The organism is Pseudomonas sp. 3JA (assembly GCF_036961705.1).
Taxonomy (GTDB): Bacteria; Pseudomonadota; Gammaproteobacteria; order Pseudomonadales; family Pseudomonadaceae; genus Aquipseudomonas; species Aquipseudomonas fluorescens_Q.
On sequence record NZ_JBAMDJ010000005.1, the window covers coordinates 1 to 229059 of the forward strand.

At 60.7% G+C, this 229059-nt stretch carries 206 protein-coding genes and 8 pseudogenes; 93 read left to right on the forward strand and 121 right to left on the reverse strand.

Annotated features, from left to right (window positions below; genetic code table 11):
* A pseudogene (locus V7773_RS05120) lies at positions 1-249 on the reverse strand (outer membrane protein assembly factor BamA); the annotation flags it as partial.
* Between the two features lie 225 nt (positions 250-474).
* Between V7773_RS05120 and V7773_RS05125 the strand changes: the two are divergent.
* The 3 genes from V7773_RS05125 (at position 475) to V7773_RS05135 (ending at position 2974) form a co-directional block, all read left to right on the forward strand.
* Positions 475-1158: a response regulator transcription factor gene (locus V7773_RS05125; protein WP_063320425.1), complete on the forward strand. Its 684-nt coding sequence runs from the start codon at positions 475-477 to the stop codon at positions 1156-1158.
* Entirely contained in the window at positions 1155-2417 is a 1263-nt protein-coding gene (locus V7773_RS05130; protein ID WP_336072538.1) for a HAMP domain-containing sensor histidine kinase, read from the forward strand. Before V7773_RS05125 ends, V7773_RS05130 begins: the two co-directional genes overlap by 4 nt.
* A 107-nt stretch (positions 2418-2524) precedes the next feature.
* Positions 2525-2974, forward strand: coding sequence for a hypothetical protein (locus tag V7773_RS05135; protein WP_336072539.1), 450 nt, complete (start codon positions 2525-2527; stop codon positions 2972-2974).
* A 21-nt stretch (positions 2975-2995) separates the two neighbouring features.
* Here V7773_RS05135 and V7773_RS05140 read toward each other — a convergent pair whose 3' ends face one another.
* The gene (locus tag V7773_RS05140; protein WP_336072540.1) at positions 2996-3679 is read right to left on the reverse strand and encodes a response regulator; all 684 of its coding nucleotides are present in this window, start codon (positions 3677-3679) and stop codon (positions 2996-2998) included.
* A gap of 2 nt (positions 3680-3681) precedes the next feature.
* The gene (gene baeS, locus V7773_RS05145) at positions 3682-5100 is read right to left on the reverse strand and encodes a sensor histidine kinase efflux regulator BaeS (protein WP_336072541.1); all 1419 of its coding nucleotides are present in this window, start codon (positions 5098-5100) and stop codon (positions 3682-3684) included.
* 112 nt (positions 5101-5212) lie between these two features.
* Between baeS and V7773_RS05150 the strand changes: the two genes are divergently transcribed.
* The 3 genes from V7773_RS05150 to V7773_RS05160 are packed head-to-tail and all read left to right on the forward strand — an operon-like array spanning position 5213 to position 10949.
* Complete coding sequence (locus V7773_RS05150; protein WP_336072542.1) at positions 5213-6406, forward strand: efflux RND transporter periplasmic adaptor subunit; 1194 nt, start codon at positions 5213-5215, stop codon at positions 6404-6406.
* Positions 6407-6408: 2 nt separating this feature from the next.
* Positions 6409-9555 carry an efflux RND transporter permease subunit gene (locus tag V7773_RS05155; protein ID WP_336072543.1) on the forward strand — a complete coding sequence of 1049 codons (3147 nt, stop codon included), beginning with the start codon at positions 6409-6411 and terminating at the stop codon, positions 9553-9555.
* On the forward strand, positions 9552-10949 hold the full coding sequence (locus tag V7773_RS05160; protein ID WP_336072544.1) for an efflux transporter outer membrane subunit: 1398 nt from the start codon (positions 9552-9554) through the stop codon (positions 10947-10949). The genes V7773_RS05155 and V7773_RS05160 overlap by 4 nt, the downstream gene beginning before the upstream one ends.
* Before the next feature lie 242 nt (positions 10950-11191).
* Here the strand turns inward: V7773_RS05160 and V7773_RS05165 are convergent, their stop codons facing one another.
* From V7773_RS05165 to V7773_RS05210, 10 genes are all read right to left on the reverse strand, one after another.
* Positions 11192-12190 carry a helix-turn-helix domain-containing protein gene (locus tag V7773_RS05165; protein WP_063320433.1) on the reverse strand — a complete coding sequence of 333 codons (999 nt, stop codon included), beginning with the start codon at positions 12188-12190 and terminating at the stop codon, positions 11192-11194.
* 88 nt (positions 12191-12278) lie between these two features.
* A complete protein-coding gene (locus tag V7773_RS05170) occupies positions 12279-13757 on the reverse strand; it encodes an aldehyde dehydrogenase family protein (RefSeq protein ID WP_336072545.1) in 1479 nt (492 codons plus the stop codon).
* 73 nt (positions 13758-13830) lie between these two features.
* Positions 13831-14679 carry a VOC family protein gene (locus V7773_RS05175; protein ID WP_092346120.1) on the reverse strand — a complete coding sequence of 283 codons (849 nt, stop codon included), beginning with the start codon at positions 14677-14679 and terminating at the stop codon, positions 13831-13833.
* Positions 14680-14701: 22 nt separating this feature from the next.
* Complete coding sequence (locus tag V7773_RS05180) at positions 14702-16348, reverse strand: bifunctional 3-(3-hydroxy-phenyl)propionate/3-hydroxycinnamic acid hydroxylase (protein WP_336072546.1); 1647 nt, start codon at positions 16346-16348, stop codon at positions 14702-14704.
* 21 nt (positions 16349-16369) lie between these two features.
* A complete protein-coding gene (locus V7773_RS05185; RefSeq protein ID WP_336072547.1) occupies positions 16370-17191 on the reverse strand; it encodes an IclR family transcriptional regulator in 822 nt (273 codons plus the stop codon).
* Between the two features lie 2 nt (positions 17192-17193).
* Complete coding sequence (locus V7773_RS05190; protein ID WP_336072548.1) at positions 17194-18045, reverse strand: fumarylacetoacetate hydrolase family protein; 852 nt, start codon at positions 18043-18045, stop codon at positions 17194-17196.
* Between the two features lie 347 nt (positions 18046-18392).
* Positions 18393-19841, reverse strand: a complete 1449-nt coding sequence (locus tag V7773_RS05195; RefSeq protein WP_336072549.1) for a carotenoid oxygenase family protein — start codon at positions 19839-19841, stop codon at positions 18393-18395.
* Positions 19842-19876: 35 nt separating this feature from the next.
* Entirely contained in the window at positions 19877-21058 is a 1182-nt protein-coding gene (locus V7773_RS05200; protein ID WP_336072550.1) for an MFS transporter, read from the reverse strand.
* Positions 21059-21113: 55 nt separating this feature from the next.
* A complete protein-coding gene (locus V7773_RS05205; protein WP_336072551.1) occupies positions 21114-22106 on the reverse strand; it encodes a SphA family protein in 993 nt (330 codons plus the stop codon).
* A 144-nt stretch (positions 22107-22250) separates the two neighbouring features.
* A complete protein-coding gene (locus V7773_RS05210; RefSeq protein ID WP_336072552.1) occupies positions 22251-22871 on the reverse strand; it encodes a TetR/AcrR family transcriptional regulator in 621 nt (206 codons plus the stop codon).
* Positions 22872-23033: 162 nt separating this feature from the next.
* Between V7773_RS05210 and V7773_RS05215 the strand changes: the two genes are divergently transcribed.
* Entirely contained in the window at positions 23034-23474 is a 441-nt protein-coding gene (locus V7773_RS05215; protein WP_063320442.1) for a hotdog fold domain-containing protein, read from the forward strand.
* A 21-nt stretch (positions 23475-23495) separates the two neighbouring features.
* Here V7773_RS05215 and V7773_RS05220 read toward each other — a convergent pair whose 3' ends face one another.
* Entirely contained in the window at positions 23496-24215 is a 720-nt protein-coding gene (locus V7773_RS05220) for a helix-turn-helix transcriptional regulator (protein ID WP_336072553.1), read from the reverse strand.
* Positions 24216-24229: 14 nt separating this feature from the next.
* Here V7773_RS05220 and V7773_RS05225 point away from each other — a divergent pair.
* Positions 24230-24553, forward strand: a pseudogene (locus V7773_RS05225) (zinc-binding dehydrogenase); the annotation flags it as partial.
* 170 nt (positions 24554-24723) lie between these two features.
* Here V7773_RS05225 and V7773_RS05230 read toward each other — a convergent pair.
* The 6 genes from V7773_RS05230 to choW form a co-directional block, all read right to left on the reverse strand.
* Entirely contained in the window at positions 24724-25638 is a 915-nt protein-coding gene (locus tag V7773_RS05230; RefSeq protein ID WP_336072554.1) for a LysR substrate-binding domain-containing protein, read from the reverse strand.
* A gap of 88 nt (positions 25639-25726) precedes the next feature.
* On the reverse strand, positions 25727-26863 hold the full coding sequence (locus V7773_RS05235) for a hybrid-cluster NAD(P)-dependent oxidoreductase (protein WP_336072555.1): 1137 nt from the start codon (positions 26861-26863) through the stop codon (positions 25727-25729).
* 9 nt (positions 26864-26872) lie between these two features.
* The gene (locus tag V7773_RS05240; RefSeq protein WP_336072556.1) at positions 26873-28129 is read right to left on the reverse strand and encodes an aromatic ring-hydroxylating oxygenase subunit alpha; all 1257 of its coding nucleotides are present in this window, start codon (positions 28127-28129) and stop codon (positions 26873-26875) included.
* A gap of 137 nt (positions 28130-28266) precedes the next feature.
* Entirely contained in the window at positions 28267-29205 is a 939-nt protein-coding gene (locus tag V7773_RS05245) for a LysR substrate-binding domain-containing protein (RefSeq protein ID WP_336072557.1), read from the reverse strand.
* Between the two features lie 31 nt (positions 29206-29236).
* The gene (choV, locus tag V7773_RS05250) at positions 29237-30460 is read right to left on the reverse strand and encodes a choline ABC transporter ATP-binding protein (protein ID WP_336072559.1); all 1224 of its coding nucleotides are present in this window, start codon (positions 30458-30460) and stop codon (positions 29237-29239) included.
* Positions 30457-31305 carry a choline ABC transporter permease subunit gene (gene choW, locus V7773_RS05255; protein WP_336072560.1) on the reverse strand — a complete coding sequence of 283 codons (849 nt, stop codon included), beginning with the start codon at positions 31303-31305 and terminating at the stop codon, positions 30457-30459. The genes choV and choW overlap by 4 nt, the downstream gene beginning before the upstream one ends.
* 456 nt (positions 31306-31761) lie before the next feature.
* Between choW and V7773_RS05260 the strand changes: the two genes are divergently transcribed.
* Positions 31762-32466: a TetR/AcrR family transcriptional regulator gene (locus V7773_RS05260; protein WP_336072561.1), complete on the forward strand. Its 705-nt coding sequence runs from the start codon at positions 31762-31764 to the stop codon at positions 32464-32466.
* Complete coding sequence (locus tag V7773_RS05265; protein WP_336072562.1) at positions 32456-33241, forward strand: pyrroline-5-carboxylate reductase family protein; 786 nt, start codon at positions 32456-32458, stop codon at positions 33239-33241. The genes V7773_RS05260 and V7773_RS05265 overlap by 11 nt, the downstream gene beginning before the upstream one ends.
* A gap of 269 nt (positions 33242-33510) precedes the next feature.
* On the opposite strand, the gene V7773_RS05270 is transcribed toward V7773_RS05265, so the two are convergent.
* The 3 genes from V7773_RS05270 to V7773_RS05280 form a co-directional block, all read right to left on the reverse strand.
* Positions 33511-33894 (reverse strand): VOC family protein, encoded by a 384-nt coding sequence (locus V7773_RS05270; RefSeq protein ID WP_336072563.1) that lies wholly within the window; start codon positions 33892-33894, stop codon positions 33511-33513.
* Positions 33895-33937: 43 nt separating this feature from the next.
* Positions 33938-35062, reverse strand: coding sequence for an S-(hydroxymethyl)glutathione dehydrogenase/class III alcohol dehydrogenase (locus V7773_RS05275; RefSeq protein ID WP_336072564.1), 1125 nt, complete (start codon positions 35060-35062; stop codon positions 33938-33940).
* Between the two features lie 202 nt (positions 35063-35264).
* Complete coding sequence (locus V7773_RS05280) at positions 35265-37301, reverse strand: NADH:flavin oxidoreductase (RefSeq protein ID WP_336072565.1); 2037 nt, start codon at positions 37299-37301, stop codon at positions 35265-35267.
* Positions 37302-37512: 211 nt separating this feature from the next.
* Between V7773_RS05280 and V7773_RS05285 the strand changes: the two genes are divergently transcribed.
* The 7 genes from V7773_RS05285 to V7773_RS05315 all read left to right on the forward strand — a co-directional run bounded on the left by V7773_RS05285 (position 37513) and on the right by V7773_RS05315 (position 43623).
* Positions 37513-38262 carry an electron transfer flavoprotein subunit beta/FixA family protein gene (locus tag V7773_RS05285; RefSeq protein ID WP_336072566.1) on the forward strand — a complete coding sequence of 250 codons (750 nt, stop codon included), beginning with the start codon at positions 37513-37515 and terminating at the stop codon, positions 38260-38262.
* Complete coding sequence (locus V7773_RS05290; RefSeq protein WP_336072567.1) at positions 38262-39197, forward strand: electron transfer flavoprotein subunit alpha/FixB family protein; 936 nt, start codon at positions 38262-38264, stop codon at positions 39195-39197. Before V7773_RS05285 ends, V7773_RS05290 begins: the two co-directional genes overlap by 1 nt.
* Before the next feature lie 202 nt (positions 39198-39399).
* A complete protein-coding gene (locus tag V7773_RS05295) occupies positions 39400-40299 on the forward strand; it encodes a glycine betaine ABC transporter substrate-binding protein (RefSeq protein WP_336072569.1) in 900 nt (299 codons plus the stop codon).
* Between the two features lie 57 nt (positions 40300-40356).
* Positions 40357-41385: an Ldh family oxidoreductase gene (locus V7773_RS05300; protein WP_336072570.1), complete on the forward strand. Its 1029-nt coding sequence runs from the start codon at positions 40357-40359 to the stop codon at positions 41383-41385.
* A 37-nt stretch (positions 41386-41422) separates the two neighbouring features.
* A complete protein-coding gene (locus V7773_RS05305) occupies positions 41423-42046 on the forward strand; it encodes a dimethylsulfonioproprionate lyase family protein (RefSeq protein WP_336072571.1) in 624 nt (207 codons plus the stop codon).
* A 51-nt stretch (positions 42047-42097) separates the two neighbouring features.
* Entirely contained in the window at positions 42098-42346 is a 249-nt protein-coding gene (locus tag V7773_RS05310; RefSeq protein WP_079302289.1) for a ribbon-helix-helix protein, CopG family, read from the forward strand.
* A gap of 287 nt (positions 42347-42633) precedes the next feature.
* Positions 42634-43623, forward strand: coding sequence for an isopenicillin N synthase family dioxygenase (locus V7773_RS05315; RefSeq protein WP_336072572.1), 990 nt, complete (start codon positions 42634-42636; stop codon positions 43621-43623).
* An 80-nt stretch (positions 43624-43703) separates the two neighbouring features.
* On the opposite strand, the pseudogene V7773_RS05320 reads toward V7773_RS05315, so the two are convergent.
* The 9 genes and pseudogenes from V7773_RS05320 to V7773_RS05360 form a co-directional block, all read right to left on the reverse strand.
* Positions 43704-44732 (reverse strand): annotated as a pseudogene (locus V7773_RS05320) (GlxA family transcriptional regulator); the annotation flags it as partial.
* Positions 44713-46041: an NAD(P)/FAD-dependent oxidoreductase gene (locus V7773_RS05325; protein ID WP_336072573.1), complete on the reverse strand. Its 1329-nt coding sequence runs from the start codon at positions 46039-46041 to the stop codon at positions 44713-44715. The pseudogene V7773_RS05320 and the gene V7773_RS05325, both read right to left, overlap by 20 nt.
* A gap of 23 nt (positions 46042-46064) precedes the next feature.
* Positions 46065-46955 (reverse strand): 4-hydroxy-tetrahydrodipicolinate synthase, encoded by an 891-nt coding sequence (dapA, locus tag V7773_RS05330; protein ID WP_079302285.1) that lies wholly within the window; start codon positions 46953-46955, stop codon positions 46065-46067.
* Between the two features lie 224 nt (positions 46956-47179).
* A complete protein-coding gene (locus V7773_RS05335; RefSeq protein WP_336072575.1) occupies positions 47180-48136 on the reverse strand; it encodes a GlxA family transcriptional regulator in 957 nt (318 codons plus the stop codon).
* Complete coding sequence (dddP, locus tag V7773_RS05340; RefSeq protein WP_336072576.1) at positions 48133-49494, reverse strand: dimethylsulfonioproprionate lyase DddP; 1362 nt, start codon at positions 49492-49494, stop codon at positions 48133-48135. Before dddP ends, V7773_RS05335 begins: the two co-directional genes overlap by 4 nt.
* Positions 49495-49729: 235 nt before the next feature.
* Positions 49730-50755 (reverse strand): glycine betaine/L-proline ABC transporter substrate-binding protein ProX, encoded by a 1026-nt coding sequence (gene proX, locus V7773_RS05345; RefSeq protein WP_336072577.1) that lies wholly within the window; start codon positions 50753-50755, stop codon positions 49730-49732.
* A gap of 53 nt (positions 50756-50808) precedes the next feature.
* Positions 50809-51762 (reverse strand): glycine betaine/L-proline ABC transporter permease ProW, encoded by a 954-nt coding sequence (gene proW / locus V7773_RS05350; protein WP_079302281.1) that lies wholly within the window; start codon positions 51760-51762, stop codon positions 50809-50811.
* Between the two features lie 30 nt (positions 51763-51792).
* Complete coding sequence (locus V7773_RS05355; RefSeq protein WP_336072579.1) at positions 51793-52965, reverse strand: quaternary amine ABC transporter ATP-binding protein; 1173 nt, start codon at positions 52963-52965, stop codon at positions 51793-51795.
* Between the two features lie 280 nt (positions 52966-53245).
* Positions 53246-54475 carry an aromatic ring-hydroxylating oxygenase subunit alpha gene (locus tag V7773_RS05360; RefSeq protein WP_336072689.1) on the reverse strand — a complete coding sequence of 410 codons (1230 nt, stop codon included), beginning with the start codon at positions 54473-54475 and terminating at the stop codon, positions 53246-53248.
* Positions 54476-54703: 228 nt separating this feature from the next.
* Between V7773_RS05360 and V7773_RS05365 the strand changes: the two genes are divergently transcribed.
* The 5 genes from V7773_RS05365 (at position 54704) to V7773_RS05385 (ending at position 60703) form a co-directional block, all read left to right on the forward strand.
* Positions 54704-55693, forward strand: coding sequence for a LysR family transcriptional regulator (locus V7773_RS05365; RefSeq protein ID WP_336072581.1), 990 nt, complete (start codon positions 54704-54706; stop codon positions 55691-55693).
* A 339-nt stretch (positions 55694-56032) separates the two neighbouring features.
* A complete protein-coding gene (locus tag V7773_RS05370; RefSeq protein WP_336072582.1) occupies positions 56033-57529 on the forward strand; it encodes an aldehyde dehydrogenase in 1497 nt (498 codons plus the stop codon).
* A 4-nt stretch (positions 57530-57533) separates the two neighbouring features.
* The gene (locus V7773_RS05375; RefSeq protein ID WP_336072583.1) at positions 57534-58427 is read left to right on the forward strand and encodes a dihydrodipicolinate synthase family protein; all 894 of its coding nucleotides are present in this window, start codon (positions 57534-57536) and stop codon (positions 58425-58427) included.
* Positions 58428-58447: 20 nt separating this feature from the next.
* Positions 58448-59773, forward strand: a complete 1326-nt coding sequence (locus V7773_RS05380; RefSeq protein ID WP_336072584.1) for an NAD(P)/FAD-dependent oxidoreductase — start codon at positions 58448-58450, stop codon at positions 59771-59773.
* 42 nt (positions 59774-59815) lie between these two features.
* Entirely contained in the window at positions 59816-60703 is an 888-nt protein-coding gene (locus tag V7773_RS05385) for a DMT family transporter (protein ID WP_336072585.1), read from the forward strand.
* A 119-nt stretch (positions 60704-60822) separates the two neighbouring features.
* Here the strand turns inward: V7773_RS05385 and V7773_RS30385 are convergent, their stop codons facing one another.
* Positions 60823-61677 (reverse strand): methyl-accepting chemotaxis protein, encoded by an 855-nt coding sequence (locus V7773_RS30385; protein ID WP_371103548.1) that lies wholly within the window; start codon positions 61675-61677, stop codon positions 60823-60825.
* A gap of 6 nt (positions 61678-61683) precedes the next feature.
* A pseudogene (locus tag V7773_RS30390) lies at positions 61684-62766 on the reverse strand (HAMP domain-containing protein); the annotation flags it as partial.
* Positions 62767-63059: 293 nt separating this feature from the next.
* On the opposite strand from V7773_RS30390, the gene V7773_RS05395 reads away from it, so the two are divergent.
* The gene (locus V7773_RS05395) at positions 63060-64103 is read left to right on the forward strand and encodes a GlxA family transcriptional regulator (RefSeq protein ID WP_063320453.1); all 1044 of its coding nucleotides are present in this window, start codon (positions 63060-63062) and stop codon (positions 64101-64103) included.
* 117 nt (positions 64104-64220) lie between these two features.
* Here the strand turns inward: V7773_RS05395 and V7773_RS05400 are convergent, their stop codons facing one another.
* Positions 64221-64634 (reverse strand): hypothetical protein, encoded by a 414-nt coding sequence (locus V7773_RS05400; RefSeq protein ID WP_336072587.1) that lies wholly within the window; start codon positions 64632-64634, stop codon positions 64221-64223.
* A 380-nt stretch (positions 64635-65014) separates the two neighbouring features.
* The gene (locus V7773_RS05405) at positions 65015-65737 is read right to left on the reverse strand and encodes a pirin family protein (RefSeq protein ID WP_063320455.1); all 723 of its coding nucleotides are present in this window, start codon (positions 65735-65737) and stop codon (positions 65015-65017) included.
* A gap of 246 nt (positions 65738-65983) precedes the next feature.
* On the opposite strand from V7773_RS05405, the gene V7773_RS05410 reads away from it, so the two are divergent.
* Together V7773_RS05410 and V7773_RS05415 are read left to right on the forward strand one after the other, a co-directional pair.
* Entirely contained in the window at positions 65984-66934 is a 951-nt protein-coding gene (locus V7773_RS05410; protein ID WP_336072588.1) for a GlxA family transcriptional regulator, read from the forward strand.
* 184 nt (positions 66935-67118) lie between these two features.
* Positions 67119-68606 carry an ATP-binding protein gene (locus V7773_RS05415; protein ID WP_336072589.1) on the forward strand — a complete coding sequence of 496 codons (1488 nt, stop codon included), beginning with the start codon at positions 67119-67121 and terminating at the stop codon, positions 68604-68606.
* On the opposite strand, the gene V7773_RS05420 is transcribed toward V7773_RS05415, so the two are convergent.
* Positions 68568-71357, reverse strand: coding sequence for an ATP-binding protein (locus tag V7773_RS05420; protein WP_336072590.1), 2790 nt, complete (start codon positions 71355-71357; stop codon positions 68568-68570). The two genes, V7773_RS05415 and V7773_RS05420, sit on opposite strands and share 39 nt — an antisense overlap.
* 360 nt (positions 71358-71717) lie before the next feature.
* Between V7773_RS05420 and V7773_RS05425 the strand changes: the two genes are divergently transcribed.
* The 7 genes from V7773_RS05425 (at position 71718) to V7773_RS05455 (ending at position 78566) form a co-directional block, all read left to right on the forward strand.
* Positions 71718-72539 (forward strand): alpha/beta fold hydrolase, encoded by an 822-nt coding sequence (locus V7773_RS05425; protein WP_336072591.1) that lies wholly within the window; start codon positions 71718-71720, stop codon positions 72537-72539.
* Positions 72540-72685: 146 nt separating this feature from the next.
* Positions 72686-73633, forward strand: coding sequence for a LysR family transcriptional regulator (locus V7773_RS05430; protein WP_063320460.1), 948 nt, complete (start codon positions 72686-72688; stop codon positions 73631-73633).
* Entirely contained in the window at positions 73630-74043 is a 414-nt protein-coding gene (locus V7773_RS05435) for a DoxX family protein (RefSeq protein ID WP_336072592.1), read from the forward strand. Before V7773_RS05430 ends, V7773_RS05435 begins: the two co-directional genes overlap by 4 nt.
* Positions 74036-74668, forward strand: a complete 633-nt coding sequence (locus tag V7773_RS05440) for an antibiotic biosynthesis monooxygenase (protein WP_336072594.1) — start codon at positions 74036-74038, stop codon at positions 74666-74668. The genes V7773_RS05435 and V7773_RS05440 overlap by 8 nt, the downstream gene beginning before the upstream one ends.
* A gap of 167 nt (positions 74669-74835) precedes the next feature.
* The gene (locus V7773_RS05445; RefSeq protein WP_003203401.1) at positions 74836-76674 is read left to right on the forward strand and encodes an amidohydrolase; all 1839 of its coding nucleotides are present in this window, start codon (positions 74836-74838) and stop codon (positions 76672-76674) included.
* A gap of 145 nt (positions 76675-76819) precedes the next feature.
* The gene (gene ycaC / locus V7773_RS05450) at positions 76820-77449 is read left to right on the forward strand and encodes an isochorismate family cysteine hydrolase YcaC (RefSeq protein WP_003203400.1); all 630 of its coding nucleotides are present in this window, start codon (positions 76820-76822) and stop codon (positions 77447-77449) included.
* A 238-nt stretch (positions 77450-77687) separates the two neighbouring features.
* On the forward strand, positions 77688-78566 hold the full coding sequence (locus V7773_RS05455) for a LysR family transcriptional regulator (RefSeq protein ID WP_336072596.1): 879 nt from the start codon (positions 77688-77690) through the stop codon (positions 78564-78566).
* A 56-nt stretch (positions 78567-78622) separates the two neighbouring features.
* On the opposite strand, the gene V7773_RS05460 is transcribed toward V7773_RS05455, so the two are convergent.
* The 4 genes from V7773_RS05460 to V7773_RS05475 all read right to left on the reverse strand — a co-directional run bounded on the left by V7773_RS05460 (position 78623) and on the right by V7773_RS05475 (position 81726).
* Entirely contained in the window at positions 78623-79099 is a 477-nt protein-coding gene (locus V7773_RS05460; protein WP_063320464.1) for a hemerythrin domain-containing protein, read from the reverse strand.
* A 198-nt stretch (positions 79100-79297) separates the two neighbouring features.
* Complete coding sequence (locus tag V7773_RS05465; RefSeq protein WP_336072598.1) at positions 79298-80407, reverse strand: NAD(P)/FAD-dependent oxidoreductase; 1110 nt, start codon at positions 80405-80407, stop codon at positions 79298-79300.
* Positions 80408-80482: 75 nt separating this feature from the next.
* Positions 80483-81013 (reverse strand): DUF2867 domain-containing protein, encoded by a 531-nt coding sequence (locus tag V7773_RS05470; protein ID WP_336072599.1) that lies wholly within the window; start codon positions 81011-81013, stop codon positions 80483-80485.
* Between the two features lie 23 nt (positions 81014-81036).
* Entirely contained in the window at positions 81037-81726 is a 690-nt protein-coding gene (locus V7773_RS05475) for a DJ-1/PfpI family protein (protein ID WP_371856942.1), read from the reverse strand.
* 78 nt (positions 81727-81804) lie between these two features.
* On the opposite strand from V7773_RS05475, the gene V7773_RS05480 reads away from it, so the two are divergent.
* Entirely contained in the window at positions 81805-82365 is a 561-nt protein-coding gene (locus V7773_RS05480) for a TetR/AcrR family transcriptional regulator (RefSeq protein WP_092144462.1), read from the forward strand.
* A gap of 144 nt (positions 82366-82509) precedes the next feature.
* Here V7773_RS05480 and nuoN read toward each other — a convergent pair whose 3' ends face one another.
* The 13 genes from nuoN to V7773_RS05545 form a co-directional block, all read right to left on the reverse strand.
* Positions 82510-83973 carry an NADH-quinone oxidoreductase subunit NuoN gene (nuoN, locus tag V7773_RS05485; RefSeq protein ID WP_336072600.1) on the reverse strand — a complete coding sequence of 488 codons (1464 nt, stop codon included), beginning with the start codon at positions 83971-83973 and terminating at the stop codon, positions 82510-82512.
* A gap of 7 nt (positions 83974-83980) precedes the next feature.
* Positions 83981-85513: an NADH-quinone oxidoreductase subunit M gene (gene nuoM / locus V7773_RS05490; RefSeq protein ID WP_336072601.1), complete on the reverse strand. Its 1533-nt coding sequence runs from the start codon at positions 85511-85513 to the stop codon at positions 83981-83983.
* 39 nt (positions 85514-85552) lie between these two features.
* Positions 85553-87406, reverse strand: a complete 1854-nt coding sequence (nuoL, locus tag V7773_RS05495) for an NADH-quinone oxidoreductase subunit L (protein WP_063320470.1) — start codon at positions 87404-87406, stop codon at positions 85553-85555.
* Complete coding sequence (gene nuoK / locus V7773_RS05500) at positions 87403-87711, reverse strand: NADH-quinone oxidoreductase subunit NuoK (protein WP_003180046.1); 309 nt, start codon at positions 87709-87711, stop codon at positions 87403-87405. Before nuoK ends, nuoL begins: the two co-directional genes overlap by 4 nt.
* Positions 87712-87715: 4 nt before the next feature.
* Complete coding sequence (gene nuoJ / locus V7773_RS05505) at positions 87716-88216, reverse strand: NADH-quinone oxidoreductase subunit J (RefSeq protein ID WP_063320471.1); 501 nt, start codon at positions 88214-88216, stop codon at positions 87716-87718.
* A gap of 9 nt (positions 88217-88225) precedes the next feature.
* Positions 88226-88774, reverse strand: a complete 549-nt coding sequence (gene nuoI, locus V7773_RS05510) for an NADH-quinone oxidoreductase subunit NuoI (RefSeq protein ID WP_003180051.1) — start codon at positions 88772-88774, stop codon at positions 88226-88228.
* 11 nt (positions 88775-88785) lie between these two features.
* On the reverse strand, positions 88786-89793 hold the full coding sequence (nuoH, locus tag V7773_RS05515; RefSeq protein WP_025212983.1) for an NADH-quinone oxidoreductase subunit NuoH: 1008 nt from the start codon (positions 89791-89793) through the stop codon (positions 88786-88788).
* Positions 89790-92504 (reverse strand): NADH-quinone oxidoreductase subunit NuoG, encoded by a 2715-nt coding sequence (gene nuoG / locus V7773_RS05520; protein WP_336072602.1) that lies wholly within the window; start codon positions 92502-92504, stop codon positions 89790-89792. The genes nuoH and nuoG overlap by 4 nt, the downstream gene beginning before the upstream one ends.
* 137 nt (positions 92505-92641) lie before the next feature.
* Positions 92642-93997 (reverse strand): NADH-quinone oxidoreductase subunit NuoF, encoded by a 1356-nt coding sequence (nuoF, locus tag V7773_RS05525; RefSeq protein ID WP_336072603.1) that lies wholly within the window; start codon positions 93995-93997, stop codon positions 92642-92644.
* Positions 93994-94491: an NADH-quinone oxidoreductase subunit NuoE gene (gene nuoE / locus V7773_RS05530; protein ID WP_072339637.1), complete on the reverse strand. Its 498-nt coding sequence runs from the start codon at positions 94489-94491 to the stop codon at positions 93994-93996. Before nuoE ends, nuoF begins: the two co-directional genes overlap by 4 nt.
* A 2-nt stretch (positions 94492-94493) precedes the next feature.
* Complete coding sequence (nuoC, locus tag V7773_RS05535) at positions 94494-96278, reverse strand: NADH-quinone oxidoreductase subunit C/D (protein ID WP_063320475.1); 1785 nt, start codon at positions 96276-96278, stop codon at positions 94494-94496.
* A 72-nt stretch (positions 96279-96350) separates the two neighbouring features.
* Positions 96351-97025 carry a NuoB/complex I 20 kDa subunit family protein gene (locus V7773_RS05540; protein ID WP_013693708.1) on the reverse strand — a complete coding sequence of 225 codons (675 nt, stop codon included), beginning with the start codon at positions 97023-97025 and terminating at the stop codon, positions 96351-96353.
* A gap of 10 nt (positions 97026-97035) precedes the next feature.
* Complete coding sequence (locus V7773_RS05545) at positions 97036-97449, reverse strand: NADH-quinone oxidoreductase subunit A (protein WP_030141323.1); 414 nt, start codon at positions 97447-97449, stop codon at positions 97036-97038.
* 901 nt (positions 97450-98350) lie between these two features.
* Here V7773_RS05545 and V7773_RS30395 point away from each other — a divergent pair.
* Both V7773_RS30395 and V7773_RS30400 read left to right on the forward strand, forming a co-directional pair.
* A pseudogene (locus V7773_RS30395) lies at positions 98351-99388 on the forward strand (methyl-accepting chemotaxis protein); the annotation flags it as partial.
* Between the two features lie 141 nt (positions 99389-99529).
* The gene (locus V7773_RS30400) at positions 99530-100243 is read left to right on the forward strand and encodes a methyl-accepting chemotaxis protein (RefSeq protein ID WP_371856947.1); all 714 of its coding nucleotides are present in this window, start codon (positions 99530-99532) and stop codon (positions 100241-100243) included.
* 109 nt (positions 100244-100352) lie between these two features.
* Here the strand turns inward: V7773_RS30400 and aceA are convergent, their stop codons facing one another.
* From aceA to V7773_RS05600, 10 genes are all read right to left on the reverse strand, one after another.
* Entirely contained in the window at positions 100353-101678 is a 1326-nt protein-coding gene (aceA, locus tag V7773_RS05555) for an isocitrate lyase (protein ID WP_063320477.1), read from the reverse strand.
* 455 nt (positions 101679-102133) lie between these two features.
* A complete protein-coding gene (locus V7773_RS05560) occupies positions 102134-102895 on the reverse strand; it encodes a secretin N-terminal domain-containing protein (protein ID WP_092346152.1) in 762 nt (253 codons plus the stop codon).
* Positions 102896-103152: 257 nt separating this feature from the next.
* The gene (locus tag V7773_RS05565; RefSeq protein ID WP_336072605.1) at positions 103153-103578 is read right to left on the reverse strand and encodes a GNAT family N-acetyltransferase; all 426 of its coding nucleotides are present in this window, start codon (positions 103576-103578) and stop codon (positions 103153-103155) included.
* A complete protein-coding gene (locus V7773_RS05570) occupies positions 103571-104737 on the reverse strand; it encodes a ribosomal protein uL16 3-hydroxylase (RefSeq protein WP_003203358.1) in 1167 nt (388 codons plus the stop codon). The genes V7773_RS05565 and V7773_RS05570 overlap by 8 nt, the downstream gene beginning before the upstream one ends.
* An 84-nt stretch (positions 104738-104821) precedes the next feature.
* Positions 104822-106192 (reverse strand): adenylosuccinate lyase, encoded by a 1371-nt coding sequence (gene purB / locus V7773_RS05575; RefSeq protein WP_336072606.1) that lies wholly within the window; start codon positions 106190-106192, stop codon positions 104822-104824.
* A gap of 247 nt (positions 106193-106439) precedes the next feature.
* Positions 106440-107063: a high frequency lysogenization protein HflD gene (gene hflD, locus V7773_RS05580; RefSeq protein WP_092462152.1), complete on the reverse strand. Its 624-nt coding sequence runs from the start codon at positions 107061-107063 to the stop codon at positions 106440-106442.
* On the reverse strand, positions 107060-108184 hold the full coding sequence (gene mnmA, locus V7773_RS05585) for a tRNA 2-thiouridine(34) synthase MnmA (RefSeq protein ID WP_057450008.1): 1125 nt from the start codon (positions 108182-108184) through the stop codon (positions 107060-107062). Before mnmA ends, hflD begins: the two co-directional genes overlap by 4 nt.
* A gap of 59 nt (positions 108185-108243) precedes the next feature.
* On the reverse strand, positions 108244-108690 hold the full coding sequence (locus V7773_RS05590; protein WP_336072607.1) for an NUDIX hydrolase: 447 nt from the start codon (positions 108688-108690) through the stop codon (positions 108244-108246).
* 200 nt (positions 108691-108890) lie between these two features.
* The gene (locus V7773_RS05595; RefSeq protein WP_336072608.1) at positions 108891-109769 is read right to left on the reverse strand and encodes a hypothetical protein; all 879 of its coding nucleotides are present in this window, start codon (positions 109767-109769) and stop codon (positions 108891-108893) included.
* A 451-nt stretch (positions 109770-110220) separates the two neighbouring features.
* A complete protein-coding gene (locus V7773_RS05600) occupies positions 110221-112446 on the reverse strand; it encodes an NADP-dependent isocitrate dehydrogenase (protein WP_072339621.1) in 2226 nt (741 codons plus the stop codon).
* A 482-nt stretch (positions 112447-112928) separates the two neighbouring features.
* Between V7773_RS05600 and icd the strand changes: the two genes are divergently transcribed.
* Positions 112929-114185, forward strand: coding sequence for an NADP-dependent isocitrate dehydrogenase (gene icd / locus V7773_RS05605; RefSeq protein ID WP_063320485.1), 1257 nt, complete (start codon positions 112929-112931; stop codon positions 114183-114185).
* Positions 114186-114262: 77 nt separating this feature from the next.
* On the opposite strand, the gene V7773_RS05610 is transcribed toward icd, so the two are convergent.
* The gene (locus V7773_RS05610; protein WP_336072610.1) at positions 114263-114532 is read right to left on the reverse strand and encodes a cold shock domain-containing protein; all 270 of its coding nucleotides are present in this window, start codon (positions 114530-114532) and stop codon (positions 114263-114265) included.
* A 226-nt stretch (positions 114533-114758) separates the two neighbouring features.
* On the opposite strand from V7773_RS05610, the gene clpS reads away from it, so the two are divergent.
* Positions 114759-115121 (forward strand): ATP-dependent Clp protease adapter ClpS, encoded by a 363-nt coding sequence (gene clpS, locus V7773_RS05615; protein WP_003180089.1) that lies wholly within the window; start codon positions 114759-114761, stop codon positions 115119-115121.
* A gap of 29 nt (positions 115122-115150) precedes the next feature.
* Positions 115151-117421: an ATP-dependent Clp protease ATP-binding subunit ClpA gene (clpA, locus tag V7773_RS05620; protein WP_063320487.1), complete on the forward strand. Its 2271-nt coding sequence runs from the start codon at positions 115151-115153 to the stop codon at positions 117419-117421.
* 196 nt (positions 117422-117617) lie between these two features.
* Here the strand turns inward: clpA and infA are convergent, their stop codons facing one another.
* From infA to trxB, 4 genes are all read right to left on the reverse strand, one after another.
* Positions 117618-117836 (reverse strand): translation initiation factor IF-1, encoded by a 219-nt coding sequence (gene infA / locus V7773_RS05625; RefSeq protein ID WP_002553999.1) that lies wholly within the window; start codon positions 117834-117836, stop codon positions 117618-117620.
* Positions 117837-117959: 123 nt separating this feature from the next.
* Positions 117960-118667 carry an arginyltransferase gene (locus V7773_RS05630; protein WP_063320488.1) on the reverse strand — a complete coding sequence of 236 codons (708 nt, stop codon included), beginning with the start codon at positions 118665-118667 and terminating at the stop codon, positions 117960-117962.
* Positions 118668-118724: 57 nt separating this feature from the next.
* Complete coding sequence (gene aat, locus V7773_RS05635) at positions 118725-119405, reverse strand: leucyl/phenylalanyl-tRNA--protein transferase (protein ID WP_336072612.1); 681 nt, start codon at positions 119403-119405, stop codon at positions 118725-118727.
* Positions 119406-119486: 81 nt separating this feature from the next.
* Positions 119487-120446: a thioredoxin-disulfide reductase gene (gene trxB / locus V7773_RS05640; protein WP_336072613.1), complete on the reverse strand. Its 960-nt coding sequence runs from the start codon at positions 120444-120446 to the stop codon at positions 119487-119489.
* A gap of 308 nt (positions 120447-120754) precedes the next feature.
* Between trxB and V7773_RS05645 the strand changes: the two genes are divergently transcribed.
* The 6 genes from V7773_RS05645 (at position 120755) to cysG (ending at position 128337) form a co-directional block, all read left to right on the forward strand.
* Entirely contained in the window at positions 120755-123160 is a 2406-nt protein-coding gene (locus V7773_RS05645) for a DNA translocase FtsK (RefSeq protein ID WP_060741564.1), read from the forward strand.
* 57 nt (positions 123161-123217) lie between these two features.
* Positions 123218-123841, forward strand: coding sequence for an outer membrane lipoprotein chaperone LolA (gene lolA / locus V7773_RS05650; RefSeq protein ID WP_336072614.1), 624 nt, complete (start codon positions 123218-123220; stop codon positions 123839-123841).
* Between the two features lie 108 nt (positions 123842-123949).
* The gene (locus V7773_RS05655; protein ID WP_336072615.1) at positions 123950-125275 is read left to right on the forward strand and encodes a replication-associated recombination protein A; all 1326 of its coding nucleotides are present in this window, start codon (positions 123950-123952) and stop codon (positions 125273-125275) included.
* Positions 125272-125646 (forward strand): fluoride efflux transporter CrcB, encoded by a 375-nt coding sequence (gene crcB, locus V7773_RS05660; RefSeq protein ID WP_018608522.1) that lies wholly within the window; start codon positions 125272-125274, stop codon positions 125644-125646. Before V7773_RS05655 ends, crcB begins: the two co-directional genes overlap by 4 nt.
* Before the next feature lie 15 nt (positions 125647-125661).
* Positions 125662-126942 carry a serine--tRNA ligase gene (gene serS, locus V7773_RS05665; RefSeq protein WP_063320495.1) on the forward strand — a complete coding sequence of 427 codons (1281 nt, stop codon included), beginning with the start codon at positions 125662-125664 and terminating at the stop codon, positions 126940-126942.
* Positions 126943-128337, forward strand: coding sequence for a siroheme synthase CysG (cysG, locus tag V7773_RS05670; protein ID WP_336072616.1), 1395 nt, complete (start codon positions 126943-126945; stop codon positions 128335-128337).
* 127 nt (positions 128338-128464) lie between these two features.
* Here cysG and V7773_RS05675 read toward each other — a convergent pair whose 3' ends face one another.
* The 8 genes from V7773_RS05675 to V7773_RS05710 all read right to left on the reverse strand — a co-directional run bounded on the left by V7773_RS05675 (position 128465) and on the right by V7773_RS05710 (position 133113).
* On the reverse strand, positions 128465-129463 hold the full coding sequence (locus V7773_RS05675; protein ID WP_336072617.1) for a glutathione S-transferase family protein: 999 nt from the start codon (positions 129461-129463) through the stop codon (positions 128465-128467).
* 88 nt (positions 129464-129551) lie between these two features.
* Positions 129552-130553, reverse strand: a complete 1002-nt coding sequence (locus tag V7773_RS05680; RefSeq protein WP_336072618.1) for a glycosyl transferase family protein — start codon at positions 130551-130553, stop codon at positions 129552-129554.
* Positions 130550-130885: a TusE/DsrC/DsvC family sulfur relay protein gene (locus tag V7773_RS05685; protein ID WP_092222701.1), complete on the reverse strand. Its 336-nt coding sequence runs from the start codon at positions 130883-130885 to the stop codon at positions 130550-130552. The genes V7773_RS05680 and V7773_RS05685 overlap by 4 nt, the downstream gene beginning before the upstream one ends.
* Positions 130882-131175: a sulfurtransferase complex subunit TusB gene (gene tusB, locus V7773_RS05690; protein WP_063320500.1), complete on the reverse strand. Its 294-nt coding sequence runs from the start codon at positions 131173-131175 to the stop codon at positions 130882-130884. Before tusB ends, V7773_RS05685 begins: the two co-directional genes overlap by 4 nt.
* Entirely contained in the window at positions 131175-131537 is a 363-nt protein-coding gene (tusC, locus tag V7773_RS05695) for a sulfurtransferase complex subunit TusC (RefSeq protein WP_092346164.1), read from the reverse strand. Before tusC ends, tusB begins: the two co-directional genes overlap by 1 nt.
* The gene (gene tusD / locus V7773_RS05700) at positions 131537-131929 is read right to left on the reverse strand and encodes a sulfurtransferase complex subunit TusD (protein ID WP_092144722.1); all 393 of its coding nucleotides are present in this window, start codon (positions 131927-131929) and stop codon (positions 131537-131539) included. The genes tusC and tusD overlap by 1 nt, the downstream gene beginning before the upstream one ends.
* A 591-nt stretch (positions 131930-132520) precedes the next feature.
* Positions 132521-132850: a DUF6388 family protein gene (locus tag V7773_RS05705; protein WP_092222703.1), complete on the reverse strand. Its 330-nt coding sequence runs from the start codon at positions 132848-132850 to the stop codon at positions 132521-132523.
* Positions 132851-132852: 2 nt separating this feature from the next.
* The gene (locus tag V7773_RS05710; protein WP_092222705.1) at positions 132853-133113 is read right to left on the reverse strand and encodes a hypothetical protein; all 261 of its coding nucleotides are present in this window, start codon (positions 133111-133113) and stop codon (positions 132853-132855) included.
* A 144-nt stretch (positions 133114-133257) separates the two neighbouring features.
* Here V7773_RS05710 and V7773_RS05715 point away from each other — a divergent pair, with 144 nt between their 5' ends.
* Complete coding sequence (locus V7773_RS05715) at positions 133258-133608, forward strand: hypothetical protein (protein WP_013693699.1); 351 nt, start codon at positions 133258-133260, stop codon at positions 133606-133608.
* 76 nt (positions 133609-133684) lie between these two features.
* On the opposite strand, the gene V7773_RS05720 is transcribed toward V7773_RS05715, so the two are convergent.
* Positions 133685-134116 carry a GNAT family N-acetyltransferase gene (locus V7773_RS05720; RefSeq protein ID WP_063320504.1) on the reverse strand — a complete coding sequence of 144 codons (432 nt, stop codon included), beginning with the start codon at positions 134114-134116 and terminating at the stop codon, positions 133685-133687.
* Between the two features lie 164 nt (positions 134117-134280).
* On the opposite strand from V7773_RS05720, the gene ggt reads away from it, so the two are divergent.
* Together ggt and V7773_RS05730 are read left to right on the forward strand one after the other, a co-directional pair.
* Complete coding sequence (gene ggt, locus V7773_RS05725) at positions 134281-136008, forward strand: gamma-glutamyltransferase (RefSeq protein WP_336072619.1); 1728 nt, start codon at positions 134281-134283, stop codon at positions 136006-136008.
* A 40-nt stretch (positions 136009-136048) separates the two neighbouring features.
* Positions 136049-136582 (forward strand): cysteine hydrolase family protein, encoded by a 534-nt coding sequence (locus tag V7773_RS05730; protein ID WP_063320506.1) that lies wholly within the window; start codon positions 136049-136051, stop codon positions 136580-136582.
* A gap of 192 nt (positions 136583-136774) precedes the next feature.
* On the opposite strand, the gene V7773_RS05735 is transcribed toward V7773_RS05730, so the two are convergent.
* Both V7773_RS05735 and V7773_RS05740 read right to left on the reverse strand, forming a co-directional pair.
* Positions 136775-137635: a CAP domain-containing protein gene (locus tag V7773_RS05735; RefSeq protein ID WP_336072620.1), complete on the reverse strand. Its 861-nt coding sequence runs from the start codon at positions 137633-137635 to the stop codon at positions 136775-136777.
* Between the two features lie 176 nt (positions 137636-137811).
* Positions 137812-138777 (reverse strand): EamA family transporter, encoded by a 966-nt coding sequence (locus V7773_RS05740; RefSeq protein WP_336072621.1) that lies wholly within the window; start codon positions 138775-138777, stop codon positions 137812-137814.
* A 241-nt stretch (positions 138778-139018) separates the two neighbouring features.
* Between V7773_RS05740 and V7773_RS05745 the strand changes: the two genes are divergently transcribed.
* Both V7773_RS05745 and V7773_RS05750 read left to right on the forward strand, forming a co-directional pair.
* Positions 139019-140149 carry a sensor histidine kinase gene (locus tag V7773_RS05745; RefSeq protein ID WP_336072623.1) on the forward strand — a complete coding sequence of 377 codons (1131 nt, stop codon included), beginning with the start codon at positions 139019-139021 and terminating at the stop codon, positions 140147-140149.
* Between the two features lie 96 nt (positions 140150-140245).
* On the forward strand, positions 140246-141337 hold the full coding sequence (locus tag V7773_RS05750) for an SMP-30/gluconolactonase/LRE family protein (protein WP_336072624.1): 1092 nt from the start codon (positions 140246-140248) through the stop codon (positions 141335-141337).
* A 206-nt stretch (positions 141338-141543) separates the two neighbouring features.
* Here V7773_RS05750 and V7773_RS05755 read toward each other — a convergent pair whose 3' ends face one another.
* The 4 genes from V7773_RS05755 to V7773_RS05770 form a co-directional block, all read right to left on the reverse strand.
* Entirely contained in the window at positions 141544-141930 is a 387-nt protein-coding gene (locus tag V7773_RS05755; protein WP_063320511.1) for a DUF1850 domain-containing protein, read from the reverse strand.
* Positions 141927-143954 carry a TRAP transporter permease gene (locus V7773_RS05760; protein ID WP_336072625.1) on the reverse strand — a complete coding sequence of 676 codons (2028 nt, stop codon included), beginning with the start codon at positions 143952-143954 and terminating at the stop codon, positions 141927-141929. The genes V7773_RS05755 and V7773_RS05760 overlap by 4 nt, the downstream gene beginning before the upstream one ends.
* An 81-nt stretch (positions 143955-144035) precedes the next feature.
* Positions 144036-144986, reverse strand: a complete 951-nt coding sequence (locus V7773_RS05765) for a TAXI family TRAP transporter solute-binding subunit (RefSeq protein WP_092222719.1) — start codon at positions 144984-144986, stop codon at positions 144036-144038.
* Positions 144987-145220: 234 nt separating this feature from the next.
* A complete protein-coding gene (locus V7773_RS05770; RefSeq protein ID WP_336072626.1) occupies positions 145221-146219 on the reverse strand; it encodes a LacI family DNA-binding transcriptional regulator in 999 nt (332 codons plus the stop codon).
* A 161-nt stretch (positions 146220-146380) separates the two neighbouring features.
* On the opposite strand from V7773_RS05770, the gene V7773_RS05775 reads away from it, so the two are divergent.
* From V7773_RS05775 to V7773_RS05785, 3 genes are all read left to right on the forward strand, one after another.
* Complete coding sequence (locus tag V7773_RS05775; RefSeq protein ID WP_336072627.1) at positions 146381-147556, forward strand: Gfo/Idh/MocA family protein; 1176 nt, start codon at positions 146381-146383, stop codon at positions 147554-147556.
* Positions 147553-148632, forward strand: a complete 1080-nt coding sequence (locus V7773_RS05780; RefSeq protein ID WP_336072628.1) for a sugar phosphate isomerase/epimerase family protein — start codon at positions 147553-147555, stop codon at positions 148630-148632. The genes V7773_RS05775 and V7773_RS05780 overlap by 4 nt, the downstream gene beginning before the upstream one ends.
* Positions 148633-148896: 264 nt before the next feature.
* Positions 148897-150129: a nucleoside permease gene (locus tag V7773_RS05785; protein WP_336072629.1), complete on the forward strand. Its 1233-nt coding sequence runs from the start codon at positions 148897-148899 to the stop codon at positions 150127-150129.
* An 18-nt stretch (positions 150130-150147) separates the two neighbouring features.
* Here V7773_RS05785 and V7773_RS05790 read toward each other — a convergent pair whose 3' ends face one another.
* Positions 150148-150804, reverse strand: a complete 657-nt coding sequence (locus V7773_RS05790; RefSeq protein ID WP_092222729.1) for a polysaccharide lyase family 7 protein — start codon at positions 150802-150804, stop codon at positions 150148-150150.
* Positions 150805-151050: 246 nt separating this feature from the next.
* On the opposite strand from V7773_RS05790, the gene V7773_RS05795 reads away from it, so the two are divergent.
* A complete protein-coding gene (locus tag V7773_RS05795; protein WP_063320519.1) occupies positions 151051-151386 on the forward strand; it encodes a hypothetical protein in 336 nt (111 codons plus the stop codon).
* A 160-nt stretch (positions 151387-151546) separates the two neighbouring features.
* On the opposite strand, the gene V7773_RS05800 is transcribed toward V7773_RS05795, so the two are convergent.
* The 7 genes from V7773_RS05800 to V7773_RS05830 all read right to left on the reverse strand — a co-directional run bounded on the left by V7773_RS05800 (position 151547) and on the right by V7773_RS05830 (position 157523).
* On the reverse strand, positions 151547-153310 hold the full coding sequence (locus V7773_RS05800; protein ID WP_336072630.1) for an L-lactate permease: 1764 nt from the start codon (positions 153308-153310) through the stop codon (positions 151547-151549).
* A gap of 240 nt (positions 153311-153550) precedes the next feature.
* A complete protein-coding gene (locus V7773_RS05805; protein WP_092144521.1) occupies positions 153551-154102 on the reverse strand; it encodes a thioesterase family protein in 552 nt (183 codons plus the stop codon).
* A gap of 265 nt (positions 154103-154367) precedes the next feature.
* Positions 154368-154748, reverse strand: coding sequence for a RidA family protein (locus V7773_RS05810; protein WP_336072631.1), 381 nt, complete (start codon positions 154746-154748; stop codon positions 154368-154370).
* Positions 154749-154822: 74 nt separating this feature from the next.
* Positions 154823-155455, reverse strand: a complete 633-nt coding sequence (locus V7773_RS05815) for an NmrA family NAD(P)-binding protein (protein WP_336072632.1) — start codon at positions 155453-155455, stop codon at positions 154823-154825.
* A 75-nt stretch (positions 155456-155530) separates the two neighbouring features.
* On the reverse strand, positions 155531-155701 hold the full coding sequence (locus V7773_RS05820) for an NAD(P)H-binding protein (RefSeq protein ID WP_336072633.1): 171 nt from the start codon (positions 155699-155701) through the stop codon (positions 155531-155533).
* A gap of 17 nt (positions 155702-155718) precedes the next feature.
* On the reverse strand, positions 155719-156402 hold the full coding sequence (locus V7773_RS05825) for an SOS response-associated peptidase family protein (protein WP_092222735.1): 684 nt from the start codon (positions 156400-156402) through the stop codon (positions 155719-155721).
* A 167-nt stretch (positions 156403-156569) separates the two neighbouring features.
* Positions 156570-157523 carry a LysR family transcriptional regulator gene (locus V7773_RS05830; protein ID WP_063320525.1) on the reverse strand — a complete coding sequence of 318 codons (954 nt, stop codon included), beginning with the start codon at positions 157521-157523 and terminating at the stop codon, positions 156570-156572.
* A gap of 99 nt (positions 157524-157622) precedes the next feature.
* Between V7773_RS05830 and V7773_RS05835 the strand changes: the two genes are divergently transcribed.
* Entirely contained in the window at positions 157623-158486 is an 864-nt protein-coding gene (locus V7773_RS05835) for an aldo/keto reductase family oxidoreductase (protein WP_336072634.1), read from the forward strand.
* A 141-nt stretch (positions 158487-158627) separates the two neighbouring features.
* Here V7773_RS05835 and kefC read toward each other — a convergent pair whose 3' ends face one another.
* The 4 genes from kefC to V7773_RS05855 form a co-directional block, all read right to left on the reverse strand.
* Entirely contained in the window at positions 158628-160454 is a 1827-nt protein-coding gene (gene kefC / locus V7773_RS05840; protein WP_336072635.1) for a glutathione-regulated potassium-efflux system protein KefC, read from the reverse strand.
* A 1-nt stretch (position 160455) separates the two neighbouring features.
* On the reverse strand, positions 160456-160977 hold the full coding sequence (gene kefF / locus V7773_RS05845; RefSeq protein WP_336072636.1) for a glutathione-regulated potassium-efflux system oxidoreductase KefF: 522 nt from the start codon (positions 160975-160977) through the stop codon (positions 160456-160458).
* A 177-nt stretch (positions 160978-161154) separates the two neighbouring features.
* On the reverse strand, positions 161155-162501 hold the full coding sequence (locus tag V7773_RS05850; protein ID WP_336072637.1) for an ATP-binding protein: 1347 nt from the start codon (positions 162499-162501) through the stop codon (positions 161155-161157).
* On the reverse strand, positions 162498-163208 hold the full coding sequence (locus V7773_RS05855) for a response regulator (RefSeq protein ID WP_336072639.1): 711 nt from the start codon (positions 163206-163208) through the stop codon (positions 162498-162500). The genes V7773_RS05850 and V7773_RS05855 overlap by 4 nt, the downstream gene beginning before the upstream one ends.
* Positions 163209-163548: 340 nt before the next feature.
* On the opposite strand from V7773_RS05855, the gene V7773_RS05860 reads away from it, so the two are divergent.
* The 4 genes from V7773_RS05860 to V7773_RS05875 all read left to right on the forward strand — a co-directional run bounded on the left by V7773_RS05860 (position 163549) and on the right by V7773_RS05875 (position 166571).
* The gene (locus V7773_RS05860; protein WP_336072640.1) at positions 163549-164337 is read left to right on the forward strand and encodes an MlaA family lipoprotein; all 789 of its coding nucleotides are present in this window, start codon (positions 163549-163551) and stop codon (positions 164335-164337) included.
* Positions 164330-164566 (forward strand): hypothetical protein, encoded by a 237-nt coding sequence (locus V7773_RS05865; protein WP_336072641.1) that lies wholly within the window; start codon positions 164330-164332, stop codon positions 164564-164566. Before V7773_RS05860 ends, V7773_RS05865 begins: the two co-directional genes overlap by 8 nt.
* Before the next feature lie 154 nt (positions 164567-164720).
* Positions 164721-166022: an Nramp family divalent metal transporter gene (locus V7773_RS05870; RefSeq protein WP_336072642.1), complete on the forward strand. Its 1302-nt coding sequence runs from the start codon at positions 164721-164723 to the stop codon at positions 166020-166022.
* A 69-nt stretch (positions 166023-166091) separates the two neighbouring features.
* On the forward strand, positions 166092-166571 hold the full coding sequence (locus tag V7773_RS05875; protein ID WP_092346194.1) for a VOC family protein: 480 nt from the start codon (positions 166092-166094) through the stop codon (positions 166569-166571).
* 120 nt (positions 166572-166691) lie between these two features.
* On the opposite strand, the gene V7773_RS05880 is transcribed toward V7773_RS05875, so the two are convergent.
* Positions 166692-167093 carry a RidA family protein gene (locus tag V7773_RS05880; protein WP_092144544.1) on the reverse strand — a complete coding sequence of 134 codons (402 nt, stop codon included), beginning with the start codon at positions 167091-167093 and terminating at the stop codon, positions 166692-166694.
* A gap of 132 nt (positions 167094-167225) precedes the next feature.
* Here V7773_RS05880 and V7773_RS05885 point away from each other — a divergent pair, with 132 nt between their 5' ends.
* From V7773_RS05885 to V7773_RS05895, 3 genes are all read left to right on the forward strand, one after another.
* Positions 167226-168155: a LysR family transcriptional regulator gene (locus V7773_RS05885; RefSeq protein ID WP_336072643.1), complete on the forward strand. Its 930-nt coding sequence runs from the start codon at positions 167226-167228 to the stop codon at positions 168153-168155.
* Entirely contained in the window at positions 168152-168886 is a 735-nt protein-coding gene (locus V7773_RS05890) for a CPBP family intramembrane glutamic endopeptidase (RefSeq protein ID WP_336072644.1), read from the forward strand. Before V7773_RS05885 ends, V7773_RS05890 begins: the two co-directional genes overlap by 4 nt.
* 65 nt (positions 168887-168951) lie before the next feature.
* Positions 168952-169344, forward strand: a complete 393-nt coding sequence (locus V7773_RS05895; protein WP_063320539.1) for a GFA family protein — start codon at positions 168952-168954, stop codon at positions 169342-169344.
* 5 nt (positions 169345-169349) lie between these two features.
* Here the strand turns inward: V7773_RS05895 and V7773_RS05900 are convergent, their stop codons facing one another.
* The 4 genes and pseudogenes from V7773_RS05900 to V7773_RS05915 all read right to left on the reverse strand — a co-directional run bounded on the left by V7773_RS05900 (position 169350) and on the right by V7773_RS05915 (position 173683).
* The gene (locus tag V7773_RS05900; RefSeq protein WP_336072645.1) at positions 169350-170798 is read right to left on the reverse strand and encodes an aldehyde dehydrogenase family protein; all 1449 of its coding nucleotides are present in this window, start codon (positions 170796-170798) and stop codon (positions 169350-169352) included.
* A 203-nt stretch (positions 170799-171001) separates the two neighbouring features.
* Positions 171002-172050, reverse strand: a pseudogene (locus V7773_RS05905) (NAD(P)/FAD-dependent oxidoreductase); the annotation flags it as partial.
* A 126-nt stretch (positions 172051-172176) separates the two neighbouring features.
* Positions 172177-172557: pseudogene (locus tag V7773_RS05910) on the reverse strand (RidA family protein); the annotation flags it as partial.
* The gene (locus V7773_RS05915) at positions 172547-173683 is read right to left on the reverse strand and encodes a DSD1 family PLP-dependent enzyme (RefSeq protein WP_063320543.1); all 1137 of its coding nucleotides are present in this window, start codon (positions 173681-173683) and stop codon (positions 172547-172549) included. The gene V7773_RS05915 and the pseudogene V7773_RS05910, both read right to left, overlap by 11 nt.
* Before the next feature lie 95 nt (positions 173684-173778).
* Between V7773_RS05915 and V7773_RS05920 the strand changes: the two genes are divergently transcribed.
* The 13 genes from V7773_RS05920 (at position 173779) to V7773_RS05980 (ending at position 189299) form a co-directional block, all read left to right on the forward strand.
* Entirely contained in the window at positions 173779-174663 is an 885-nt protein-coding gene (locus V7773_RS05920; RefSeq protein ID WP_063320544.1) for a LysR family transcriptional regulator, read from the forward strand.
* Between the two features lie 452 nt (positions 174664-175115).
* A complete protein-coding gene (locus V7773_RS05925; protein WP_092144560.1) occupies positions 175116-175784 on the forward strand; it encodes a haloacid dehalogenase type II in 669 nt (222 codons plus the stop codon).
* A gap of 36 nt (positions 175785-175820) precedes the next feature.
* The gene (locus tag V7773_RS05930) at positions 175821-177095 is read left to right on the forward strand and encodes an NAD(P)/FAD-dependent oxidoreductase (RefSeq protein WP_092222757.1); all 1275 of its coding nucleotides are present in this window, start codon (positions 175821-175823) and stop codon (positions 177093-177095) included.
* 86 nt (positions 177096-177181) lie between these two features.
* Complete coding sequence (locus V7773_RS05935; RefSeq protein WP_336072646.1) at positions 177182-178825, forward strand: ABC transporter substrate-binding protein; 1644 nt, start codon at positions 177182-177184, stop codon at positions 178823-178825.
* Positions 178826-178868: 43 nt separating this feature from the next.
* Positions 178869-179825, forward strand: a complete 957-nt coding sequence (locus V7773_RS05940) for an ABC transporter permease (protein WP_014337747.1) — start codon at positions 178869-178871, stop codon at positions 179823-179825.
* On the forward strand, positions 179822-180697 hold the full coding sequence (locus tag V7773_RS05945) for an ABC transporter permease (protein WP_336072648.1): 876 nt from the start codon (positions 179822-179824) through the stop codon (positions 180695-180697). The genes V7773_RS05940 and V7773_RS05945 overlap by 4 nt, the downstream gene beginning before the upstream one ends.
* 1 nt (position 180698) lies before the next feature.
* On the forward strand, positions 180699-182543 hold the full coding sequence (locus V7773_RS05950; protein ID WP_336072649.1) for an ABC transporter ATP-binding protein: 1845 nt from the start codon (positions 180699-180701) through the stop codon (positions 182541-182543).
* Positions 182540-182848 (forward strand): (2Fe-2S)-binding protein, encoded by a 309-nt coding sequence (locus V7773_RS05955; RefSeq protein WP_063320551.1) that lies wholly within the window; start codon positions 182540-182542, stop codon positions 182846-182848. The genes V7773_RS05950 and V7773_RS05955 overlap by 4 nt, the downstream gene beginning before the upstream one ends.
* Positions 182830-184221, forward strand: a complete 1392-nt coding sequence (locus V7773_RS05960; protein WP_336072651.1) for an FAD/NAD(P)-dependent oxidoreductase — start codon at positions 182830-182832, stop codon at positions 184219-184221. The genes V7773_RS05955 and V7773_RS05960 overlap by 19 nt, the downstream gene beginning before the upstream one ends.
* Entirely contained in the window at positions 184218-185372 is a 1155-nt protein-coding gene (locus V7773_RS05965) for an NAD(P)/FAD-dependent oxidoreductase (protein ID WP_336072652.1), read from the forward strand. The genes V7773_RS05960 and V7773_RS05965 overlap by 4 nt, the downstream gene beginning before the upstream one ends.
* Positions 185369-186526, forward strand: a complete 1158-nt coding sequence (argE, locus tag V7773_RS05970) for an acetylornithine deacetylase (RefSeq protein ID WP_092144570.1) — start codon at positions 185369-185371, stop codon at positions 186524-186526. The genes V7773_RS05965 and argE overlap by 4 nt, the downstream gene beginning before the upstream one ends.
* A 195-nt stretch (positions 186527-186721) precedes the next feature.
* Entirely contained in the window at positions 186722-188179 is a 1458-nt protein-coding gene (locus V7773_RS05975) for an NAD-dependent succinate-semialdehyde dehydrogenase (protein WP_336072653.1), read from the forward strand.
* A 40-nt stretch (positions 188180-188219) separates the two neighbouring features.
* Positions 188220-189299 carry a tartrate dehydrogenase gene (locus V7773_RS05980; RefSeq protein ID WP_336072654.1) on the forward strand — a complete coding sequence of 360 codons (1080 nt, stop codon included), beginning with the start codon at positions 188220-188222 and terminating at the stop codon, positions 189297-189299.
* A 134-nt stretch (positions 189300-189433) separates the two neighbouring features.
* Here V7773_RS05980 and V7773_RS05985 read toward each other — a convergent pair whose 3' ends face one another.
* The 3 genes from V7773_RS05985 to V7773_RS05995 form a co-directional block, all read right to left on the reverse strand.
* Complete coding sequence (locus V7773_RS05985) at positions 189434-190141, reverse strand: cupin domain-containing protein (RefSeq protein WP_336072655.1); 708 nt, start codon at positions 190139-190141, stop codon at positions 189434-189436.
* Between the two features lie 41 nt (positions 190142-190182).
* Complete coding sequence (locus V7773_RS05990) at positions 190183-191040, reverse strand: GNAT family N-acetyltransferase (protein ID WP_336072656.1); 858 nt, start codon at positions 191038-191040, stop codon at positions 190183-190185.
* 225 nt (positions 191041-191265) lie between these two features.
* Positions 191266-192192, reverse strand: a complete 927-nt coding sequence (locus V7773_RS05995; RefSeq protein ID WP_336072657.1) for a 2-hydroxyacid dehydrogenase — start codon at positions 192190-192192, stop codon at positions 191266-191268.
* 288 nt (positions 192193-192480) lie between these two features.
* Here V7773_RS05995 and gabT point away from each other — a divergent pair, with 288 nt between their 5' ends.
* The 3 genes from gabT to V7773_RS06010 all read left to right on the forward strand — a co-directional run bounded on the left by gabT (position 192481) and on the right by V7773_RS06010 (position 195051).
* On the forward strand, positions 192481-193773 hold the full coding sequence (gabT, locus tag V7773_RS06000) for a 4-aminobutyrate--2-oxoglutarate transaminase (protein ID WP_336072658.1): 1293 nt from the start codon (positions 192481-192483) through the stop codon (positions 193771-193773).
* 87 nt (positions 193774-193860) lie between these two features.
* A complete protein-coding gene (locus V7773_RS06005; RefSeq protein ID WP_336072659.1) occupies positions 193861-194517 on the forward strand; it encodes a 2-haloalkanoic acid dehalogenase in 657 nt (218 codons plus the stop codon).
* A gap of 45 nt (positions 194518-194562) precedes the next feature.
* Positions 194563-195051 carry an Lrp/AsnC family transcriptional regulator gene (locus V7773_RS06010; RefSeq protein ID WP_003203167.1) on the forward strand — a complete coding sequence of 163 codons (489 nt, stop codon included), beginning with the start codon at positions 194563-194565 and terminating at the stop codon, positions 195049-195051.
* Between the two features lie 128 nt (positions 195052-195179).
* Here the strand turns inward: V7773_RS06010 and V7773_RS06015 are convergent, their stop codons facing one another.
* The 4 genes from V7773_RS06015 to V7773_RS06030 form a co-directional block, all read right to left on the reverse strand.
* Positions 195180-196133, reverse strand: coding sequence for an alpha/beta fold hydrolase (locus V7773_RS06015; RefSeq protein WP_336072660.1), 954 nt, complete (start codon positions 196131-196133; stop codon positions 195180-195182).
* 212 nt (positions 196134-196345) lie between these two features.
* Positions 196346-196993 carry a VOC family protein gene (locus V7773_RS06020; protein WP_336072661.1) on the reverse strand — a complete coding sequence of 216 codons (648 nt, stop codon included), beginning with the start codon at positions 196991-196993 and terminating at the stop codon, positions 196346-196348.
* Positions 196994-197032: 39 nt separating this feature from the next.
* Positions 197033-197185: a hypothetical protein gene (locus V7773_RS06025; protein WP_336072662.1), complete on the reverse strand. Its 153-nt coding sequence runs from the start codon at positions 197183-197185 to the stop codon at positions 197033-197035.
* A gap of 161 nt (positions 197186-197346) precedes the next feature.
* Entirely contained in the window at positions 197347-198147 is an 801-nt protein-coding gene (locus V7773_RS06030; RefSeq protein ID WP_336072663.1) for a DUF6630 family protein, read from the reverse strand.
* A gap of 215 nt (positions 198148-198362) precedes the next feature.
* Between V7773_RS06030 and V7773_RS06035 the strand changes: the two genes are divergently transcribed.
* A complete protein-coding gene (locus tag V7773_RS06035) occupies positions 198363-199112 on the forward strand; it encodes a substrate-binding periplasmic protein (RefSeq protein ID WP_336072665.1) in 750 nt (249 codons plus the stop codon).
* A 40-nt stretch (positions 199113-199152) separates the two neighbouring features.
* Here V7773_RS06035 and V7773_RS06040 read toward each other — a convergent pair whose 3' ends face one another.
* A complete protein-coding gene (locus V7773_RS06040) occupies positions 199153-200541 on the reverse strand; it encodes a surface-adhesin E family protein (RefSeq protein WP_336072666.1) in 1389 nt (462 codons plus the stop codon).
* 593 nt (positions 200542-201134) lie between these two features.
* On the opposite strand from V7773_RS06040, the gene V7773_RS06045 reads away from it, so the two are divergent.
* Positions 201135-202367 (forward strand): hypothetical protein, encoded by a 1233-nt coding sequence (locus V7773_RS06045; RefSeq protein WP_336072667.1) that lies wholly within the window; start codon positions 201135-201137, stop codon positions 202365-202367.
* Positions 202360-203403: a hypothetical protein gene (locus V7773_RS06050; protein WP_336072668.1), complete on the forward strand. Its 1044-nt coding sequence runs from the start codon at positions 202360-202362 to the stop codon at positions 203401-203403. The genes V7773_RS06045 and V7773_RS06050 overlap by 8 nt, the downstream gene beginning before the upstream one ends.
* A gap of 242 nt (positions 203404-203645) precedes the next feature.
* Here the strand turns inward: V7773_RS06050 and V7773_RS06055 are convergent, their stop codons facing one another.
* From V7773_RS06055 to V7773_RS06070, 4 genes are all read right to left on the reverse strand, one after another.
* Entirely contained in the window at positions 203646-203783 is a 138-nt protein-coding gene (locus V7773_RS06055) for an SDR family oxidoreductase (protein WP_336072669.1), read from the reverse strand.
* A gap of 158 nt (positions 203784-203941) precedes the next feature.
* Positions 203942-204508, reverse strand: coding sequence for an RNA 2'-phosphotransferase (locus V7773_RS06060; protein ID WP_086936753.1), 567 nt, complete (start codon positions 204506-204508; stop codon positions 203942-203944).
* Positions 204509-204743: 235 nt separating this feature from the next.
* A complete protein-coding gene (locus tag V7773_RS06065; RefSeq protein ID WP_336072670.1) occupies positions 204744-204995 on the reverse strand; it encodes a hypothetical protein in 252 nt (83 codons plus the stop codon).
* 132 nt (positions 204996-205127) lie between these two features.
* Positions 205128-207296 carry a TonB-dependent siderophore receptor gene (locus V7773_RS06070; RefSeq protein WP_336072671.1) on the reverse strand — a complete coding sequence of 723 codons (2169 nt, stop codon included), beginning with the start codon at positions 207294-207296 and terminating at the stop codon, positions 205128-205130.
* Between the two features lie 201 nt (positions 207297-207497).
* Between V7773_RS06070 and V7773_RS06075 the strand changes: the two genes are divergently transcribed.
* Entirely contained in the window at positions 207498-207842 is a 345-nt protein-coding gene (locus V7773_RS06075; RefSeq protein WP_013693659.1) for a cupin domain-containing protein, read from the forward strand.
* A 23-nt stretch (positions 207843-207865) separates the two neighbouring features.
* On the opposite strand, the pseudogene V7773_RS06080 reads toward V7773_RS06075, so the two are convergent.
* Positions 207866-207952, reverse strand: a pseudogene (locus tag V7773_RS06080) (FMN-dependent NADH-azoreductase); the annotation flags it as partial.
* Between the two features lie 165 nt (positions 207953-208117).
* Entirely contained in the window at positions 208118-208258 is a 141-nt protein-coding gene (locus tag V7773_RS06085) for a hypothetical protein (RefSeq protein WP_336072673.1), read from the reverse strand.
* A 294-nt stretch (positions 208259-208552) separates the two neighbouring features.
* Here V7773_RS06085 and V7773_RS06090 point away from each other — a divergent pair, with 294 nt between their 5' ends.
* Positions 208553-209320 carry an SDR family NAD(P)-dependent oxidoreductase gene (locus V7773_RS06090; RefSeq protein WP_336072674.1) on the forward strand — a complete coding sequence of 256 codons (768 nt, stop codon included), beginning with the start codon at positions 208553-208555 and terminating at the stop codon, positions 209318-209320.
* Between the two features lie 58 nt (positions 209321-209378).
* On the opposite strand, the gene V7773_RS06095 is transcribed toward V7773_RS06090, so the two are convergent.
* Positions 209379-210257 carry a LysR substrate-binding domain-containing protein gene (locus V7773_RS06095; RefSeq protein WP_336072675.1) on the reverse strand — a complete coding sequence of 293 codons (879 nt, stop codon included), beginning with the start codon at positions 210255-210257 and terminating at the stop codon, positions 209379-209381.
* Positions 210258-210449: 192 nt separating this feature from the next.
* Here V7773_RS06095 and V7773_RS06100 point away from each other — a divergent pair, with 192 nt between their 5' ends.
* The 3 genes from V7773_RS06100 to V7773_RS06110 are packed head-to-tail and all read left to right on the forward strand — an operon-like array spanning position 210450 to position 214522.
* Positions 210450-211727, forward strand: coding sequence for a ribulose-bisphosphate carboxylase large subunit family protein (locus tag V7773_RS06100; protein WP_207282900.1), 1278 nt, complete (start codon positions 210450-210452; stop codon positions 211725-211727).
* Positions 211728-211730: 3 nt separating this feature from the next.
* Entirely contained in the window at positions 211731-213122 is a 1392-nt protein-coding gene (locus tag V7773_RS06105) for a four-carbon acid sugar kinase family protein (RefSeq protein WP_336072676.1), read from the forward strand.
* Positions 213123-213178: 56 nt separating this feature from the next.
* Entirely contained in the window at positions 213179-214522 is a 1344-nt protein-coding gene (locus V7773_RS06110; RefSeq protein ID WP_336072677.1) for an MFS transporter, read from the forward strand.
* A 216-nt stretch (positions 214523-214738) separates the two neighbouring features.
* Here the strand turns inward: V7773_RS06110 and V7773_RS06115 are convergent, their stop codons facing one another.
* Both V7773_RS06115 and V7773_RS06120 read right to left on the reverse strand, forming a co-directional pair.
* Positions 214739-216304, reverse strand: coding sequence for a GMC family oxidoreductase (locus V7773_RS06115; RefSeq protein ID WP_336072678.1), 1566 nt, complete (start codon positions 216302-216304; stop codon positions 214739-214741).
* Positions 216305-216362: 58 nt separating this feature from the next.
* Entirely contained in the window at positions 216363-217136 is a 774-nt protein-coding gene (locus V7773_RS06120) for an alpha/beta hydrolase (protein ID WP_063320576.1), read from the reverse strand.
* An 87-nt stretch (positions 217137-217223) separates the two neighbouring features.
* Here V7773_RS06120 and V7773_RS06125 point away from each other — a divergent pair, with 87 nt between their 5' ends.
* Complete coding sequence (locus V7773_RS06125; protein ID WP_336072680.1) at positions 217224-218663, forward strand: HD domain-containing phosphohydrolase; 1440 nt, start codon at positions 217224-217226, stop codon at positions 218661-218663.
* Positions 218664-218684: 21 nt separating this feature from the next.
* Here the strand turns inward: V7773_RS06125 and V7773_RS06130 are convergent, their stop codons facing one another.
* Entirely contained in the window at positions 218685-219593 is a 909-nt protein-coding gene (locus V7773_RS06130) for a LysR family transcriptional regulator (protein ID WP_063320578.1), read from the reverse strand.
* Positions 219594-219698: 105 nt separating this feature from the next.
* On the opposite strand from V7773_RS06130, the gene V7773_RS06135 reads away from it, so the two are divergent.
* From V7773_RS06135 to V7773_RS06145, 3 genes are all read left to right on the forward strand, one after another.
* Complete coding sequence (locus V7773_RS06135) at positions 219699-220031, forward strand: nuclear transport factor 2 family protein (protein WP_092144609.1); 333 nt, start codon at positions 219699-219701, stop codon at positions 220029-220031.
* Positions 220025-220801, forward strand: a complete 777-nt coding sequence (locus V7773_RS06140) for an SDR family oxidoreductase (RefSeq protein ID WP_207282907.1) — start codon at positions 220025-220027, stop codon at positions 220799-220801. The genes V7773_RS06135 and V7773_RS06140 overlap by 7 nt, the downstream gene beginning before the upstream one ends.
* A gap of 218 nt (positions 220802-221019) precedes the next feature.
* Complete coding sequence (locus tag V7773_RS06145) at positions 221020-221145, forward strand: hypothetical protein (protein WP_256572671.1); 126 nt, start codon at positions 221020-221022, stop codon at positions 221143-221145.
* On the opposite strand, the gene V7773_RS06150 is transcribed toward V7773_RS06145, so the two are convergent.
* Positions 221139-221750, reverse strand: a complete 612-nt coding sequence (locus tag V7773_RS06150; protein WP_336072681.1) for a glutathione S-transferase family protein — start codon at positions 221748-221750, stop codon at positions 221139-221141. The genes V7773_RS06145 and V7773_RS06150 overlap by 7 nt on opposite strands.
* A gap of 120 nt (positions 221751-221870) precedes the next feature.
* On the opposite strand from V7773_RS06150, the gene V7773_RS06155 reads away from it, so the two are divergent.
* Positions 221871-222662 (forward strand): MmyB family transcriptional regulator, encoded by a 792-nt coding sequence (locus tag V7773_RS06155; protein WP_336072682.1) that lies wholly within the window; start codon positions 221871-221873, stop codon positions 222660-222662.
* Positions 222663-222818: 156 nt separating this feature from the next.
* Here the strand turns inward: V7773_RS06155 and V7773_RS06160 are convergent, their stop codons facing one another.
* A complete protein-coding gene (locus V7773_RS06160; protein WP_336072683.1) occupies positions 222819-224804 on the reverse strand; it encodes a M10 family metallopeptidase C-terminal domain-containing protein in 1986 nt (661 codons plus the stop codon).
* A gap of 161 nt (positions 224805-224965) precedes the next feature.
* Here V7773_RS06160 and V7773_RS06165 point away from each other — a divergent pair, with 161 nt between their 5' ends.
* The 3 genes from V7773_RS06165 (at position 224966) to V7773_RS06175 (ending at position 228922) form a co-directional block, all read left to right on the forward strand.
* Positions 224966-225472: an RNA polymerase sigma factor gene (locus V7773_RS06165; RefSeq protein WP_092144619.1), complete on the forward strand. Its 507-nt coding sequence runs from the start codon at positions 224966-224968 to the stop codon at positions 225470-225472.
* Entirely contained in the window at positions 225469-226392 is a 924-nt protein-coding gene (locus V7773_RS06170) for a FecR family protein (RefSeq protein WP_336072684.1), read from the forward strand. Before V7773_RS06165 ends, V7773_RS06170 begins: the two co-directional genes overlap by 4 nt.
* 130 nt (positions 226393-226522) lie before the next feature.
* Positions 226523-228922, forward strand: coding sequence for a TonB-dependent receptor (locus tag V7773_RS06175; protein ID WP_336072685.1), 2400 nt, complete (start codon positions 226523-226525; stop codon positions 228920-228922).
* The last annotated feature ends 137 nt before the right edge of the window (positions 228923-229059 follow it).

The following is a 229059-nucleotide window of genomic DNA, read 5'->3' on the forward strand; positions in this document are numbered from 1 at the left end:
CACATCACCGTCGTGTCCCAGTTGAATGTCCTGGAAAAAACCGGTCTTGAACAGCGCACGCGTGGACTCCACCAGGCGCCGCTCATCCGCGTTATCACCGACGTTCAACGGCAAGGCACCGAAGACACTGCCAGCGGAAACGCGCTGGAGGCCGTTGATACGAATATCGGAAATCTTGAAGCCTTGGGCGTGGGCAAGTGTGACATTGAGCAGCAGTGCAGCCGAGCAGAGCAGGCGCGAAAAATTCATCAAGATCTTATCCAGGACACATCGACAGGTGGTGTAGGTGGACGCGGATATCTCACCGCAAGACGAGACACCGCGGGAGCGAGCGGGCTGGTGGCGAGCAAGCATAAAAGTTCGCTGCGTTTGGTGCGGTTAACCCAATGTCAAGTTAGGTAAAGGTTGGCCTGCGGCGATGACGGTGCGCGGCACACGGGCGATAATGGGCCGACACCTACTCAAGAGCGCCCCATGATCTCTGTATTGCTAGTCGACGATGACCAGGAACTGACGGGAATGCTCAGCCAATACCTGGAGCGCGAAGGCTTTGAGGCGACTGCCGTGCACACGGGGGAGGAAGGCGAGGTGCAAGCGCTGTCCGGTCGCTATAGCATCGTGGTGCTGGACGTGATGCTGCCGCGGTTGTCGGGTATCGAGGTGCTCAGGCGCATTCGGGCCGTGAGCCAGGTGCCGGTGGTGTTGCTGACAGCTCGTGGCGACAACATCGACAAGATCACCGGCCTGGAGCTGGGCGCCGATGACTATGTGCCCAAGCCCAGTTCGCCGGGGGAGCTGGTGGCGCGTTTGCGGGCGATCATGCGCCGGGTGCAGCCAGCGGATCGGCCATCCAGCGAAGTGATCAGGACCGGGCCGCTGGTCCTGTGGCCCGGCAAGCGCCAGGCGCTCTGGCAGGGGCGCGAGCTGGGGGTGACCAGCACCGAGTTCAGTTTGCTCGAGGAACTGGCCCGCTGTGCCGGGCAAGTGGTGAGCAAACAGAACCTGTCGCTCAATGCCCTGGGTTGTCCCTTGACTCGCTATGACCGGCGCATCGATGTGCACATCAGCAGCATTCGCCACAAGCTGGGACCGCGCCCCGATGCCAAGGCCTGGATCCAGAGCGTGCGGGGCCTCGGTTACCTGTTGATCGTCGAATGATGAAGCCCAGCCGGCTGTTCTGGAAACTGTTCCTGGCGTTCTGGCTCGCCACCAGTTTGACGTTTCTGGTCGGGTTGGGCCTCTTGGTCATGGGCAGTTCCAGGCCGGGTGATCCTCATCTGGAAACGGTCCTTGCTACAGAAGAGCAGCTATTGCGACAGTTTGGCATCGAGTCGGGCCGGCAACTGCTGGCGGTGTGGGAACACCCGGATGACCAGGCCGTTGGCGTCTATGACAGCGCAGGTCAGCTGTTGGCCGGCACGCCAGTGCCGCAACCGGCCTACGAGCGATCGATCATCGGCAAGGACGGCATCGTGCTGTCGCTCAAGTCATCCCATCCCCTGGACAAAAAAGGCGACAGAGGGCCGAGTCACTGGACGCCGTTGATCATCGGTACGGTCATGAGTGCGCTGTTCAGCGGTTACATGGCGTTCTACCTGGCATGGCCGCTGGCCTATCTTCGACGCGCCATGAGTGACGTGGCCCAGGGGCGCTTCGAGACCCGGGTCAAGCCGATCATGGGGGCGCGACGTGATGAGATCGTCGATCTGGCCGAAGACTGCGACCGAATGGCCAACCAGTTGAAGCTGTTGGTAGACGCCCAGCAACACTTGCTGCACGACATCTCCCACGAATTGCGCTCACCGCTGACCCGCATGCAAGCGGCCATCGGGCTGCTGCAGCAAGATCCAGCTCGCCTGGAAATGGTGGAACGCATCGACCGTGAGTCGGTGCGCATGGACACGCTGATCGAGGCGTTGTTGACCCTGGCACGCCTGCAGGGGCGACCGGAGAGTATCGAGCGCGAACCAATCGATGTGGTCGAGTTGCTGTCGGTGATCGTCGAGGACGCCCGATTCGAAGCGCAAATGAAAGGCTGCCAGGTCACCTTGCAGGCGTGCCCGGCGTTTGTCAGTCGGGTCAGCGGTGAGCTGTTGTATCGGTGTTTCGAGAACGTCATTCGAAACGCGGTGCGTCATACCCGGCCAAACACCACGGTGATGGTCGTGGCGAAGGTCAATGGCGTCGCAGATGGCTTGACGGTGCAGATCAGCGATCAGGGCGCGGGTGTTGAACATTCGCGACTACAGAGCATCTTCAACCCGTTCGAACGTGGCTTGAACGAAGTCAGTGCCGGCTTCGGCCTGGGCCTGGCCATTGCCTCAAGGTCCGTGGAAATACACGGTGGCACCATCCTGGCGCGCAACGAGTCGTCCGGTGGGCTGACGGTGGAAATCAGCTTGCCTCGTAGGGGGTGATCTTTACACGATATTACATTGGCTTGACGGCCCTGTACGCCCCGCCTCAGTAGACTTTGCGCTCAAACTTACTCAGCGTTTGCTGGTGTTTCAGCGTGGAGGTGCTCATGTTTCTGGTTCATAAGAAGGGTTTCGTTCCCGGCAAGAGAATGGTCGACGGTCTGGTGCCTTATGACTTCTTCTGCGAAGACAATCCGAGCCTTAACCTGTTTGTCTTCACCGGTTCCGCCACCCCGGGCAAGGTGGTCGAGGAACAGACACTCTGGGGATTTACCCGTCTTGAGCGTTTTGAAGCACTGAGCGGCACCCTGGTGTCGAACAAAAAGCAGAAGGGCTGGTTCCAGAAAGTCAATGTACTCACCGGCCCGGCCCAGAACGGCACGCAAGGCGTGAAGTTCCAGCGGGTGCTGAAAATCATCAAGCACACCGATGCATCGAGCCGGATCGCCAGCAAGGCCGACTACGAGATCCAGACAGACGAAGGCGACACCTACTTCACTCGTCGGCCTGCTGGGGGTGACAGTGCGCAAACCGTTATCTATTCGGCAGAACAATAAGCTCGATTTCAACGCGACGCTTCAGGATTCGCCGAGCTGAAACCGATAACCCACGCCATACAACGACTCGATCGGCTGCTCTCCTGGGCAAGCCTGTTCGAGCTTGCGCCGCAGATTACGGATATGGCTATCGACGGTGCGATCAGTGACCACCCGATGATCGGAATAGATCCGATTGAGCAATTGATCCCGGGAAAACACTCGCCCCGGGGACTGGGCCAGTGTACTGAGCAGGCGCAGTTCCAAGGGCGTCAGGTCCAGGGCGATGCCATCGAGTGACGCCTGGTAGCGGTCTTCGTCAATCAGCAGCCGGGCTGGCGCGGTGACGAGAAGTCGCGGGCTGCGCCGCAGGATCGCCTTGACCCTGGCTACCACTTCACGCGGGCTGAAGGGTTTGCAGATGTAATCGTCGGCCCCCAGGTCCAACCCGAGCAGGCGATCGACTTCCTCCACGCGGGCGGTGATCATGATGATCGGCACGGCGCTGAAGCTGCGCAGCTCCTGGCACACTTGCAGGCCGTCGCGCCCTGGCAGCATCAGGTCGAGCAGGATCAACCGCGGCTCGCTGGCCCGTACCGCTGGCACCACTTGAAGGCCATTGTCCAGGCACTGGGTCGCATAGCCGGCGGCGATCAGGTAGTCGCGCATCAATGCGGCCAGCTTGGGTTCGTCTTCGACGATCAGGATCGGGCTGTCATGGGTCATGTTCAGGCATTCCGTGGCAGGCGCAGGGTCAGCCAAAGGCCGCCCAACGGCGAGTGCTCGGCGCTGAGGCTGCCGCCATGGGCCAGGGCGATGCTGTGACAGATGGCCAGTCCCAGGCCGGCGCCGCCACTGGCGCGATTGCGTGAGGTTTCGCCGCGGTAAAAACGCTCGAACAGTCGCGGCAGTTGAACCGCATCGACCCCGGGGCCAGAGTCGAGAAAATCGATGCGTACGACGTCGTCCTCGCTGGCCGCACGAATGCGCAGCACGCCACCCTCGTCGGTATAACGCACCGCATTTTCCAGCAGATTGCCGAACAGTTGCTGCAGGCGCTTGGGGTCGGCTTCGACCTGCAGCGGCGTTGTCGGCAATTCCAGCTCCAAACGCAGATGCCGGGCATTGCAGCGCTCCTGGAACATCGCCACGCAACCGTCCAGCAGTTCGTTGAGATCGCATTCGCCCTTGCGGTAAGTCAGCGCGCCGACATCGGCCAGGGACAGTTCGTACAGATCGTCCACCAGTTTGCTGAGCATGCCGACTTCGCCTTGCAGCGATTTCATCGAGGACGGGTCGAGGGTGCGCACGCCGTCTTCGATGGCTTCCAGCTCGCCGCGCAATACCGACAACGGGGTGCGCAGTTCGTGGGACACATCGGCCATGAATTCCCTGCGCATTTTCTCGTTGCGTTCCAGCGTATGCGCCAGCTGGTTGAAGTCTCGGGCCAACTGACCGACTTCGTCATTGGATGCCACCGATACGCGGTTGCTGTATTCCCCGGCGGCCAACCGGTGCGTGGCGGCGGCCACCCGCTTGACCGGGTCAAGCAGGGTACGGGCGATCCACCAGGCAATCAGCATCGCCAACAGCAACGAGAGCACACCCACGGCCAGGCTGGTGCGCACCAGATACTGACGAAAGCGTTCACCGCCAGCCTCGGTCACGTTCTGGAACGGCGTCACCGCCAGCCAGCCGACGGTTTTGCCAGCGACCTCGATCGGGCGCATCAGGGCGTCGTTGGCAATCGCCGAGTAGCCCATGACCAACTGTTTCTGCTGATCCAGCAGAGCGATGCGAAACACCGCGCCGGTCAGGTCGGACATCGGCATGGGTGGGTGCTCTGGGTGGGTGGTGTTTTCGCCCGGTTCCGGACGCAGGAGCTCGAACCAGCGATCCGGCTGGTTGCGCAGGAATTCCCAGTCGCCTTCGCGCTCGTAGGCGCTGGCCAGGCGCGGCAGTACCGGCGTCATGCGCACCAGGGCCTGTTCGTTGAGGTAGTCCAGAAAGCCTTTGCCGAAGCTCCAGCCGTTGGCCACCCCCATGCTCAGGATGACGAACAGCACGCTGGCCAGTACGGCAATAAACAGCTTGGTGGAGATGCTCAGTTTCATGGGCTCGGGCAGTTCGATGAATGGCCCGACCATTTAGGCCCTGGTGCGATGAAGATTCAAGGGCGGCGGACAATCTTCAATTTTCCTGCACATTTGCCTCGCAGTATGGCGCCTGGCTTGAACCATCCGTCTTGCAGAGGCATTTATGTCGACCAAATTATTCGCCAAATCCCTGGTGACCGCCGCCATCCTGGTGTGCTTGATCGTTTTGTTCCTGTTGGGCGGTTGCTCCGGCGAATCGGCACCCACGCCCGAACCGCCCAAGGTCTCGGTGATCACCGTGCAGCCGCAAAGTCAGGCGCTGACCACTGAGCTGGCCGGACGCACCCAGGCGTTCATGGTCGCCGAGATACGCCCGCAGGTCGGCGGTATCGTCCAGCAGCGCCTGTTTGTCGAAGGGGCCGAGGTCAAGGCCGGACAGGCGCTGTATCAACTGGATGCTTCCTCTTACAAGGCCGCATTGGCTGAGGCCCAGGCGAACCTCGCCAAGGCACGCGCCACCTTGAAGTCGGCCCAGGCCACGGCCAAGCGTGACGCCCAGTTGGTAAAGATCGATGCCATCAGCCAGCAGGACAACGAGGACGCCCAGGCCAACCTGATGACCGCCGAAGCGGAAGTGCAAGTGGCCCAGGCCGATGTCGACACTGCACGCATCAACCTGGCGTATACCCGCATCAGTTCCCCCGTCAGTGGGCGCGTCGAAACCTCGACGGTCACGCCCGGCGCGCTGGTGGTGGCCAACCAGGACAGCGCACTGACCACCGTGCAGCAGTTGGACCCGATGTATGTAGACGTCACCCAGTCGACCACCGAACTGTTGCGGCTCAAGCGCGACTTGGCCAGCGGTGTGCTGCAGAGCAATGGTGAAGGTGAAGCGCGGATCCGCCTCAAGCTCGATGACGGCAGCACCTATGCCCATGAAGGTCGCTTGAAGTTCAGTGGGGTCAGCGTCAATGAGGGCACGGGCACGGTGACCCTGCGGGCGCAAATCGCCAACCCGGACCGCCTGTTGCTGCCGGGCATGTACGTGCGGGCGGTGCTGGAGCAGGCGCGGGATGACAAGGCCATCCTGATTCCACAGAAGGCGGTGACCCGCAGTGCCAGCGGTGCGACTTCGGTGCTGGTGGTGGTCGACGGCAAAGTCGAGCAGCGCATGCTGACCATCGACCGCGCCGTGGATAACCAGTGGTGGGTCACGGCGGGGCTGAACGCGGGAGACCAGGTGATTGTCGAGGGTGGGCAGAAGGTCCGGGTCGGTGAAACCGTCGTGGCACAGAATACCGGTACCCGCAGCCGTACTCAGAAAGCGACGCCTGTTGCCATCGCGCAGGAGGGCTGAACATGGCGCGCTTCTTTATCGACCGACCGATTTTCGCCTGGGTCATCGCCATCGTCATCATGCTCGCTGGCGCCTTGTCCATCAGCCAGTTGCCCCTGGAGCAGTACCCGGACATCGCGCCGCCAACGGTGCGCATTTCCGCGACCTACACCGGTGCCTCGGCCAAGACCGTCGAAGACTCGGTGACCCAGGTCATCGAACAGCAAATGAAGGGCCTGGACAACCTGACCTACATGTCGGCCTCCAGCAGCTCGGATGGCAGCGCCAGCATCAGCCTGACCTTCACCGCCGGTACCAACCCGGACGTGGCCCAGATGCAGGTGCAGAACAAGCTGCAACAGGCCGAGTCGAGGCTGCCGCAGTCGGTGCAGAGCGAGGGCCTGACCGTGACCAAGGGCGGTTCGGACTTCCTGATGATTGCCGCCCTGGCCTCCGACAATCCGAGCGTCAGCGGCACGCAGATCGGCGATTACATTTCCAGCACCTTGCTCGATTCCATCAGCCGCATCGACGGTGTCGGCGATGTGCAGACATTGGGCTCCGGCTATGCCATGCGCATCTGGCTGGACCCGGCCCTGCTGGAAAAATACGCGCTGATGCCTTCGGATGTCAGCACGGCCCTGGAGGCGCAGAACACCGAGGTTTCTGCCGGTCAGCTCGGCGCCATGCCGGCGGTGAAAGGTCAGCAGTTGAACGCCACCATCAGCGCCCGCAGCAAGCTGCAAACCGTCGAGGAGTTTCGCAATGTGGTGGTCAAGTCCACCAGCGACGGGGCGGTGGTGCTGCTTGGGGATGTGGCGCGGGTCGAATTGGGCAGTGAAAGCTACGATGTCAGCTCTGCCCTCAACGGCAAACCCGCTGCCGCCATGGGCGTCCAGCTCGCCGCCGGGGCCAACGCGCTTAGCGTCGGTGAGGCGGTGAAGGCCAAGCTCAAGGAGCTCGAGCCGTTCTATCCGACGGAGCTGCAACTCAAGAACGTGATTGCCTACGACACCACGCCCTTTGTCAGCCTGTCCATCGAAGAAGTGGTCAAGTCACTGGGTGAGGCGATTGTCCTGGTGGTGCTGATCATGTTCCTTTTCCTGCAGAACCTGCGGGCCACGTTGATCCCCGCGATCACGGTGCCGGTGGTGCTGCTGGGGACATTCGGCGTGCTGGCGCTGTTCGGTTATTCGATCAATACCCTGACCATGTTCGCCATGGTCCTGGCCATCGGCCTGTTGGTGGACGACGCGATTGTGGTGGTGGAGAACGTCGAGCGGGTAATGGGCGAGCAGGTGCTCTCGGCCCTGGACGCCACGCGCCAGTCGATGGATGAAATCACCAGCGCCCTGGTCGGCATCGCCCTGGTGCTCAGTGCGGTGTTCATTCCCATGGCGTTTTTTGGCGGCTCCACAGGCGTTATCTACCGGCAGTTTTCGGTCACCATCGTCTCGGCCATGGTGCTCTCGGTACTCGTCGCCATGACGCTGACGCCGGCATTGTGCGCGACCTTGCTCAAGCCGTCCGATGGTCAGGGCCATGGCGCTCAACGTGGATTCTTCGGCTGGTTCAACCGCACGTTCGAGCGTGCTGCCGAGGCCTATAAACGGCAGGTGGGGGGCATTTTGCAGCGCGGGCGCGTTGGCTGGCTGGTGTATGGGCTGGTGCTGCTGCTGATGGCCGTCGGATATTTCAGCCTGCCGACTTCGTTCCTGCCTGACGAAGACCAAGGCATTCTCATGGCCCAGGTGCAGCTACCCGTCGGGGCCACGGACAGCCGCACGCAAGCGGTGGTCAAGCAGTTCGAAAGCTACCTGCTCGAACAGCCGGAAGTCGAAGCACTGATCAGCATTTCCGGCCTGGGCATGAACGGCAACAGCCAGAACAGCGCCCGTGCCTTTATCCGGCTCAAGGACTGGAGCGAGCGCACGGGGGCGGGGCAGGATGCGGCGTCCTTCGCCCAGCGCGCGACTATGGCGCTGTCGAGCATCGGCGATGCCAATGTGTTCGTCATGCAACCGCCGGCCGTGCGCGGCCTGGGACAGACGTCCGGCTTCGACCTGCAACTCAAGGACCTCGCCGGCCTGGGGCATGACACGCTGGTGGCGGCACGGGAAAAACTCATCGAGCTGGCCAACCAGGACCCTCGCTTGCTCGGGGTACGCAGCAATGGCCTGGACGACGCGCCGCAGCTCAAGGTCAGCATCGATGATCGCAAGGCCGGGGCCTTGAGCCTGAGCACCAGCGACATCAACACCACGCTGTCCACGGCGTTGGGCGGCACTTATGTCAATGACTTCCTCAACCAGGGGCGGGTGAAGAAGGTCTACGTCCAGGGTGAGGCTGCGGCGCGGATGCAGGCGGCTGACCTGGAGCACTGGTTCGTGCGCAACAGCAACGATGAAATGGTGCCGTTTTCTTCGTTCGCCAGCAGTTCCTGGAGCTACGGTTCGCCGTTGCTGGAGCGCTACAACGGCAACGCCTCGCTGGAGGTGGTTGGCGATCCGGCGCCCGGCGTCAGTTCCGGGGACGCCATGGATGCGGTGCAAGCGCTGGTCAAACAATTGCCGGAGGGTATCGGCTACGAATGGACGGGGCAGTCCTATCAGTTGCGCCTTTCCGGTTCGCAGGCGCCGTTGCTGTACGGGATTTCGGTGCTGTTCGTGTTCCTCTGCCTCGCTGCGCTCTATGAGAGTTGGTCGGTGCCTTTCTCGGTGATGCTGGTGGTGCCGCTGGGGGTGGTGGGTGCGGTGCTGGCTACGCGTGTCAGTGGCTTGAGCAACGACGTGTATTTTCAGGTCGGGCTGTTGACCACCGTGGGATTGGCCGCCAAGAACGCCATTCTGATCGTCGAGTTCGCCAAGCACCTGCAAGAGCAGGGCAATAGCTTGCGCGAAGCGACATTGATCGCTGTGCGCCAACGCCTGCGGCCGATTCTCATGACGTCCCTGGCCTTCATGTTCGGCGTATTGCCCCTGGCCCTGAGTAGCGGTGCCGGTTCCGCCGGACGTCAGGCCATTGGTACCGGTGTGCTGGGCGGCATGTTGTCCGCCACGGTGTTGGGGATCTTCTTCGTTCCTTTGTTTTTTGTGCAGATTCGCCGACGTTTCGGTCGCGTTTCCACGGTTTCGACCTCTGTTCCATCCGCCCAGTCAGGTGATGCATGATCAAATTTCGCTGGCCATTGCTGGCCATCCTCACGCTGTTCGGTGGCTGCATGAATCTGGCGCCGCAGTATGAACGCCCTGAGGCGCCAGTCTCCGAGCAATGGCTGGCGGCGGCCAGCACGCCCAAGGGCGAGGTGAGTGCCGACATCGAGTGGCAGCACTTTTTCACCGACAGCCGCCTGGCGCGCTTGCAGTCCCTGGCGCTGAGCAACAACCGCGACCTGCGCCTGGCGGTCCTGAACGTTGAAAAGGCCCAGGCGCAGTACCGCATCCAGCGCGCCGAGTCCTTGCCTTCGATCGATGCGAGTGTCAGTGGCACTCACAGTCGCACGCCTGGCTCGTTGTCCAACACAGGCTCGGCGGCCACCACCCATGACTACAGTGCGCAACTGGGGTTGAGCAGTTATGAAGTGGATCTGTTCGGACGGGTGCAGAACCTTCAGGACGAAGCCCTGGAGGACTATCTGTCCCTGACCGAAACCCGACGCAGCACGCAGATCAGCCTGGTGGCCGAAGTGGCGACGGCCTGGCTGACCCTGGCGGCCGACAACGAGCGTCTGCACTTGGCGCAGGAGACCTTGCGCAGCCAGCAGGCGACCTACGAACTGACTCAACGCAGCCACGCCCTGGGCGGTTCCTCCGGTCTGTCCGTGGCCCAGGCGCAAACTACCGTGGAGTCGGCGCGGGTCGACGCAGCGGCGTATGAAAGCCAGATCCAGCAGGATCGCAACGCCCTGCGGCTGCTGGTGGGCAGCGACATCCCCGAAGAGTTGTTGCCGGGTGCTTACCTGGAATCGGCCGCGGCGCTGGTGCAGGTGCCGGCAGAGCTGCCTTCCAGCCTGTTGCAACGACGCCCCGATGTGCTGGCCGCCGAGCACACGCTCAAGTCGGCCAATATCGACATCGGTGCCGCCCGTGCGGCGTTCTTTCCCAGCATCAGCCTGACGGCCAATGCCGGTTCCTCAAGCTCGGCCCTGTCCGGTCTGTTCAAGTCCGGCAGTGGCGCCTGGACGTTTGCCCCGAGCATCAGCCTGCCGATCTTCGATGCCGGCAGTAACCGCGCGACGCTGGACTCGGCCAAGACCGAGCGCGAGATCCAGGTGCAGACCTACCAGCAAACACTGCAGAGCGCCTTCAAGGAAGTGGCCGATGCCCTGGCGGAGCGCAGCACGCTGGATCGCCGTATCGAGGCCCAACAGGCGTTGACTGACGCCAGCCGCAAGAGCTTCGAACTCTCCGACGCTTTGTACCGTGGTGGTTCGCAAAGCTATCTCGAAGCCCTCGACGCCCAGCGCTCTCTGTACAGCGCGCAGCAGGACCTGATCACCTTGCGCCTGACCGAGCAGAGCAACCGTGTGACGTTGTACAAGGTGATGGGCGGCGGCTGGAATTAAGGAGTGCTCTGGGAGGAGTACCTGTGAGAGCCAAGCCCCCTTGTGGGAGCCGAGCTTGCTCGCGATAGCGTCAGCAGATTCACCATCCCTGCCAACTGACTCACCGCCATCGCGAGCAAGCTCAGTTCCCACAGGAGATTTGTGGTGAACAGCGAATCCATGCCTCCCCGAACCGCCCTGTGGCAGTGAGCAGGCTCAGCTCCCACAGGGGATATGGTGAACCCAGATGAATTGGACCAGGCTCAAGCCGCCGTCGATTTTTCCCGGCTGTCACTCGCGGTGTCGCGGAACAGCCGGGGCGACATGCCGAACGTCGATTTGAAATGCCGGCTGAAGTGGGAGCTGCTGCCATAGCCCCAGGCGTAGGCGATCTCGGTGAGCGAGCGGTGGGCATGTTCCCGGTTGCGCAGGTCTTCGGCACAACGTGACAGGCGCCGCTGCCAGATGTATTCGCTGACACTGCACCCCAGTTCATCCTGGAAGGCGCGGTGCAGGCTGCGGACCGAGCACTGTTCGGCGTTGGCGATGCGTTCGATGGTCAGGTCGCGGTCGGCCAGGTGGCGTTCGATGTACGCCTTGAGGCGGTTCTGCTTGAAGAAGCGGAAGTCGTGTTCGAGTTGCTTTTCTTCCTGTTTGTTCTTCAGCGCGTTATCCAGCAGCCCGGTGATGCTGTCACCGATCAGCCCGGCCGAATGGTTGTTCAGCAAGGGGTACTGATTGTAGGCATCGCTGATCAGGTGCATGAGCATCCGCCCCAGTCCATTGCGACCGTTAAGGTGCATGTCGCCGGTTTGCGCCACCTGCCCGGATGCCCCTTGGAACAGCAGGATGAAATGTTCGCAACCTTGCGTGCTGGTCACATTGAAAGGTTTGCCGCAGTCCACCAGGAGCATTTCGTCAGGGGCCAGCACGCTGCTTTGCCGGCCCTGCTCGAAATGACTGACGCCAGCCACCTGCATGATCAACATGCGCGGCGTATCGAGGGCGTCGACCGCCTTGCTCAGGTGGCGCGAATATCGATGGGCGCTGGCGGTCATTCGACAGAAACGCAGCTGGCCCAGGTCCCCGTACTCCAGCCGACCCTGGAAATTGCTGTCATGCAACGGGTCGATGAACGTCGATTCCAGCCGTTTTATATAGTCCGGCGTACGCCCCAGGTGATCGCTCATGAACTCTTTCCATTTCATCAGGCGATCGGAGCGAACAACCTGATCGGTGGACACGCAGGCTAAATGGTTCATTTTTCGCCTCTATTTATTATTGTTTTCTGACGGATCGGGCAAAGGGGTCGATTTGCCCGATCCGGGCCTGATCAAGGGGGTCACAGACTCAGAACGGGTAGTGATGGCCTCCGGGCTGCCAGGTCACCCAATGGGCACGGGTAAACTCATCCAGGGCATAGTGACCGTTGAAGCGACCGAGGCCGGAATTTTTTTCACCACCGAACGGGGCATTGGGTTGGTCATCGACGGTGATGTCGTTGATATGGGTCATGCCCGCCACAATGCCACGGGCGAAGTTCAAGCCACGGGCCATGTCCCGGGTGAACACGGCGCTGGACAGGCCATACTCGCTGGCGTTCGCCAACGCCAATGCATGGGTTTCGTTTTCTGCGACCAGCAGCGGCAGCAGGGGGCCGAACGTTTCATCGCGGGCCAGTTCCTGATCGGCTCCTACTTCGCCGAACACATGGGCAGGCAGCACCAGCCCGGATGCGGGGCCGCCGCAAAGCTGCTTGAGGCCGGCACTCCGGGCGCCGTCGAGCTTGCGCAACAGGCCATCGAGCTGACTCTGATTGACCACTGGCCCGATCACCGTGTCTGCCTTGGTCGGATCACCCGTCTTGAGGTTGCGCACGCGCTCCACCACCAGCGACGCGAAATCGGCATACAGCGAGCGGTCGACGATCACTCGGTTGACGCTCATGCAGATCTGGCCCTGGTGCAGGAAACGCCCGACCACCGCAGCGTGCGCCGCAACGTCAATGTCGGCGTCATCCAGCACCACCAGCGGCGCATTGCCGCCCAGTTCCAGGGCCACGCGCTTGATGTATTTGCCACCGGTGGCAACACGGCCGACATTGCGTCCCACATCCGTCGAACCGGTGAAGGAAATCAGGCTCGGCACCGGGTGTTCGACAAAAGCATCGCCGATTTCCGAGCCCGCGCCGACCACCACGTTGAGCGAGCCCTCGGGGAAGCCGGCCTCTTCGAACAGGTGGGCAATCAGCAGGCCGCCGGTCACTGCTGTGTCGCTGGCGGGCTTGAGCACGATCGTGTTGCCCAGGGCGAGTGCCGGCACCACCGAGCGCATGCTCAGGTACAGCGGGAAATTCCATGGACTGATCACACCCACCACACCCAAGGGTTCACGGAAGACAAAGCTCTGTTCGCCGGGCTTGTAGCTGGTCAGGATCCGACCTTCGACCTTCATCGGCATCGTCGTGCATTCGCGCACCAGGTTAAGCGTGAACTGCCATTCCATGCTCGCCTTGATCCGGGTGCTGCCGGATTCGTGGATCAGCCAGTCGATGATTTCTTCGCGGCGGCTCTGGATGACCTGGGCGAGCTTTTCAAGTTGTGCGCCGCGCTGGGTGGGGTGCAGTTGTGCCCACGGTGCCTGCGCCTTTTGCGCCGCCTGATAGGCGTCGTCGAGATCGGCAATCGAGGCCAGGGGCATCTCCAGCAGTTGTTCGCCGTTGAAGGGGTTACGGTCGTCCAGGCGGCGTGCGGAGCGTCCTGCACGCCAGGTGCCGTTGATGTATTGGTCGCCGTTGATGGCGTAGGGCGCGAGCGGTTGAGTCGTCATGGTCTTTTACCTTTGGAGGCAGGTGATCGCCTCGTTTAGAAATCAAGGGTGCAAACGCCGATGGGGAAATTGCTCAGCTCCTGATCCAGGCGCGGCCCCAGGAATTGAGTGTGTATTCCTCTTGTGCCCAGACGCCGGGCTGGCGGCTGGCATCGGTGACTTCCAGCTCAGCCGAGAACTCCAGGCGGTTGCGATCGGCATCGACCACCATGAAAAACAGGTTGTTGCCCGGCCCATGTCGGCCGGGCCCGAAGAAAATGGTGATGCGTTCCTTGGCGAAGCGATCACCCCAGTCGCGGATGTCATTCCATTCGTTGGTTTCGTAACAGTGGTGGTCCCACTCGTTTTTCGAACCACGGAAAAACGCCAAGGTGTGGTGCTCGTCGTCCGAGCGCAGGAAGCACGTCATGAGTTGGCCGGTCTGCTCATCCACGACGTTGTCCGAAACAGTGAAGCCCACCGTGTTGACGTAGAAATCGATCATGGCTTCCAGCTCCGTGGTCTGGAACACCACGTGTTGCAAGCGGCCGGGCATGCCTTGGCCCGAGGCCTGGAGAGCGGGGTGAGCGACGCCAAATATCGTTTGCCGGCCCTGGGGATCACGGATCAGGAAGGCCCCCGTTTCGAGCAGTGGCGAGTCGAGCTCTTCGATGAAACAGCCGTTGCCGAGCAGGCGAATCCGCAGTGCTTGCAGGCGAGGCTGACTGCCCAGGTCGAACGCCGCCGCGAGCAGGCCACTGTGGTCGGCGGGAGACACGAGCATGGCGCGTTGCGGGCCGCTGAGCATCCAGCTGCCGTCGGCTTGCGCCTGGCTGTCCATGTCCAGCATCCGTCGATAGAAATCGATTTGCCGTTGCGCGTCCTTGCTCGCCAGGTGCAGGTAGCACAGGCGTGCAGGTGTGGAAGTCTGGAGTGTTTGCATAACCACCTCTGTGCTTGAAGATTTAATGAAAGACGGGCGCGATGCTCGGCTCGGTTGCGCTGCGGTGGGCCGCGGCGATGCCGAACAGCGACTGCAACGATTCGGCGGCCGGGGTTTCGGTGGCCTTGTCGAAAATCGCGGCGATATAGCGATCCGGGCGCAGCAGCAGGAATGGGTGTGAATCGCCCAGCAGGGTTTTGAGCTGGCCTTCACGGTCCTGGAGCACCGTGCAGCCGGGGATCGACGGCATGGCCTGGACGGACGCGGGCAGGATCAGGATGCGCCTGGCTTCAAGGTGGCTCCAGAGGCCATGCTTGAGTTCATCGATACGTTGGCGGGTCGGGTCGCCGTATTGAATCAAGGCGAAGCCGGCGCCGATGGCGTCATCGAGCAGGCGTTCCTGGTCGTGGGCGTCGGTGAGCATCGGTTGCGGGAACATGTGTCCGCAGGACAACGTGCCTGCTTGTCCCTCGGTCAGCACCAGGCCCCGGGTGAAACGGGGTTTGGGCTTGAAGCGCATTTGCAGGAAATAATCGCGCAACGGCGGCAACAGGCCGATCAAGGCGAATGCCCCACTGATCAGGCGAGCGCGCAGGACGGTGGCCGGTGCCATGACCACGCCGAGGTTCAAGGCCAACTTGATCAATGCCCACGCATGATCACGACGCTCGCTTTCGTAGGACAGCAGTGCGCTTTCCGCCATTTTTCCCTTCAGCACGCCGACCAGCTTCCAGCCCAGGTTGTGGGCATCGCGAACGCCGCTGTTCATGCCTTGCCCGGCATAGGGCGGGGTCAGGTGAGCGGCGTCGCCGGCGAGAAACACCCGCTGCACCTGCCACCGCTCGGCGACCCGGGCATGGAAGGTGTAGACCGTCTTGCGCACGATGGAAACCGGCGCGTCACCCTTGAAGGGGCGCAGCAATGCTTGCAGACAGGTTTCGTCGAGCATCTGTTCGTCCGTTTCTCCGGGCTTGAGCAGGAACTCGAATCGGCGCGTACGGTGAGGGCCGGGCACTTCCACCACCGGACGCCTGGCGTCGCAATACACACGGGTCTGCCAGAAGGGGTCGTCGTCCTGGTCGGTATCGACCACCAGCCAGCGCGAGGAGAAGCTCGAACCGACCATCTCGATCCCGAGCTGCTTGCGCACCGGGCTACGGCCACCGTCGCAGGCCACCAGGTAAGCTGCGTGGACTTCCATCAGTTGCCCTTCGGCGTCACGCACCAGCGCGCATACGCCGTGTGGGTCCTGGGTGAATTCCACCAGCTCGTGGCTGAACCGAGCCGTCAGGCTGGCAAAACGTTCGAGGCCTCGCCTGAGGGTGTTTTCAAACAGCGGTTGGCGAAACGCGTTGCGCTTGGGGAAGCCATACAGCTTGCCGGTCGGCTCGACCTTGCCGAAGCAGCGACCGCCGGGCCGGGTGAAGTAATGCACGCCGTAGCCGGGCACGACATCACGCAGCACGGCGGCATCGAGCCCGATGGCCTGCATGGTGCGCAAGGACTCGTCATCGATTGAAACCGCCCGCGGCTCGCTCACGGTGCCCGGCTTGCGATCGATGATCAGGGTGTCCACATCGGCTTGGCCGAGCAGGTTGGCCAGGGTCAGCCCGGTAGGGCCAGCACCGATGACCAGGACCTGGGTGTTGATGCGTTTGAGGGTTGTCATTGTTATTCCCTTCCGGATGGCTCAGCCCAGTGGCTTGGCGCGGTTGGCGAGCGCAGCCATGCGTTGCGACAGTTCCTGCGCCAGGGCAAGGATCTGTTGCCCTTGTGTCTCTTCCTGGGCGCTGTCGCGTTCTCGTACCGGGCGCACGCAACTGATGCTGCCGACGACCTTGCCATCGCCGTCGAAGATCGGCGCGGCCAGGCCATAGACGCCCGCGTCGACTTCACCTGCGCTGGCCACATAGCCTTGGCGACGCAGTTGCTGCAACGAGCGACGAAACGCTTCCCAGGTCTGGCCAAGTTGACTGGCGCGCACTTCATTGGGGTGGTCGAGAAACAGTTGGCTGTGTTGGCGCGAGGTCATGTTGGCGAGGATCGCCTTGGACGTCGCTCCCAGGAACAAGGGCCTGGGTGAACCACGGGAGTAGCTGACCTCACTGAACAGGTCCCCGTGCTGGTGAATGCACACAACCTGGTCCTTGAACAGCCGGCAGATCAGCCACACCTGTTGTTCGCTCCACTGCGGGAAGCTGGGCTCAAGCGATTGCGCGGCGCGTACGAGGGGGTCGCTCAGGCGCAGTTGGCGGTCCCAGGTAATGATTCGCGCGCCCAGGGCATAACGCCCGGCTTCGACCTGGAACAACAGGTTGGCTTCGGCCAATTCGCGCACGTAGCGGTAGATCGTCGAACGGGTAAAACCCAGGGCGCCGCCCATGTCGTCCACCGCCCAGATCGGGCTCTGTTCGGTGAACAGGTCGAGTACCCGCAACATGCGCTCCAGGCTCGAGCCTTTGCTGTCGCCATCCGGCTCGGGCAGGGCGTCAGGGGTGTGTAGGTTTTCCATGCTTATTGCTCGTCCACGATGCTGTTGCGCAGGGTGCCGATTCGAGCGATCTCGATCTCGACTTCGTCGCCTGGTTTCATCCACACCGGCGGCTCGCGGAACGCCCCGACGCCGCCAGTGGTGCCAGTGACAATCACGTCACCGGGGGCCAGTTCGGTGAAGGTGGAGCAGTACTCGATCAGTTGGCGTACATCGAAAATCATGTCGCTGGTGCGGGTGTGCTGCATCACTTCGCCATTCAGGCGGGTGGTCAACTCCAGGTCCTGCGGATCGCCGATCTCGTCGCCGGTCACCAGCCAGGGGCCGAACCCACCGGTGTTCGGGAAGTTCTTGCCGGGGACGAACTGAATGGTGTGCTTCTGCCAGTCGCGGACACTGCCGTCGTTGTAGCAGGCATAACCGGCGACGTAGTCCAGCGCGTCGGCCTGTTTGACGTGACGGGCCGCTTTACCGATCACCACCGCCAGCTCGCCCTCGAAATCAAGTTTGTGGGACGCGGTCGGGCGAACGATGGGTTGCAGGTGGGCGGTCTGACTGTCGGCGAAGCGGGTAAAAATCATCGGATAGGTCGGCATTTCCCGACCGGTTTCGCGCACGTGGGTGGCGTAGTTGATGCCGATGCACAGCACTTTGCCCGGGTTCGGGATCACCGGCAGGAATGTCACGTCAGCCAAGGGGATACGCGGCAGGCCTACCAGGCGCGCAGGGCTCAGTTCGTTCAGGCGGTTGTGGCCGATGGCCTGTTTGAGATCGCTGCCAAGGGTTGGCTTGAGCGATTCCAGGTCGATGACTTGATCACCTTCGATCACACCGTAGCTGCGACGGCCTTGGACAATAAAGCTTGCGAGTTTCATGGGGGCTCCTGGAGAGAGGGAGGGTGCAATGAGGGTTAATCTAGTCTTGCTATAAAATCCTGTAAAGTAGGATTTATACAAAAATCCTAAAATATGGAATTTATGTATTTTTTGGCGAGGCTGTACCTTTGGCGGACCTGGGGAGCAGAGGGAGGGGAGGCAGGCAGCCACCGCAGATGGCAGGGGCCGCGAGAGGTGCGCAAAAGGCTCTGAACGTGTGGGAGCGAGCTTGCTCGCGATGAGGCCAGCCAAGTTCAATACTCATGTAACTGAACCGCCGCCATCGCGAGCAAGCTCGCTCCCACAGGGATTGTGCTTAATTGACGGGCATCAGGGCCCGATGCCAATCAATCGCTTGGTGCCCAGCAGCCATGCAGCGACATGCGCATCCGGAAGGGAATCCTGATCCGGGCAATGGGGCCGCTGGCCATGTCACGGGTGTCCAGCACCACCAGTTCATTGCGCCCTTCGGCAATGAGGTTGAGCATGGCAACCACGTAGCCATCGGCTTCCTCTGCATCCGCCGAGCGCGGTATGAAGATGGGTTCCTGGAAGCATCCGCTGTCGCCGGGAAACCAGGCGTCGGTGCGGCCTGTCTGCAGGTCCAGGTGCGCCAGCAGGTTGAAAAACTGGAAGGGCATCGGCCCATTCGCCGGGTTGTAAGGCCGCTCAGGATCAAAGGCGAGCAGGAACCCATGCCGGTATTTTCGACCGATGTAGCGATCATCACACCGTGGAAACTCGCAGGGATATGCCGTCAGTGGCTGCGGTTGAACGTCCTCCTGCGTGCCATTCAGGTCGAAGGTCCAGCGCATCAGGCTGGCGGCCAGGGTTTCAGGCGGTGGTACGTAGCCGTCGGCCTGGGGGAAGAAGTAGAAGATATTCCCGCCGGTGACCGGCATGTCCACATACACCTTGCCGTCCTCATCGAACGCATTGAGCGTATGCCCCTGGAAACCGTCCTTGGGCCCCTTGAACCAACGCACATCCTGCCCACGCCCGTTGCGCGGCACGATGGCGAACAGCTGGGGCAGGTCGGGTTGCCACTGGAAATGTGGCCCGCCGTTTTTCATGCGTTCGACGTCCACCGTCAACGGAATCAACGGGAACACGACGTAGCGTTCGGTCACCGCGAAATCATGCACCATCGCCGCATAAGGCGCCTGGAACCAGATCTCGTGCAGCAGCTTTCCGTCCGGCGAGATTTCGAAATAGGCCAGGTCGGGCGTGCCGTCGCCTTTGGCCTCATAACTGCAGGCCAGCAGGTTGCCTGTCACCGGATCGAGCTTGGGGTGGGCAGTGAACGTCGCGGCTTTGATCTGCCCGTCAAAGCTCCATTCGCCGAGGGTCTCCAGGGTTTCGAGGTCCATCGCCCAAGGCAGGGCATCTTCCTTGAGCGCCAACAGGACGCCGTTGTGAGGGATAACGGTGGTGTTGGCGGTGGTGTTGTTTTTCGCCGCGAGGGGGTCATTGGTGTAGACGTTTCGATAGACGCCGTTGAGCGAACGCCCTTCACGGCGCTGGGCCAGCAGGCGATCGGTTTTCACGTAGCGGCGTCGCATCGAGACTTTGCCATTGGCAAAGTTGAAGCGGCTAACCACGCCGTCGCCGTTGAAAAAAATGTCGTTACCCAGCATGGGGGGATACTGCGGGTCTGGCGCCACCTGATAAAAAGTCCCACAGATCGAAACAGGCAGGATGCCTTCGATCTCAAGATCGAACACCTCTGCTTCCACGCGGCTGGGCGTGTAGAGAGTACCGGAAAATTCAGGGGTTTGAGGGAATGGAATACTCATCAGGCAATCTCGTCAATGTGCGGGTTCGTTCAGGTTCAGGCCGATTGCGGGGACATCGCCGGTCCGGAAGGCTTCACGCCGCGGCGAAAGCGTGCAACGACCAGGCACGAGATCACCAAGGCTAGCAGATAGGCTGAGGCGGCCAGCCATCCGACCGCGCGCAAGTGTCCCTCGCCCACGACCAGTGCGGCGCCAAACGGGCCGAGTCCCTGGCCGATGAAAATCGCAGCGTTACCCAGGCCTGCCAATCGGCCGGAAGGGTCCAGTTCCGCTGCCATGGAAAGCAGGTAGGGCAGGCTGAAAAACCAGACCATATGGATCAGGCAGGCCGTGGTGATAAAGGCAACGGGGCTGGTGCCATAGACCATGATCAAGGTCGCCAGCAATGCCGTGCCGAAGCTCAACAGTTGCGGAAACAGTAGGCCCAGGCGTCGTCCGATCAGCCCGGCCAGCCCAGCGCCAAGGGCACCGGCAAGGATGCTGCCGCCGAGGATGCCGCCAATCTGCTGGGGCTCCAGGCCGATGTTCCTGCCGATGCGTTCCTGGTACACCCACAGGGCGGAGTGGCCGAAGAACAGCAGGGCAAATAGCAGGATCAACAGCATCGCGGTGAGACCGAATGGCTGGGTCGAGCCATTGGCCGCGCGATGTGCTTGCGGGTAGCGCTTGGGCACTCTCCAGCAACCCAGCGCCGCGAGCACGCTGGTGATCGCCAACAGGGAAAACGCGCCATTCACACCAAATGCTTGAAGGACCAGCGGCATGGAGGTCACCAGCAGCATGCCCCACAGCAGGTTGCCGATGTTGATGACCGCGAAGGTCGCATCCTTGGATGTACGCAGCGCTGCGGTGGCATAGACCACCGCCATGACCGCGCCGCCGCTGGCGCCGCAGATCATCCTGGAAATGACCAGTCCGGCCTGGCTGTGCAGTTGTGTGCTGGCCAGGTTACCCAATGCCAGGATCAACAAGGCCACCAGGGCGAAGCGACGCCGGTCGACGCTCGCCATGAACAGGGCGCAGACCCCGCAAGCGATGGCCATCGCCATGAGTTCAGCGGCGAAAAGAGCGCCGATTGCATTGAGCGGCAGGCCGAGTTGGTCAATCAAGGCACCGCCCAGGATCGGTTGGATCTGCAGTGTTCCCAGGGAAATGACCATCATCAGGCAGATGGCGCCCAGTGATTTTTTGCTGTCGATGGAGTCGAGTGCGTTCATGAAGCATCACCTCAGGTAAAGAGCCCGCTCATGCGTGAGCTGGCCTACACGTCAATCAGAACTTGTGGACGTAGCGAACCTGCACCTGGTAATCCGCTCGGGAGCGATTCTCGACGCCGGTTTCTTTATAGGTGTTGAGCCAGAAGGCTTTGTCTTCGGTGATTTTCCAGAACAGGCCCGGGCCAAAGCCCAGCACCTTTTCCCGGGAGTCGGTCAGGGTGTTGCCGTTGACCTTGTCATCCGAGATCTGCCGGAAGTAGTAGCCGTTGATGCCGACCGAGACCTTCGGGAACACTTCGTACGAGGCGGTGAAGTTGGCCCATGCCGACTGTCCTGACTGGGTGTCGCGCACCGCTTGCCCTTCAAAGAACTGCTGCGAACTGCTCGCCGGATCGTCGTTCTTGAAGTTGTACAGATAGTTCAGTCGCCAACTCACCTCCCAGCGGGGTGCCGGCATCCAGGTCGCTGCCCAGTAGGGGTTCAGGGAGAAGTGGTTGGAGCCAGGGTTCAGGTCTTTATCTTTGTCGTACTTGCCTGTTGGCAGGATGGTGTCGAAGGCCATGCGCTGCACGAAAACCGGCCGGCCGCTGGCGTCGACGATCGGATCGAACTGGATCTGTGGCCCGACCGTGACATCGCCCAGGCCGGTAGCGTTGTCCTTGAGCTTGGCGCCGTTGTCGCCGAAGTCGCCGTCCAGGGAAACGACGGGTACCAACAGGCTCCAACCCAGGTGTGCCCCTCCCGCGAAGGTGTCGGGTGAGTAGTAGCTCAACTGATTGATCATCGTGATGACGTTGATCTTCGGGTCATCGAAGGCGCCGTTTTTCTTGCCGCCGTTGGTCCTGATGCTGCTGGCGGTGCTGAACTTCAGGTAGGTCTGGTGAGTCAGCCCGGGTGGCCCCGCAAACCCGTCGTAGAAGCTGGTGCCGCCCAGGTTGATACCGCTGGGTTGGCTTACGGAAGGTGGAGGAGGGCCATCGGCGGCATGGGCGGCAAATGACGCGAAGCTGAGTGCCAGGCACGCTGGCAGGGATTTGGTCGGGCTCATTGAAGTGGCTCTATTCTTGGAATTGTGAGCGGGGGAATGTCCCCTGGCACTTCGACTTTAAGTCCCGGTGGTGGGTGATGCTTGAGCGCAACGGCCAGAGTTGACTGGGAGCGCCATGAACCGGGAGAAACCCGAGCGAGTTGCTCAGCCGCCAGCGCCAACGGCGCGCCAGGCCGCCTCGGCCAGTTGCTGCCGGTAGAGCTCAGGGCTGCGTTTGACGCGGGCCGAGAGCCAGGCGCGGCAATAGCTCTCCGCCGAACCGATGATCAATGACGGAATCAGCTCAAAAGGCAGGTCCTGCAAATCCTGCTGGTGGGCAGGGTCGCTGAACCATTGCTTGAGCGCGGCGTTCCTGGCGGTATTCGCTTCGGCGAGCCGCTCGTTGAAGCTGCTGCGTGCGACCGCAAAGCGAGCCTGGTATTGGAACCGCGCCCAATCGGGTTGGCTGACCACCCAATCCACGTAGCTGAACACCAAGGCCTGGACCCATTCCCTGGTCGACGTGACAGCGCTGAGGTAGCTGTCCCTGAGCCGTGCCTGGTCATCCAGGGCGGTCATGTACAGCGCCGCGACCAAACCTTCCTTGTTATCGAAATGGTGATAGATAGCCCCCACGCTCATCTGGCTTTCGGCCCGGATGATGTCGATGGTGGTCGCTTCTATGCCCTGTTGATTGAACAGCGCCAGGGCACATCGCAGGATATGCCGCTTGGACTCGGCACGGCGCCCTGGGTAGCAGCGCTCGAGAAGATCGACAGGTTCCATTTTTCGGCCCAGGCAAAAGGGGCCATGGTAATTGAAACGACGGCTAGGCACGAGCGATTGACAGGGTGGACATTTACAGAATATTGTTCTGTAACAGAGTAATATTCTGTAATTGAGTGATGTTCTGTCCATGACTTCAATCCACCTGACCAGAGATCCCCCATGAGCCAGACTCTCAGCATGTACCAAAGCGTTGGCCCGTCCGCCTTCAGCAATATGGCCTGCCAGATGGCACCGTACTTCGGCACCATCAACCCGGAAATTTCGGTGTTGGCCCCCGGCCGCAGTGAGGTGAAGGTGCCGTTCCGCAAGGAAATCACCAATCACCTGGCGTCCGTTCACGCGATCGCGTTGTGCAACGCGGCAGAACTGGCGGGCGGCATGATGACCGAGGTGTCTATCCCTGGCGGGGCTCGTTGGATTCCCAAAGGCATGACTGTCGAATACCTGGCCAAGGCCAAGACGTCCATCCACGCGATTGCCGACGGCAGCGACATCGACTGGCAGACTTCGGGTGACAAGATTGTTCCGGTCGAAATCTTCGACGAGGCAGGGGTGAAGGTCTTTACGGCGCGCATTACCATGAATGTGAAAGTCGGCTAGATCGCCTCGTCATCCGCCGCTTCAGGCTGGGGCGGCGGATCGACGGGCGGTCTGGCGCTCGCGCCGCCATTGCCCAGGTGATACGCCTATGGCGGCTTTGAATGCGCGGCTCAGTGCGATGTCGCTGCCGTACCCCGTCTGCTGCGCCGCGACCGCGATCGAGTGGCCAGCAGCGAGGAGGAGCTTGGCACGGTAGATCCGCCATGTCGTGATGTAGGTCAGCGACGGCACTCCGACGACGGACCTGAACAGGGCCGCGAACGTGGAGCGTGACATCCCGGCGTCACGGGCGAGTTGCTCCAGCGTCCACGGGCGGGTCAGATCGGCGTGAATCCTTTGCAGCGTCTGCGCCAGTTGGCGATGAGTCAGTCCGGCGAGCCAGCCCTCGGGCAAATTGCCCGCCGAATTGGCCCAGGTGCGGATCGCCTGGATGAACAGCACGTCGAGTAGCCGGCCGACGACATAGGCACTGCCAAGCGATGCTTGTGCTTCCTCCGCCCCGATCTGCTCAAGGATCGAGAGCATTCGCCCTGCGTCGGACTTCGGCAACGCGATATGGACGACATCAGGCAATAGTGCCGACAAGGGCTCGCCCGCGGTGTGGTCGAACGTGAACAACGCCGAGAAGAACTCGAACGCTTCGCCGTCCTCGCCGAACGACACTGTCTCGCCAGTCACATGATCGGCGATCTCCCAGCAGGGCACCGCAATTCGCTGCGGCGCATCACCCAATATGCCCATGAGGGCGCGGCGTCGACTGCGTGGTCGAGGTCGGTGGCCCCGGTACCTTCGCCCAGTCCCTCAAAGTGGTTGCGCTTAGCGGCCAAGTGTCGATGGTTGGTGTGCTGGCGGAGGGCGAGATGCCTGGCTATCTCGACATGTTCCTGACTTTTGCGCGATTCCAGACGATTGCGACCGGCAACCGCCAGGACCTGGAAAACGTGATCGCCGCCGTTGCACAAAATGGCATCCGTCCGGTGATCGACAGCCGCTTCACCTTCGACGAAGGCAAGGCCGCGTTCGAGCATCTTGCCAAGCGCAATGTGTTTGGCAAGGTCGTCATCCTCAACGAAGCCTGAGGAATCCGGAAGGCGACTGTAACCGCGTCGGGGCGACGCGCCTGCACCCTATCAATGCCAGGCGTACATGACTGGCAAGTGATGACAGCTCGTTCGTGACCGGCATTGATCTTCCTGACGATGGCAGCCTGGGGCAGGTGTAGGGGCCATCCTTGGCCCATGACAATCACTCAAACGTCGCCCGTCTCCGCCAGATGCGCCATCAGCCACTGACGGAAGCGGTTGACGCTTTGTCTGTTCGGCGCACGGCCTTGGGGTTCCAGCAGGCAGAACTGCGCGTTGGTACGCAGGATGGCTTGCGTCGGCCGCACCAGGTTGCCGGTTTGCAAGTGATTGCTGAGCAGGCCCGACCAGGCCAAGGCAATTCCCTGGCCAGCCAGTGCCGACTGGATCAACATGGAGTAGCTGTTGATGTTGATGCGCCGCCGAGGTTCTGGCGCCTGGTAGCCAAGGCGTTGGAACCATTCCTTCCAGCCAATCCAGTCGCGGTGCTGGTCTTCAAGCCATAACCAGGTGCATCCACCCAACTGCTCCAGCGTCTCGATCCCTGGATGCTGCGTCAGATAGGCAGGGCTGCATACCGGGAAAATTTCTTCGTTGAACAACGGCGTGACTTTCATGTTTTTTGGCGGCGTGCTGCAGTAATAGAGCGCCAGGTCACAGTCCAGCCGGGAAAAGTCGCTGACTTGATCCGTCGCGATAATGCGCAGGTCAATCTCTTCATTCTGGCGCTGGAACTCCGATACAAGCGGCAGCAGCCACAATGAGGCCATCGCCGTACTGGTGACGACAGTGACCTGCTGCGCGCCTTGCCAATGGCGCATTCCCGCGGTGGCCTGGGCGATTTGCTGCAACGTATCGCGGATGCTCTCGTAATACTGGCTGCCCGAGACAGTGAGGTTGATTTCCCGCGTCGTGCGGGTGAACAGCGCCGTGCCCAAATAATCTTCGAGCAAGCGTATCTGGCGGCTGATGGCGCCTTGGGTGACGTTCAGTTCGCGTGCCGCCACGGTGAAGCTCAAGTGGCGGGCGGCGGCCTCGAATGCCACCAGGCTGTTGAGGGGCGGCAAGGGTTGCAGTTTCATCAGGCTGGGCCACTGTCTTATTAGGGGTAAGCGCACGGAGATTGTGCAGAAGCCAGTGTGCAGTGACTACCTTATTCGCGATGCAAGGCTAAAGATCAAGGACCAGGTCAGAAGTGGGCTTGCTGCAGCACAGCAAACGCAGGCCTTTGTCGATTTCCCGTTGCCTGATACCGCCGTTGTGGTTCATCTCGACCGTACCCTGTAGCAGGGCGGTCTTGCAGGTGCCGCAAACGCCCTGGCTGCAGGAGGAGGGCACGATGGCGCCGGCTTTCTTGGCGGCAGACAGCACGGTCTGATTGGCCGGCATGCTGAACGTCTTCCCCGAGCGCGACAAGGTTACCGTGAACACCTCCTGCTGATCGAGGGAAGGGGCTTGCTCGAGCAACGGTTCCTCGTTCAGCTCGGTGATGTCGAAGCTTTCCTGATGATAGTGGGCGAAATCGAACGCCGCTTCCCTGAGCAGCGACTTGACCGCTTCCATGTAGCCCTGGGGACCACAGGTAAAGATTTCCCGTTCCTTGTAGTCCGGCACTTGCTGGCTCAGCAACGGCAAATCGAGCCGGCCTGTCGGTTGCTGCCATTGAACGGTGTCGCCAAGCCCTTCGCACACACTGATGACCCGCAGTCCCGGCATGGCGGCCTGCATGCGCGTTAACTCCGCGTGGAAGATGATGTCGGTGGGCGTGCGGGCGCTGTGTACAAAAACGATGTCGAGGTTGCCGGCCATGTCGCAGGCGGCCCGGGTCATCGACATTAAGGGCGTCACACCCGAGCCGGCCGACAGGTACAGCAACTTGCTTGCAGGATGACCGACCGGTGTAAAGCTGCCTGCCGGGCCGGATGCCTTCAGGCTGTCGCCGGGCTTGAGGTGGTCATGCAACCAGTTCGACACTGCGCCGCCCGGCACGCGCTTGACGGTAATGGAAAACGCAAAGGGCCGGGTCGGGGAGGACGACAGGGTGTAGCAACGGAAGAGGGTCTGCCCGCCAATGACCGGCGAGATCGTGATGAATTGACCGGGCTCGAAACTCAGGGCGCTGAAGTCCGCACAACGAAAAATGAAGGTTTTTACGTCATGGGTTTCCTGGCGCACAGCGCAGCACTGCAGGGTTTTTTGTTCTCCGCTGTGCCACTGCGAGCCGAACGTGCTCCAGGTTGTCGAGTCGGTAAACCGTTGGACTGCATGGGGGCTGGCAGGGCGTATCAGGTTTTCGTAAGTCGTCATGTTCATTCCTCACACGCCGTGGGCGGCCAGACGCGCCGCGTACCAGCGAGAGAACTGGTCGACATAGGTTTCGGTGAAGGCCGAGAAGGGCCCGGGCGTGTAGGCAGGATCCTGGGTGCCGCTGTGGGTGATGCCGACGAGGTTGGCGTCCTGCAGGTTGGTCGCTGCCCAGACTTCGGTCAGCTTATCCACCTGGTAGTCGACGCCTTCGACGGCATCGGCATGGACCAGCCATTTGGTGCGCACCAGGGTTTTATCGGGTGCCAGCGGGATGATGTAGGAGATCACGGCGTGATCGCTCATGACATGGGTCCAGGAGTTGTGCGTCCAAAGATGCACGTCGCCCAAGTCGCGACGGGTGAGGTCGCCAAACAGTCGGGTACACGCCACGCGGGTGTCCAGGGTCTGGGATTCGCCATTGCCGGCAATGGCCAGTCGCTGCGAGCGGAATTGGGTCACGGCGTCTTCACCCAGGTGTTCGACGGCATCGCAGATATAGCCTTCGCGCTCCCAGTTGGCCTTGGTCTCGGCATTGCGACGGTGATACTCGGCCAGTGCCTGAAGTGAATCCTCGCCCAGCCCATCGGTGCAGAAACCGAAATCTTCGGGCAGGAAAGACGCGGTCAATTCCGGGTGGGTGGCGGCGCAGTGGTAACACTCGCGGTTATTCTCGATCACCAGTTTCCAATTGCCGTTCTCGATGATTTCCGATTCGTAGGCGATCTTTGAGTGGGCAATGTCGTATTGGGCGAAACGCGGCGTCATGACCTGGTCAAGGTACAGGATGTCTTCTGGTGGTTCGTCGCCCAGGCAGACGAAGACATGGGTGCCGATGACCCGGGTGTGAACAGGGAGCAGGCTTTTGCATTTAGGGTCGAAGTCCTTGCCCATGTGTGCCGCATGTTTCAGGCTGCCATCCAGGTCGTAGCTCCATTGGTGGTAGGGGCAGACCAGCATGCCCACGGTCGACTTGCCAGCCTGTTTCAGGCGAGCCCCGCGGTGACGGCAGACATTGCGAAACGCCTGCACCTGCTCGTCATCATCGCGCACCAGGAGGATGGATGATTTACCGATATCAAGGGTGGAGACATCACCGGGTTCGGGAACATCGCTGGTGACACCCACCAGAATCCAATGTTTGGTGAAGAAGACATCGACGTCGGTTTCAAAAATATCCTGGCGACCAAACAAGCCGCCTGGCATGCCATGGCCGGGCGTGCGGTTGGCCAAGAGTTCACGATGGGGCTTCACGGCATTGACTGTCATTATAGGTCTCGCTCACATTCAAATTGATCAGGCGGCGAGTAGAGTTTGGAAAGGTGGAGTAAGACCGTCAACGCGCTTTATTTTCACGCTCGCATAACTTTGCGTTATGCCTGAATTTTTAATTTAGTCGTTCATTATCAGTTGGTTATATAACTGTCATCGCGCAGCCAATCGACCAGTGCCTGGGTGATCGGCTCAAGTTTCCGACCGCTCGGAATTACCAGGTAATAAGCGTCTTTTGGCTTGACCACGTAGGGCGTGATTCTGATCAGTTCACCACTGCTGAGGCGGTGCGCGATCAGCCGACTCCATCCCAGTGCAATACCATGGCCTTGAATGGCCGCCTGGATCGCGTCGTTGTAGGAACTGCAGCGAAATGAATAGTTGAGCTTGGGGCGCATGTCACCCAGTTCCCGGCACCAACGGTTCCAGGTCATCCAGCCTTCAAGGGTGGAGTCGGAGTCAATCAGCGCGGTGTCCAGAAAATCGCTAATGGATGAAGGTGCCGGATTGGCGGCGAGCCAGGCTGGCGAGCAAACGGGAAACACTTCTTCATCGAACAGGAAAACCGAACTGCCATCCTCCCATTTTCCATTGCCGAAACGGATGGCCAGGTCGACGTCATCCCGGTATGAACTTGGCGAGGTCTGCTGCGTCATCAAGCGCAGTTTCAACTTCGGTTGCAGGGTACGCAGAGCGATCAACCGGGGGAGTATTCTCAAATGAGAAAACGCTTCCGTGCAGGCGATGGTGATCTCCTGTTCACCAATGCCCTCGGCAATTTTGTCGAAGACACTGGCCATGCGATGAATGGACTCAGCGACCACCAGATGCAGGACATAGCCTTCGTGAGTCAACTTGATCGCCCGATGAAGTCGATGGAACAGCTTGGTCCCCAGGGCATCTTCCAACAACCGGATTTGTTTGCTGACGGCTGCCTGGGTCACGCCCAGCTCTTGGGCGGCCAGGGTGAAACTGGCCAGCCGCGCCACGGCTTCGAATTCCAGCAACGCCGTCATCGACGGTATCAACCGCCGATAGCCCTTGACCTTTTTATCGATATCGCTGGGTTGCATAGGTGTGGTTCCGACGCCGTTGCCTGGTGAATCAAGCCACTGAAGATTCTCTTGCAGGTTCAGAAGGTGCGGGCTGTGACAGGTTGTGCCCCAGCAGTGCCCGATACAGTTCACCGTCGCCCAATACGCCCAGGACTGTACCGGCCTCGTCCTGCACGATCAGTGGATGGCCCGTTTCGTAGCGAATCTGCAGGGCGTGGCGCATGGTGGTCGTCGACGGCACGCAAGTGGGCTGTCGGGCCAAGGTCTCGATTTTCTCGATCGGATTCCATGATTGGACATGGGCGGTTGTGGCGCCTTTTCGAGCACTGGCCAAATGACGCTGCGGGTTCACCACCATCCACAGGTTCTGAGCTGTATCCAGGCAGTATTCGTCGCGGGCAAAAACGCACTGGTCCAGCGGGGTCATCAAGCTTTTCGCACACAGCACATTCAACGGGTTGGTGTGGGCGACGAAGTTGCGCACGTAATCGTCGGCCGGGTTCAGCACGATCTCCTCGGGTTTGCTGTACTGGATGATCTTGCCGTCTTTCATGATGGCGATACGCGTGCCCAGCTTCAGGGCTTCGTCCAGGTCATGGCTGACGAAGACGATGGTCTTGTGCAATTTGCGCTGCAAATCGAGCAACTCATCTTGCAGGCCCTGGCGGATCAGCGGGTCGAGTGCCGAAAACGGTTCGTCCATCAGCAGGATGTCGGCGTCCATCGCCAGGGCGCGGGCCAGGCCGACTCGTTGCTGCATGCCGCCGGACAACTCGTCAGGCTTCTTGTTGCGCCATTGGGTCAGGCCCACCAGTTCGAGTTTTTCATCCACCAGCTTGCGCCGTTCCTTCTCGGGACGGCCCTGCATTTCCAGACCGAAGCTGATGTTCTCGCGCACCGTCAGCCAGGGCATCAGGGCGAACTTTTGGAATACCATGGCGATGCGCTGGGTGCGCATCATCTTCAGTTCAGCGGGGGTGCAGGAGGCGATGTCGATCTGCCGGCCTTCGTGTTCGACGAACAGCTTGCCGCGGCTGACGGTGTTCAGGCCGTTGATGCAGCGCAGCAGGCTGGATTTGCCGGAGCCGGACAGGCCCATCAGTACGCAGATCTCGCCTTTGTTGATCTCCAGGTTGGCTTTTTCCACGCCGACGATCAAACCGGTTTTCTGAAGAATCTCTGGACGGGAAAAACCGTGGTCGAGTAGATCCAGGGCGGGTTTCGGACGGGTAGAGAAAATGACGTCAACGTCTTCAAAACGGATGATGCTCATACGTCACCTCTTTTCAGGGTTTCACGTTGCTTGCAGATGCGGTCGAGCGTGATCGCCAGCAGCACGATCGCCAGGCCCGCTTCAAAACCCATCGAGATATCGGCGGTGTTCAGCGCATTGACCACGGGTTTGCCCAGGCCGTCGGCACCCACCAGTGCGGCGATCACCACCATGGAAAGCGACAGCATGATGCACTGGGTGATGCCGGCGGCGATGCTGGGCATGGCGTGGGGCAATTCGATGCGCGCCAACAACTGGCGGCGCGAACAGCCAAAGGCCTTGCCGGCATCCATCAACTCTTCGGGCACGTCACAGATGCCCAGGTAGGTCAGGCGAATAGGGGCGGCGATGGCGAATACCACGGTGGATATCAGGCCTGGAACCACACCCAGGCCGAAGAGCGTCAGGGTAGGAATCAGATAGACGAAGGTGGGCACGGTCTGCATCAGGTCGAGGACTGGCCGCAAGACCGCATAGAACCAGGGGCGATGTGCCGCGACGATGCCCAGCGGTACGCCGATGACCACGCAGACGAGCGTGGCGAAGGTCACTTGGGCGAGGGTCTCCATGGTCTCCTGCCAGTAGCCGAGATTGAATATCAGCAGGAACGAGAGGGCCACGAAGAGGGTGAGGCTCATCTTGCGTTGGATGTAATGGGCAAGCAGGACAAATACAGCGATCAACACCAAGGGGTTGAACCAAAGGAGCGCGCTGGTCAATGCGGTGATGACGCCAGACAAGGACAGCGATATGGCGTCGAAAATACCTGCGCCATGTTGAGTCAACCATTCGACATACCGGGCGATGTATTCGCCCAGTGGAAGTTTCTCTTGTGTAATCCACATATCACTAATCCGGCTGATGGAAAGAAACAGCACGCCAGCAACCGCCCGGGCGCAGCTCCGTGTGCCAGGTTCCAGGCAACACAAAACGACTGCGCGGGGCGTCGCGTGAGCAGTTATCGAAGTTTGGGCAGGGGATGAGTAACGGAAGACGCGTGTATCAAAACCGGTCGCCCCGGCATTCTTTGGCCGGGTGTCGAAGGTCTTTCAGAGGTGTGCACTGCAAGATTCATGTTGGCGGCTCGTTGTTGTTTTGGTTTGGAGTCCGTTGCCTGTGGGAGATAGTTATCCAGGTGCTTTTTGCTGACAAACCATTTTATGTCAGTGTCTCATGAGTTTTTATCATTAATTATTCATCACTTCTCGGGCGAAAAAGTCAATCAAATGTACTTAGGTGTACATTTGACGGTCATCCGAGTACATTCGCGTTACGCATTATTTTAAAGAAGGTAAGAAAAGATGCCCCAGGTAGGGAAGGCACGCGGCAAGGCTCAGGACGCAGGCTGGCGGGGCTCGCCGGAGGGGTGGCTGGAAGCGGCCTACGAGGCCCTGAAGGAATCGGGCATCGATGCGGTTCGGGTCATGCCGCTGGCCAAGCGCCTGGGCTTGTCACGCACCAGTTTCTACTGGTTCTTCGAGGATCGCGAGCAACTGCTGGCGGCGTTGCTGTCGCGTTGGCGAGAGACCAATACGGGGGGCTTGATTCGGCAATGTGAAAGCTATGCCGAAAGCATCTCCGAGGCGATCCTGAATGTGTTCGAGTGCTGGCTCAACCCGCAATTGTTCGACTCGCAATTCGAGTTTGCCGTGCGCAGCTGGGCGTTGCAGTCCGCTGACGTGGCCCAAGAGGTCGCTGCGGTAGACGAGCAGCGCATGAACGCCCTGGCGAACATGTTCAAGCGCTTTGGTTATGACAGCCAGGGAGCTGATACCCGGGCCCGAACGATTTATCTGACGCAGATCGGCTATATCACCATGAATACGAGTGAGCTGATTACCGTGCGCTTCCAGCGCATTCCTCATTACGTGAGCATTTTCACCGGCAAAGTCCCCAAGCAGCGTGAGCTGGATCGTTTCTATGGGAAGTTCGGCTATGCCGAAAAAGAGCCCGGGGTCTTTGTCCCCTTGACGGATACGTTCGAAGGCAACGGCGATGATCAATGAGACCGTGGGAATCATTGGCGGAACCGGCTGGCTGGGCGGTGCGATGGCCAAGGCGGTCTTGGCGAAGGGACTGGTGCCGGCGGGAAACCTGATCATTTCCAATCGTTCGGGAAACCACCCGCTGGTCCAACAAGGTGCCAGCCTGGTCGCGGACAACCAGGGCCTGGTGGATCGCAGCGACGTCGTGATCATCGCGATTCGCCCCGAGCAGTTCGCCAGCTTGAACATCAATGCGACGGGCAAGACCGTGATCTCCTTGATGGCCGGCATCACGGCACAGGCAATTGCTACACAGACCATGTCGTCGGCAGTCGTACGGGCGATGCCCAATGCGGCGGTGGAAATCGAGCAGTCGTTTACGCCCTGGTATTGTTCGGGCGGGGTAGAGGCGACGACGAAAATCCTAGTGCAGCGCTTGTTTGAATGTGTGGGCACCGCTGCTGAAGTCCAGGCAGAGGACTTCATCGATTACCTCTCGGCACTCTCAGGCACCGGCCCGGCCTTTCCGGCCTTGTTGATGACGGCGCTGGCCAATCAGGCGATGCTGGCCGGTATACCGGGTGATATCGCGCAGCTTGCCGCGAAGAATGTCGTGGTCAACAGCAGCCAAATGCTGGCGAGCCGTGATGCCCAGCAGATGATCGACGCCTTGGTGGCCTACCGGGGCGTAACAGCCGCCGCTTTGCAGGCGATGACCCAGGGGCATTTCGAAGAGCAGATTGGAAGGGCGTTGCAGGCAGGTGCCGCGGTGGCCCGCAAGGGGCTTCAAACCTGATAAAACGATCGGGGTCGGGTAACGGCCACCACCGCATCGCGAGCAGGCTTGCTCCCACATTTGATCTTCAGCGGACACAACATCCATGCCCAACACAACCCCTTTGTGGGAGCGGGCTTGCTCGCGAAGAGGCCAGCACATCCACGCTGTAAGAACGGAACCCTAAGCCGCCGTTACCGCAGCAACGGATATTCACCCCACCCCCAGATAAAAAAACGGCACTCTTCCAAAAAAGAAAGGCGCCGTTTTCCTCAAGCCAACCTCAAATCCTATTCAGCCTTGAAGCAATACACCGCCAGCTTGTTCCCATCCAGATCCCGAGCATAAGCCGCATAGGCGTTGTCCGCCCAACCGCGCGGCCCAGGCAGGCCTTCACATACGCCACCGTTCGCCAATGCAGCCGTATGGAACGCCAGAACCGCAGCACGGTTCGGTGCCTCGAAGCTCACCGTAACACCGTTACCAATGGTCGCCGGACTGCCATTGGCCGGGTTGAGTACAAAAAATGAAGGCTTATCGACGCCCCAGATGGAACCGGCATCGTTGAGATCGGCAACACGCTTGAGGCCGATTTCCTTCAAGGTGGCATCATAAAACGCACGTGCTTTTGCCAGGTTGTTGGTGCCGACGGTGACATGGGTAAAAACAGACATCTTGGTTTCCTTTCTATGGGGTAGTTGGACGATCGACCGACACTCAGAAATGAATGACGGTGCGAATGCTTTGCCCGGTGTGCATCAACTCGAAGGCGTCGTTGATCTTGTCCAGGGGCATGTTGTGGGTGATGAAGGTTTCCAGCGGGATTTCCCCACGACCGGCTTTCTCCACGTAACTGGGCAGTTCGGTGCGGCCCTTCACGCCGCCGAAGGCGCTGCCGCGCCATACGCGACCGGTGACGAGTTGGAACGGGCGGGTGCTGATTTCCTGGCCGGCACCGGCCACACCGATGATGATCGACTCGCCCCAACCCTTGTGGCAGCACTCCAGCGCCGCGCGCATCAGTTGCACATTGCCGACGCATTCGAAGGAGTAATCCACGCCACCGTCGGTGAGTTCGACGATCACGTCCTGGATGGGGCGGTCATCGTCCTTGGGGTTGATGAAGTCCGTTGCGCCCAATGACAGGGCAACGTCGCGTTTGGCTGGGTTGATGTCGATGGCCAGGATGCGCCCGGCATTGGCCATTTTTGCACCGATGATCGCGGCCAGGCCGATACCGCCCAACCCGAAGATCGCCACGCTGGCACCCGCTTCGACTTTTGCCGTGTTGAGTACCGCGCCAATCCCCGTAGTCACCCCGCAACCGAGCAGGCAAACCTGTTCCAGTGGTGCTTCTTTTGAAATCTTCGCCAGGGAAATTTCCGGCAGCACCGTGTATTCGGAAAAAGTCGAGCAGCCCATGTAATGGAACAGCGGTTGGCCTTCATAGGAAAAACGCGAGGTGCCATCGGGCATCAAGCCTTTGCCCTGGGTGGCCCTGACGGCTTGGCAGAGGTTGGTCTTGCCCGAGAGGCAGAATTTGCACTGCCGACATTCAGCGGTGTAGAGCGGGATCACGTGGTCGCCGACTTGCAGCGATGTCACGCCTTCGCCGATGGACTCGACGACACCGCCGCCCTCATGCCCCAGCACCGTGGGGAAAATGCCTTCGGGATCGCTGCCCGAAAGGGTGAAAGCGTCGGTATGGCAAACGCCAGTGGCGATGATGCGAACCCGGACTTCACCGGCCTTGGGCGGCGCCACATCGATGGTGACCAACCGCAACGGTTCATTGGGCGCGAATGCGACCGCAGCCCTTGATTTCAAGGTCTGTGCTGACATGGAAGAGCCTCGCTAATTGCAACGCAGTTGACTTGTGAGAACGATAAACCCGTGGCGAGGGAGCTTGCTCCCGTATGAGCGCGAAGCGCTCATAAAAAGGGGGCTGCTGCGCAGCCCAGCGGGAGCAAGCTCCCTCGCTACGGGGTTATCGAACGCCTTAAATGCAACATCAGTCCCTGACCTTAAGATCAGGGGCATGACTTCAGATGTCCTTGACCAGCCGCAGCGCATCGTAGATGGCCGCGTGGGTATTACGCGCCGACACCGCGTCGCCGATCCGGAACAGCTGGAAACGGCCCTGCGGGTTGGTCACGATATTCTGGGTTTTGCCGGCGATCAGATCGTGTTGTTCCACCGCGCCGTTATTGCTCGAATGCGGGCGTAGTTCGAAGTACAAATCGTCCAGGGGTAGGGTGCCGTGGTTGACCACCACCTGATCGACCACGCGCTGCTTGTGCACTCGGCCGTAATCGCTACCGAAGTTGGCTACCAACTGACCGTCGCGCTTCTCCACGGAATCGACCCGATAGGTGACCGTGAAGGTGACATTCAGGTCTTGCAGGCTGCGCATGTAAGGCACCAGGTTCATCGCCATCACCTCCGGCGCAAACGACCGGTCCGGTGTGACGATTTCCAGTTTCGCGCCGCTGTTGGCGATGACTTCGGCCGCTTGTAGGGCTGCATGGTCACCCGCATCATCAAAGATCAGTACGTTCTGGCCGGGCTTGACGTCGCCGGAAATGATGTCCCAGGTCGACACCACCAGTTCATTGCCCTGCTTGAGTACCTCGGTATGGGGTAAACCGCCGGTGGCGACGATCACCACGTCCGGCGCCTCGGCCATGACGGTCTCGGCTTCGGCCCAGGTGTTGAACTGGAACTTCACGCCCAGCCGTTCGCATTGCGCCATGCGCCAGTCGATGATGCTGATCATCTCGCGGCGACGCTCGCTCTGCGCAGTCAAGCGGATCTGCCCACCGGGCTGATCCGCCACTTCGAACACCGTGACGTCGTGGCCGCGCTCGCCGGCCACCCGCGCCGCTTCCAGGCCCGCCGGGCCGGTGCCGATCACCACCACCTTGCGCTTGACCGACGCCTTGGGAATTTCGTGGGGCATGGTGGTTTCGCGGCCAGTGGCGGCGTTGTGGATGCAATACGCCGCGCCGCCCTGATAGATGCGGTCCAGGCAGTAGTTGGCACCGACGCAGGGGCGGATTTCCTCTTCACGCTTTTCGATGATCTTGCGCACGATGTGCGGGTCGGTCATGTGCGCCCGGGTCATGCCGATCATGTCCACCTTGCCGGAGGCGATGGCGTGTCGCGCCGTGGCGACGTCCGGGATCTTGGCCGCATGGAACGTCGGGAAACCCGTGGCCGAGCGGATCTCGCCGGCAAAATCCAAGTGTGGCGAGTTGCGCATGCCCTGGATCGGAATCACATCGGTGAGGCCGGCATCGGTATCGATGTGCCCGCGAACGACGTTGAGGAAGTCCACCAGCCCACTGTCCTTGAGCATGTGGGAAATCTGGATGCCATCGCTGGCACCGAAGCCGCCGGGCAGGTCTTCATCGCCGGTGTAGCGCACCCCGAGCAGGAAATCCTCGCCACAACGCTGGCGAATGCCGCGTAACACATCAAAAGTGAAGCGCATCCGGTTTTCCAGCGAACCACCGTAGGGGCCGTCGAGATCGTTGGTCAACGGCGACCAGAACTGATCCATGAGGTGTCCGTAGGCCTGCAGTTCCAGCCCATCAAGACCGGCGGCCTTCATGCGCTCGGCGGCGTCCACATAATCCTTGATGATCCGGTCAATGTCCCATTCTTCCATCTTTTTCGGGAAGGCCCGGTGGGACGCTTCGCGACGATGGGAAGGCGATACGACCGGGAGCCAGTCGGCCTTGTCCCAGCGTGTGCGCCGTCCCAGGTGGGTCAGCTGGATCATCACCGCCGCGCCGTGTTCGTGGCATTCGTCAGTCAGGTCCTTCATCCATTTGACCACTTCGTCCTTGTACGCCAGCACGTTGTTGAATACTGGCGGACTGTCCCGGGAAACGGCAGCGGAGCCCGCCGTCATGGTCAGCGCCACACCGGCCTTGGCGCGTTCAACGTGGTAGGCGCGGTACAGATCCTTCGGCATGCCGTCGACAGGATAAGCGGGCTCATGGGAGGTGGTCATGATCCGGTTCTTGAGGGTCAGGTGTTTGATCTTATAGGGCTGCAGCAGAGGATCGCTGGACATGGTGTTGCGCTCCGGGAACAGAACATCAGGCTTGGTTTGACATAACGGTATGTTGAATGTTCACGTGTGTCAACGATTGAGACACAGGTGTACATTTTTCTTGCGTGGCGGAAAAACCAGGATTACCATCCAGTCGAAACAGGGGGGATCCGGCGTATCCGGTCGGTCATCCCGCATCGATCCAGAGTGCAAAGGGGCTATGCAAAGAACTATGAAAGTGCTCGTTGCGGTAAAACGCGCCATCGACCCGAATGTGAAAGTCCGGGTGAAGGCTGACGGTTCAGACGTTGAACTCAATGGCGTGAAAATGGCCTTGAACCCTTTCTGCGAAATCGCGGTGGAGGAGGCGATTCGCCTCAAGGAGAAGGGGCTGGTATCCGAAGTGGTGGTGGTCTCGGTGGGCACTTCGGCCGCCCAGGAACAACTGCGCACGGCATTGGCACTCGGTGCGGACCGGGCACTGCTGGTCGAGACGAATGCGCTACTCGAGCCGCTCAACGTCGCCAAGTACCTGAGCAAAGTGATCGATCAGGAAAAGCCGCAACTGATCCTGTTCGGCAAACAGGCGATCGACCAGGAGAACAATCAGGTCGGGCAAATGGTCGCGCAGTTGATCGGCAGCGGTCAGGCCACTTACGCCTCAGCGGTCAATCACGTCGACGGGCAATGGGTCGTCGAACGTGAGGTGGACGGTGGCAGCCAAGTGCTCGCCCTCGCTATACCGGCCGTAGTGACGTGTGACTTGCGCCTGAATCAACCGCGCTACGCCTCGTTGCCGAACATCATGAAAGCCAAGAAAAAACCGCTGGAAATCATTGCCGCTGACACCTTGGGCGCGAGCGTGAAGGAACACGCTCGATTATTAGGGGTGGTCCCGCCGGCGGTGCGCAAAGCGGGCATCAGTGTCGGTTCGGTGGCCGAGCTGGTGGATAAACTGAAAAACGTAGCGGGGGTGATTTGATGCGCACATTGGTGATCGCCGAGCACAGTGCAGGTCAGCTGACGGCGGGTACGTGGAGTGCCGTGACCGCCGCCATGGCGCTGGGGACCGAGACGGATTTGCTGGTGATGGGCGGGACGCACGCGTCGGCAGTGGCGCAACAAGCGGCGCTGGCCCAAGGCCTGGACCGTGTGCTGCTCGCACAAGATGCGATGTTCGAAAATGGCCTGGCTGAAAATGCCCAACCGCTGATCACTTCACTGGTGGCCAAGGGGTATACGCATGTCGTTGTCGACGCCAGCAGCATGGGCCGCAATGTGCTGCCACGGGTCGCGGCGAGCCTGGATGTCGGCATGCTCTCCGATGTCACCCGGATTGTTTCGGCGGATACCTTCCAACGCCCCATTTATGCTGGCAACGCCATCGCCACGGTGCAGTCCCTCGATCCGATCAAGTTGCTTACCGTCCGCGCCTCGGCGTTCACCCAGGCCTTGTCCCATGAACATCGTTGCGAAGTGGTGGCGGTGGAGGGCGGGCAAAGCGCAAGCAATGTGCGTTTCGTGAGCGAGCAACTGACGGCCAGCGAAAGGCCTGATCTGTCGAGCGCCCGCGTCGTCGTGTCCGGTGGCCGCGGGATGCAGAGCAAAGAAAATTTCGCCCTGATCGAGCGAGTGGCGGACAAGCTGGGCGGTGCCGTCGGCGCATCGCGTGCCGCAGTGGATTCGGGGTTTGCTCCCAATGATTTGCAGGTCGGGCAGACGGGGAAAATCGTCGCGCCAGAGCTTTACATCGCGGCGGGTATCAGCGGCGCCATTCAACATCTGGCGGGCATGAGTGGTTCGAAGGTCATCGTTGCGATCAACCAGGACGCCGAAGCGCCGATTGCCCAGGTGGCGGATTACATGTGGGTGGCGGATCTGTTCGAGGCCTTGCCGGCGCTCGAAAAAGCATTGTGAGTGCTTACATCGATAAGTTCCGCCAAGGGGCGGAGGAGGGCCGAACGACCTGAATACATGAAGGGTTTTCGCATAACTAGAACTTATCCATGCATAACATTAAATCCCTTGAGGAGTGTAATGGCACTCTGCTTTGATGAGGGAACGTAAATTCTTCTGCTGCCCTGCCAATAACTATTAATACAGTACGCGGAGATGCACCATGATGACGTTTTCCAGTAAAACTCGTATCGGCTGGCTTGCCGGCCTGGCGATGGCCGCCGGCAGCCTGATGGCCCACGCCGAGGAACCCACGCCCATTCGTATCGGTTGGGTGAACTGGTCGGATACGGAAATCGCTGTAAAGCTGGCGGATACGGCATTGCGCGACCACTTGAAGCAACCGGTCAAGTTGGTGCTCGCCGATATTGGTATCCAGTTCCAGGCCTTGGCCAACGGCAATATCGACCTGATCCCGATGGTCTGGCTGCCGAGCACCCACAAGGCGTTCTATGACAAATACCAGGACAAGCTCGAAGACCTCGGCGTGCTGTATGAAGGTCGGATCGGCATGGCGGTGCCAACGTCCATTCCCACCAGCGAGATCGCCAGTGTCGAGGATCTGAATAAACCAGAAGTGCGGGAGAAACTCGGCGGCAAGATCCTGACTTCGGAAGTGGGCAATGGCCAATACAAGCTCACGGAAAAGGCCATCCAGGAATATAAGCTCGATGGTTACAAGATGGTCGCTTCTTCAGAGTCCGGGATGTTGAGCGAGCTGGATCGAAACCTCAAACGTGACAAATGGTCGTTGATCAATGCTTGGAGCCCACACTGGATGTTTGCCAAGTGGCCGCTGCGCTACCTGGATGATCCGAAGCAGATTTTCGGTGGTGCCGAGCAAATCCATGCGGTTGCTCGCAAAGGTTTCAGCGCCGAGCATCCTGATGTCGCCCGGTTCTTCGCCAACTTCAAGATCCCCAAGGCTGATCTTGAGAAGTTGATGTCGACCGCCCGTGACAGTTCGGCGGACAAGGTCGTTGCCGAGTACTACGCCGCCAATAAGCCTCGCTTCGAGGCCATGTTTGGCAGTCAGACCGCCTCGGCCACACCGTCCCAGTAAGATCGTTGCTATCCGATAGTTGTGTTGCAGTCCGATGTCCTGCGTGAAGGGCATCGGATGCATCGAACGAACATTCAGGCGATACCCTTGAAAACCACAGCCTATCGTCGCTTTACCCTGGATGAGGCGGTCGACTGGGTGAAGCATCTCTGTGAATCGAAGGGCTGCTCACCCGCGGTTGCCCACTCATTGGCCCACGCCACCGTAGCGGCGCAAGCGCGCGGTAACCAGGCCGTGGGGTTTCGGCACCTCGCCGATTACTTGCCGGGCTTTTCTTCCGGACGAATCAATCCACGTGCCGAACCACGCATCTCCCGCAGTGGCGCGATTATCCTCAAGTCCGATGCCCGAGGCGGAATTGCCCAGCTTGGCGTAGATCGATGCTTCGATTCGTTGTGCCATGCCGCGCACGCCAATGGCATGGCCACGCTGAGCCAGTGCAACAGTTTCACCAGCGGCGAGCTGGGTGACTACACGTTGCGGTTTGCCCAAGCCGGGCTGATTGCGTTGGCGGTCGCAAACGGGCCGGCGCTGGTTGCCGTTCCTGGTGCCAAGAGCAAGACCTACTCGACCAATCCGCTTTCATTTGCCGCGCCCTCAGCCGATGGCATCCCGCTGCTGTTCGACCAGGCATGCAGTGCCGCGGCATTCGTGAATATCGCCCACGCCGCTTCGACGGGCAGCGATATTCCTGACGGTTGGGCGGTGGACCAACAGGGCAACGGCACACGTGATGCCTTGGCGGCGTTGAGCGGTGCGCTGCTGCCTTTTGGTGGTCATCGTGGGGCCAATCTGATGCTCATGGTCGAGGTCCTGGCGGCGGGGCTCACAGGTGCCAACTGGTCGTTGGATTCACCGGCGTTCAATCAAGGAACCCAGACGCCTGGCTGTGGCCTGTTGATCCTGCTCCTGGCGCCGGCATTCTTTTCAAGCGGGTTTGAACAGCGACTTTCCAGCCAACTGACCCGCCTGACGCAGATGGGCGTCCACAGGCCGGGATGGGAACGGCAACACTCAACGCTCACCGCACAGAATGATGGGATCAGTGTTCCCGTTGACCTGTTGGAACAGCTGAGCCGTCTGTAAGCCAGTTCGATATGTTGCTCGGGAAATGGGATCGAAAATGATGATAAACAGCACTGAAGATCCATCGTGGGATCAGGACATTCTGCGTAGCGGGGAGTCGCTCAGGCGTTCGCTTCAGGGTGTCCTGTCGGGCTGCGGTTGCGATGAGGCGCCAGCACATGCCGCGTTTCTAAGTACGGCCCAATGGCATATCAGGAAGACTGCGCAGACTTCAAATGCGCTACCAGATTATTTGGAGCGCCATTTATCCGAAGCGCTCGACGCTGCGCCCAGGACCGATGATGACCTGATATCGATACTGGCTGCGCTGAGCACGCTCTTGCCCCATCTTCCCTGGATCAACCGCCAAGCCCGGGCCGACCAGGACAGCGCTTTCGTGGAGCGGCATCGCCACGGGATGATCGCCGGCCCTGGGGCGTTATTTGAATGTTCCACCTTGACCTTGGGGTTGGCGCTGATGATGCCCGAGACCCGCTACCCCTATCACCAACATCCGCCTGCCGAGTTCTATCTCGTTCTTTCGCCGGGTGACTGGTATCGGGAGGACGTGGGGTGGTGGAGTCCCGGGTCAGGAGGTTTGGTTTTCAACCCGCCATCGTGTGTCCATGCAATGAAGTCGACGGACGTTCCACTTCTGGCATTGTGGGGCTTGATGCATTAGTGCCTCGTTATAAGAGTAAATGAACCCGGGTAGCGATTGAGAGGATGAGATATGGCGGTTACCACGCAGGGCATCAAGTTGGACGAAGAAACGCGGGCCAGGCTGAAGTCTGCGTCGGCTAAGTTGGATCGAACCTCCCATTGGTTCATGAGGAAAGCCATTCTTAATTTTATTGAAAAAGTGGAGGCCGGGGCTGGCATCGAAGAGCTTATAGCGGTCGAATTTCTGGAAAAGGATACGCGGCGCCACAGCATCGCACGACGACTTCGCAAAGATTGCAGTACCGATGAAATGACTTGATGACAGAAATACATACCCTGGGTCTGCCAAGTAGAACGATGACTGACGAAACCTGACTTAACCAAACCGTGAACTGCCAGGCATATAGCATCGAAAGATATAGGCGTGGTCTTGTTCTCATGATTGATTTTTTCTCATGAGTGTCGAATGAAAAATGGTTTGTTAGTGCCTGTTCAGTCCTGAACAATAACTTCAGCATACGAGGTCAAGGTGAACACGCTTGATCCCAAAAGCTACAACTCGCTTCAGGATAATTAAAACACGGCGCTTTCGTTGAGGATCGACCGATGGTTCAGATGACCGATACCAGACTTGTAAGCAAGCAGACCGCATTCGAAGAAATTCCCTTTATTGATATCGCACCGTTACTCGATGGGAGCGACCCGCAAAAAGTCTCGCGCCAGATTGGCGAAACTTGCGAGAAAGTTGGTTTTTTCTATATCAAGAATCATGGAGTATCTCGCGCCTTGATCGACGCGATGTATGCCCAGACGAAAGGCTTCTTCGCCATGCCTTTTGATAAAAAGAATAAGCTGAACGTGGTCAATTCAGGTCCCACGCTTCGCGGCTACATTCCCATGTACGCGGAAAACGTCGATCCGGAAAATACCCGCGATTTCAAGGAATGCTTCGACTACGGCGCCCACTACGACGAAGTGTCGCCTTTCTTCGGGGCGAACTTGATGCCGACCGAGCTTCCGAAATTCTTGGATGTCTGCGACGCCTACCACAGTGCAATGCTTGACTTGGCGCGTCAGCTCATCAGCGCCATTGCCCTGAGCCTTGACCTGCCGGCGGACTACTTTGAAAAACTGCAACGCAAACCGATCACCATCCAGCGCTTGTTGCACTACCCCTCGCAGAGTGGCGAAATTTCACAAAAGGAAATCGGGATCGGAGCGCATACGGACTATGGTTTTCTGACGATCCTTTTCCAGGACAAGGTCGGTGGCTTGCAAGTACGCAATCGCGCGGGGGAATGGGTAAGCGCTCCACCGGTGGAAGATACGTTCATTGTCAACATCGGTGACCTGGTGCAAACCCTGACGAATGATCGCTACACGTCGACGATGCACCGCGTCATCAATACCAGCGGTGTCGAACGGTATTCCATTCCATTCTTCATCGACCTGGACTTCGACGCGACTGTCGAGACCGTGGCGACCTGCATTAGCGTCAGCAACCCGGCCAAATACACGCCCTACACCTGCGGACAACACAAATACAGTCGCTTTGCCGCCAGCTATGCCCACCTGCAGGCTGTCGAGGCCGTCTAACGCCAACGATGGGGAACCCGGGACAATCACCGTCTGCGTAGAGACGGTGATTGTCCCGGGAGGCGTTAGGGTTACCCATAGGTATTCGACGAAGTACGTTCATCTCGAGGTGCCACACCAAAATACCCACGATAGCTTCTGGTGAACTGTGCAGTTGAACCAAAGCCGCACAGCGTGCCTATTTTCAGGACGGGCGATGCGGTCTGCCTCAACAACTGTTGTGCCCGGACTAAACGCAGCTTGAGGTAGTAGCGCGCCGGAGAAAGGTCCAAATACTTATGAAACAGTCTCTCCAGCTGGCGACGTGAAACGCCGACCTTGAAGGCCAGCGCATTGAGCTCGAGGGGCGCATCCAGATTGGCCTCCATCAACAGGATGGCCGCTTGTAGCCTGGGTTGATTTTCACCAAGTGTGTGCTTGAGCGGTATCCGTTGGTGATCCTGATCATCTCGCATGCGTTCGTACATGAACATATCGGAGATAGCGGCCGCCAATTCACGACCGTGTTCGCTCCTGATCAAGTGCAACATCATGTCCATCGGCGCCGTGCCGCCGGCAGAGGTCAAGTGATTTCTATCGATGGAGAACAGGTGTGAAGTGGTCTCTGCTCCAGGAAAGGCTTCGCGCATTGCCGCTAGGCATTGCCAATGAACACTGCACCTGTGCCCCTCCAGCAGTCCGGCCTTGGCCAAGGCCCAGCTTCCTGTGCAGATGGCACCCAGTCGGGCGCCCAGGAGGGCCTGGTGTTGCAACCAAAGCACCTGTTCGGGGCTTACGCTGTTCTGAATACCCATCCCACCGCACACGATCACGGTACTTAACGCCGAGGCATCTTCCATTTTTGCGTCGGGCGTTATTTGCAAGCCGGCACTGGCACGCACAGGTTTTGCGTCCTTGCCCAGGGTGAGCCATCGATACAACTCTCTGCCGGAGAGCTGATTGGCCATGCGCAAGGGCTCTATGGCCGATGCCAGCGAGATGAACGTGAAATCATCCAACAAAAGGAATCCGATGGATCGTGGGGCAGGGCCCTGCGAAGTGGACACGGTATTGTGCTCCTCTTGGGGGCATATCCAGGCGTTCAGGCAATCAGAGTTCCGCACCTGCATGCCACTCCTTCCAGGCAATGGAAGAGCGCAGCCCCAGGCCCAGGAAAGGTTCCGGTGGATTCCAGCAGGGGTCGGGTTGATCGAGCATGATGTCCAGCAGCTCACTGTCCATTCCCACGGCGTATTCGGCGATCAGTTTGCCTGCCACGGTGCTGCGGGTCAGGCCTAAGCCGTTGCAGCACACGGCGCTGAACACGTCCGGGGCGATCTCGCCGAAGACCGATCCGGAGTTGCGCGAAATGCACAGTGCGCCGCCCCAGGTGTATTCGAACTGCACGCCCGGCAACATTGGAAAACGTGCCTCGAAGGAATGGCGGTGAGCGCGGCGTACACGCTCAAGCGTACGGGGACTCGCTGCCAGGCGAGGGTTGTAAGTGAAGGAGTTGCGGATGCAAATCCGGCCATTGGCGAGCCTGCGCACGGTGGTGCCCAGCGGGTCGGCGGGAATGAGCCCCCAGCTTTGCTCGCCGCCCAGGCGAGCCTGCTCCTCGGCGGTCAGCTCTCGGGTCAGGCTGGCGTAGGTGTAGACGGGCAGCAATCGACCTTTGAGTCCAAGCTGGCCGAACGGCGCCGCGTAAGCATTGTTGGCCATGACCATGTGTGGCGCCGAAAGCACGCCGTGGGCGGTAGTCAGCGTATGAGGTTTGCCAAGCTCAATGTTCAATACAGGGCTGTCTTCATACAACGTGACGTTCGCCGGCAACGATTGTGCCAGGCCTCTGCATAACGCGGCGGGTTGAACGAGTACGCAACCGGGGGCATGCAGCCCCGATTTGTAGAAGTCAGTACCGGTGATCGCTTTCATCCGCGCGGCATCGAGCATCGTGTAGGGCTCCCCCAATCCGCTCAGCCCTTTGGCAAAGGACTCAAGAGCGGCGATGCCTTGTGGGTTGACGGCGCCATGCAACTTGCCCTGCTCGCGCCAATCACACTCGATGCCTTCGCGCTGGACAATCTGGCGCATGAAATCGATGCCGCCACGGCTCAACCGGATGATTCGCTGGTCGGCGGTCCGGTCGGAGGTGTAGCTGTGGGACGTCAGATCATGGGGCAAGTCCACCATGAAGCCGGAGTTGCGTCCGGCCGCACCGAAACCGACCCGCTTGGCGTCGATCAACGCAATCGACGCCTCGGGTAGAAGTTCGGCCAGTCTCCGGGCTGCAGCCAAACCCGCCAGGCCTGCGCCGAGCACCGCCCAGTCGGCCCTGACGGCGCCTTTGAGCGGGTTGCTGGGCGCGGGGGGTGGCAGCGTTTCGTACCAACCAGGTTGACCATCGTTTTGAGGTAGGAAATTACACTGAAGCTGCATGGCAAGCGCCTCCGCCGTATGTGTCAGGCGCGATGAGCCGTCAGCTGTTCATAAACAATCTTGAATGCGCTTTTCTCTGCATCGCTGAGCGGTTGCAAAGGCAGGCGGGTCACACCCACCGGCTGGCCGGCCAATTCGCAGCCGTGTTTGATGTACTGGCAGAACTTGCCGCCTTGTTCGAGCAGGTTGAGCATCGGCAGCAAACGGGTAGCCAGTTCACGACCTTTGATCATGTCCTTTTCCACGACACACGCCTGGTACAGCGCGACATGTTCTGGCGCAAGGAAGTTGGACGCGCCGGCGACCCAGCTACGGGCGCCCCAAGTGAAAAATTCCAGCACCTGGTCATCCATCCCGCAGCTCACTTGCAACTGATCGGTGTGTTCGTTGAGCAGGCCGTGCATGCGTTCAATCGAGCCGGTGCTTTCCTTGATGGCCTGGAAGTTGGGACGCCCCTTGAGCCCGTTGATGAACGCCCACGACATTTCTGTCCCGGTCCGGGCCGGAAAGTTGTAGAGCATGATGGGCATGTCGAGCGCGTCATCGACGCTCAAGGCATGGACCAGCAGTTCTTGTTGTGTCGGTTGGCAGTAGTAGGGTGCGGCAAGAAGAATGGCATTGAAGCCCACTTTTTTTGCATGAAGGCCCAGCGTGAGGCTTTCCTGGGTGGTGGTGGCGTTGATACCCGCCATCAACGGAATACGCGATTTGGCGTAGTCGGCGATGAAATCGAAAAGCGCCAGCCGTTCATCGTGGGACAAGGCATAGTATTCGCCCGTCGTACCACCGACGATCAGGCCATGCACACCTTGTGCGATAAGTGAGTCAATGATGTTTTCCAGCGACCTGAAGTCCACGGAACCCGACGTATTAAAGGGAGTTACAACGGGAGTCCACACGCCATCGAAGTTCATACAGTGCCCTGTTATTAAAATAGTTTGCGGTTTTGGTTTGTATGCAGATTACGGGGGGCAACGCTGGCGCAAAAGTAACATTTATTCACGTCAATACATGACCCTGCGTTATAAGTTGACGCCGAGCCAATAGGGATCGCTGCTGGGCTCGTGACTCAACACCACTCATTGTCAAAGAGCAGGAAGGCAGCCTGGGCCGCAGCCGTGCAATCTGTCAGCAAACGCTATATTTCGTAGCGATTTTCCTTCGAGGGGGGACAGTCGAAGAAGGTGCTATAGCATTTGCTGAAATGGGGGGTCGAGACGAAACCGCAGGCAATGGCGACATCAGTGACTGACAGTTTGGAATTTTGTATCAGGCGACGCGCTTCTTTAAGTCGTAGCTCCAGGTAGTAGCGTTGCGGGGACGTGTTGATTTGTTCTCGAAACAGACGTTGGATCTGACGCTTGGAAAGTCGAACGCATTCTGCGAGCAGATCCAGGCCTAACGGCTCTTCCAGATTGCACTCCATCAACTTGATTATTTCTTGCAGCGGCGCAGTCACGTTACGACCTTGAACCTTGGCCGAGGTCCGGAGCCGAGACTGGTGATAATCCAATAGATCAAACACAGCGTCTGCGACGTTAGGGTCGAGGGCTGCGTAAAGCCATTTCATCATGATTTGAAAGGCGCCAGCGGGGTTGGACGCCGTGAGTCGATCACGATCAAATACCCCTGTGTCCAAGGTTACGGTCGTGTTAGGTGAAAATTCCGATAAGGCGATTCGTTGCTCTGCATGGATGGCGCATCGGTAGCCATCCAGCAGTCCTGCTTTGCCCAGGTACCAGGCACCATTCCACAACCCACCGAGCACAATGGGCATGCTGGCGAGTTTGTTCAGAAGCTTTATCAGCCCTTCAGGGACGACTCTGGGGGTGCGTAGCCCGCCGCAGACAACCATCAGATCCAGGGCCGCGATCCTGATATCGGTCAGGGGCGTATCGGGTCTGATGGGTATTGCCAGGTCGCTGATGACTTCGCAATCGTTGCGACTGAATGTATGGACTTTTATCGACCCGGGCTGGATGAGGTTTGCAGTCATCAGCACGTCCAGGCATTGCGCGAAGCATGTCAGGGAGAAGTTATCGAGCAGGAGAAACCCTACGCTCGATGCTTGGCGGGCCTCAATCGATTGACTCATGACTTGGGCTTCGTATCCAGCAGGAAACTGTCGTCGAAAGGGTAGTGGGTGAGCAGCTCATAACCGGTTTGCGTGACCAGTAGTTGGTTCTCCAATTTGATTCCATCCTGCCCACCCACTTCACCCACATACGCCTCGACACAAAGGGCCATGCCTGTCTGTAGCTCACCTTCGTATCCGTAGGATTCCAAGTCTTCCGGATAGCGAATGCTTGGGTACTCGTCACACAGGCCGACACCGTGGTAAAGCACGCCGTATCGTTGAGCCCGGCAGGACTCGGGCAGGCGGTGCGCCTTGGCGGTCAGCTCGGTAAAGCGTACGCCTGGCTTTATCAACTCGGTGTTGTGGATGATGTGGTCATGGGCAATTCGATAGAGACGCTTCTGTTCGGCGGTTGGCTCGAGTCCCCCACAGATCCAACTGCGGGACATGTCCACGCACATGCCGTAGGTGCCGATCAGGTCCGTGTCGAACGACAATAAGTCGCCATCGTTCAACACCCGTGGGCCGGACTCCTGGAACCACGGATTGGTGCGTGGGCCGGAGCTGAGTATTCGCGTTTCGATCCACTCTCCGCCCCGGCGGATGTTGCCGGAGTGCAGGGCGGCCCAGATATCGTTTTCCGTCGCTCCTGCCCGTAGGGCCTGATGCATTTCGGCGATGGAGGCTTCGCATGAAGCCACTGCGCAGCGCATCGCCTTGATTTCATCGGGGCCTTTGATCATCCGCGCAAACTCGGTCACTTCCTGGCCGCTGCAAATCTCCATCGCAAGTGCATCCAGTGCCCGCAACCCTGCGACTTCAATCCGGTCTACCGCCAGGCGTCGATTGGTTCCGGCGTGTTGACGCAGCAGCTCGTCGATTTGGCTTGCGAAATGCCGGGCATGGCGCTCGGTGTGCTCACCGGTCTCGAAAAAGAAGAAAGACGCGCCGCTGCGTAACTCGGTAACCAACGGCAAGTGGGCGGAGAGGTGATCACAGCCATGGAAATCCCACAATACGACGTGGCCGCTGGCAGCGACGAAGCATGCTCGCGCGGGATTATGGGTTGTCCACAATTGCATGTTCGTGGTGTCGGTGGCGTAGCGGATATTCAGCGGATCAAACAGCAGGATGCCGCCCAGGTCACGGGCTACCAGTTGGTCGACTATCCGCTGCAGTCGATATTGGCGCAGGGTCGGTAGATGAGGCGCTTCCAGGCCCAATTGGGCCCACTCCGCGAAAGCCAGTGGTGTAGGTCCTATCTCGACACGATTGTTGTCGTCGACGGAGCCGTCGGCTTTCAGCGCAACGGCGCGTTGCCTGGCTGGGTCGATACGGCGAGCGCCGGCCGGAATTGAAAAAGGTGAAGTCGTCATGAATCCCATCCTGATTTCATTACAGAAGGGGCTGCTCGGATGAGTGATAGTCGAGCAGCGGCGCAAAGAAAAAACCAGCATGAATACCGCAATCAACGTGCCGGGATACATCGCCACTTCACCCAGCCTTGAGGACAACTGTGCCGACGGCTGGATAACCATCGGACACAGCACGTCAGTCATTCAAGGCCAGGCTAGGTGGCCAGGCCACAAGTGCGCCTGGCGAAGGGGGGCGTTACTTGCTGGCTTGGGCCGCGGCCCGGGAAGCTTGGAGCCAGGCGTCGAATTGCTGACGGTGAGCAGCAACCCACTCCTTGGCATGCCGGGTGATATCCGCTGGCTTGTTCTCACCCTTTTGCATTCTCAGGTTCTGCGCACTTTCGTCGTCAGTACTGATCTGCATTTGCGAAAGAAACTTCAGGGCTGCGGGATTCTTGTTGGCGAAGTCCCTGTTGAGTACCGCCTCTACCTTGTCTACGGCGAAACCGAGATTCTTGCCTTTGTAGGAAGTATCGACTTTGTTGTTGCCGCCTGGCAGGTCGGTGTACGGCACTTCGAGCCACACTACGTCTTTACCTTCGACCAACACGCCGGCGATCCACTGAGGTACCCAGGTGTAATAGAGGATCGGCTGGCCCTGTTTGTAGCGGGTGATGGTGTCTGCCATCAGCGCGAAGTAGGAGCCGCGATTGTGGTTGACCGTTTTCTCAAGACCATAGGCCTTGAGGTGATGGTCAATGGTGAGCTCACAGCCCCAACCGGGGTTGCAGCCGGTCAGGTCCGCTTTACCATCGCCGTCGACGTCGAACAGCTTCGCGATCTCTGGCTTCTTGAGGTCAGTCAGGTATTTGATGTTGTAGGCGTCAGCCGTCTTTTTATCGATCAGATAGCCCTGCAATACTCCAGGCATGATATCGCCTGCCTTGATCATGTCCTCGTCACCGCCCGCTTTCTGGTAGAAGGTGTCGTGGAGCTTGTCCCACAAATGCACAGTGAAATCCGCATCGCCGCTGCCCAAGGCCACCAGCATGACGGAGTACTCGGTTTCCTTCGGCTCCTTGACCTTGTACCCCAGCTCACGCAGCCCCTCCATGGCGATCTCACCACGAAAGCGCTCTTCAGCGATGGAAGGAAAGATCGGCGTTACCGATATACCATCGCCTGGCTTATCCGCCGAGGCTATGGCATGGAATGACAAGACGGTCAGGGCGACAGCCGAGATGCACCGCCGGATGTTGCGGGAGACTTTCAATTCGCACATTTCACATACCTTTCGCTGTTTTTTATTGAAGTGCGGCAGTTGTAATCGAAGTTTCAAGCAGTCTTGCGCTGCGCTGGAGGCTGGCGTGAGCCAAAGAGGCGCATGACAAGCCCGACCGGACCGGTGTGGTACCAGCGTAAACTTGGGTCGGCTTTGATGCGTTCCCCCATGGCCTGTGTGAGGCGATCGAGGAAGATTGCCAGCAACACCAGCCCGACTCCCCCTACGGTGGCCAAGCCCATGTCCAAGCGACCGATACCACGCAGGACCATCTGGCCCAGTCCACCGACAGAGATCATCGAAGCGATGACCACCATCGACAGGGAGAGCATCAGGGTTTGGTTGAGGCCCGCCATGATGGTCGACATTGCCAATGGCAGTTGCACGCGCATGAGCATCTGCCGGGGCGTGCAGCCGAAAGCGCGGGCCGCCTCGATCTTGTCTTCGGGCACTTGGCGAATACCTAAATTGGTCAGGCGCACCAGTGGCGGAAGGGCAAAGACGATGGTCACCAGAACGCCAGGGACGTTACCGATGCCGAACAACATCACCACCGGTACCAGATAGACGAAGGCCGGCAGCGTCTGCATGGCATCCAGCACGGGTCTTATGGCGCGTTCCAGGTGGTCGTTCCGAGCGCTGATAATTCCCAGGGGCACCCCGAACAACGCACAGAAGAACACTGAGGTCAGGACGAGAGCCAGTGTGGTCATGGATTCGGACCACACCCCGATCGAACCGAGCAAGGTCAAGGTCACCAGGCACAGCAGCGCCATGCGTTTGCCTGCCAGTTGCCAACCCAACAGCGACGACAGCAGAATCCCGATAGTCGGGGGAATACTTTGCAGGACGTACTCAACGCCGTTGAGGACTTGGTCGATCGGCCAGCGGACCGCCCTGAACACGTCCCGGAAATTGTGGACGAGATAGTTGAGCGCGTTTTGCACCCATTCACCCAACGGGATGATCGCCGACTGGAAGGGGTCTAAAAAGCTGAAATCTGACATGGTGGCTACCTCTTTTGTTTTCACCGACGCTTAATGGCGACTCAGGGTTTGAAGTAGCTGACTCTTGGAAAGCGTCCCCTTGAGAGCGCCTGCACGGTCAAGCACCGGTACTGGATAAGGAAGCGTCGCGGCGATATCCAGCACGTCATGCAGTGGTGTATCGAGGTAGACGGGGCGTTGTTCGTGCAGGCTGTAGCGTTGACCCGCCACGTCCTGCGCTACGCCGCCGTTGCCATCGGTATCAACGACACCCAGCAATTGATCTTGCTCGTCGATCAGGTAGCCATAGGGTGTGCCTGCTTTGAAACTGGGTGCCTTACCGTTCACCCGGCAGATCATTTGCGGATCCAGTTGAGCCACATCTCCGGCAGTCAGCACTCTCGAACTGTCGAACCCCTTGAAGAAGTTGCGCACATAGTCCGTCGCCGGCTGGTTGATCAGTTCCTGCGGAGTACCGATCTGTACGACCCGGCCACCCTCCATGATCGCGATGCGATGGCCGATGCGAATGGCTTCTTCGATGTCGTGGGAGATGAAGATGATGGTGCGCTGTTGTTCAGCCTGCAGGCGGATCAGCTCGCCCTGCATCTCGCTACGGATCAGTGGGTCGAGGGCCGAAAATGCCTCGTCCATCAGCAGGATCGTCGGGTCGTTGGCCAATGCCCTGGCCAGACCCACACGTTGCTGCATACCGCCAGACAATTGATGCGGGTAGCTGTGCTCATGGCCCGCCAAGCCAACCTGGCTCAAGGCTTCCCGAGCGCGCAGATGGCGTTCCTTCTCCGGCTCGCCGGCGATTTCCAGGCCAAAAGCGGTGTTCTCCAGCACACTCATGTGGGGCATCAGGGCAAAGGACTGAAACACCATCCCCATTTCCTTGCGCCGCACATCGAGCAAGGCTTTATCCGAAAGCCCGGTAATTTCGCGGCCGTTGAGGTGAATGCTTCCCGAGGTGGGTTCGATCAAGCGATTGAACAGGCGCACCATGGTCGATTTGCCAGAACCTGACAGCCCCATGATCACGAAAATTTCGCCTCGCTTGACCGAGAAACTTGCATCAAATACACCAACCACATGGCCGGTCTTATCAAAAATCTCGTTCTTGTCGGCGCCATTGCGCAGCATTTTCATGGCGATGTCTGGATTAGAACCAAAGACCTTAAAAATGTTTTTTACCGAAAGAATTTCATCGTCATGGCTCATACGACCCTCTTCTTATCTTTATGACCAAATATTTAACTTGTCTCAGTCGCTATTACAGCTGGAGGGCAAGCGCATATTGGCAGTCCGTTCGAATACCGAACGTGAGTCATTACGGTGCGCCATAGTTCTGCCTTGAACTGTTGGGTCATCCCTGGCTCATGCGCACCCGTTATGGCATTAGCCACCTTTATGAGGCGTCCAATGCCATGTTCTTATTTATGTATGGAAACTTTTAAATCAAATGGACGGTTTATGTCCGGTTCGCCTCGGTTTGCGCTGCTTATAGAACGCTTGAAGCCGCTTCCGTCAGGCGCCGGGTCATGACCTCGCAGTACCAGTCGACGAACTGGTTTACGCCATTCTCTACCAGCGGTGAGTACGGGCCCGGTTGATAAGCGGGTGACGTGACGCCGACCTGGGCTCCTTCTACCAGGCGTCGGTCCTGGTCATTGGTCGCCATCCAGACCTTGGTCAGGCGCTCGATATCGTAGTCCACCCCTTCCTGTGCATCCTTGTGCACCAACCAGCGGGTGGTCACGACGGTCTCGCCCGGACCTCGAGGCAACACTCGGAAGCTCAGTGCGTGGTCGCCAAGAAAGTGATTCCAGGTCGATGGATAGTTGAAGTACAGCAGCGCTCCGATATTATCGACGCCACTGCGATCCAGGCGTCCGGTGACGGCAGGCTTGCCGTCCATCGTGTAGCTGCTGGCACCATCACTGAGGGGAATCCGGGTCATTCGATATTGACCCGCAGGGTCCATGTTGATCCGGCTGGCCAACCCTGCTGCCTCGCAGGTATCCCAATGGGCGGCAAGCTCGGGATCTTCGTCACCGCCGATGCCCTGGACAGATACGTTTTCTACAAACGACTTCAGCAGTTCAGGGTGGGTCCCGTCACAGTGATAGCACTCGCGATTATTCTCGAAGACGAGTTTCCAGTTACCTTTTTCGACCAGGTGAGCTTCGAAGGCAACTTTGCAGTCTTCCAGATGGTGAGGGCCAATGAACGGCGAAACAGCGCTGCGGAACTTCTCGAAATCCGGTGCCACTTTGGCGACGCAGACATAAATGTAGCTGTGCACCACTTCACAATGCGCCGGTATAAGTCCATGGTCGGCCGCGTTGAAGTCCGGGCCCATGTTGCCGGCGTAGAGAAGCTTGCCATCGAGTTCGAACGTCCACTTGTGGTAGGGGCAGACCAGTTTCGCCACCTTGCCTTTTTCCTCGGTGCAGACTTTCGAGCCACGATGGCGACAAGCGTTGTGGAACGCGCGGACGTCACCGTCTTTTCCTCGTACTATGACTACCGGGTAATCACCGATCTGCAAGGTCAGGTACTGGCCTGGCTTCTCCAATTCAAACGTGTGCCCCGCAAAAATCCACTCCCGATGCCAAATCTGCTCCAGATCCTGGCGATACAAATCGGCATCAGAATAAGCGGCGCCAGGAAGACCATGCTGCGGTTTACGCTGCTTGATCAGGTCTAATACATCGGTGTACTTAGGCATCTCTTTCATGCACTCCTTATTATCGGGGCTTGGTGCAGCGTTTCTGGTCGCCCAGATAAATCGCTGACTTGGCAACGCTGCGAACTTGTTTCAACGCTGTGTCCAATTGAGCTAGCCTTACGGCATGGATGCGCCGGATTGCGGTCGCTACTGCTTGCAAACAGTCTAGGACGAGGCCATAGGCCTGAAGAATCGACATTTTTTATGGGGTAATGATGATCTACTGTCATGGTTAAGCAGACCGAACCCGATCAGGCGCTGATCAAGATGCCCTCGCTGCGCGCGGTCAAGGCCTTCCTGGCCGCGGCCAGGTATCAGAATTTTACCCGGGCCGCTGAAGCGCTCTGCGTGACGCAGGCCGCCATCAGTCGCCATATCCGGGATTTGGAAGAGCATCTCGGCACCGAGCTTTTCGATCGGGCAGGGCGTGCCGTCAAGCTGACCAACGCCGGCTCCAACTTCTATGATGTGGTGCAGTTGTCATTCAGCAGCATCGCTCAGGCCGCTGAGCGTATGCGCAATAATGCTGTCTCCAAGCATGTGGTCACGCTGTGCTGTTCGCCGGCCTTCACCAACTTTTGGCTCGGGCCGCGACTGCCGGCTTTTTTCGAAGCCTACCCTGAGATTGATCTCAACCTGGTGGTGACCCAGAACTTCCTGTCAATGGATACGGGGGTGCATCCGGACATCATCATCTGCAAGATGATGAAGAGTCACGACGGCTATCACAGCGAGCCTCTGATGTGCGATGTCATCTACCCAGTGTGCACACCGCTCTATCTGGAACAGCATCCGGAACTGCAATCCATCCATGGTCTTCGCGACAGCGCGTTACTGAACCTCAGCCCCTTCGGACGCTCGCAAGTGGCCGAGCATTTGGACTGGTATGGATGGCTCGCTCACTACGATATCGACCTCAAGGCGCGATCCAGCAAGGCGTCTCACTTTTTCAACGCCAACGACTACAGCCTCTTGATCCAGCTCGTGCTGGGCAGTCAGGGGGTCGCGTTGGGCTGGCATCATCTGGTAGCGCCGCTGATTGAGAAGGGGCTGCTGGTGCGCCCGGTCGAGGAAAAGCTGGTGCACAAGGAAACCCTTCACTATTTGAATTTCAATGAAGACAAAGCGCGCGATCCAAGCTGCTGCAAGCTGCGCGACTGGCTCTTGGCACAGTTCGATACGGAGGGGTTAGAGGCGCCGGACGTAGCCCTTACATAACCGCAGATCATCAGTTGCTCCACATAAAAGTCGCTGTGTGCTGTTCCCGCCTGTCTTTATTCTTTCACCTTGAGAGCCAAGAACTAACGCGTGTCTCAAGGTGAAGGAATGACCACTCTTTCCTGAACGAACAAATACGAGTGCTGGTTGATATCGGCGTGGTTCGTGTCGTATTCGCCTGCCCGGAAATTCAGTTTCCGCTGGCGTTGGTTGTTCGGCGTCGAATATCGGCAGCATTCGAATGAGTAACGAGTTGCCATCAGTGCCGATCCGGTAACCGTTTTAGTGATCACGTTATCGGTATCTATCGTTCAAAAAAAGAATGCGGGGAAGACCATAATGACTCAGTTGAAAACAACAGAAGAATACCAGTCGATTGCTCGGCAACTGACCTTGCCAAGTAAGACTGTGATCGATGGTGAAATACGCTCGGCACTTTCCGGCGCAACGTTCAGTACAGTCAATCCCGCCAATGGCGAGCACCTCGCCGATGTGGCCGCTTGTTCGTCTGCCGATGTGGACGTGGCCGTCACCGCCGCGCGGGCCGCGTTCAATGATGGTCGTTGGTCAAAGCTTCATCCCAGTGCGCGTAAGCAGGCGATCCTGCGCCTGGCTGCGTTGATCGAAGAAAACGCGCTGGAGCTCGCGGTGATGGAAAGCCTGGACAGTGGCAAGACCATTTTCGACTGCCAGACCGTCGATGTGCCGGAAACCATTAACTGCCTGCGCTGGCACGCCGAAGCCATCGACAAGATCTATGACCAGGTGTCTCCTGCGTCCGACGGTCATGTGGCGTTGGTTGTTCGTGAGGCCATCGGTGTGGTTGGCCTGGTCTTGCCTTGGAACTTCCCGCTGTTGATGCTGGCGTGGAAAATCGGCCCGTCGCTGGCCGCCGGTTGCTCCTTGGTGGTCAAGCCGGCAGAAGAAACCTCGTTGACGACCCTGCGCGTTGCTCAGTTGGCCTTGGAAGCCGGCATCCCCGCCGGGGTCTTCAACGTCGTGACCGGCGGCGGGGTTGAGGTCGGTGAGCCCATTGGCCGTCACCCTGATATCGACGTCATCTCTTTCACGGGCTCGACAGATACCGGGCGTCGCTTCCTGAAATACTCCGCCGAGACCAACCTCAAGGAAGTGGTGCTGGAGATGGGTGGAAAGAACCCTTGCATCGTCCTGGACGATGTCAGTGATCTGGACAGTGTTGCCTCGCATATTGTGAATGGTGCGTTCTGGAACATGGGGGAGAACTGTTCCGCTATCTCTCGATTGATCGTGCATGAGGATATCAAGCACGCCCTGGTCGAGCGCATCAAGCACTTCGCCAGCGACTGGCATGTGGGTGATCCACTCGATCCGGCCAACCGCGTTGGCCCGTTGGTGTCTACCGAACATTTCAGCAAAGTCAGCTCCTACCTGGGCCAGGGTGAGCCGGTGCTCTTCGGTGGGCAGACCAGCCAGGGGCGGTATGTACACCCGACCATCATCGAGGCCTCCAGCAATGACGCAAGACCTGCGCGCGAAGAAATCTTCGGCCCAATCCTCACGGTAATCACCGTCAGCAGCCTCCAAGAAGCGGTGGCGGTGGCCAACGACACGGACTACGGACTCGCCGCCTCGGTGTTCACGGACAACGGCAAGCGAGCCATGCGTGTCGCCCGCGCCCTCAAGGCCGGGACAGTGACCGTCAACTCGTTTGGAGAAGGTGACATCACCACACCCTTTGGCGGTTACAAGCAATCAGGTTTTGGTGGCCGCGACAACTCGCTGCATGCCCACGATCAGTACACCCAGTTGAAAACCATTTGGCTGGATCTCTCCAGCGATGAAGAAGGGGCTTGATTCAATGTCCGCATTCCCTTTTTCGGGCATCAACCTGGCCGTTACTACACCTTTCGATGCCCAAGGCAAGATCGACTATCCGCGTTTCGAGACATTGCTTGAGCGCTACCTGGCTGCCGGCGTGCAGGGTTTTGTCCTGAGTTCCGGGACCGGCATGCATGTGTACCTGAGCCAGGAAGAATCCAGGCAATTGGTTGCCTTCGGCGCCAAAGTCATCAATGGGCGTGCTCGCGTCATTGTGCAGACCTCTGCGTTATTGGTCGACGAGGTGGTGGAGCGCACCCGCCATGCTGCCGAATGTGGAGCCGATGGCGTCATGGTGCTCCCACCGTTTTTCGAAGGCCCAACTGACGACCAGGGCATCGTTGACTTCTACTCCACGGTGTCCGAAGCCGGGCTGCCGATCATTGGCTACAACGTGCCTCAGGCCGTGGGCGTAGAAGTGACCCCGTCGCTGTTTCGCCAGTTGAGCGAGATTCCGAACTTCGTGTCGGTCAAGGACAGCAGCGGCGACCTTGCCGCTCAAGCCTCGTTGGTTCGCACTGGGCTGCCTACGATGAATGGCGCCGACCCGCTGGTGCCCTACGCGCTCTTTGCCGGTGCGGCGGGCCTGATCTGGGGCGGAGCGAACATGGCGCCGCGATCGTGCGTTGCGGTGGTGGATGCCGCCATGAAACAGGACTGGACACGTGCCCGGGAGATCTGGCGGTCGATCGAGCCGGTGATGTCGCTGATCTGGCAGGGTGACTATGTGCAGTCGGTCTATGCCGGCGCTGAGATCAGCGGTTATGGGGCGGGGAATCCGCGTCGGCCACTGGCGCGTTTGTCCGCCGATAAAATCGACGTGCTCAAGGCAGCCCTTGAGCCGCTGATTGCTCTCGAGTCAGATCTCGCTTGACGACATTGGGAGCAACAGTCATGTACGTGGCCAACAAGTTTCCAAAAAACAGCAGTGTTCCCGCTTGGGTCGCCATGCTTGCAGCGCGTGTGCCAACCGCACCGCTGGAGGGGGCGATGACCGCGGATGTGGCGATCATCGGCGCGGGCTTTGCCGGCCTCTCTGCCGCACGACGGTTATCCCAGCTCGATCCGACACTGCGGGTTGTAATACTGGAAGCCGGTGTTGTCGCAGAGGGGGCCACCGGGCGCAATTCAGGCTTCATCATTGATTTGCCCCATGAAGTCAGCTCGGAAGATTTCGGTGGCTCGTCAACCGACCGGGCTCGACGGGACATCACGCTCTATCGCACGGCGATCGGCTTGGCCACGGACATGGCGCAGGAGTACGGCTGGGGGCGCGATATCATTGACCCATGCGGTCGCTACAGTGTGGCTATCAGCCAGAAAGGCGATGCTCACATCAAGGCTTATGCCCGACAACTGCAAGGGCTCAATGAGTCCCATGAAATCCTGGATGCCAAAGGCATTCATGAGGTGACTGGCAGTCAACTCTATACCTCCGGGCTCTACATGCCCGGTACGGTGATGGTGCAGCCAGCGGCCTACATACGAGCGGTTGCAGACAGTCTGCGCAGTCCGGTAACGCTGTATGAGAACTCTGCGGTCCGGTCTTTCGACAAGCAGCCAGGAGGCTGGTCAGTTAAAACATCCAAGGGCACCGTAACGGCCAAACGCATCATTTTGGCCAACAACGGTCATGCACAGAGCTTTGGCCTGTTTCCTGGGCAGCTGCTGCATGTCTTTACCTATGCGTCGATGTCGGAGCCTTTTGACCCTCGACGCTTGAGCGGGAAACGAGACTGGGCGGCCACGCCGGCGCTGCCCATGGGCACGACCGTACGCCGGGTAAGTGGCGCTGATGGTGATCGCATCCTGATCCGTTCGCGTTATTCCTATCACGCCGGGCTGGAAATCAATGAGGGGCACGTGCGAAGTGCAGGGCGCGTTCACGATGGAAAATTCGCTGATCGATTCCCCAACCTTACCGGCGTGAAGATGCAGTATCGATGGGGTGGTCCGATGGCGCTGACCTGGAACAGCGTACCGATTTTCGGAGAGATCGAACCTGGGCTGTTTGCTGCCTGTGCTTGCAATGGCTTGGGCGCATCGAAATCCACGGCTGCCGGGATTGCAGCTGCTGAGGCAGTAGTGGGGCTGAAATCGCCTCTGGTTGAAGTATTCTCGAATTATGACTCGCCCAGAAATCTTCCCCCGCAACCATTCCTGAGCATCGGCGCGAAAGCTGACTTACGATTACGCGAATGGCGTGCCGGGCGTGAATGATGTTGTCACGAAGCAGCAACTCCCATCGAAATGGAATGAGTCATGAGCGATCAATTGGACACTGCGGTACGTGCTTACAATGTTCCCAGGCCTCAGTTCGGCATTCTCTTGTGCCTTCTCTCAATGCTGGTCTTCGCAAGTCAGGATGGGATCACCAAGGTGCTGGTCAAAGACCTCCCAATCGCGCAGTTGGTGATGGTGCGCTATTGGGCATTCCTGGCTTTTGCTGTCGGCTATAGCGTCTATCAAGGAAGCCTGCGCACGGCCTGTCGAAGCCGCCACCCTTACCAGCAGGTCATCCGTTCCCTGATTGGGGTGGGCGAAATTGTCTTGTTTGGATTGGGGTTGCGCTATCTGGGGTTGGCTGAAATGCATGCCCTGTATGCGGTGTTCCCGTTGATGACTCTGGCGTTGGCTGGGGTATTTCTGGGGGAGTTCATCGGTGTTCGTCGATGGGTTGCCGCGGCCATGGGCTTCACGGGGACGCTGGTTATCCTTCGGCCTGGCACCGGTGTTTTCGAGCTTGTAGCACTAATCCCGCTTTTGTCTGCCTTGGGGTTCGCTGTCTTCAGCGTGCTGACTCGTCGGATCAGCCAGCATGATTCGTTCGCCACGAACATGCTTTACATGGGGTTCTTCGGCGCGATCACCATCACCTTGTTGGGCCTTCCCGGATGGGTGGCTCCGAGCCCGATGCAATGGGGCCTGATTGCGGTGCTTTCCACGACAGGCGTGGTAGCCCAGCTGTTATTTCTCCAGGCGCTGAAGTATGCAACTGCGACCACACTCCAGCCGTTCAACTACACGCTGCTGGTGTTTGCCACGCTGATTGGCCTGTTGGTATTCGGCGAGCTGCCAGACACCTGGACGGTGGTGGGTGCGTGTCTGGTGATTGCGGGTGGGATGTATGCGATCAAAGCGAAAGGGTAGTGCTCCCTGTGGGAGCGCTCGCGAAGAGGCCGGCACATCCAGCATATTCATTGGCTGTGACAACGCATTCGCGAGCAAGCTCGCTCCCACATTTGATCTTCAGTGGACGTAAGCCCGGTTTAGAACTTGAAGCGCCCCACCAAGCCCTTGAGCTGCCCGGAAATATCCGTCAAACGCCCCGAGCCGGTCTGTGCCGAGTGAGCGAATTCCTCGACCAACTGGGCATCAGCATGGATCTGCGCGATGTGCCGGTTGATGTCTTCGGCCACCTGGTGCTGCTCCTCTGCCGCCGTGGCGATCTGCGTATTCTGGTCGCGAATCGAGTCCACCGAGTTGCGGATCTTGTCGAAACTGTCGCGGGCCTGTTGGATGCGTTCCACGCTGGTTTGCGACACCTGCAGGCTGCTTTGCATCTGCTGGGTGACTTCCTGGGTGCGACGAGCAAGGTTACCCAGCAGGCTGTCGATCTCGCCGGTGGAATCGGCGGTACGCCGTGCCAGCGCCCGGACTTCGTCAGCCACTACGGCGAACCCGCGACCTTGATCGCCGGCCCGCGCGGCTTCGATGGCGGCGTTGAGGGCCAACAGGTTGGTCTGCTCGGCGATCGAGCGAATGGTGTCGAGGATGGTGTTGATGTTCTTGCTGTCTTGTTCCAGCGCCTGCATGGTCTGGGTCGACTTTTGCAGGTCATCGCTCAGTTTCATCACGCTGCCGGTGGCTTCGCCGATGTGATGCTGGCCGTCGTGCACGTCACGATAGCCTTCGTCCGCACTGGAGGCGGCCTGGCTGCAAGAGCGGGCCACTTCGTTGGCGGTGGCGACCATTTCGTTGAACGCGGTGCTCACCAGTTCCACGGCCTGGCGCTGGCGCCCGGCAGCGTCGTTCATGTTCTGGGCCACGTGGCTGGTATCGGCTGCGGCGGTTTGCAGGTCGGAAGAGGCGCTGCCGATGCGCTGCATCAGTTGCGCGATCATGCCCAGGAACTGGTTGAACCAGCCCGCCAGGGTGGCCGTTTCGTCCTTGCCTTGTACGGTGAGCTTGCGGGTGAGGTCGCCTTCACCTTCGGCGATTTCCTGCAGGCCATTGGCTACGCCGCGAATCGGCCGCACGATGACGCTGGCGAAACTGGCGCCCACCAAAGCGAACACCACGGCCAGTACGGCGGCAATGGCGGCGATCAGCCAAGTCAGGCTCGAAGCCTCGGCCATCACTTCATCGCGTTTGATCAGGCCGATGAAGCGCCAGCCCAACCCTTTGGAGCTGACCACGTTGGCCATGTAGGGCACGCCGTCGATCTCGATCTGGGTCACGCCATCGCTGCTTTTGGCCAGCTCGGCATAGTTGGGCCCAAGGTCGGCCAGCGGCTTGAAGTTGTGCTTGGCATCGGCAGCGTCCACCAGGACGTTGCCGTTGGCTTCGACCAGCATCAGGTAGCCGCTTTCACCCAGCTTGATGTTCTTGACCAGTTCGGTGAGCTGCTTGAGCGACACGTCCAGGCCGACCACGCCGATGGGTTTGCCACTGGCGTCGGCGACGGTGTGTACGGTGCCAATCAGCGATACGTCGTCCGGCGCCCAATAATAGGCGTCCGTGCGTACGTTGGTGCCCGGTGCGGCCATCGCGGCCTTGTACCATGGACGTACGCGCGGGTCGTAGTTGGCCATTTTGGGATCGTCCGGCCAACTGGCATAGCCGCCGTCCTCCATGCCCACGGAAAGGTAGGCGGTGGTGGGGTGGCTCTTGGCGAATCTCTCGAAGATATCCAGAAGCTGCTGGTTGATCTCGGGGAATGGCTGTTGTGCGGCGTCGGCACCGGCGTAGTTTTTCAGCCCTTTGGCCGCGATGACCCGGGGATCCTTGGCAAAGAACTCGACGTTCTGGCTGATGCCATCGAAAAACTGCTTCATGCCGTTGTCGATCTGGCGAATCTCACGACCACTGCTGTCCAGGAAGTTGGCTTTTGCGGCGTCGCGCAGGTTCAGCACGACAAGCACCGCCACCAGGATAACCGGGAGGCAGGCGATGGTCGCGAACGCCCATGTCAGCTTCTGTTTGATATTCATGACTTCTCCCGCGGAATATTTTAAGTGTTGGAACGGCGGAAACAGCAGTGGTTGGCGTTGCGAGTCTCTGGAAGGGAAAAGCGCCCATGCCTACTGACAGTGTATCGACCAAAGTCGTAGGCACTTGAGGCTTTCCATTATGGCGCGGACCGACCGGTGGACGGCGCAGGCGCGATTGCAGCCGGCTTGACTAGCCTGGAAGATAGCGTGGTTTGCTCTGCGCCTTCGCCCTGCGGCTCAAGGCCCCCACGTGCAGCCAATCATCATCGTCTTTGATGTATTAACGAGGCCCTATGCCAAGCGCATTCGAGAGCGTACTCAAAAACAAGAACATGGCTTATCGACCGCTCGGATCAGCGCCCGCCAGCCAGGTGCCGATCCGCGTCGCGTTTGTATTGATGGATAATTTCTCGATGATGTCCTTCACCGGTGCGGTGGACGCGTTGGTGACCGCCAATCTGATGAGCGACATGCCCCTCTATGAAGTGCTGACGGTGGGGGTTTCAGGTGGGCAAGTCACAAGCGACCTGGGCATTGTCATCTCGACCGACATCGAACTGGCGCAGATGCCGGAAAACCAGGATGTGCTGATTGTCGCCGGGGGCTTTCGCGTGAAGTTGCAAGGCCATCCCTTGCTGCGGCGCAAGCTGCGTGCCAACGCGGCGTCTGGGACGATACTGGGAGGACTGTGGAACGGCGTCTTCTTTGTGGCCGATGCCAATCTGCTGGACGGTTTCGAATGCGCTGTCCACCCGGAAAGCCGCGCCATGATGGCGGAGGTGTTTCCCCATGTGAAGGTGTCCAGCCGGGCCTATGTCGTTGATCGGGAGCGGGTCAGTTGCGCGGGGGCCAACAGTTCGCTGCGCATGATGCTCCAATTGATTCGCCAGACGGGCGGGGCGGCGCTCGTGGGCGCCATCGAGGAAATTCTTCGTTGTGACGAGTCTGGCGATGATGCGACGGACTTGCCTCCAGTCTTCGTCGAAACCGACCCGACGTTGCCGGAAAGCCTCAAGCTGGCTCTGGAACTGATGTGGCAAAACGTAGAAGAGCCGTTGACCATCGATGAGCTGGCGGCATGCGTCAAGATTTCCAAGCGGCAGTTGGAGCGGCGGTTCTGCAGTTTTCTCGGTGCGACGCCCACACGCTATTACCTGGAACTGCGCTTGACGCGTGCCCGCCAGCTCATCCAGCAAACCAATCGATCCGTGACCGAAATCGCCGTGGCGACGGGCTTCGTCAGCTCCCCGCACTTCCAGCGTCGTTTCCGGGATTTTTTTGGTGTGCCGCCTGGTAGCTATCGCTCGAAATCGGAGCGCAAACAAACCGTGCGATGAAGACGCAGGCTGATCAGAGAGGAATTTTCAGGGGGCGAGGGCGTTGCCGCGCCGTAGCGCGGGAGCTATGTGGGGGCAAGCTTTACTCCCACACAGTTCCTGCGCGACGAACGCAAGTCAGGTGTTATCGTCTGTTTGTGTTTCGGTGGGCAGGTCTTCAGTTTGTGGCGCGGCTTTCGAAGCGGTCAAGGAGGTGTCGTTGCACAGCACTTTTCCGACTTCGTCGGCTATCGATCCATCGATGATTCGCCCTTCCATCTGGTCGAACTGAGCTTTTTCCACCCCTGAAAGACTGTTGTACATCCCCATGTGTCGAACATTGCGGTTGGCGCAGTCGAGTTCAAGCTTCGTGTAGTTGGTGAAGTAAGTGCCCGATCTTTGTACGGTGGCCTGGATGGCTGAACCGCTGTCGACAAACGAAACGATGGAGTACACGGCATCCGAATCATCGTAGAGGTACTTGATGTTCTGGACGTCCGCAGCCGCACTGCACGCAATAGAGAGTAACGCGAGGGATATAACGGTTTTCATGCTTTCTTCCGTGAATAAGCAAGTCAGGAGAATTGATGGCAAAGTGAAATTATTTTGCCTTGGTGCGCGCATGGGGTCAATTTGTGTTGGAAGTATGCAGTGACCATTGGTCAGAAACAAAACTATTTCGGGAACTTTATAGATCGGCCTGGCTCGTGGCAACAGACGGAACGCATTCCGGCCCGGTGCATCTTTCCTAATGCGCGACCCCTCCATTATCAAAGCCTGGATTATTCAGGTCGCCTGACTTTTTTTAGATGTTTTTCGCCTGAAATACGTCATTGATCATGGATTCAGGACTTTCGAATCTTTCTTAGCGTTATGCGCAAGATAACCCTTGTGGGAGCTGGCTCGCTCCCACAAGGGTTCATGGGGTTGCTTCAGGGCATCTGTGGCAGTTCCTGAGGCCGCAGATCGAACACCAGCACTTCGGCATCCTTGCCGTTGCTCAAGGTCAGGATTTGCTCCTCGCGCACCCGCACGCCATCACCTTCCTGCAGTGGTAGGCCATTGAGCTCGACAGCGCCTCGTGCCACGTGCACGTAGGCATAGCGTTCCGGCGCCAAGGTCAGGGTGGCGCTTTGCTCACCATCGAACAGCCCGGCGTAGACCCGTGCATCCTGGCGCACCTGGAGCGAGCCGTCGGTGCCGTCCGGGGAGATGATCAATTGCAGGCGACCGCGTTTCTGCTCGCTGCTGAAATGCTCCTGTTGATAGCGTGGCGTGGCGCCACTGACGTTGGGCACGATCCAGATCTGCAGGAAGTGCACCGGCTCGTCCGCACTGTGGTTGAACTCGCTGTGGGCCACGCCGCTGCCGGCGCTCATCAACTGCACGTCACCGGGGCGGATGACCGAGCCCGTGCCCAGGGTGTCCTTGTGTTCCAGGGCCCCTTCAAGCACGTAGGAAAAGATCTCCATGTCCCGGTGGGGATGCTGGCCGAAACCCTTGGCGGCGGCGACCCGGTCATCGTTGATGACCAGCAGGTCGGAGAAGCCTTGTTCGTTGAGGTCGCGGTAGCTGGCGAACGAGAAGGTGTGGAACGAGGTCAGCCAGCCGTGGCGGGCAATGCCGCGGTCCGAAGCTTTGCGAAGGGTCAGCATGGTCAATTCTCCTGATGTCTGTGGGCGACGACTGGGCCGTTCGCCGGGTTCAGAAGAAGGTTAATGGTTATCCAGATGCTCAATAAGCGGGTTGAAAACGAAAGACTGTCCGTTAATGGTAGACAATCGAGAATGCCTACCGGCGGGTGCTTCGCTTCGACATAATGCTGACGAGAACCCTGTGGGAGCGAGCTTGCTCCCGCAGGGGGCATTTATAGTTTCTGGATTTTTTTGGCGTCTTTTTAAATGAGAACCGTTGCAATGGTGCTGTTCCCGGATTTTTTGCTGCTCGACATGGCCGGGCCTCTGGAGGTGTTTTCCATCGCCAATCGTTACCTCGCAGCGGATCAGCGTTATCAATTGCTGACCCTGGGAACCGAGCGCGGGCCGTTGCGGGCGTCCAACGGCGTGTCGGTGCAGGCCGATATCCATATCGACCAGGCATGGGCGGCCTATCACGTGTTGCTGGTACCGGGCGGGCCGGGGGCCTATAACGACCAGCATCCGGGGCTGCACACCTGGTTGCGGGCCGCGGCGCAACGGGCCACGCGCTACGGCTCCATCTGCACCGGCGCCTTTGTGCTCGGTGAGGCGGGCTTGCTCGACGGTTATCGCGTCACCACCCACTGGCATTACACCGAACGCCTGATCCAACGTTTCCCCAAGGCCCTGGTGGAAACCGACAAGATCTTCCTGCAGGACCGCCGCCTGATCACCTCCGGCGGTGTCACCGCCGGAATCGACCTGGCCTTGTCCATCGTCGCTCAGGATCACGGTCGCAAAGTCGCGTTGGACGTGGCCAAGGTGCTGCTGGTGGTGATGAAACGCCAGGGCGGACAGGCGCAGTTCAGCCCCTCGGTGGCGGCGGTGTCGACGCAGGAATCGGCCATTACCCGCGTGCAGAATCATGTGATGGAACATCTGGAAGAACCCTTCACCATCGAGCGCATGGCCGCGTTGGCTGCCATGAGTGCGCGGCATTTCGCCCGGGTCTTCGCCCGTGAGGTGAAGATGACACCCATGGAGTTCCTGCAAGGCGCGCGCATTGACCGGGCGCGTCAGTTGCTGGAAACCACCGACCTGCCACTCAAGACCGTGGCGTTTCGCAGTGGCTTCGGCAGCGTGCGGCACATGCGCTTTTTGTTCGGTGAAAAGCTCGGCCTGACCCCGGTGCAGTATCGCCAGCAGTTCAGTTGAGCCATCGGTGTCCGTCCAGGGCACTGTGATGTCCGTGGCGCTCCCTGTGCCAGCATTGTCCTGAGGCCTGCGCCTGCCAAGATAGCGGCGAACCCTTTGGAAAGGATGCGCAGGAGCCTGGGTAGACGTGTCCGGTGAATCCGCACACGGACGCTCGTACCAGTTATCCGGCGCTGGATCGCCCATGAACAGTTTCGTCAAACCCGATAGCGAGCCGTCGGTGGGCTTCGGTCCGTTTGTCTTCTACCGGCAGCAGCGGCTGGTCACCCGTGACGGCCAGCCCCTCGCACTGGGTGGCCGTGCCCTGGATGTCTTGCAGGTGCTGGTGGAGCACGCCGGCCAGTACGTCAGCAAGCAAACACTCATCGCCCACGTCTGGCCGGACAGCGTCGTGGAGGCCATCAACCTGCGGGTGCACATTGCGGCGCTGCGGCGGGCCTTCGGTGATGGGCGCGGTGGTGCTCGCTATATCCTCAATCATCCTCGACAAGGCTATTGCCTTGCGTTGCCCCTGGTAGCGCAAGCGCGCGTTGAGTCGCCTTTCAGTCCACAAACCGAGCGACACAACCTGCCCAGGCGCTTGAACCCGGTGGTGGGTCGCGACAAAGTCCTGGGGCGGTTACTGGCGCAAGTGCCCCGTCAAGCCGTGACCACCGTGACCGGCCCCGGCGGGGTCGGCAAGACCACCGTGGTGGTGCGGGTGGCGGAACTGCTGCTCGAACACTTTAAGGACGGTGCCTGGTTCGTTGACCTGGCGGCCGTCAGCGACCCCTCGCAAGTGGTGGCGCAAGTGGCCGGTGTGCTGGGCGTGGAGCAGGGGGCGTTGGCCCGCTCTCTCGAACCCTATCGGATGTTGCTGGTGCTCGACGGTTGCGAGCACCTGCTCGATGCTTGTCGGGAGCTGGTCCAGGCAGTGGCTGCGGCGCCCGGGGTGTCGTTGCTGGTCAGCAGTCGCGAACCCTTGGACTTGCCCGACGAAAGAATTGTGTCACTGCCGGGCCTGGCCGTGGCGTCGCCCCTGGAACCGGAGCACCAGATCGAGGCATGCCCGGCGGTGCAGTTGCTGATCGAGCGGGTCGGCGCCCGGCAGCAGGGCTTCAGGCCGGGTGGTCGCGACTGGCGGACGCTTGCGCAGATCTGCCAGCGCCTGGACGGATTGCCGCTGGCGTTGGAATTGGCGGCGGCCCAGGTCGATGCCTTGGGAGTGGCAGGGGTCCTGGAACAACTGGATCACGGTTTATCCCTCTTGAGCGTCGGGCGGCGTACGGCGGTGGCCCGGCACCGCAGCCTGGAGGCGGTGTTGGACTCGAGTTTCGAGCGTTTGAGCACTGACGAAAAAACCGCATTCCAGCGTCTGGCGGTGTTCGAGGGGCCGTTTACGCTCAAGGCGGCGCTGGCCGTGATCAGTTGCGCTGAGCTGAGTGTCGGGCAATTACCCTCGCTGCTGTCGCGGCTGGTGGGCGCGTCACTCCTGATGGTCGAGCCGCTTGCCGAAGGGGGGCGCTTCCATCTGCTCCACACCACTCGCGCCTATGCCATGGACAAATTGCGACGCAGTGGCCAGTGGCCTGTGTTTCATCGGCGTTACGTGTTGCAAGGCGCTTGGGGAGTCCGGCATTCAAGACCCCAACCGTCAAGTCAGCGCCTGGAGCAGCGCGCCGGCTTCCAATAGGTCGGGGGTCTCGAAACCTTCGGTGAAGCGGCGATAGACGGGGTCGAGCAGCGCCTGCGCAGCATGCGCCTGCCCTTGGCGCTGCCACAAACGGGCCAGGGACGTGGCGCTGCGCAGTTCCCAGGCCAGGGCCTGGTGACGACGGGCGATGCCCAGGGCGGCCAGCAGTTGCGCTTCGGCTGCTTCTTCAAGAGACGGTTCGTTCCGGGCCAGCAAGCTCTCGGCGTCGGCCCGCAGGATCTCCGCCGAACACCAACCCGCGGCGCCACTGCGCGCCCGTTCGATTTGCGCCGGGCTGACGAAGTCGCTACGCAGGGTGACGGCGATGTCCTGGATCAAGCCGTTTGTCGGGCGTGTGGCCAGGGGCTGGCTATCGAATGCGCGGTCGTAATGGCAAGCCCAGTCGTGGAACAGCATCACCGAATGTTTCTCGGCCTGTTGCTTCAACAGGTCGAGCCTTTCCCGGGCAATCGAATGATCGCCGGTGTAGTGGGCGATCACGCAACCGGTCAGCGCCAAGGTGTAGCAGATCGAAATGCCGTGGTTGATCTGCAAGGCGATTTGCAGTGCCAGGTTGGCTGTGCGCCGGGCTTTTTCAGCAAAACCTTGCAGCCAGAGGATGCGCGCCAGAACCGTCAGCGCGGCCACGCTCTGATCGTATTGCACGCCGAAGCCGTGGCTGAAGCGGCTGAGGTGACCGCTTTGGGCCAGGCGCTGGATCACCTGTTCGGCTTCGCGCCGCGCCGCGCCCTGGTCGCCGGTGAAATGCAGCGCCAGCACCCGCAGGCGTTGAGTGCTCAAGGACAGGGTCGGGTCGCCCTGCAAGCCCAACCGGTCGAAATCCCGGCTGTGTGCCAGGGCCTGTTGGTAGTCGCCGCAACTGAGGTCGACGGTCATTTGCCCGGACACGGCCCGCAGTTCGCCGGCCAGTTCCTGGCATTGCCGGGCCAGTTGCCGGGCCGTGGCGAAGGCGCGGACAGTGGCCGGCGTACCACCCTCGGTGTGGTAGTTGAAACTGGCGTGGGCCAGTTCCAGGGCCAGGGTCAAGCGCGGGCACGGCGCGGGGCTGGCCCGCAACAATTGCAGCGCTTTGTTGACGTAGAGGCCGTGTTCCTTGAGCAGCGACAGCTCCTGCCAGAGGGGCAGGGTACGGGCAGTCAGGCGGATCGCGACGGCGTGTGAACCTTGCGGGCCCAAGCCTCGGTCGAGCGCCGCGCGGATGTCGTCGCGATAGTCGGCGTAGCGGGTGATCCACAGTCGGGTGGGGGTGTTTTCCCAATCGCTTTCCGCTTGTCCCATGAGCGCCAGGCAGCGCTCGGCATGGCGTTCCTGGCTGGCTGCCAGCTCCCCGGCTTCGGCCAGTTGCTCCAAGGCATAGCGGCGGGTGGTGTCCAGCAGGCGATAGCGCACCTCTTCATCGCCGACCTCTACATTGAGCAACGACTTGGCGACCAACTGGCTGACCGACACCAGCACTTGGTCGGGCGCGACATGCTGGCCGACGATCACTGCGGCGGCCGAGGCCAGGCTGAAACTGCCCATGAACACCGCCAGCCGCCGCAGGCAGGTCTGCTCGCAGGCCGTGAGCAACGCGAAGCTCCAGTCCAGCGTGGCGCGCAGGGTTTGCTGGCGCGGGGCGGCGTCGGCGTCGTTGTGAAGCAGGGCGACGCTGTCTTGCAGTTGCTGGTGAAGCTCCTCCAGGGTGAAACGACCGATTTGCGCGGCAGCCAGCTCGATGGCCAAGGGAATGCCATCCAGCCGTCGGCAGATGTCGATCACCCACGGCACCTCGCGGTCGCTCAGTTCGAAGTCGTCACGGCTGGCCAGCGCGCGCTCGGCAAACAGTTGCAGCGCCGGGTATTCCAGGGCGGGATAGCCCTCGATGGGCATTTCCCGGGGCGGGAACGCCAGGGCGTCCAGGCGCTGCACGTGTTCGCCTTCGGCGCGCAGGTCTTCGCGGCTGGTGGCCAGGATGTGCAGGTGAGGAGCGCCGCGCAGCAGGGTTTCGGCGAGCAGGGCGACGGCGTCGATCAGGTGCTCGCAGTTGTCGATGACCAGCAGCAGATGCCGCTCCTTGAGCTGCCGGGCGATGGCGTCCAGCGGATCACCGTTCTGCAGTGGCAGGTCGAGCAATGCGCACAGGTTGGGGGCGATCATGGCCGCTTCGTTGAGCGATGCCAGGTCCAGCAGATGAGTGCCGTCACGGTACTGGCCGATCAGCCGTTCAGCGACCCGCAGGGCAACGGTGGTCTTGCCGATGCCGCCGGTACCGACCAAGGTAATGAAGCGTTTTCGCGGTAGCTGGGCTACCAGGTTTTCCACCAGGGCCTGGCGCCCGATCATGCGGGTGCGCTGCAGCGGCAGGTTGCGCGTCAACGACGGATGAGGGATGTGCGCCCATTGGTCGAGCGGTTCGAATGACAGCGGCGCGACAAAACTGTAGCCGCGCTGCGCCACGGTGACGATGTAGCGCTGCCCGGCCTGGCCATCCCCGAGGGCCTTGCGCAGTGCCGCGACGTGCACGCGCAGGTTGGTATCTTCCACCACGCTCCTGGGCCAGACCCGGGCGATCAGTTGCTGCTTGCTCACCACCTCGCCAGCGTGCTCGAGCAGCACCAGCAGAATCTCCACGGCCCGCCTGCCCAGGCGCAACGGTTGCCCACCCTCGAGCACCAGGCGCTGGCGAGGATGGACCCGGTAAGGGCCGAAGTGCACCGTCTGTTCGACGGGCAGGCTGAGGTATTGGCTCATGTTGCTCTCAATGTTCTGGTCCGGTGCCTGGGCTTTACCTGAGCATATTCCTCAGGTTTTGTGTCAAGCGCAACGGCGCGGGCTTCCCACAGCCTGTCTGCCAGACACAGAACCCCGTGGCGAGGGAGCTTGCTCCCGCTGGGCCGCGAAGCGGCCCCAAAGGCCTCACCCCCAATCAATCTGACACGCCGAGGTGACAGTTCTAGGACTGCTGCGCAGTCCAGCGGGAGCAAGCTCCCTCGCCACAACAGCGAGGGTTTTTAACACTTCAGTTCCGAAAAAATTAACAACGTTTAACTCACGCAGGTGCCTCCCATGGCCGGACCATAAAGCGATCCACCCACCTCAAGGAGTCACGTCATGAGCACCTTCATTACCCGCGACGGCACCGAGATTTACTACAAGGACTGGGGCAGTGGTCAACCGGTGGTCTTCAGCCACGGCTGGCCGTTGAACTCGGACAGTTGGGAAGCGCAGATGATGTTCCTGGCGTCCAATGGCTATCGGGTGATCGCCCATGACCGCCGTGGGCACGGGCGTTCCAGCCAGCCCTGGGACGGCAACGACATGGACACCTACGCCGATGACCTCGCCGAGCTGATCGAGCGGCTGGACTTGAAGGACGCGGTGTTGCTCGGCTTCTCCACCGGCGGTGGCGAAGTGGCGCGCTACATCGGTCGCCATGGGGCTGCCCGTGTCGCCAAGCTCGGCCTGATTTCGGCGGTGACGCCGCTGATGCTCAAGACCCCGGCCAACCCCGGCGGTCTGCCTGTGGAGGTGTTCGACGGTTTCCGCCAGGCCTCCCTGGCTGACCGTTCTCAGCTATACAAAGATGTGGCCAGCGCGTTTTTCGGTGCCAACCGTCCGGGCGCCAAAGTCTCCCAAGGCATGATCGACTGGTTCTGGATGCAGGGCATGCTCGCCGGCCACAAGAACACCTATGACTGCATCAAGGCGTTCTCGGAGACCGATCTTTCCGAAGACCTGCGCAACATCGACGTGCCGACCCTGGTAGTCCACGGCGATGACGATCAGGTGGTCCCCATCGAAACGGCTGGCATCGCCGCCGCCAAAATGCTGAAGAACTCACAGTTGCTGGTGTACCCGGGCGCGCCCCACGGCCTGACCGATACCCACAAGGACCGGTTGAACGCCGACCTGCTGGCGTTCATCCAGGGCTGATCAAGCCACACACCTGTGGGAACGAGCTTGCTCCGGGCGGCGTTCCGACGATGGCGGCGCAACAGTCAACATCGCCGCCGACTGACACCCGGCTATCGCGAGCAAGCTCGCTCCCACAGGATCGGTATTCGACAGGACCAACACCCATGAACCGCAACGATTTACGCCGCCTCGACATGAACCTGCTGGTGATCTTCGAGGCGCTGATGTTCGAGAAAAACCTGACCCGCGTCGCCGAAAAGCTGTTCATGGGCCAGCCGGCGGTGAGCGCGGCGCTGGGGCGGCTGCGGGATCTGTTCGATGACCCGTTGCTGATCCGCCACGGTCGCGGCATGGAACCGACCCCGCGAGCCCTGGCGATCCTGCAAGAGCTGCAACCGGCCATGGACACCATCTCTGGCGCGGTCAGCCGGGCCAAGGCGTTCGATCCGTCCACCAGTTGCGACGTGTTTCGTATCGGTCTGTCCGACGATGCCGAATTCGGCCTGTTTCCACCGTTGCTGAGCCAACTGCGCGAAGAAGCGCCGGGGATCATCGTGGTGGTGCGCCGGGCCAATTTCCTGCTGATGTCGTCGCTGCTGGCCAGCGGTGAAATCAGCGTCGGTGTCAGCTACACCACCGATCTGCCGGCCAATGCCAAACGCAAGAAACTGCGGGACATCCCTTGCAAGGTCTTGCGTGGCGACAAGCGCCCGGGCCCCTTGACCCTGGACGAGTACTGCTCGCGTCCCCACGCCATGGTCTCGTTCTCGGGCGACCTGAGCGGCAACATCGACCTGGACCTGGCCCGCATCGGCCGGACCCGCAAAGTGGTGCTGGCGGTGCCGCAATTCAGCGGGCTACGGGCCTTGCTGGCCGGCACCGAGCTGATCGCCACCGTGCCCGACTACGCCGCCTGCGCGCTGGTGGAAGGCTGTGCGCTGCGCGCCGAGGACCCTCCGTTCGAGATCAATGCCGCCGAGCTGTCGATGGTCTGGAGCGGGGTGCATGACAACGACCCGGCCGAGCGCTGGCTGCGTTCGCGCATTGCCAGCCACATGTCCCAACCGCTGCCAGCGGCGGCCTCGATCGCCGCGGATGGAGCCCACCGATGAACATGACCGATGAGCGCCCGCTGCAGGATCTGGGCTTGTTGTTCCTGCGCCTGAGTGGCGCGTTGTTTTTGCTGTGGGTCCATGGGTTGCCGAAGCTGTTGCACTACAGCGTCGAACTGACCCGCATCGAAGACCCGTTTCACTTGGGCGCAGCACCGACCCTGATCCTGGCGATTTTCGCCGAGGTGCTGTGTCCGCTGCTGATCATGGCCGGTGTGCTGGTGCGCCTGGCGTGTCTGCCCATCCTGTTTTTGCTGGCGGTGGCGCTGCTGGTGGTGCACCCGCAGTGGAGCCTGGAAGAAGGGCAGTTCGGTTGGTTGCTGCTGATCATATTTACCAGCGTATTCATTGCCGGGCCCGGGCGCCTGGCGATGAACACGCGTTTTGTTGGAGTGCTTCGCCATGTCTGAATCTCAAGCCATTGAATCCCCCGTGAGCCCGGCCAAACCCGGCTTCGATGAAATCGTGACCCTGGTGGTCAAGCACCGGATCAAGGCCGGCCAGGACGTGGCGTACGAGGCCTGGTTACGCCGCATCGTGCGCGTGGCCGGCCAATGGCCGGGCCACCTGGGCGTGGACGTGGTGCGCGGCAAACTGGGTGGGTTGTCGCTGTTCACCTGCGTGCTGCGTTTCTGCTCCACCGAGGCCATGCAACGCTGGCTGGACTCACCCGAGCGCCGCGAGCTGGTGGAAGAGGCCGCGCCGCTGTTGGCCGATGGCGACCAGACTGAAGTCGCCTCGCACAAGGAATTCTGGTTCGCTCCGCTGGCCGATGCCGCCACGCCACCGCCGCGCTGGAAGCAGGCCGTGGTGACGCTGCTGGTGATCCTGCCCCACACGCTGCTGGTGCCTTTGCTCTGGGGCCCGGTGCTGCAACTCAACGCCTTTCTGTCGAACTACGTGGTTGCCACGTTTTTGATCACCCTGACCATCGTGCTCTCGGTCTGCTACGTGTGCATGCCGCTGGCGACCCGTTTGTTCGCCCCTTGGCTGGAACCGCAGACCCATGAGCACCTGGAGCCCGAGCAGCGCTGAGCGGTTATGACAAGCACCGTTGTGGCGAGGGAGCTTGCTCCCGCTGGGCTGCGAAGCGGCCCAAAAAGAGCGGCCGCTACGCGCCCGAGCGGGAGCAAGCTCCCTCGCCACACACGGACCGTATTCACTCTTGATGTGTCCGCACATCCATCGTCAAAGGAAATCCGATGAACGCCGATCTCATTCTATTCAACGGTCAATTCCATACCGTCGACCGCGAGAAGCCCCGCGCCAGCGCAGTCGCCATCAGCCAGGGCCGCTTCGTCGCGGTGGGCACCGATGCCGAGGCCATGGCCTTGCGAGGCAGCGGCACCCAGGTCATCGACCTCAAGGGCCGTACCGTCATCCCCGGGCTCAACGACTCGCACCTGCACTTGATCCGTGGCGGCCTGAACTACAACCTGGAGCTGCGCTGGGAGGGCGTGCCATCCCTGGCCGATGCCTTGCGCATGCTCAAGGACCAGGCCGACCGCACGCCAACGCCACAGTGGGTGCGCGTGGTCGGCGGCTGGAACGAATTCCAGTTCGCCGAAAAACGCATGCCGACCCTGGAGGAACTGAACCAGGCCGCTCCCGACACGCCGGTGTTCGTGCTGCACCTGTATGACCGTGCCTTGCTCAACCGCGCCGCGTTGCGGGTGGCCGGCTACACCCGTGACACGCCGAACCCGCCGGGTGGCGAGATCGTGCGTGACAGCAAGGGCGAACCCACCGGCATGCTGGTGGCGCGGCCCAACGCGATGATCCTTTATTCGACGCTGGCGAAAGGGCCGAAGCTGCCGCTGGAGTACCAGGTCAACTCCACGCGCCAATTCATGCGTGAACTCAATCGCCTGGGCCTGACCAGTGCCATCGATGCTGGCGGCGGCTTCCAGAACTACCCGGACGACTATGCGGTGATCGAGCAGTTGGCCCGCGAGCAGCAGTTGACGGTGCGCATCGCCTACAACCTGTTCACCCAGAAGCCCAAGGAAGAACTCAGCGATTTCAAGAACTGGACCGGCAGCGTCAAGTTGCACCAGGGCGATGATTTCCTGCGGCACAACGGCGCCGGTGAAATGCTGGTGTTCTCGGCGGCGGATTTCGAGGATTTCCTCGAACCGCGTCCGGACCTGCCGCCCGGCATGGAGCAGGACCTGGAACCGGTGGTCCGCCACCTGGTGGAACAGCGTTGGCCGTTCCGCCTGCACGCCACCTATGACGAATCCATCAGCCGCATGCTCGACGTGTTCGAGAAGGTCAACCGTGACATCCCGTTCAATGGCTTGCCGTGGTTCTTCGACCACGCCGAAACCATCACGCCGAAGAACATCGAGCGCGTACGGGCGTTGGGCGGCGGCATTGCGATCCAGGACCGCATGGCTTTCCAGGGTGAGTACTTCGTCGACCGCTACGGCGCCAAGGCCGCCGAAGCCACGCCGCCGATCAAGCGCATGCTCGCCGAAGGCGTGCCGGTGGGCGCCGGCACCGACGCCACTCGCGTTTCCAGTTACAACCCCTGGACCTCGCTGTACTGGATGGTCAGCGGGCGCACGGTCGGCGGCCTCTCATTGCACGAAGAAGGCCTGCCGCGCCTGACTGCGCTGGAATTGTTCACCCATGGCAGCGCCTGGTTCTCTTCGGAGCAGGGCAAGAAAGGCCAGATCAAGGTCGGCCAACTGGCGGACCTGGCGGCCCTGAGCGCGGACTTCTTCAGCGTCGAGGAAGAAGCCATCAAGTGGATCGAGTCCGTGCTGACGGTGGTCGACGGCAAGGTGGTGTACGCCGCTGGTGATTTCGAAAAACTCGGCCCGGCCAGCGTCCCGGTGCTGCCGGACTGGTCGCCGGTGGTCAAGGTTCCGGGCCACTGGCGCCCGACCTCACCGTTGCAGGCGCAGGTCCACCAGTGCAGCGGTCCTTGCACAGTGCATTCCCATAGCCATGAACGGGCGCGGTTGTCGAACGTCCCGGTCAGCGATTTCCAAGGCTTCTGGGGCGCGTTTGGCTGTTCCTGCTTTGCCTTTTGACTAACGCACCGATTCTCCCCTGTGGGAGCGAGCTTGCTCGCGAGGGCGGCGGAACATTCAACGTCGCCGCCGCCTGACACTCCGCTATCGCGAGCAAGCTCACTCCCACAAGGTTTTGTAACATCCATCCCAAAGGAGTCATCCCATGAGCAACGTTCCCGCCTACAACCGTCTGAACAAAGACGACGCGGTCGTCCTGCTGGTCGATCACCAGACCGGCCTGATTTCCCTGGTCCAGGACTTCTCGCCCAACGAGTTCAAGAACAACGTGCTGGCCTTGGCCGACCTGGCGAAGTTCTTCGAACTGCCCACCATCCTCACCACCAGCTTTGAAAAAGGCCCTAACGGCCCGATCGTGCCGGAACTCAAGGAGATGTTCCCGGATGCGCCGTACATCCCCCGTCCAGGCCAGATCAATGCCTGGGACAACGAAGACTTCGTCAAGGCGATCAAGGCCACCGGCCGCAAGCAACTGATCATCGCTGGCGTGGTCACCGATGTCTGCGTGGCGTTCCCGACCCTGTCGGCGCTGGCTGAAGGTTTCGACGTGTTCGTCGTCACCGACGCTTCGGGTACGTTCAACGAAACCGTGCAACAGGCCGCCTGGGTACGCATGACCGCTGCCGGCGCGCAGATGATGAACTGGTTCTCGGTGGCCTGTGAGCTGCACCGCGACTGGCGCAACGACATCGAAGGCCTGGGCAACCTGCTGTCCCAGCGCATTCCGAACTACCGCAACCTGATGAACAGCTACTCGGCGCTGACGGCCAAGTAAGCTGCTTTCTTGCTGAACGGATGCCCGCCAATGTGCGGGCATCTTTTTGTCTGGCCATTAACCTTGTGGCGAGGGGATTTATCCCCGCTGGGCTGCACAGCGGCCCCAAAGTCAGCCAACCAGTTGTGGCAGAATGTGCCCATGATTCATGAGCGGGTCTGCTGCGCAGCCCAGCGGGGATAAATCCCCTCGCCACAGTTCTGTGTTCGGCTGACACCTTCCGTCTACTTGGAAAGAAATGAACCCCTTCGAAGAAATGCGCATCTTTGCCCAGGTCATGGAGTCAGGCAGTTTCACCGCCGCGGCGGAAAAACTGGGGCTGTCCAAGCAGTTCGTCAGCCGCAAGCTGATGGAACTGGAACAGCGCCTGGGCGTGCGCCTGCTCAATCGCTCGACCCGGCGGCTGGATGTCACGCCCCTGGGCCAGCGCTATCACGAAGCGGCGCTGCGTCTGCTCAATGAGCTCGAACAGGTGGAGCAGGGCATCAGCGGCCAGACCCGCGAGCCCCGCGGCACCATTCGGCTCAGCGCACCGCTGTCCTTCGCCATGGCGCACCTGGGCAGCCTGCTGCCGCTGTTTCTGCAGCGCTATCCGGGCGTCAGCGTCGAAGTGGACCTGAGCGACCGCTCGGTGGATCTGCTGGGGGAGGGTTATGACCTGGCGCTGCGCATCGGCGTGCTGGAGGATTCGACGCTGATTGCCCGGCGCATCGCGACTATCGAGCGGGTGTACTGCGCCAGCCCCGCCTACCTGGCGCAAAAAGGCACACCCGCGCGGCCTGAAGACCTGCGCAATCACGACTGCTTGCCCTATGGTCACAGCCGTCAGGTGCAGTGGCGTTTCGTGGGGGCCGGCAAACCGCTGACCCTGGAGGTCACGGGACGCATGCGCGCCAATAACGGGGACTTGCTCAGGGACGCGGCCATCGCCGGCATGGGCATCACCTATCTGCCCGCTTTCATCCTCGGCGATGCCTTGAAGGATGGGCGGCTGATCAAGGTCCTGGAAGGCTTCGAGACCGAACCGTTGGCGCTGTCGGCGGTGTATCCCCAGCATCGGCAAAGTGCACGTCCGGTGCAGGCGTTGGTGGAATTCTTGCGTGAACAAATGCAATAAAGCGCCGCAATGCATTCAGCCGTCACATGACGGCTGAAGCATCTACCGCGCTCTGATCAGGCGGCGAGGTTGGCGCTGCTCAGTTCTTTTTTGTACTGCGCTTTCATGGCTTCCATGTCTGCACCCAAGGCATCGAGTTTTGCCTTGCCCAACAATTTTTTCGCGTGGGGGAACATCTCCTTTTCTTCTTCCTCGATGTGATGCTCGAGCAGTTCCTTGACCACTTTCACCCGACCGGCGAATTCCGGCTGGGTTGGATCGGTGGCTTTGAGGTCCGGCAGCACCAGCGAGTCGACGGTACGGTGTTCTTCCTTGGCCTCGTAATACATTTCAGCCTCGTCCTTGCCACCGGCCTGCTTGAAAGCCGGATAAAGAATTTCTTCTTCCAGACGGGTGTGGATGGAAATTTCCATTTCCAGTTTCGCCAACAGGTCGGTGCGTTTTTTCACGGCGCGTTCAGTCGACTCGCTCAGTTGAGTCAGGATGGCTTTGACGCGTTCGTGGTCGGCTTTCAACAGATCGATGGCATTCATAGGTAGCTCCTCGGCAATACACGGAAGCGGGCAGGCTTCGAGCGCCTACGCCGCGTAAGAGCTGAATTGCATCAGCTGTGCCAGCCGAAGATCGATTTAAAAACTCTTTAAAAACAATAAGTTGAAACGAAAATAATTTCCGGCGTCGTGCAAGCTGCATGAGCGGGCTGCAAAATGCGTTGCACTTTGCGCGGGTGGCTAGACATTTTCGATCCGCTGTCGGACCCGACTGGCGATTGCCAGGCAGGACGTCAGCCCAGGCGACTCGATGCCGAGCAGGTTGATCAACCCAGGCACCCGGTGTTCGGCCTCGCTGCTGATGACAAAGTCGTGGGCCGGCTCGCCGGGGGCGGAAATCTTCGGGCGGATGCCGCTGTACGCCGGTTGCAGGCTCTGGTCCGGCAGGCCCGGCCAATAATTGCGGATCGCCGGGTAAAACGCTTCGGCCCGGGCCGGATCCACTCGGTAGTCCTCGCAGTCGACCCATTCGGTGTCCGGGCCGAAACGCGCCTGGCCGGCCAGGTCCAACGTCATGTGGATGCCCAGGCCGGCGGCTTCCGGGGCGGGATAGACCAAGTGCCGGAACGGTACTCGCCCGGCGAGGCTGAAGTAGTTGCCCTTGCACAAAAAGTCTTCGGGCACCGATTGCATCTCCAGGCCTTCGATGCGGCGGGCGAGAGCAGGTGCCTGGAGGCCCGCGGCGTTGATCAGCAGGTGACAGGACAAGGTCATCTGCGCCGTGCCGCCCAATTCCAGGATGAAGCCCCCAGTGATGATGCGAGCGCCCAGTAAAGGCGTATGGAAAGCAATGTTCGCCCCAGCCGCTTCGGCGTCACCCTGCAAGGCGAGCATCAGAGCGTGGGAATCGACGATACCGGTGGAAGGCGAATACAGCGCGGCGACACAGGCCAGGGCCGGTTCCAGTGCCTGCGCCTGTTCTTGGTCGAGCAGGCGCAGGTCGTCCACGCCGTTCTTCAAGCCCCGCTCAAGCAATGTTTCGAGTCCGCCCACCTGTGCCTGATCCGTGGCAACGATCAGCTTGCCGAGCCGGCGGGTGGCGACGCCATGGCTTTCACAATAGGTGTACAACCGGTGCCGGCCTTCGACGCATAGCTGCGCCTTGAGACTGCCCGGCGGATAATAGATGCCCGCATGGATGACTTCGGAGTTGCGCGAGCTGATGCCCATGCCGATGGCTTCGGTGGCTTCGATCAGCAGCACTTCATGCCCGGCACGCGCCATCTCTCGCGCCACGGCGAGCCCAACGACGCCAGCGCCCACGACGACGCATTCAAAATCGACGTTCAACCTTGTCTCTCCTTCCGGGCCTGCAAGTTAGCCTTTCATAGCGCAGGTTTGATTTGATCGCTCACGCTCTCAACCTTAGGGGCAGGTCGCCTGAGGCCAACCGACACGCGCTGCACGCAGGAGGCTGGCTTTAACGACCATGCGGTGAAAGGGGGCAATAACGAAGATGTAGGCCCGGCCCAGACGGTTGTGGCACTGGACCACGGTTGAAAGAACCAGTTGGCGACGGCCTTCTGGCTCTGCCTCTGCAGAACACAGGATCGATATCCGGAAGTCGAGGTGCTTGTCGTCCTCGCCCAATACGATTTCAGTCTGGTTCGTGCTGTAGACCTTGAAGATGCCAACCCGATTAGCAAGGGTTGCCAAGTGTCTGGCTGTCTTGAGACCAAAACCGGCAACGACAGCGTCTCGGACTTTCAGGAGCCATCCGATCCAGGATGGCTGGTGGGAAAAGATGAATCGAGCCAGCAAATCTGGATTGCTGGATGTGCCCGCAGGGAGCCGAATCGCAAAAGCGTCCGCCAGGTTCATCGACGTGTAAAGGTGGGTGATGCCGGACCTCGAGGGGACTGGCACGGCCGTGATGAGCTCAAATTCTCGGGGCATCGGGGATCTCTCCTGAGTTCTAACTACCAATTCGGCGACAGGCCATGTCGCGGTTCTTGTTGGGCGGCGCCCACTTCTCCTTGTCGGATACTGAGCCCGATCAAGACATCATAGAGCGCTTGCTGCCCAGCGGGCAGAACAGGGAGCAACGTCGCACGGCGTTTGTCGGCATCGAACCAGGATTCAACCAACCATCCCACCAGATAGAGCGCCGAAAGGCATCCGCCAGCGGTTGCAACGTTTCCCTGGCATACAAGCGGTTGATCCATGGACTCAAGTCCCAGCGCTTGCAGGCTCGCTCGTGCATCCGGGTGTGTAGTGGCTGGGCCGCTGAGTAGCCCAAGCCGTTCGAGAATGAACGCTCCGGCGCATATGGAGCCAATTCGCTGGCGTCTGGCGTCAAGTTCAAACGACGGCAGGAAATCCGGGGCGGCAAGTGCAGCGGGTATCCCTTCCTTGCCGCTGACGAACAATACCGCGTCAGCACTGTTGGCCTCGGAAAGTGGACCGTGTACCGGGACAGGCAGGCCGTGCGCCGATCGCACGATAGCGCTGGAACCCAATATTCGGACGTGCCAATCCTCAGTGTTGCGGCCTAAGATGTCCCACATCAGGAATAGGTCGATATCAGTGAATTGGTCGAAAGCGACCAGAACGATTTTCTTCAAGGCGAGCTCCATGAAAAGTGCTGGCGTGCAAAACGCAACGGCCATCTTTGCGGGTGTTCGCAGCGTACTGATCGGTTACGCACCCTACACAGTCTGTATGGTGCTCAATAGGGAGCGAGATCGGTGGGAAAGCTAACGCGTAACCATTGGATCGCGGCTGGTTTTGAGGCCCTCGACCAAATAGGGCATACCGGCGTTTCGGCCGAGAGTCTATCGCGCCGATTGAATGTGACCCGCGGATCGTTCTATCACCATTTCCGCAATCGCGAAGATTTTGTCCGCACCTTGCTGGCCGCTTGGGAAGAAGACTACACAGAGCGCATGCTCGCTTATGCGGGGCAGGGCAGTAGCGCGGGTGAAATCCTGAAACGCTATTTGAGTATTGCCGCTGAGAAACAACCGGGGCGGGAAGTTTCCATCCGCGCCTGGTCGCTGCACGATCCGTTGGTAGGCGAGTTTCAGCAGCGTGTTGACACAAGAAGACTGGACTTCGCGATACGGACGTGCCGCCGCTTGGTCCATATGCCAGGCGAAGCAGAAGTGATAGGTCAGATGGCCCATCTGTGCCTGATTGGTGGTCAACAGGCAGGACTGCGGCGTGATGCCGCTCGCTTCAACCGTTTCCTGCATGGCGCCTTTTCACTTTTCGAAAGGGCGCTTCCACCGTGGCGGGCTGGGTCATGAGCTAAATCGGGCAACTGAATAAATAGCATTCCAGTGCTAGCGCCCATGCCACTGGCCTGCGGCACTAAAGGGTGTTTCCCTTGCGCAAAAAAAACGGCACCCCAAAGGTGCCGTTTCTGTTTTCTACGAGCTACCGCTACGCGATCAGCCCATCAAGCCAGCCTGCTGAACCAGGGTCAACAACGGCTGCGGGTACACGCCGAGGAAGAACGCCAATACGGCGATGGCCAGCAGCATCACGCCGCCTGCCTTCTGTTCCCAGTGCAACTCGGCGTCGTGGCGACGCAGGTTCGGTTCCATCAGGTACAGGGTGACCATGACGCGCAGGTAGTAGAACACGCCGATGGCACTGCCCAGCACCAGGGAGCCGACCAGCCACCATTGGTGAGCCTCGACGCCGGTGGCGATGATGTAGAACTTGCCGATGAAGCCGGCGGTCAGCGGGATGCCGGCCAGGGACAGCATCATCACGGTCAGCACGGCGGTCAGGTACGGACGGCGCCAGAACAGGCCGCGGTATTCGTACAGGGCGTCGGCGTCGCGGCCGTTGTACGGCGAGGACATCAGGGTGATCACGCCGAAGGCGCCGAGGCTGGTGATCACGTAGGTGACCAGGTACACGCCGATGGCTTCCACGGCCAGGCCTTTGCTGGCGATCAGGGCGATCAGCAGGTAGCCGAAGTGGGCGATGGACGAATAACCCAGCAGACGCTTGAGGTTGCTCTGGGTCAGTGCCAGCAGGTTACCGAACAGGATCGACGCGATGGCGATGATGGTCAGCACGTTGCTCAGTACACCGCTGCTGGCCACGGGCGAGATCTGGAACAGCCGCACCATGACCGCGAACACCGCGACTTTCGACGCGGTGGCCAGGAACGCCGCCACTGGCGCCGGGGCGCCTTCGTAGACGTCCGGGGTCCAGAGATGGAACGGTACCAGCGACAGCTTGAACGCCAGGCCGATCAGCATCATGCCCAGGCCCAGTTGCGCAATCGGGCTAGGCAGGCCGGTGGCCGCTAGGGCCTGGCCGATGCCGACGAAGCTCAGGGTGCCGGCTTCGGCATAGAGCAGGGCCATGCCGAACAACAGGAACGCGGAGCCTGCCGCCGACAGCACCATGTACTTGATGCCGGCTTCCAGGGAACGTTTGTTGAAGAAGGCGTAGGCCACCAGGCCGTAGACCGGTACCGACAGCAGTTCCAGGCCGATGAACAGGCTGGCCAGGTGCTGCGCGCTGACCAGGACCAGGCCACCGGCGGCGGCCATCAGGATCAGCAGGTACAGTTCTTCGCGGTTGCCCGGGTAACCCGAACCGCCATCGCCGAGGTAGGCGTGGGCGAGGGTAACGCAGGCCAGGGTGGCGACCAGGATCAGCGCCATGTACAGGCAGGCGAAGCTGTCGATCTGCATCAGCGGGGTGACCGCCAGGGGCGCGACTTTCAGGGCCGGCAAGATCGACAGCAAGGCCAGGTTCAGCCCCGCCACCGACAGCAGGAAGGTCTGTGAGTGATTGCGCCGCCAGGCGATCGCCAGCATCACCACGATGATCGTGGCGCTGGTGATCAACAGCGGCGCAAGCGCGATAAAGTGTTGAATCGTGAATTCCATAGCGCTCTTACCGGGCCGAAGCGAGTTGAGAGAAGGCGGTGCCGAGCCACTGCTGCACGCCATGCATCGTGGCGGCAGAGGTGTCGAGGAACGGTTGCGGGGAAACGCCGAGGTAAACCAGCAGCACCGCAAGGCCGAGCACCATGATCAGTTCGCGACCGTCCATGCCGCGCAGCACTTCGTCCGACTTGGACGGGCCGAAGTAGGCGCGGTGGATCATGATTAGCGAGTAGACCGAACCGAACACCAGGCCGGAGGTGGCGATGGCGGTGATCCACGGCGCACTGGCAAATGTGCCGATCAGGATCAGGAACTCGCCAACGAAGTTACCCGTGCCCGGCAAGCCCAGGGACGCGGCTGCGAAGAACAGGCTGATGGCCGGCAGGTAGGCGATGCGCGACCAGATGCCGCCCATCTCACGCATGTCCCGGGTGTGCAGGCGTTCGTACAACTGGCCGCTGAGGATAAACAGCGCCGCCGCCGACAGGCCGTGAGCCAGCATCTGGATCACCGCGCCTTGCAGGGCGAGCTGGCTGCCGGAGTAGATCCCGATCAGCACGAAGCCCATGTGCGAAACGCTGGAGAACGCGATCAGGCGCTTGATGTCGGTCTGGGCGAACGCCAGGAACGCACCGTAGAAAATCCCGATCAGGCCCAGGGTCATGGCGATCGGCGCGAACTCCGCCGAGGCATTGGGGAACAGCGGCAGGGCAAAGCGCAGCAGGCCGTAGGCCGCGGTCTTGAGCAAGATACCGGCCAGGTCCACGGAACCGGCGGTCGGCGCCTGGGCGTGGGCGTCCGGTAGCCAGGAGTGGAACGGCACCACCGGCAGCTTCACCGCGAAGGCGATGAAGAAGCCGAGCATCAGCACGTACTCGGTGGTCTTGGACATCTGCACTTTCAACAGGTCGGCGTAATTGAAGGTAATCACACCGGTGTTGTTGAAGTTGACCAGTACCAGGCCAAGGATCGCCACCAACATGATCAGGCCGGAAGCCTGGGTGAAGATGAAGAACTTGGTCGCCGCGTAGATCCGGGTTTTCTTGCCGTCCGAAGAACTGTGACCCCAGAGCGCGATGAGGAAGTACATCGGCACCAGCATCATTTCCCAGAAGAAGAAGAACATGAACAGGTCCAGCGCCAGGAACACGCCGATGACGCCGCCCAGGATCCACATCAGGTTCAGGTGGAAGAAACCCACGTGACGCTGGATCTCTTTCCAGGAGCAGAGTACCGAGAGGATACCCAGCAGGCCGGTCAGCAGGATCATCAGCAGCGACAGGCCGTCGAGGGCCAGGTGCACGCTGATGCCGAAGCGCGCGATCCAGGCATGCTTGAATTCAAGCGCCCAGGTTGGATCGGCGCCAGGAGCCGGAGCGAATGAATAGTCGCCGGTCGCCCACAGCCAGAGGCCGAGCGCGAGTTCCAGGGACATGGTCAGCAGCGCAATCCAGCGCGGGAGCGTGGAGCTGGAGCGCTCCGCGATCCAGCACAGCAGGCCGCCGATGAAGGGGATCAGGATTAGCCAGGGCAGAATCATGACGGGCTCGTTTCCTTTCGCAAGTTCGCAAGGTTCATATCAGACCGCTACCAGCACGATGGCGCCGATAACCAGCACGGCGCCAGCCGCCATGGAAGCCGCATACCAACGCAGTTGACCGGTCTCGGTACGGCTCAGGGCGGTGTGGCCGCCCTTGGCCATGCGCGGGATCAGGCCAATGGTCTGGTCGAGCGGGTCTTTGCGCAGAATGTGGCTGATCGCAAGGTATGGCTTGACGAACAGTTTGTCGTAGATCCAGTCGAAGCCCCAGGCGGCGAACCACCAGGCCGAAAGGAATCGCCCGATGCCGCTGTTGGCGATCGCCGTGACGAAACGACGCTTGCCCAGGAACAGCAGGGCGGCCAGCAGGATACCCGCCAGGGCAATGGCGCCCGAGGCGATTTCCAGGCTGTGCTTGGCTTCGCCGCCGGCATGGCCGACGCTTTGCGGCAGCACATCGGCCAGCGGTGGGGTGATCATGGCGCCGACGAAGGTCGACAGCACGATCAGCACCGACAGTGGCAACCAGTGAGCAATGCCATGGCCGGCATGGGCTTCGGTCTTGGCTTCACCATGGAACGCGATGAAGATCAGGCGGAAGGTGTACAGCGAGGTCATGAACGCACCCACCAGGCCGGCATAGAGCAGCGCCTGGTTACCGCTGGCGAACGCTTCCCAGAGGATCTCGTCCTTGGAGTAGAAACCGGCGGTGACCAGTGGCAGGGCCGCCAGGGCCGCGCCGCCGACGATGAAGCTGGTATAGGCCAGTGGCAGTTTTTTCCACAGGCCGCCCATCTTGAAGATGTTCTGCTCGTGGTGGCAGGCAACGATCACCGCACCGGAGGCCAGGAACAGCAGGGCCTTGAAGAACGCGTGGGTCATCAGGTGGAAAATCGCGCCTTCCCAGGCACCCACGCCCAGGGCCAGGAACATGTAGCCGATCTGGCTCATGGTCGAGTAGGCGAGGATGCGCTTGATGTCGGTCTGTACCAGGGCGGCAAAACCGGCCAGTACCAGGGTCACGCCACCGACGATGCCCACCAGGTGCAGGATGTCCGGCGCCAGGGCGAACAGGCCGTGGGTACGGGCGATCAGGTAGACGCCAGCGGTCACCATGGTCGCGGCGTGGATCAGTGCCGAGACCGGGGTAGGGCCCGCCATCGCGTCCGCCAACCAGGTTTGCAGCGGCAGTTGCGCGGATTTACCGACGGCGCCACCGAGCAGCATCAGGGTCGCCAGGACGATCCAGAAGTCACCGACCTTGAAGTGCTCCGGCGCCTTGACCAGCAGTTCCTGGATGTTCAGCGTGCCCAGTTGCTGGAACAGGATGAACAGGCCGATGGCCATGAACACGTCGCCGATCCGGGTGACGATGAACGCCTTGAGCGCCGCGTTACCGTTGTTGCGGTTGCTGTAGTAGAAACCGATCAACAGGTACGAGCACAGGCCCACGCCTTCCCAGCCGAAGTACAGGAACAACAGGTTATCGCCGAGCACCAGGAACAGCATGCTGGCGATGAACAGGTTGGTGTAGGCGAAGAAGCGCGAGTAACCGGCTTCACCGCGCATGTACCAGGAGGCGAACAGGTGGATCAGGAAGCCCACGCCGACCACCACGCCAAGCATGGTGATGGACAGGCCGTCCAGGTAGAGGGCGAAGTTCGGCGTGAAGCCTTCCACCGCCATCCAGCGCCACAGCACCTGCACATACACACCGCCTTCGGGCGGGGCGACGTTGAACTGCCAGATCACGTAGGCCGTGACGATGGCAGACAGGCCGATGGAACCCACGCCAACCAGCGCCGACAGGTTTTCCGACCAGCGTCCACGAGAGAACGACAGCAGCAGGAAACCAATGAGGGGGAATACGAAAGTCAGAAAGATTAGGTTCATCCGCGCATCTCGCTGGCAGCGTCGATATCGAGAGTGTGGAAGCGGCGGTACAGCTGCAACAGGATCGCCAGGCCGATACTGGCCTCGGCGGCTGCCAGGCTGATCACCAGGATGAACATGATCTGTCCATCCGGCTGCGCCCAGCGAGCGCCCGCGACGATGAAGGCCAGGGCGGAGGCATTCATCATGACCTCCAGGCTCATCAGCACGAACAGAATGTTGCGGCGGACCATCAGGCCAACCAGACCGAGGCAGAACAGGATGCCGGCAACCGCCAGACCATGCTCGAGAGGGATAGCAGGCATGTGATTACTCCTTCGCCTCGTTACGGCCCAAATGGAACGCCGTGACGGCTGCGGCAAGCAGCAGCATCGAGGCGAGTTCGACCACCAGCAGGTACGGACCGAACAGGCTGATGCCCACGGCCTTGGCACCTACGGTGGTGTGGCCGATGGCCTGGCCGCTCTGGTGAGCGAACAGCACATACAGCAGTTCACCCAGCAGCAGGGCGGACAGGATCACCGGCCCCGCCCAGATACCGGGCTTGAGCCAGGAGCGTTCCTGCTGGACCGCGGCCGGGCCAAGGTTGAGCATCATCACCACGAACACGAACAGCACCATGATGGCGCCGGCGTAGGCGATCACTTCCAGCGCGCCGGCGAACGGTGCACCGAGGGCGAAGAAGGTCATGGCCACGGCGATCAGCGAAATGATCAGGTAGAGCAGGGCATGGATGGGATTGGTGTTGGTGACCACACGAAGCGTGGACACCACCGCGATACCCGATGCGAAATAGAAAGCGAATTCCATCTTTCTTCCTTAAGGCAGCAAGCTCTTCACGTTGATCGGTTCGGCTTCATTCTGCGCGGCGCCTTTTGGCTTACCGGCAATGGCCATACCTGCAACACGATAGAAGTTGTAATCAGGGTTTTTACCGGGACCGGAAATCAGCAGATCTTCTTTCTCGTACACCAGGTCCTGACGTTTGAACTCGGCCATTTCGAAATCCGGCGTGAGCTGGATCGCGGTGGTCGGGCACGCTTCCTCGCAGAGGCCGCAGAAAATGCAGCGCGAGAAGTTGATGCGGAAGAAGTCCGGGTACCAGCGACCGTCTTCGGTTTCAGCTTTCTGTAGCGAGATGCAACCTACCGGGCACGCCACGGCGCACAGGTTGCAGGCCACGCAGCGTTCCTCGCCGTCGGGGTCGCGGGTCAGGACGATACGGCCGCGATAGCGGGGGGCCAGGTAGACCGGCTCTTCCGGGTATTGCAGGGTGTCGCGCTTGCGGAAGCCATGGCCGAAGATCATGACCAGGCTTCGCAGTTGGGTACCAGTACCCTTAACGATGTCGCCAATATATTTGAACATGGGTCAAATCCTCACTGAACCGCGGCCGCAGGCGCGTTCATCAAAACGATCGCAGCGGTCACCAGCATGTTGATCAGGGTCAGCGGCAGGCAGAATTTCCAGCTGAAGTCCATCACCTGGTCGTAGCGTGGGCGCGGGATCGAGGCGCGCAGCAGGACGAACAGCATGATGAAGAACGCGGTCTTCAGCGCAAACCAGACGAAGGACAGTTGCGGCAGGATGCCGAACGGGCCGTGCCAGCCACCGAAGAACAGCGTCACCAGCAGCGCCGAGATCAGGATGATGCCGATGTATTCACCAACGAAGAACATGCCCCATTTCATGCCGGCATATTCAATGTGGTAACCGTCGGCGAGTTCCTGCTCCGCTTCCGGCTGGTCGAAGGGGTGACGGTGAGTCACGGCCACGCCAGCGATGAAGAAAGTACAGAAACCGAAGAACTGCGGAATGATGAACCACAGGTTCTGGGCCTGGTACTCGACGATGTCGCGCATGTTGAACGAGCCGGCCTGGATCACGATGCCCATGAGCGCCAGGCCCATGAACACTTCGTAGGACACGGTCTGGGCCGAGGCCCGCAGGCTGCCCAGCAGGGCGAACTTGTTGTTGCTCGACCAACCGGCGAACAGCACCGCATACACCGACAGGCCGGCCATGGCGAAGAAGAACAGCAGGCCGATGTTCAGGTCCGCCACGCCCCAGGTCGGGGTGATCGGGATGATCGCGAAGGCGATCAGCAAGGCGCTCATGGCCACGACCGGTGCCAGGGTGAAGATCACCTTGTCGGCGAACGGCGGCGTCCAGTCTTCCTTGAAGAACATCTTGATCATGTCGGCGGCGATCTGGAACATGCCGAACGGGCCGACACGGTTCGGACCGTAGCGGTCCTGCCACCAGCCCAGCAGGCGACGCTCGACGAAGCTCAGCAGGGCGCCGCAGACCACCACGGCCAGCAGGATCACGATGGCCTTGAGGACCGTCAGGATCACGGCGATCACTTCGGGGGTGAACCAGCTCATTGCGCTGCCTCCTGCAGACCGTCGACGGTTTTGCCGAATACGGCTGGCGGAATGCCCGCCAGGCCGGCCGGCAGGGCCACCAGGCCGGCGCCCAGTTCTTCATTGATGCGCAGCGGCAGACGCAGGGTCTGGCCGGCCACGTTCAGGCTCAACAGGGCCCCGTCGTTGACGCCCAGGCGATCGGCTTCGGACTTGGCCAGCGCCACGTAGGCGGCCGGGATGCGTTCCTGCACCGGAGCGGCCTTGGAAGAGTTCTCTTCGCTGCCGAACAGGTGATGGAACGGCACGACCTGCCAGGTGCCCGGCGCCGGGTTGAAGGCGCGCGGCACGCTGGCGAACCAGCTCAGGCCATCGCCCTGACTTTCGATCAGACGGGTGCCCGGGTCGCCGGCACGCAGGTGACCGCCGACTTCGTCCTGGAACTTGTTCCAGGCTTGCGGCGAGTTCCAGCCCGGCGACCAGGCGAACGGCACCTGGGAACGCGGTTCGGTCGAGCCCGAGTAGCCTTCCATGGAGAACGAGAACGCGGTGTCGTTGTCCTGGGAGGTGCGCGGTTCGTGAACGCTGATGTCGGCGCGCATGGCGGTGCGACCGGAGTAGCGCAGCGGTTCGCGCGCCAGCTTCAGGCCCTTGATGCGGAACGCGGCCGATGGCGCGGCGTCGACGATGCGAGCCAGTTGCGGGCTGCTCGAAGCGACGGCGGCGGTGACGTGGTCCAGTTGTGTCCAGTCGATCGGCTGGTCCAGCAGGGTGGCGCGCAGGGCGTGCAGCCAGCGCCAGCCTTCGTGAACCAGGATGCTGGCGTCCAGATAAGTTGGATCGAACACCTGGAAGAAGCGCTGGGCGCGACCTTCCTGGCTGACCAGTGTACCGTCGCCTTCGGCGAAGCTCGCCGCCGGCAGCACCAGGTGGGCGCGGTCGATGGTGGCGGTTTTCTGATGGTCGGCGACGATCAGCACTTTCGCGGCGTTCAGGGCGGCGTCTACGCGGGCCTTGTCGGTGCGGGTGTAGAGGTCGTTTTCCAGCACCACGATGGCGTCGGCGCTGCCGTCGATCACCGCTTGCAGGGCGGCGTCCACCGATTCGCCACCGAGCATGGCCAGGCCGAGGCTGTTGGCTTCTGGCACGATCAGGCTGATCGAGCCGTTCTTCTCGCGCAGCTTCAAGGCTTTGGCGATGTTGGCGGCGGCTTCGATCAGCGCCTTGGAGCCCAACGAGGTGCCGGCGATGATCAGTGGGCGCTTGGCGGCCAGCAGGGCGTCGGCGATGCGCTGCGCCAGGGCGGCCGCTTCGCTGTCCAGGCCTTCGACGGCCGGGGCGCTGGCGTCCAGGGCGTGGGCCACGGCAAAGCCGATACGGGCCAGGTCGTCAGGGGCGGCGTGGACGCATTCTTCGGCGACGTCGTCGAGCTTGGTTTCAGCGAGGCTGGCGATGAACAGCGGGTTCAGCGCGTGCTGGCCGATGTTCTTCACGGCGGCGTCGAGCCATGGCTGGACGCGCATGGCGTCGGCCATGTCTTCGGCCTTGCCCTTGACCGACTGGCGCAGGGCCAGGGCCATGCGGGCGGCGGTCTGGGTCAGGTCTTCGCCAAGCACGAACACCGCGTCGTGGTCTTCGATGTCGCGCATCGTCGGCACGGGCAGCGGGCTGTCCTTGAGCACTTGCAGCACCAGGCGGATGCGTTCCAGCTCACCGGCTTCGATGCCGCTGTAGAAGTGCTCGGCACCGACCAGTTCACGCAGGGCGTAGTTGCTTTCCAGGCTGGCCCGTGGCGAACCGATGCCGACGATGTTGCGACCGCGCAGCAGCTCGGCGGCCTTGTCCAGCGCTTCGTCCAGGCTCAGCTTGGCACCGCCCGCCAGCTGCGGTTGGCGTGGGCGATCCTTGCGGTTGACGTAGCCATAGCCGAAACGGCCACGGTCACACAGGAAGTACTGGTTAACCGAACCGTTGAAGCGGTTTTCGATGCGCCGCAGTTCACCGTAGCGCTCGCCCGGAGAGATGTTGCAACCGCTGGAGCAGCCATGGCAGATGCTCGGCGAGAACTGCATGTCCCACTTGCGGTTGTAACGCTCGGAGTGGGTCTTGTCGGTGAACACACCGGTCGGGCAGACCTCGGTGAGGTTGCCGGAAAATTCGCTTTCCAGGGTGCCGTCTTCAACGCGACCGAAATACACGTTGTCGTGGGCGCCGAATACGCCCAGGTCGGTGCCGCCGGCGTAGTCTTTGTAGAAACGCACGCAACGGTAGCAGGCGATGCAGCGGTTCATCTCGTGGGAGATGAACGGACCGAGGTCCTGGTTCTGGTGGGTGCGCTTGGTGAAGCGATAACGGCGCTCGTTGTGGCCGGTCATCACGGTCATGTCTTGCAGATGGCAGTGGCCGCCTTCCTCACAGACCGGGCAGTCGTGAGGGTGGTTGGTCATCAGCCATTCGACGACGCTGGCGCGAAACACTTTCGCTTCTTCGTCGTCGATGGAGATCCAGCTGCCGTCGGTGGCGGGGGTCATGCAGGACATGACGATCCGACCACGCTTGTCGTTCTCGTCGGTGTACTGCTTGACCGCGCACTGGCGACAGGCGCCAACGCTGCCAAGGGCGGGGTGCCAGCAGAAATAAGGAATGTCGAGGCCCAGGGACAGACATGCCTGTAACAGGTTGTCTGCGCCATCGACTTCGAGCTCTTTGCCGTCTACGTGGATAGTGGCCATGGTTCAAAGTTCTTCGTTGGCCCGGTGTCAGCGGGCGTGGCTAATGGAATCTTGTTATTCGCGTGAATCAACACAGCCGTTTACGGCGTCATCACGCGAGAAGGCGAAGGGTACGGACCCTTCGCCTTTTTAAGCGTTTACGCGCCGACTACGATCGGCTTTGCCAGAGGCGGGACGACGGCGCTGGTGGGCGCGATGCCGGCTTCGAACTCTGGACGGAAGTATTTGATCGCGCTGCCCAACGGCTCCACGGCACCCGGTGCGTGAGCACAGAAGGTCTTGCCTGGGCCGAGGAAACCCACCAGACCCAGCAGGGTCTCGATGTCGCCGGCCTGGCCTTCGCCGTTTTCAAGGGCCCGCAGCAGCTTGACGCTCCAAGGCAGGCCATCGCGGCAAGGGGTGCAGAAACCGCAGGATTCACGGGAGAAGAACTCTTCCATGTTGCGCAGCAGCGACACCATGTTGACGCTGTCGTCCACCGCCATCGCCAGGCCGGTACCCATGCGGGTGCCGACCTTGGCGATGCCGCCGGCGTACATTTGGGCGTCCAGGTGTTCGGGCAACAGGAACCCGGTACCGGCGCCGCCAGGCTGCCAGCACTTGAGCTTGTAGCCGTCGCGCATGCCGCCGGCGTAGTCTTCGAACAGTTCGCGGCCGGTGACGCCGAACGGCAGTTCCCACAGGCCAGGGTTCTTGACCTTGCCGGAGAAGCCCATGAGCTTGGTGCCCATGTCTTCGCTGCCGTCACGGGCCAGGGATTTGTACCAGTCCACGCCGTCGGCGATGATCGCCGGTACGTTGCACAGGGTCTCGACGTTGTTCACGCAGGTCGGCTTGCCCCACACGCCCACGGCGGCAGGGAAGGGCGGCTTGGAGCGCGGGTTGGCGCGGCGGCCTTCGAGGGAGTTGATCAGCGCGGTTTCTTCACCGCAGATGTAACGCCCGGCGCCGGTGTGGACGAACAACTCGAAATCAAAGCCTGAGCCCAGGATGTTCTTGCCCAGCAGGCCGGCGGCCTTGGCTTCTTCCACGGCACGGTTCAAGTGCTTGGCGGCGGTGGTGTATTCGCCACGCAGGAAGATATAGCCGCGGTAGGTCTTCAGCGCGCGGGCGCTGATCAGCATGCCTTCGATCAGCAGATGGGGCAGTTGCTCCATCAGCATGCGGTCTTTCCAGGTGTTGGGCTCCATTTCATCCGCGTTGCACAGCAGGTAGCGGATGTTGATGGATTCGTCCTTGGGCATCAGGCCCCACTTCACGCCGGTGGGGAAGCCCGCACCGCCACGGCCCTTGAGGCCGGAATCCTTCACGGTCTGGACGATGTCGTCGCCGGCCATGTCGGCGAACGCCTTGCGCGCGGCAGCGTAGCCGTTCTTGGCTTGGTATTCGTCCAGCCATACCGCTTCGCCGTCGTCACGCAGACGCCAGGTCAGGGGATGGGTTTCGGCCGAACGCTGGATGCGGTTGGCGGGCCCGAAGGAAGTCAGGGTCATACGTAGCCCTCCAGCAGTTTGGCGACGCCATCTGGCTTGACGTCACCGAAGGTGTCGTCATCGATCATCAGCGCCGGGGCCTTGTCGCAGTTACCCAGGCAGCACACTGGCAGCAGGGTGAAGCGACCGTCGGCGGTGGTCTGGCCGAGGCCAATGCCCAGCTTGCTCTGGAGCTCGCTGACCACCGATTCGTGGCCGCCGATGTAGCAGACCATGCTGTCGCAGACGCGAATGATGTGACGACCGACTGGCTGGCGGAAAATCTGGCTGTAGAAGGTGGCGACGCCTTCGACGTCGCTGGCCGGGATACCGAGGATCTCGCCGATAGCGTAGAGCGCGCCATCGGGCACCCAGCCACGTTCCTTCTGGACGATCTTCAGGGCTTCGATCGACGCCGCGCGCGGGTCTTCGTAGTGATGCAGCTCGTGCTCGATGGCCGAGCGCTCGGTTTCGCTCAGGGCGAAACGGTCTGTCTGGATAAGCGTGCTGTTCATGCTTAGCGGTCCACGTCGGCCATAACGAAATCGATACTACCCAGGTACGCGATCAAGTCCGCGACCATGCTGCCTTTGATCACGGAAGGGATCTGCTGCAGGTGCGGGTAGCTTGGGGTGCGAATCCGGGTGCGGTAGCTCATGGTGCCGCCGTCGCTCGTCAGGTAATAACTGTTGATGCCCTTGGTCGCTTCGATCATCTGGAAGGACTCGTTGGCCGGCATGACCGGGCCCCACGAAACCTGCAGGAAGTGCGTGATCAGGGTCTCGATGTGTTGCAGCGTGCGCTCTTTTGGCGGCGGCGTGGTCAGCGGGTGATCCGCCTTGTACGGGCCTTCCGGCATGTTGCGCAGGCATTGGTCGATGATCTTGATGCTCTGGCGCATTTCCTCGACGCGAACCATGCAGCGGTCGTAGGCATCGCCATTGGCCGCCAGCGGTACTTCGAATTCGAAGTTTTCGTAGCCGGAGTAAGGGCGCGCCTTGCGCAGGTCGAAGTCGCAACCGGTGGAGCGCAGGCCGGCACCAGTGACGCCCCATTCCAGGGCCTCTTTGGTGTTGTAGGCAGCGACCCCGATGGTACGACCCTTGAGGATGCTGTTCTGCAGGGCGGCCTTGGTGTATTCGTCCAGGCGCTTGGGCATCCACTCGACGAAGTCCTTGACCAGCTTTTCCCAGCCCCGTGGCAGGTCGTGGGCAACGCCACCGATGCGGTACCAGGCCGGGTGCAGGCGGAAACCGGTGATGGCTTCGATCACCGTGTAGGCCTTCTGGCGGTCGGTGAAGGTGAAGAACACTGGGGTCATCGCCCCCACGTCCTGGATATAGGTCCCCAGGAACAGCAGGTGGCTGGTGATACGGAAGAACTCGGCCATCATGATGCGGATGACGTCGACCTTTTCCGGTACCTTGATCCCGGCCAGTTTTTCGACCGACAGCACGTACGGCAGGTTGTTCATCACGCCGCCGAGGTAGTCGATGCGGTCGGTGTACGGGATGAAGCTGTGCCAGGACTGGCGCTCGGCCATTTTCTCGGCGCCACGGTGGTGGTAGCCGATGTCAGGGACGCAGTCGACGATCTCTTCGCCGTCCAGCTGCAGGATGATGCGGAACGCACCGTGGGCCGAAGGGTGGTTCGGTCCGAGGTTGAGGAACATGTAGTCCTCGTTGGCACCCGAACGCTTCATGCCCCAGTCTTCAGGCTTGAAGCGCGCGGCTTCTTCCTCGAGCTGTTGCTTGGCCAGGGACAGGCTGAACGGGTCGAACTCGGTGGCACGGGCCGGGAAGTCCTTGCGCAGCGGGTGACCTTCCCAGGTCGGTGGCATCATGATGCGCGACAGGTGCGGGTGGCCGGGGAAGTCGATCCCGAACATGTCCCACACTTCACGCTCGTACCAGTTGGCGTTCGGCCAGATACCGGTCACGGTCGGCACGCTGAGGTCGCTCTCGGACAAGGCAACCTTGATCATTACGTCACTATTACGCTCGATCGACAGCAAGTGATAGAACACAGTGAAGTCGACGCCGTCGGGCAGCCCTTGACGCTTGGTGCGCAGACGCTCGTCCACGCCGTGCAGGTCATAGAGCATGACGTACGGCTTGGGCAGGTTGCGCAGGAAAGTCAGGACTTCGACGAGTTTGGCGCGGGCAACCCAAAGTACCGGCATGCCGGTGCGGGTCGGCTGGGCGGTGAACGCCTCGGGGCCAAAACGGTTGTTCAGTTCGACGACCACATCCTGGTCGTCTGCCTTGTAAGGCGGGATGTACAGAGCACTGCCTGTAGTCATGGTTATTTATCGCTTTCGGTCAACGTAAAGAATGAAGCCAGGTTCTCGTTTCTTGTAGGGAACAGAGCTGGATCAGACTTCGTCGGGGCTGCGCAAGTTGGTGACTGCGATACGCTGTTCGCGGCGCTGTTCCTTTTGCGATGGCATGTCGGCGCGATAGACGCCTTGATCGCCAACGACCCAGGACAGCGGGCGACGCTCCTGGCCAATCGACTCCTGCAACAGCATCAGGCCTTGCAGGAAAGCTTCAGGGCGAGGCGGGCAGCCGGGCACGTAGACGTCCACGGGCAGGAACTTGTCCACCCCTTGAACGACGGAATAGATGTCGTACATGCCACCGGAGTTGGCGCACGAACCCATGGAGATAACCCACTTCGGCTCGAGCATTTGCTCGTAGAGACGCTGGATGATCGGCGCCATCTTGATGAAGCAGGTACCGGCGATAACCATGAAATCCGCCTGGCGTGGCGATGCCCGGATCACTTCGGCGCCAAAACGCGCGATGTCGTGGGGTGCCGTGAAGGCGGTGGTCATTTCCACGTAGCAGCACGAAAGACCGAAGTTGTACGGCCACAGGGAGTTCTTGCGACCCCAGTTGACCGTGCTGTTCAGCACGTCTTCGAGCTTGCCCATGAAGATGTTTTTGTGGACTTGATCTTCTAACGGATCGGCGACGGTTTCCCGTTCGCCAATCGGATACTGCTCGTTAGGAGCATCGGGGTCGATCCTGGTGAGATTGTATTGCATTGCCAAAGCCTCATTGTTTCAGCTTCGCTTGCCGCTTGCGCCGAGCTTCCGGAGCCCAATCAAGCGCCCCCACTCGGTAAAGGTAGACAAGACCTGCCAACAGAATTGCTATGAAAACGAGAGCTTCGACGAATCCGGTCCAGCCGCTTTCGCGGACGGACACAGACCAGGCAAAGAGAAAGAGGGCTTCGATATCGAAGATCACGAAGAGCATCGCGACCAGATAGAATTTGGCTGAGAGCCGCAAGCGGGCGCCACCGGTAGGTAGCATGCCGGACTCGAACGGTTCATTTTTGCTGCGGCCCCAGGCTTTTGACCCGAGCAGGCTCGACACGCCGAGCATGAAGGCGCACAGGCCGACGACACCCAGAAGGAAAATGGCAAAGCCCCAGTTGTGGGCCATGAGTCCTGTCGCTTCGGGCATGCTGGAAATCCTTAACAGAGAGCAAAGGTCTCTGAGCTTGAATAGAAATAACGCAGTGACGATATGTCGCAGCAATCAATCGCGGTGATTTTATGGCTAAACACCGGGCAAGTAAAATTCCTATGGCGAAATTATTTATTGGAATAAGGACATAGCGCACCTCCAGAGCCCTGCGGCCCCGGCCCCGTGGGCGTTGGCCGGCTGTTTAGCAATAATATTTCGTGCGGAATGTAACAATGATAACGACTTCCAAATGATAATTATTATTATCTAGCTAGCCTTTTCTACAGTGCACTTAGTGTCGTGTCCGAGAGGCTGTCTTACATCGTCGCTACTGCAATTGTCAGCGTCGGACGTTTTACTCCTTTTCCGACTGCCCAATACTGCGTTCGATCAATTTTCCTAGCGCTGCGTCGGAGTTTTTTGTGGGGGCGGTGTCCGGCGAAGGTTGGGTCTGCATGAGGGACTGCTCCGTGGAAGCCAAGCTTGCTTGCAATGTCGGCAACGCGGTCCCGAGGCAGACAGCCTTATCGTGCATCGCAGCCAAGCCTGGCTTCCACAGTGCAGGCTTGCTCTTACAGCGTAGGTGGCTTCAAGGAAAACGGGTGAAAAAACCTCCGTCATCAGATCGAGGCCGCCCAGCCGAGCCAACCAAGAACCCTACGCCCAGGCATTGGCGCGTTAAGCGAACCCGCTTTGCCTGCAAAAATCGGCATGAGGCCGGCCCTAGAGCCTTGAAGAGTTGATGGCAAATGGCTATCTTTGCCGCTCACTCATCTAATCATCTATATCAATGTTGATTAGACAATTGCCCCTTCATAGATAGCTGCGTCAGTTTTCATCGTTCGCGGCGGATTACCAAAGGACTGTCATGAACTCTTGGATCGCGAACATGAGCGTTATGCTCAAGCTGGCTCTGGGTTTTGCTGTTGTGCTGTTTCTGACCGCGATCCTCGCCGCGACCGGCTGGACCAGTCTGGGCAAAATGATCCAGCGTGCGGATCGAATGACCAGCATCACCGAGCTCGCCAACCGTCTTGATCACCTGCGCAGGGCTCGCTTGCAATACCAGGTGGACAAGGGCGATGAACAAAAGGGTGAATTGATCCAGGCGTCGCTGGAACAATTTGTCGCCAAGCAAAAAAGCCTTGCAAATGAGTTGAAAAAACCCGAAAACCTGAAAAAACTTGCGCTGATCGAGCAGGCCAGCACCGAGTATCAAGTGGCGCTGAATACAATGCGCGAGGCTTATCGCACTGACGCAGCCATGCGCAAGGAGATGGGCGTCAATGCGGTCAAGGGCGCCGCGCTGATTGCCAAGGTCATCGATGACGTGGAAGCAATGCCTGCCACGGACGAGCGCCGTTTTGAGTTGTACAGGATTATCCTCAAAGCCAAAGAGGACGTCGCGCTGGTGCGTTATGAAGTGCGTGGCTACACGGGCAACCCCAACAGCGCCACCGAACAGGCCGCCACCCGCCAGCTCGAAAATGCGCTCAAGAGCATCGAAACCCTTAACGGTGCTTTCGGCCCGAGCTATGCCGACACCATCAAGCAGCTGGAAACCGCGCTGATTGCTTACCGTCGCTCGGTGCAGAACTTCACGGCCAGCAATCAGGCCATTGGCAAGGCCGTGCAGGACACCATCGATCTGGGTGAAACCATTACCCGTCTGACTGACGAAATGTATGCCAGCCAGTTGGTCTCCCTGGGTGACGAAAGCGCCCAGTCCCGTATCCTGCAGTTGAGCTGCACTGCCTTGGCGATGCTGTTGGGGATTCTTGCGGCCATGATCATCACTCGCCAGATTACCCGGCCGTTGCAGGACACATTGGCGGTGGTCGATCGCATTGCGGCAGGCGACCTCACGCAAGGTACGGTCGTGACCCGGGGTGATGAACTGGGTGTTTTGCAGCAGGGTATCCAGCGCATGGGCACCACGTTGCGCGACTTGATCGGTGGCATCCGCGATGGCGTCACCCAAATCGCCAGCGCCGCCGAAGAGTTATCGGCCGTCACCGAGCAGACCAGTGCCGGGGTCAATAGCCAGAAGACCGAGACCGACCAGGTGGCTACCGCCATGCAGGAAATGTCGGCCACCGTGCACGAAGTCGCGCGTAATGCCGAACAGGCTTGCACGGTCGCGTCAGAGGCCGATGCACAGGCCCGTATCGGCGACCAGGTGGTTGCGCAAGCCATCGTTCAGATCGAGCGCTTGGCCAGCGAAGTCGGGCGTTCCGTCGACGCCATGGATGAGCTGGAACAAGAAAGCGCGCGCATCGGCAAGATCATGGACGTGATCAGGGCGGTGGCGGAGCAGACCAACTTGCTGGCCCTTAACGCCGCCATCGAGGCCGCCCGCGCGGGTGACGCCGGGCGCGGTTTTGCCGTGGTCGCCGACGAAGTGCGTGGGCTGGCCCAGCGTACCCAGCATTCCACCGAAGAGATCGAAAGCCTGGTGGCGGGCTTGCAGAACGGCACGCGCCAGGTGTCGAGTATCATGCGCAATAGCCGCGAACTGACCGACAGCAGCGTGGAATTGGCCGGCAAGGCCGGCATTTCCCTGGGCAACATCACCCAGGCGGTTTCGGGCATCCAGGCCATGAACCAGCAGATTGCCGCTGCTGCGGTGCAACAAAGCTCGGTGGCCGAAGAAATCAGCCGCAGTATCCTGAGTGTGCGCGATGTATCCGAACAGACCGCCTCGGCTAGCGAAGAAACCGCAGCCTCCAGCATCGAGCTGGCGCGCCTGGGTAACCAGTTGCAGCAACTGGTCAGTCACTTCAAAGTGTAAAAACCGGTTAAAAAAAAAGCCCCGAACCAGTCGGGGCTTCAGATCGTCGGCTTTGCGGTTAGTTTTTATCCGGTCCGCAAGGGCCGCTCACTCGAGGCAAGCGTGTGAATCAGTGGAACTGTTCTTCTTCGGTGGAGCCGGTCAGTGCGGTCACCGACGAAGTGCCGCCCTGGATCACGGTGGTCATGTCGTCGAAGTAGCCGGTGCCCACTTCCTGCTGGTGAGCCACGAAGGTGTAGCCCTTGGCGGCGTCAGCGAACTCTTGCTCTTGCAGCTTCACGTAGGCGGTCATGTCGTTGCGGGCGTAGTCGTGCGCCAGGTTGAACATGCTGTGCCACATGTTGTGGATGCCGGCCAGGGTGATGAACTGGTGCTTGTAGCCCATGGCGGACAGTTCGCGCTGGAACTTGGCGATGGTCGCGTCGTCCAGGTTCTTCTTCCAGTTGAAGGAAGGCGAGCAGTTGTACGATAGGATCTGGTCGGGGTATTCCTTCTTGATCGCTTCGGCAAAGCGACGGGCTTCGTCCAGGTCCGGCTTGGCGGTTTCGCACCAGATCAGGTCGGCGTACGGCGCATAGGCCAGGCCACGGGCGATGGCCTGGTCGAGGCCGGCGCGCACCTTGTAGAAGCCTTCCTGGGTGCGGGTACCGGTTACGAACGGCTGGTCGTACGGGTCGCAGTCGGAGGTCAGCAGGTCAGCGGCGTTGGCGTCGGTACGGGCCAGGATGATGGTCGGTACCCCGGCAACGTCGGCAGCCAGGCGGGCAGCGGTCAGCTTCTGCACGGCTTCCTGGGTTGGAACCAGCACCTTGCCGCCCATGTGGCCGCATTTCTTCACCGAGGCCAGTTGGTCTTCGAAGTGAACGCCGGCGGCGCCAGCCTCGATCATGCTCTTCATCAGCTCGTAGGCGTTCAGGACGCCACCGAAACCGGCTTCAGCGTCAGCCACGATCGGCGCGAAGTAGTCGATGTAGCCTTCGTCGCCCGGGTTCTTGCCGGCTTTCCACTGGATCTGGTCGGCGCGACGGAACGAGTTGTTGATGCGCTTGACCACGGTTGGAACCGAATCCACCGGGTACAGCGACTGGTCGGGGTACATCGACTCGGCGGAGTTGTTGTCCGCGGCCACTTGCCAGCCCGACAGGTAGATCGCCTGGATGCCGGCCTTGACTTGCTGCACAGCCTGGCCGCCGGTCAGGGCGCCCATGCAGTTGACGAAATCTTTCTCGGGACGGAAGGCTGGCTTGGCGCCCTGGGTCACCAGGTTCCAGAGCTTCTCGGCGCCCATTTTCGCAAGGGTGTGCTCAGGTTGAACCGAGCCACGCAGACGGACGACGTCAGCAGCGGAATAATTGCGCTTCACGCCTTTCCAGCGCGGGTTTTCAGCCCAGTCTTTTTCAAGGGCTGCAATTTGCTGTTCGCGTGTCAGTGCCATGGAGATAAACCTCGTCGCATAGGTCTTGGTGGAAAATTCCTGCTCCTGCCGACCAGGGGTTGGCTTACAAGTCGGTTCAGGCGGGGAGGCGACGGGATGAACGATGGGCTCGAGGGGAAAGTGAGCAGGTAGGGGCGAACTGCGGGCGCATTCGGGCGTCGTGGGCCTCCATACGAACTCAGAGTGATGCCGGGTTACCTAGTTACGCTTCCGTCCCTCGGGACAACTTCGTTCCAGTCGCAACCTCGTCAAACACACCTTGTGGGCGGTACAGACACGAATCGGCTCGCAGGGTAGTTGCAAGCGTCGACCCGAAGGCCCTTGCCAGGGCCCCTGATTAGCGGGAGCGAGGCCATCATGCCTTCGGTTTTTTTGCCCGTCAAACGTTTTGTAGTGCTTTTTTTATGGCACTACATCTTTGGTCTAATACGACTCATCAGTCAGTTTTTGGTGCTTCAGTTCAGGGTATCGACCTTGACCCGCAAAATCATGTCGTCGCGGCCCTGGGTCGAGTAGCTGCGGGTCAGGCCCTGTTTGTCGGCTTGAGTCTGGCGATTGACGCCGGCCAGGGTGATCCATTCGCCCAGGCGGCCACTGACGGTTGTGTCGGTACTCTGAACGTTCACTACATCGGGACGCTCCTGGCTCATGCGGTCACGATTGGTGCTGATGCTCAGATGAACGGTCTCGCCGGTGACGCTGGCCGTGACATAAAAACCCTGGGTGACGTTGCGGTATTCAGTCTGGCTCTGCATGCGGCCGTAGTTGTCGGTCTGGTTGCTAGTGAATGGCACGCTCTGGCCTACCTGGATCAGCGCCGGCTGGCCTTCACTGGCCTGCACCTGCTGCACGCCGCCTTCGCGGCTGGCGGTGCTGCGGTTGATGATGCGGGTCTGGCTGGGGGCGGCGCCGTTGATCGAGTAACCCTGGTCGCCCTGGAGGTTGTTTTCGTTGGTGTCGACCGTGATCAGCAGGCGCTTGGGGGCGGTGTCCAATTGGGCGAGGAATTGCCGCAGTTCTTCGATCTTGCCGGGCTCGGCGTTGACGATCAGCTGGTTGCCGTAGGCGCTGACCTGGCCGTCCTTGCCGATGAAGTTCTGTGCCACCGGCAGCAGGTCGGCGCTGGTGCGGTAGTTCAGCGGCACGATTTGCGTGTCGGCCATGACCGACAGGCTGCAACCGAGCAGCAGGGTAACCAGGAAGGTGCGTAGAGGCATGTCCATTTCTCCGCGAGACAAAGGCTTGATATTGCCAGTTTGTCGGCCTGGGGTGGGGCAAGTTGAATGGTAGACGGCAAAACGCCCCGGCATCGGGGATGACGGGGCGTTTTGGGTGTTGTGTGATGCCCTTGTGTGGCGAGGGAGCTTGCTCCCGCTGGGTCGCGAAGCGGCCCTAAAAAACAGGACTGCTGCGCAGCCCAGCGGGAGCAAGCTCCCTCGCCACAAAGGCCATCATCTTGCTGGTAGGCGGGGGTTCAAGTCGAATGCCGCACCATGTCCACATGGGGAATCCCGGCTTCCAGGAACTCCTCGCTGACCACCGCAAACCCCAGCCGCTCATAGAACGGCGTGGCGTGCACCTGGGCGCTGAGCATCTGTTGCTGGAGCCCACGCTTCTCGGCTTCGGCGATCACGGCGTGCATCAGCGCATCGCCCACCTTCAGGCCGCGCCAGTCCTTGAGGACCGAGACACGGCCGATATGGCCATCGGTCAACAGGCGGGCGGTGCCGATGGGAAAGTCACCTTCAAACGCCAGAAAATGCACCGCGCTCTGGTCGTCGGCATCCCATTCCAGTTCAGGTGGAACAGACTGCTCGGCAATGAACACGGTCTCACGAATGCGCCGGATCTCGGCGTTATCCTTTTGCCAGTCTGCGACACGAACGTGAATTTTATTCATCGGCGAACCCCAGGCTGCCTTGCTTGACCAGCTCGCAGACCAGGCCGCGACCGTCTTCGTCGGCCAACCACGGACCGAGATTCTCGATGTGCAGGGCGTCGGCGGCGCAGATCATTTTCAGCAACTCGCGCAGCTTGCCTGGCAGGTAACGGCTCTGGCCGCTGGCGAACAGCAGCAGGTCGTCATCGACTTCCGACCAAGCCAGGCGCGCGCTCGGGTTGCGAATGATCACAGCGCCTTGTTCCAGGCTGGCCAGCAGGTCGTCTTCTTCCAGTTCCGGGCCCACCACCAGTTCCGGGTAACGCGGCTCGGTCATGAACTGGCCGAACCAGGTCAGCAGCAGGCGTTCGTCGCTCATGTGCTCGGCCAGCAAGCCCTTGAGGCGGTCGAGGGCGTCCTGCTGGATCTGATGCGGGTCGGCCACCGGGCGCGCATCGGCGTCGGTGTAGCGTTCTTCGTCCGGCAGGAACTGGCTGAGGAAGTCGGTGAAATGGGTCAGCACTTCGGCGGCGCTCGGTGCGCGGAAACCCACCGAGTAGGTCATGCAGTCGTCCACGGCCACGCCACAGTGCGCCAGGCGCGGCGGCAGGTAGAGCATGTCGCCTGGTTCCAGGGTCCACTCATCAGTGGCTTCGAATTCAGCGAGGATGCGCAGGTCGGCGTGCTGCAGCAGCGGGCTTTCGGAGTCGCACATCTGGCCGATCTTCCAGTTGCGCTGGCCATGGCCCTGCAGCAGGAACACGTCATAGTTATCGAAATGCGGACCCACGCTGCCACCCGGTGCGGCGAAGCTGATCATCACATCGTCGATGCGCCAGCTCGGCAGGAAGCGGAAGTTCTCCAGCAGCTCGCTGACTTCCGGTACGAACTGATCGACCGCCTGTACCAGCAGGGTCCACTCGCGCTCTGGCAGCTTGCTGAATTCGTCTTCGGCGAACGGGCCGCGACGCAATTCCCAAGGGCGCTCGCCGTGTTCGATCACCAGGCGCGATTCGACTTCTTCTTCCAGGGCCAGGCCGGCCAGTTCATCGGCATCGATCGGGCTTTGGAAGTCAGGAATTGCCTGACGGATCAGCAGGGGTTTTTTCTGCCAGTAGTCGCGCAGGAACTCCCGTGCCGTGATGCCGCCCAGGAGTTGCAGAGGAATATCAGGATTCATGTGTAACCTATTGAAAAAATATACTTTTCAGACGCGAATAAAAACGCCCGGCGCGGCCGGGCGTCTCAAAGGTAAAGCCGTGGATCAGATGCGCTTGGCTTGTGCCGCTGCGTTGCCGATGTAACTGGCCGGCGTGAGCTTTTTCAGCTCGGCGCGGGCCGCGGCAGGCATGTCCAGGCCATCGATGAAAGTCTGCAGCGCTTCAGGGCTGATGCCCTTGCCACGGGTCAGCTCTTTCAGCTTTTCATACGGGTTTTCGATGTTGTAGCGACGCATCACGGTCTGGATCGGCTCGGCCAGGACTTCCCAGCAGGCGTCCAGGTCGGCGGCGATCTTCTGCTCGTTCAGTTCCAGCTTGCTGATGCCCTTGAGGCTGGCTTCATAGGCAATGACGCTATGGGCAAAACCCACGCCCAGGTTGCGCAGCACGGTGGAGTCGGTCAGGTCGCGCTGCCAGCGGGAGATCGGCAGTTTGCTCGCCAGGTGCTGGAACAGTGCGTTGGCGATGCCCAGGTTGCCTTCGGAGTTTTCGAAGTCGATCGGGTTGACCTTGTGCGGCATGGTCGAGGAACCGATTTCGCCGGCGATGGTGCGCTGTTTGAAGTAACCCAGGGAAATGTAGCCCCAGATGTCGCGGTCGAAGTCGATCAGGATGGTGTTGAAGCGCGCGATCGCATCGAACAGCTCGGCGATGTAGTCATGCGGTTCGATCTGGGTGGTGTAGGGGTTGAAGCTCAGGCCCAGTTCGTCTTCGATGAAGGCGCGGGCGTTGGCTTCCCAGTCGATGTCCGGGTAGGCCGACAGGTGGGCGTTGTAGTTGCCCACGGCGCCGTTGATCTTGCCCAGCAACGGCACGGCGGCCACCTGGGCGATCTGGCGCTCCAGGCGGTAGACCACGTTCGCCAGTTCCTTGCCCAGGGTGGTCGGCGAAGCCGGTTGACCGTGGGTGCGCGACAGCATCGGCACGTCGGCGAAGCGAATCGCCAGCTCACGGATGGCCTGGGCGATCTGGCGCATCAGCGGCAGCAGTACATCATCACGGCCTTCACGCAGCATCAGGGCGTGGGACAGGTTATTGATGTCCTCGCTGGTGCAGGCAAAGTGAATGAACTCGCTGACATTGGCCAGTTCCGGCAGCTTGGCTGCCTGCTCCTTGAGCAGGTATTCGATGGCCTTGACGTCGTGGTTGGTGGTGCGCTCGATCTCTTTGACGCGCTCGGCGTGCTCCAGCGCAAAATTGTCGGCCAGGGTGTTCAGCACGGCATTGGCTTCGGCGGAGAACGCCGGGACTTCGCCGATGGCAGGGTGGGCGGCCAGGCGCTGGAGCCAGCGCACTTCAACCAGGACGCGGGCACGGATCAGGCCGTACTCGCTGAAAATCGGGCGCAGGGCCTGGGTTTTGCCGGCGTAGCGGCCGTCAACAGGGGAAACCGCAGTGAGCGAAGAGAGCTGCATGGGGTGTTCTCGGACAGTCGGGCAACGAAATGGGGCGCGTATCATACATGAAATCTTGCGCCGGTCCGTCGCCAACTGACCGGCGTATTACGCGTAACGAGACACTATTTATTACTTGTGGCGAGGGAGCTTGCTCCCGCTGGGCTGCGTAGCAGCCCCTCTTGAGTCCGGGTTGCCCGGATTCAGGGCCGCTTCGCGCCCCAGCGGGAGCAAGCTCCCTCGCCACAAAAAAACGGGCTGAGGCGACTTATTCGTTGCGCATCAACGGGTAAAGCTCTTTAAGCAATTTGCGCCGGCTGACCACCAGTTGCCAGCGATGGCCGCCCAACTGCCGCCACAACCGTGCCGAGCGGATACCGGCCAGCAACAGGGCGCGGATTTTCGAGGCATTGCTCGGTTGCTGCAGGTTGCGCATGTCGCCATGCACCTGGATGCGTTGGCGCAGGGTACTCAGGGTGTCCTGGTACAGCGCGCCGCAGGCCGCGACGACGTTTTCGTGGGACGGGCCGAAGTGCTCGACCTGGGACTGGATCTGCGGCAAGCGTTTGCCGATGGTCTCCAGCAGGTCGTCGCGCTTGGCCAGCTGGCGCTCAAGGCCCAACATCGACAGCGCATAACGCAGCGGTTCGCGTTGCAGGGCGCTGGGATCGCGCTCCAGGGCGCCGATCAGTGCACGATAGCCTTCGCGCAGGTTCAAGTCGTCGCCGCCGTAGACTTCCAGGGTGTCCTTGGGGTCGCGAACCAGCAGGCTGCCGAGCATGCAGGCTACGCCCGCTTCGGTGGCTTGGCCGGTCTTGGCGATCCTGTCCACCAGCACGGCGGCGAGAAACACACCGCCCAATGCTGTCAGTTGTTCCTGGAGGGGGCTCATGCCTTGCTGCTCCAGGGTTCTGCGACTTCGATCACGCCACCGCCCAGGCAGATTTCGCCGTCATAGAACACCACGGACTGGCCAGGCGTGACCGCCCGCTGCGGGTCATCGAAGGTGGCTCGGTAGCCCGTGGCGGTTTTTTCCAGGGTGCAGGGCTGGTCGCTCTGGCGGTAGCGAACCTTGGCCGTCAGGCGGCGTGGTTCGCTGAGGTCGATCGGGTTGACCCAATAGATGTCGGAGGCGAGCAGGGCGCGGGAGAACAACCAGGGATGGTCGTTGCCTTGGCCGACGATCAGCTCATTGTGCTCCAGGTCCTTGACCAGCACGTACCACGGCTCTTCCCCGGCGTCTTTCAGGCCGCCGATGCCCAGGCCCTGGCGCTGGCCGATGGTGTGGTACATCAGGCCATGGTGGCGGCCGATGACTTCGCCTTCGGTCGTCTTGATCTCGCCCGGTTGGGCCGGCAGGTATTGCTTGAGGAAGTCGCTGAAACGGCGCTCGCCGATAAAGCAGATCCCGGTGGAGTCTTTTTTCTTGGCGGTAGCGAGCTGGTGTTTTTCGGCGATCGCGCGCACTTCGGGCTTTTCCAGTTCGCCTACCGGGAACAGCGTCTTGGCGATCTGCTCGCCGCCGACGGCATGCAGGAAGTAACTCTGGTCCTTGTTCGGGTCCAGGCCCTTGAGCAATTCGGTGCGACCGTCGATGTCGCGGCGGCGCACGTAGTGGCCGGTGGCGATCAGGTCGGCGCCGAGCATCATGGCGTAGTCGAGGAACGCCTTGAACTTGATTTCGCGGTTGCAGAGGATGTCCGGGTTCGGCGTGCGACCGGCCTTGTATTCGGCCAGGAAGTGCTCGAACACGTTGTCCCAGTACTCGGCGGCGAAGTTGGCGGTGTGCAGCTTGATGCCGATCTTGTCGCACACCGCCTGGGCGTCCGCCAGGTCGTCCATGGCGGTGCAGTATTCGGTGCCGTCGTCTTCTTCCCAGTTCTTCATGAACAGGCCTTCCACCTCATAACCCTGCTCGATCAGCAGAAGGGCGGAAACGGAAGAGTCCACGCCGCCGGACATGCCGACAATGACGCGCTTCTTGGATGTGTCAGAAGGAGCTGGATCACGCATAGGAGTTCAATGAGTGTCTTGAAAAAGGACGCGATTCTATCAGGCCCGGGCGCACAAGGCTAAAGAGAAGGACGGATCAGCGTCAGACTGTGGCAGTGGCCGGCCAGATAATCGTCGATGCAGCGGATGATCAGCTCGCTGCGCCAGCGGTCGCGTTGCTCCAGCAGTTCGTCGCGGGTCAGCCATTTGGCGCCGAGGATACCGTCATCCAGTTGATAGTCAGGGCGATGGTTCAAGGCCTTGGCGGCGAAACAGACGCGCTGGTAGGTCACGCCGTTGCTGGGGGCGGTGTACAGGTAAATGCCCACCACGCTCGTGGGTTCGACGTCCCAGCCGGTTTCTTCCAGGGTTTCGCGCACGGCGGCTTCGATCAGTGTTTCGTCCGGGTCCAGATGGCCGGCGGGCTGGTTGAGCACCGCGCGTCCACCCTTGGATTCTTCCACCATGAGGAAGCGACCGTTGTCTTCGACGATGGTGGCGACGGTGATGTGGGGTTGCCAGTTCATGGGAGTCCTTATCTTGAAATTGGAATGCAGGCCGCTGTGGGGCAGAGCTTGCTCGCAATAGCAACGGGTTGCTCGATACTAAACGAATGATGAATCGCCGTCCCGAGCAAACTCCCATGCAGGTGATTGAGTCCTCCTGTCAGTGGCTGGGATGTAAAGTTCAATTGCCCTTCGGGGCTCTAAGCAAAGTATGGCTATCCTCACAGGGCGATACATATTGCATTCGGATAGTATTTGTCGAGGTAAGGAAAGTCCCGTATGTCACAAAGTTTCCCTGCGCCTGTAAATGATTTTATTGTAATGGTCACCTGTTTTTTTGAAGTGTCGTGGTCGAATTCGATGACGGCAGTTGCGTCCGAAAACCCGTCTTCTATCGTCAGGTTCGTTACGCCAGGCGGATAGCTTTTGTCCGGTGTCAGGTAGAGGTCGGTAGACATCGTCCCTACGAGTTTGTCGATTTTGTGCATTTCTCCCGGTGGGTACTCTTGGTATACATCGCAGCCTGAAAGATAGAGCGTGACGTTACCTAAAGATGAAAATCTGTCCGTGGGGTTGATAACGACTTGTAAGACCTTTTCTTTTGGGGCAGTAAGCGCGGGGCTGGTTGAGGAATGTTTGATGACCTGGTCGTTGATTTGCACCTCGGGCCATTCGGCCTTATCTGTCTGCTGGTCGAATTTTTTACCGGGTATGTGCATTTCGAGCTGAATTAACCCTGGAAAGTCCTCGAAGACAATAGAGGGGGCTCTGACGCTTGCGCCAGGTGAGTTGGTTGAGTAGATAACTTGATTTCCGAATTTGTTTAAATTGAATGTGTATGTGGCATCTGGGCTTGTAAAGGTTAGTTGTTGTGTGGTGGGGGTGTAGTTGTATATCTGTCCAAAGCGATTGGGGCGGATGTCTGTAGAGCAGCGTATGGCGTAACGGTCGGGAAATTCCTCTATTTTAGGGTATTCAAAAGGCTCATCAGCGCCCTCTCTCCTAAATAGGGTGGGGGAGCCTCGCAGTTGTTGAAAGTCTAAATTTCCAATTGTGAAGGGTATTTGAGCGTTCATAATTGCTTGCGCAGTCTTTCTCATGGTGTATTTCCTCAGTTTATGAGTCTGGTAGTGAGTTTATAAGTGCGTATTTTTCGCTGAAAACTCAAACTATCCAAAAGGGTTGCTATCGCTACGTAGCCGATTTCAGCAATCCAGTTTTCGCTCACTTGAGGTCGATACACCTGCTGGCAATCAGAATGACGCCTGATCTGACTCTCTCTCGTTCTCTTGCCGAGACATCTCGCATCCACGAAGGTTGAAAAGGTGTAGGGGTCACACCGGTCGTTCAGCGCTCGCGGTTTACTTCATGCACCTTCAGTGAAGAGGGCGTACTTAGAACGATGCTTTTAAGGCTAGGCTGTCTGATTGTACTGTCAAGGTAAGCCTGGGCAGCCAATGGGGTGGGGCAAGATAGGTTGGGGAGCGCTTGGTATGCCTGGAAACACAAACCCCGGCACAAGGCCGGGGTTCGTGGTGTTCCCTTACAACCTTACACCAGCGCGGCAATCGCTGCGTTGAAGGTGTTGCTCGGGCGCATGGCCTTGCTGGTCAGCTCCGGGTTGGCGAAGTAGTAGCCGCCGATGTCCACGGGCTTGCCCTGGACGGCGTTGAGCTCGGCAACGATTTTTTCTTCGTTGTCGGTCAATGTCTTGGCCAGGGAAGCGAACTGAGCCTTGAGGGCTGCGTCGTCATCCTGGGCGGCCAGAGCCTGGGCCCAGAACAGGGTCAGGTAGAAGTGGCTGCCACGGTTGTCGATGCCGCCGACCTTGCGCGAAGGCGACTTGTTGCGGTCCAGGAACTCACCGGTAGCCTGGTCCAGGGTCTTGGCCAGCACCAGTGCTTTCGGGTTGTTGTAGGTCACGCCCAGGTGCTCGAGGGAAGCGGCCAGGGCCAGGAACTCGCCCAGGGAATCCCAGCGCAGGAAGTTTTCTTCCAGCAATTGCTGCACGTGCTTGGGGGCCGAGCCGCCAGCGCCGGTTTCGAACAGGCCACCGCCGTTCATCAGCGGCACGATCGACAGCATCTTGGCGCTGGTGCCCAGTTCCATGATCGGGAACAGGTCGGTCAGGTAGTCGCGCAGTACGTTGCCAGTCACCGAGATGGTGTCCTTGCCTTCGCGGGTGCGGGCCAGGGTGAACTTCATCGCGTCGACCGGCGCCATGATGCGGATGTCCAGTCCGGCAGTGTCGTAGTCCTTCAGGTAGGTCTGGACTTTCTCGATCACGACGCCGTCATGGGCGCGCATCGGGTCCAGCCAGAAGATTGCCGGCGTGTCGCTGGCGCGGGCACGGTTGACGGCCAGCTTGACCCAATCCTGGATCGGCGCGTCCTTGGTCTGGCACATGCGGAAGATGTCGCCAGCTTCGACGCTTTGCTCCAGCAGGGTGCGGCCGTTGCTGTCCGAAACACGGACCACGCCGTCGACCTTGATCTGGAAGGTCTTGTCGTGGGAGCCGTACTCTTCGGCTTTCTTGGCCATCAGGCCAACGTTCGGCACGCTGCCCATGGTGGTTGGGTCGAAGGCGCCGTGTTGCTTGCAGTCTTCGATCACCGCCTGGTAGATGGTGGCATAGCAGCGATCCGGGATCACGGCCTTGGTGTCGTGCAGTTGGCCGTCGGTGCCCCACATCTTGCCGGAGTCACGGATCATGGCCGGCATCGAGGCGTCGACGATGACGTCGCTCGGCACGTGCAGGTTGGTGATGCCTTTGTCGGAGTTGACCATCGCCAGGGATGGGCGCGCCGCGTAGACCGCCTGGATGTCGGCTTCGATCTGCGCCTGTTGCTCGGCCGGCAGGGCCTTGATGCGGGCGTACAGATCGCCGATGCCGTTGTTCAGGTTGAAGCCGATCTGCTCCAGCACTTGTGCGTGCTTGGCCAGGGCATCTTTATAGAACTCGGCAACGATCTGGCCGAACATGATCGGGTCGGAGACCTTCATCATGGTGGCCTTGAGGTGAACCGACAGCAGGACGCCTTTTTGCTTGGCGTCTTCGATTTCAGCGGCGATGAAGTCGCGCAGGGCGTTTTTGCTCATCACGGCGCAGTCGAGGATCTCACCGGCTTGTACGGTGGTTTTTTCTTTCAGGACAGTGGCAGTGCCGTCCTGGGCGATCAGCTCGATTTTCACGCTGCCCGCGGCGTCGATCAGGGCGGCTTTTTCGCTGCCGTAGAAATCGCCGGTGCTCATGTGGGCCACGTGGGATTTGGAGTCGGCTGCCCAGGCGCCCATCTTGTGCGGGTGCTTGCGGGCGTAGTTCTTGACCGACAGCGGTGCGCGGCGGTCGGAGTTGCCTTCGCGCAGGACCGGGTTCACGGCGCTGCCCTTGACCTTGTCGTAGCGGGCGCGAGCGTCTTTCTCGGCATCGGTGGTCACGGTTTCCGGATAGTCCGGCAGTGCGTAGCCCTGGGCCTGCAATTCCTTGATCGCGGCCTGCAGTTGCGGCACCGAGGCGCTGATGTTCGGCAGCTTGATGATGTTGGCTTCAGGCGTGACGGCCAGGTCGCCCAATTCGGCGAGGTGGTCGGCTACGGCTTTGTCACCCAGTTGCTCGGGGAAGCTGGCCAGGATGCGCCCTGCGAGGGAGATATCGCGGGTTTCCACGGCGATATCGGCCGAAGCGGTAAAGGCTTCGACGATCGGCAGCAGCGAATAGGTGGCGAGGGCGGGCGCTTCGTCGGTGAAGGTATAGATGATCTTCGAGCGGGTGGGCATATTCGGATTAACTCTCTTCTTTGCTAAAGCATGCGCAGAAACTCGAGGGCGCCGGGTAAGCGCGTTCGTTCAAAGTCATCCGTGAACCGAATGTCGAGGTTTCTTCGCGGTGATGTTGGGTGCATCAGTCGAGCGTCAAGCGGTTGGGCCGCGGTAACGGTCCGGCTTTTAAACTGGCGGAAAAGTCCTGTGATAGAGCGCTCAGCCAGCGTGACCCTGTGGTCAGCGGCGGCATTATACATAGGTAGCTGGCAATCTGCCGATGGTTCATAGACTTCCGTACACGTCCATTGGTCTAAACGTCGCAGTACCCAAGGAGCGGGCTATGCTCATGTTTGGCGCTTTTCCCTTGGTTTTCAGAGTTGTACACCGCGAACTGCAACGCTTTACCCCGGATGAGCCTAACGTAGGGTTTGCGTGCCGATTCAAGTGGGGTACGCTCGAACGCAGCCAGATGTTCAATCCAAGCAATGGAGTTCAGCATGGGGTATCAAAAGATTCAGGTTCCAGCCGTCGGTGACAAAATCACCGTCAATGCAGACCATTCTCTTAATGTTCCCGACAACCCGATCATCCCCTTCATCGAAGGCGACGGCATTGGCGTCGATATCAGTCCGGTCATGATCAAGGTTGTGGACGCTGCGGTTCAGAAGGCCTATGGCGGCAAGCGCAAGATTTCCTGGATGGAAGTCTATGCCGGTGAGAAAGCGACTCAAGTCTACGACCAGGACACCTGGCTGCCCCAGGAAACCCTGGACGCGGTCAAGGATTACGTGGTTTCCATCAAGGGTCCGCTGACCACGCCGGTGGGTGGTGGTATCCGTTCGCTGAACGTGGCCCTGCGCCAGCAGCTCGACCTGTACGTGTGCCTGCGTCCGGTGCGCTGGTTCGAAGGCGTGCCAAGCCCTGTCAAGAAGCCTGGCGACGTGGACATGACGATCTTCCGCGAGAACTCCGAGGACATCTACGCTGGCATCGAGTGGAAGGCCGGTTCGGCCGAAGCGACCAAGGTCATCAAGTTCCTGAAAGAAGAAATGGGTGTGACCAAGATCCGTTTCGACGAGGACTGCGGCATCGGCGTCAAGCCGGTTTCCAAGCAGGGCACCAAGCGCCTGGCCCGCAAGGCCTTGCAGTATGTTGTCGACAATGACCGCGACTCGCTGACCATCGTGCATAAAGGCAACATCATGAAGTTCACCGAAGGTGCCTTCAAGGAATGGGCCTACGAAGTGGCGGCCGAGGAGTTTGGCGCGACCTTGCTCGACGGCGGACCGTGGATGCAGTTCAAGAATCCGAAGACCGGCAAGAATGTCATCGTCAAGGACGCCATCGCCGATGCGATGTTGCAGCAGATCCTGCTGCGTCCGGCCGAATATGACGTGATCGCCACTCTGAACCTGAACGGTGACTACCTGTCCGACGCCCTGGCGGCGGAAGTGGGCGGTATCGGTATTGCGCCGGGCGCCAACCTGTCCGACACCGTGGCCATGTTCGAAGCCACCCACGGTACCGCGCCCAAGTATGCCGGAAAGGACCAGGTCAACCCGGGGTCGTTGATCCTGTCGGCGGAAATGATGCTGCGCCACATGGGTTGGACCGAAGCGGCCGACCTGATCATCAAGGGCACCAATGGCGCGATTTCGGCCAAGACCGTGACCTATGACTTCGAACGTCTGATGGAGGGCGCCAAGCTGGTGTCGTCCTCGGGCTTCGGCGATGCCCTGATCTCGCACATGTAAGCGGATCGGCGCTCAGCGCGAATGCCCGGCTCGAGTGATCGAGCCGGGCATTTTCATTTGTCCGGTGCAGCGACCGGTCAATGGGTCTCGGTGACCCTGGCCTGGACAGGGGCGGGCGTTTGTTCGGCGGTGACAACCTTGATGTTGACCGCGTGCAGGCCCTTGGGTCCCTGGATGACGTCGAACGTCACAGACTGTCCGGCCTTCAGGGTTTTATAGCCTTCCATGTTGATGGCCGAGTAATGGGCGAAAAGGTCTTCATCATCCCTGCCGGCCGCGATAATGAAACCGTAGCCCTTGGCATTGTTGAACCATTTCACCTTGCCATTCATCTTGACGACCGACATAACCCATTTCCCTCTGCAACGCACTCCATCACTGGAGTATCATCCAGTCCATCCGCAGGCTAATCTTGAAGTAAGGATAGATTCCACGGACCTTTTTAACCCACGATGGGCTCTATTGGTTGTAACACCGTTTTGCCGATAGTCAAGGTGGCCGGGTGGTCGTGGTTGAAATCGCCCACAAGCGCCCCCATCACTGTATTCGCCAACTAAACGAACCTTTCTTTCCATGCATGCAGTCAGCCAGATTCGACTAACATTCAATCAGGATCGCCCGGATCTACACGACGACGATTCCGCAGGCATTGCTGTTCAGGAGGCAAAGCCTGCATTACAGGCGCCACCGATGTACAAGGTGGTTTTGTTCAACGATGACTACACACCGATGGATTTCGTCGTCGAAGTGCTCGAGGTGTTTTTTAACCTGAATCGCGAGCTGGCGACCAAGGTCATGCTGGCCGTCCATACAGAGGGACGGGCAGTATGTGGAGTGTTTACCCGCGACATCGCCGAGACGAAGGCCATGCAGGTCAACCAATACGCCCGGGAAAGCCAGCATCCGCTACTCTGTGAAATCGAGAAGGACGGTTAACGCCGACCACTTGGGTATGAGGTGAAGCTATGTTAAACCGCGAGCTCGAAGTCACCCTCAATCTTGCCTTCAAGGAGGCTCGTTCGAAGCGTCATGAATTCATGACCGTCGAACACCTGCTGCTGGCCCTATTGGATAACGAGGCTGCCGCCACCGTTTTGCGTGCCTGCGGCGCGAACCTCGATAAACTCAAGCATGATCTGCAGGAGTTCATCGACTCCACCACGCCACTGATCCCCGTTCATGACGAGGATCGCGAAACCCAGCCAACCCTGGGCTTCCAGCGTGTCCTGCAGCGTGCTGTCTTCCATGTACAGAGCTCGGGCAAGCGTGAAGTCACCGGCGCCAACGTGCTGGTTGCCATCTTCAGCGAGCAGGAAAGCCAGGCGGTGTTCCTGCTCAAGCAGCAGAGCGTTGCGCGTATCGATGTCGTCAACTACATCGCCCATGGCATCTCCAAGGTGCCGGGGCATGGCGATCATTCCGAGGGTGAGCAGGATATGCAGGACGACGAGGGCGGTGAGTCTTCTTCTTCAGGCAACCCATTGGATGCCTATGCCAGCAACCTGAACGAACTGGCACGCCAGGGGCGCATTGACCCGCTGGTCGGGCGCGAAGCGGAAGTCGAGCGTGTTGCCCAGATCCTGGCTCGGCGTCGCAAGAACAACCCATTGCTGGTGGGCGAGGCGGGCGTGGGCAAGACCGCCATCGCCGAAGGCCTGGCCAAGCGCATCGTTGACGACCAGGTGCCGGACCTGCTGGCCAACAGCGTGGTGTATTCCCTCGATCTGGGTGCCTTGCTGGCCGGTACCAAGTACCGCGGTGACTTCGAGAAACGCTTCAAGGCGTTGCTCGGCGAGTTGAAAAAACGTCCGCAAGCGATCCTGTTCATCGACGAAATCCACACCATTATTGGTGCCGGGGCGGCGTCGGGTGGGGTCATGGATGCGTCGAACCTGCTCAAGCCATTGCTGTCGTCGGGTGATATTCGTTGCATCGGCTCGACCACGTTCCAGGAATTTCGCGGGATCTTCGAGAAAGACCGTGCCCTGGCCCGGCGTTTCCAGAAGGTCGATGTGTCGGAGCCTTCGGTGGAGGACACCATTGGTATCCTGCGCGGCCTGAAAGGGCGTTTCGAGCTGCACCACAACATCGAATACAGCGATGAAGCCCTGCGCGCGGCGGCTGAGCTGGCCTCGCGTTACATCAACGACCGGCACATGCCGGACAAGGCCATCGACGTCATCGACGAGGCGGGTGCCTACCAGCGCCTGCAACCGTTGGAGAAGCGCGTCAAGCGCATCGAAGTGCCTCAGGTCGAGGATATCGTGGCGAAAATCGCGCGTATTCCGCCTAAGCACGTCACCAGTTCCGACAAGGAGTTGCTGCGTAACCTGGAGCGTGACCTGAAGCTGACGGTGTTCGGCCAGGATGCGGCCATCGACTCGCTGTCGACCGCCATCAAGCTGTCCCGCGCCGGTCTCAAATCGCCGGACAAGCCCGTGGGTTCGTTCCTGTTCGCCGGTCCTACCGGCGTCGGCAAGACTGAGGCCGCGCGGCAACTGGCCAAGGCAATGGGTATCGAGCTGGTTCGCTTCGACATGTCCGAGTACATGGAGCGCCACACCGTATCGCGTCTGATCGGTGCGCCTCCAGGCTATGTCGGTTTCGACCAGGGCGGCCTGCTGACCGAAGCCATCACCAAGCAGCCACACTGCGTATTGTTGCTCGACGAAATCGAGAAGGCGCATCCGGAAGTCTTCAACCTGCTCCTGCAGGTCATGGACCACGGCACGCTGACCGATAACAACGGGCGCAAGGCGGACTTCCGCAACGTGATCATCATCATGACCACGAACGCCGGTGCCGAAACTGCGGCTCGCGCTTCGATCGGTTTCACCCATCAGGACCACTCGTCCGATGCGATGGAAGTGATCAAGAAGAGCTTCACGCCTGAATTCCGCAACCGCCTGGATACCATTATCCAGTTTGGTCGCCTCAGCCATGAAGTCATCAAGAGCGTGGTGGACAAGTTCCTTACCGAACTTCAGGCGCAACTCGAAGACAAGCGTGTCTTGTTGGAAGTCACCGATGCGGCCCGCAGTTGGCTGGCAGAAGGTGGTTACGATGTGACGATGGGCGCGCGGCCGATGGCTCGCTTGATCCAGGACAAGATCAAGCGTCCGCTGGCCGAGGAAATCCTCTTTGGCGAACTGGCCGAGCATGGCGGTGTGGTGCACATCGACATCAAGGACGGCGAACTGACCTTCGACTTCGAAACCACGGCCGAAATGGCCTGATCGACCCGCAACAAAGCAAAAGGCGCCGAAAGGCGCCTTTTTGCTGTGTATGGGATGAATGCCTCAACGGACGCTCCGCGTTCGGCTTTTGGGACGCAGAGCGTCCCTGGCTGCATTCCACGCGGAGCGTGGGAATGATCCGCGTTGCGCGCAAACAAAAACGCCCGGCATCAGCCGGGCGTTTTGTATTGACTTGTTAGCGAGCGCGGTAAGTGATGCGCCCTTTGCTCAAGTCATAGGGCGTCAGCTCGACGCGCACTTTGTCACCGGTAAGAATACGAATGTAGTTCTTGCGCATCTTGCCGGAGATATGCGCGGTTACGACGTGCCCATTTTCCAACTCCACACGAAACATGGTGTTGGGCAGGGTGTCGACGACAGTGCCTTCCATTTCGAAGCTGTCTTCTTTCGACATGCAGTAAAGCCCTCGGTATCCAGTGAATGGCCCGGTGCAACTGCGCCAGGCAAAAGCGGCGTGCATTGTGCCCGAAAAAGGGGGGGCAAGCCAAGGGGTTCTAGCTTTATAAGCCGAAGGGGTTTAACTCAGGACAACCCACCGCTGGTTAATCAGCAGTTCAATGGGGCGATATTGGGTCTTGTAGTTCATTTTCTTGCAGTTCTTGATCCAGTAGCCCAGGTACACCGCTTCCAGGCCCAGGCGCCGGGCTTCGTTGATTTGCCAGAGGATGGCAAATCGTCCCAGGCTGCGCCGTTCTTCGTCCGGCTCGTAGAAGGTGTACACCGCCGAAAGTCCATTGGGCAGCAGGTCCGTGACGGCGATGGCGACCAGGCGCCCGTCCAGTCGGAACTCGTAGAAGCGGGAAAACGGCAGGTCGCGCACCAGGAAGGTCGAGAACTGATCCCGACTGGGTGGGTACATGTCGCCATCGGCATGGCGTTGTTCGATGTAGCGCTGGTACAGGTCGAAATATTCTTCGGTGAACTGCGGCTTGGCCGGGCGGACCTGAAGATCGGCGTTGCGCTTGAAAATGCGTTTCTGCTGACGGTTGGGCAAAAATTGCGTCACAGGGATGCGCGCCGGGACGCAGGCGTTGCAATGCTGGCAATGGGGCCGGTAGAGGTGGTCGCCGCTACGACGAAAGCCCATTTCCGACAGGTCTGCGTAGACATGCACATCCATGGGCTGGCTGGGGTCGAGGAACAGCGTCGTGGCCTGCTCCTCCGGCAGATAACTGCAAGAGTGGGGCTGAGTGGCATAGAACTTCAAGCGCGCCAACTCGGTCATGATCAACCCTCGGATAAGCTTTTAGATTTAAGTGTAAGCCACGCGCGCGAATGTCGCTCAGCAAACCCAGGTTGCGTGGTTGGGTTGATCCAGATGGGCCTTGAGATAGCCAGCAAACTCAGTCCGTGGAATCGAGCGGGCGCCCAGGCTGTGCAGATGCTCGGTGGGCATCTGGCAGTCGATCAGCACGAAACCGGCGGCCTTGAGGTGTTGGACCAGCCTCGCGAAGCCGAATTTCGACGCATTGTCGGCCCGGCTGAACATCGACTCGCCAAAAAACAGCTGGCCCATGGCCAAGCCATACAGGCCGCCCACCAGTGCCCCTTGGTCCCACACTTCCACCGAATGGGCGAAACCGCGTCGGTGCAGTTCCAGATAGGCGGTTTGCATGGCGTCGGTGATCCAGGTGCCCTCGGCATAGTCCCGCGGCGCCGCGCAGGCCTGGATGACTGCGGCAAAATCCCGATCGAATGTCACTTCATAGCGCTGCTTGCGCAGCAGTTTGCCCAGGCTGCGGGATATGTGCAGTTCGTCGGGAAACAGCACCGTGCGCGGGTCTGGCGACCACCAGAGGATCGGCTGCCCTTCGGAAAACCATGGGAAGCAACCATGGCGATACGCCTGGATCAACCTGTCGGCGGATAGATCGCCGCCGGCGGCCAATAACCCGTTGGGGTCGCGCATGGCTTTTGCCAGGGGCGGGAACTCGAAGCTGTTGCGTTGTAACCAGGTCAGCATTGGTATCCGGCTTAGTAGAAGGGGAGGGCGGCTGGTGGCGGGCTTCGCCCATCCGTGAGCGCCCGCCTGGAAGGTTAACCGTCAAACGGCAGGGATGTCATCGAGATACTTCTCAGCGTCGAGTGCGGCCATGCAGCCGGCACCGGCTGAGGTAATTGCCTGGCGATAGACGTGGTCGGCCACATCGCCGGCGGCGAACACGCCCTCGATATCGGTTGCGGTGGCGTTGCCTTCGCTGCCGCCGCGTACGAACAGGTAGCCGTCACGCATCTTCAACTGGCCCTGGAATAGCTCGGTATTGGGTTTATGGCCGATAGCAATGAATACGCCGGACAGGGGCAAGGTGCTGGTTTCGCCGGTCTCGCTGTGGCGCAGGCGCGCGCCAGTCACGCCGCTGGCGTCGCCCAGGACTTCATCCAGGTTCTGGTTCCAATGCAGTTTGATATTGCCGCTGGCGGCCTTTTCGAAGAGTTTGTCTTGCAGGATCTTCTCTGAACGCAGCTTGTCGCGACGGTGGATCAGGTGCACTTCTCTGGCGATGTTCGACAGGTACAAGGCTTCCTCGACCGCCGTGTTACCGCCGCCGACCACGGCCACCACCTGGTTTCGATAGAAAAAACCATCGCAGGTTGCACAGGCCGAAACGCCTTTGCCGGCGAAGGTCTCTTCCGAGGGCAGGCCCAGGTATTGCGCGGAAGCGCCGGTGGCAATGATCAGCGCATCGCAGGTGTAGGTGCCGCTGTCGCCGATAAGCTCGAAGGGACGCTGTTGCAACTTGGCGGTGTGAATATGGTCGTAGACGATCTGCGTGTCGAAGCGCTCGGCGTGCCGTTGCATGCGTTCCATCAGTACCGGGCCCGTCAGGCCTTCGACGTCGCCGGGCCAGTTGTCGACTTCCACCGTGGTGGTGAGCTGGCCACCGGCCTGCAGGCCGGTAATGACAACGGGTTTGAGGTTGGCGCGGGCAGCATAGACGGCAGCGCTGTACCCCGCAGGGCCCGAACCGAGAATGATCAGGCGTGAATGCTTCACTTCGCTCATAAAAAACACCTCATAAGCCTTTGTCACAAAAGAGAATGCATGGTCCAATTGGCGCGTGTATACCCTGTATTCGGCTATGCTGTCAGGCAATGCCTTGGCGCGGACAAAACCGTACAATGCTTGAGTTTTGAACGCAGGATAGGCTAAAGATCAAAATCTTCGGCAACGCCTGCGGTTTTCTGGATGCACCCCACAGTGGTAAAAGTAGTACCGGTTGTGCACATTCACTTTTTTACCTGCTCGTCGTGGGCAGTTTTTTATAGTCATTCAACAGATGGACGCGCCGTTGGCGCAGGAAAAGAAGCGTTTTGAAGAAATCCACCGCAGCACCCAAACCAGTCGTTCCGCTCTGGCGCCAGCAACTGCACTACCGGCTCAAGGAAGGTGCGTTGATCGCCATCGGCGCCCTGTGCCTGTTCCTGATGATGGCCCTGCTGACCTACGGCAAGGACGATCCGGGCTGGAGCCATAACAGCAAGATCGACGACGTGCAGAATTTCGGCGGTCCGGCCGGTTCCTACAGCGCCGATATCCTGTTCATGGTGCTGGGCTATTTCGCCTACATCTTCCCGTTGCTGCTGGCGATCAAGGCCTACCAGATCTTCCGCCAGCGCCACGAGCCGTGGCAGTGGAGCGGCTGGCTGTTCTCCTGGCGGCTGATCGGCCTGGTGTTCCTGGTGTTGTCGGGGGCCGCACTGGCCCATATCCATTTCCACGCGCCCACCGGCTTGCCGGCCGGGGCGGGCGGGGCGCTGGGGGAAAGCCTCGGCGACCTGGCCAGGAACGCCCTGAACATCCAGGGCAGTACGCTGCTGTTCATCGCCCTGTTCCTGTTCGGCCTGACGGTATTCACCGACCTGTCATGGTTCAAGGTCATGGACGTCACCGGCAAGATCACCCTCGACCTGATCGAGCTGATCCAGGGCGCCATGAACCGCTGGTGGGCGGCGCGCACCGAGCGCAAGCAACTGGTGGCGCAACTGCGTGAAGTCGACGACCGCGTCCACGACGTGGTAGCCCCGACGACGCCGGACAAACGCGAGCAGGCCAAGGTCAAGGAGCGCCTGATCGAGCGTGAGCAGGCGTTGAGCAAGCACATGTCCGAGCGCGAGAAACAGGTGCCGCCGGTCATCACCATGGCCCCGGCCAAGCCGCCCGAGCAAAGCAAGCGCGTCCAGAAGGAGAAACAGGCGCCGCTGTTCGTCGACAGCGCGGTGGAAGGCACCTTGCCGCCGATCTCGATCCTGGACCCTGCCGAGAAGAAACAACTCAACTATTCCCCGGAATCCCTGGCGGCCGTCGGTCATTTGCTGGAGATCAAGCTCAAGGAGTTCGGCGTCGAGGTCTCGGTGGACTCGATCCACCCGGGGCCGGTCATCACCCGCTACGAAATCCAGCCGGCCGCCGGCGTGAAGGTCAGCCGCATCGCCAACCTCGCGAAGGACCTGGCGCGTTCCCTGGCCGTGACCAGCGTGCGGGTGGTGGAAGTGATTCCCGGCAAGACCACCGTGGGTATCGAGATTCCCAACGAAGACCGGCAGATCGTGCGCTTCTCGGAAGTGTTGTCGACGCCTGAGTACGACAACCACAAGTCGCCGGTCACCCTGGCCCTGGGTCACGACATCGGCGGCAAGCCGGTCATCACCGACCTGGCGAAAATGCCCCACCTGCTGGTGGCCGGTACCACCGGTTCCGGTAAGTCGGTGGGTGTGAACGCGATGATCCTGTCGATTCTGTTCAAATCCGGCCCCGAAGACGCCAAGCTGATCATGATCGACCCGAAAATGCTCGAGCTGTCCATCTATGAGGGCATCCCGCACTTGCTGTGCCCGGTGGTCACCGACATGAAGGACGCCGCCAACGCGCTGCGCTGGAGCGTCGCCGAGATGGAGCGCCGCTACAAGCTGATGGCGAAGATGGGCGTGCGTAACCTGTCGGGCTTCAACGCCAAGGTCAAGGAAGCCGAAGAGGCCGGTACGCCGTTGAGCGACCCGCTGTATCACCGCGAAAGTATCCACGACGAAGCCCCGCTGCTGCACAAGCTGCCGACCATCGTGGTGGTGGTGGACGAATTCGCCGACATGATGATGATCGTCGGCAAGAAGGTCGAAGAACTGATCGCCCGTATTGCCCAGAAGGCCCGTGCGGCCGGTATCCACTTGATTCTCGCGACACAGCGGCCGTCGGTGGACGTGATCACCGGCCTGATCAAGGCCAACATTCCGACCCGCATGGCGTTCCAGGTGTCGAGCAAGATCGACTCGCGGACCATCATCGACCAGGGCGGCGCCGAGCAGTTGCTCGGTCACGGTGACATGCTCTACATGCCGCCGGGCACCAGCCTGCCGATTCGCGTGCATGGCGCGTTCGTCTCCGACGATGAAGTGCACCGCGTGGTGGAGGCCTGGAAACTGCGCGGTGCTCCTGAATACAACGACGACATTCTCAACGGTGTCGAAGAAGCCGGCAGCGGTTTCGAGGGCAGCAGCGGCGGCGGTGACGACGATGCTGAAACCGATGCGCTCTATGACGAAGCGGTGCAGTTCGTCCTGGAGAGCCGCCGGGCCTCGATTTCTGCCGTTCAGCGCAAGCTGAAGATTGGCTACAACCGCGCCGCCCGCATGATCGAAGCCATGGAAATGGCCGGGGTGGTGACGGCCATGAACACCAACGGCTCGCGCGAAGTACTGGCGCCGGGCCCGATGCGCGACTAACGACCCGGGCGGCCTGCTGACACGCCGCTCGCCCCCCACGACTTCATGAGGACTCCCATGCGCCTGATTCGCATGTTGCTGTTGCCCGTACTGGCCTTGTCTACTATGTCGGCCCACGCCGGCGAAAAGGATGTGGCCCGCCTGACCCAATTGCTGGGGGGCTCCCAGACCCTGACGGCACGTTTCTCCCAGTTGACCCTCGATGGCAGTGGTACCCAATTGCAGGAAACCGCCGGCGACATGGCCCTGCAGCGTCCAGGCCTGTTCTACTGGCACACCGATGCGCCAGCCGAACAACTGATGGTCTCCGATGGCAAGAAAGTCTCCCTGTGGGACCCGGACCTGGAACAGGTGACCATCAAGACCCTCGACCAGCGCCTGACCCAGACGCCGGCGTTGCTGCTCTCCGGCGACATCTCCGAGATCAGCCAGAGCTTCGAGATCACCTCCAAGGAGGCCGGGGGTGTGATTGACTTCACCCTCAAGCCCAAGACCAAGGACAGCCTGTTCGACAGCCTGCGCCTGTCGTTCCGTAACGGCCTGGTCAACGATATGCAACTGATCGACAGTGTCGGCCAGCGCACCAACATCCTGTTCACCGGGGTCAAGGCCAACGAGCCGATCGCCGCGTCCAAGTTCAAGTTCGACATCCCCAAGGGTGCCGATGTAATCCAGGAATAAACACTGGCCCCCTGTTGGAAATGGCCTGTGGGAAAAGGTCTGTGGGGGCCGATCTGCTCCGGCAGAGAGGATTGCCAACAGGACCCAGCGGAGGTTGTGTAAGTAGTGATGGACCTGTTTCGAAGCGCCCCGATTGCCCAGCCCTTGGCCGCCCGCCTGCGTGCGACCAACCTGGATGAGTACGTCGGCCAGGAACATGTGCTCGCCCGCGGCAAGCCTCTGCGCGAGGCCTTGGAGCAGGGTGCGTTGCACTCGATGATCTTCTGGGGCCCGCCGGGCGTGGGCAAGACCACCCTGGCGCGACTGCTGGCGGAAGTCTCGGACGCCCACTTCGAAACGGTGTCGGCGGTGCTGGCCGGGGTCAAGGAAATCCGCCAGGCGGTGGAAGTGGCCAAGCAGCAGGCCGGGCAATACGGCAAGCGCACCATCCTGTTCGTCGACGAAGTCCACCGCTTCAACAAGTCTCAACAGGACGCGTTCCTGCCCTACGTCGAAGACGGCACGCTGATTTTCATCGGTGCGACCACCGAAAACCCTTCGTTCGAACTCAACAATGCCTTGCTGTCCCGGGCGCGGGTCTATGTGCTCAAGAGCCTCGACGAGGTGGCGATGCGCAAGCTGGTGCATCGGGCGCTGACCGAGGAGCGCGGCCTGGGCAAGCGGCATTTGAGCCTCAGCGATGAAGGCTTCCAGATCCTGTTTTCAGCCGCCGATGGCGATGGCCGACGCTTGCTCAACCTGCTGGAAAACGCCTCGGACCTGGCCGAAGACGACAGCGAGATTGGCGTCGAGCTGCTGCAAAGCCTGCTGGGCGATACCCGGCGTCGCTTCGACAAGGGCGGCGAGGCGTTCTACGACCAGATTTCGGCGCTGCACAAATCCATCCGTGGTTCCAACCCCGACGCGGCCTTGTACTGGTTTGCGCGCATGATCGACGGCGGCTGCGATCCACTGTACCTGGCGCGGCGCGTCGTGCGCATGGCCAGCGAAGACATCGGTAATGCCGACCCCCGGGCCCTGAGCCTGTGCCTGGCGGCGTGGGACGTGCAGGAGCGCCTCGGCAGCCCGGAAGGCGAGCTCGCCGTGGCCCAGGCCATTACCTACCTGGCCTGCGCGCCGAAAAGCAACGCCGTCTACATGGGCTTCAAGGCCGCGATGCGCAGCGCTACCGAGCACGGCTCTCTCGAGGTGCCGCTGCACCTGCGCAACGCGCCGACCAAGCTCATGAAGCAGTTGGGCTACGGCGAAGAATACCGTTACGCCCACGACGAACCGGACGCCTATGCCGCCGGTGAAGATTATTTCCCCGATGAACTCGAACCCCAGCGCTTCTACCAGCCAGTACCGCGGGGCCTTGAGCTGAAGATCGGCGAGAAGCTCAACCACCTGGCACAACTGGATCGCTTGAGCCCACGGCAGCGGAGAAAATCTTGATCCCCCTGATACTTGCTGTTTCCGCTGGCGGCGTCGCCGGCACGCTGCTGCGTTTTGCCACGGGCAACTGGATCAACGCAAATTGGCCCCGGCACTTCTATACCGCGACGCTGGCCGTTAATATCGTTGGCTGTCTGCTGATCGGCGTTTTATACGGTCTGTTTTTGATTCGCCCGGAAGTGCCCATCGAGGTGCGGGCCGGGCTGATGGTTGGCTTTCTCGGCGGCCTGACGACCTTTTCATCCTTTTCACTGGATACGGTGCGCCTGCTGGAAAGCGGGCAGGTGCCGCTGGCCCTGGGCTATGCGGCCATCAGCGTATTCGGCGGGCTGCTCGCTACCTGGGCCGGCCTGTCCTTGACCAAACTTTGATAACGAGAGACCGACATGCTCGATTCCAAACTGTTACGTAGCAACCTCCAGGACGTAGCGGACCGCCTGGCTTCCCGTGGCTTTGCCCTGGACGTCGCGCGCATCGAAGCGCTGGAAGAACAGCGCAAGACCGTCCAGACCCGCACCGAAGCCCTGCAGGCTGAACGTAACGCGCGCTCCAAATCCATCGGTCAGGCCAAGCAACGCGGTGAAGACATCGCGCCGCTGATGGCCGATGTCGAGCGCATGGCGGGCGAGTTGAGCGCCGGCAAGGTCGAGCTGGACGCGATCCAGACCGAGCTGGATTCGATCCTGCTGGGCATTCCCAACCTGCCTCACGAATCGGTGCCGGTGGGGGAAGACGAAGACGGCAACGTCGAAGTGCGCCGTTGGGGCACGCCGACAACCTTCGATTTCCCGGTCCAGGACCATGTCGCCCTGGGCGAGAAATTCGGCTGGCTGGATTTCGAAACCGCCGCCAAGCTGTCGGGCGCCCGTTTTGCCTTGCTGCGTGGGCCGATTGCCCGTCTGCACCGGGCCCTGGCGCAGTTCATGATCAACCTGCACGTCACCGAGCACGGCTACGAAGAAGCCTACACGCCGTACCTGGTCCAGGCCCCGGCCCTGCAAGGCACTGGCCAGTTGCCGAAATTCGAGGAAGACCTGTTCAAGATCAGCCGCGAAGGCGAGGCCGACCTGTACCTGATCCCGACCGCCGAAGTGTCGCTGACCAACATCGTGGCCGGCGAAATCGTCGACGCCAAGCAACTGCCGATCAAGTTCGTCGCCCACACGCCATGCTTCCGCAGTGAAGCCGGGGCGTCGGGCCGTGATACCCGCGGCATGATCCGCCAGCACCAGTTCGACAAGGTCGAGATGGTCCAGATTGTCGAACCGTCGAAATCCATGGAAGCGCTGGAAAGCCTGACCGCCAACGCCGAGAAGGTCCTGCAACTGCTTGAACTGCCGTATCGCACCCTGGCGCTGTGCACCGGCGACATGGGCTTCAGCGCGGTCAAGACCTACGACCTGGAAGTCTGGATCCCGAGCCAGGACAAGTACCGCGAGATTTCTTCGTGCTCCAACTGCGGTGACTTCCAGGCCCGCCGCATGCAGGCGCGTTTCCGCAATCCGGAAACCGGCAAGCCGGAACTGGTCCACACCCTCAATGGCTCCGGCCTGGCGGTGGGTCGTACCCTGGTGGCGGTGCTGGAAAACTACCAGCAGGCCGACGGTTCGATCCGTGTGCCTGAAGTGTTGAAGCCCTACATGGGCGGCATCGAGGTCATCGGCTAAATGGACTATTTGCCACTGTTCCACAACCTGCGCGGCAGCCGCGTGCTGGTGGTCGGCGGCGGGGAGATTGCCTTGCGCAAGTCCCGCTTGCTGGCCGATGCCGGAGCGTTGCTGCGGGTGGTCGCACCCGACATCGAACCGCAGTTGCGGGAACTGGTCAGTGGCAGCGGCGGTGAATGCATCCTGCGTGGTTACGTCGAAGCGGATCTGGACGGCTGCGGCCTGATCATCGCCGCCACCGACGACGAACCGCTCAATGCCCAGGTCTCGGCAGACGCTCATAAGCGTTGCGTGCCGGTCAACGTGGTGGACGCGCCGGCGCTGTGCAGCGTGATCTTCCCGGCGATTGTCGACCGTTCACCCCTGGTGATCGCGGTGTCCAGTGGCGGCGATGCGCCGGTGCTGGCGCGGTTGATCCGGGCCAAGCTGGAAACCTGGATTCCGTCGACCTACGGGCAGTTGGCTGGGTTGGCGGCGCGTTTTCGCAGCCAGGTCAAAGGCTTGTTTCCCGATGTGCAGCAACGACGGGCGTTCTGGGAAGACGTGTTCCAGGGCCCTATCGCCGACCGGCAACTGGCCGGGCAGGGCGCGGAAGCCGAGCGTCTACTGCGGGAAAAGATCGATGGCCAGGCGCCGAACGCGCCGGGCGAAGTTTATCTGGTGGGCGCCGGGCCGGGTGATCCGGACCTGTTGACCTTCCGCGCCTTGCGCTTGATGCAGCAGGCCGACGTGGTGCTGTACGACCGCCTGGTGGCGCCGGCGATCCTGGAACTGTGCCGGCGCGACGCCGAGCGCATCTACGTCGGCAAGCGTCGTTCCGAACACGCCGTGCCCCAGGACCAGATCAACCAGCAATTGGTCGACCTGGCCCGCCAGGGCAAGCGCGTGGTGCGGTTGAAGGGGGGCGATCCGTTCATCTTCGGGCGCGGCGGCGAGGAGATCGAAGAACTGGCGGCCCATGGCATTCCGTTCCAGGTCGTCCCGGGCATCACCGCGGCCAGCGGTTGCGCGGCCTACGCCGGGATCCCGCTGACCCATCGCGACTATGCCCAATCGGTGCGTTTCATCACCGGCCATCTCAAGGATGGCACCAGTGACTTGCCTTGGGCCGACCTGGTCTCTCCGGCCCAGACATTGGTGTTCTACATGGGTTTGGTCGGCCTGCCGATGATTTGCAGCGAGCTGATCAAGCATGGCCGTGCGGCGGATACGCCTGCGGCACTGATCCAGCAGGGCACGACGTCCAACCAGCGGGTCTTTACCGGCACTTTGGCGGACTTGCCACGGCTGGTGGCCGAGCACGAAGTTCATGCGCCGACGCTGGTGATCGTTGGGGAAGTGGTGCAGTTGCGCGAGAAACTAGCTTGGTTTGAAGGGGCTCAGGGGCAGGTCTAGAAAGACCCGCACCGTTGATCGTTCCCACGCTCCGCGTGGGAATGCATCCGGTGACGCTCTGCGTCACTCCAAGAGCGGAACGCGGAGCGTCCCGGGCGGCATTCCCACGCGGAGCGTGGGAACGATCTTAATCGCGCTGCCAAATCCCGTTCCCACTCAACCTTCCCCGATCATGGGCAACCCTGAAATCCTGCTTCGGCCCCTTGGGCACGATTCCATTGGGGTTGATGGTCTTGTGGCTGCCATAGTAATGGCCCTGGATATGCGTGAAATCCACGGTCTCGGCAATGCCCGGCCACTGGTACAGCTCCCGCAGCCAGTTCGACAGGTTCGGATAATCGGCGATGCGCCGCAGGTTGCATTTGAAGTGGCCGAAGTACACCGCGTCGAATCGGATCATCGTGGTGAACAGGCGGATGTCGGCCTCGGTCAGGTATTCGCCAGCCAGGTAGCGGCGGGTTTCCAGTAACGCTTCCAGCCAATCCAGTTCGGCGAATAGCCGGTCGAAGGCTTCTTCATACGCGGCTTGGGTCGTGGCGAACCCGGCGCGATACACGCCATTGTTCACCGCCGGATAAATCCGCTCGTTCAACGCGTCGATGTCGCCGCGCAGGTGTTCGGGATAGAGGTCCAGCCCGTTGCCGGTCAAGCCGTCGAAGGCACTGTTGAACATGCGGATGATTTCCGCCGATTCATTGTTGACGATGCGCTGTTGGCGTTTGTCCCAAAGGGCCGGAACCGTGACGCGGCCAGTGTAGTCCGGCGTGTCGGCGGTGTAGCGCTGATGCAGGAATTGCAGATGGTCGAGCTTGTCGCCGGTGGAGCCGTGGGCCTTGTCGAAGGTCCAGCCGTTTTCCAGCATCAGGTAGCTGACTACCGACACATCGATCAAGTCTTCCAGGCCCTTGAGCTTGCGCAAGATCAGCGTGCGGTGCGCCCAGGGACAGGCCAGGGAGACATACAAATGGTAGCGTCCGGCCTCGGCGGCAAAGCCGCTCTCGCCCGAGGGGCCAGCGCTGCCGTCGGCGGTGACCCAATGACGGCGCTGCGCCTGTTCGCGCTGGAAGGTGCCGTCCTTGCTTTCATACCACTGGTCCTGCCAGCGGCCCTCGACTAACAAACCCATCTCGATCTCCTCGGCCAATAAACGTTGGAGGCGAGTCTATTCCGATAGGTTCGAAGTAAAAGCGCAAAGGTTGGGCGCTAATGATCGGTTAAATCGAACGATCCCGGGCGCCCCAATACTGCCGGGCTTTGTCGAACGCTTCTTCGCGAGCCAGGCCCAGGCCACGCAAGGCCAGGGCCATGGTGGCGATGAGCGCCAGTTGCGGGTAGCTGTCTTCGACGTCACCGCGCCAGATCGCTTTCAAGTGTTCGGGATCGAGGTTTTCCGGTTTGACGTGGCGCTGCTCGGCCAGTCGCGGCCATTCTTCATCCCAACTGACGCCGCCGGTGGTGGCGTACAGGTGGCTATCGGCGTCCGGGTTGATTTCGATCTCGCCGCCGTCGCCCTTGATCACGATGGCGGTATCACCGAGCAAACCGCTGGCGTCGCGATGCACGGCTTGGTAGCCCGGGTGGAAAATGCTTTGCAAGCCGCAACGGGCGGCCAGCGGGTTGAGGATGCGTGCCAGTGAGTGGATCGGCGAGCGCAGGCCCAGGGTGTTGCGCAGGTCGATCATCCGCTGCATCTGCGGCGCCCAGTCCACCAGCGGCATGAAGGCCAGGCCGCCGTTGTCCAGCGCACTGCCGACCTGTTGCCAGTCACGGCATAGCGGGATCTGCAAAAACGCCAACAGTTGTTCGGTGTAGAGCCGGCCCGCCGTATGAGCGCCGCCGCCGTGCATGAAGATCCGCACGCCGTTCTGCCCAAGGCACTTGGCCGCCAGCAGGTACCACGGCAAATGGCGCTTCTTGCCGGCGTAGGTCGGCCAGTCGAGGTCCACCGCCAACGCCGGGACCACCAGGCGTTCACGCAGGGCCTCGGTGAAACCGGCCATCTCCTCGGCACTTTCTTCCTTGTGCCGCAGCAACATCAGGAAGGCGCCAAGCTGGGTGTCCTCGACCTTTTCGTCGAGCACCAGGCCCATGGCTTCGCGGGCTTCTTCGCGGGTCAGGTTGCGGGCGCCGCGCTTGCCTTTGCCCAGGATGCGCACGAACTGGGCGAACGGGTGTTCGGCCGGGGTCTCAAGGGTCAGCGATGGAAAGTCGGTCATAAGCAATTCGTCGGTTTGGGCAGGCCCGCCAGCTTGGCGGCGAGTTTGGCGGGAGTGCCTTTGAACAATCGGTTCAGGTGCAGGCTGTTGCCTTTGTTCGCGCCCAGTTTCAGTGCCGTGTACTTGATCAGCGGCCGGGTCGCGGGGGAGAGCTGGAATTCGTTATAGAAGCCGCGCAGCAGTTCGAGGATCTCCCAGTGTTCGGGGCCCAGCTCGATGTCTTCGGCAGTGGCCAGGGCCGTGGCGACCTCGGCCGACCAGTCGTCAAGGTCGGCCAGGTAGCCGTCCTTGTCCAGCGCGATGGTGCGGTCGCCCACGTTCAGCGTCTTCATAGCCAGGTGTTGACCTTGTCGTGCTCGATCGACAGCTCGACGAAACCCGAATAGTTGATGGCTTCGGCCCAGTCTGGCGTGTCCAGGGCGCGGGCCTGGAGGTCTTCGGCGAGCACGAACAGGTTCACGCCAGCGGCCTGCAGCACTGCAAACGGTGGGCTGCCCGGTTGCAACGCGTACGTCGCGTCGCCGCACAGCAGCAGCGCATCCTGATTACCCAGCACCCGCAGGCAACTGGCGAGGCGGTTATCGCCGAAGGGCGAATGAGACAACACATGCAAAGTCGACATCAGAGGGTGATCACCTGGTCGTAACGGTCAATGAGCGCGGCGATTTGCGGCGCGGTCAGTGCTTTCATGTCGGCCAGCGCCAGGGTGTCGAGGGCGACACCGCGTTCGGCGGCGCTGTCGGCACAGACAAACAGGTCGTCGACGCCAAACATCGGCAATGCCTGCAAGTTCGCGCTCAGGTCCTTTTGCTGGACGGCCTTGGCGTTTTGGCTGCTTGTCAGTTGGAATACCCCGTCATCGAGAAACAGCAGGCCGATGGGCAGGTCGAAGGCGCCGCCGGCCAGGACGATGTCCAGCGCTTCACGGGCGCCGGGGCCGGACCAGGGGGCCTGGCGGCTGATCAACAACAAAGACTTGGCCATCACGCGCCTCCAAAGCAGATCAAACGGTCGGCGCCCTGGATCGCATCGTGCAACTGGCCCAGCCCGGACAAGGTCCAGGGTGCCTCGACGCTAACCGCCGAGCGCTGGTAGCGCTGGGCCTCTTCCTCGTTCAACACCCCACGGCGCAACGCCGCCGCGATGCAGACCACACCATCGAGCTGGTTGTCGCTGACAAAGGTTCGCCACTGCTGGGGCAGGTCCTGTTCATCCTGGGGCGTGACGACACTGGCGCAGGCGTTATAGACACCGTCCTGATAGAAAAACAGCCGCACGATCTCATGTCCGCCCGCCAGCGCAGCCTGGGCAAACAGCAAGGCACGGCGCGAGGAGGGCGCATGGGCGGCGGAAAACAGCGCAATGGCGAACTTCATGACAGACCCGATCAGCAAAACTGCGGCCATGATAAAGCTTTATGGGCGGTGGGGCGATTGCCAGAAAGCGGTGAGACCGTGTGGCGAGGGAGCTTGCTCCCGCTGGGCTGCGCAGCGGGCCCCAACTCATCCGCCGTGGTTTGGCTGACACACCGCGTTGTCGATCGTTCCCACGCTCCCGCGTGGGAATGCCGCCAGGGACGCTCTGCGTTCCGGTTCTGGAAGGTGACGCAGAGCGTCACGGGATGCGTTCCCACCAGCGTGGGAACGATCAAAAAACACCGCGTTGGCAGGTTTTAGGATCGCTACGCGATCCAGCGGGAGCAAGCTCCCTCGCCACAGGGGCTGTGTCAGAGCTTGAGCCCATGTAACTCGCAATACTCTGCCCACGCCATCCCGCCATCTCGATCGTTCCCACGCTCCCGCGTGGGAATGCCGCCAGGGACGCTCTGCGTTCCGGTTCTGGAAGGTGACGCAGAGCGGCACGGGATGCGTTCCCTCGCGGGGGAACGATCAAAAAACACCGCTTTGGCAGGTTTTAGGATCGCTACGCGATCCAGCGGGAGCAAGCTCCCTCGCCACAGGGGCTTGTTAGACCTTGAGCCCATGCAGCTCGCAATACTCCGCCCACGCCATCCCCGCCATTTCCGCCACTTCCTTGTGCACTTCCAGGCGCTGGGCCTGGTAGTCCTGGGGCGAGGTGGCGGTCAGTTGCAGGGTCAGTTCCCAGGCAAACAGGCCCAGGCGCTCGGCCTCGGCTTCGAAGGCTTCATGCAAGCGCTCGGCGCGGTACTGCGCGGCGGTCTCGCCCTTGGCCTGGGCCAGCAGCGGGTTGAGGTGGTCCAGTTCGTGGCGCAGTTCGGGGCGCTCATCGAGAAACTTTGCCAGGGCCCGTTCGTGTTGCTGTTCGGTTGCCGCCATGGTCACTCCTTGGGGGATGCAGACTGCTTCTTGCTGGCCTTGGCCGCAGCCGCCAGGCATTCGAGGGCGAACTGTTCGGTGTAGGTCATCTGGATCGGCGTGGTTTCGCCCTTGACGGTCCGTTCGCCGTCGAGGATGTAGCGAACCCGCTTGTCGGTGACGCCGATGCGCTTGGCGATCCAGGACGGTGTCTGGCCGATCTGGCTGATCAGTTTGTCGGCGTATTCGGCAGTGGGTTTGTAGAATTCGGCGTTGGGAGTCATGGGGCGTGTTCCGTTGTGGCTGGTGGCAATGGCGCGACAGGGTGCGCGAATCGCAGGCCGATGTCCCGTGTAAATTTCAGTAAAGCAGCACGAAGGCCCGGGCCGCAGTGCTACAGTCCGTTTTTTTCTTGATGAGTGAACGCAATGCGAATGTTGACCGTGGCCCTGGCCGCGACCTTGCTGGCCGGCTGCGCGGGTTCTGCGATGAACGAGGCCCGGACCCAGGCCCCTTACAAGACCCTGACCTCGGACAAACCCGAACAGGTCGTGGCCCAGTGCGTGCAGTTCTCCTGGCAGGACGAAGCGGTGTTCGGTGTCGATGCTGGCGCCTACCTGCAACCGGGCAAGAAGGGTGGCTCGACGGTCTACACCCGCTCCGCTGAATCGTTTGTCGATTTGCATGCCGGTGCGACGGGCACCGAGTTGAGTTATTACGCCAAGCATGACGACTTCGTGGCCAAGCGCCGGTTGGCGGCGTTGGCGACGTGTCTTTGAACAGATCGATCGCGAGCAGGCTCGCCCCCACGGGTTTGAGGCTTAACTGATCGGCATTACCCACAGGGACTGGTTTTTAGTCAGAGGGCGTCAGGCGCTTCTGGAAGAAGAAGTGCTGGTGGCCCGGGGGGTAGTCGTCGATCTGGCCGATTTCCGTGAAGCCGTGCCTGCGGTAGAACTCCGGCGCCTGGAAGTCGAAGGTGTCCAGCCAGATGCCCACGCAGTTTTTCTCCCGGGCCAGTGCTTCGGCCATCTGCATCAGGGTCGAGCCGGTGCCCTGGCCCCGGGCCTGTTCCGGCACCACCAGCAGCTCGATATACAACCAGCGGAAAAACACTCGGCCATAGAGCCCCCCGACGATTTCGTCGTGTTCATCGCGCACCAGCCAAGCCACCAGTTCAGGCACCGTCCCGCCGGTCTTGGCCGTGTTATAGGCGCGCAGCGGAGCGAGGATGGCTTGGCGTTCTTCGTCGGTGGGCGCGTCCGTGCGTTCGATTCGTAGCGTCATCGGCAATGTCCTTATTCAGTCAAGATTAACCGCAGGAGCCTATCCCAAAGGCTACCGTGGCGTCACCCGGTCGGCTTGGAAACAGGCGCATTACGCAAACCGGGCCATACTAGCTAGTTGCTTGATGCGATCGCCGACTGTTTAAAACAAGAAGAGGCCGAGTCATGAAGTTCGAATCCTTAGCCCGAACCCTCATTGCCATATCCCTGACCCTCAGCTGTTTGTATGCCCAGGCCGCCTCCCAGGCACCGGTGGCCGCCGAGAACGGCATGGTGGTCACCGCCCAGCACCTGGCGACCCACGTGGGTGTCGACGTGCTCAAGAACGGCGGCAATGCCGTGGATGCGGCGGTGGCGGTAGGGTATGCCTTGGCGGTGGTGTATCCGGCGGCGGGCAATCTGGGCGGGGGTGGGTTCATGACCCTTCAAATGGCCGATGGCCGCAAGACGTTCCTGGATTTCCGCGAAAAAGCCCCCCTGGCCGCCACGGCCAACATGTATCTGGACAAGGACGGCAATGTCGTCCCCGACCTCAGTACCCGCGGACACCTGGCCGTGGGCGTGCCCGGTACCGTCTCCGGCATGGAGTTGGCGTTGAAGAAGTACGGCAGCAAGCCGCGGGCGGAGCTGATCGCCCCGGCCATCAAGTTCGCCGAGGAAGGCTTCGCCCTGGAGCAGGGAGATGTCGATCTGCTGGAAACCGCCACCGATGTGTTCAAGAAGGACATGCGCGACTCCGGGGCGATCTTCCTGCACAACGGCGAGCCCATGCAGGTCGGCCAGAAGCTGGTGCAAAAAGACCTCGCCAAGACCCTGCGGGAAATCTCCGCCAAGGGGGCCGACGGCTTCTACAAGGGCTGGGTCGCCGATGCGCTGGTCACCTCCAGCCAGGCCAACAAAGGCATCATCACCCAGGCCGATCTGGACAAGTACAAGACCCGCGAGCTGGCCCCGGTGGAGTGCGACTACCGTGGCTACCACATCATCTCGGCGCCGCCGCCCAGTTCCGGCGGGGTGGTGCTGTGCCAGATCATGAACATCCTCGACGGTTATCCGATGAAGGACCTGGGGTTCCATTCGGCCCAGGGCATGCACTATCAGATCGAAGCCATGCGCCACGCCTACGTGGACCGCAACAGTTACCTGGGTGACCCGGACTTCGTGAAGAACCCCATCGACCATCTGCTGGATAAAAACTACGCCGCCAAGCTGCGGGCCGCGATCGAACCGCAAAAGGCCGGCGACTCGCAGAAGATCAAGCCCGGCGTGGCGCCCCATGAGGGCAGCAACACCACCCATTACTCCATTGTCGACAAGTGGGGCAACGCCGTCTCGGTCACCTACACCCTGAACGACTGGTTCGGTGCCGGTGTCATGGCGAGCAAGACCGGGGTGATCCTCAACGATGAAATGGACGATTTCACCGCCAAGGTCGGCGTGCCCAACATGTACGGCCTGGTGCAGGGCGAAGCCAACGCCATCGCGCCGGGCAAGGCGCCGCTGTCATCCATGAGCCCGACCATTGTCACCAAGGACGGCAAGACGGTCATGGTGGTGGGCACCCCGGGCGGTAGCCGGATCATCACCGCGACGTTGCTGACTATCCTCAATGTGATCGACTACGGCATGAACCTCCAGGAGGCGGTCGACGCGCCGCGTTTCCACCAGCAGTGGATGCCGGAGGAAACCAACCTGGAGGCGTTCGCGGCCAGCCCCGATACCCGGAAGCTGCTGGAGAGCTGGGGGCACAAGTTTGCCGGCCCGCAGGACCCCAACCACATCGCCGCGATCCTGGTCGGCGCGCCGTCATTGGGTGGCAAGCCGGTGGGCAAGAACCGCTTCTATGGCGCCAACGACCCCCGTCGCAACACTGGGTTGTCGCTGGGGTATTGAGTCATCGCGCGGCTCCGATAATGTTTGAAGAGGGAAGGTCATGAACACCGCATTGCTGATCATCGATGTCCAGAACGCGCTGTGCTCAGGCGAAGAGGAATGCTTCGACAGCCAGCGCATCATCCGGACCATCAACGACCTGGCGGCCAAAACCCGGGCCCTCGGCTTGACGGTGATCCTGATCCAGCACGAAGAGTTGGAAGGTTCGCTGACCTATGGTTCTGCCGCCTGGCAACTGGCCGACGACCTGTTGACCGCAGCCGATGACCTGCGGGTGCGCAAGACCACCCCCGATGCCTTCTACCAGACCGACCTGCAACCGTTGTTGCAGGCCCGAGGCATCGACCGCCTGGTGATCTGTGGGCTGCAAACCGACTATTGCGTCAACGCCACCGTGCGCCAGGCCCATGCCCTGGGGTACGACGTGGTTTTGGTGGCCGATGCCCACTCCACGGTGGACAACGGCAGCATGGCGGCCGAGCAGATCATTGCCAATCACAACAACCGATTGGGGCGGCTGAGCAGTGCGGTATCGCGGATCGATGTGGTGCCGGCTGCTGAAATCCGCCTGTAGCCGATACTCACTGTCGGTACTGCGACGCAGGTTTGACTTGGGGCACACTTGTGGCGAGGGAGCTTGCTCCCGCTGGGTTGCGAAGCGACCCTAAAATTTTTACGACCGCTTCGCGCTGGAGCGCCAGCCCGGTCGAGCGGGAGCAAGCTCCCTCGCCACAACAGCGGATGGCTCAGCATCGACGATGGTTTTTCACGGCGCGCCAAGCACCATCGTCCAGTACACCCCCGCATCACTGCGCGAATCGCTGGCGGAAGCGGCGCCCATCTGGGTGAACATCGGGTTCATCAGGTTGGCGCAGTGCCCCGGGCTGGCCAGCCAGTCGTGCATGGCCTGGGTCGGTGAGCGTTGTCCGGCGGCGATGTTCTCGCCCAATTTATGTCCGCGAAAGCCGGCGCTCTTGGCCCGATCGGAAGAGGAGCGACCGTCCGGGTCGCGATGGGCGAAATAATTCTCGCGGGCCATCGACCGGCTGTGGCCTTGGGCGGCGGTTCCCAGCGCGGCGTTCCAGCTCAGCGGCCGGGCCGCGGCGAAGCGTTGGCGCCCGCACATCCGCGGCTTGGCCCTGGCGGCGTTGACCTGGGCCAGCAGCGACTTGTCCGTCGCACCCGCGTCGCTCATCCGTGTGCCTCCCATGGGCTGCGCCAGCACTACGCGCCACTCATCACCGACCCGATTGACGCCAATGTCGGCGTATTGGTTGTCCAGCAGTGCTGCGCAATGTTCGTCAGCCAACATGTCGAACGCTTCTTCGGCGTCCCGCGCATCGGTCAGGCGGATGCTGCGCACGGCCCGGGCCTGGTAGCCGGCGTCTTTCAAGGTCTCCCGCAGACCACCGCGAAAGCCCATCGGCAAGCCCAGGTTCGAGCGCAGCACCAGCGGCGGCGTGGCACGCACCGTGCGCCATTCACAGCGGCGTGATTGGCTACGGAAATCGTTGATGGCGTCCACCAACTGCCTTTCGCCACGGGCGTGGGCGGGGCTGGCAAATAAGGGAAACAGGGCAAGCAAGCACAGCAAAACGAAACGGCTAGAGCGAACAGGGTGGCGCATGGGGCGAACGGCTCAAGAAGGGGGAGGTGCTTAGCGCCAGGCTTGGCGCCGATCAGCTGGAAAACCCTGCGCTGCAGATCGGCGGGTTTTCACGGCTGGGGTAGGACTGTCGGTTTTGGAACAAGTTTCTGAGGACGAAGACTTTCTACGAGCTGCCACAACGGTGTTCAGTCAGTTCAATTCGCTGTTCCAGCCACAGGCACCTTGGCCTGCTCAACCTTGCGATAGGTCAGCAATACGATGCCCGTCACCACAATCGCGCCACCCATCACCTGGCCCGGGTTGAGCATCTGGTCCAGTACCAGCCAGCCGATCAGCAGCGTGGCCAGCGGTTCGATGTTCATCACCGGGGCGTTGCGCGGCATGTCCAGGCGGGGCACGGAAATGAACAGCACAGTGAAGCCGGTGCCGTAGAGCACCACCAGGGTCGCCAGGGCGAACCAACCGGTGCTGCTGGCTGGCAGGTCGAAACCGCCGGGCAGGGCACCGGTCAGGCCGGCGAGGTTGACGCTGCTGAAGACGATGAAAATCGTCAGCAGGCTGCGCACCGAACCACGGACCTGGGACAGCTTGTGGTCGGTGATCCACAGCGCACAAGCGAACACGCAAGCGGCACAGAAGGCCAGGCCCACCCCCAGTAGCCATTGCGGGCCAACGCTCTGTTCAGACGATAACCGCGCCGGCACCTCCAGCACGAATACCAGGCCCACCAGGATCATCCCCATCAACGTGGCGGTGCGTGCAGTGGGCCGTGGCCCGCCCAGCGCCCAGGTCAGCAAGGCCAGCAGAATCGGAAAGACGTTGCCCACCAACAGCGCCAATGCCACCGGCACCCGGGCCACGGCCGAGTACAGGCACAGGCTCTGCGCAGCGATGAGCAACCCCAGCAGCACTTGCCAACGCCATGCGCCCGGCGGCAAACGCAGGCTCTGACGTTGCCACAGTACCATCGCGGCCAACACCAGCAGCGTCCCGCCTGAGCGCAGCAGGATCGCCAGCAATACCCCGGCACCGTCATCGAACGCCGCTCGGGCGGCGACATGATTGCCGGCAAAGGCACAGCCCATGCACAGCAGAACGAGCACCGCGAGGTGACGGGGCAATGGAGGCGGGGTGTCAGGTGCAGCGGCGGGACGAGTCATGGCAGGGTGTCTCAATGGTGGGCCGCCCAGGCAAATCGCCTTGGATCAGCTGTTTTTAGTTATAAGTCGTCGTACAACTTTGAGGGCTGTTTTTACCCTATAGGATTACAAGAGACAAGGTCGGGGTTGCGGGGGAGCTCTACCTTTAAGTGAACGACCGCGCGCACATTGTCCTGCGCTTTGCTGTACAACAACCTGACCGTTGTGTCGTTTACAGCATTGCCCTTTGCGGAGCCGCCCCATGCGCCTGGCCGATTTCATTCTCGACAATATCGAGCCGATTCTTCAGGCGTGGGAAGACTTCGCCAAAACCATCACCCCCGCATCCATTGGCATGGATTCCGTGGCCCTGCGCGACCATGCCGAGCAGATGCTGCGCACTATCGCCGCTGACCTGCGCACCTCGCAAACGCGCAATGAGGCGATTGCCAAGTCCCACGGCGAGGCCCCGCCGGTTGATGCCGAAACCGCCGCCGAAACCCATGCGGTCATCCGCCAGTCCTCGGGTTTTACCGTGGAGCAAATGGTTTCCGAGTACCGGGCCCTGCGCACCAGCGTGCTTATGCTCTGGATGCCGCACACGCAGTTGGATCACAAACAGGTCATGGACGATCTGATTCGATTCAACGAGGCCGTGGACCAGGCCTTGGCCGAGTCCGTCGTCAGTTACTCGGGGGCGGTGGATGCGTCGCGCAATATCTTTCTCGGGATTCTGGGGCATGACCTGCGCAGCCCCTTGGGCGCGATCCTGCTGAGTTCCGAAGTGCTGCTGCGGGCGGGGGACCTGCCCGCCAAGGCGACCAAGATCACTTCGCGCATCTACACCAGCGTCAAGCGGGCCAACAAAATCGTCGGCGATCTGCTGGATTTCACCCGCACCCAACTCGGCTCGGGCATTCCAGTGCAGCGCTTCAAGGGTGATCTGGTGGCCGCCTGCGAAGGTATGGTGGAGGAGGCGCGGGCCTATCACCCGGAAAGCAAAATTGTCTTTAAAACGAGCGGCGCCCTGGAGGCGCTGTTTGATCCGGCCCGCATGGAGCAGGTATTTGCCAACCTGATTGGCAATGCCGTCCAGCATGGTGCCGAAGGCTCGCCGGTGACTGTTTCGTTGAGCGTGGAAAAGGATAGGGCCGTGATCGCGATCAACAACCAGGGCAAGCCTATCGAGAAAGAGGCCATTGCCAACATCTTCAACCCAATGGTCCGAAATCTGTGCAGCAGTGAAATGCAGTACGGTTCCACGGCTGGACTCGGACTTGGCCTGCACATCGCTTCGGCGATCGTATCGGCCCATCAGGGCACCATCGAGGTCCACTCGGAGGCGCAAGTCGGCACGACCTTTACCGTTCGTATACCGCTGAACCCGGCCTGATCGACTGTGCGCAGAGCAGATTCACATACTTGTACGATGTCTTATCACGTAGTAAAACTGTCGTCCCGTCCAATAATAATTAACGGAGACGCACCGATGGATGCTTCGCAATCTGCAACCGCCGCCGATCAGGGCCGCCGGGTATTCCTGAAAAAATCCCTGGTGGTCTCGGCTGCTGCGGCCGCCCTTGGCAACCTGCCCGGGCTCGCTCAGGCCGAGCCCTTGAGTCAGCGTTACCCAGACCCGCTGATCAATATCCTTGACCCCAGCTTCATGGACTTGCGCATCTTCAATGCCAGCGTGGAGAAACTCGCCACCGGTTTGCGTTGGGCAGAAGGGCCGGTGTGGGTCGGTGACGGTCGTTACCTGCTGGTCAGCGACATTCCCAACAACCGCATCGTGCGCTGGGATGAAATTACCGGTGGCCTGTCGGTCTACCGCGAGAATTCCAACTTCTCCAACGGCATGTGCCGCGATCGCCAGGGCCGGCTGCTGGTGTGCGAAGGCTCCACCACCGCCAGCGAAGGCCGACGCATCACCCGCACCGAGCACAACGGCACTATCACCGTGCTGGCGGACAGTTTCGAAGGCAAGCCGCTGAACTCGCCCAACGACATCGTGTGCAAGCGCGATGGCTCGGTGTGGTTCACCGACCCACCGTTCCAGACCGGCAACAATTACGAGGGACACAAAGTCACCCCCGCCCAGCCTCACGCGGTGTATCGCATCGATGGCGAAAGCGGCAAGGTCACGCGGGTCATCGACGACCTGGCGGGGCCGAACGGGCTGTGTTTTTCCCCGGATGAGAAAATCCTCTACGTGGTCGAAGGCCGGGCCAAGCCCAACCGCTTGATCTGGGCGATCACCGTCAAGGATGACGGCACGCTGGGTGAGCGGCGCAAGCACATCGAAGGCCTGGATTACGCGGCGATCGACGGAATCAAATGTGATGAAAGCGGCAACCTCTGGTGCGGTTGGGGCGGCAATGGCGACCCCAAGGCCGACCTGGAAAAACTCGACGGCGTGCGGGTGTTCAACCCTGAAGGCAAGGCCATCGGGCACATCTCCCTGCCGGAGCGCTGTCCCAACGTCTGCTTCGGCGGACGGGAAGGCAACCGGTTGTTCATGGCCGGCAGCCACTCGCTGTATTCGCTGTTCGTGAATACCCGAGGGGCGACGTTTGCCTGAGTGACACATTCACCCTCGGAGTTGATGGACTTTGTGGCGAGGGAGCTTGCTCCCGCTGGGCTGCGTAGCAGCCCTAAAACCATTCACCTGGGTGTGCCTGGTTGGTCGCATTCAACATTCGGTCTCTTTGGGGTTGCTGCGCAACCCAGCGGGAGCAATCCCTGGCCACAGGATGTCCGCTGTGCCTGCGGTGTTTTCTGATGGGTTCAGGATTGTCCGCAGCTCCATAGCTCCACGGTCGGCTGGCCCTCTGTCGGCGGCCCCAGCCAATGACTCATCGCCCGACAACCGCCACCAAAACATAACTGATAGTCGCCAGCCTGCGGCGTGCGGCCCAGTTTCAGCGGTTGCAGGGGCGGCACCTGGCGTTGATAGTGCCAGCTGCCGTTTTCAAGCCTTGCATCGTCGGGAATCTCCATGCCCGCGCCATTGCCTTTGACCCTGGCCTCGCCCAGGATCAGGCCCTGTTCGCTGACGCGATAATCTTCCTCCCAGCGAATCTTCTCGATGGTGTGGTTCCATGCCAACGTGAAATCGGCCACGGCGAGCTGGGCCCAGACCACGCCGGACAAGCCCAGACACAGACCGATCACGCCAAGGCCCGCCCACTGCGTCGTGCGCGCCAGAGGTGTTGGAGAATCAGCAGCCCACCCAGCACGAAGCCGATCTCATCGGTCACGGGCAGGGCAACCACCAGCAACGCGCCGGCGGCAAAACACAGCAAGCGTTCCCAAATCGGCATTTTCTGTTGCAGGTAGCCGGTGGACGCCATGCCCCAGAGCCCGACGGCCAACAACGTCTTGATCAGCATGTACGCCGTCATCCACAGGTTGTCGCCCTGGAGCATCAGGGCCGGGTTATAGACGGTCATGAATGGAATGACGAACCCAGCCAGGGCAATGCGCACCGCCCAGAAGCTGATCTTCAGGCCACTTTCCCGGGCAATGGGCGCGGCGGCGAAACAAGCCAGCGCCACCGGCGGCGTCAGGTCGGCCAAGATACCGAAATAGAACACGAACATGTGCGACACGATCAGCGGCACGCCCAGTTCCAGCAGGGCCGGTGCGGCGATCGAGCTGGTGATGATGTAGTTGGGGATGGTCGGTATACCCATGCCCAGCACCAGGCAGGTGAGCATGGTGAGGATCAGCGACAGCAACAGGTTGTCCCGGCCGATGGCGAGGATGTAGCCGGCAAAGGTGGAGGCCACGCCCGTCAGCGAGACCACCGCGATGATGCTGCCCACCAAGGCGCAGGCGATCCCCACTGGAACGGCATGACGCGCGCCATCTACCAACGCATGCAAGCAGATGACGAGGGTTTCCCGAGTGCCTTGCATGAACCAGCAGGCCACCACCAACACGCCGATCACCGCAAACACGATACCGATGCCCAAGCGGAAAAAACCGACGCAAAGCAGCCCCAAGGCGATCCAGAAGGCGCAGCGCAACGCGTAGTTCGAGACTTTGAGAATGATCGCCGAGCCGAGAATCACGATGGCTGTCAATGCCAGGCCCACCATGCCGGAAAACAGGGGGGTGCGTCCGGAAAACAACAGGTAGACCAACACCCCGAGCGGGATCAGCAGGAACCAGCTGTCCTTGACCGCGCCCCAGGCGCTGGGGCATTGGTCCTTGGGCAAGCCCTTGAGGTCGGAGCGCTTGGCCTCCAGGTGAACCATCCAGAACACCGAGCCGAAGTACAGGCAGGCGGGTATCAACGCGGCCTTGGCGATTTCAACGAACGGCACATTGATGGTTTCGGCCATGATGAAGGCCACCGCGCCCATCACCGGCGGCATGATCTGGCTGCCCATGCTGGACGTGGCTTCCACACCACCGGCAAACGCGGCCTTGTAGCCGAAGCGCTTCATCAACGGGATGGTGAATTGCCCGGTGGTGACCACGTTGGCGATGCCAGAACCGGTGATGGTGCCCATCAGCGCCGATGACACCACGGCCACCTTGGCCGGGCCACCGAGCTTGTGACCAAACAGGCCCATGGCGAAATCGGTGAAGAGCTTGATCATGCCGGCCTTTTCCAGGAAGGCGCCGAACAGGATGAACAGGAAAATATAGGTGGCCGACACGTAGGTTGGCGTGCCGTACAGCCCTTCGGTGCCGAACGACAGCTGGTTGATGATTTGATCGAGGCCATAGCCGCGATGGGCCAAGTCGCCCGGTAAGTATTCGCCGAACAGGCCATAGGCCAGGAACAGGCCGCAAATGATCGGTAGTGCGATGCCCATCACTCGCCGCGCGGCTTCGAACACCAGCACGACCAGGACGATCCCCATGATCATGTCCGTGGTGGTCAAGTCGCCGGAGCGTTGGATCAGGTCCGACTCAAACACCCATTGATAAAGCGCCGTCGCCACGCCCCCCAGGCTCAAGACCCAGGCCAAGGGTTGCCAAGGGCGCTGCCTGCCATGCGCGGGGTAGCTGAGGAACACCACCCACAGCAGAAAGCCGACATGTACCGCCCTCAGCACAATGCTGGAGACCGGAGAAAACGCGGCGGTGACGATCTGAAATATTGAAAACAGCAAGGCCACGTAGAACAGGGTCTTGGGCCAGTCTCGCGGGTCCGTGGCGATGCCGTGCTGGTCTTCACTCATGAGGTGCCTGCCTTCTGTTCACATTCAAGGGGCGAAAACACGACGGATCAACGGCGATGGGCGCCGTTGATACGCAGGGTGTTACAGCGCGCCCACTTCCTTGTAGTAGCGCTCGGCACCGGGGTGGAGTGCGATCGGCAGGTTCTTCGCGGCGTTTTTCAGGGTGATGTCCTTGGCCGCTGAATGGGAGGTGCCCAGGCGAGTGAGGTTCTCGAAGAGCAGCTTGGTCATCTGGTACGCCACCTCATCCGGGACATCCTCGCGGGTGACCAGGATGTTGGTGATGGCCACCGTCGGTACGGCCTCCGCCTGACCATCGTAGGTATTGGCCGGAATCATTGCGCTCTGATACGCCGGGTTGCCGATTTTCTCCACCACATCGGTGGGCACCGCTACGTAGCTCAGCGCCATGGTCGAGGCCAGGTCGCGAATGGCCGCCATTCCCAGGCCCGAGGACTGCAGTGTGGCGTCCAGTTGGCGGTTCTTGATCAAGTCCACCGACTCGGCGAACGGCAAGTACTGGACCTTCATGTCCTGGTAGGTCAGCCCCGCAGCCTTGAATATCGCCCGGGCATTGAGTTCGGTACCGGATTTTGCCGCGCCGACGGAAACGGTCTTGCCCTTGAGGTCGGCCAATGTCTTGATGCCGGACTCCTGGCTGGCGACGATCTGGATGTAGTTGGGATAGGCGCCAGCGATGGCGCGCAATTTGGTCAACGGCGCCTTGAAACCGGCGTCTTCCACGCCGTTCTTGGCATCCGCCACCGAGTCGCCCAGGGCCAGGGCCAGCTCACCACGACCGGCTTGCAGCAGGTTGAGGTTTTCCACCGAAGCCTTGGTGGCTTGCACCGATGTCTTGGCGTCCTGGATGCCGTTGCTGTAGATCTGTGAAAGCCCGACCCCGATCGGGTAATAAACCCCGCTGGTGCCGCCCGTGAGGATGTTGATGTACACCGGGGCGGCCTGGGCCGTGGTGCTGACCACCAGGGCTGCCGCGGCGGCCAGGAGGGTGAAGTGCTTGTTGACTCGCATGGGGACCTCTCCGTCTTATTATGGCTTATGCAGAGTCTTTCCACTGTAGTTCAAGCGCGGGTGATGGCGAGTCGAGTGGCCGTAAAGGCTTCTGTGGCGAGGGAGCTTGCTCCCGCTCGGCGGCGCAGCCGTCGTAAAACCGACAAACACGGTCTGCCTGAAAAATTGCGTCAGCCTCTTTCGGGGCTGCTGCGCAACCCAGTGGGAGCAAGCTCCCTCGCCACTGGTCCCTTGTTAGGCCAGGGGCGCCGTACTGCCTCGCACCGTCAACTCGAACGGCAACACCACATGCCACTCGGCAATCGGCTTCTTCTCGATCAGAGCAATCAGCATCTGCACCGCTTTTTCCCCAAAGATTTCGGCAGGCTGTGAAATGGTGGTCAGGGGCGGGTCGCAGTAGGCGGCGAACGGGATGTCATCAAAACCCACCAGGGAAATATCCTCGGGCACCCGCAGGCCCATTCGCTTGATGCGCCTGAGCGCGCCGATGGCCATCTCGTCGTTTTCACAGAACAACGCACTGGGGCGGTCGGCCAGCGCCAACATCGCGCCGGCCCCGTCATCGCCGGCCTTCAAGGTGAAGTCGCCATGGCAGATCAGGCTGGGGTCGACGGCGATACCGGCCTGGCTCAGGGCATCCTGGTAGCCGGCCACGCGATCCAGGGTCAGGGGGCTGCTGCGTGGCCCCTTGATGATGCCGATGCGGCGGTGGCCGAGGCCGATCAGGTGTTCGGTCATGGCCTGGGCGGCGGCGCGGTTGTCGAGACTGATGGTCGGGTAGGGGGCGTTCTTGACCACTTCGCAGGCGTTGACCAGCGGCAGGCTTTCGACGCCTGCCGGCATCGATTCGAAAGGATCGCTGGCGCGCAACTGGATCACCCCGTCGGCCTGGTGGGCGTAGACCAGCGCGGCAAATTCCCGCTCGATCTGCGCGCGGCCCCGGGTGTCGCACAACAGCAATCGATAACCCGCCGCCTGCGCGGCCTGCTGCGCGCCGCTGATGACCCGGGCGAAAAACGTATTGGCGATGGCCGGCACCAGGATCACCAGGTTGCCGGTGCGCCGGGAGCGAAATTGCACCGCCATCAGGTTGGGACGATAGCCGGCCTGTTCCACCGCCGCGTTGACCTTGTTCCGCGTTTCGGGAAGCACCCGCTCGGGCGATTTCAGGGTTCTGGACACCGTGGCCACCGAAACACCCGCCAGCCGGGCCACCTCACGAATGTTGGACAAAATCACCTCGGGGAACAGGGGTACGGTGGGGAGCTTACCGCAGGTTGAGCGCCTCACAAATATTCTGCGGTGAACCTCGTGGGTTTGACACGCGGGGAAACTGAGCCTAGATTTTTGCCATGATGTAACCGGTTACATCATCCTGACAGAAGAGAATCGCGATGAATCCTGTAGCACCGAAAATAAGAATGGGCTTCGTCGGCGGTGGAGAGGGCGCGTTCATCGGCCAGGCCCACCGTCAGGCCGCGGGCCTGGATGGCGGTTTCGAACTGGTCTGCGGCGCATTCAGCCGCGACCCTCGCAACACTCGGCAGACCGGCGCGGCCCTGGGCCTGGCCGCGTCCCGTTGCTACCACGACTGGCAGCAGATGCTCGACACCGAAGCGCTGCTGCCGCTTGATCAGCGCATGGAATTGCTGGTCATTGTTACCCCCAATCATCTTCATGCACCCATCGCCAGCGAGGCCTTGAAAGCCGGTTTCCATGTGTTCAGCGAGAAGCCCGCCGCGCTGGACCTCAACGAGTTGCTGGCCCTCAGGGAAGTGCTGCAAGGCAGCCGTTGCCTCTACGGGCTGGCCCATACCTACCTGGGTTATCCCATGGTGTGGCAGGCCCGGGAGATGGTGCGCTCGGGCGCGATCGGCCAGGTGCGCAAAGTGCTGGTCGAGTACCCCCAAGGCTGGCTCAGCCAGGATGTCGCCGCCCAGGGCAATAAACAGGCCGAATGGCGCGACGACCCTGGCCAGTCCGGCCTGGGCGGTTGCATCGGCGACATCGGCACCCACGCGTTTTCCCTCGCCGAGTTCGTCGCAGACCAGCCTATCCAGCAGCTATGCGCCACATTGGGCACCCATGTGCCGGGCCGGCAATTGGATGACGACGTTGCGATGCTGTTTAAGATGGCGGGTGGCGCCTGCGGTGTGCTGATCGCAAGCCAGGTCTGCACCGGCGAAGAGAACCCGCTGAAGATTCGCGTCTACGGCGATAAGGGCGCCTTGGAGTGGCGCCAGGAAGAACCGGCGAACCTGATCCATCGCGCCTTCGACCAGCCTTTGCGCATCCTGCGTAGCGGCGTCGGCCAGCCGTGGCTGTGCGCGGCGGCCACGCGGCGCATGCGCCTGCCGGCCGGGCATCCCGAGGGCTACCTGGAAGCCATGGCCAACCTCTACGGCGATTTCGCCCACGCCATTCGCAACCATGTCGAAGGCCCCGACGCCCCAGGCGTACCCGGCATCGAGACCGGCTTGCGTGGCATGGCATTCATCGAGGCCGCCATCCTCAACCACCGTGGCGACGCGAAGTGGACCACCGTGCAAACCGGAGCATCCCTGTTGTGAATACCCTCGACACACCACCGAGCGGCCTGCGTGGCCCAGGTATTTTCCTGGCGCAATTCATGTCCGCCGAAGCGCCGTTCGATACCCTGGCCAACATCGCCCAGTGGGCGGCGTCGCAAGGCTACAAGGCCATTCAGCTGCCGACATCGGGCACCCAATACATAGACCTGGCCCGGGCCGCCGAGAGCCAGGCCTATTGCGATGAGCTCAAGGCCACCTGTGCCCAGGCCGGTGTCGAGATCAGCGAGTTATCGACGCACCTGCAAGGCCAGTTGGTGGCAGTGCACCCGGCGTTCGACGCGCTGTTCGATGACTTCGCCCCGGTCCATTTGCGCGGCCAGCCCCAGGCGCGGACCGAGTGGGCGATTGAGCAACTCAAGCTGGCCGCCCGCGCCAGCCAGCGGCTGGGTCTCAAGGCTCATGCGACGTTTTCCGGCGCGCTGCTGTGGCCGTATCTCTACCCTTGGCCGCAGCGGCCGGCGGGTCTGGTGGAGCAGGGGTTCGCCGAACTGGCCCGGCGCTGGTTGCCGATTCTCGATGCCTTCGACGTGGCGGGGGTGGACCTGTGCTACGAAATCCACCCCGGCGAAGACCTCCATGACGGCGCCTCGTTCGAGCGCTTTTTGGAGGCGGTCGATCATCACCCACGGGCGGCGATCCTCTACGACCCCAGTCATTTGCTGCTGCAACAGATGGACTACCTGGGCTTCATCGACCGCTACCACGCGCGCATCCGCATGTTCCACGTCAAGGACGCCGAATTCCGCCCCGATGCCCGTTCCGGGGTATACGGCGGCTACCAGGGCTGGGTCGATCGGCCCGGGCGGTTCCGTTCGTTGGGCGATGGCCAGATCGATTTCAAATCGATCTTCAGCAAACTGACCCAATACGATTTCAGCGGTTGGGCGGTCCTGGAATGGGAATGCTGCTTGAAGGATTCACAACAGGGCGCCGCAGAAGGGGCAGCTTTCATCCAGCGGCACATGATCAGCAAGACCGGCAAGGCGTTCGATGATTTTGCCAGCGTCACGGCGGATGAGGATTCCAATCGACGGTTGTTGGGCCTGTTGAGGTAACCGCTCCACCCCAAGACCCTGTGGCGAGGGAGCTTGCTCCCGCTGGGCTGCGAAGCAGCCCTAAAACCTGACAACTCGGTGGATCAGGTAGATGTAGGCCGAGGTGACTGTTTTGAGGGCTGCTGCGCAGCCCAGCGGGAGCAAGCTCCCTCGCCACAAAAGCAGGCCACAAAAGCAGGCCACAAAAGCAAGCCACAAAAGCAAGCCACAAAAGCTGTGCAAGGCTTTTTTCTTCACAAGAACAACAATAAAACGGTGACGCTCATGACCACGATGAATGCACGCCTCAGCGTGATGATGTTCCTGCAGTTCTTTATCTGGGGTGGCTGGTTCGTCACCCTCGGCACCTTCCTCTCCAGCACCCTGGGCGCCAGCGGTGGGCAGATCGGCATGGCGTTCTCCACGCAATCGTGGGGAGCGATCATCGCGCCGTTCGTCATCGGCCTGATCGCCGACCGCTTGTTCAACGCCGAACGCATCCTGGCGGTGTTGCACCTGCTCGGCGCGGTGTTGCTGTATCAGCTGTATTCGGCGGCGGATTTCAGCGTGTTCTACCCGTACGTGCTGGTGTACATGGTGGTCTACATGCCGACGCTGGCCCTGGTCAATTCCGTGGCCTTCCGGCAGATGCGCGATCCGGCGCTGGAGTTCTCGCGCATCCGGGTGTGGGGCACGATTGGCTGGATCGTCGCGGGCGTGGTGATCAGTTTTGTGTTCGCCTGGGATTCGCGCGAAGCGATCTCGGCAGGCGGCTTGCGCAATACGTTCCTGATGGCGGCCGTTGCTTCCCTGGTACTGGGGCTCTACAGCTTCACGCTGCCGGCCACGGCGCCGCTCAAGGAACAGGCCCGCGCGGGCGGCGTCAGGCAGTTGCTGGGGCTGGACGCGTTGGGGCTGTTGAAGGATCGCAGCTACCTGGTGTTCTTCATCGCCTCGATCCTGATCTGCATTCCCCTGGCGTTCTATTACCAGAATGCCAACCCGTTCCTGGCCGAAACCGGGATGACCAACCCAACGGCGAAGATGGCCATCGGACAGGTCTCGGAAGTGTTGTTCATGCTGCTGTTGCCACTGTTCATCCAGCGCTTCGGCATCAAGCTGGCGCTGTTGGTGGGGATGTTGGCGTGGGCGTTGCGCTACCTGTTGTTCGCCTACGGCAATAACGGCGACCTGGCGTTCATGCTGTTCACCGGCATTGCCCTGCATGGCATCTGCTACGACTTCTTTTTTGTCTCGGGGCAGATCTACACCGATGCCAAGGCACCGGAGCGCTTTCGCAGCTCGGCCCAGGGGCTGATTACCCTGGCGACCTACGGTGTGGGGATGCTGATCGGCTTCTGGGTGGCGGGGCAGGTGACCGATCACTTTGTCGTGGCGGGCGGTCATGACTGGCAGAGCATCTGGCTGTTCCCGGCCGGTTTCGCGCTGCTGGTGTTGCTCTGCTTCCTGTTTACCTTCCGCGGCCAGCAAGCGCTCGCTGCGTCGTCAAAGGCTTGAAGCAGGGCTGGGCGTCAGTCATTTGTGACTGACGTCCAGCTTGGTGTAGGTCACTTTCCCGCCTTCGTTGGAATAACCCTTGTTGTCCAAGGTGTAGACACCGGCCTTGAAATAGAAGTTATAGCCGTACCAGGACGGGTCCAACTTCACCTGTTTGCCCGCGTTGCCGATCAGCACCGAGAGCTTGCCTTGCTTGTCCATTTGCAGCGAATAGGAGAAGGCCTTGTTCAGCGGCACGTTGGGCACGGTGTAGATCACCGGGCTTTTCTTGTCCTTGGGCTTGACCCGGTATTCCACGTCGATATTGCCGGTGCCCTTGGCGTAGCGGTACACCAGTTTCAACAACGGCGTGGGGGCGTCCTTGGCGTGGATCTGCGCCACCACCACCCGGCCTTCGGAAGGCACCTGGTTCACCGCCAGGGTGCCCTTGAGGGTATTGGTGCCGCTGTTGTAGCGCCAGTTGCGCAGCTTGCCGTCCTTGCTGGTTTCCCGCAGCTCGGAGCGCGGGTATTCGCTTTTACCGGTATGGGAACCGGTGACCGGCGCCCAGAAGACGATCCGCTGGCCGTTATTGTCGAAATACTTGTTTTTCAGGGTTGGCATGGCTTTGGTCGCCACGACCTGCGCCGGCGTTTGCACGGGCAGGGTAATGTTCCAGACAGTCAGGTCAATCATGATAAAACCCTCCAACGGGACCGGCCGTTACCTGGCGGCCGTCAAGACAGAAACTGCCTTCCGTGGCGCAGTTTTCATGTTATCGACGAGGGGCTGTTTCGCTGGAGATGCACCTGACGGATGGCTCTGCGATGAGCCTTTCAGGCACTGAATTGGGCGGATTATCGTGTGTCAATTTGTTGCTGATCGGTTAGAGTACGCGCCGCCCGAGAGACGGATCCCGGGCGTCTTTCCATGGAGCGTCAAATGAATCAAATCAGCAAAGTTGTCGCCTGCGCACTGTTCGGCCTGGCCCTGGCGGGTTGCACCGGCACGCCGATGAAAACCCAGCAATACGACAGCAGCCAATACACCGTTGTCGGCCACAGTGAAGCCAAGGCCACCGGCCTGTTGCTGTTCGGCGTGATCCCGATTCGCCAGAACAACCGTTTCGTACGCGCCCAGACCGCGGCGATCAAGGCCAAGGGCGGCGACGCCATGATCAACACCCAAGTCCAGGAAAACTGGTTCTGGGCCTGGGTCCTGACCGGTTACACCACCTCGGTGTCCGGTGACGTGGTCAAGCTGAAAAGCGTTCAGTGACACCCTGCTTTAGAGTAGGTGAGCGCCGGTTGTAAAGGCGCTACCTGTGGCGAGGGAGCTTGCTCCCGCTCGATCGCGCAGCGATCGCAAAAGGGCCGCTTCGCCGCCCAGCGGGAGCAAGCTCCCTCGCCACAACAGCCCGATCATGCCCGATCCTCTGTCACTGTCCTCCCACCACCATATGCGTGAACGGCGCCACATACGCCTGCAACGTCACCAGCCCGCCCACCAGAATCGCCAGCACCACCGAGTGGAAAAACACGTAGCGCAGGATTTCGCCTTCGTGACCGTACCAACGGGTCGCGGTGGAGGCGACCACGATCGACTGCGCGTCGACCATCTTGCCCATGACCCCGCCGGAACTGTTGGCCGCGGCCATCAACACCGGGCTGATGCCCAATTGCTCGGACGTGACCCGTTGCAAGCCGCCAAACAATACGTTGGACGCCGTGTCCGAGCCGGTCAGCGCCACGCCGAGCCAGCCCAGCAAGGTGCCGAACATGGGGTAGAAAATGCCCGTGGCGGCGAAGGCCAGGCCCATGGTCGCGTCCAGGCCTGAGTAGCGCGTGAGAAACCCCAGGGCCAACATTGCTACGATGGTAATCAGCGAGTAGCGCACCACCCAGAGCGTTCGCAGGTAGTGGTGCAGCAGTTGCGGGATGGAATAGCCCATCAGCAAGCCACCGAGAATCGCCGCCAGGAAGATGCCGCTGCCCGTGGCAGTGAACCAGTTGAACTTGTAGACCGCTTCCTCGGTTTTAGGCTGGGGCACCACGGGCGGGACTTTTTCGATCTGCTGGTGGATGGTGCCGAAGGTCACCAGGGGTGAGAAGATCGGATTGGCCTCGCGCATCGGCTTGCCTTGGGGATCCAGTCGGGCCGATTGGGTCTGGGGGTCGATGGCCGGACGGGTGTCGAACAGGTTCTTGAAACCCTGGGTGCCCCAGGCGAACACGAACACTGTGAGGATGATCCATGGCATCCAGGCCCGTCCCACGGCGGAGCGGGTGTCGCTGGAAAATGCCGCGCTGGCGACGGGTTTTTCATCCTCGCTGGCGTCGATCTTCGAGTTGTCGTCCCGCCCGGACAGCGCGGCGGAGGTGTGCACCGTGGCCGGTTTCCAGACCTTGAGGAAACCGGTGAGGCAGGCCATGGAAATCAGCGCGGCAATCACATCCACCAGCATCGGCCCGTGGTAATTGGACACCAGGAACTGCGGGATGGCGAAGCTGACACCGGCCACCAGGATCGCCGGCCAGACCTCCAGCATCTTGCGCCACCCGGCAAACGCCCAGATCAACCAGAACGGCACCAGCACCGAGAAAAATGGCAACTGCCGACCGACCATCATCGACAGCTCCATTTCATCCAGCCCGGTGACTTTGGCCAGGGTGATGATCGGCGTGCCCAGGGCGCCGAAGGCCACGGGCGCGGTGTTGGCGATCAGCGCCAGGCCCGAGGCGGCCAAGGGGGAGAAGCCCAGCCCGATCAGGATCGCCCCGGTCACCGCCACCGGGGTCCCGAAACCCGCGGCGCCCTCGAAGAACGCACCGAAGCAAAAGGCGATCAGCAGCAATTGCAGGCGTCGGTCGTCGGTGATGCGGGCGAGGGAATCCTGCAGGACCTTGAACGAGCCGTTCTCGGTGGTCAGGCGGTGCAAGAAGATGATGTTGAGGACAATCCAGCCAATGGGCAACAGGCCGTTGGCCGCGCCGTAAAGTGCCGCTGACCCGGCCATGCCGGCGGGCATGCCGAAGGCGAAGATGGCGATCAGCAAGGCCGAGGCCAAGGCCATCAACGCCGCCAGGTGCGCCTTGACATGAAAGAACGCCAGGGACGCCAGCATCACCACCACTGGAACCGCCGCCAGGAGCGTCGACAGCACCGCATTACCGAAGGGATCGTAGACTTGTTGCCAGACCATGTTCCACCTCTGCTTTTTATTGTTGGAAGTGCAGGCCCCGGGGGGATTGGCAGAGAAGTATAGGCGGGGATTGGCGAGGGGAATGGCGCAGAGGCCTGGGGTAAGCCCCTGTGGCGAGGGAGCTTGCTCCCGCTGGACTGCGCAGCAGGCCCAAGTTTTTTGTTTAAGCACAAATTCTTGGGGCGGCTTCGCCACCCAGCGGGAGCAAGCTCCCTCGCCACAAGGTCAGTGGTGTGCTGGCTAGCGTGGGGGCTCACCTTCCTCCTGGCGAAGCTCGAGGCTCAAGCCGTCGCAGCTTTGCGACCAGGCGACCAGCCAGTCGGGCACGGCGGGCGATTGTTCGGCCAGGCCCAACTCGCGGATGAACTCAGCCGGTGCAATCGTGCCTTTGGCCGAGCGGAACAGGCCGCGCATGATCACCACCCCGACCACACGTCCCTGGCTGATGAAACGGTGCTCCATGAACGTCCATTTTTCGTCCCAACCGAGCAGGCGGGTGTGCACCTCGAACGCCTCGAACAGTTTCAATTCCCGCCTGAACTTGCCCCAGACATCCCCCACGATCGGCACCGCCCGGTTGCGCAACGCCACTTTGTAGGCGCCGCTGCGCAGCACGTAATCCATGCGTCCCACATCGGCCAACGTGAAGTAGCGTCCGTTGGTGACGTGGCGATTGAGGTCCAGGTCCAGCGGCCATACCCGCATGCGCACCACCGTGGTGTCCAGGGGCGCCGCCGGCTTGCGCCACGGGCGGCGGAACAGCATCAGCAACAGTCGAAACCAGAGATTCATAAGGAGGCCGTGAAGAGGGAAAACGGCGCACTTTAGACCCCGTGCAGGAAGCGGGCTAGGTGCGAAAGTGACGATTTGCGTGGCAATCGCGCATTTGGGGCATGTTCGAGCGGCTGTTGTGGCCAGGAGCTTGGGCCCGCTGTATGGCGAGCCGCTCCAAGAGTTTGGGTCGAAACAAAAGAACTGGGCCTGCTGCGCAGTCCAGCGGGAGCAAGCTCCCTCGCCACAAAAGCAGTGCAGCGCTACAAAGGTGCAAGGCGCTCGTTCAGCCCTTCGCCGCCATCGCCGTCACTTCCACTTTCATGCCTTCAACCGCCAGCGCCGCCACACCCACCGCCGCACGAACCGGCCAAGGCTTGGCGAAGAAGCGTTTGTAGACCTCGTTGAACGCGCCGCGGTCGGCCATGTCGGTCAGGTAGATGGTCAGGTGCAGGACCCGGTCCATGGAGCTGCCGGCGCCTTCCAAGGCAGTCTTGAGGGCTTGCAGCGTGCATTCGCTCTGCAGGGTGATGTCGCCCAGCTCCAGGTTGCCATCGGCGTGGGTGGGGATTTGCGTGGAAACCAGCAGGCCGCCGAAACCGGCGACGTCGGAGGAAATGGAGTCCGCATCCGGATCTGGAATAAACGTGATGTCTGGGTTGCTCATGCAAAACCTCATGCTGGAAAAGAAAAAGGAGCGCCGCAGTTTACCGTTCATTGCCGCGTCGTTCCTGCATTCCTTTATCCGTGCGCTCCCAGCCTGTTGTTTTGCACCAGTGCCTGGATGTAGGCCTCAAGCGTCATGGTGCCGTGCAAGGCGTCGTCGCCCACGTCGAAGCCGCTGTCTAGGCAGACGGCGCTCATGCGCGCATAGGAGTGCGCCGCAGCGGGGCTGAAGCCGAGGCTCTGGAAGGTGCTTTCCCATCGGTCCCTGGGTATCACGTGTACCTCGACCGGCCGGCCGAGCGCCTGGGAAAAAGCCTGCGCCACATCGTTGGGCGAGTACAGGCCAGGCCCCTGCACGTTACGCACGCCAATGTCATCCACCGACGATAGCAATCGCGCGGCCGCCACTTCGCCCAGGTCCCGAGGCGCAACCATGGGGAAGGCCAGGTCGGCTGGAAACAGCGTCGGCAGCTTGCCGGTCTCGCGGACGGTATCGAGCAGGCTGTCCCAGTTGCTCATGTAATAAGCGCCGCGATTGATCGCCGCCGGGATCGACTGGTTACGCAGCCCTTCTTCCAATTCCCACAAGACGCTGAGATCGCCGATACGCCTGCCAGGCTGGGCGCCGGCGGTGGATTGCACGACGATTTTCTCAAGACCCGATCCGTCGAGGGCGGACAGGATGTTGGCGACCGTGCGCCGTTCCACCGCATCGGTATCGGTACTGGGAGCCGCTGGCGGGTTGAGAATGAACGCCCTGCGCCCGAGCCGAAACGCTGCGCGCTACGACTCGACGTTTTCGGCGTCCGCTTCGACGATTTGAGCGCCCCTGGCCCGCCATTCAGTGGCGTGGGTGGCGTTGCGGGTCATGATAATCACGGCATGCCCTGGCGCCAGCAAGGCGCGGCCTGTGGCCGAGCCAACGTGACCTGTGGCGCCCATGATCACGTACATGGCTTTATCTCCCGAAGTCAAAGTCCGCCCTGGGCCGGACGGTGGGTTGTCATTGCCGGTTCAAGGTGCGGTTGCGCGCCGTTCAGGCGTGCGGCCAGTTGTTGTGCCTGTTCCCATCCCAGCGCGGGCTCCAGCCATTCGAGCGCATCTTCGGCACTGAAGGCCAGTACCCGCTGCTGCTGGCTGGCGATGTCGCCATACGTCACCAGGGTCAGGCCGTCACAGCCAAACGGGGTCTCGCTGGCCTGGGCCAGGGCAGCCAGGAAAATCGGGACCGACTGCCGGGCGGTCGTGTAGGTGAGGCGTTGCGCCTGGGAGGGCGAGGCGGGGGCTTGTGACTCATACCAACCCTCCACGGGAACCAATACGCGGCCTTCGTGCTTGATGGGGTCGAAGACCTTGGAGCGCATGACCAGATGCAAGGGCAGATGCGTCAGCGGCGGCATCGTTCCCACCGACCAGATCGGCGACCAACCCCAGCGAACCTTGATGCACTCCAAGTGCCCACCGCGACGACGAATGGCGCTGACCTGCATGTTTGGCTTGATCAGACTCTGGCGCTCCTGGACCTTGGGCGGCGTTGTCACGTACAGGTCCAAGGGCGTCACGCTTGCACCGAAACGGCTGCCGGGCGTGTCTCGCTGGGCGAAATACGCCAGGGAGTCTTTTGAAGAAACGTGTTGAACAAGACCGTCACACATAACGAAAACTCCCGGCAGTGAACGCAAAGAAGCCTTGATCCACCCGCTGTTCAAGCCGTGACGTCGAAGCGCGTCAGCATGGCTTTCAGCGGTGTCATGTAGGTCCGAGCCGTGGCGAATGGCTTGGTTCGAAAATCCTTGCGGCGGGGAGACGAGCGGGCGGTGTGTCAGTTTGCAGAGAGGTTGGCTGTGCCGATGCCTTCGCGAGCAGGCTCGCTCCCACACTGTTGTGCGTTGATGAAGTCCACGAAAGCCCTCAATGGCGAGGGCAGGTAGCGGCGGCCGGGGTAGTAGAGAAATGGGCCGGTAAAGCGCTGCCACCAGGGTTCGAGTACCGGTTCGAGGGCGCCGCTGTCCAGGTACGGTCGTAACCAGTCTTCGAACAGGTAGACGATGCCCAGACCGTCTACAGCGGCTTGCACCGACAGGTCCACCGCACCGCCAATGCGCGTGATCAACGGGCCGCTCGGGTCGACGCTGATGGTTTCGCCGCCGCGCTCATACTCCCACAGCGGCATGGCACCGCTGGGGAATTTGCCCCGCAGGCACGCGTGTTCCAGCAGGTCTCTGGGATGTTCCGGCCTGCCCCGGGCATCGAGGTATGCCGGGGCGGCGGCCGTGGCGAAGCGCTGGAACCGTGGGCCGATGGGGATGGCGATCATGTCCTGCTCCAGGCGCTCGTCGTAGCGAATACCCGCGTCACACCCGGCCGCCAGCATGTCGACGAAGCTTTCTTCGGTGACCACTTCCAGGCGGATGTCGGGATAGCTTTTCAGGAACGGCGTGATGATCGCGGGCAACACCAGCCGGGCCGCGCTGACCGGCACGTTCAGCCTGAGGGTGCCCGAAGGACGGTCGCGAAAGTCGTTGACCACGTCCATGGCCGCCTCGACCTCGCCCAGGGCCGGGACGATGCGTTCCATCAACCGGGCACCGGCCTCGGTCGGTACCACGCTGCGGGTAGTGCGATTGAGCAGGCGTACGCCGAGCCGGCTCTCCATCCGGCGTACGGCGTCGCTCAGGCTTGAGGCAGACTTGCCGCTCAGCCGCGCGCCTTCACGAAAGCCCTTCGCGTTGACCACGGCCACGAAGGCCAGCAAGTCTTGAATATCCGTCGCCATGTTCTCTCCGCCGTACAACCTGTGCTGATTGCACCTGATTATCATGAGAATGGTCAACGTCTATAGTCGGCCCACGCACATTGATCCGAGGGCGACGAGATGAACATTGCAGGCAAGGCAGGCAGCTTTTTACTGGGCGATCGCACGGTCAATCGCATGGGTTACGGCGCGATGCAGTTGGCGGGGCCCCAGGTCTTCGGACCGCCGAAAGACCCGGCGGTGGCCGTCGCTGTGCTGCGCGAAGCATTGGCGAGCGGGGTCAACCACATCGACACCGCCGATTTCTATGGGCCCCATGTCACCAACCAACTGATCCGTGAAGCGCTGCACCCTTATGCCCAGGACCTGGTCATCGTGACCAAGGTCGGTGCCGTGCGCGGTGCCGATGCGTCCTGGAACCCGGCCCACAGCCCCGCCGAGCTGACCCGGGCGGTCCACGACAATCTGCGCAACCTGGGTGTGGAGGTCCTGGACGTGGTCAACCTGCGAGTGTGGGGCGATATGCATTCGCCCACGGAAGACTCCATCGAAGAATCGTTCACGACACTGGCGCAGCTACAGAGCCAGGGCCTTATCCGTCACCTGGGGCTGAGCAACGTCACGGCCGCGCAGGTCAAGCAGGCCCAAGGCATTGCCCAGGTGGTCTGCGTGCAGAACCACTACAACCTGACCCATCGCGACGACGAACACCTCATCGCCGACCTGGGCCGGCAGGGCATCGCCTACGTGCCGTTCTTCCCCTTGGGCGGCTTCACACCGCTGCAATCGCAAACCCTTTCCAGCGTGGCGGCGCGCTTGCAGGCGTCACCGCTGTGCGTGGCCCTGGCGTGGTTGCTGCAACGTGCGCCGAATCTGCTGCTGATTCCCGGCACATCGTCCCTGGCGCACCTGCGGGAAAACCTCACGGCGAGTGAGCTGAAGATCCCTGCGCCGATGCTCGCCGAGCTGGACGCGTTGGTTTAGCGGCCTGCAAGACCAGCGTCTCTCCAGAACGGCGCTGAGCTGGGTTTCAGCCGCCGCTCCAACTGGCAGCGGATGTTCAAGGCGCCGCCCGGGCTGACGCCGATGGAATACCGGCGCAAGTTCGGGCGGGTATGACGCCGGTCAACCCGGCGTCTTGTCGGTTTCGTTGCGATGGTGTTCCTGCCAGTTGTCGACGGGGCGGGCACGGTCTTCGTTGAACATGTCCGTGAGCAGCGCATTGGCGCGCCGATAGGCATCGTGGCGGAACTTGAGGTCGTCTTCCGGCTGGGCGACGATCTCCTCCAACATCTTGAGGTTCAGCCGGCGGAACTGATCCGCCCGTTCCCGCGCTTCGTAAGCCCCGACGCCCATGTGCTCCAGTGCACTGCGACCCAATGCCAGCGCGCTCTCGAAGGTTTCCCGCTCGGCCGCCTCCACGCCCATCTGTCGCAGGGTGATGAGGTGGCCCATGTCCCGCGCCCGCACGATCAACTGCAACGCGGGGAAGTGCTCTTGGGCCAGCCGGGTCAGTGTCAGGTTGTCTTCTCGATCGTCGATCGCATTGATCAACACCACCGCTTGGGCCGCGCCGGCTGCGTGCAGCAGATCAAGGCGCGTGGCATCGCCATAAAAGACTTTCACGCCGAATTTACGCAGCGTCTCGATGTTGTCTGGGTCGTGATCCAATACCACCACTTCGACGCCGCAAGACATCAGCAGGCGACCGGCGATCTGCCCGAAGCGGCCGAACCCGGCGATGATCACCCGTGGATTCTGCTGGTCGATGAGGTCGGATTCGCGTTTGTTTTTCTTGGCGACGGACTCGAACCGATCCAGCAACACGATCAGCAAGGGCGTCAGGCACATGGACAGGGCCACCGCCAGGGTCAGGCTCTTGCCCCATTGATCGGTCAAGATGCCGGCCACGGTCGCCGCGCCAAACACCACGAAGGCGAATTCGCTGCCCTGGCCCAGCAACACCGCCTGCCAGGAGCGCTGGCCGGCGGGGACGTTGAGGAACCGGCCCGCCATCTTGATCACCAGCAGCTTGATCAGGATGAAGCCCAGGGTCAGGGTGATGACTTTCAGCGGTGCGTTGACCAGGGTGCCGAAATCGATCGACATGCCGACGCCGATGAAAAACAGACCCAACAGCAGGCCCTTGAACGGCTCGATGTCGCTCTCCAGGGCATGGCGGTATTCGGAGCTGGCCAGCAGCACGCCGGCGAGGAACGCGCCCATGGCCATCGATAAACCGGCTTCCTCCAGCAGAAAGCCGAAGCCGAACACCAGGAAAAGCGCCACGGCACTGAAGATCTCGCGCAAGCCTGACCGCGCGGCGAAGCGCAGCAGCGGTCGTGTCACGTAGCGCCCCAACAGCACGACGATGGCGATGGCAGCGACGATTTTGCCAATCGATAGCAACAGCGCCGTGCCCGAAGGCGTGTCGCCGTGTGCTGACAACAACGGGATCATCGCCACCAGCGGAATGGCCGCGATGTCCTGGAACAGCAGCACGGCGAAGCTGCTGCGCCCGACCGCGGTGGCGGTCAGGTTGCGTTCATTCATCGCCTGCATGGCGATAGCCGTGGAGGACAGGCTCAGGGTCAGGCCGACCAGCAGCGCTGCCGTCCAGTTCAGGCCCAAGGCCGTGCAGAACAAGCCAATGGCAGCGCCACAGGCGAGCATCTGCAGGGCGCCACCCCCGAACACCATCTTGCGCAGGGCCCAGAGCCGTTTGGGGTCGAGCTCGAGGCCGATGATGAACAGCATCAGCACCACGCCGATTTCAGCGAACTCCAGGATGGCTTTTACATCGGTAATCAGCTTCAGCCCCCACGGGCCGATGATGCACCCGGCCAGTAGATAACCCAACACCGGGCCCAGGCCAAATCGAACGGCAATGGGTACGATCAGCGTCGCCGAGGCCAGGTAGATGAGCATTTCAATCAGGCTGTGAGTTTCCACTTCAATCTTCCTTCCAGGCGGCCAGGCGAGCGGCATAGTGTTCGATTTGGACGTGTTGGGCATCCGCTTCGGCGGCATAGGCGCCATGCACGACAACCGGCTCCAGCCAGCGCATGCCGCAATAGAGGGCCGTGGCGTGGAGCGGTTGGGCCAGTGCGGCAAAGCCTGGGTAGCCGCCGATCTGGAAATGCCCCTGATCGCCACCGGTGGTCACGGCCCACAGCAGGGATTTGTCCTTGAGCGCCGTGGTGCCTTTGCCATAGGCCCAGCCGTGGGTGAAGACTTTATCGATCCACAGCTTCAGCAAGGGCGGTGTGCTGTACCAGTACATCGGGTGCTGGAGCACGACCAGCTCTGCTTGTTCCACCGCACGCTGTTCCGCCTCGACGTCGATATCGAAGTCGGGATAAAGCGCATAGAGCGAACGTATGACCACGTCCGGGTTGGTCGACACTCGCTTGAGCATCTGCTGGTTGACCCGCGATTTGTCGGGGTAGGGGTGCGCATAAATGATAAGAATCATCGGTGAATTCCTTGGTTTGGCTCCGTCGATTCTTGTCTGTCGTGAGCGCTAACGATGGCATTGAGTCGAGCGATACAAACAAGAGCGCCTTCCCGGAACAGGGCCCAGGCCGGAAAAACCGGACATCCTACCGAGGAAGGCGCTGATTGTTTAGCGCGGATCGTCACATCGGGCACTTCAGTCAAGCGGCAGCGAGACCCTGGCCTCCAATCCGCCGCTTTTTCGATTGCGCAGGGTCAGCGTGCCGCCATGCTCCAGCACCGTCGCCCGGGCCGCCGACAGGCCCAGCCCGACGCCGCCAGTGTGCTTGTTGCGAGAACCTTCGATGCGAAAGAACGGCGTGAAGACCTGCTCAAGGTATTGGGCGTCGATGCCCGGCCCTCGGTCCAGGATGCGAATGTCCACACGGTGGGCGTCGGCTTGGAGTCGAACCGTCGGCTGGCCGCCATATTTGATCGCGTTGTCGATCAGGTTGACCAAGGCGCGTTTGATGCCGATGGGCCGACCGACATACACCAAGCGCTGGGTACCTTCGAACCCAACCTCGGTGCCGGCGTCCTTGAGATCATCGACAAGGGTGTGCAGCAGCTCGGCCAGGTCGAACGCCGTGGCATGTTCAAGCCGGGCATCGTCGCGGAAGAACTCCAGGGCTGAATTGACCATCGCCTGCATTTCGTCCACGTCCCTGAACAAGCGCGATTGTTGTTCGGCATCCTCGATGAACTCCCCGCGCAGGCGCATGCGGGTCAACGGCGCGCGCAAGTCATGGGAGATGGCGGCGAGCATCTGCGTGCGGTCCTGTAGAAAGTGCTTGAGCTGGGCCTGCATGGCATTGAACGCGAGGATCGCCTGGCGGATTTCGTGGGGGCCGATGACCGGAATCGGTGGTGCCTGGTGGTCGACGCCAAAGCGCCGGGCGCCTTTGGCGAAACGTTCCAGCGGTGCGGCCAGGTGCCGGGTGGCGATCAGCGCGACGATCAACGTCGAGAGCAGGATCAGCGCGATGATGATCCCGTTGCGCGCCCATTCGCTCAGCCCCCAACTGCGCGACGGCACGGAGAAGATCACCCACGAATGGTCGGCCAATTCGATGATCACCGCGTAGCGTGCATCCGGTTGGTCGGCCGGCCAGTCGCCCGGTTCGTAGGCCTCGATCCTGGCGTCCGGCCGACCCAACTGTTGGCGCAGGAGCGCCGAACCTTCACTGAACTCAGGGTCGTCGATCACCGGCAACCGCGCCTCTTCATGCCGTTGCAGCCATTGTGCGTTGAACGCCTGGTCGCTGGCGGCCCTGGCAATCGCGGGGCGTTGTTCGGGGGCGACGGAGTCAATGATGCGGGTGATGGCGGCGGCCTTTTCCATCAGGCCGGTTTCCATCAGGGGAGGGCGCGCCCAGGAACCGGCCAGCAGGCTGAACAGCTCATTGAGGGCCAACAAGGTCAGCATGGCGAGCATGGTGGTCAGGGCGATCCAGCGCGCTACCGTGTCCCGTGGGCGTTGGGTGCCTGAGCGCGAGGGTTTCATCGCTTCACCACGTGAGGGCTAAAGAGGTAGCCGCTGTTGCGCACGGTGCGGATCATCGACGCCCCGGTGATGTCGGTCTCCAACTTGCGCCGCAAGCGGCTGACCTGGACATCGATGCTGCGGTCAAACGCCTCGAAGGTTTCGCCGCGGGCCAGGTCCAGCAACTGCTGGCGCGTCAGCACCCGGCGCGGGTGTTCGGCAAACACCAGCAGCAGTTCGAACTCTCCGGCGGACAGCGGGATCATGACCTTGTCCGGTGAGCGCAGTTCGCGCCGGGTAACGTCCAGTTGCCAGTTCTCGAACTCCAGGATCGGCCGGGAGGCGTCGCTTGACGCGCCCCTGGCTTCACCGGTGCGCCGCAGTACGGCTCGCACCCGGGCCAACAGTTCCCGGGCGTCGAAGGGCTTGGTCAGGTAATCGTCCGCCCCCAGCTCCAGGCCGACGACGCGATCACTCAACTCGCCCATGGCGGTGAGCATGATGATGCCGACCGTGTGCTCGGCCCGCAGTCGTTGGCACAGCACCAGCCCATTGTCGCCCGGCAGCATGACGTCGAGGATGACGAGGTCCGGCACCCGACGCTGCACCGCCTGCCACAGGGCATTGCCGTCTGCGGCCACCTCCACGCTGTAGCCATGTTGTTCGAGGAACTTGCGCAAGAGGGCGAGGACTTCGAGGTCATCGTCCACCAGTAATAAATGGCTCACGGTGGGCACGCAGGGTAATGAATACAGGAGGCGATACTAGGGGCAATCCAGGGCCTGCGTCATATATTTCAATCCGGCAATAAAGTTGCCGACGGGCAATATTCTGGAAATCTCCAGGCAAAGAAGCAGCGGCAGGATCGCCCCGATGTCAGTCAGTTAAACAGCCAGCCAACACCGAACCCTGTGGCGAGGGAGCTTGCTCCCGCTGGGTCGCGAAGCGGCCCCAAAAAAGTGGTGAGCGCTTCGCACTCAAGCGGGAGCAAGCTCCCTCGCCACAGGTTTCGGTGTTCGGCTTTTAACCGGCATAGGCAGCCCCCATTCCTCGCCGAGATCACCCTGTATGCCGATCACCAGACCCGCTCCGTTGCTTGTTCGATCCACCGTTGTGGTTGTATTGACGGCATTCGCCAGTGGTTGCTCCAGCACACCCGCTGCAAAACCGGGCGTGTGTGAGCGCGCGGCCTATACCGTTCACGATCCCGCAGAACCGGTCAACCGCGGCATCTTCGCGTTCAACCGGACCGTGGATGACTATGTGCTGGCCCCGGTCGCCCGTGGTTACCTCAAGTTGCCGGAGATGTTCCAAGCCGGCGTCCACAACTTTGTGGCGAACTTCGGCGAACCCAAGGTCTTCATAAACGACCTGCTACAAGGCAATGGCCAACGCTCGGTCAACACACTGGGCCGCTTCGTGATCAACACCACCGCGGGCATCGTCGGGCTGATCGACGTGTCGGGCAAGCTGGGCATCGAGCGCCATAAGGCCGATTTCGGCCAGACCTTCGGCGTCTGGAACGTCGCCCCCGGACCGATCGTGGAACTGCCGTTGCTGGGCAGCGCCAACCTGAGGGACGCGTCGGGCAAAGTGCTGAGTTTTGCCGTCGACCCGTTTGGCGACAACAGCAGCACCGTCGACACCCTGGGGACGATCAACACCGTCGGTGGCGTTGTCGATGGCCGCGCCGAGGCATTGCCGCTGACCGACCAGTTGCAGGCCCGGGCGGATTACTACGCGGCGCTTCGCGATGCCACGGCGCAGCGGCGTGCCGATCTTGTCGCGCAGGGCAAGTTGGGAGCGGCGGGGGAGGTCAACCCGCAGTGCCGGGATGGAGCCGCTGCCGATGAATAACCAGGCGTTGGTCCTGCATCGGCGAATGCGCTCGCTCGAGCCGGATGTATTGCACTGTCGTGAAGTTGAATTGCGCTTGGCCGAGGATGGTCGCCATGTACTGCTCAACCGTTATGTCGAGTTGTATCGCCATGAGCACGTCAGTTGGTGCGCCATCCAGCAGCATCGGGTTCCGTTGGCGAGGATGGTGCGCTGGATGGTCGATAACGGCGAACAGATGAGGGGTTAGTGGCAATTTGCTCTTGGAATACAACGGTATCTAGGGAGCGGATACCATGAAACATTTCTACATAATTACGTATCAATAATGGTTGTACGACGTCGTATCTAATATGTTCGACTGTGGCCGTTTCTCACAAAAAAAATAAACGGAGATTCCATCCATGACGAGCATTCCTTCCGCCGAAGGCAAGGTTGCGGCGCCCGCGCAAGGCCGTTTCGTACGCCTGCTCAAGCTTCTCGGTCCCGGCATCATCGCCGTTCTTTCCTGGCTGGGCGCCGGCGATTTGATCACCTCATCCGTGGCCGGGGCGAACTACGGCTACGCAATGATGTGGGTGCTGGCGGTCTCTCTGCTGCTGCGCTACCTGATCGTCAACATCATCGCGCGCTTCCAGCTTTGCAATAACCAGGGCATGACCATCCTGCAAGGTTATGCCCAGCTCAATCCGTTTTTCGCCTGGTTCCTGTTGGTGTATGCGTTGCTCATGGGGCACCTGATGAACGCTTACATGATCAAGGGAGCTGGCGAAGCCTTGGCCATGTTGCTCAAGGTCGACTATCCACTGCTGTGTTCGGTGGCGGTGGTGTTGGCGGTGTGGATGCTCGTCGGGCGCAATATCTATTCGATGATCGAAGGCGTGATGAAAGGCCTGCTGGCGATCATGACGCTGGCGTTCCTGGCCCTGGCGGTGATGTCCGGCCCGGATGTCGCCGGCATCGTCAGAGGCACCATCGGCTTCAGTATCCCGCCCGATGAAGGGGTGCACGGCGCGTTGCTGGTGGCCGTCTCGGTGATCGGTGCGGTGGCCGGTTCCATCGCCAACTTCGTTCATCCGTATGTCATGCGCCAGAAGGGCTGGGTGGGGCCAGAACACAAGCGTATCCAGCGTAACGACCTGCTGTTTGCGGTGTTTGTCGGGATCGTCATCAACCTTGCCATCTGGATCGTCGGTGCGGAAATCCTGCGACCCAACGGTATCGAGGTCAAAACCCTGGGCGATTTGGGCAAGGCCTTGGAAATGTTCTTCGGTTCGATCGGTTGGTACGTGTTCTTTATCGGTGTGTTTGCCACGCTGTTCGCCAGCATATCCGGCAAGACCACGGCGTTCCCGATGCTCATCACCGACGCCTTCCAGCACGTACGGCCCGAGCGCCGGGAGCGTTACGGCAAAGAGTTCCACCGTGACCCGATGCACAAATGGTTCATGCTGTTCATCCTCGTGACACCACTGATCTGGTCGCTTCCCGGCATGCCGGACTTCGTCACGCTGACCATCGGCGTCAATGCGCTGAACATCATCGGCTTGCCGGTGATTTCCCTGGGCCTGCTGATCATGTCCAACCAGAAGTCCCTGCTGGGCAAGGAGTACCGCAACAACCTGTTCGAGAACATCGCGTTGATGTTTGCCACGGGCCTGGCGTTGTGGGTTGCGTTCCAGTTGGGGGTCGATCTGTTTACCTGAGGCCCGGCCATCTGCAACTTTCGGGGGGACTGCTAGACTTTATCGTCCAGTCCCTTTCGGAGAAGCGGAATGAACAATAAAAACAGGATCTGCCTCTGGTACGACGGCAATGCCCAGGAAGCTGCGCAGTTCTATGCCAAAACGTTTCCCGACAGTGCGGTGAACGCCGTCTACCAGGCCCCGAGCGATTATCCGTCGGGCAAGGAGGGCGATGTGATCACGGTGGATTTCACGGTGATCGGCATCCCTTGCATTGGCCTCAACGGCGGGCCGGTGTTCAAGCACAGCGAGGCCTTTTCATTCCAGATTACAACTGAAGACCAGGCCGAAACGGACCGCTTGTGGAACGCGATCATCGACAACGGCGGCCAGGCCAGTGCCTGCGGCTGGTGCAAGGACAAGTGGGGCTTGTCGTGGCAGATCAGCCCGCGTGTGTTGCTTGAAGCGGTCGCCAGTCCTGACAAGGCCGTCGCCAAGCGGGCCTTCGAGGCCATGATGACGATGACCAAGATCGACATTGCCGCGATTGAGGCGGCGGTGAAAGGTTAGCCGGCGCAGCACTTCCATTCCCTTGTGGGAGCGAGCTTGCTCGCGATGGCGTCGGCACAGCCAACAGTGATGCAAGCTGACCCACCGCTATCGCGAGCAGGCTCGCTCCCACACTCGATATCACGAGGTGGTTTCGGGCAACCTGGCAATCACCTTGATCTCGAACTGAAACCCATATAGCCACGTCACGCCCACCGCCGTCAGCGTCGGATGCGGCGCGCTGCCCCAGAACTCGGGTACAACGCTCCAGACCCGCTCGAAGGTCGATTCGGGATCGACCATGAAGACCGTGACGTCCACCACATCGTCAAAACTGCAATGGGCGGCAGCCAGAATCGCCTTCAGGTTGTTGAACGCCAGCCGAACCTGAGCCTCCAGGTCTGGCTCTGGCGAGCCCTCGGCAGTACTGCCGACCTGTCCCGAGACGAACAGGAAACCATTGGAACGAATCGCCGGCGAATAGCGATTGCGCTCATAGAGTGCCTGGCGTCCAGGCGGGAAAACCACGTCGCGCTGTGTCATGAGTACCTCCATCAAAGAGTGGGTTCCAAACGTTGAACGCACTCTAGGGGCTTGTGTCCTGGCGATAAACGAGCAACCTTGGCGATCACTGTTTGTAGAATCCAAACAATCGGATCGACACCCGAGGCACAGATGGATCGTTTTGATGCAATGCAAGCGTTCGTTCGAGTCGTGGAGGCGGGCAGCTTTACCAAGGCGGCTGAAACCCTGCACATGAGCAAAACCACCGTGACTCAATTGGTGCAGCAGCTCGAGGCACGGTTGCGGGTCAAGTTGCTCAACCGCACCACGCGCAAGGTCAACGTCACCGCCGACGGCGCGGTTTATTACGAGCGGGTGATCCGGCTGCTGGCCGACATGGACGATGCCGAGAACAGCGTGTCCGGCGCCCAGGCGTTACCTCGCGGGCGACTGCGTGTGGACGTGCCGAGCCCGCTGGCCGCGATGATCCTGATACCGGCCTTGCCGGCGTTCTACGCGCGATACCCGGACATCCAGATCGACATGGGCGTCAGTGATCGCATCGTCGACATGCTCGATGAAAACGTCGATTGCGTGGTGCGCGGCGGTGAGTTGAGGGATCAGTCGCTGGTCGCCCGACGCGTTGGCGATCTCGCCCTCGGCGTCTTCGCCGCCCCGAGTTACCTGGCACGATTTGGCCTGCCCGCGCATCCGCGAGAACTGGAAGATTCGCACCATCGCACCGTGGGTTTCCTGTGGGCACGCACCGGCAAATCCTTGCCCTACGCCATGCGCCGTGACGGTGAGCTGCTCCACGTCAAAGGGCGTTACTCGCTAGCCATCGACGACGGCAACGCCTACCTCGCGGCTGGTTTGGCGGGGCTGGGGGTGCTCTGGCTGCCCAAGTACATGTCCAGGCCTCATGAAGCGCAGGGTGAGTTGGTGCCGCTGTTCGAAGACTGGCACCTCGAGCCGATGCCGCTGTATTTGGCCTATCCTCCGAACCGGCACATCAGCGCCAAGCTGCGCGTGTTCATCGATTGGGTTGTGGAACTGATGGCGCAACATGCGCCGGTTGACGCCAAGGGAAGCGCGCAATGATCGCCGAAGGACTCGTTGTACTGCTGGACTACACCCTGTATCTGCTGCCGGGCCTGGCGCTCTTCGGCCTCTGGTTCGCGTTGACGCCCAAGACCCAGACAGCGTTGCGTATCGTGATTGTGCTATTGGCGTTCGTGTTGATGCGCGATGCGATGACGCCCTTGGGCATGTGGTCCCTGAACGGCGATCTGCAGATTGGTTTTCTGGCCAACCCGTTCGTCCTGGCGATGTTGGGCGCTTCGTCGCTGCTGTTGGTCGCGTTGAGCGCGCGCCTGTTGCCGGACTTGTGGCAACTGGTCGTTCTATTCAAAGGCAATCGATTGGCTGGCCTGGTCCTGGGCATCGCCGTGGGTTGCTTGATTGGCTTGCCGCTGCGGCTTTCTCAAGGGGCTGAAACGGCGATTCCAGGTTATTGGGCCTGGCTGCTCGGCATGACGGTGCTGGCCTACGGAGCCAACGCCCTGGAAGAAGTGTTGTTTCGTGGTTTCCTGCAGGGCTACCTCGAACTGCACGTCAGCGCCTGGCGAGCAGCGTTGATCAGTGCCGTGGCGTTTTCGGCGCTGCATGCTTTTCTCGCCTTGAGCGTCACCCCACTCGGTTGGCCCGTGTTGCTGTTTACACTGATAGAGGGCCTGGCCTGCGGGCTCATTCGCATGCGCTACGGCGTCGTGGCATCGACCGCTACCCATGGGACGGCGATATTGCTGATCGCCGTGCCGATGATGAGTTAAACCAGGAACAGGCAGGCGCGGTCGAAGGTTGTATCTCGACCGCTCGACGACAGAGGAGACCCACCATGGACCGATTCACCGGCGGTTGCCTATGCGGCAACGTGCGTATCGAGGCCTCGGGCCGTCCGTATCGGGTTGGCCTCTGTCACTGCCTCGACTGTCGCAAGCATCACGGCGCGTTGTTCTACGCGGCTGCCGTGTTCCCCCAGGATGCCGTGACGATCGAGGGCGAAACACGGGATTACGCCGGGCGCTTTTTCTGCCCTCGCTGTGGCGCGTCGGTGTTCGCCCGTACCGGCGATGAAATCGAAGTGAACCTCGGCACGCTGGATGCCCCCGATCAACTGGTGCCCACCTACGAAAGCTGGACCGTGCGCCGTGAGGCCTGGTTGCCGGCGTTTCCGTTCAGCCGACATTACGCGCATGATCGCGAGGGCACCGGGCGGGCTGAGGAGTAGGGCGCTCATTCGAAGCCGACAATCGCCTTGATCTCCAGATACTCCTCGAAACCGTGAACCCCATACTCACGACCATTGCCCGAACGCTTGTAGCCACCGAACGGTGCCATCGGGTTCCACGCCGGGTAGTTCAACAGCACTTGCCCTGCGCGGATACGCGACGCAACGGCGCGCACAAGATCAAGGTCCTGACCCTGGACATGCGCCCCCAGCCCATAGACGGTGTCGTTGGCGATGGCGACGGCTTCATCCACCGTGTCATAGGCAATGATGCACAGCACCGGGCCGAAGATTTCTTCCTGGGCGATGCGCATGGCGCTGTCGACCTGCGAGAAAACCGTGGGGCGGGTGTAGAAGCCTTGTTTAAGACCCTCCGGGCGTCCTGGGCCACCGCACACAAGCTTGGCTCCTTCATTCATGCCGGCTTCAATCATGGCTTGCACGCGATTGAACTGGGCCTCGTTGGCGATGGGACCGAGTACGGTTTCTTCCAATTGCGGATTGCCCACGATGATCGCGTTGGCGGTGGCGGCAGCCAACGCCTCGACTTCTGCCAGCCGATTCCTTGGCACGATCATTCGGGTCGGTGCGCTGCACGATTGGCCGACGTTGCGAAAAGCCGACATCACGCCCGACGGTACGGCCTTGGCGAAGTCGGTGTCGGGCAACAGCACGTTCGGTGACTTGCCGCCCAACTCTTGGGTAACGCGCTTGACCGTAGGGGCGGCTGCCTGGGCCACCAGTGCGCCCGCGCGGTTCGAGCCGGTGATGGAGATCAGGTCGATGTCGGGATGCGCCGCCATGGCCGCGCCGACCTCGGCACCGCTGCCGTTCACCAGGTTGAAGACGCCGGCAGGCAGGCCTGCGTCATGCACCAGTTGGGCGAAGAGCAGGGCGCTCAGGGGCGACAGTTCGCTGGGTTTCAACACCACCGTGCAACCGGCGGCAATCGCCGGGGCGACTTTGGCGGTGATTTGGTACAGCGGCCAGTTCCACGGCGTGATGAGGCCGCAGACGCCAATGGGTTCGCGCTGAATGGCCGTGCCATGCTCAATCTTCTGGAAGGTGTAAGTGGACAGCACATCGCGGGCCACCCGAACGTGTTCGGCGGCCAGCGGCACTTGCATGGCTCGTGCGAAGCCGATGGCCGCGCCCATTTCCAGCGAGAGCGCCTGGGCCAGTTCTTCTTTGCGTTCAAGGATCAGTGCATGGATCTTTCCCAGGATTGCCACGCGGGCATCCACCGCAGTCGAAGACCAGCCGGGAAATGCTTCGCGAGCCGCCGCTACGGCGCGGTCAACGTCTTCGCCGGACCCTCGGGCGACCTCGGCAATGACGTGCTCGGTAGCGGGATTGACCACGGGCAGCGTGGCCGGGTATGCCGGAGACAGCCAGTCACCATTGATATAGAACTGCTGGGACGTAGGCGAGGTGTTCAAAAAAGGGGTGGTCATCCAACGGGCTCCCATAGAGCGGTGATAGCACTGCCGGCGACAGATCCTGAGGCCGTTTTCTTCTCGATAAACTAACAAAGCGGCCCGGAAGGGATATGCCGTTCTCAAGCCTGGCAAAGAAGAATCTGCTGTATCTGCCGGGCTAACTTGGCAAAAAAATGGCGACGCCCGTCCAGGTCAAAAAGGACGTCCAGTCGCTTGTGTCAGATGAGTTTGCCGGTGCCGGGCGTGCTCATCTGAGGCATTGTCAGGGCGGTCGGTTCGGTGAACCTGCGAATATCGAAGGGGCTGATCAGGGTGCGGGTACTGCCGGTGCTGATCAGCTCGGCCATGACGTCGCCGACGCCCGGGCCGAGCTGGAAGCCATGCCCGCAGAACCCAAAGGCATAGAACAACCCCTTGACCTTGCCGCTTGGGCCCATGATCGGCAGCGAGTCTGGCGTATAGCTTTCGATGCCGCTCCACACTCGGATGATGTTGAGGTTCGCCACCCCGGGCAGCAGGCGGCTCATCTGCTGCATCTGGTTGAGCAGGCTCTCGGGCTTGAAGTAGGCGCGACGGTTGATCATGTCCGGTTTGCAGCGGTTGCCGCCGCCGATGATGAGATTGCCTCGGGGGATCTGCCGGAAATAAATCACCTCTTCCTTTATCTTGGTGAACACGCCGATCACGGTCGGCAAGGCATAGGGCACAGGTTCGGTGACCGACATCTGTGGGCCATTGGCTTCCAATGGCACCGCTTCGTCGAATTGCTCGGACAGCTTCGCCCCCCACGCGCCCGCCGTGATCAGCAGTTGCTCAGCGATGAATAGCTGGCCGTCGGTGGTGGTCACAATTGGTCATTCTCCTTTCGTACCGTGGCGACTTCCGTTCGCTCGCGGATGCTGGCCCCGGCCCGTGTCGCCGCGCGAGCAAATGCGGGGGCTGCCAGGCGCGGGTTGGCGTGGCCGTCGTGCGGGGCGTACGAGGCGCCCTTGACCTGTGCGCCGAGGAACGGGAAACGCGCGTGCAACGCCTTGCCGGTGATGATCTGCAAGTCCAGCTCCCGGGCTTCGGGGGCGGCGGCGTAGGCTTCAAGCTCGGCTATTTCGTCCTCGCGATAACAGACGCGCATATGGCCGCTGGGGATGAACTCCAGATCATCGCCAATCAACTCGGGGAGCCGTTTCCACAATCCGTACGAGCGATTCGACAGTTCCAGTTGGCCGAGGAATCGCCCTTGGCGTCGCACGTTGCCGAAATTCACCCCACTGTGGCGAGGGAGCTTGCTCCCGCTTGAGTGCGAAGCGCTCACCGCTTTTTTTGGGGCCGCTGCGCGACCCAGCGGGAGCAAGCTCCCTCGCCACAGGTTCATCTCGGTCGTCGGGAAGGCGTGCACACGTGCCAGCGCTTCGATTTCGATCAGGTACCCATGGTGCAAGGCCGGGACGGGCACTACCGCGCGCGCGGGCCGGTGTTCGCCGAGATAGTGGGCGTAGATCCGGTCGAAAGCCGGCCAGTGTTCGATGCCGGCGACATAGACCGTCACTTTCAGCAAGTCACTGGGGCTGCGGCCTGCCGCGCCGAGAATCGCCATCAGGTTGTCCAGGGCGATGGCGGCTTGCACTTCGAACGGTTGGTCGACGCTGTGGCTGCCATCGGCGCGTACCGGCAGTTGCCCGGACACGTACAAGACGCCCTGGTGCAAGACCGCCTGGGTGTAATGCCCGCCCGCTGCGGCCGCCTGGGTCGTGTGAATCAACTCGATTTCACCAGCCATGCAGACGACTCCAGGTGTGCACCGCGCCCGAGGCATCGCAGGCGTGGTAGTCAGGGAATTGCGCACCGGTGGCGCAGGCGTGGTTGGGCAGGATGCGCAGGCGACTGCCGATGGAAAACCGCTCGGTGATATCGATGTCCCCGGGACTGGAAAGGGTGACGATACCGTGCTCCTGGTTGGCGCTGCAGAGCAGGGCGCCCTCGATCCAGTCGCCGGCTTCGCTGCACACTTGCCCATACCCGAAATCCCGCTGCTGGCGCTGGGTACCCCGATCACGACTCATGGCCATCCAACCGGCATCGGTGATGATCCAGCCTTTGTCCGGCTGATGGCCGATCACGGTGGTCAGTACGCTCAGGGCCAGCTCATCCGCCTGGCAAACACCGATGTTGTGCATCACCAGGTCGAAGAACACATAGACGCCAGCGCGCACTTCAGTGACGCCCTCCAGGCTTTGCGCCGAAAGTGCCGTGGGGGTGGAGCCGATGCTGACCTCGGGGCAGGCCAGCCCGGCTGCGCGGATGCGCTGGGCGGCGCTGACGCAGAGGTGGCGTTCTTGTTCGGCCAAGGCTTGCAGCGCTTGGGGGGTATCGAGCTCGTAGCTGGACCCGGCGTGGGTCATGACGCCGCAAAGCTGCATGCCGCCTTCGCTGAGTCGCCGTGCGATGTCGACGAGTGCATCGTCTTCAGCGCGCACGCCGGAACGATGGCCATCGCAATCGATCTCGATCCAGACCTCGAAACGCTCGTCGTGCTGCCTGCCGAAATCGACGATGGCCTGCGTCGCCGCCAGGCTGTCGGTCAGGATGCTCAATCGACAGCCCTTGCGCCGCAGCCTCAGGGCCTGGGCCAGTTTGCCAGGTGCCATGGACACGGCATAAAAGATGTCGCGGATGCCGTCGGCGAAGCAATGCTCGGCTTCCTTAAGGGTCGACACGGTGATGGCGTTGGCGCCTGCTGCAAGCTGCGCCCGGACCACCGGCAGGCATTTGCTGGTCTTGATGTGCGGGCGCAAACGCACGCCCAAGGCATCCATGCGTTGTTGCATGCGCTGGATATTGCGCTGCATTCGCGGCATATCGATGAGCGCGACTGGGGTATCGAGGGAAGCAATTGAGACTGGCATGAACGAGGCTCGCGGGTGAAAGACAGGTTCGACTCTACTCAGTCATCGTAAAGCCGTGGTTCAATGCACTGTCATCAATCATTAAGTTGAACTGAATGATCAGCCTCGAAGACCTGCGTATGGCCGTGACGCTGGCACGCTGCGAATCGTTGAGCGCCGCCGCCAGGGCCCTCAATGTCTCGCCACCGGCGCTGTCCATGCGCTTGCGCAAACTGGAGACGCTCCTGGGCCTGACCTTGGCCAATCGCGACGCCCGGCGGCTGAGCCTGACCGCCGACGGCGAGCGTTTCTCGCGCCAGAGTGCGCTGTTGCTGGAACAGCTGGAGGCGCTTCCCGAATCGTTCAGGCAGCAAGACGATCAACTGGCCGGCACCCTGAGGCTGGCGGCACCGTTCGGCTATGGACGCCAACGCCTCGCGCCGCTGCTGGCCCGTTTTGCCAGGTTGCACCCGCAGCTATGCCTGCATCTGGATCTCCGGGAAACGCCCTGGCCTGACCGTCATGACAGCGATGCGGTGATTCACATCGGTCACCTGAGCGACAGCCAGTGGGTCGCCCGGCCCCTTACGCAAAATGACCGTTGGCTGTGCGCGAGCCCCGCTTACCTGGAGCAGAACGGCACACCGTTAGCGCCGGAGCAACTCGCCGAGCATCGTTGTATCTGTATTCGTGAAAACGATGAAGATGTCACCCTGTGGCACCTGCGCAACGCGCACGGGCGCAAGACCCTGCGGATCAAGCCTGCCTTGTTGAGCAACGATGGCAGCGTGGCTCGACGCTGGGCCGAACAGGGCCTGGGGCTGGTGCTGCGTTCGCAATGGGACGTCAACAAAGCCATCGCCGACGGCCGCCTGGTACGGGTGCTCGCCGATTGGCAATTCGACAGCGCCCCAATCAACCTGCTGGTGCCCTCGCGCAAACTGCGCAGTGCACGGGTGCAGGCGTTGGTGAGTTTCCTGGAGGCAGAACTGAAGGTCTGAACAGGACACTGTTCCTACCGACCCACCGCCATCGCGAGCAAGCTCGCTCCCACAATGGATCGGCGGCGTTTCTTGAACCCGTGCCCACCACCATCCCCTGTGGGAGCGAGCAAGCTCGCGATGACGGCAGCCCATTCACCAGGGATGCTGAAGCTGCTGCGCCAAGCGCAGATTCTGCCGAAAACAACGCTTTGCAGAGCCGTTTGGCGCACCATAACTGCCCGCAAACCCAAAGAAACACGGGCGCGACGCCCACGCCTGGAGCATCCCGCAAAGTCTGCTGAGCGAGCCCCGCAAAACGGTGGTTTGTACCAAGCGGCCGGTATTTTTAACGATTTATCCACGGTCTCATGGTGTTGTAATGAAAACGTGATGCAGCGTTGCACCGATGCCTCACGAAAGGCGCCATGTTCGCCTCGTCGAGCCTTCAACAACCATCCAGGACCGCACTCATGAGCTTTCTTCGACCCAAGTACATCACCTTCGACTGCTACGGCACGTTGACCAATTTCCAGATGGGCACCATGACCCGCGAGCTGTTCGCCGACCGTGTCGATGCCGGGCAGATGGACCAGTTCGTCAAGGATTTCTCCGCTTATCGCCTGGACCAGGTGATGGGTGACTGGCGGCCCTATGATGAAATCATCAAGACCTCCCTGATGCGGGTCTGCAAGCGTTGGGGCGTCGAATATCGTGGCGAAGGCCAGCTCTATTACGACGCCGTGCCAACCTGGGGCCCCCACGCCGATGTACCGGCGGGCCTGTCGAAAATCGCCGACAAGATCCCCCTGGTGATTTTTTCCAACGCGATGGACGAGCAGATCATGTCCAACGTCGACAAGCTCGGCGCGCCTTTTTACAAAGTCTTCACCGCCCAACAGGCCCAGGCCTACAAGCCGCGCCTGGCCGCGTTCGAATTCATGCTCGATAACCTTGGCTGCGGACCGGAAGACGTCCTGCATGTGTCGTCGAGCTTCCGCTACGACCTGATGTCGGCCCACGACATGAAGATCAAGCACAAGGCCTTCGTCGCCCGCGGTCATGAACAACCGGCCAACGCTGCCTTTGGCTACCAACAGATCTCGGACATCGGCGGGTTGCCCGCTCTGGTCGGGCTCTGAGTCTCGACGCACGCTTGAAGGCGAAAGGGGTTAGACATGGGCAGTGAGTCCTATTGGCTCGACACCGCACCGGCGTTCACCGGTGCTCAGCTCGGCGGATTGCCCGGGCAGGTCGATGTCGCCATCGTCGGTGGCGGCTTCACCGGCCTGGCGGCGGCGCGGGCCCTGGCCTTGAAGGGGGCCAGCGTGGCGGTGCTGGAAGCGGGCAGGGTGATTGGCGAGGCGTCAGGGCGCAACGGTGGGCATTGCAGTACCGGCGTGGCCCAGGATTACGCGGCGCTCACCGCCAGCCTCGGCGCCGACAAGGCCCGGGCGTATTACCAAGCCTATGAAAACGCCGTGCACAGCGTTGTGACGCTGGTGGAGCAAGAGCAGATTGCTTGCGACCTCAAGCGCAACGGCAAGCTCAAGCTGGCTGCCAAGCCGATGCATTACGAAGGGTTGGCGCGCACCTGTGAATTGATCCGCAAGGAAGTCGATGCCGAGGTCGAGTTGCTTTCGGCCCAGGAGACGCGGGCGGAAGTCAATTCGGCGCAGTTTCATGGCGGCTTGTTGCAGCGCAATGGTGTGCAGATGCATGTCGGACGTTTTGGCGTCGGCCTGGCTGAAGCGGCTGCCCGTCACGGTGCGTTGATCTTCCAGGGCGTGGCGGTGCAGGACTGGAAGGCCAGTGCCGGCGGCTATCGAGTCAATACCAGCAAAGGGGCGCTGCAAGCCTCGCAGATCCTGCTGGCGACCGGTACCTGTCAGCAGGGTGGCCTGGGCTGGTATCGGCGGCGAATCGTGCCGGTGGGCAGTTTCGTGATCGCCACCGAGGTATTGCCCCAGGCGTTGATCGACAGCTTGCTGCCGGCACGCCGCTCCTATGTCACCAGCCGCATGATCGGCAACTACTTTCGCCTGACCCCGGACAACCGCTTGCTGTTTGGCGGCCGTGCGCGGTTTGCCATGTCCGACAGTGTTTCCGATGCCAAGAGCGGCAAGGTGTTGCAGGCCGCCATGGTGCAGATGTTCCCGCAATTGGCGAACACCCGGATCGACTATTGCTGGGGCGGCCTGGTGGACATGACCTCCGATCGCCTGCCCCGGGCCGGCCAGCATGGCGGGGTTTATCACTCCATGGGCTACAGCGGCCACGGTGTGCAGATGTCGGTGCACATGGGCCAGGTCATGGCCGAGGTCATGGCCGGCAAGGTCGAGGCCAACCCTTGGCGCGAACTGGACTGGCCGGCCATTCCCGGGCACTTCGGCAAGCCTTGGTTTTTGCCGCTGGTCGGCGCGTATTACCGCTTGCAGGACTACCTGCACTGAGTTTCACCGCGTTGTTTGGCGTTTCAACCACGTTGCGTTGACGCAACGTCATCGAGCCCTATCATTTTCCGAAAGGTAGAACTGACATGAGTGACACTAAAAACGGCATCAAAGACCAGTTGATCACCGGTACAGAAAGTCTGCGTGTTTTCGAAGGGCTCAATCGTGGCATGTCACGCCGGCATGCCTTGCAAATGCTGGGGCTGGCCGGTGTGGCCGCGGCGGGTGCCGGCAGCCTGTTCGGCGCCGCCGGCAAGCTGCTTGCCGATGAACAGGCGAGCCCCGGCAAAGGCAAGCCGGGCGGGCGTATCCGGGTCGCCGGTATCTCCAGTTCCACCGCCGATACCCTGGACCCGGCCAAAGGCTCATCGTCCACGGACTACGTGCGCCATTACATGTTCTACAACGGCCTGACGCGTTTCGACAGCCACATGGTGCCGCAACTGGAACTGGCCGAGCGCATGGACACCACCGATGCCACGCTCTGGGTGATTACCCTGCGCAAGGAAGTGACCTTCCACAATGGCAAGGGCCTCAGCGCCGCCGACGTGGTGTTTTCCCTGATGCGCCACAAGGACCCGATCACCGGTTCCAAGGTCTTGCCGCTGGCCGAGCAGTTTGCCGAGGTCAAGGCCACCGGTACCCATGAAGTGCAGATACGCCTGAGCGGCCCGAATGCCGAGCTGCCATCGATCCTTGCCATTTCCCACCTGCTGATCGTCCCCGAGGGCACCAGCGACTTCAACCAGGGCATCGGCACCGGTCCATTCAAGGTCAAGGAATTCAAGCCTGGGGTGCGTTCCATCGGTGCGCGCAATACCAATTACTGGAAACCTGGCCTGCCGTACCTGGACGAAATCGAATTCATCGGCATCGGTGACGAGCCTTCACGGGTCAACGCGTTGCTGTCGGGCGACGTGCAGATCATCAACGAGGTCAACCCGCGCTCGACCACGCGCATCAAGGACAGCACCACCCATCGCGTAGTGGATTCGCCGTCGGGTAACTACACCGACCTGATCATTCGCCAGGACCAGATGCCCGGCCAGAGCCCGGAGTTCACCGAGGCGATGAAACTGCTGCTGGACCGCGAACAGGTCAAGTCGGCGATCTTCCGTGGGTTCGCCAGGGTCGGCAACGACCACCCGATCGCCCCCGGCGCACGCTTCTACAACGCCGACCTGCCGCAACGGACCTACGATCCGGAGAAGGCTCGTTTCCTGCTGAAGAAGGCCGGTATGGAAAGCATCAGCATGCCGGTGATGTGCTCGCCAGCCGCCACCGGTTCGGTCGACGTTGCCGTGCTGCTGCAGCAATCGGCCAAGGAGGCCGGGCTCAAGCTCAACGTCAATCGCCTGCCGAGCGACGGCTACTGGTCCAACCACTGGGCCAAGCACCCGCTGAGCTTTGGCAACATCAACCCACGGCCCAACGCCGACATGATCTTCTCGCAATTCTTCCAATCGACCGCGCCCTGGAATGAATCCGGCTGGAAAAACCCGCAGTTCGACCAGTTGCTGATCCAGGCCCGGGGTGAAACCGATGAGGTCAAGCGCGGCAAGATGTACGGGGACATGCAGGCCCTGGTGCATGAACACAGCGGCATCGGCATCCCGGTGTTCATCAGCAACATCGATGGCGTCGACCAACGCGTCAAAGGTTATGGCACCAACCCGCTGGGCGGTTTCATGGGCTATATGTTCGCTGAGCAAGTCTGGCTTGACGCTTGATGTGTGTTGTCTTGCGGCGTGACATGGCACAAGGGGTAGGGCGATGAATAGCAACACACTTTGGCTGATCGGCCGGCGCCTGGGCGCTGCGGTCGTGACCCTGTTGATCGTATCGATGGTGGTGTTTGCCATTACGGCGGTGTTGCCGGGAGACGCGGCGCAACAGTCCCTTGGACAGTTCGCCACGCCTGAGCAAGTGGCGGCGCTGCGGGTGAAGATGGGCCTGGACCAACCGGGTGTGTTGCGCTATCTGCACTGGTTGATGAGCCTGCTCAGCGGTGACATGGGCGTGTCGATCTCCAACGCCACGCCGGTCAGCGAGTTGATGGCTGGCCGGGTGCCCAACACCCTGATGCTGGCGGCGGCCACGGCGCTGGTGTCGGTGCCCGTGGCGTTGATCCTGGGCATCGGCTCGGCGATGGGGCGAGGGGGACGCATCGACGGCTTCCTGAGCTTCTTCACCCTGACGATGGTGGCGGTGCCGGAGTTCCTGGTCGCCACCCTTGCAGTGCTGATTTTCGCGGTGAACCTGGGTTGGCTGTCGGCGCTGTCCTATTCCAGCGAGATCACTTCGCCTCTGCAATTCATGCGTACCTACGCCTTGCCGGTGATGACCCTGTGCTGCGTCATCGTTGCGCAGATGGCGCGCATGACCCGGGCGGCGGTGATCGATCAACTCGACAGCCCCTACGTGGAAATGGCCCGTCTCAAAGGCGTGAGTCCGGTGCGGGTGGTGCTGCGCCATGCCTTGCCCAATGCCATAGGGCCGATCGCCAATGCCATCGCCCTGAGCCTGTCCTACCTGTTGGGTGGGGTGGTGATCGTCGAGACGATTTTCAACTATCCCGGCATCGCCAGCTTGATGGTCGATGCCGTGACCAACCGCGACATGGCGTTGGTCCAGGCCTGCACCATGCTGTTTTGTACGGCGTACCTGGCGTTGGTGCTGGTGGCTGACCTGTGCGCGATCCTGTCCAATCCGAGGCTGAGAAACCAATGAACAATCTCATTGTGAAATCCCCGCCTGCGGCGCCCGAACCGGCGTTGGTCAAGGTGCCGCGCAAAACGCCCTGGCTCGGCCTGATCGGCGCCGCGATGTGTGTGATCTGGTTGCTGGTGGCTATCTTCGGGCCATGGCTGGCGCCGCACCCAGTGGGGGAAGTGGTCTCCGACAATGTCTTCGACAACCTCAGCGCCACTTATCCGCTGGGCACCGATTATCTGGGCCGCGACATGCTCAGCCGCATTCTCGTGGGCGCGCGCTTCACGGTGGGCCTGGCGCTGGTGGCGGCGGTGCTGGCCAGTGGGCTGGGCACCAGTTGCGCGCTGCTGTCGGTGGTTTCGCCGAAGTGGCTGGACGAGCTGATCAGCCGCCTGATGGACGCTTTCATTTCAATCCCGAGCAAGATGCTGGCGCTGATCATGGTCTCGGCGTTCGGTTCGTCGGTGACGTTGCTGATCTGCACGGCGGTGCTCAGTTTCATGCCGGGGGCGTTTCGTATCGCCCGCAGCATGGCGGTGAACATCGAGGCCCTGGAATACGTGCAAGTGGCCCGCACCCGTGGCGAACGCCGACTGTACATCGCTTGTGTGGAAATCCTGCCGAACATGCTCAACCCGGTGCTGACCGACCTGGGCCTGCGTTTCGGCTTCATCGTCCTGCTGCTTAGCGGCATGAGCTTCCTCGGCCTGGGCGTGCAACCGCCGGATGCCGACCTGGGCTCGCTGGTGCGGGAAAACATCGGCGGCCTCAACCAGGGGGCGCCGGCAATCGTGATTCCAGCCCTGGCCATCGGCACCCTGACCATCGGCGTCAATCTGTTTATCGACCGCTTGTCTTCGCGGCGCAACCGACGTACGGGAGGCCATTGATATGAGCCAATTGATCCGAGTCGAGAACCTGCGCGTAGTCGCCTGTGGCGAGCGCAGCGAGGTGGAGATCGTCAAGGGCGTGAGTTTTTCCCTGGAGAAAGGTGAAGTGCTGGCGCTGATCGGCGAGTCCGGTTCGGGCAAGACCACCATCGCCCTGGCGTTGCTCGGTTATGCCCGGCGCGGTTGTCGCCTGGCCGGCGGCGTGGTGCAGATTGGCGAGCACGACATGCTCGCCTTGAGTGAACGCGAGCTGCAAGGCCTGCGCGGCAATCGGGTGTCGTACATCGCCCAAAGCGCCGCGGCGGCGTTCAACCCGGCCAAGAAGCTCATCGACCAAGTGGTGGAAGGGGCGGTGATCCATGGCCTGGGCAGCCGTGCCGTGCTCGAAGCCAAGGCCATCGAACTGTTCCGCGACCTGGCGCTGCCGGATCCCGAGCGTATCGGCCAGCGCTATCCCCATCAAGTGTCCGGCGGGCAACTGCAGCGGGTGATGGCGGCCATGGCGCTGATCAGCGATCCGCTGCTGGTGGTGCTCGATGAGCCGACCACGGCCCTCGATGTGACGACCCAGATCGACGTGCTGCGCGCCTTCAAGCGGGTCGTGCGCGAACGTGGCGCGACGGCGGTCTATGTGTCCCACGACCTGGCCGTCGTGGCGCAGATGGCCGATCAGATCGTGGTGCTCAACGGCGGGCAGATCTTCGAACAGAGCGCCACGGCGCCGCTGCTCAAGGGCCCGGCTCACGCCTACACCCGCAGCCTGCTGGCGGCGGCACGGCCAGACACGACGATTCGCCCACCCTGCGGCGTGGCCGAAGACACACCGCTGCTGACCATCCAGGGCCTGACCGCAGGCTACGGCAACAAGAACCAGCAGGGCATGCCGGCGATCCGGGTGCTCGAAGACATCGACCTGACGGTGCGCAGGGGCCAGGCCATCGGTGTGATCGGTGAGTCAGGCTCGGGCAAATCGACCCTGGCGCGGGTGGTGGCCGGGCTGTTGACCCCGGCCCTGGGCGGGCTGACGTTTGACGGTCAGCCACTGGGTGGCAGCTTGTCCGAACGCACGGACGAACAGTTCCGGCGTATTCAAATGGTGTTCCAGAATGCCGATACCGCGCTCAACCCGATGCATAGCATCAGCACTATCCTGAGCCGGCCGTTGAAGATGTATTTCGGCCTCAAGGGCGCGGCGCTGCGTGAGCGTATCGGCGAATTGCTCGATCTGGTGCGTCTGCCACGGGACATCGCCGAGCGCCGCCCGAGCGAACTCTCCGGTGGACAGAAACAGCGGGTCAACCTGGCCCGGGCGCTGGCGGCCAAGCCGGATCTGATCCTGTGCGATGAAGTGACCTCGGCCCTCGACACCGTGGTCGGCGCGGCGATCCTTGAACTGCTGCGCGACTTGCGCCAGCAACTGGGGGTTTCCTACCTGTTCATCAGCCACGACATCTCCACGGTGCGGGCGCTGTGCGACGACATCGTGGTGATGTACAGCGGCCACAAGGTCCAGGCGGGCACCCGACAATCGTTCGCCCAGGCGCCGTTCCATCCCTACACCGACCTGCTGATCCACTCGGTACCGGAGATGCGTCAGGGTTGGCTGGAAAGTTGTGGCGCCACCACCTGCGGCACGCTGCCGGTGTTGGGCGCGCGCGCCGAGGTGCCGGACCTGTGCACCTTCCTCAATCGCTGCCCGGTGCGGGTCGACGGCCTGTGCAATCACACCGCGCCGCCCCGGCGGATCATCGATGGCGGCAGCGAGGTGCTTTGTCATCACGACAGCGCCGAGCTGCTCAAGCGCCAACAGGATTCAAACAGCATGATCGTGGGAGCCTACGCATGAACGCGCGTTTCGTGAGGTTGGCCGAACAGGACCGACCTGTCGTCAAATTAAAAGTGGATGGCGTCCCGGTCGAGGCGTTGCAGGGCGACACCTTGATGGTCGCCTTGCTGACCCACGGCCCGGCGTTGCGCCAGTCGGAATTCGATCCGGGCAGCCGTGCCGGTTTCTGCCTGATGGGCGCCTGCCAGGATTGCTGGGTCTGGACCCGCAGCGGCGAACGCCTGCGGGCCTGCTCCAATGAAGTACGCGAAGGGCTGGACATCATGACTCAACAACCGGAGGCGATATGGCCACTGCGCGGCTGAACACGCATCGAGTCGTCATCGTCGGCGCCGGGCCGGCCGGCATCCGTTGTGCCCAGACCCTGGTCGCAGCGGGCTTCAAGCCGATCCTGCTCGACGAAAACCGTCGCGATGGCGGGCAAATCTATCGGCGCCAGCCCGAAGGGTTCACCCGCAACTACGCCACGCTGTACGGCACCGAGGCGGACAAGGCCCGTGACCTGCACGAAAGCTTCGACCGCTTGCGCCCGCAGATCGACTACCGTCCGGACACCCTGGTGTGGAACCTGACACCCGGGCAATTGTGCTGCGTCAGCCAGGGCCAGCACACGACGGTGGATTACGACGCGCTGATCCTCTGCACCGGCGCCACCGACCGCTTGATGCCCATCGAGGGCTGGCAGTTGGGCGGCACCTACAGCCTCGGCGGCGCGCAGATCGCCTTGAAGGCCCAGGCGGTTTCCATCGGTCATCGGGTGGTGTTCATGGGCAGCGGGCCATTGCTGTATCTGGTCGCCAGCCAATACCTCAAGGCCGGCGCCAATGTCGCAGCGGTGCTGGACACATCGCCGCTGGGCCAGCGCATCAAAGCCTTGCCCAAGCTCATGGCGCGCCCGGGCTTGCTGTTCACCGGCATGAAATTGTTGGCGCAGTTGTATCGGGCGAAGATTGCCGTGCACCTGGGCATTTCGCCGCTGCAAATCCTGGGAGAGGCGAGCAGCGGCGTCAGCGGCGTGCGGGTCCGTACCGCGAGTGGGGAAACCTTGACGGTGGTGTGCGATGCGGTGGCGCTGGGTTATCACTTGCGCCCGGAAACCCAACTGGCTGACCTGGCGGGCTGCCGCCTGCGCTTTGACGAGGCCTCCAGCCAATGGCTGCTGGACACGGACGAAGAGGGGCGGACCTCGGTCAGCGGTGTCTACGCCGCCGGTGATGGTTCGAAGATCCGTGGCGCCGATGCCGCCGAGCACGCCGGACGCCTGGTCGCCCTGGCATTGTTGAGCGATCTGCAGCAGCCGGTGGACGCCGCACTCATCGCCGAACAGCGCCAGGCGCTCAAGGTGATGGACGCGTTTCGCCTAGGCTTGGCCCAGGCGTTTCCCTGGCCGGCGGCACAAGCCAAGGCCTTGCCGGACGAAGCCATCATCTGCCGCTGCGAGATGATCAGCGCCGGCGAACTGCGCCGCACGGTCAGCGAAAAGGGTGCCTGTGAAGTCAATCGGGCCAAGGCGTTCAGCCGGGTTGGCATGGGCCGTTGCCAGGGACGTTATTGCTCCCAGGCCGGGGCCGAAGTCATTGCAGCAGCAGCGGGTGTCCAGGTGCAGGAGGTGGGTCGCCAGCGCGGCCAGGCGCCTGTGAAACCCCTTTCGATGCTCACTCGGGAGGTGACGCCATGACGCTGAATAAAGCCGATGTGGTGATTGTCGGCGGCGGCCTGATGGGCTCGGCGGCAGCGTTTTTCCTGCGCCAGCGGGGGCAGTCGGTGATCCTGCTGGAGCGTGACCAGATCGGCCAGTACGCCAGCGGCGTCAACTTCGGCAACGTCCGGCGCCAGGGACGTTTCCTTGGGCAACTGGAACTGGCGAACCGCTCCTGGGCGCTGTGGAAGCGCCTGCCGGAGCTGATCGACGACGACCTGGAATTCATCGCCAGCGGGCACATGCGCGTGTGTTATCGCGAGGATGAAATACCCGAGCTTGAGGCTTACGCAGCGGCACCGGAAGCAGCGCAACTGGACTTGCAGGTCTATCGCGGCAGCGAGCTGCACGCGCGTTTTCCGTTTCTTGGCAAGGACGTCAAGGGCGGCTCCTATGCGCCCCACGACGGTCACGCCAACCCGCGCCTGGCCGCCCCGGCGTTCGCCCGGGCGGCACGGCGGCTCGGGGCACGCATCGAGGAGCGCTGCGAAGTGGCCGAGGTGCAGAAGGTCGGTGAAGGGTTCGGTATCAGCACCACCGATGGTCGCCAGTTCAGTGCCGCGCAACTGTTGATTACCGCAGGTGCTTGGGGCCAGAAACTCTCGGCGCAATTCGGCGAGCCGGTGCCGCTGGAGACCAACGGCCCGCAGATGGCCGTCACCGAACCGGTGCCTTACGCCTTGCCGACGGTGATCGGGGTGTACACCAAGATTCCTGAAGAAGTGATCTATTTCCGCCAGATTCCCCGGGGCAATATCATCATCGGCGGCGGCTATCGCAGCAAGCCGGACATGCTCAACCGCCGGGCCTATGTCGAGCCGCGCAGCATCCTCAACCAACTGGACCAGATGCGTCGGCTGCTGCCGGGTGTCGGCAATCTCAACATCATCCGCGTGTGGAGCGGCATCGAAGGCTACCTGCCCGATTCCCTGCCGGTGATGGGGCCCAGCGGCAACGTCGATGGCTTGTACTATGCGTTCGGCTTCAGCGGCCATGGCTTCCAGCTCGGTCCGGGCGTTGGCGATGTCATGGCTGAACTGATCAGCACCGGCAGCACTCGAACCTTCATCGAGCCGTTCTCCATCCGCCGGTTCGCCCTTTTCGCCGAGCAACGGAGCAAGGCCTCATGAAACCCCGCGTGTTAGCCATTTTCGAACGCCTGCTGGCGTTTGAAACGGTCTCTTCAGAATCGAACCTGGCCCTGATCGAGTACGTGCGCGAGCTGTTGCTGAGCAAGGGCATCGAGTCGCTGATCGTCAAGGATGAGAGCGGCAAGAAGGCCAACCTGTTCGCCAGCACCGGCCCGCGTGACTTGCCCGGGGTCCTGCTGTCCGGCCACACCGACGTGGTGCCGGCGGCGGGGCAGGCCTGGACCGTTCCGGCGTTCCAGGCGACCGTGCGCGATGGGCGGGTCTACGGGCGCGGCAGTTGTGACATGAAAGGTTTCATTGCGCTGGCCATCGACGCCATGCTCGATGCCGCCGACCATTCGTTGAACCGGCCATTGCAACTGGCGCTTTCCCACGACGAAGAGATCGGTTGCGTGGGGGTGCGGCGCTTGCTCGACGTGCTGCACCTGGCGCCGGTGCGACCGTTTCTGTGCGTGATTGGCGAGCCGACCAACATGCAATTCGTGCTCGGCCACAAGGGCAAGGGTTCCTATCGCACCTACTGTCGCGGCCTGGAAGCGCACTCATCGCTGGCGCCGCGCTCGGTCAATGCGATTCACGTGGCCTGCGATTTCATCGCGGCGTTGCGCCAGAGCCAGCAGCAATTGCAGGAGCAAGGCGCCCAGGACGCGGATTACGACGTGCCCTACAGCACCGTGCATGTCGGGCAGATTGTTGGCGGCAAGGCACTGAACATCGTGCCAAACCTGTGCACCCTGGATTTCGAAGTGCGCAATTTGCCGGACGATGATCTGGACCTGTTCCTGGAGCAACTGCGTGAGCGCGCCGAGGTGATCGTGCGCGAGGCGAAAAAACTCTCCAGCGTCGCGGACATCGAGATCGAAACCCTGAATGTCTATCCGGGCCTCGACACCCATCCGAGCGTCGAAGCCGTGCGCTTCCTGAAAAACTTCGCCACCCCGGACACCGGCACCGCCAAGGTCTCCTTCGGCACCGAGGGCGGCCTGTTCAAGCAGCGTCTGGATGTCCCCGTGGTGGTCTGCGGCCCAGGCTCCATCGAACAGGCGCACAAGCCTGACGAGTTCATCGAAATCAGCCAGATGGACGCGGGGGAGCGGTTTCTGGAAGGGTTGTTGGGGTCGTTGAAAATCTAAGCCATGTACATGACGAAATGTGTGGAGCGGGCAAGCCCGCTCCACACATAGGGTTCAGTGGTGACGCTGACATCTCGGTAGAGCCTGCCGTCCCACCGCGAAATTTCAGCATCCAACACTGCCCAATCCCCGCTTTCAGCATCCTGCCCCGCGGCATCTCCCTAGACTGGAGCTACCTCGGAACAGGACGCGACCATGCTCAAGAATCGATTGAAAGACCCCAGCCTGTTGGCAGAACTCGCTTACGTCGACGGTCAGTGGATCGGTGCCGACAACGCCGCCACCCTTGACGTCATCGACCCGGCCACCGGCCAGTCGCTGGCTCATGTACCCGCGATGCATGGCGTGGAAACCCGGCGTGCCATCGAGGCTGCCGAGCGCGCCTGGCCAGCGTGGCGCGCGCGTCCGGCGGCGGAGCGGGCAGCGCTGTTGGAGAGCTGGTATCAGGCCATGATGGACAACCTCGACGACCTCGCGCTGATCATGACGTGTGAACAGGGCAAGCCGTTGAGCGAAGCCAAAGGCGAAATCCGCTACGGGGCCGGTTTCGCCAAATGGTTTGCCGAAGAGGCCCGGCGGGTCTATGGCGAGACCATCCCGGCGCCCAGCGGTGACCGACGCCTGCTCACGCTCAAGCAGCCGGTGGGTGTCTGTGCCGCGATCACCCCATGGAATTTCCCCAATGCGATGATCACTCGCAAGTGCGCACCGGCCTTGGCGGCGGGGTGCCCGGTCATCGTCAAACCCTCGGACCTGACTCCCTTGTCGGCCCTGGCCCTGGCGGTGCTGGCCGAGCGGGTCGGGATTCCGGCCGGGGTGTTCAATGTCGTGACGGGTATGCCCGCCGGTATCGGCGAAGAACTGACCGGCAACCCGACGGTGCGCAAGATTTCCTTTACCGGTTCGACCGCGGTCGGGCGTTTGTTGATGCGCCAGAGTGCCGAGCACATCAAGCGCTTGAGCCTGGAGCTGGGCGGCAACGCGCCGTTCATCGTGTTTGACGATGCGGACCTGGAGCAAGCCGTCGCCGGCATCATGCTCAGCAAGTTTCGCAACGCCGGCCAGACCTGCGTCTGCGCCAACCGCATCCTGGTGCAGGACGGTATCTACGAACGCTTCGCCGCGCGGCTGGTGGAGGAGGTGGGCAAGCTCAAGGTCGGCAATGGGCTGGAGGCTGGCGTGATGATCGGCCCGCTGATCAACCTCGCTGCGGTGAACAAAGTTGCCCGGCACATCGACGATGCGTTGAGCCAAGGCGCGCGCCTGCTCTGTGGTGGTGTTCCCGAGGGCGACAGTCAATTCGTCCAGCCAACGGTACTGGGCGAGGCCCACGCCGGGATGTTGCTGGCCAACGAAGAAACCTTCGGCCCGGTGGCTCCGCTGATGCGCTTTACTACAGAAGAGCAGGCCCTGGTCCTGGCCAATGCCACGCCGTATGGCCTGGGCGCTTATTACTTCACCCAGGACCTGCGCCGCTCATGGCGTTTCGGCGAGGCGCTGGAGTTCGGCATGGTCGGGCTCAACACCGGGATCATTTCCATGGAAGTCGCGCCCTTCGGCGGCATCAAGCAGTCGGGCCTGGGGCGCGAAGGCAGCAAGTACGGCCTGGACGAATACCTTGAAGTCAAAGCCTTCCACATCGGTGGGTTGTGATGCGACCGTCATTTGAACAGACACCAGGGAGCCACGATTGATGAGCAAACCATTTCGAATCGCTGCCATTGCCGGCGATGGCATCGGCAAGGAAGTCCTGCCGGAAGGGCTGCGGGTACTGGAGCAAACCGCGAAAAAGTGGCAGTTGTCGCTGGACATCGAAGTGCTCGATTGGGCCCATTGCGATTACTACTTGAAACACGGGCAGATGATGCCCGCCGACTGGTTCGAACAACTCAAGGACTTCGACGCCATCTACTTCGGCGCCGTGGGCTGGCCGGACAAGGTGCCGGATCATGTTTCCCTGTGGGGCTCGCTGCTCAAGTTCCGTCGCGACTTCGACCAATACGTGAACATCCGCCCGGTGCGGCTGTTCCCGGGCGTGCCGTGCCCCCTGGCCGGGCGCAAGGCGGGGGACATCGACTTCGTGGTGATTCGTGAAAACACCGAGGGCGAATACTCTTCCGTCGGCGGCAAGATGTTCGAGGGCACCGAGCATGAATTCGTGCTGCAGGAATCGGTGTTCACCCGGCGCGGGGTCGACCGGATCCTGAAGTTCGCTTTCGACCTGGCCCAGACCCGACCGCGCAAACGGTTGACAGCGGCAACCAAGTCCAACGGCATTTCCATCAGCATGCCGTATTGGGACGAGCGCACGGCGTTGATGGCCGAGCGGTACCCGGATGTGCAGTGGGACAAGCAACACATCGACATCCTGTGCGCTCGCTTCGTTTTGCAGCCCGACCGGTTTGATGTGGTGGTGGCGTCGAATCTGTTCGGCGACATCCTTTCCGACCTGGGCCCGGCCTGCGCCGGCACTATCGGTATCGCACCGTCGGCCAACCTTGATCCGGAACGCCGCTACCCGTCGCTGTTCGAACCGGTGCATGGCTCGGCCCCCGATATCTATGGGCAGAACATCGCCAACCCGATCGCGATGATCTGGTCCGGCGCCTTGATGCTCGACTTCCTGGGTAACGGCGATGAACGCTACCGCGCGGCCCATGATGGGATTCTCAAGGCCATCGAACAGGTGATCGCCGAAGGCCCCATCACCCCCGACCTGGGTGGACAAGGCTCGACCCAGGCTGTTGGCCAGGCCATCGCCGCAGCGCTCTGAGACTTGATCCAACCTGCGACACCTTTTGCCCGCTCACACTGCGGGCTTTTTTTTGGCTGATCTACCACCACCCATCACAACCCTTTGTGGGAGCGAGCCTGCTCGCGATAGCGGTGGAACTGCCATACGCCGGATTATTTGACGACGTACACCTTGCGCACATAAACGCTGCTTTTCCAGGCACACGGGGCATTCAGCGGGACGAATACGGTATCGCCGGTGTTGACCGTCAAGTCGCTGCCATCGGCTGCCTGTAAGGTGACGCTGCCTTCGAGCAGGTGCATCAGTTCATGCAGTTTGTGCGGTCGTGACTTGCGGGTGTAGGGCGTCGAGTCCCAGATACCGATGCGCAGGTTGCTCACTTCTTCGACAAACAGATTGTGCGAGCGACATTGCGGTGGCGGGCTGAGCAGGATCTCGTCATCCGGGGCTGCGGAAGGCGAGAGCAGGGTGTGGGCGGGGAGTGCCGTCAGTCCGGGAAGGTGCGCTTCGATGCGCTGGGTGTCGGCACAGAAGGCCCAAAGCGAGCCGGGTTGCGCCTCGACCTCAAGCGCGGTCCCCCGACCGATCACCGCGCTTTCACCTGGCTTGAGCTGCAGCGTCTGCCCTTGGCTGCGCAGCGTTACTGCGCCGGCATGCACCACGAGCGTCTCACTGAAGGGGTATTCATCGATGCTGAACAGCCCGCTCGCCCGGACCACGCCGGCAGTCATGCCATCCTCCCCGGCATAGGCGATGAGTCGGTCGAACGGATCCTTGGCGCCCAGTGAACCCGGGGTGAACGGGGTTGAGGCAAGACGGCCATCGGCGTGTGCCAACAGCACTGCAGTGGGTTCGAGCATGAAGATGATTCTCCAGGAAGCATTGAGGGACGTGTGGGTTTTCAGCCAATGGCCTGGGTCACCGGCGCAAATTGCCGAACCGCACCGGTAGCCTGCGGGGGCGTGCCCCGTGCCATTTGGGCGACGGTGTCGACCTGCTTGAGCCCGGCTTCTTCCAGCCAAGGAGCCAGACCGCTGTTTGAGGGGATGTCGATGCGAACGAATGCCTCCGGCACTTGGGCCAGAAGCACGGCGATCAAGTGCTGAGCCTGTTCCAGGGTCTGGGCGATGACCGGGCCAATGCAGCGACCACGGCCGAAGGGGCGCAGCAGGGCGAAAGCGCACAGGTGACCGTCCTGTTCGATACCCACGTAATGTTCAACGACACCGAACAGGTCATTGAGTACGGCGGTTCGTTCCAGCCCGCTCCCGGCATTGGCCAGTTTGATCAACTCGGCGTGATCGGCTTCGTCCAGCACGCGGCAGCGTTCGCCGGCGGCCAGTTCTTGCGGGGCCGGCACCAGCGCTTGCCCTTGATGCTGCTGGATATGCCCAAAATCCACGAACCCCTGGCTGGCATACAGCGGGGCACCGGCCAGCGTCGCATTGAGGATGGCGGTTCGCGAGCCACAAGCTTCGATTGCCAGTTCCATCAGTTTGCGCCCGATTCCCCGGCCTTGATATTCATCGTCGACAATCACCAGGCCGATCGTGGCGTAATCCCCCTGGGCGCAGGTGAACGCCGTGCCAATCAAACGGCCCTGGTCTTCCACGACAAAACCCTGGGCAACACGTTGCAACATCGCCCAGTCTTGCAGGCGATGGGGCCATTTCAATTGCACGGACAAGGCATGGGCCGCAGGCACATCGGCGGCGGTCATGGCGCGATAGAAGTAAGTAGGGCGTTGCGAAATGGACATGGCAGATCACCATAAAATAAGGGGCGAAATCGGATGGATGTGTGCGCTGAAAGTCTTTGTATCTCACCTGCCATCGGGCCTGGCAAGGGCGGCAAATCGATTCGGTATCTTCCGTAAGCAACGGCTCTGCCGGCCACATTTCTTGCTCAAATCAGACGCTTGGCCAGCAGTAAATACCGGGTCGTTTTTTCGCTGTTCAGATCGAAACCAGAGGTCATCGAGGGCTCAATAGTTACGCTCACGATCAACCAGGCCCAGCATCGATTCGCCCCGTTGATGCCGGCGGATGTTCTCCAACAACACGCCAAAGGCACTTTCAGGCTGAGTCATCGCCGCGATGTGCGGCGTCAACAGTATCTGTGGATGGTGCCAGAAGGGGTGATCCATCGGTGCCGGCTCTTGCTCCAGCACGTCCAGCACCGCGGCGCTGACCTGGCCGTCGGCAAGGGCTTCAAGCAGGTCCGCTTCCACCAGGTGCCCACCCCGGCCCATGTTGACCAACGCTGCGCCCTTGGGCAGGTGTTGGAACAGCTGGCGGTTGAGGATCCCCCGGGTCTGCTCGGTCAACGGCAGGACGCACAGTACAATGTCGCATTGACCGAGAAAGGCCGGCAATTGCTTGTCGCCAGCAAAGCACGCGACCCCCTCGATGTCATGCTCGCTGCGGGCCCAGCCCGACAAGGCAAAACCAAAGGTCTTCAAGGTGGCGAGTATCTGCCGTGCCTGCAAACCCAGGCCCATGACGCCCACCCGGCGTTGCCCGGCGGGCAGCAGCCGGTGCGCTTGCCAGCAACCTTCGGCCTGTTGCTGGCGATAGCGCAACATGTCCCGGTGCAGGCTGAGCACGGCGAAACTGGCGTACTCGCACATGCCCTGGGTGATGCCCGGGTCGAGCAAGCGCACCACCGGCAGCGTCGTAGGCAACCGGCTCAGGTCAAGTTGATCCACGCCGGCCGACAAGGCAAACAGCACCTGCAGATTCGGCAACAGCGTTTCGACGTCGTCCGGCGCCTGCCAGGCCGCCAGGTACCGGATATCCCGCGGGTCGCCGATGTCTGGCCAGGCACGCCATTCGATGTCCGGCGCGTGTTCGGCGAATAGGCGCCGCCAGTGTTCGCCGCGTACCGGGTCAGCTTTATAGAGCAGGGCCATGGGTCACTTCTCGCCTGAAATCAAGGAGCCCCTAGCATGCCTCAACGCCAGAGCAGGATCTGTCGAAAGGGCCGGCGTAGCAGCATCGCACTGCGTTGCAAGGTGCCTTTTGCGGCAGATTCCATGGGGCTGGAATGCCTCTGGAGGATTCTGCTGTTTGCCGGGGTGTAAACAGTCGATCCGAATTTCTCAACGACCAAGTTCGGCTTAGACAATCGCGTCGAACGCTTAACCTGTGAACACACCGCAGCCGCTTCCTGGGTGCGAGGCTCACGATGGGAAATGCCAATGAACAGTAAAGTCGAAGAAACCCCAAGTTTGCTCCGTCAGCGTGATCAATTCGTGCCACGTGGCCTGGTCACCGCGCACCCGTTGGTGATCGAGCGGGCCCAGGGCTCGGAATTATGGGACGTGGATGGCAAGCGCTACCTGGACTTCGTCGGCGGCATCGGTGTGTTGAACATCGGCCACAATCACCCCAAGGTCGTCGCGGCCGTGCAGGCCCAGTTGCAGAAAATCTCCCATGCCTGCTTCCAGGTCGTGGCCTACAAGCCTTACCTGGACCTGGCCCAGCGCCTGTGCGAAATGATCGGCGGCCAGCACGCCTATAAAGCGGCATTTTTCACCTCGGGTGCCGAAGCGGTGGAAAACGCGGTGAAGATCGCCCGGGCCCACACCAACCGCTCGGCCGTGATTGCCTTTCGCGGTGGGTTCCATGGCCGGACCCTGCTCGGCACCACGCTGACCGGCATGAGCCAGCCGTACAAACAGAACTTCGGTCCGTTCGCCCCGGAGGTCTTCCACACGCCCTATCCAAATGCCTATCGCGGCGTCACCAGCGCCATGGCGCTCCAGGCGCTGGACGAGCTGTTGGCCACGCAAGTGGCACCTGAGCGGGTCGCGGCCATCATCATCGAGCCGGTGCAGGGCGATGGCGGTTTCCTGTCGGCCCCCGCCGAGTTTTTGCAGGGCCTGCGCGCATTGACGCAAAAGCATGGCATTGTGTTGATTCTCGATGAAATCCAGACCGGTTTCGGTCGTACCGGTAAATGGTTCGGTTTCCAGCACGCCGGCATCCAGCCGGACCTGGTCACGGTCGCCAAGAGCCTCGCCGGTGGCTTGCCGCTGTCGGGTGTGGTCGGCAAGGCCGAGATCATGGACGCTCCACTGCCGGGTGGCCTGGGCGGTACGTACGGCGGTAATGCGCTGTCGTGCGCGGCGGCGCTGGCGGTGATCGAGGCGTACGAGCAAGAACAGCTGCTGGCCCGTGGTGAAGTCCTGGGTGAGCGCTTGCGCCAGGGTCTGCTGCATCTGCAAACGCGTTACCCGCAGATCGGCGACGTGCGCGGCAGCGGCTTCATGCTGGCGATCGAACTGATCAAGCTCGACGACGTGCGCACCCCGGATGCCGACCTGAACCAACGCCTGATCGACGAAGCCCGGGCCGGTGGTTTGCTGGTGATCAAGTGCGGGGTGTACCGCAACGTCTTGCGCTTCCTGGCGCCGCTGGTGACCAGCGAAGCGCAGATCGACGAAGCGTTGCAGATTCTCGACGGTGCCTTGGCACGCGTCCTGGGCTGATGCCCGCGTTCATGACGTTTGCCGGGGCAAGCATCAGTGGCGGTTAATGGAGCGTTGATCGATGGGACATCATCGGAGGCTTTACAGATGAGGCTGACTGAATATCGGGCGTTGTTGATCGACTGCGATGAGGTCTTGGTGGATCGGGACTCCGGCGTCTGGACGGCGTTGCAACCGTTGCTGGAAAACCATGGCGAGCCGTTGGACAAAGCACAGGTGCTAGCCGATTTTGACGAAGTACTGCAAGCCTTGTACCCGCGTTTCGGCGAATTGGGCTTCAGCGGCTTGCTGTGTTTCGCCCACCGTCAATTGGCCGAGCGCTGGAAGCTCAAAATCAGTTGGGAGGAGGGCATGAGCTTCGCCCGCTCGGCTGCCAGTTGGACGCTGTTCGAGGATGCGCCGGGTGCGATGCTCTACCTGCGCAAGTTCTATCGGTTGTTGGTGCAAGGGGATCGCGATGCCGAGGACCGGGGCGTGTTGTGCGAGCGCCTGGGCATCGAGCCTGATGATTTTATTTCGCTGGCGAGCGACCCGTTGCAGTATCACGATTGGCTGGCGGCCAATGGCCTGAGCGCCGAGACGATTCTTCAGGTGACCCGTCCTGGCGCCCGCCCACGGTCGGTTGGGGCTGTCTGCCTGATCTGCCGCAACGCCGATAGGTCTCCCGCGCCCTGTGCGGCGGACTACTGCATCAACAGCATGGCTGATCTGGTCGCTCAGCATCAGCTGTCCTTACGACGCTGATTTTGTTAGAAGATTGTCTTACAAACGGCAGGCAAGAGGTATGCGATGGAAGGTTTAGCGAAACTGGACCGGATCGACATCAGCATTTTGGTAGAGCTTCAAAAAGATGGCCGCATGACCAACGTCAGCCTGGCCGATGCCGTGGGCTTGTCCGCCAGCCCGTGCCTGCAGCGGGTCAAACGACTGGAGTCGTTGGGGTACATTTCCAGCTACAAGGCCCATCTGAACCTGGCCAAGATTACCGACTCGGTGACGGTCTTCACCGAAGTCACCCTGAGCGACCACAAGCGTGAGGACTTCGCCAAGTTCGAATCCAACATCCGCCTGGTGGATGAAGTACTCGAATGCCACCTCATCAGCGGCGGCTACGACTACCTGGTGCGCTTCATGACCCGCAGCATCCAGGACTATCAGGACGTGATGGAAAGCCTGTTGGACAAGAACATCGGCATCTCCAAGTACTTCAGCTACATCGTCATCAAGTCACCGGTGCGCAAGGATGAGATTCCATTGCGCAAGTTGTTGCGGCATTGAGTTCGGGAACCATCCTAAAACAACTGCGGGAGCGAGCTTGCTCGCGAAGGCTTCGGCAGATTCGGCATTGAGGCAAGCTGATCCACCGCCATCGCGAGCAAGCTCGCTCCCACAAGGGATCTGGGCTTTTATTCCTTGAGGAAGGTCAGCAGATCCTGATTGAGACGATCCTTGTGCGTCTCGGTCAAGCCGTGCGGCGCGCCAGGGTAGACGATCAGTCGAGCGCCCTTGATCAGCGCCGCCGAGGCCCGGCCTGAAGCGTCGATAGGCACGATCTGGTCGTCATCGCCATGGATCACCAGCGTCGGCACATCGAACTTCTTCAAATCGCCGCGGAAGTCGGTAGCCGAGAATGCCGCGATCGAGTCATAGGTATTCTTGCTGCCACCCTGCATGCCTTGCACCCAGAACGACTGGATCAACCCCTGGGATGGCTTGGCGCCCTTGCGGTTGTAGCCGTAGAACGGGCCCGAGGCAATGTCCAGGTACAGCTGCGAGCGGTTCTCCAGGGATGCCTTGCGCAGGCCATCGAACACCTCGATAGGCAAGCCACCGGGGTTGGTGTCTGTCTTGAGCATCAACGGCGGGACAGAGGACACCAGCACGGCCTTCTTCACTCGAGCGGTGCCGTGACGGCCGATGTAGCGAGCCACTTCACCGCCCCCTGTCGAGAAGCCCACCAAGGTGACGTTCTTCAGGTCCAGCGCTTCAATCACCGCCGCCAGGTCGTCGGCATAGTGATCCATGTCGTTGCCTTCCCAAGGCTGGCTGGAGCGACCGTGGCCGCGACGGTCATGAGCCACCACGCGATAACCCTTCGAGGCGAGGAACATCATCTGGCCTTCCCAGCTGTCGGAGTCCAGTGGCCAGCCGTGGCTGAAGGTCACGACCTGACCATCGCGCGGGCCCCAGTCCTTGTAATACAGCTGGACGCCATCCTTGGTGGTGATGTAATTGGCGGACTGAACCACGCTGCCGACAGCAGACGCGCTGGCAGCGGACTGGACAGGTGACGCGGCTTCGGCGCTGAGGGTGGCCAATGCCAGGGTGGCGACAGCGAGGGTGCGGTTGAATGTGTTCATCGTTTCTCTCTCCATAAGGTCAGTTTGATCTGCGGCGATCGTCGTCGATCGCGTTGGTGGGCAGATTAGAGAGAGAGGCCGAGGACGAGAACGGCGCCGGTATCGATAGCAACTATGGGAAAATCGGATAGCTGCGTTTCGCTTCGGTTGAGAAGTGAATATTCGTGGCGAGGGAGCTTGCTCCCGCTGGGTGGCGAAGCCGCCCCAAACGGTCACACGTGTAAAAGCGGCAGTGTCTTCAGGCCATTTGGCGTTTGAATATGCGCAACCAGGTAGGGAGCCGAAGACGCTTGCCGTGCATGAAGATGAACCGGGCCAGAAAAGTTCATGGCCGTCAGGATCGCGCTGACTTTTTCCGGATCCGTATGGAAGATCTCCAGCGCCAATAGCGCGCACCCCTTGTCCTGGAGCATGTCCGCAGGATGAGGCCCAGGCGCCCATTGAATGAGGGTGGGGACTGATCCAGCCATGGGAAGGCTTCCATCAGCCGGTATGGTTATTTGCCAATTCAATGCTCCTCTCGTCATGGGTTCGATATCTCCGACAAGGCCAGGGCAGGCATCACGAGCCGTATGGATATCATCGGTGCGTGCTACCCAGGTCGCCAGGCGTGCCGGCGAATCGGGGGCCAATTGATCGAGGCCGAACCAGCGTGCCCGGTGCGGACGTAGGGCGGACGGGTCCACGGCAATCACTTCGAGGTAGACCCCGGGGCCAAGGTGCAGCAGCCTGTTATGGGTGCCCATGCGTGAGTGGACGCCACCCGGCTGAAGGTCGACGCCCAGCGCGTCAGTCACGAACGCGCAGCCGGTATCGAGGTCCGTTGCCACGATGACGAGGTGATCAAGGGTGGTTTTCATGTGTTCATCCATCCGTGGGTTGGGAACTATCTGTCGTCATCAACCAAAAGAAGGCATCGGCCCCAGCGAGTGCAAGATCCACATGACCGCCGCCACTGCTGCCAGCGCGGCGACCACAATGCCGATCAGCACCCATTTCAGGATTTTCAGCCCTTTCGACGGCTGGGACCTTGGCCCGTGTGCCTCGACCATGTGCCGAATTTCCCCGGCGCATCGCGGGCAAACAGCGGTGTCGTAAGGGAGGAGGGACCCGCATTGATCACAGTTTGTCATGTCGTCACTTCGAGGCTCAAAGGAGGGGGTGCCCTTTATGGGCTCGTAAAAGCGGACCGAACATGTGTGGCGTCAGTCGCTTAATATTTGTAGACGATGCCCAGCCTGCCCATTATCTCCAAGGCATTGATCAGGCCCAGGCCGTTCATGGGCAGGCAGGCGAAGGCCTGGTATTCATCGAAGTGCGTGCCGATGGCCAACAACTTCAAGTCATGGGCCTCCAGCTGGGCGTTGAAGTACTGCAGGAGCGCACGCTCCCAATCGTTGGCGCGGTTGATGGCATCGATGGCGTTACGCTCGGGCGCAGGGATTTCAATGCCCAACTGTCGCAGCGGGGCGAGGGCATTGACGGCATCGATCCCGTAGGACGACCACTCCTTCCATTCGAACCCGGCCAACTGATGGGTCTCGGTGAGTGCTGACTCGATCTGCGTCCAAGCCCAATCCCACTGCCCGGTAGGCGCCGGGATGTTCTGAATGAGCGCCTGCGCGCGCGCCTCGTCGAACAGGCAATCAAACAGATCGGCCAGGGTATCGGCCAAATCGGGCTGCGGCCCGTGTCCCTGGGTGTCCAAGTCGTGGCTCAAGCGCTGCCATAGACTGCTCAGTTCGGCCCAGTCCTCGTCGTCCATGTCGTCATCGATCACCTGGGCCTTATGGCCGCGCAGGTAGTTATCCAGCCGTGTCTTGCGCACGCGTACGCTGCCCTCGGCGAGATCGACCTCATAGCTGCGGTAATCCAGGTAGTTGGTCTGGAAAACGATGCGGTCAGCAAACACCTCATGGGCGAGGCTTTCCTCAGCGTCGAAATACGCCGCGCCTTCGCAGTTGCCATGGGCGGTGATGATGCGTTGAAACGACAGTGGGTCGATCGGATTCATGTGGGCGGGTCACAGGGAGAAGGGCGAAACGGAAGCGCGGCGTACGCTGTCCGATATCCGGATCGCGCTGATCGTACACCAAGGCCTGGAGATTGCTAAGGGGCGGAATGTGGGCTGCGTCAACTGGCGGGCGCGTGTTTGGGTCTATGCTTACCTCGCCCCCTTGAACCAAGCCCGTCCATGCACAAACACCGAACAATCCGCCGGGAGAACATGTGAGACATTCGACACCGGTTGCAGCGCTGATCTGCCTATTGCTCGGCACGGTTGATGCCAGGGCCGAGGAGTATCAAGTCATCACCGAAGAGTGGGCACCGTACAACTATCAGGTAAACAATCAGCTCACCGGCATGACCACCGAGATCGTCCGGGCCATCATGGCGCTCACCGGGAATGACTTCGAGGTGCTGTTGCAGCCGAGTATGCGAGCCACCCAGGTACTGAAGACGCGACCCAAGACCATCATGTACTCCCTGTTCCGCACACCGGAGCGCGAGCCGTTGTACAAATGGGTCGGACCGATCGTGGAGGAGTCCATCCACCCCTATCAACTGGCCAGTACGCCGCCGGTGAACTCCCTGGAACAACTGCTGCATGCCCCGCAGATCACCACCCGTCACGCCGGCCTGGTGCCGCAGATGTTGCAGTCGCTGGGCTTCAACAACCTGGATAAAAGCGCCACCGAGAGCAAGTTGCTTTACCGCATGCTGCTTGCCGGGCGCACCGGCATCATCATCGGTGACACTGATGCGGGCGTGGCTTATTACAGCCGTCAGTTGAACATCGCGCCGGGCACCTTGCGACGGATTCCTATCGAACTGTATCGCTCATCGCTGTACATCGCCTTCAGCCCTGACAGTGAGGATGAAGTGGTGGCGGCGTGGGCCAGTGCGTTGGAGAAGTTGCGGCGTTCCGGGGAGTTGGAGCGGATTCAGCGGCGGTATGAGGGGGCGGTGGGGCAATGAGCGCGCGGAACCGGCGAAAGCCGGCCCCGCAGACCTGCACTCACTTTACGCTCTGCACATGCATGTCGATGGATATCGAGTCATTTTTGTCAGTACTGGCGTGATAGAAGAACCCATAGTCAACCAAGTAGTAATAGTGCGTCAGCGGCACGACTGTTGAGCTTGGGCGCTGTTCACGGCAGCTCAACGCCTTGGCGTTACCGCTCAAGGCTGGGTTCAGTCGTTTGGCTGGCCCTTCACTGTCGACGGTACAGTCGAAGGTTTTCGGTTCCTTGCCCACGGTGCCGATCAGATTGCTAGTGAGGCTGCCCTGGCGGGTAAAGCCCAACTGACTGCCCACAGGCATACGCTGCCAATCGCCACGGAAGCTCAGGCTGTTGACCATCTCGGTGTTCTCGGAACGCGTGGCCTGCTCTGTGCCCGATAGCCTGATCAGGCCGCGCCAGTTGATCTGGCGGCCATTGAGGTTTTCGCTTTTGTGAACAATGCTGAGCTGCCGGGTCACAGGGTCAGTGGACAGGAAGTACTCAGTACGCTCCGGCCAACTTTCTTGGGCATGACTGGCGGTGCCTGCCAACTCAATATAAGTCAGCGTCTTGACCGGGGCCGGCATGTGAAGTTGCTCAATGCTCCTCAATACACCTGGGTTGATGTCGGGCAGAGCATCCGCCGCGATCGGTGCTTTGGTACGAGACTTGAACGTCGGCAGAGTGGCAATGGTCGTAGGCGCGTTGCACACGAGTTCAAAAACCTTCAACTGATCCTGATCGGCCGCTGTCATCGCCTTGGCCTCGGGAAACATTTCGATTTTCCCGTCAGTGACCTCGTTATTGGCATTGAGGTAATAACGGGCCAACAGCGTGACCTTTCGCGCTGCGCAGTCCAGCGTGTACTGCTCGCGGGTCTGCGTGAAAGGAGACCTACTCAGCGGGTTCAGGCGGGTCTGCGGCTCGTCGTACGCCATCCAGAACTGCACCTGTTTACCGTTTTTGCGCACGCTGCTGTTATCCAGCAACAGCCACCGTTCAGCGTCCCCCTTCATCACCTGGCGCCAATCCGGAGCGGGGAGGTTTTTACACGCCTGGGTGAACTCCCGGTTGTTCATCAGCGTGGCGTGATAACGCTCGGGCAACGCTGTTGGCGGGGCATAGTGGCCGCTATTGTTGGCGTAGGAGCGGCGGAGCATGAACGAGTAAACCTGGTTGACCTGAGGCCTGGAGCAGGCCGCCGAAAACTGAACCGTTTGCCAGAAGGGTATGTTCGGTTCGCGGGGGGCGAACACCTGGAAGTTGATGACGTCGCCTTCGCGCATCAGGCTGTTGGGCGTCAACGGCTGAGCGAGCAGGGTGGCTTGCTTATCGGCTGATGGCTGTTGGCTGGCGCAGGCGGTTAGCAGCACTGAGGCGATGAGAAGGGTAGGGCGTTGCACAGATGTCTCCGGTAAGTCCATTGAGGGAGGCGGGGTGGGGCGATGTCTTGGGGCGGATAAGGATAGAGGGAGTGGTGGAGTTTGTCGCGGGGATGTTATTTGGATCGCTGCACAACGCGGGGCTGGAGACGAAAACGGTTTTACTTTTTTCCTAAAATGCCAACGATCCCAATTTCGGATATAGAAAATCGAAGTAAGTGTTTATTCGTCTCGCATAAAATCTCATAACAAACGATGGCGAAGTGCTATTGACTTTGGCTAAATTGAAGCTTGAATAAAGTAAGCGCATTCAGGTGGGTGGTTATGAGGGACGCAATGTTCCTTTGAAAAGAGAGGTGGTAATTGGCAAAAGTCTGGCGTTCAGATAGCTGTGCGGCACGATGGAGCGATGATGTTTTATTGGCTGATTTGAAAGTCTCAGGAGAGAGAATATGTCTCGCGCGTCTGCATGTTAGGGGCTGTGTCGGTCAGGGGCGCGACTCTCAAAACAGAAGAGGGAAGATTTAGCTGGTAGCTCATCTATCCCCTCAATTCTCGGCACGTGATGGACAGGTCAGAATAAAAATAGATAAATTTCTTCAGGGAGAAATGATATGAACCATATTCCACTCATTGTGCTTGTACTGTTTGTTGCAGGTTGCACTGCGGGGGCTGGGTTTTCTGAACGTGACAGAAATGTAATAAATACCCCCGACTATTTTGATAATAGAGTGTTTTATGTATCGCCAAATAAGAAGGATGATGTTTATAAGCTTTCACGTTCGGATACATTAAGCCCAGATGAATCCTCCGACATAAGTCATGGTAGCCCAATATCCGTAATTTTGGATAGCGTTACATTGCCGCGTGCTGATAGCTCCCGGACGATGGATATTGCTATCGTGATAGAAGTTGGGGCTTCGGATAATGGAACTAGCACCCCAATTGTCGCTTGGTACCAGAGAGGTGTTAATCCGGATCAAGCGCTAAATTTTTCAAATCTGTTGCTGTATTTTGAGCCGCGCTGGGATGCCCGAATAGCACCTCTATTTCACATTAGAGTTATAGATGTATACGCTGAAAAAAATCAGGAGGCCCGAGATGCATTGGCCCAAGTTAGCCAGATCTCCCAATCGTTAAGTCCAATAGCGTCAGGAGTAAATCAAGCTGCCTTTAGCTTGGGTGTAAAAGCAGCGGGGTTGATTCTTTCGAATCGAGATAACAGACAGCTTCTTGACTATACAGTGCAGTTTTATTCCTCCGAGACTATCAATAACTCATACGGCTCAGACCTTACGCCGCTGAGGAGAGGGCGCTTTATTCTTCTAAGTAGACCTATAGATAAAATTAACACGAGTTCGTATTGGAATACGTTCAGTGGAACCTTTGATCCTGCTTCAAAAAATGTCATTTCCCAAGGTCAAGTTGTAGCCTCTCCAACCGTCACTGTTACTGTTTCAACCGCGCAAACAATTGTCCCAGTATTGGTATCGTCTCGATCTTTATATCTACAGTCGTTGCTAAGTGATTCCCAGCAAAAAAATGCGGCAAGCATTGAAAGCGCAGCTGCGTCAGTTCTTGGGGCCGCAAAAACATATTCGAGTATAGATCGTCTTAGGCGGCTGCGTACTAAAAGAAGCTTGGAACAAGTAATTGCGTTAGAAAAAGATCAGTCTGTTGCTACAAAAGTTAGTGATGATGACAAGGCCATGATTAGAGCAACATTGAGCGAGTTAACCGGCTGTCATCTTGATTCTTCCGATAAGGTCACTCTGTGGGCGGACGCCAATCCAGAACCTGAGTTCGAGGAAAGAAAATTCAGATTGAAAGGGGGTGTTTGTGAATAAAATATTAGTTGTCGTGCTCATTTTTGCTTTGGGTCTCGGCCCCTACGCACGAGGGGGGGAAGTTACTGGGTGGGTTACTATTTATCCTTCTTACAAATCCCTCAAACTACCGGAAAGAGCTTCCGAGAATAGTGCTGTGATTATTTTAAGTGAGAACACTCCGTCCGGTGGCTTAGGGATTTCTGAAGTGACTACTAAAAAAAATGGTGAATTTTCCTGGGAAATACCGAATACTTTGTCGACCGAACTGTCCCTCATGGCAAGGCATCGGGAGAAACCAAATAGCTATGAAATGAGGTCTTCATACAAGTTTGAATTGGTCGATAAGGGCGTGAGTCTCAATGAAATTGCCCTGGTAGAAACCAATCGATTAGCATCGGATCAATATTCAATGGCTAATGTTAAGTTGAGCGATCTCGCTGCTCAATACCCTTGCTTAACACATGGTAAAAGTCACGCAGCAATAGAAGCCTGCTGGAGGCGAGATCCTGCGGCGTTCGAGGGAGCATATCCCCAAGCGCGTAAGATTCTGGCTGAACTTGAAAAAATCAAAATTAAAGATAATTACAGATATGTGTTTTCTGAAAAAATACATCTTATGACGTTGCTGACAATGTACTGTGCACAAAGTAAGCTTTCTGACTTTGATCAGGGCTGGATAGATCAAGAAGACCATGCGAGAGAATTGAGGGAGCAGGTGTTTTCCCTGTATGAGTGCGCCAAGGGGAAGGGGGTGGAAGTGGAGAGCTTTTCATATCGAGATGTTAGAAACTATATAGCAAGTCGAACTGGCGAGCGGAATAGTGACGCTGTCAGGGGGTTGTTAAGGGTATGGCTTGATACTTATTACTCTGAAGCGAATACTACAGAAGCGACAAAAGTTGCGGATTTTATAAGGCTAAACCATTATGTAACAGAGTGGGAAGGGTTTGTTACTTTATTGCATGGTGTCGCACGCGGACCGTTTCTTCATTCCGCAACAATGCTTACTCCTCAAAGTGTAGACGACGCAAAACGTGAGCTCATGAGCCTTTAGCTAACTTCAGTCAGACGTATGGGCAGGCACAACCCGTGCGTGAAGTAAGGGGGGAAATCGGGGGGGGGGCAGGCCACGGTTATAAAATTGTGGTCTGCTCCCGGTTTTCTGGCGATTTCACGCCGTCTGACCGAAAGCGACCATCCAATAGATAGGAGGGCGTGGCATGGGGCTTAACCCTGCCGTGGGAACCCCCCAGTAAATCAGCCACCCCCCCGCCCCCCCAAAAAAAGATCGCTGACCTACAGCTTGTAACCGCTACTTACCTCAATCACTTGAGCTGTCACCCAACGGCTTTCATCGAACGCCAGATACGCCACGACGGCGGCGATATCCGAGGTTTCTCCGAAGCGTCCGAGTGAGGTGTGGTCCTTGATCATTTCATTTTCACCAGGTCGGCTCTTTCGCGTATGGCGCGTTCATGTCTGTTCGCTCCCAGCCCGGCGCAACAGCGTTAACTGTGATGCTATAGGGGTCCAGTTCTTGGGCAAACGCGAGAAAAAATCGGGGGGCAGACCACGGTATAAAGCGGACCCATTCATGTATGAGTTTTATCCTCTACCGTCTTCAAGTAGGCCGCAGGTACCGACTCCACAAGCCAAACGCCATTGTCCGCCTGAAAGAACCGAACCCCTGCCTGTTTCATACCCTGTACATCAACAGCGAGTAGAACAGGTTGTCCATAGCGCTTGCCGACGGCCATTGCCGTTTCGGGACTTTCAGTCAGATGGACATGGTGCCGACTGCCTGGGATCAAGCCCTGCACCTCGATGGAGGCCATGAAGCGGCTGGCGGTTCCATGATAGAGCTGGGCAGGTGGTGTTTTTTCGACGTGTTGCACCTGGACTTGCCCGGTGCTGTGACCTTGTGCGGCTCGAATGCGTTGGCCATCTTCAGAGAGCGTGAAACGCTTCTTTTCGTTGGTCTCGACCACCTCGTGCAGCATCTGGTAGTCGAAGGTATGGCCATGTTGGTGGGCGTTCGAAATCAGATTATCAATGTCGGCCCAACCGTCGCGGTCCAGGACTAGCCCCATGGATTCGGGGGCGTGGCGTAGTACGTAGCTGAGGAGCTTGCTGATGTCGTCGCGTTGTTTCTTGTTCAAGGAAAGGTCCGTTTTCATTAGCTGATTGCAAATAGTACTGTGCTTGGTTGTATGGCGGCACTCAAACGAACGTTGCCCGCAGGCCGCCGCGGGCAGTTTCGTCGGCTTTGGCGCACAAGGTAAGGGATTCCCACGGCTTCGCAGGCGTTGTGATGGCTGCGCGGGGAAACGGCGTATCGACTGATTTCGGGGGGCGTGAGGCAGGCGCATGATGAAATCACTCGCGGCAGTCTTTCTACCGCGCTTGATAGTACTGCGCTCTACGCCTGGCTTCTTCTCGCTCCATTTCTTCATAATGCTTGCGTTCTTCCCGCTCCCTCGCTTGATGGCGCTCGCGGTGTTTCCTGTCTGCTGCTCTGTCCATTTCGCGCTGGTGTTCCCAGTGGCGCCTGTTTGCCTCTCGATAGTCCTGGTTCCGATCACCGGCAAATGCGCCCGCTGAGGTGAAGCCAATCCAGGTGAGTACAAAAATGGCAGTCATTTTCATGTGATTGTCTCTCTAGCGCAGAGGTAGGCAGGGGGGCCATTTGCGGCTTCCGGTAGACCATAAGGATGGTCGCAAGTGCACTGCTTTGGGTTGAAAGGGGGCGCTCCAAGTTACGTCCCCTTTTTCTGCTTTCTAGAAACTGTACTTGGCGGTCAACATCATGTTGCGAGGGTTACCGTAGGAATCACCGCCGTAGCTCACGGAGTTGGCGATGGTCGAGTAGTACTTGCGGTCGAAGATGTTGTTGGCGTTGACCTGCAAGTCCAGGTTCTGGCTGACCCGGTAGCCGGCCATCAGATCGGTGATCGCGTAGCTGTCCTGTTCGAGGCGGTATGTGCTGCCATCAGCCAGCGAGATGTCGTTGTACATACGGCTCTGCCAGGAGACGTTACCGCCCACGCGCAGTTTTTCCAGCGGGCCCTGGAAGTGGTAGCTGGTGGTCAGCTTGAACAGATGCTCCGGCGTGTCGGTGTCGAACTGCTTGTTTACGTTCTGCGGGTTCGCGGCATCCTTGATGGTGTGAGTGCGCGCGTAGGTGTAGCCACCGCCGACTTGCCAGTTTTCGGTCAAGACGCCTTGCAGTTCGAAGTCGATACCCTGGCTGCGAATCTCGCCGGAGGCGTCGTAGCAGGTTGCCTGTGGGCAGTTTGCGGTAAACAGCTGCACGGCGCGGTTTTCCTGGTCGACGCGGAACAGCGCCACGCTCGCATTCAGCGCGCCATCAAAATATTCGCCCTTGATGCCGACCTCGTAGTTTTTGCCGACGATCGGCTTGACCGGGCTACCGGAAGTATCCTTGGAACTCTGCGGCGTGAAGATATCGCTGTAGCTGACGTAGACCGAATGATGTTCGTCCAGGTCGTAGATCAAGCCGGCGTAACGGGTGAGGTTACGGGTGACCTTGTAGTCGCCGTCGCCATCGCGGTTATCGTAGTCGTACCAGTCCAGGCGCCCGCCGAGAATCAGCTTCAACGGGTCCGCCAGGCTCAGGCGTGTGGTGAGGTAGACGCTGTCCTGAGTGGTCACTTCGCGCTGGTTGCTGGTGTGGACGAAGTCCGGTTTACCCGCATTGAGCGGCCAGTTGGTGTCGTACGGGCTGTAGTTGTGGGTGGTCATGTCGTAGATGCGCTTGCTGGCGCCCACCACCAGTTCATGGGTACGCCCGAACGCTGCGAAGGGCCCACTGGCAAAGGCGTCTACGCCGGCCTGGTTTTCATCGAAGTCGGCCTGGTAAACCGTGCGGGCCAGTGTGTTGTTGACCCAGCGCGATTGGTAAGAGCCGGAGAATAACGCGTTCTGTTCGGCGTAGTTGGCGTTGATCTGAAGGTTCCAGTCGTTGGCCAGGCGATGACGGACTTCGGCGAATACGGTGTTGATCTCCTGATCCTTGTTCTCCCAATCCGTGCCCGGATTGTAGGAGCGTGGCAGATCCAGATGATGGCCGTCCTGGCCGATCATCGAAGAGCCCCAGAAGTAATTGGTCTTGTCCTTCTGGTGGGAAAAACCCAGGGTCAGGGTGGTGTCTTCGCTCAAGTCCGCTTCGGTGACCGCATAGAACAGGCCGTGATCTTCTTCGACATTGTCGATGAAGCTGTTGGCGTCCTGGTAAGAGGTCACGACCCGGCCGCGCAGCGTGCCGCTGTCGTTGAGCGGGCTGGAGGCATCGACCTCGCCACGGTAGTCGTCCCAACTGCCGGCGGCACCGGTCAGGGTGACTTTTTGCTCGGCCAATGGCCGCTTGCGAATCAGGTTGATGGCGGCCGAAGGGTTGCCTGCACCCGTCACCAGGCCGGTGGCACCGCGCACCACCTCGACCCGATCGAACATGGCCAGGTTAGGCTGGGCGCCAACGTTAACGCCGTTGTAGCCACTCGGGATGCCGTCATACATCAAGTTGTCGATTTCAAAACCGCGCGCCTTGTAGGTCTGCCGACCAGGACCAGAGGAAAAGTCCAGGAACAAACCGGGCGTCGCCTTGACCACGTCGTTGATGTCGGTCATCACCTGGTCATCCATGCGCTGGCGCGTAATGACGGTGACGGCCTGTGGGGTTTCACGCATCGTCAGTGGGAGTTTGGTCGCGGTCGACATCGCGCCGGTGGTATAGGACTCGGTGCCTTCCGTGGTATTCCCCAGTTGGCCACTTCCGGAGACCTCGGTTGCGTCTAGTTCCAGGGTGGCGGGTGGGGTGATGGTGTTGTCATCGGCGTAGGCGGGGGCCATGGAGATCATGCAGACAGCCATGGCCAGAAGATTGCGGGCAGGAGTGAAGTGACGCGGCGGGGTGGTGCGAGTCGACATGAATAAATCCTTAGATGCTAATGCGTGCGAGAGTGATTCGCATTAATTGTCTCAGGATTCATCTGAGCGATAAAGTTTGTTGCGGTTGGAGGAGGCGATGCGCAAGGCCGGCAATCGACCCATTTGTCGCCTTCCGACTGATCACACCTTTTAGGGGCTTTACTTCCAGTTAGGCCCTGTAAGTAAAGTTGGGAGCGCGCGATGAGCAACGAACAGGTGGCGCCTGAGACGAAAGGGGTGACGGTGACGTTATTGTCGACGATTGATCTGGGGCCTGAGATCGAGGGTATGGCAGGGCGCCAACTCAGGATGCGCAGGGTGACCATCGAGCCTGGAGGCGTCTTCGGGCCGATTCACAACCATGTAGACAGGCCAGGCACGGTCTACATTCTGCAAGGAACGATCACTGACCATCGAAATGGCGTCGCCACGGATTACGGGCCGGGAGTGGGCTGGCCCGAGGACAGGAACACCACGCACTGGCTCGAGAACAGAGGCACGATTGCGGCGGTGGAAATCTCGGTCGATATTGTCAGGCAAGGGTAAGTTGACTTCACTTGAGCTGAGCAACCAATCAGATCGCGCTGCGGGTCAACGCTGAACAGGATGTCTTTCTGCGATACCAGGTCGATGAAGTGCTTGAGTTTATACGGGATGTCACACCATCGCAGTTGCAATCGCCCTGGAGCGCCAGGCAAAAGCCAGCACCATCAGCAGCCCCCAGACCCGCCATCGCCGCTCCGGCCAGGGAAATCGCCGGATAACCCTGCCCGGCATTGATCACCGCTCCGCCCAGCGCCGCCCCCATTGCGTTGCCGAGATTAGAGGCAGCAATGTTCGCCGCCGGGGCCAGAGTTGTCGATTTCAAAACCACGCGCCTTGTAGATCTGCCGACCAGGACCAGAGGAAAAGTCCAGGAACAAACCGGGCGTCGCCTTGACCACGTCGTTGATGTCGGTCATCGGTTTTCATGTGGTGGAGCGAGGGTTTCCGATCCGTCGGGGTGTAACGCATTGAGAATGCGTTGATGCGGAAAAACCTGAAGTGCGGAGCATGAATGCCCAGGGGAGCAAGTCTCTGCGGCTAATTAATCCAGATGCGTTGCATCTGGGCTGAGGTACTGAGACCAGGCACGGCGGTCAGTGAGTTTTTGTGACAGCCGCACGAATTTTTATCGATTGCTGGATTGACAGCGCCTTCTTAGGATTTCCACTGACCAACTGGGCTTGGCAACGATAATAAAAGAGGAATTCTCGATGACGCTTGCAAACAAGAAAGTCGCCGTAATTACCGGCGGCGCTATGGGTATCGGAGCGGAAGCGGCAAGTGCGCTGGCGAGTGATGGCCACCATGTGATCATTTGCGACATCAATACCACCGAGGCCGAACGTTTCGCGCAACACCTGCGCGACCAAGGTTTCTGCGCCGATGCCTTCCAGATTGATGTCGGTACACCTGCCTCTGTGTCTGCTGCGTTCGAATGGGTTGAGGGCAAGTTTGGGCGCTGCGATGTGCTGGTCAATTCTGCAGGCATCGCCAAGACCATGCCCTTCCTGGAGTTTGATGCCGATGTCTTCAACCGGACAATGCTGATCAATGTCACGGGCACGTTCTTGTGCTGCCAGCTGGCGGCACGCATCATGCGTAAGCACGGATTCGGCAGGATCATCAACATTGCCTCCGTTGCCGGGATGCGCGCAGTGGGCAAAGGCCGGACGGCCTACGGCACATCAAAAGGTGCTGTGATCGCGCTGACAAGGCAGATGGCCGTCGAACTGAGCGAATACGGAATCACCGCAAATGCCATCGCCCCTGGACCGGTCGATACGCCGATGACCAAAGAACTGCACAGCGATGAGTTCCGTAAGGCTTACAGCAACGCCATCCCAGCGAAACGTTATGGCACCACGCGTGAAATCGCCGGAGCAGTCAGCTATCTGGCGTCTGACGTCTCAGCTTACGTCAACGGAATTGTCCTACCCGTGGATGGTGGTTTCCTTGCGTGGGGCGCTGGCGATATCTGAGTAGCGCTGATACGAACAAAGGGGGCGCGTAATGAGCAGGCACTCCCTGTGCGGCTGATCATTCGGCCGCCATTTCTTCTACGATCCACTTCACCAGGTCTGCTGTGTCGGCCCGCGCTCTGGCGTTGGGCGAGATCCACAGCACCAATTTTTCCGGGCCTTCAACACAGCCAAACGGGGCTACCAGCGCGCCGCTCTCCAGTTCCGCTTGCACCAGCATCCGCGGCACACAGGCAAATCCCAAGCCGACCTTAGCCGCTTGAATCAGCAGATAGAAATGCTCGAAGTATTCCAACTCAAGGGAATCGGGCGTGGTCATCTGCAACGCTGAATACCATTCTTTCCAAGCATGCGGGCGAGTCTTGGTAGCCAGCAGCTTTTTGCCGCTCAGGTCGCTCACTTGCTGCACACCTGAAGCCTTAAGGTAATCAGGCGAGCATATAGCCCCAATCCATTCATTGGCCAACGGGATCGGCGCGATGCCGGGAGGTGGGTCAATGCTTTCCAAGCGTATTGCCACGCTGACGCCATCTTGGACAAAGTCGATTGGACCGTGTCCGGTTCTCAAGCCCAGCTCCATCGTCGGAAAGTTGCTGTGCAACCCGGCAAGCCTGGGTAGCAACCAATGCATCATGATCGACGCCGAACATGACAGCTCCAGCGGTTGAGGGCGCACTTCGTCGATACTTTGCTGGATCAAGTTGAATGCGCGGCTCAAGCCAGCGGCAAGGCGCGCGCCTTCTGGAGTCAGTTTAGTGCCATGCGCATTGCGCGTGAGCAAGACGACCCCCAGCACATCCTCAAGCGTCCGAATGTGTCGGCTGATAGCACCGTGAGTCACGGAAAGGGCATCAGCGGCTTCGCCGAAGGTGCCTTTCCTCGCAACCATTTCGAAAGCTCTGAGTGCATTGAGAGACGGTCGCGGAGGGGATGACATGTGCTGCACCTCATGAGCAGGCCATGGCGACCAGAACGCCGGTCGAACCAGAAGCCTAATGTGAGTTTTTCTCAACTTAGCGGGAAATCATATCGTTAGCCCGTCAGCAGGGTCAATGTATATTCGAGGTGAAGGCCGCCCCTGCAAAAGCGGCCAATGAATATAAAAAAAGTAGAGCCAAGGTGATTATCGATGGTCGATCAAACAGCCGGGCGCGAAGAGTTTACGGCCCGTTTCTTCGTAGAGAGCAGTTACCCGATTGAACGGGTCGGCGAGGTCATCGCTGGCGAGCAATCCAGCGGTACATTCATTGCCTTACCCGGTGAGTCAGCTGAGTTGAAAGAGCGTTCACGGGCCCGTGTGGTGTCGGTCAAGTCTCTTCCAGCGGTCACCCGTGCTTCGTTACATAGCGAATACCTGGCTAGGCACAATCCTTCGGCGACGTACTATCGCGGCGAAGTTGAAATCGCTTTTCCAACGGCCAATATTGGTCCGAATCTTCCTGCACTGCTGACCACCATTGCAGGCAATCTATTCGAGATAGGTGAAGTCAGCGGTTTAAGAGTGCTCGATGTCGATCTTCCGGCAACATTTGCCGCTGGCTTCTTGGGCCCACAGTTCGGGATTGAAGGGACTCGTAAACTGTGCGGCGTTCATGACCGTCCAATCATTGGCACCATCATTAAACCCAGCATCGGCCTGACACCTGAGCAGACTGCGACCGTGGCCGATGAGCTGTGTGCGGGTGGTATTGAGTTCCTCAAAGATGATGAACTCTTGATCGACCCGACCTATGCATCCTTCGATGCGAGGTTAAATGCTGTCATGCCTGTACTTCACAAGCATGCAGATCGCCTCGGCAGGATGCCAATGTACGCGATCAATATTTCTGGGAGCATTGATGAAATGCTTCGCCGCCACGACGCCGTACTGGAGTCGGGGGGGACCTGCGTCATGCTCTGCCTGAACTGGGTTGGGCATTCGGGGGTCGAGCACATCCGCAAGCATTCCCAACTACCTATTCACGGCCATCGCAACGGCTGGGGTGCCTTTACCCGCAATCCACAGCTGGGCTTTTCGTTTGAGGTCTACCAGAAAATCTGGCGCCTGGCTGGCATCGATCATCTGCACGTCAATGGCATTCAGAGCAAATTCTGGGAACCGGATGACTCAGTCATTGCCTCGGCACTGAGCTGCCTGACCCCGTTTTCGGGCGTCCAACCGATCCTGCCGGTCTTCTCTTCCGGCCAATGGGCTGCGCAAGCGCCAACGCTGTTCGAAAAGCTGCAGTCGGTGGACCTCATGCATCTGGCGGGTGGTGGAATTATCGGCCATCCCCTAGGTATCGGTGCCGGCATTCAGAGTATGCGCGAAGGATGGGAAGCGGCAACTCAGGGCATACCCCTGCAACAGTATGCAGAGGGCAGACCCGCACTAACCGCCGCCTTGGCAAAATTCGGAGGCGTATAAATCATGCGTTCAGCCAATACGCCCAGGCTTCGTCTGGTGTTTTACGGTGATGATTTCACCGGCTCGACCGATGCTCTGGAAGTCCTTACCGCAGCCGGCCTGAGATGCGCACTGTTTTTGGCGCCACCGTCGCCCGAGTTGTTAGAAGAGCTGGGTGGTTTTGACGCCATTGGCATCGCTGGCGATAGCCGCGCGTTGTCCAATGCTGAAATGGATGAAGTACTTCCAGACATCTTTGAAGCAATCAAGCGCCTGTCCCCCGATCTTGTGCATTACAAAGTTTGCTCCACGTTCGACAGCGCTCCCGACGTGGGCAACATTGGCCATGTCATTGAGCTCGCATCACGCGCCTTTGGGGTAAAAGGAGTGCCAATCGTCGCGGGTAACCCGGCCCTGGGTCGTTACTGCGTGTTTGGCAATTTGTTTGCGTTGTCCAAGACGGACCACTGTGTACACCGGATCGACCGCCATCCCGTCATGCGGGCGCACCCCATCACGCCTATGGGAGAAGCCGATCTGAGTGTCCATATCGGCCAGCAAAAGCATTTATCGATTGCCAAAATCGACATCCTTCAGCTTGACCAAACTGCCGACCTGGCGTCCTTGGTCCGCCAAGCCGCTCTGAGCCATGACTCGGTTCTGATCGACGGCACTACCACTGCTCATATGACCCTTGTAGGAAAAGCACTCACGGAGATCTCTAGCCGCTCGGCGCCGTTATTCGTGGTTGGCTCTTCAGGTGTCGAGTATGGATTAACGCAGCACTGGCATTCGGTGGGGCTGATAGATGCCTACCAAACTCAGGTCATTGCGCTGCAGCCCGCCAGACAAGTGTTGGTCATTTCTGGAAGTGCGTCCCCGTTAAGTCGCGCTCAAATCGATACCGCTATCGCGAGTGGATTTGTCGAACTGGCGGTGGATGCGGCAGCGATCCTCGCAGAGTCACATAAAGGCGGGAGGGTCCAGGATGTGGTGGCGACGGCAGTCGCGCACCTCAAAAGCGGACGCTCCGTGCTGATCCACACGGCAAAAGGCCCGGACGACCCGAGAATCGAACAGATGATCGAAGCGATGACCGCCAAAGGACTGCTTCGTGACGAGGCAAAAATCCGCGGCGGTAAGCAATTGGCTGTCGAAATGGGCTACATCGTTCTGGACATTCTTAAGGCGTATCCGCTCGAAAGACTGGTTATATCCGGCGGTGATACGTCAAGTCAGATCACCAAGATTCTCGCCCCTGATGCATTGGTCATCAAATCCGATCTTTCTCCCGGTGCGCCCCTCTGCCAGGTGCGCTCAAACAAACCGTACTTGGACAACTTGGAAATCGCCTTGAAAGGCGGGCAGATGGGTGACCAGGACTACTTCGTAAAAGCGTTCACAGGTAGGAGCTAACTTCCGTTCCAGGACAGGAACACGCTTGCATATTTACAATAACAACAGGTGAAACTATGCAAACTTCATTCTTAAGTAACAGCGAGACTCATCATGAACATGTTGATGATGAGAAGAAAAAATCCATGAAAAATGTTGTTGCCGGAAGTCTCTTCGGCACAGCGTTAGAAACCTATGACCTCTATTTGTACGGTACCGCGGCGGCGCTGATCTTCGCTCCTCTGTTCTTTCCTGGCACCGATGAAGCTGTCTCAAGACTCGCCTCGCTAGCGTCCTTCGCCATATCATTTGTCGCACGGCCGCTGGGTTCGCTGGTGCTTGGACATTTCGGCGACCGGATAGGCCGCAAGAAACTGCTCTACCTCACGTTGATCATCATGGGCTTGAGCACCGTAGGCATTGGCTTGCTGCCTACCTACGCGAGCGTAGGAATCTGGGCACCCATCATGCTGTGTGTGCTGCGCTTCATCCAGGGCTTCGCTTTTGCCGGAGAATACAGCGGTGCAGTGCTCATGCTACTTGAGCATGCGCCCCGGCGAAAACGTGGCTTTTATGCAGCCATCAACAATATTGGTCCGGTGTTCGGATTCATCGCCTCGGCGGGGTTGCTGCTGATCGTCAGCAGTTTATTGTCGGTGGAGGATTTCTATAAGTGGGGATGGCGCATTCCATTCATTGCCAGTCTCGCCCTGTTGGTCGTTGGCGTCTTCGTACGGTCTAAAGTTGCCGAATCTCCGGTGTTCGAAAAGACCGCCGAAAAACGCGCGGTAGCCAAGGGGCCGGACCTATCACCGGCCATGCGCCTGTTCACCAAGTACCCTAAACAGTTACTTTTGGTCGCAGGTGCCAACATTTGTCATTTTTCGACATTTTATCTTTTTACCGTGTTCGCATTGAGTTACGGTCAGAAGGAACTGGGCCTTTCCAATGCCTTTGTGCTCGCGGTAGCGATGGTAGCCATTTGCACGCACCTGGTAATCGTTCCCTTCGCCGGCGCAATGGCCGATCGACTGGGTCGACGCACCATGATGTTGATCGGCTTCGCGGTGACTGCGCTGGCCGCGTTTCCCTTCTGGCACCTATTTTCCACAGGCCAGTTCCTACCCATGGTCTTGGGCTCATGCCTGTTCATGGCCGGCTACGGCCTGGTATACGGTGCTGTGCCTTCATTCACCGGCGAGGCATTCGGACCCAGCGCACGATTCACCGGGTTCGCCATGGCCACCAATGTCGGTGGCATCATCGGTGGCGGCACGGCACCCATCGTCGGCGCCTATCTGCTCAGCCATTATGGCTCGCCCTATGCCATCTCGGTCTACACGGTAGTGCTCGCGGCAATCTCTGCCTTGTGCGTCTACCTGTCAGCCGAAACCAGAACGATCAATATCACTGACGAGTAATGACCCCCGCGTGCGGCTTGTCCACATGTGCCGCGCGCTTGTTCGACTCGGCAAGCGTAACGCCCTCCAGGCATAAGCGGGTGCAGACCACATTTATCAGTAAGCGGGTCAGACCACGTTCATGAATCGTGGTCTGACCCATACCCTCCTGGCGAATATGATGATTCGAACAGCACCGGTGGCATAGGAATCCGGTGTCTCGAGAGGTTCGTGGTTTTAACTGGCCAGAGTGATCACACCCTGGGCAGCGAGGACGAGGTCTGCTGCCCGCTCGCCAATGACCACGCAAGGCGCCATGGTGTTGCCGACGGTGATTCGGGGCATGACCGAGGCATCCGCGATCCGCAATTTCTCGATGCCATACACGCGCAACTGATGGTCGACCACAGACATTTCATCTCGGCCCATTTTCGCGGTGCAGGACGGGTGCCAATAGGACACGGCGGAATTGCGGATGAACTGCTCCATGGCGCGGTGCGCTTTCGGCCCGGGCACCACCTCGCGTTTTACCAGGTCGTTGAAGGTTTCGCTGTTCCCGAGTGCCCTGCAGAGGTCGATCGATGCAAACGCCGCCGCCATGTCCTCGGGCGCGCTCAGCGAGTTCGGCTCGATGAGTGGAGCATCCGACGGCCCGGCGCCCGATAGGCGCAGGCGCCCTCGACTGACAGGCCTGGCCAGCCCTGCGAACATCGTCCAACCCTGTTGCGGTGGCTGGATACCCACTTCAGCAGGAGAGGGCACCGCAAATTCAAGCTGGCAGTGCAGCAGGTCTGGCGCGTCCAGGCGACTGTCGCTTTTCCAGTACAACGTGGTTTCACAACCGCCGCCACCAACCGCCTGGGGTTGCAGGTACTCCCAGGTACAGCCAAAGGCAACATGATCCTGAAGATTCTGACCCACACCGGGAAGGTGACTGATCGGGACGATGCCATGGGTGCGCAGTTCACTCTCCGGGCCGATGCCTGACTGCATGAGCACCTTGGGCGTGTTCACCGCGCCCATGGACAAGACGACTTCGGCTTCGGCATAGAAGCAGTGCCGTTGCCCTTCGATGATCACTTCGACACCGACAGCTCTTGTGCCCCTAAGCAGGACACGGGCCACCAGCGCGCCGGTGAGGACGGTCAGGTTCGGTTGGTGCAGCCGTGGTCGGACATAGGAATCGTAAACGGATTCGCGCCTGCCCTGGTTGATGCGTAGATCGGTGATCGCAGCCCCGCCGGGGCCTTCCATCATCGCTCCGTTGGGACTGTCATATCGGGGGATACCCAGGCGGCTGGCCGCTTCCAGGGTTGCCCAGGCGAGGGGTTGAGGCGAGGCCGGCTGCTCGACATGCACGGGGCCACCTGAACCACGCCGTGCGGCATCCGGGCTGCCGTGCCAGTTCTCGATCCTGCGGTAGTAATCCAGCACCGAATCGTATCCCCAGGCGTAGTCGCCGGACTCGGCGGCGAAGTGATCCCAGTCCGATCGATGCCCGCGTGCCCAGACCATCACGTTGATGCTGGAGCCACCTCCAAGCCCCTTGCCCATGTTCAAGGAAAGACGACGCCCGTTGAGGTGCGGGTTGGATTGTCCTGCGAATGCCCAGTCGCGCTCTGAACCGAGGTTCAGCGGCCACTGCGCCGGCTCTGCAACTTCAGGGCCGGCGTATTCGTTGCCTGCTTCAATCAACAACACGCGTGCGTTGTCCTGTTGGGCAAGGCGGGCCGCAACCACGCAGCCGGCCGTACCCGCACCACACACGATGAAGTCGTAGTTCCGATCACGCCGATGATTCATGCGTCCGTCCATATCGATGCAGCGGCTGGGTTCAGGGTTATCCGGGGGGCCGCGGCGATCACTGTTCGCCAACGCTTTTCACGGCATCGAGAATCACCTTGGCCACTTCGGCTGGCTGCGACTGCTGGGGCACGTGGCTGGTGTGCACCTGCGCCAGGGTGGCGCCGATACGCTTGGCGGCGGAGCGCTGGACATCGGGATGGATCATCCGGTCCTCGGTGGCGAGCAGATACCAGGACGGTTTGGTCTTCCAGGCAGAGACGGTCGTTTTGTCCTCGAACGCGGATGCCTTGATGGGGCCTTGCGTCGCGGTCATCACGGCGGTCTGCGCCGCTGGAAGATCCTGGGCGAAGTCCTTGGCCATGCCTTCCGGGGTCAAGTAGAGGAAACCGTTGCCGTCAGCCTTGATCTGACTGATACCCGGGGGAGTGGGCGCGCCTTTGCCTTGTTCGCCGCTGGTTTGACCGGCATCGGGAGCGAAGGCGGCGACGTACACCAGGGCACGGACTTTCTTGTCGCTGCCGGCCTGGGTAATCACGGTGCCGCCCCAGGAATGACCGACCAGCACGACCGGGCCCGGCTGATTGTCCAGCGTTCTTTGCGTGGCAGCGACATCGTCGGCAAGCGAGGTGAGCGGGTTTTGCACGACCGAAACGGCGACCCCCTTGGCCTGCAGAAGCGGCACGACCTTGGCCCAATCGGAGCCGTCGGCGAATGCGCCGTGTACGATGACCACCGAAGGCGTTGTATCTTGGGCCTGGCTGATACCGGCGGCCAATGTGCTTGCAAGGGCGAAGGCGACGGTGACGGCTTTTGATCTGAATGTTTTCATGGCATGAACTCCTGTGTGGGGGCTCAATTCTGCTGACTGGCCTGCTTCGTGGGCATCGGTCATTTATCCGACCCCAAGGCATTTTTCATGGATAGTGCGTTGCAACTGGACATTTCATTGAGCGCGGCGCTGCAGGCGATCGGCCAGGTCGGGGACCTCAGCATGGGCCAGCCACTCGGGCATTCCCGACGCGTTGCCGCACTGGCGCGCAGTCTGGCGCAGGCCTCACACGGCGATGGCGAGCACCTGAGGGTGGCGGAGCAGGTCGCCTTGCTGCGCTGGTCCGGCTGCACCGCCAACGCCGAAGGGTTTGCGGATCTGCTCGGTGATGACGTCGATGGCCGCCGCGCGATGCTCGACCTGACCCTGGGCAAAGAGGCCATGAACGCGGTGCATCAGGCGACCCCGCTGGCCTTTGTGCACTGCGAGGTCTCCGGCGAAGTCGCGAAAACCCTCGAACTGGGGGCCGCTGTCGAGGCAGGCTTGTGCCGCGTATTCGAAACCTACGATGGGACTGGCCGGCCGCTGGGCTTGACCCATGAGCACATTCCGGAGGTCGCCTATCAGGTGGTGCTTGCCGGTGATCTGGATATTCTCAGTCGAGCACATGGCTTGGACGCGGCGCTGCGCTGGATCCGCGACCAGTCGGATCGGCGCTATCCCGCTGCCCTCGCGTCGTTGCTCATGGATAACGCCAGGGCGTGGCTGGCAGACCTGGATGGCCGCTCTCAAAACCCGGTCCATGGGGAGGCCGAACGCTCCGTCTCGCTGACCTTGGTGGGGGACGTGATTGACTTGAAGCTACCCTGGCTGGCGGGGCATTCGCGGCGGGTGGCGCATGTCGCCATGGAGACTGCGCGCTTGTGGGGGCTAGGTGAACCCACCCTGATAGCGCTCGGAAAGGCGGCGCTTGTCTACGGTCTGGGTCGGGCAGCCGTTTCCAACCAACTCTGGAACACCGCCGGGGCGCTGCCTTATAGCGCCGCGGAGCGGGTGCACCTGGTTCCCTACTGGACGCAACAGGCGCTGAGGCCTATCAGTGAACTGGCCGTGCCTGCCGAGATTGCCGCCCATGCCTACGAACGGCTCAACGGCAGTGGCTACTTTCGAGGTGTGATGGGGGATGCACTGTGTGCCGAGCATCGACTGTTCGCCACTTCCGTAGCCTGGGTCGCACTCAGGGAAGCCAGGCCCTGGAGGGCGGCCTACGGCGAATCGGAGGCGGCCAGACTGCTGGAGCAGGATGCCGCCAGTGGTTTGTTCGACAAGGCTGTATGCGAAGCGGTTATCGCCGCTGCACGTGGCGAGCGGCGGACTCATCAGCCGAAGAGTTCGTTACTCACCGCACGGGAGTGTCATGTGCTCCTGGAAATCAGCCGTGGCGCCAGTAACAAGCAGGTGGCGCGACTGCTGGACATCAGTCCGAGCACCGTTCGCACACACATGGAAAGCATATTTCGCAAACTGGAATGCTCGACCCGAGCTGCCGCGACTCTGAAAGCATTGACGCTGGGCTTGATCTCCTGATGCCAAGGCGCGGCAGATCGATCATTCTTGGGCGGACGGATTGGCGCGAGCCAGGGCGATGAATGCCTTGACCGCGGCAGAGGGGTTGCGACGGTTCGGGTAGTACAGGCAAAGCTTGTCCCTGGGCGGTGTCCAATCTTCCAACACTCGCTCGAACTGTCCGGCCTGGATTTCATCCTGAACGTCCTGCTCCATGAAAAAGCCGAGCCCCATGCTTTCCTGCACCACTGCCTTGACGACGCTCGGTTCATCGAGCGTGAGCGGGCCGCTCACATCGAGCCTGGTCACTTCCCCATCGCGCTCGAAATGCCAAGGAAAAATCGCCCCATTCGGCAAACGAACACGCAGGCACCGATGGTTGAGCAGATCAGGCGGCGTCCGTGGCCTACCGTATTGCTCGAAGTACGCCGGTGTACCGACCACGGCATACCGCTGCGGCAGGCCGAGGGGGATCACGATCATATCGCTCGGTACGAGGCTCGCGGAACGGACGCCGAAATCGAAGCCGTCAGCGACGATATCCACCAGGCGGCCTTCGGTGACAAGGTCGATGTGTACCTTCGGATGATGCCGCAGGAATTCCATCATCAACGGCAGCAGTGCCGCTCGAGCTGCGCTGGCGAACGCATTGATGCGCAGCGTGCCCGAAGGACCGGCATTGTGAGATCGCACCGCGTCGAGCGCAGTACGCAAATCCTGCAGGGCCGGCCCCACCTGCTCCAGAAAGATCCTGCCCGCTTCGGTGACGGCCACGCTACGCGTCGTACGATTGAACAACCGCGTTTCGAGGCTCGCTTCCAGCTTGGCGATGGTGCTGCTTAGCGCGGTGGTCGAGACATTGAGATCGATGGCGGCTTGTCGGAACGAAGCCCTGCGGGCAACCGCTAGGACAGCGTCCAGCTCGCTCAGGCCTAGACGAGTATCTGACATGAATTATCCTGAATTTTGGGATAGGCCATAAAGTTTATCCCAGTTGAGCAAACTATCGGTCAGGTAGCAAGATCGCTCCCAGCAATCCATCCAGGAGACCGGCCAATGAGCCTTCAGCTTCCCGACGTCGTTGAGACGTACTTCAATATCAGCAATGGCGGCGACGTATCACAGCTTGCGAGCTGCTTCTGCCCACAGGCCACGGTGTTCGATGAAAACCAGACGCATGAGGGCATTCAGGCCATCGAAGCTTGGCAACAGGAGGTCCGGCGGACGTTCTCCTTTGACGTTCAACCTTTGCAGGCGCTGCTGGGGGAGGGCAAGTTGACTGTCATCGCACGGCTTACTGGCGATTTTCCTGGTAGCCCGGTTCATCTGAGTCACGTCTTCACTCTGGAGGGCGATCGAATAGGTGCTCTGGAGATCACGCCATGCTGAACCTTGGCTTGAGTGGTAAGCGAGTCCTCGTCACCGGAGGCACCAAAGGCATCGGGAAGGCTGTAGTCGAGCTGTTCCTGGCGGAGGGCGCGCAGGTGCTTACCTCCGCTCGGAAGGCAAGCGGTACGCTGCCGGATAACCTCTTGGTCCAGGCCGATCTTTCGACCCGGGAAGGCTGTGATGCGGTCGTCGCCGCGACCAGGCAGCGATTGGGCAGTGTGGACATCATTGTCCACGTCCTGGGTGGTTCCTCGGCACCCGGCGGCGGCTTCGCGGCACTGGACGAAGAGCAGTGGCAACGTGAGCTCAATCTGAATCTGTTTCCGGCCGTGCGTCTGGATCGCGCCTTGCTACCGGATATGCTGGAGCGAAAGGAAGGGGTCATCCTCCACGTGACCTCCATCCAGAGTCGGCTGCCGCTGCCGGAAGCTACGACAGCCTACGCAGCGGCCAAGGCTGCGCTTTCGACTTACAGCAAGAGCCTATCGAAAGAGGTTTCGCCCAAGGGCGTCCGTGTTGTCCGGGTTTCGCCGGGCTGGGTGGAAACCGAAGCCTCGGTCGCCTTGGCCGAGCGACTCGCGCAGGAAGCCGGTACTGACTATCAAGGCGGCAAGCAGATCATCATGCAAGCCCTGGGAGGCATCCCGCTCGGGCGCCCCTCGACCCCGTCAGAGGTGGCCGACCTGATTGGCTTTCTGGCTTCGCCGCGAGCTTCATCTATCACGGGAAGTGAATTTGTGATCGACGGCGGAACGGTGCCGACGGCCTAGGCGGTTGTTTCGGCCGAGACATTACGATGCATCCCGGCGCTGAGCGAGGACGCAGGAACCAGTCAAAGTGTTTTGTGATCAACGGGCTCACGATAAAGACAATGAGGCTTACGGTGATCGGCGTTAGAACCAGTGTTCGATGCCACACAGCCCAGTTGTCGGCCAGCGGACTCAATGCGTAGAGCAGGAGCGTCACGATGGGGTAAACGAATACAGTCATGACGATTGCCATTCTGATTCTGGAGGGTCTGATCGGAACGAAGACGGGGCCGTCGCTTGCCTTCAGTCTCTTTGAGTTGCAGTTCATGGCCTTGGGCGTGTTCAAATCACTGGCCTCTCAGTAGTCGGCGCTCGGCCGCTGGCGAAACTTCTTGTACCAGGCGTCAAGGCGCGGATGAGCGGAGCCGAAAGGGTGGTCGAATCTCTCCCGGCATGTTTGAAAAATTGAAAATACCGTGCAATCCACGATCGAAGGCTTGTCTCCTGCCAGGAACTCGTTATCTCCGATCGTCGTCTCCAGGACATCCAGTATTTCGGTGACGTACCCAAAGAGCTTTTCAGCAACCTCCGGTGACGGGGACGGCTCCTTGGCAGGAAAGGATGGGGTCACGTTCCACAGCCAAAGCTGAGCCCGGACTACCAGATCAGTGCCCAGGCGTTCAAGCGACCGTATTTTTGATCGAGAAATGGCGTCCGTCCCAATCATTGGCGTGTCGGGATACAGCTCCTCCAGATATTCGACGATGGCGGCGGAGTCGGTGATGGGCACACCCTCATCCGTGAGGAGGGTCGGGGCTCGTCCGCTGGGATTGATTGCGAGGTATTCACGCGACTTGTGCTCTGCGCTCGCGTAATCAAGTTCATATCGCGGAACGTCAATCCCCTTTTCGCTCAGGTAGATGATAACGCGCCGCGGATTCGTGCCCTTTTGAAATTGGTAGAGGAGCATACGATCCAACCTCCCGAGTTTGGCATTCGATCACTTCGTGCCCCAGAGATTACCCGCAATACATCCTGTTACAATGGGGCATTTATGCTGTTACTAAAGTGATGCTTTAGGAGGTGTGAAGTGACGTCTGATCGATTAACGCGCGTGCCGGCCAGACAGGCGCTTGCGGACTTCATCCGCCAATGTCGCGAGCGCACGTCTCCAGAATCGCTTGGCCTGCCGCAGGGGCGCCGCCGTCGAACAAAGGGCCTGCGTCGTGAAGAAGTCGCCGCGTTGGCGGGTGTCGGCTTGACCTGGTACACCTGGTTTGAGCAGGGACGCGACATTGCGGTATCGGACGACTTCCTCCAGCGATTGGCGCGAGGGCTTCGGCTCGACCGAGCCGAACGGGAGCACCTTTTTGCCCTGGCTGGCCGTGAGACATTTGCGGATGGAGCTGAAAGTGCCGAGCTTCCTCAGTCACTGGTCACGATGATCAATGCTCTCGATCAAACCGCCTACATAATGGACAGCTCTTGGAATGTGCTGGCCCATAACGACGCGGCAAGGAACCTGTTTGAAGACTTCGCATTGCCGCGACCGAATATGATCCGCATCGTTTTCTTTTCCGACCACTACCGGCAAAAGATTCAAGACTGGCAGTTCGCCGCGAGGCTTGTCCTGCTCAAGGCGCGCCATGACTATCTGACGGGAGGGAAGAGCCCGATTCTAAAGTCCATCCTCAACGAGGTTCTTCAAGCCGTCCCACAAACGATGGAATGGTGGGATGACCCCGAAATCCTCCCCATCGGCGATACGGACATTACGCTGCGCGATGCACAGGGCCGTTGGCAAAGCTATCGCATCAATATCCTTGTCTCCAAGGACAGGCCCGGACTTCGCATCGCCTTCTACGATGAAAACGTAGCTTAGAGCGGAATGTACCGAACGGATCCCTTCTTTGAGCGAAGAGGTTCGCCACGGCTTTAGAAACAGCCCTCGCCAAGCTCACCATCATCACAAGAAGCGAAGACCCTGATAGCGCCTCAGACCGCTCGGGATGCGGCCCAAGGCAACCAGGCTTGCGCTCTACACCCATAAGTCAGCCACTCCGATCAACTGAAAGACCTCCTCTGCCGGGGGCTCGGCGAAAGTGATGTCCAAGTCACGGTAACCGGAGTGGTCCCCGACCAAGCTCAACTCGAATCGAGCCCCATCGGCGTCGGCTTCGTAGCTCTTCAAGTAAGTCAGGTTCTTGGTTTCATTGAAAACCACGTCCAGCGTGCCGTTGTAACCATTTCCCAGGCGGGTAAAGCCCAAGGCGGACAAATCGATCGTGTCTTCACCCACGGTGTAGTCAACCAGGCGATCAGTGTGGTTTTCGGTGGCGGTACGGTAGCTGTCGCTCAGTACGTCGAAGCGGAACACATCGTTGTTGCCGCCACCCGTCAATAGGTCCCGGCCCTCTGCGCCAACCAATACATCATTGCCTAGCGCTCCATAAAGGCGATCATCGCCCGCGAATCCTTCGATGATTTCGCCGCGAGCGTTGCCTTGTAAACGATCGGCCTCTTCGGTGCCCATCAGCCTGGCTGGCTGAAACAGGAGGTTGGTTTCATTCAGCGCTTGGCTCAAGTCACCGTCGAAGACCACTTCGAAGCGTTCCCCATCCGCGTTGGCATCGAAACTCTTGAGGTAGGTCCGCGTCCCGCTTTCATTGACTCGAATCGCCAGCGTTCCGTCATGTCCATTGCCCAGCCCGAGGAAGCCCAGGGACGCGAGGTCGATCGTATCGGTGCTGGGATCGAAGTCGGTGATGCGGTCGCTATGGGCCGTGGTTGCGGTTCGGTAGCTGTCTGTGACTGACTGGTAACGGAACGTATCGGCCCCGGCACCGCCCGTCAGCAGGTCACGACCTTGCTGGCCATCGAGCAGATCGTTACCGGCCCCGCCGAAGATCGCATCGTCGAACGAGGCGGTACCGAGCAAGAAGTCATCATCGCGGCCACCGTCAAGGTGGTAATAGCCGTCGTCGGGATTGCCAAAGCTGTGGTCCAGGCTACCGTCGGGGTTCAACTGGACCAGGGCGGCCAGATAGCCGTCCGCGCTGGTACCTTGGCTTCCGCCAATCAACAGCTTGCCGTCGGCCAGTACGACCATGTCGGCTACGGCGAAAGGCGCGCTTTGCGAGCCCCAACTTACCCGACCCTGATTACCGAAATCGGTGTCGAGCGAGCCATCGGCGTTGAGCCGGATGACGGTCGCCACGCCGCCCGAGGCGCCCGCCAGGAGGATTTTGCCGTCATCCTGGAGGACGAGGGCGTCTGCGTGAACATCCAGGGCCAGGCTGCCGCCGTTGGCAAAGCTGCTGTCCAGGGTGCCGTCCTGGTTGAGACGCGTCAGGGTATCCTGCCCCGTGACCAATACCTTCCCGTCTCCCTGCAGCGAAACGTCGATCGTGCGGCTGGGTTGAATGCCGACGGACGCTGGCAGGTGCAGGATCCCGGCCTCTGCGAAAGACGAGACCAAGGCCCCCGTCGCGTCGAAGCGGGCGATATAGATCTCCCCAGAGGGATACGCGGCGCTGGCGAAAAAACTGCCGTCGCGTTGCACGGAGAACGACGCTTGCTGGCCTAGAGAGTCATTCCAGTAGAAAGGCACTGTCGCGGTGCCGCCATTCCCGAAACTCGTATCGAGGCTGCCGTCAGCCAAGGTACGGCTTACGCCCGACACCCAGGTGTCGCCTACTTTCACGTATTGCGCCACCAGGTAACCCCCTCCCGGCTGCACCGCGGCATTACCGCCGTCCTCGATATCGAGCGCCACAGGCAGGAGGGATTTACCGTCGCCACTGAAGTGGCGGTCCAGGCTACCGTTGGCATTGAACCGGACCAGGCTGCCGGTGAAGCCTGAATCCTCTTCGCCGCCGAGTCCCAGGCGACTATAAGCGCCAAGCCAGATAGCACCGTCCGGATCGACCGTGATACCGCCGATTTTGTCCGAGCCCCACAAGGACGTGGCGACCATGCCTGTTTTCCCCACGGCTGAAGCGGCGGGCGAAATGCTCTGATTCATGTCCATGCCTCCGATAGCTATTCCGTCGCCAAAAACAATAGACAGGGTTCAGTCTGGTTGCCAGCAGCGGCTAGGATGTGGTCTTTCGCAGACGTCTCACTAATTGAAAGTCATTATCATTTGATATATTCTCGCGATTCTTCCTCGCTTGAGTCGCTTGCGTGTCCAGGCCATCCGATCCTCATTCCACCGACGGCCAGTTCGAGAGCCATTCGAGCGAGCTGCTGCACTTCCTCACACGGCAGGTGAAGTGCGCAGAACTGGCGGCCGACCTGCGCCAGGAGACTTGGCTGCGCTTTCGCCGGCGCGAATCCGGGCAGGAGATCGGCAACCTTCGTGCGTTCCTCTATCGCATCGCGCGCAACCTGATCATCGACTACCGCCGTCAGCAAAAATCCCGTCCGGTCGAGGAGGAGCTATCCATCGAATTGGTCAGTGCCCAGCCGGGTCCGGAGCGAGCGGCAAGCGACGCCCAGCGCCTGGAGCGACTGCAGCGCGTGGTCGAGGGTTTGCCCCCGCACCTGCGCCAGGCGTTGTTGTGGAATCGCCTGGACGGGCTGACCCAGCGTGAGATCGGCGAGCGCCTGGGTGTCTCGGAAAGCATGGCCGGACGCTATATCCTGAAGGCCCTCGAACACTGCCAGCAGCAGATGGACCCGCAGCCGTGAATCATCCTTCGCTTCTCGACCAGGCCCGACAATGGCAGGTGCTGCTGCATTCTGGCCGCGCCACCGCTGCCGATCGCGATGCCGCGCAGGCCTGGCGCCAGGCGGCGCCCGAGCACGAGCAGGCGTTGCGTGAGGTGGAAGGGCTGTGGTCGTTGCTCGGCCAGATAGAACGTCCGGCCGAGCAGCCCCAGGTGCGCGTGCTGCGTCGTCGTCGACTGTGGGCGGCTCCACTGGCCTGCGCCGCGATGCTGTTGCTCGCCTTGTGGCTACCGCGCGGCACCTGGATTGGCCTGTATGCCGACATCAGCACCCAACCGGGGGAGGTGCGCGAGGTGCGGCTGGCCGATGGTTCGCTGCTGACCCTCAACGGCGATTCGGCGCTGGACTGGCAGTTTGTCGACGGTCGCCGCGAGGTCAGGCTGTACCGCGGCGAGGCGGATTTCCAGGTCGCCCATGACCCGGCTCGACCGTTCACTGTCAGGGCCGGCGAGGCGCGCATCCGCGTCACTGGTACGCGCTTCGATGTGCGTCTGGAGGAGGGCGGTGTCGACCTTGCGGTAAGCGAGGGCCGCGTGTTGGCCTCCAGCGAGGGAAGCGAACCGCTGCCCGTGGTCGGCGGGCAGCAGGTGCAGTGGCGCGGCGGGGCGCTGCAGGCGCCGCAGGCACTGGATGCGCGCCAGCGCTTGAGCTGGCAGCGCGGCAAGCTGGTGTTCCGCGACCAGCCGCTGGAGCAAGTGTTCGCCGAGCTTGAGCGCAGCCAGTCTGCGCGAGTGCTGTTTGTCGACGAAGCCGCTCGCCGGCTACAGGTGACCGGCGTGTTCGCCCTTGACGACCCACAGGCGGTGTTGAGCGCTGTGGAAAGCACCTTGCCTGTGCGTCTGGTGCGCCTGCCGGGGTTGATCCTGGTCACGTCCCGCTGAGCTTCGCGCCGCGCCTGTACCTTCAAAAAAAAGAAAATATTTAGGCGGCGATGGTTCAGAAATCATCGCCGCCTTCGTCTTCCGTTCCTGCAAATGCGACTTCTTCGTATTGAAAGCCAAGGACATCAGCATGCGGTCGACTTCCTTCCTCGCGGCGCTAGCCGTTCTTCCCCTGGCCATGGCCGCCGCACAGGCGCGAGCCGTCGAGCTCGACGTGCCTGCCCAGCGGCTCGACGCGGCACTCACCGATTTCGCCGAGCAGGCCAACGTGCGGTTGCTCTATGACGCCGGCCTGACTCGTGGCAGCGCCATGGTGCCGGCGCTCAAGGGCGACTATTCGGTGGTCGACGGCCTGCAGCGGTTGCTGGAGGGCAGCGGCCTGACCTTCCAGGCCGGCAACGACGGCACTATCACCCTGGTGCCGCTGCCCGAGCAGGGCGTGCTGGAGCTGGGCCCGACCACCATCAGTGGGCTCGCCGAAGACCGTGTCGACCTGCCGGCCGAGTACGCCGGCGGGGAGGCGGCGCGCGGTGCCCGCATCGGCGTGCTGGGCAACCAGGACATGCAAGATGTGCCCTTCGCTTTCTCCAGCTACACCTCCGAGCTGATCGAGAAGCGCCAGGCGCAGACCCTGGCCGATGTACTGGCCAGCGATCCGGGCGTGCGTCAGTCGTTCGGCTTCGGCAACTTCTCCCAGGTGTTCGTCGTGCGCGGGTTCCAGCTGTTCAGCGACGACATTGCCTTCAACGGCCTGTACGGCATTCTGCCGCGCCAGATCATCTCCACCGAGTCGGTCGAGCGGGTCGAGGTGTTCAAGGGGGCCAACGCCTTCGTCAATGGCGTATCGCCGTCGGGCAGCGGTGTCGGCGGGGCGATCAACGTGGTCTCCAAGCGTGCCGAGGACACCCCCACGCGCAGCGCCACCCTGGACTATGCCAGCGACAGCCGGGTAGGCGGGCACCTCGACCTGGGCCAGCGCTTCGGCGAGGACAACCGCTTCGGCGTGCGGGTGAACCTGGCCCAGCGCGAGGGCGAGACCGCGGTGGACGATGAGCACTCGCGCTTCAGCCTGGCCACCCTCGGGCTGGACTATCGCGGTGACCGTCTGCGCCTGTCCGCGGACCTCGGTTACCAGAAGCAACGGGTCAATGAGGGACGCTCGGTGGTCTATCTGACCACGACGGGGCCTACCAGTACACTCAACGGCAAGACGCCGTCGGCACCCGACGCCGACCACAACTACGCGCAACCCTGGAGCTGGTCGCAGCTCGAAGACACCTATGGCATGTTCAGCGCCGAGTACGACCTGTCGCCCACATGGACCGCCTACCTGAGCGCCGGCGGCAAATACACGCGGGAGAACGGCGTCTACGCCTCCAACTACGTCTATGGCGCGAATGGCGACGCCCGTATCGGCCGCCTCTATTCGCCGCTGGACCAGGAAACCCTCAGCGCCGTCACCGGGCTGCGCGGCGAACTCGCCACCGGGCCGGTCAGCCACCGCATCAACCTGGCCGCCAATGGCATCTGGCAGGAGAAGCGCAACGCATTCGAGTCCACTGCGGCGGGCAGTCGTGGCTTTGGCAACCTGTATGAGGGCCAGCCCGTGGCTGAGCCGCCGGCCACCAGCGTTTCCGGCGATATCCACGACCCGGACACCACCGCCAAGGTGCAGAACCGTAGCCTGGCGGTGTCCGACACCCTGGGCTTGCTCGACGACCGCGTGCTGCTGACCCTGGGCGTGCGCCGCCAATCCATCGGCGCCGATGCCTGGAACGCGGCCAGCGGTGCCCGCACCTCCAACTATCAGGAAAGTATCACCACGCCGGCCTATGGCCTGGTGATCAAGCCCACCGAGTACCTGTCGCTCTATGCCAACCGCGTCGAGTCGCTGCAACAGGGCCCGACCGCGCCGGCCGCCGCGCTCAACAACGGCGAGATGTTCGCACCCTATCGCTCCAAGCAGACCGAAGTGGGCGCCAAGCTCGACTGGGGCACCTTCGGCGGCAGCCTCAGCCTGTTCCGCATCGAGCAGCCCCAGGGCGTGCTCGGCGGCGACGGCTACTACCGAGTGGATGCCGAGCAGCGCAACCGCGGCGTGGAACTGAGCCTGTTCGGCGAACCGCTGGACGGCCTGCGCCTGCTGAGCGGCGCCACCTGGACCAAAGCCGAACTCAGCGGCACCGCTGGCGGGCGCGACGATGGTAACCAGGCGGTGGGGGTGCCGAAATTCCAGTTCAATCTGGGCGCCGACTGGGATGTGCCCGGCTTGCCCGGAGTGAGCCTGAACGGCCTGCTACTGCGCACCGGCGGCCAGTTCGTAGACAGCGCCAACGAATACAGCATCCCCGCCTGGACCCGCGTCGACTTGGGCGCGCGCTATCGGACGAAAATGGATGGCCGCGGGGTGACCTTCAACGCGATGCTGGAGAACGTTGCCGATGAGAATTACTGGGCCTCGGCTAATGGTGGTTATTTGACTCAAGGGGCACCGCGCACGTTGAAGGTGTCGGCTACTGTTGATTTCTGAGGTTGTTCACGATTAAGGAGGTGGCGTGGCACGCTGCTTGATCACGCTAAGGCGATTTCACCAGACCCTCCGAGAGGCTGCATTTGCGGCCTCTGTTGTTATTGATTTGATTGCGCCAGAGCCAGCCATGGGTATCG

Bases quoted from the DNA above. Each gene is read 5' to 3' on its own strand.
- V7773_RS05125 (WP_063320425.1), top strand. From the start codon at position 475: ATGATCTCTGTATTGCTAGTCGACGATGACCAGGAACTGACGGGAATG.
- V7773_RS05130 (WP_336072538.1), top strand. From the start codon at position 1,155: ATGATGAAGCCCAGCCGGCTGTTCTGGAAACTGTTCCTGGCGTTCTGG.
- V7773_RS05135 (WP_336072539.1), top strand. From the start codon at position 2,525: ATGTTTCTGGTTCATAAGAAGGGTTTCGTTCCCGGCAAGAGAATGGTC.
- V7773_RS05140 (WP_336072540.1), bottom strand. From the start codon at position 3,679: ATGACCCATGACAGCCCGATCCTGATCGTCGAAGACGAACCCAAGCTG.
- baeS (WP_336072541.1), bottom strand. From the start codon at position 5,100: ATGGTCGGGCCATTCATCGAACTGCCCGAGCCCATGAAACTGAGCATC.
- V7773_RS05150 (WP_336072542.1), top strand. From the start codon at position 5,213: ATGTCGACCAAATTATTCGCCAAATCCCTGGTGACCGCCGCCATCCTG.
- V7773_RS05155 (WP_336072543.1), top strand. From the start codon at position 6,409: ATGGCGCGCTTCTTTATCGACCGACCGATTTTCGCCTGGGTCATCGCC.
- V7773_RS05160 (WP_336072544.1), top strand. From the start codon at position 9,552: ATGATCAAATTTCGCTGGCCATTGCTGGCCATCCTCACGCTGTTCGGT.
- V7773_RS05165 (WP_063320433.1), bottom strand. From the start codon at position 12,190: ATGAACCATTTAGCCTGCGTGTCCACCGATCAGGTTGTTCGCTCCGAT.
- V7773_RS05170 (WP_336072545.1), bottom strand. From the start codon at position 13,757: ATGACGACTCAACCGCTCGCGCCCTACGCCATCAACGGCGACCAATAC.
- V7773_RS05175 (WP_092346120.1), bottom strand. From the start codon at position 14,679: ATGCAAACACTCCAGACTTCCACACCTGCACGCCTGTGCTACCTGCAC.
- V7773_RS05180 (WP_336072546.1), bottom strand. From the start codon at position 16,348: ATGACAACCCTCAAACGCATCAACACCCAGGTCCTGGTCATCGGTGCT.
- V7773_RS05185 (WP_336072547.1), bottom strand. From the start codon at position 17,191: ATGGAAAACCTACACACCCCTGACGCCCTGCCCGAGCCGGATGGCGAC.
- V7773_RS05190 (WP_336072548.1), bottom strand. From the start codon at position 18,045: ATGAAACTCGCAAGCTTTATTGTCCAAGGCCGTCGCAGCTACGGTGTG.
- V7773_RS05195 (WP_336072549.1), bottom strand. From the start codon at position 19,841: ATGAGTATTCCATTCCCTCAAACCCCTGAATTTTCCGGTACTCTCTAC.
- V7773_RS05200 (WP_336072550.1), bottom strand. From the start codon at position 21,058: ATGAACGCACTCGACTCCATCGACAGCAAAAAATCACTGGGCGCCATC.
- V7773_RS05205 (WP_336072551.1), bottom strand. From the start codon at position 22,106: ATGAGCCCGACCAAATCCCTGCCAGCGTGCCTGGCACTCAGCTTCGCG.
- V7773_RS05210 (WP_336072552.1), bottom strand. From the start codon at position 22,871: ATGGAACCTGTCGATCTTCTCGAGCGCTGCTACCCAGGGCGCCGTGCC.
- V7773_RS05215 (WP_063320442.1), top strand. From the start codon at position 23,034: ATGAGCCAGACTCTCAGCATGTACCAAAGCGTTGGCCCGTCCGCCTTC.
- V7773_RS05220 (WP_336072553.1), bottom strand. From the start codon at position 24,215: ATGGGCATATTGGGTGATGCGCCGCAGCGAATTGCGGTGCCCTGCTGG.
- V7773_RS05230 (WP_336072554.1), bottom strand. From the start codon at position 25,638: ATGAAACTGCAACCCTTGCCGCCCCTCAACAGCCTGGTGGCATTCGAG.
- V7773_RS05235 (WP_336072555.1), bottom strand. From the start codon at position 26,863: ATGACGACTTACGAAAACCTGATACGCCCTGCCAGCCCCCATGCAGTC.
- V7773_RS05240 (WP_336072556.1), bottom strand. From the start codon at position 28,129: ATGACAGTCAATGCCGTGAAGCCCCATCGTGAACTCTTGGCCAACCGC.
- V7773_RS05245 (WP_336072557.1), bottom strand. From the start codon at position 29,205: ATGCAACCCAGCGATATCGATAAAAAGGTCAAGGGCTATCGGCGGTTG.
- choV (WP_336072559.1), bottom strand. From the start codon at position 30,460: ATGAGCATCATCCGTTTTGAAGACGTTGACGTCATTTTCTCTACCCGT.
- choW (WP_336072560.1), bottom strand. From the start codon at position 31,305: ATGTGGATTACACAAGAGAAACTTCCACTGGGCGAATACATCGCCCGG.
- V7773_RS05260 (WP_336072561.1), top strand. From the start codon at position 31,762: ATGCCCCAGGTAGGGAAGGCACGCGGCAAGGCTCAGGACGCAGGCTGG.
- V7773_RS05265 (WP_336072562.1), top strand. From the start codon at position 32,456: ATGATCAATGAGACCGTGGGAATCATTGGCGGAACCGGCTGGCTGGGC.
- V7773_RS05270 (WP_336072563.1), bottom strand. From the start codon at position 33,894: ATGTCTGTTTTTACCCATGTCACCGTCGGCACCAACAACCTGGCAAAA.
- V7773_RS05275 (WP_336072564.1), bottom strand. From the start codon at position 35,062: ATGTCAGCACAGACCTTGAAATCAAGGGCTGCGGTCGCATTCGCGCCC.
- V7773_RS05280 (WP_336072565.1), bottom strand. From the start codon at position 37,301: ATGTCCAGCGATCCTCTGCTGCAGCCCTATAAGATCAAACACCTGACC.
- V7773_RS05285 (WP_336072566.1), top strand. From the start codon at position 37,513: ATGAAAGTGCTCGTTGCGGTAAAACGCGCCATCGACCCGAATGTGAAA.
- V7773_RS05290 (WP_336072567.1), top strand. From the start codon at position 38,262: ATGCGCACATTGGTGATCGCCGAGCACAGTGCAGGTCAGCTGACGGCG.
- V7773_RS05295 (WP_336072569.1), top strand. From the start codon at position 39,400: ATGATGACGTTTTCCAGTAAAACTCGTATCGGCTGGCTTGCCGGCCTG.
- V7773_RS05300 (WP_336072570.1), top strand. From the start codon at position 40,357: ATGCATCGAACGAACATTCAGGCGATACCCTTGAAAACCACAGCCTAT.
- V7773_RS05305 (WP_336072571.1), top strand. From the start codon at position 41,423: ATGATGATAAACAGCACTGAAGATCCATCGTGGGATCAGGACATTCTG.
- V7773_RS05310 (WP_079302289.1), top strand. From the start codon at position 42,098: ATGGCGGTTACCACGCAGGGCATCAAGTTGGACGAAGAAACGCGGGCC.
- V7773_RS05315 (WP_336072572.1), top strand. From the start codon at position 42,634: ATGGTTCAGATGACCGATACCAGACTTGTAAGCAAGCAGACCGCATTC.
- V7773_RS05325 (WP_336072573.1), bottom strand. From the start codon at position 46,041: ATGCAGCTTCAGTGTAATTTCCTACCTCAAAACGATGGTCAACCTGGT.
- dapA (WP_079302285.1), bottom strand. From the start codon at position 46,955: ATGAACTTCGATGGCGTGTGGACTCCCGTTGTAACTCCCTTTAATACG.
- V7773_RS05335 (WP_336072575.1), bottom strand. From the start codon at position 48,136: ATGAGTCAATCGATTGAGGCCCGCCAAGCATCGAGCGTAGGGTTTCTC.
- dddP (WP_336072576.1), bottom strand. From the start codon at position 49,494: ATGACGACTTCACCTTTTTCAATTCCGGCCGGCGCTCGCCGTATCGAC.
- proX (WP_336072577.1), bottom strand. From the start codon at position 50,755: ATGTGCGAATTGAAAGTCTCCCGCAACATCCGGCGGTGCATCTCGGCT.
- proW (WP_079302281.1), bottom strand. From the start codon at position 51,762: ATGTCAGATTTCAGCTTTTTAGACCCCTTCCAGTCGGCGATCATCCCG.
- V7773_RS05355 (WP_336072579.1), bottom strand. From the start codon at position 52,965: ATGAGCCATGACGATGAAATTCTTTCGGTAAAAAACATTTTTAAGGTC.
- V7773_RS05360 (WP_336072689.1), bottom strand. From the start codon at position 54,475: ATGCCTAAGTACACCGATGTATTAGACCTGATCAAGCAGCGTAAACCG.
- V7773_RS05365 (WP_336072581.1), top strand. From the start codon at position 54,704: ATGGTTAAGCAGACCGAACCCGATCAGGCGCTGATCAAGATGCCCTCG.
- V7773_RS05370 (WP_336072582.1), top strand. From the start codon at position 56,033: ATGACTCAGTTGAAAACAACAGAAGAATACCAGTCGATTGCTCGGCAA.
- V7773_RS05375 (WP_336072583.1), top strand. From the start codon at position 57,534: ATGTCCGCATTCCCTTTTTCGGGCATCAACCTGGCCGTTACTACACCT.
- V7773_RS05380 (WP_336072584.1), top strand. From the start codon at position 58,448: ATGTACGTGGCCAACAAGTTTCCAAAAAACAGCAGTGTTCCCGCTTGG.
- V7773_RS05385 (WP_336072585.1), top strand. From the start codon at position 59,816: ATGAGCGATCAATTGGACACTGCGGTACGTGCTTACAATGTTCCCAGG.
- V7773_RS30385 (WP_371103548.1), bottom strand. From the start codon at position 61,677: ATGATCGCGCAACTGATGCAGCGCATCGGCAGCGCCTCTTCCGACCTG.
- V7773_RS05395 (WP_063320453.1), top strand. From the start codon at position 63,060: ATGCCAAGCGCATTCGAGAGCGTACTCAAAAACAAGAACATGGCTTAT.
- V7773_RS05400 (WP_336072587.1), bottom strand. From the start codon at position 64,634: ATGAAAACCGTTATATCCCTCGCGTTACTCTCTATTGCGTGCAGTGCG.
- V7773_RS05405 (WP_063320455.1), bottom strand. From the start codon at position 65,737: ATGCTGACCCTTCGCAAAGCTTCGGACCGCGGCATTGCCCGCCACGGC.
- V7773_RS05410 (WP_336072588.1), top strand. From the start codon at position 65,984: ATGAGAACCGTTGCAATGGTGCTGTTCCCGGATTTTTTGCTGCTCGAC.
- V7773_RS05415 (WP_336072589.1), top strand. From the start codon at position 67,119: ATGAACAGTTTCGTCAAACCCGATAGCGAGCCGTCGGTGGGCTTCGGT.
- V7773_RS05420 (WP_336072590.1), bottom strand. From the start codon at position 71,357: ATGAGCCAATACCTCAGCCTGCCCGTCGAACAGACGGTGCACTTCGGC.
- V7773_RS05425 (WP_336072591.1), top strand. From the start codon at position 71,718: ATGAGCACCTTCATTACCCGCGACGGCACCGAGATTTACTACAAGGAC.
- V7773_RS05430 (WP_063320460.1), top strand. From the start codon at position 72,686: ATGAACCGCAACGATTTACGCCGCCTCGACATGAACCTGCTGGTGATC.
- V7773_RS05435 (WP_336072592.1), top strand. From the start codon at position 73,630: ATGAACATGACCGATGAGCGCCCGCTGCAGGATCTGGGCTTGTTGTTC.
- V7773_RS05440 (WP_336072594.1), top strand. From the start codon at position 74,036: ATGTCTGAATCTCAAGCCATTGAATCCCCCGTGAGCCCGGCCAAACCC.
- V7773_RS05445 (WP_003203401.1), top strand. From the start codon at position 74,836: ATGAACGCCGATCTCATTCTATTCAACGGTCAATTCCATACCGTCGAC.
- ycaC (WP_003203400.1), top strand. From the start codon at position 76,820: ATGAGCAACGTTCCCGCCTACAACCGTCTGAACAAAGACGACGCGGTC.
- V7773_RS05455 (WP_336072596.1), top strand. From the start codon at position 77,688: ATGAACCCCTTCGAAGAAATGCGCATCTTTGCCCAGGTCATGGAGTCA.
- V7773_RS05460 (WP_063320464.1), bottom strand. From the start codon at position 79,099: ATGAATGCCATCGATCTGTTGAAAGCCGACCACGAACGCGTCAAAGCC.
- V7773_RS05470 (WP_336072599.1), bottom strand. From the start codon at position 81,013: ATGCCCCGAGAATTTGAGCTCATCACGGCCGTGCCAGTCCCCTCGAGG.
- V7773_RS05475 (WP_371856942.1), bottom strand. From the start codon at position 81,726: ATGGCCGTTGCGTTTTGCACGCCAGCACTTTTCATGGAGCTCGCCTTG.
- nuoN (WP_336072600.1), bottom strand. From the start codon at position 83,973: ATGGAATTCACGATTCAACACTTTATCGCGCTTGCGCCGCTGTTGATC.
- nuoM (WP_336072601.1), bottom strand. From the start codon at position 85,513: ATGATTCTGCCCTGGCTAATCCTGATCCCCTTCATCGGCGGCCTGCTG.
- nuoL (WP_063320470.1), bottom strand. From the start codon at position 87,406: ATGAACCTAATCTTTCTGACTTTCGTATTCCCCCTCATTGGTTTCCTG.
- nuoK (WP_003180046.1), bottom strand. From the start codon at position 87,711: ATGCCTGCTATCCCTCTCGAGCATGGTCTGGCGGTTGCCGGCATCCTG.
- nuoJ (WP_063320471.1), bottom strand. From the start codon at position 88,216: ATGGAATTCGCTTTCTATTTCGCATCGGGTATCGCGGTGGTGTCCACG.
- nuoI (WP_003180051.1), bottom strand. From the start codon at position 88,774: ATGTTCAAATATATTGGCGACATCGTTAAGGGTACTGGTACCCAACTG.
- nuoH (WP_025212983.1), bottom strand. From the start codon at position 89,793: ATGAGCTGGTTCACCCCCGAAGTGATCGCCGTGATCCTGACGGTCCTC.
- nuoG (WP_336072602.1), bottom strand. From the start codon at position 92,504: ATGGCCACTATCCACGTAGACGGCAAAGAGCTCGAAGTCGATGGCGCA.
- nuoF (WP_336072603.1), bottom strand. From the start codon at position 93,997: ATGACCCTGACTTCCTTCGGGCCCGCCAACCGCATCCAGCGTTCGGCC.
- nuoE (WP_072339637.1), bottom strand. From the start codon at position 94,491: ATGAACAGCACGCTTATCCAGACAGACCGTTTCGCCCTGAGCGAAACC.
- nuoC (WP_063320475.1), bottom strand. From the start codon at position 96,278: ATGACTACAGGCAGTGCTCTGTACATCCCGCCTTACAAGGCAGACGAC.
- V7773_RS05540 (WP_013693708.1), bottom strand. From the start codon at position 97,025: ATGCAATACAATCTCACCAGGATCGACCCCGATGCTCCTAACGAGCAG.
- V7773_RS05545 (WP_030141323.1), bottom strand. From the start codon at position 97,449: ATGCCCGAAGCGACAGGACTCATGGCCCACAACTGGGGCTTTGCCATT.
- V7773_RS30400 (WP_371856947.1), top strand. From the start codon at position 99,530: ATGCAGGAAATGTCGGCCACCGTGCACGAAGTCGCGCGTAATGCCGAA.
- aceA (WP_063320477.1), bottom strand. From the start codon at position 101,678: ATGGCACTGACACGCGAACAGCAAATTGCAGCCCTTGAAAAAGACTGG.
- V7773_RS05560 (WP_092346152.1), bottom strand. From the start codon at position 102,895: ATGCCTCTACGCACCTTCCTGGTTACCCTGCTGCTCGGTTGCAGCCTG.
- V7773_RS05565 (WP_336072605.1), bottom strand. From the start codon at position 103,578: ATGAATAAAATTCACGTTCGTGTCGCAGACTGGCAAAAGGATAACGCC.
- V7773_RS05570 (WP_003203358.1), bottom strand. From the start codon at position 104,737: ATGAATCCTGATATTCCTCTGCAACTCCTGGGCGGCATCACGGCACGG.
- purB (WP_336072606.1), bottom strand. From the start codon at position 106,192: ATGCAGCTCTCTTCGCTCACTGCGGTTTCCCCTGTTGACGGCCGCTAC.
- hflD (WP_092462152.1), bottom strand. From the start codon at position 107,063: ATGAGCCCCCTCCAGGAACAACTGACAGCATTGGGCGGTGTGTTTCTC.
- mnmA (WP_057450008.1), bottom strand. From the start codon at position 108,184: ATGCGTGATCCAGCTCCTTCTGACACATCCAAGAAGCGCGTCATTGTC.
- V7773_RS05590 (WP_336072607.1), bottom strand. From the start codon at position 108,690: ATGAACTGGCAACCCCACATCACCGTCGCCACCATCGTCGAAGACAAC.
- V7773_RS05595 (WP_336072608.1), bottom strand. From the start codon at position 109,769: ATGAGAAAGACTGCGCAAGCAATTATGAACGCTCAAATACCCTTCACA.
- V7773_RS05600 (WP_072339621.1), bottom strand. From the start codon at position 112,446: ATGCCCACCCGCTCGAAGATCATCTATACCTTCACCGACGAAGCGCCC.
- icd (WP_063320485.1), top strand. From the start codon at position 112,929: ATGGGGTATCAAAAGATTCAGGTTCCAGCCGTCGGTGACAAAATCACC.
- V7773_RS05610 (WP_336072610.1), bottom strand. From the start codon at position 114,532: ATGTCGGTCGTCAAGATGAATGGCAAGGTGAAATGGTTCAACAATGCC.
- clpS (WP_003180089.1), top strand. From the start codon at position 114,759: ATGCATGCAGTCAGCCAGATTCGACTAACATTCAATCAGGATCGCCCG.
- clpA (WP_063320487.1), top strand. From the start codon at position 115,151: ATGTTAAACCGCGAGCTCGAAGTCACCCTCAATCTTGCCTTCAAGGAG.
- infA (WP_002553999.1), bottom strand. From the start codon at position 117,836: ATGTCGAAAGAAGACAGCTTCGAAATGGAAGGCACTGTCGTCGACACC.
- V7773_RS05630 (WP_063320488.1), bottom strand. From the start codon at position 118,667: ATGACCGAGTTGGCGCGCTTGAAGTTCTATGCCACTCAGCCCCACTCT.
- aat (WP_336072612.1), bottom strand. From the start codon at position 119,405: ATGCTGACCTGGTTACAACGCAACAGCTTCGAGTTCCCGCCCCTGGCA.
- trxB (WP_336072613.1), bottom strand. From the start codon at position 120,446: ATGAGCGAAGTGAAGCATTCACGCCTGATCATTCTCGGTTCGGGCCCT.
- lolA (WP_336072614.1), top strand. From the start codon at position 123,218: ATGCGCCTGATTCGCATGTTGCTGTTGCCCGTACTGGCCTTGTCTACT.
- V7773_RS05655 (WP_336072615.1), top strand. From the start codon at position 123,950: ATGGACCTGTTTCGAAGCGCCCCGATTGCCCAGCCCTTGGCCGCCCGC.
- serS (WP_063320495.1), top strand. From the start codon at position 125,662: ATGCTCGATTCCAAACTGTTACGTAGCAACCTCCAGGACGTAGCGGAC.
- cysG (WP_336072616.1), top strand. From the start codon at position 126,943: ATGGACTATTTGCCACTGTTCCACAACCTGCGCGGCAGCCGCGTGCTG.
- V7773_RS05675 (WP_336072617.1), bottom strand. From the start codon at position 129,463: ATGGGTTTGTTAGTCGAGGGCCGCTGGCAGGACCAGTGGTATGAAAGC.
- V7773_RS05680 (WP_336072618.1), bottom strand. From the start codon at position 130,553: ATGACCGACTTTCCATCGCTGACCCTTGAGACCCCGGCCGAACACCCG.
- V7773_RS05685 (WP_092222701.1), bottom strand. From the start codon at position 130,885: ATGAAGACGCTGAACGTGGGCGACCGCACCATCGCGCTGGACAAGGAC.
- tusB (WP_063320500.1), bottom strand. From the start codon at position 131,175: ATGTCGACTTTGCATGTGTTGTCTCATTCGCCCTTCGGCGATAACCGC.
- tusC (WP_092346164.1), bottom strand. From the start codon at position 131,537: ATGGCCAAGTCTTTGTTGTTGATCAGCCGCCAGGCCCCCTGGTCCGGC.
- tusD (WP_092144722.1), bottom strand. From the start codon at position 131,929: ATGAAGTTCGCCATTGCGCTGTTTTCCGCCGCCCATGCGCCCTCCTCG.
- V7773_RS05705 (WP_092222703.1), bottom strand. From the start codon at position 132,850: ATGGCGGCAACCGAACAGCAACACGAACGGGCCCTGGCAAAGTTTCTC.
- V7773_RS05710 (WP_092222705.1), bottom strand. From the start codon at position 133,113: ATGACTCCCAACGCCGAATTCTACAAACCCACTGCCGAATACGCCGAC.
- V7773_RS05715 (WP_013693699.1), top strand. From the start codon at position 133,258: ATGCGAATGTTGACCGTGGCCCTGGCCGCGACCTTGCTGGCCGGCTGC.
- V7773_RS05720 (WP_063320504.1), bottom strand. From the start codon at position 134,116: ATGACGCTACGAATCGAACGCACGGACGCGCCCACCGACGAAGAACGC.
- ggt (WP_336072619.1), top strand. From the start codon at position 134,281: ATGAAGTTCGAATCCTTAGCCCGAACCCTCATTGCCATATCCCTGACC.
- V7773_RS05730 (WP_063320506.1), top strand. From the start codon at position 136,049: ATGAACACCGCATTGCTGATCATCGATGTCCAGAACGCGCTGTGCTCA.
- V7773_RS05735 (WP_336072620.1), bottom strand. From the start codon at position 137,635: ATGCGCCACCCTGTTCGCTCTAGCCGTTTCGTTTTGCTGTGCTTGCTT.
- V7773_RS05740 (WP_336072621.1), bottom strand. From the start codon at position 138,777: ATGACTCGTCCCGCCGCTGCACCTGACACCCCGCCTCCATTGCCCCGT.
- V7773_RS05745 (WP_336072623.1), top strand. From the start codon at position 139,019: ATGCGCCTGGCCGATTTCATTCTCGACAATATCGAGCCGATTCTTCAG.
- V7773_RS05750 (WP_336072624.1), top strand. From the start codon at position 140,246: ATGGATGCTTCGCAATCTGCAACCGCCGCCGATCAGGGCCGCCGGGTA.
- V7773_RS05760 (WP_336072625.1), bottom strand. From the start codon at position 143,954: ATGAGTGAAGACCAGCACGGCATCGCCACGGACCCGCGAGACTGGCCC.
- V7773_RS05765 (WP_092222719.1), bottom strand. From the start codon at position 144,986: ATGCGAGTCAACAAGCACTTCACCCTCCTGGCCGCCGCGGCAGCCCTG.
- V7773_RS05775 (WP_336072627.1), top strand. From the start codon at position 146,381: ATGAATCCTGTAGCACCGAAAATAAGAATGGGCTTCGTCGGCGGTGGA.
- V7773_RS05785 (WP_336072629.1), top strand. From the start codon at position 148,897: ATGACCACGATGAATGCACGCCTCAGCGTGATGATGTTCCTGCAGTTC.
- V7773_RS05790 (WP_092222729.1), bottom strand. From the start codon at position 150,804: ATGATTGACCTGACTGTCTGGAACATTACCCTGCCCGTGCAAACGCCG.
- V7773_RS05795 (WP_063320519.1), top strand. From the start codon at position 151,051: ATGAATCAAATCAGCAAAGTTGTCGCCTGCGCACTGTTCGGCCTGGCC.
- V7773_RS05800 (WP_336072630.1), bottom strand. From the start codon at position 153,310: ATGGTCTGGCAACAAGTCTACGATCCCTTCGGTAATGCGGTGCTGTCG.
- V7773_RS05805 (WP_092144521.1), bottom strand. From the start codon at position 154,102: ATGAATCTCTGGTTTCGACTGTTGCTGATGCTGTTCCGCCGCCCGTGG.
- V7773_RS05810 (WP_336072631.1), bottom strand. From the start codon at position 154,748: ATGAGCAACCCAGACATCACGTTTATTCCAGATCCGGATGCGGACTCC.
- V7773_RS05820 (WP_336072633.1), bottom strand. From the start codon at position 155,701: ATGTACGTGATCATGGGCGCCACAGGTCACGTTGGCTCGGCCACAGGC.
- V7773_RS05825 (WP_092222735.1), bottom strand. From the start codon at position 156,402: ATGTGTGACGGTCTTGTTCAACACGTTTCTTCAAAAGACTCCCTGGCG.
- V7773_RS05830 (WP_063320525.1), bottom strand. From the start codon at position 157,523: ATGGCGACGGATATTCAAGACTTGCTGGCCTTCGTGGCCGTGGTCAAC.
- V7773_RS05835 (WP_336072634.1), top strand. From the start codon at position 157,623: ATGAACATTGCAGGCAAGGCAGGCAGCTTTTTACTGGGCGATCGCACG.
- kefF (WP_336072636.1), bottom strand. From the start codon at position 160,977: ATGATTCTTATCATTTATGCGCACCCCTACCCCGACAAATCGCGGGTC.
- V7773_RS05850 (WP_336072637.1), bottom strand. From the start codon at position 162,501: ATGAAACCCTCGCGCTCAGGCACCCAACGCCCACGGGACACGGTAGCG.
- V7773_RS05860 (WP_336072640.1), top strand. From the start codon at position 163,549: ATGCCGATCACCAGACCCGCTCCGTTGCTTGTTCGATCCACCGTTGTG.
- V7773_RS05865 (WP_336072641.1), top strand. From the start codon at position 164,330: ATGAATAACCAGGCGTTGGTCCTGCATCGGCGAATGCGCTCGCTCGAG.
- V7773_RS05870 (WP_336072642.1), top strand. From the start codon at position 164,721: ATGACGAGCATTCCTTCCGCCGAAGGCAAGGTTGCGGCGCCCGCGCAA.
- V7773_RS05875 (WP_092346194.1), top strand. From the start codon at position 166,092: ATGAACAATAAAAACAGGATCTGCCTCTGGTACGACGGCAATGCCCAG.
- V7773_RS05880 (WP_092144544.1), bottom strand. From the start codon at position 167,093: ATGACACAGCGCGACGTGGTTTTCCCGCCTGGACGCCAGGCACTCTAT.
- V7773_RS05885 (WP_336072643.1), top strand. From the start codon at position 167,226: ATGGATCGTTTTGATGCAATGCAAGCGTTCGTTCGAGTCGTGGAGGCG.
- V7773_RS05890 (WP_336072644.1), top strand. From the start codon at position 168,152: ATGATCGCCGAAGGACTCGTTGTACTGCTGGACTACACCCTGTATCTG.
- V7773_RS05895 (WP_063320539.1), top strand. From the start codon at position 168,952: ATGGACCGATTCACCGGCGGTTGCCTATGCGGCAACGTGCGTATCGAG.
- V7773_RS05900 (WP_336072645.1), bottom strand. From the start codon at position 170,798: ATGACCACCCCTTTTTTGAACACCTCGCCTACGTCCCAGCAGTTCTAT.
- V7773_RS05915 (WP_063320543.1), bottom strand. From the start codon at position 173,683: ATGCCAGTCTCAATTGCTTCCCTCGATACCCCAGTCGCGCTCATCGAT.
- V7773_RS05920 (WP_063320544.1), top strand. From the start codon at position 173,779: ATGATCAGCCTCGAAGACCTGCGTATGGCCGTGACGCTGGCACGCTGC.
- V7773_RS05925 (WP_092144560.1), top strand. From the start codon at position 175,116: ATGAGCTTTCTTCGACCCAAGTACATCACCTTCGACTGCTACGGCACG.
- V7773_RS05930 (WP_092222757.1), top strand. From the start codon at position 175,821: ATGGGCAGTGAGTCCTATTGGCTCGACACCGCACCGGCGTTCACCGGT.
- V7773_RS05935 (WP_336072646.1), top strand. From the start codon at position 177,182: ATGAGTGACACTAAAAACGGCATCAAAGACCAGTTGATCACCGGTACA.
- V7773_RS05940 (WP_014337747.1), top strand. From the start codon at position 178,869: ATGAATAGCAACACACTTTGGCTGATCGGCCGGCGCCTGGGCGCTGCG.
- V7773_RS05945 (WP_336072648.1), top strand. From the start codon at position 179,822: ATGAACAATCTCATTGTGAAATCCCCGCCTGCGGCGCCCGAACCGGCG.
- V7773_RS05950 (WP_336072649.1), top strand. From the start codon at position 180,699: ATGAGCCAATTGATCCGAGTCGAGAACCTGCGCGTAGTCGCCTGTGGC.
- V7773_RS05955 (WP_063320551.1), top strand. From the start codon at position 182,540: ATGAACGCGCGTTTCGTGAGGTTGGCCGAACAGGACCGACCTGTCGTC.
- V7773_RS05960 (WP_336072651.1), top strand. From the start codon at position 182,830: ATGGCCACTGCGCGGCTGAACACGCATCGAGTCGTCATCGTCGGCGCC.
- V7773_RS05965 (WP_336072652.1), top strand. From the start codon at position 184,218: ATGACGCTGAATAAAGCCGATGTGGTGATTGTCGGCGGCGGCCTGATG.
- argE (WP_092144570.1), top strand. From the start codon at position 185,369: ATGAAACCCCGCGTGTTAGCCATTTTCGAACGCCTGCTGGCGTTTGAA.
- V7773_RS05975 (WP_336072653.1), top strand. From the start codon at position 186,722: ATGCTCAAGAATCGATTGAAAGACCCCAGCCTGTTGGCAGAACTCGCT.
- V7773_RS05980 (WP_336072654.1), top strand. From the start codon at position 188,220: ATGAGCAAACCATTTCGAATCGCTGCCATTGCCGGCGATGGCATCGGC.
- V7773_RS05985 (WP_336072655.1), bottom strand. From the start codon at position 190,141: ATGCTCGAACCCACTGCAGTGCTGTTGGCACACGCCGATGGCCGTCTT.
- V7773_RS05990 (WP_336072656.1), bottom strand. From the start codon at position 191,040: ATGTCCATTTCGCAACGCCCTACTTACTTCTATCGCGCCATGACCGCC.
- V7773_RS05995 (WP_336072657.1), bottom strand. From the start codon at position 192,192: ATGGCCCTGCTCTATAAAGCTGACCCGGTACGCGGCGAACACTGGCGG.
- gabT (WP_336072658.1), top strand. From the start codon at position 192,481: ATGAACAGTAAAGTCGAAGAAACCCCAAGTTTGCTCCGTCAGCGTGAT.
- V7773_RS06005 (WP_336072659.1), top strand. From the start codon at position 193,861: ATGAGGCTGACTGAATATCGGGCGTTGTTGATCGACTGCGATGAGGTC.
- V7773_RS06010 (WP_003203167.1), top strand. From the start codon at position 194,563: ATGGAAGGTTTAGCGAAACTGGACCGGATCGACATCAGCATTTTGGTA.
- V7773_RS06015 (WP_336072660.1), bottom strand. From the start codon at position 196,133: ATGAACACATTCAACCGCACCCTCGCTGTCGCCACCCTGGCATTGGCC.
- V7773_RS06020 (WP_336072661.1), bottom strand. From the start codon at position 196,993: ATGAAAACCACCCTTGATCACCTCGTCATCGTGGCAACGGACCTCGAT.
- V7773_RS06025 (WP_336072662.1), bottom strand. From the start codon at position 197,185: ATGGTCGAGGCACACGGGCCAAGGTCCCAGCCGTCGAAAGGGCTGAAA.
- V7773_RS06030 (WP_336072663.1), bottom strand. From the start codon at position 198,147: ATGAATCCGATCGACCCACTGTCGTTTCAACGCATCATCACCGCCCAT.
- V7773_RS06045 (WP_336072667.1), top strand. From the start codon at position 201,135: ATGAACCATATTCCACTCATTGTGCTTGTACTGTTTGTTGCAGGTTGC.
- V7773_RS06055 (WP_336072669.1), bottom strand. From the start codon at position 203,783: ATGATCAAGGACCACACCTCACTCGGACGCTTCGGAGAAACCTCGGAT.
- V7773_RS06065 (WP_336072670.1), bottom strand. From the start codon at position 204,995: ATGAAAATGACTGCCATTTTTGTACTCACCTGGATTGGCTTCACCTCA.
- V7773_RS06070 (WP_336072671.1), bottom strand. From the start codon at position 207,296: ATGTCGACTCGCACCACCCCGCCGCGTCACTTCACTCCTGCCCGCAAT.
- V7773_RS06075 (WP_013693659.1), top strand. From the start codon at position 207,498: ATGAGCAACGAACAGGTGGCGCCTGAGACGAAAGGGGTGACGGTGACG.
- V7773_RS06085 (WP_336072673.1), bottom strand. From the start codon at position 208,258: ATGACCGACATCAACGACGTGGTCAAGGCGACGCCCGGTTTGTTCCTG.
- V7773_RS06090 (WP_336072674.1), top strand. From the start codon at position 208,553: ATGACGCTTGCAAACAAGAAAGTCGCCGTAATTACCGGCGGCGCTATG.
- V7773_RS06095 (WP_336072675.1), bottom strand. From the start codon at position 210,257: ATGTCATCCCCTCCGCGACCGTCTCTCAATGCACTCAGAGCTTTCGAA.
- V7773_RS06100 (WP_207282900.1), top strand. From the start codon at position 210,450: ATGGTCGATCAAACAGCCGGGCGCGAAGAGTTTACGGCCCGTTTCTTC.
- V7773_RS06105 (WP_336072676.1), top strand. From the start codon at position 211,731: ATGCGTTCAGCCAATACGCCCAGGCTTCGTCTGGTGTTTTACGGTGAT.
- V7773_RS06110 (WP_336072677.1), top strand. From the start codon at position 213,179: ATGCAAACTTCATTCTTAAGTAACAGCGAGACTCATCATGAACATGTT.
- V7773_RS06115 (WP_336072678.1), bottom strand. From the start codon at position 216,304: ATGAATCATCGGCGTGATCGGAACTACGACTTCATCGTGTGTGGTGCG.
- V7773_RS06120 (WP_063320576.1), bottom strand. From the start codon at position 217,136: ATGAAAACATTCAGATCAAAAGCCGTCACCGTCGCCTTCGCCCTTGCA.
- V7773_RS06125 (WP_336072680.1), top strand. From the start codon at position 217,224: ATGGATAGTGCGTTGCAACTGGACATTTCATTGAGCGCGGCGCTGCAG.
- V7773_RS06130 (WP_063320578.1), bottom strand. From the start codon at position 219,593: ATGTCAGATACTCGTCTAGGCCTGAGCGAGCTGGACGCTGTCCTAGCG.
- V7773_RS06135 (WP_092144609.1), top strand. From the start codon at position 219,699: ATGAGCCTTCAGCTTCCCGACGTCGTTGAGACGTACTTCAATATCAGC.
- V7773_RS06140 (WP_207282907.1), top strand. From the start codon at position 220,025: ATGCTGAACCTTGGCTTGAGTGGTAAGCGAGTCCTCGTCACCGGAGGC.
- V7773_RS06145 (WP_256572671.1), top strand. From the start codon at position 221,020: ATGACGATTGCCATTCTGATTCTGGAGGGTCTGATCGGAACGAAGACG.
- V7773_RS06150 (WP_336072681.1), bottom strand. From the start codon at position 221,750: ATGCTCCTCTACCAATTTCAAAAGGGCACGAATCCGCGGCGCGTTATC.
- V7773_RS06160 (WP_336072683.1), bottom strand. From the start codon at position 224,804: ATGAATCAGAGCATTTCGCCCGCCGCTTCAGCCGTGGGGAAAACAGGC.
- V7773_RS06175 (WP_336072685.1), top strand. From the start codon at position 226,523: ATGCGGTCGACTTCCTTCCTCGCGGCGCTAGCCGTTCTTCCCCTGGCC.